Annotated in this window: 189 protein-coding genes, 1 tRNA gene and 3 pseudogenes (1 of these 193 cut by a window edge); 88 read left to right on the forward strand and 105 right to left on the reverse strand. The window is 73.6% G+C overall.

The window, feature by feature from the left end; genetic code table 11:
* Nucleotides 1-132 precede the first annotated feature (132 nt).
* Together ACIGFK_RS00535 and ACIGFK_RS00540 are read left to right on the forward strand one after the other, a co-directional pair.
* Nucleotides 133-672 carry a sigma-70 family RNA polymerase sigma factor gene (locus tag ACIGFK_RS00535; RefSeq protein WP_376656024.1) on the forward strand — a complete coding sequence of 180 codons (540 nt, stop codon included), beginning with the start codon at nt 133-135 and terminating at the stop codon, nt 670-672.
* Nucleotides 673-868: 196 nt separating this feature from the next.
* On the forward strand, nt 869-1366 hold the full coding sequence (locus tag ACIGFK_RS00540) for a hypothetical protein (RefSeq protein WP_376656028.1): 498 nt from the start codon (nt 869-871) through the stop codon (nt 1364-1366).
* Here ACIGFK_RS00540 and ACIGFK_RS00545 read toward each other — a convergent pair.
* Entirely contained in the window at nt 1342-2355 is a 1014-nt protein-coding gene (locus ACIGFK_RS00545; RefSeq protein ID WP_400050055.1) for a hypothetical protein, read from the reverse strand. The two genes, ACIGFK_RS00540 and ACIGFK_RS00545, sit on opposite strands and share 25 nt — an antisense overlap.
* Nucleotides 2356-2468: 113 nt before the next feature.
* Between ACIGFK_RS00545 and ACIGFK_RS00550 the strand changes: the two genes are divergently transcribed.
* Entirely contained in the window at nt 2469-3185 is a 717-nt protein-coding gene (locus ACIGFK_RS00550; protein WP_376656022.1) for a TetR/AcrR family transcriptional regulator, read from the forward strand.
* On the opposite strand, the gene ACIGFK_RS00555 is transcribed toward ACIGFK_RS00550, so the two are convergent.
* The 4 genes from ACIGFK_RS00555 to ACIGFK_RS00570 all read right to left on the reverse strand — a co-directional run bounded on the left by ACIGFK_RS00555 (nt 3139) and on the right by ACIGFK_RS00570 (nt 8112).
* Entirely contained in the window at nt 3139-3531 is a 393-nt protein-coding gene (locus ACIGFK_RS00555) for a hypothetical protein (protein WP_386466659.1), read from the reverse strand. The two genes, ACIGFK_RS00550 and ACIGFK_RS00555, sit on opposite strands and share 47 nt — an antisense overlap.
* A gap of 26 nt (nt 3532-3557) precedes the next feature.
* Nucleotides 3558-4418 carry an Fpg/Nei family DNA glycosylase gene (locus ACIGFK_RS00560; protein ID WP_400050056.1) on the reverse strand — a complete coding sequence of 287 codons (861 nt, stop codon included), beginning with the start codon at nt 4416-4418 and terminating at the stop codon, nt 3558-3560.
* A 306-nt stretch (nt 4419-4724) separates the two neighbouring features.
* Entirely contained in the window at nt 4725-6788 is a 2064-nt protein-coding gene (locus tag ACIGFK_RS00565) for a SpoIIE family protein phosphatase (RefSeq protein WP_376656019.1), read from the reverse strand.
* 7 nt (nt 6789-6795) lie between these two features.
* Nucleotides 6796-8112: a DUF6777 domain-containing protein gene (locus ACIGFK_RS00570; protein WP_400050057.1), complete on the reverse strand. Its 1317-nt coding sequence runs from the start codon at nt 8110-8112 to the stop codon at nt 6796-6798.
* Nucleotides 8113-8229: 117 nt separating this feature from the next.
* On the opposite strand from ACIGFK_RS00570, the pseudogene ACIGFK_RS00575 reads away from it, so the two are divergent.
* The 3 genes and pseudogenes from ACIGFK_RS00575 to ACIGFK_RS00585 form a co-directional block, all read left to right on the forward strand.
* A pseudogene (locus tag ACIGFK_RS00575) lies at nt 8230-8672 on the forward strand (YndJ family transporter); the annotation flags it as partial.
* Between the two features lie 78 nt (nt 8673-8750).
* Entirely contained in the window at nt 8751-9284 is a 534-nt protein-coding gene (locus ACIGFK_RS00580) for a DUF1990 family protein (RefSeq protein ID WP_376656017.1), read from the forward strand.
* Nucleotides 9285-9304: 20 nt separating this feature from the next.
* Nucleotides 9305-10756 carry a lipase maturation factor family protein gene (locus tag ACIGFK_RS00585; RefSeq protein WP_376656016.1) on the forward strand — a complete coding sequence of 484 codons (1452 nt, stop codon included), beginning with the start codon at nt 9305-9307 and terminating at the stop codon, nt 10754-10756.
* 19 nt (nt 10757-10775) lie between these two features.
* Here ACIGFK_RS00585 and ACIGFK_RS00590 read toward each other — a convergent pair whose 3' ends face one another.
* Together ACIGFK_RS00590 and ACIGFK_RS00595 are read right to left on the reverse strand one after the other, a co-directional pair.
* Nucleotides 10776-11759, reverse strand: coding sequence for an NAD-dependent epimerase/dehydratase family protein (locus ACIGFK_RS00590; protein WP_376656015.1), 984 nt, complete (start codon nt 11757-11759; stop codon nt 10776-10778).
* A gap of 222 nt (nt 11760-11981) precedes the next feature.
* Nucleotides 11982-12155 carry a hypothetical protein gene (locus ACIGFK_RS00595; RefSeq protein WP_376656014.1) on the reverse strand — a complete coding sequence of 58 codons (174 nt, stop codon included), beginning with the start codon at nt 12153-12155 and terminating at the stop codon, nt 11982-11984.
* A gap of 339 nt (nt 12156-12494) precedes the next feature.
* Between ACIGFK_RS00595 and ACIGFK_RS00600 the strand changes: the two genes are divergently transcribed.
* Nucleotides 12495-12923 carry a hypothetical protein gene (locus ACIGFK_RS00600; RefSeq protein WP_400050058.1) on the forward strand — a complete coding sequence of 143 codons (429 nt, stop codon included), beginning with the start codon at nt 12495-12497 and terminating at the stop codon, nt 12921-12923.
* 201 nt (nt 12924-13124) lie between these two features.
* Here the strand turns inward: ACIGFK_RS00600 and ACIGFK_RS00605 are convergent, their stop codons facing one another.
* On the reverse strand, nt 13125-14612 hold the full coding sequence (locus tag ACIGFK_RS00605; protein WP_376656012.1) for an SDR family NAD(P)-dependent oxidoreductase: 1488 nt from the start codon (nt 14610-14612) through the stop codon (nt 13125-13127).
* A gap of 269 nt (nt 14613-14881) precedes the next feature.
* On the opposite strand from ACIGFK_RS00605, the pseudogene ACIGFK_RS00610 reads away from it, so the two are divergent.
* A pseudogene (locus ACIGFK_RS00610) lies at nt 14882-15694 on the forward strand (DMT family transporter); the annotation flags it as partial.
* 24 nt (nt 15695-15718) lie between these two features.
* Here ACIGFK_RS00610 and ACIGFK_RS00615 read toward each other — a convergent pair.
* Nucleotides 15719-16978, reverse strand: coding sequence for a transglycosylase family protein (locus ACIGFK_RS00615; protein WP_386466672.1), 1260 nt, complete (start codon nt 16976-16978; stop codon nt 15719-15721).
* 184 nt (nt 16979-17162) lie between these two features.
* On the opposite strand from ACIGFK_RS00615, the gene gndA reads away from it, so the two are divergent.
* Nucleotides 17163-18608, forward strand: coding sequence for an NADP-dependent phosphogluconate dehydrogenase (gene gndA / locus ACIGFK_RS00620; RefSeq protein WP_376656010.1), 1446 nt, complete (start codon nt 17163-17165; stop codon nt 18606-18608).
* A gap of 234 nt (nt 18609-18842) precedes the next feature.
* Here gndA and ACIGFK_RS00625 read toward each other — a convergent pair whose 3' ends face one another.
* The 4 genes from ACIGFK_RS00625 to ACIGFK_RS00640 form a co-directional block, all read right to left on the reverse strand.
* Nucleotides 18843-19508 carry an aspartate/glutamate racemase family protein gene (locus ACIGFK_RS00625; RefSeq protein ID WP_400050059.1) on the reverse strand — a complete coding sequence of 222 codons (666 nt, stop codon included), beginning with the start codon at nt 19506-19508 and terminating at the stop codon, nt 18843-18845.
* Nucleotides 19505-19849, reverse strand: coding sequence for a GNAT family N-acetyltransferase (locus ACIGFK_RS00630; RefSeq protein WP_376656027.1), 345 nt, complete (start codon nt 19847-19849; stop codon nt 19505-19507). The genes ACIGFK_RS00625 and ACIGFK_RS00630 overlap by 4 nt, the downstream gene beginning before the upstream one ends.
* An 11-nt stretch (nt 19850-19860) precedes the next feature.
* The gene (panD, locus tag ACIGFK_RS00635; RefSeq protein WP_376656008.1) at nt 19861-20280 is read right to left on the reverse strand and encodes an aspartate 1-decarboxylase; all 420 of its coding nucleotides are present in this window, start codon (nt 20278-20280) and stop codon (nt 19861-19863) included.
* A gap of 364 nt (nt 20281-20644) precedes the next feature.
* Complete coding sequence (locus ACIGFK_RS00640) at nt 20645-21544, reverse strand: LysR family transcriptional regulator (RefSeq protein WP_376656007.1); 900 nt, start codon at nt 21542-21544, stop codon at nt 20645-20647.
* Between the two features lie 107 nt (nt 21545-21651).
* Here ACIGFK_RS00640 and ACIGFK_RS00645 point away from each other — a divergent pair, with 107 nt between their 5' ends.
* The 7 genes from ACIGFK_RS00645 to ACIGFK_RS00675 all read left to right on the forward strand — a co-directional run bounded on the left by ACIGFK_RS00645 (nt 21652) and on the right by ACIGFK_RS00675 (nt 29726).
* Nucleotides 21652-22392, forward strand: a complete 741-nt coding sequence (locus ACIGFK_RS00645; RefSeq protein WP_400050060.1) for an SDR family NAD(P)-dependent oxidoreductase — start codon at nt 21652-21654, stop codon at nt 22390-22392.
* Nucleotides 22389-22781, forward strand: a complete 393-nt coding sequence (locus ACIGFK_RS00650) for a nuclear transport factor 2 family protein (protein ID WP_376656005.1) — start codon at nt 22389-22391, stop codon at nt 22779-22781. Before ACIGFK_RS00645 ends, ACIGFK_RS00650 begins: the two co-directional genes overlap by 4 nt.
* 6 nt (nt 22782-22787) lie before the next feature.
* Entirely contained in the window at nt 22788-22985 is a 198-nt protein-coding gene (locus ACIGFK_RS00655; RefSeq protein WP_376656004.1) for a 4-oxalocrotonate tautomerase family protein, read from the forward strand.
* Nucleotides 22986-23740: 755 nt separating this feature from the next.
* Complete coding sequence (locus ACIGFK_RS00660; protein WP_376656003.1) at nt 23741-24160, forward strand: SWIM zinc finger domain-containing protein; 420 nt, start codon at nt 23741-23743, stop codon at nt 24158-24160.
* 166 nt (nt 24161-24326) lie between these two features.
* Nucleotides 24327-25322, forward strand: a complete 996-nt coding sequence (locus ACIGFK_RS00665; RefSeq protein ID WP_400050061.1) for a hypothetical protein — start codon at nt 24327-24329, stop codon at nt 25320-25322.
* Between the two features lie 369 nt (nt 25323-25691).
* The gene (locus ACIGFK_RS00670) at nt 25692-28358 is read left to right on the forward strand and encodes a SpoIIE family protein phosphatase (RefSeq protein ID WP_400050214.1); all 2667 of its coding nucleotides are present in this window, start codon (nt 25692-25694) and stop codon (nt 28356-28358) included.
* A 222-nt stretch (nt 28359-28580) separates the two neighbouring features.
* Nucleotides 28581-29726, forward strand: a complete 1146-nt coding sequence (locus ACIGFK_RS00675) for an ABC transporter substrate-binding protein (RefSeq protein ID WP_376656001.1) — start codon at nt 28581-28583, stop codon at nt 29724-29726.
* Nucleotides 29727-29763: 37 nt separating this feature from the next.
* Here the strand turns inward: ACIGFK_RS00675 and ACIGFK_RS00680 are convergent, their stop codons facing one another.
* A complete protein-coding gene (locus ACIGFK_RS00680) occupies nt 29764-30843 on the reverse strand; it encodes a LuxR C-terminal-related transcriptional regulator (RefSeq protein WP_400050062.1) in 1080 nt (359 codons plus the stop codon).
* A 414-nt stretch (nt 30844-31257) separates the two neighbouring features.
* The gene (locus tag ACIGFK_RS00685; protein WP_376655999.1) at nt 31258-32025 is read right to left on the reverse strand and encodes a DeoR/GlpR family DNA-binding transcription regulator; all 768 of its coding nucleotides are present in this window, start codon (nt 32023-32025) and stop codon (nt 31258-31260) included.
* A gap of 170 nt (nt 32026-32195) precedes the next feature.
* Here ACIGFK_RS00685 and ACIGFK_RS00690 point away from each other — a divergent pair, with 170 nt between their 5' ends.
* The 6 genes from ACIGFK_RS00690 (at nt 32196) to ACIGFK_RS00715 (ending at nt 39601) form a co-directional block, all read left to right on the forward strand.
* A complete protein-coding gene (locus ACIGFK_RS00690) occupies nt 32196-33428 on the forward strand; it encodes a sugar MFS transporter (RefSeq protein ID WP_376655998.1) in 1233 nt (410 codons plus the stop codon).
* Between the two features lie 66 nt (nt 33429-33494).
* Complete coding sequence (locus ACIGFK_RS00695; RefSeq protein ID WP_376655997.1) at nt 33495-34097, forward strand: HAD family hydrolase; 603 nt, start codon at nt 33495-33497, stop codon at nt 34095-34097.
* Nucleotides 34098-34411: 314 nt separating this feature from the next.
* Nucleotides 34412-35680: an aspartate aminotransferase family protein gene (locus tag ACIGFK_RS00700; RefSeq protein WP_376655996.1), complete on the forward strand. Its 1269-nt coding sequence runs from the start codon at nt 34412-34414 to the stop codon at nt 35678-35680.
* On the forward strand, nt 35677-36660 hold the full coding sequence (locus tag ACIGFK_RS00705; RefSeq protein WP_376655995.1) for an inositol monophosphatase family protein: 984 nt from the start codon (nt 35677-35679) through the stop codon (nt 36658-36660). Before ACIGFK_RS00700 ends, ACIGFK_RS00705 begins: the two co-directional genes overlap by 4 nt.
* On the forward strand, nt 36657-37694 hold the full coding sequence (locus ACIGFK_RS00710) for a zinc-binding dehydrogenase (RefSeq protein WP_376655994.1): 1038 nt from the start codon (nt 36657-36659) through the stop codon (nt 37692-37694). The genes ACIGFK_RS00705 and ACIGFK_RS00710 overlap by 4 nt, the downstream gene beginning before the upstream one ends.
* On the forward strand, nt 37691-39601 hold the full coding sequence (locus ACIGFK_RS00715; RefSeq protein WP_400050063.1) for a beta-galactosidase: 1911 nt from the start codon (nt 37691-37693) through the stop codon (nt 39599-39601). Before ACIGFK_RS00710 ends, ACIGFK_RS00715 begins: the two co-directional genes overlap by 4 nt.
* Nucleotides 39602-39676: 75 nt before the next feature.
* Here ACIGFK_RS00715 and ACIGFK_RS00720 read toward each other — a convergent pair whose 3' ends face one another.
* The 6 genes from ACIGFK_RS00720 to ACIGFK_RS00745 form a co-directional block, all read right to left on the reverse strand.
* On the reverse strand, nt 39677-40465 hold the full coding sequence (locus tag ACIGFK_RS00720) for a crotonase/enoyl-CoA hydratase family protein (RefSeq protein ID WP_376655992.1): 789 nt from the start codon (nt 40463-40465) through the stop codon (nt 39677-39679).
* Between the two features lie 107 nt (nt 40466-40572).
* Nucleotides 40573-41280 (reverse strand): ABC transporter ATP-binding protein, encoded by a 708-nt coding sequence (locus ACIGFK_RS00725; protein ID WP_400050064.1) that lies wholly within the window; start codon nt 41278-41280, stop codon nt 40573-40575.
* Complete coding sequence (locus ACIGFK_RS00730; RefSeq protein WP_400050065.1) at nt 41277-42074, reverse strand: ABC transporter ATP-binding protein; 798 nt, start codon at nt 42072-42074, stop codon at nt 41277-41279. The genes ACIGFK_RS00725 and ACIGFK_RS00730 overlap by 4 nt, the downstream gene beginning before the upstream one ends.
* Complete coding sequence (locus tag ACIGFK_RS00735; protein ID WP_376655989.1) at nt 42071-43063, reverse strand: branched-chain amino acid ABC transporter permease; 993 nt, start codon at nt 43061-43063, stop codon at nt 42071-42073. The genes ACIGFK_RS00730 and ACIGFK_RS00735 overlap by 4 nt, the downstream gene beginning before the upstream one ends.
* Entirely contained in the window at nt 43060-43938 is an 879-nt protein-coding gene (locus ACIGFK_RS00740) for a branched-chain amino acid ABC transporter permease (protein WP_376655988.1), read from the reverse strand. Before ACIGFK_RS00740 ends, ACIGFK_RS00735 begins: the two co-directional genes overlap by 4 nt.
* A gap of 1 nt (nt 43939) precedes the next feature.
* Entirely contained in the window at nt 43940-45112 is a 1173-nt protein-coding gene (locus ACIGFK_RS00745; RefSeq protein ID WP_376655987.1) for an ABC transporter substrate-binding protein, read from the reverse strand.
* Nucleotides 45113-45419: 307 nt separating this feature from the next.
* Here ACIGFK_RS00745 and ACIGFK_RS00750 point away from each other — a divergent pair, with 307 nt between their 5' ends.
* Entirely contained in the window at nt 45420-47048 is a 1629-nt protein-coding gene (locus ACIGFK_RS00750) for a carboxylesterase/lipase family protein (RefSeq protein ID WP_376655986.1), read from the forward strand.
* Between the two features lie 34 nt (nt 47049-47082).
* On the opposite strand, the gene ACIGFK_RS00755 is transcribed toward ACIGFK_RS00750, so the two are convergent.
* The 15 genes and pseudogenes from ACIGFK_RS00755 to ACIGFK_RS00825 all read right to left on the reverse strand — a co-directional run bounded on the left by ACIGFK_RS00755 (nt 47083) and on the right by ACIGFK_RS00825 (nt 65459).
* On the reverse strand, nt 47083-47676 hold the full coding sequence (locus ACIGFK_RS00755; protein ID WP_376655985.1) for a GNAT family N-acetyltransferase: 594 nt from the start codon (nt 47674-47676) through the stop codon (nt 47083-47085).
* 154 nt (nt 47677-47830) lie between these two features.
* Nucleotides 47831-48670, reverse strand: a complete 840-nt coding sequence (locus ACIGFK_RS00760) for a PaaX family transcriptional regulator C-terminal domain-containing protein (RefSeq protein WP_400050066.1) — start codon at nt 48668-48670, stop codon at nt 47831-47833.
* A 111-nt stretch (nt 48671-48781) separates the two neighbouring features.
* Nucleotides 48782-49540, reverse strand: coding sequence for an Asp/Glu racemase (locus tag ACIGFK_RS00765; RefSeq protein ID WP_400050067.1), 759 nt, complete (start codon nt 49538-49540; stop codon nt 48782-48784).
* Nucleotides 49541-49549: 9 nt separating this feature from the next.
* Nucleotides 49550-50461 (reverse strand): fumarylacetoacetate hydrolase family protein, encoded by a 912-nt coding sequence (locus ACIGFK_RS00770; protein ID WP_376655982.1) that lies wholly within the window; start codon nt 50459-50461, stop codon nt 49550-49552.
* Nucleotides 50462-50552: 91 nt separating this feature from the next.
* Complete coding sequence (locus ACIGFK_RS00775; protein WP_376655981.1) at nt 50553-51665, reverse strand: cupin domain-containing protein; 1113 nt, start codon at nt 51663-51665, stop codon at nt 50553-50555.
* Nucleotides 51662-52702 carry a carbon-nitrogen hydrolase family protein gene (locus tag ACIGFK_RS00780; RefSeq protein WP_386466702.1) on the reverse strand — a complete coding sequence of 347 codons (1041 nt, stop codon included), beginning with the start codon at nt 52700-52702 and terminating at the stop codon, nt 51662-51664. The genes ACIGFK_RS00775 and ACIGFK_RS00780 overlap by 4 nt, the downstream gene beginning before the upstream one ends.
* A gap of 12 nt (nt 52703-52714) precedes the next feature.
* The gene (locus ACIGFK_RS00785; RefSeq protein WP_400050068.1) at nt 52715-55132 is read right to left on the reverse strand and encodes a bifunctional salicylyl-CoA 5-hydroxylase/oxidoreductase; all 2418 of its coding nucleotides are present in this window, start codon (nt 55130-55132) and stop codon (nt 52715-52717) included.
* Between the two features lie 70 nt (nt 55133-55202).
* A complete protein-coding gene (locus ACIGFK_RS00790) occupies nt 55203-55742 on the reverse strand; it encodes an acyl-CoA thioesterase (protein ID WP_400050069.1) in 540 nt (179 codons plus the stop codon).
* On the reverse strand, nt 55739-57463 hold the full coding sequence (locus ACIGFK_RS00795; protein ID WP_400050070.1) for an AMP-binding protein: 1725 nt from the start codon (nt 57461-57463) through the stop codon (nt 55739-55741). The genes ACIGFK_RS00790 and ACIGFK_RS00795 overlap by 4 nt, the downstream gene beginning before the upstream one ends.
* 208 nt (nt 57464-57671) lie before the next feature.
* Nucleotides 57672-59537 (reverse strand): glycoside hydrolase family 3 N-terminal domain-containing protein, encoded by a 1866-nt coding sequence (locus tag ACIGFK_RS00800; RefSeq protein ID WP_376655976.1) that lies wholly within the window; start codon nt 59535-59537, stop codon nt 57672-57674.
* A 117-nt stretch (nt 59538-59654) separates the two neighbouring features.
* Nucleotides 59655-59900: pseudogene (locus ACIGFK_RS00805) on the reverse strand (isocitrate/isopropylmalate family dehydrogenase); the annotation flags it as partial.
* A 26-nt stretch (nt 59901-59926) separates the two neighbouring features.
* Nucleotides 59927-61996, reverse strand: coding sequence for a SpoIIE family protein phosphatase (locus tag ACIGFK_RS00810; RefSeq protein ID WP_400050071.1), 2070 nt, complete (start codon nt 61994-61996; stop codon nt 59927-59929).
* Nucleotides 61997-62069: 73 nt separating this feature from the next.
* Nucleotides 62070-64166 carry a SpoIIE family protein phosphatase gene (locus tag ACIGFK_RS00815; RefSeq protein ID WP_386466716.1) on the reverse strand — a complete coding sequence of 699 codons (2097 nt, stop codon included), beginning with the start codon at nt 64164-64166 and terminating at the stop codon, nt 62070-62072.
* Between the two features lie 16 nt (nt 64167-64182).
* Nucleotides 64183-64884, reverse strand: a complete 702-nt coding sequence (locus tag ACIGFK_RS00820; RefSeq protein ID WP_400050072.1) for a zf-HC2 domain-containing protein — start codon at nt 64882-64884, stop codon at nt 64183-64185.
* Nucleotides 64881-65459 carry an RNA polymerase sigma factor gene (locus tag ACIGFK_RS00825; RefSeq protein WP_400050073.1) on the reverse strand — a complete coding sequence of 193 codons (579 nt, stop codon included), beginning with the start codon at nt 65457-65459 and terminating at the stop codon, nt 64881-64883. Before ACIGFK_RS00825 ends, ACIGFK_RS00820 begins: the two co-directional genes overlap by 4 nt.
* A 151-nt stretch (nt 65460-65610) precedes the next feature.
* Here ACIGFK_RS00825 and ACIGFK_RS00830 point away from each other — a divergent pair, with 151 nt between their 5' ends.
* A complete protein-coding gene (locus tag ACIGFK_RS00830) occupies nt 65611-66111 on the forward strand; it encodes a copper-binding protein (protein ID WP_400050074.1) in 501 nt (166 codons plus the stop codon).
* A gap of 138 nt (nt 66112-66249) precedes the next feature.
* On the opposite strand, the gene ACIGFK_RS00835 is transcribed toward ACIGFK_RS00830, so the two are convergent.
* Together ACIGFK_RS00835 and ACIGFK_RS00840 are read right to left on the reverse strand one after the other, a co-directional pair.
* Complete coding sequence (locus tag ACIGFK_RS00835; RefSeq protein WP_376656621.1) at nt 66250-66486, reverse strand: hypothetical protein; 237 nt, start codon at nt 66484-66486, stop codon at nt 66250-66252.
* Between the two features lie 29 nt (nt 66487-66515).
* Entirely contained in the window at nt 66516-67037 is a 522-nt protein-coding gene (locus ACIGFK_RS00840) for a hypothetical protein (protein WP_400050075.1), read from the reverse strand.
* Here ACIGFK_RS00840 and ACIGFK_RS00845 point away from each other — a divergent pair.
* Nucleotides 66979-67518, forward strand: a complete 540-nt coding sequence (locus tag ACIGFK_RS00845; RefSeq protein ID WP_400050216.1) for a PP2C family protein-serine/threonine phosphatase — start codon at nt 66979-66981, stop codon at nt 67516-67518. The two genes, ACIGFK_RS00840 and ACIGFK_RS00845, sit on opposite strands and share 59 nt — an antisense overlap.
* Nucleotides 67519-67525: 7 nt before the next feature.
* Here the strand turns inward: ACIGFK_RS00845 and ACIGFK_RS00850 are convergent, their stop codons facing one another.
* The 4 genes from ACIGFK_RS00850 to ACIGFK_RS00865 all read right to left on the reverse strand — a co-directional run bounded on the left by ACIGFK_RS00850 (nt 67526) and on the right by ACIGFK_RS00865 (nt 74683).
* Nucleotides 67526-68851, reverse strand: a complete 1326-nt coding sequence (locus tag ACIGFK_RS00850) for a M1 family metallopeptidase (protein WP_376656623.1) — start codon at nt 68849-68851, stop codon at nt 67526-67528.
* Between the two features lie 56 nt (nt 68852-68907).
* Nucleotides 68908-72807, reverse strand: a complete 3900-nt coding sequence (locus ACIGFK_RS00855) for a Pls/PosA family non-ribosomal peptide synthetase (protein WP_400050076.1) — start codon at nt 72805-72807, stop codon at nt 68908-68910.
* Nucleotides 72808-73187: 380 nt separating this feature from the next.
* Complete coding sequence (locus ACIGFK_RS00860) at nt 73188-74048, reverse strand: 2'-5' RNA ligase family protein (protein WP_376656625.1); 861 nt, start codon at nt 74046-74048, stop codon at nt 73188-73190.
* Between the two features lie 59 nt (nt 74049-74107).
* Nucleotides 74108-74683 (reverse strand): hypothetical protein, encoded by a 576-nt coding sequence (locus ACIGFK_RS00865; RefSeq protein WP_386470637.1) that lies wholly within the window; start codon nt 74681-74683, stop codon nt 74108-74110.
* 292 nt (nt 74684-74975) lie between these two features.
* Here ACIGFK_RS00865 and ACIGFK_RS00870 point away from each other — a divergent pair, with 292 nt between their 5' ends.
* Together ACIGFK_RS00870 and ACIGFK_RS00875 are read left to right on the forward strand one after the other, a co-directional pair.
* A complete protein-coding gene (locus tag ACIGFK_RS00870) occupies nt 74976-76277 on the forward strand; it encodes a cytochrome P450 (protein ID WP_386470634.1) in 1302 nt (433 codons plus the stop codon).
* A gap of 43 nt (nt 76278-76320) precedes the next feature.
* Nucleotides 76321-77355, forward strand: a complete 1035-nt coding sequence (locus ACIGFK_RS00875) for an amidohydrolase family protein (RefSeq protein ID WP_376656628.1) — start codon at nt 76321-76323, stop codon at nt 77353-77355.
* Here the strand turns inward: ACIGFK_RS00875 and ACIGFK_RS00880 are convergent.
* Nucleotides 77323-78570 (reverse strand): glycosyltransferase, encoded by a 1248-nt coding sequence (locus ACIGFK_RS00880; RefSeq protein WP_376656629.1) that lies wholly within the window; start codon nt 78568-78570, stop codon nt 77323-77325. The two genes, ACIGFK_RS00875 and ACIGFK_RS00880, sit on opposite strands and share 33 nt — an antisense overlap.
* Nucleotides 78571-78606: 36 nt before the next feature.
* On the opposite strand from ACIGFK_RS00880, the gene ACIGFK_RS00885 reads away from it, so the two are divergent.
* Together ACIGFK_RS00885 and ACIGFK_RS00890 are read left to right on the forward strand one after the other, a co-directional pair.
* Nucleotides 78607-79788, forward strand: coding sequence for a CapA family protein (locus ACIGFK_RS00885; protein WP_376656630.1), 1182 nt, complete (start codon nt 78607-78609; stop codon nt 79786-79788).
* Nucleotides 79785-80087, forward strand: a complete 303-nt coding sequence (locus ACIGFK_RS00890) for a DUF1876 domain-containing protein (protein WP_376656631.1) — start codon at nt 79785-79787, stop codon at nt 80085-80087. Before ACIGFK_RS00885 ends, ACIGFK_RS00890 begins: the two co-directional genes overlap by 4 nt.
* 99 nt (nt 80088-80186) lie before the next feature.
* Here the strand turns inward: ACIGFK_RS00890 and ACIGFK_RS00895 are convergent, their stop codons facing one another.
* Nucleotides 80187-80438: an acyl carrier protein gene (locus tag ACIGFK_RS00895; protein ID WP_386470629.1), complete on the reverse strand. Its 252-nt coding sequence runs from the start codon at nt 80436-80438 to the stop codon at nt 80187-80189.
* 125 nt (nt 80439-80563) lie between these two features.
* Between ACIGFK_RS00895 and ACIGFK_RS00900 the strand changes: the two genes are divergently transcribed.
* The gene (locus tag ACIGFK_RS00900; RefSeq protein ID WP_386470626.1) at nt 80564-81346 is read left to right on the forward strand and encodes a lysophospholipid acyltransferase family protein; all 783 of its coding nucleotides are present in this window, start codon (nt 80564-80566) and stop codon (nt 81344-81346) included.
* A 29-nt stretch (nt 81347-81375) separates the two neighbouring features.
* Here ACIGFK_RS00900 and ACIGFK_RS00905 read toward each other — a convergent pair whose 3' ends face one another.
* Nucleotides 81376-82929 carry a hypothetical protein gene (locus ACIGFK_RS00905; RefSeq protein WP_400050077.1) on the reverse strand — a complete coding sequence of 518 codons (1554 nt, stop codon included), beginning with the start codon at nt 82927-82929 and terminating at the stop codon, nt 81376-81378.
* Between the two features lie 23 nt (nt 82930-82952).
* The gene (locus ACIGFK_RS00910; RefSeq protein ID WP_386470620.1) at nt 82953-84398 is read right to left on the reverse strand and encodes a hypothetical protein; all 1446 of its coding nucleotides are present in this window, start codon (nt 84396-84398) and stop codon (nt 82953-82955) included.
* A gap of 274 nt (nt 84399-84672) precedes the next feature.
* Here ACIGFK_RS00910 and ACIGFK_RS00915 point away from each other — a divergent pair, with 274 nt between their 5' ends.
* Both ACIGFK_RS00915 and ACIGFK_RS00920 read left to right on the forward strand, forming a co-directional pair.
* Nucleotides 84673-85329: a DUF2278 family protein gene (locus ACIGFK_RS00915; protein ID WP_376656636.1), complete on the forward strand. Its 657-nt coding sequence runs from the start codon at nt 84673-84675 to the stop codon at nt 85327-85329.
* A gap of 20 nt (nt 85330-85349) precedes the next feature.
* Nucleotides 85350-85586: a hypothetical protein gene (locus ACIGFK_RS00920; protein ID WP_400050078.1), complete on the forward strand. Its 237-nt coding sequence runs from the start codon at nt 85350-85352 to the stop codon at nt 85584-85586.
* A 13-nt stretch (nt 85587-85599) separates the two neighbouring features.
* On the opposite strand, the gene ACIGFK_RS00925 is transcribed toward ACIGFK_RS00920, so the two are convergent.
* From ACIGFK_RS00925 to ACIGFK_RS00935, 3 genes are read right to left on the reverse strand one after another with little or no spacing between them, the layout of a single operon-like run.
* Nucleotides 85600-86619, reverse strand: a complete 1020-nt coding sequence (locus tag ACIGFK_RS00925) for a TolB-like translocation protein (RefSeq protein ID WP_376656638.1) — start codon at nt 86617-86619, stop codon at nt 85600-85602.
* A gap of 10 nt (nt 86620-86629) precedes the next feature.
* Nucleotides 86630-87970: an MFS transporter gene (locus ACIGFK_RS00930; RefSeq protein ID WP_400050079.1), complete on the reverse strand. Its 1341-nt coding sequence runs from the start codon at nt 87968-87970 to the stop codon at nt 86630-86632.
* 2 nt (nt 87971-87972) lie between these two features.
* The gene (locus ACIGFK_RS00935) at nt 87973-88854 is read right to left on the reverse strand and encodes a glycosyltransferase (RefSeq protein ID WP_376656640.1); all 882 of its coding nucleotides are present in this window, start codon (nt 88852-88854) and stop codon (nt 87973-87975) included.
* Nucleotides 88855-89163: 309 nt separating this feature from the next.
* Here ACIGFK_RS00935 and ACIGFK_RS00940 point away from each other — a divergent pair, with 309 nt between their 5' ends.
* From ACIGFK_RS00940 to ACIGFK_RS00970, 7 genes are all read left to right on the forward strand, one after another.
* Nucleotides 89164-90264 carry a Gfo/Idh/MocA family protein gene (locus ACIGFK_RS00940; RefSeq protein ID WP_386470608.1) on the forward strand — a complete coding sequence of 367 codons (1101 nt, stop codon included), beginning with the start codon at nt 89164-89166 and terminating at the stop codon, nt 90262-90264.
* Nucleotides 90265-90331: 67 nt separating this feature from the next.
* Nucleotides 90332-91333, forward strand: coding sequence for an NAD-dependent epimerase/dehydratase family protein (locus ACIGFK_RS00945; RefSeq protein WP_376656642.1), 1002 nt, complete (start codon nt 90332-90334; stop codon nt 91331-91333).
* Nucleotides 91330-92472, forward strand: coding sequence for a DegT/DnrJ/EryC1/StrS family aminotransferase (locus ACIGFK_RS00950; protein WP_376656643.1), 1143 nt, complete (start codon nt 91330-91332; stop codon nt 92470-92472). Before ACIGFK_RS00945 ends, ACIGFK_RS00950 begins: the two co-directional genes overlap by 4 nt.
* Nucleotides 92469-93239: a NeuD/PglB/VioB family sugar acetyltransferase gene (locus tag ACIGFK_RS00955; protein WP_400050080.1), complete on the forward strand. Its 771-nt coding sequence runs from the start codon at nt 92469-92471 to the stop codon at nt 93237-93239. The genes ACIGFK_RS00950 and ACIGFK_RS00955 overlap by 4 nt, the downstream gene beginning before the upstream one ends.
* On the forward strand, nt 93236-94351 hold the full coding sequence (locus tag ACIGFK_RS00960) for a DegT/DnrJ/EryC1/StrS family aminotransferase (RefSeq protein WP_386470603.1): 1116 nt from the start codon (nt 93236-93238) through the stop codon (nt 94349-94351). Before ACIGFK_RS00955 ends, ACIGFK_RS00960 begins: the two co-directional genes overlap by 4 nt.
* Before the next feature lie 17 nt (nt 94352-94368).
* Nucleotides 94369-97665, forward strand: a complete 3297-nt coding sequence (locus ACIGFK_RS00965; RefSeq protein ID WP_376656646.1) for a DUF4082 domain-containing protein — start codon at nt 94369-94371, stop codon at nt 97663-97665.
* Nucleotides 97662-98711: a glycosyltransferase gene (locus tag ACIGFK_RS00970; protein ID WP_400050081.1), complete on the forward strand. Its 1050-nt coding sequence runs from the start codon at nt 97662-97664 to the stop codon at nt 98709-98711. The genes ACIGFK_RS00965 and ACIGFK_RS00970 overlap by 4 nt, the downstream gene beginning before the upstream one ends.
* Before the next feature lie 17 nt (nt 98712-98728).
* Here ACIGFK_RS00970 and ACIGFK_RS00975 read toward each other — a convergent pair whose 3' ends face one another.
* Nucleotides 98729-99355 (reverse strand): hypothetical protein, encoded by a 627-nt coding sequence (locus ACIGFK_RS00975; protein WP_386470600.1) that lies wholly within the window; start codon nt 99353-99355, stop codon nt 98729-98731.
* A gap of 88 nt (nt 99356-99443) precedes the next feature.
* Between ACIGFK_RS00975 and ACIGFK_RS00980 the strand changes: the two genes are divergently transcribed.
* The gene (locus ACIGFK_RS00980) at nt 99444-101465 is read left to right on the forward strand and encodes an O-antigen ligase family protein (protein WP_376656649.1); all 2022 of its coding nucleotides are present in this window, start codon (nt 99444-99446) and stop codon (nt 101463-101465) included.
* Nucleotides 101411-102382, forward strand: a complete 972-nt coding sequence (locus ACIGFK_RS00985; protein ID WP_386470598.1) for a glycosyltransferase family 2 protein — start codon at nt 101411-101413, stop codon at nt 102380-102382. The genes ACIGFK_RS00980 and ACIGFK_RS00985 overlap by 55 nt, the downstream gene beginning before the upstream one ends.
* 40 nt (nt 102383-102422) lie before the next feature.
* Here ACIGFK_RS00985 and ACIGFK_RS00990 read toward each other — a convergent pair whose 3' ends face one another.
* The 11 genes from ACIGFK_RS00990 to ACIGFK_RS01040 form a co-directional block, all read right to left on the reverse strand.
* On the reverse strand, nt 102423-103406 hold the full coding sequence (locus ACIGFK_RS00990; RefSeq protein WP_400050082.1) for a class I SAM-dependent methyltransferase: 984 nt from the start codon (nt 103404-103406) through the stop codon (nt 102423-102425).
* Nucleotides 103400-104077, reverse strand: coding sequence for a class I SAM-dependent methyltransferase (locus ACIGFK_RS00995; RefSeq protein ID WP_376656652.1), 678 nt, complete (start codon nt 104075-104077; stop codon nt 103400-103402). The genes ACIGFK_RS00990 and ACIGFK_RS00995 overlap by 7 nt, the downstream gene beginning before the upstream one ends.
* A gap of 47 nt (nt 104078-104124) precedes the next feature.
* Nucleotides 104125-104934, reverse strand: a complete 810-nt coding sequence (locus ACIGFK_RS01000; protein WP_376656653.1) for a glycosyltransferase family 2 protein — start codon at nt 104932-104934, stop codon at nt 104125-104127.
* A gap of 8 nt (nt 104935-104942) precedes the next feature.
* Nucleotides 104943-106049, reverse strand: a complete 1107-nt coding sequence (locus ACIGFK_RS01005) for a hypothetical protein (RefSeq protein ID WP_400050083.1) — start codon at nt 106047-106049, stop codon at nt 104943-104945.
* Nucleotides 106050-106054: 5 nt separating this feature from the next.
* Nucleotides 106055-107668, reverse strand: coding sequence for a lipopolysaccharide biosynthesis protein (locus ACIGFK_RS01010; RefSeq protein ID WP_386470588.1), 1614 nt, complete (start codon nt 107666-107668; stop codon nt 106055-106057).
* Nucleotides 107640-108524 (reverse strand): Wzz/FepE/Etk N-terminal domain-containing protein, encoded by an 885-nt coding sequence (locus ACIGFK_RS01015; protein ID WP_376656656.1) that lies wholly within the window; start codon nt 108522-108524, stop codon nt 107640-107642. The genes ACIGFK_RS01010 and ACIGFK_RS01015 overlap by 29 nt, the downstream gene beginning before the upstream one ends.
* A gap of 43 nt (nt 108525-108567) precedes the next feature.
* Nucleotides 108568-109689 (reverse strand): non-hydrolyzing UDP-N-acetylglucosamine 2-epimerase, encoded by a 1122-nt coding sequence (gene wecB, locus ACIGFK_RS01020; protein ID WP_386470585.1) that lies wholly within the window; start codon nt 109687-109689, stop codon nt 108568-108570.
* 3 nt (nt 109690-109692) lie between these two features.
* Nucleotides 109693-110949 carry a nucleotide sugar dehydrogenase gene (locus tag ACIGFK_RS01025; RefSeq protein WP_376656658.1) on the reverse strand — a complete coding sequence of 419 codons (1257 nt, stop codon included), beginning with the start codon at nt 110947-110949 and terminating at the stop codon, nt 109693-109695.
* A complete protein-coding gene (locus tag ACIGFK_RS01030) occupies nt 110949-111719 on the reverse strand; it encodes a WecB/TagA/CpsF family glycosyltransferase (RefSeq protein WP_376656659.1) in 771 nt (256 codons plus the stop codon). The genes ACIGFK_RS01025 and ACIGFK_RS01030 overlap by 1 nt, the downstream gene beginning before the upstream one ends.
* Nucleotides 111716-112885: a hypothetical protein gene (locus tag ACIGFK_RS01035; protein WP_376656660.1), complete on the reverse strand. Its 1170-nt coding sequence runs from the start codon at nt 112883-112885 to the stop codon at nt 111716-111718. The genes ACIGFK_RS01030 and ACIGFK_RS01035 overlap by 4 nt, the downstream gene beginning before the upstream one ends.
* A 403-nt stretch (nt 112886-113288) precedes the next feature.
* On the reverse strand, nt 113289-113888 hold the full coding sequence (locus tag ACIGFK_RS01040) for an acyltransferase (protein WP_376656661.1): 600 nt from the start codon (nt 113886-113888) through the stop codon (nt 113289-113291).
* Nucleotides 113889-114115: 227 nt separating this feature from the next.
* Between ACIGFK_RS01040 and ACIGFK_RS01045 the strand changes: the two genes are divergently transcribed.
* Nucleotides 114116-115261 carry a hypothetical protein gene (locus tag ACIGFK_RS01045; RefSeq protein ID WP_376656662.1) on the forward strand — a complete coding sequence of 382 codons (1146 nt, stop codon included), beginning with the start codon at nt 114116-114118 and terminating at the stop codon, nt 115259-115261.
* Between the two features lie 12 nt (nt 115262-115273).
* On the opposite strand, the gene ACIGFK_RS01050 is transcribed toward ACIGFK_RS01045, so the two are convergent.
* The 4 genes from ACIGFK_RS01050 to ACIGFK_RS01065 form a co-directional block, all read right to left on the reverse strand.
* Nucleotides 115274-116224, reverse strand: coding sequence for an FAD binding domain-containing protein (locus ACIGFK_RS01050; protein WP_376656663.1), 951 nt, complete (start codon nt 116222-116224; stop codon nt 115274-115276).
* On the reverse strand, nt 116221-118791 hold the full coding sequence (locus tag ACIGFK_RS01055; protein ID WP_400050084.1) for a molybdopterin-dependent oxidoreductase: 2571 nt from the start codon (nt 118789-118791) through the stop codon (nt 116221-116223). Before ACIGFK_RS01055 ends, ACIGFK_RS01050 begins: the two co-directional genes overlap by 4 nt.
* Nucleotides 118792-118906: 115 nt before the next feature.
* On the reverse strand, nt 118907-120529 hold the full coding sequence (locus ACIGFK_RS01060; protein ID WP_400050085.1) for an amidohydrolase: 1623 nt from the start codon (nt 120527-120529) through the stop codon (nt 118907-118909).
* A 214-nt stretch (nt 120530-120743) separates the two neighbouring features.
* On the reverse strand, nt 120744-121397 hold the full coding sequence (locus ACIGFK_RS01065; protein ID WP_376661952.1) for a TetR/AcrR family transcriptional regulator: 654 nt from the start codon (nt 121395-121397) through the stop codon (nt 120744-120746).
* 68 nt (nt 121398-121465) lie between these two features.
* Here ACIGFK_RS01065 and ACIGFK_RS01070 point away from each other — a divergent pair, with 68 nt between their 5' ends.
* Nucleotides 121466-122920 (forward strand): purine-cytosine permease family protein, encoded by a 1455-nt coding sequence (locus ACIGFK_RS01070; protein WP_376661953.1) that lies wholly within the window; start codon nt 121466-121468, stop codon nt 122918-122920.
* Nucleotides 122921-122989: 69 nt separating this feature from the next.
* On the opposite strand, the gene ACIGFK_RS01075 is transcribed toward ACIGFK_RS01070, so the two are convergent.
* Complete coding sequence (locus ACIGFK_RS01075) at nt 122990-123637, reverse strand: DUF305 domain-containing protein (RefSeq protein WP_400050086.1); 648 nt, start codon at nt 123635-123637, stop codon at nt 122990-122992.
* A 77-nt stretch (nt 123638-123714) separates the two neighbouring features.
* Nucleotides 123715-124191 (reverse strand): DUF6153 family protein, encoded by a 477-nt coding sequence (locus tag ACIGFK_RS01080; protein WP_400050087.1) that lies wholly within the window; start codon nt 124189-124191, stop codon nt 123715-123717.
* Nucleotides 124192-124336: 145 nt separating this feature from the next.
* On the opposite strand from ACIGFK_RS01080, the gene ACIGFK_RS01085 reads away from it, so the two are divergent.
* From ACIGFK_RS01085 to ACIGFK_RS01095, 3 genes are all read left to right on the forward strand, one after another.
* Complete coding sequence (locus ACIGFK_RS01085) at nt 124337-125647, forward strand: phosphoribosyltransferase family protein (RefSeq protein ID WP_376661956.1); 1311 nt, start codon at nt 124337-124339, stop codon at nt 125645-125647.
* A gap of 129 nt (nt 125648-125776) precedes the next feature.
* Complete coding sequence (locus tag ACIGFK_RS01090) at nt 125777-126520, forward strand: DUF4142 domain-containing protein (RefSeq protein WP_376661957.1); 744 nt, start codon at nt 125777-125779, stop codon at nt 126518-126520.
* A gap of 4 nt (nt 126521-126524) precedes the next feature.
* Nucleotides 126525-127895 (forward strand): DUF1996 domain-containing protein, encoded by a 1371-nt coding sequence (locus tag ACIGFK_RS01095; RefSeq protein WP_376661958.1) that lies wholly within the window; start codon nt 126525-126527, stop codon nt 127893-127895.
* Between the two features lie 116 nt (nt 127896-128011).
* Here the strand turns inward: ACIGFK_RS01095 and ACIGFK_RS01100 are convergent, their stop codons facing one another.
* Nucleotides 128012-129277: a PucR family transcriptional regulator gene (locus ACIGFK_RS01100; RefSeq protein WP_400050088.1), complete on the reverse strand. Its 1266-nt coding sequence runs from the start codon at nt 129275-129277 to the stop codon at nt 128012-128014.
* A 190-nt stretch (nt 129278-129467) separates the two neighbouring features.
* Between ACIGFK_RS01100 and ACIGFK_RS01105 the strand changes: the two genes are divergently transcribed.
* The 4 genes from ACIGFK_RS01105 to ACIGFK_RS01120 all read left to right on the forward strand — a co-directional run bounded on the left by ACIGFK_RS01105 (nt 129468) and on the right by ACIGFK_RS01120 (nt 133254).
* Nucleotides 129468-130271, forward strand: coding sequence for a hypothetical protein (locus tag ACIGFK_RS01105; protein WP_376662251.1), 804 nt, complete (start codon nt 129468-129470; stop codon nt 130269-130271).
* Nucleotides 130268-131716, forward strand: a complete 1449-nt coding sequence (locus ACIGFK_RS01110) for an NADH-ubiquinone oxidoreductase-F iron-sulfur binding region domain-containing protein (RefSeq protein WP_376662252.1) — start codon at nt 130268-130270, stop codon at nt 131714-131716. The genes ACIGFK_RS01105 and ACIGFK_RS01110 overlap by 4 nt, the downstream gene beginning before the upstream one ends.
* Nucleotides 131717-131857: 141 nt before the next feature.
* Complete coding sequence (locus ACIGFK_RS01115) at nt 131858-132844, forward strand: SCO0930 family lipoprotein (RefSeq protein ID WP_400050089.1); 987 nt, start codon at nt 131858-131860, stop codon at nt 132842-132844.
* Nucleotides 132845-133002: 158 nt separating this feature from the next.
* The gene (locus tag ACIGFK_RS01120; RefSeq protein WP_386463496.1) at nt 133003-133254 is read left to right on the forward strand and encodes a hypothetical protein; all 252 of its coding nucleotides are present in this window, start codon (nt 133003-133005) and stop codon (nt 133252-133254) included.
* A gap of 122 nt (nt 133255-133376) precedes the next feature.
* Here the strand turns inward: ACIGFK_RS01120 and ACIGFK_RS01125 are convergent, their stop codons facing one another.
* From ACIGFK_RS01125 to ACIGFK_RS01140, 4 genes are all read right to left on the reverse strand, one after another.
* Nucleotides 133377-134810 (reverse strand): pyridine nucleotide-disulfide oxidoreductase, encoded by a 1434-nt coding sequence (locus ACIGFK_RS01125; RefSeq protein WP_400050090.1) that lies wholly within the window; start codon nt 134808-134810, stop codon nt 133377-133379.
* Nucleotides 134807-136015: an MAB_1171c family putative transporter gene (locus ACIGFK_RS01130; RefSeq protein ID WP_376657616.1), complete on the reverse strand. Its 1209-nt coding sequence runs from the start codon at nt 136013-136015 to the stop codon at nt 134807-134809. The genes ACIGFK_RS01125 and ACIGFK_RS01130 overlap by 4 nt, the downstream gene beginning before the upstream one ends.
* A 154-nt stretch (nt 136016-136169) precedes the next feature.
* The gene (locus ACIGFK_RS01135) at nt 136170-136754 is read right to left on the reverse strand and encodes a toxin-antitoxin system, toxin component (protein WP_376657617.1); all 585 of its coding nucleotides are present in this window, start codon (nt 136752-136754) and stop codon (nt 136170-136172) included.
* Between the two features lie 23 nt (nt 136755-136777).
* The gene (locus ACIGFK_RS01140) at nt 136778-137359 is read right to left on the reverse strand and encodes a helix-turn-helix transcriptional regulator (RefSeq protein WP_376657618.1); all 582 of its coding nucleotides are present in this window, start codon (nt 137357-137359) and stop codon (nt 136778-136780) included.
* 351 nt (nt 137360-137710) lie between these two features.
* Between ACIGFK_RS01140 and ACIGFK_RS01145 the strand changes: the two genes are divergently transcribed.
* Complete coding sequence (locus ACIGFK_RS01145) at nt 137711-139288, forward strand: alpha/beta hydrolase (RefSeq protein WP_376657619.1); 1578 nt, start codon at nt 137711-137713, stop codon at nt 139286-139288.
* Here the strand turns inward: ACIGFK_RS01145 and ACIGFK_RS01150 are convergent.
* From ACIGFK_RS01150 to ACIGFK_RS01160, 3 genes are all read right to left on the reverse strand, one after another.
* Nucleotides 139218-140576 (reverse strand): MFS transporter, encoded by a 1359-nt coding sequence (locus ACIGFK_RS01150; protein WP_400050091.1) that lies wholly within the window; start codon nt 140574-140576, stop codon nt 139218-139220. The genes ACIGFK_RS01145 and ACIGFK_RS01150 overlap by 71 nt on opposite strands.
* Before the next feature lie 64 nt (nt 140577-140640).
* Complete coding sequence (locus tag ACIGFK_RS01155) at nt 140641-141054, reverse strand: PaaI family thioesterase (RefSeq protein ID WP_400050092.1); 414 nt, start codon at nt 141052-141054, stop codon at nt 140641-140643.
* A 57-nt stretch (nt 141055-141111) separates the two neighbouring features.
* Nucleotides 141112-143136 carry an FAD-dependent oxidoreductase gene (locus ACIGFK_RS01160; protein WP_376657622.1) on the reverse strand — a complete coding sequence of 675 codons (2025 nt, stop codon included), beginning with the start codon at nt 143134-143136 and terminating at the stop codon, nt 141112-141114.
* Between the two features lie 316 nt (nt 143137-143452).
* Between ACIGFK_RS01160 and ACIGFK_RS01165 the strand changes: the two genes are divergently transcribed.
* Nucleotides 143453-144892 (forward strand): alpha/beta fold hydrolase, encoded by a 1440-nt coding sequence (locus tag ACIGFK_RS01165; RefSeq protein WP_376657623.1) that lies wholly within the window; start codon nt 143453-143455, stop codon nt 144890-144892.
* A gap of 8 nt (nt 144893-144900) precedes the next feature.
* On the opposite strand, the gene ACIGFK_RS01170 is transcribed toward ACIGFK_RS01165, so the two are convergent.
* From ACIGFK_RS01170 to ACIGFK_RS01185, 4 genes are read right to left on the reverse strand one after another with little or no spacing between them, the layout of a single operon-like run.
* On the reverse strand, nt 144901-147927 hold the full coding sequence (locus ACIGFK_RS01170) for an alpha-mannosidase (RefSeq protein ID WP_400050093.1): 3027 nt from the start codon (nt 147925-147927) through the stop codon (nt 144901-144903).
* A gap of 29 nt (nt 147928-147956) precedes the next feature.
* Nucleotides 147957-150392: a TIR-like protein FxsC gene (locus tag ACIGFK_RS01175; protein ID WP_400050094.1), complete on the reverse strand. Its 2436-nt coding sequence runs from the start codon at nt 150390-150392 to the stop codon at nt 147957-147959.
* Nucleotides 150389-152485, reverse strand: a complete 2097-nt coding sequence (locus ACIGFK_RS01180; RefSeq protein WP_400050095.1) for a hypothetical protein — start codon at nt 152483-152485, stop codon at nt 150389-150391. Before ACIGFK_RS01180 ends, ACIGFK_RS01175 begins: the two co-directional genes overlap by 4 nt.
* Nucleotides 152482-153465 carry a hypothetical protein gene (locus ACIGFK_RS01185; protein ID WP_376657627.1) on the reverse strand — a complete coding sequence of 328 codons (984 nt, stop codon included), beginning with the start codon at nt 153463-153465 and terminating at the stop codon, nt 152482-152484. The genes ACIGFK_RS01180 and ACIGFK_RS01185 overlap by 4 nt, the downstream gene beginning before the upstream one ends.
* Before the next feature lie 124 nt (nt 153466-153589).
* On the opposite strand from ACIGFK_RS01185, the gene ACIGFK_RS01190 reads away from it, so the two are divergent.
* Nucleotides 153590-153665, forward strand: a tRNA-Cys gene (locus tag ACIGFK_RS01190).
* On the forward strand, nt 153665-155470 hold the full coding sequence (locus ACIGFK_RS01195; protein ID WP_400050096.1) for a hypothetical protein: 1806 nt from the start codon (nt 153665-153667) through the stop codon (nt 155468-155470). The genes ACIGFK_RS01190 and ACIGFK_RS01195 overlap by 1 nt, the downstream gene beginning before the upstream one ends.
* Here the strand turns inward: ACIGFK_RS01195 and ACIGFK_RS01200 are convergent, their stop codons facing one another.
* Together ACIGFK_RS01200 and ACIGFK_RS01205 are read right to left on the reverse strand one after the other, a co-directional pair.
* Entirely contained in the window at nt 155471-156421 is a 951-nt protein-coding gene (locus ACIGFK_RS01200) for a serine/threonine dehydratase (protein ID WP_400050097.1), read from the reverse strand.
* 14 nt (nt 156422-156435) lie between these two features.
* Nucleotides 156436-157086, reverse strand: coding sequence for a TetR/AcrR family transcriptional regulator (locus tag ACIGFK_RS01205; protein ID WP_376657630.1), 651 nt, complete (start codon nt 157084-157086; stop codon nt 156436-156438).
* A gap of 250 nt (nt 157087-157336) precedes the next feature.
* On the opposite strand from ACIGFK_RS01205, the gene ACIGFK_RS01210 reads away from it, so the two are divergent.
* The 5 genes from ACIGFK_RS01210 (at nt 157337) to ACIGFK_RS01230 (ending at nt 164349) form a co-directional block, all read left to right on the forward strand.
* Nucleotides 157337-159040: a ricin-type beta-trefoil lectin domain protein gene (locus tag ACIGFK_RS01210; RefSeq protein ID WP_400050098.1), complete on the forward strand. Its 1704-nt coding sequence runs from the start codon at nt 157337-157339 to the stop codon at nt 159038-159040.
* A 23-nt stretch (nt 159041-159063) separates the two neighbouring features.
* Nucleotides 159064-161379 carry an alpha-N-acetylglucosaminidase gene (locus ACIGFK_RS01215; protein ID WP_400050099.1) on the forward strand — a complete coding sequence of 772 codons (2316 nt, stop codon included), beginning with the start codon at nt 159064-159066 and terminating at the stop codon, nt 161377-161379.
* Between the two features lie 90 nt (nt 161380-161469).
* Nucleotides 161470-161673 carry a hypothetical protein gene (locus tag ACIGFK_RS01220; protein WP_376657633.1) on the forward strand — a complete coding sequence of 68 codons (204 nt, stop codon included), beginning with the start codon at nt 161470-161472 and terminating at the stop codon, nt 161671-161673.
* Complete coding sequence (locus ACIGFK_RS01225) at nt 161639-163276, forward strand: molybdopterin-dependent oxidoreductase (protein ID WP_376657634.1); 1638 nt, start codon at nt 161639-161641, stop codon at nt 163274-163276. Before ACIGFK_RS01220 ends, ACIGFK_RS01225 begins: the two co-directional genes overlap by 35 nt.
* The gene (locus tag ACIGFK_RS01230; RefSeq protein ID WP_376657635.1) at nt 163267-164349 is read left to right on the forward strand and encodes an alpha/beta hydrolase; all 1083 of its coding nucleotides are present in this window, start codon (nt 163267-163269) and stop codon (nt 164347-164349) included. Before ACIGFK_RS01225 ends, ACIGFK_RS01230 begins: the two co-directional genes overlap by 10 nt.
* Here the strand turns inward: ACIGFK_RS01230 and ACIGFK_RS01235 are convergent.
* Nucleotides 164312-164926: an isochorismatase family protein gene (locus ACIGFK_RS01235; RefSeq protein WP_386463460.1), complete on the reverse strand. Its 615-nt coding sequence runs from the start codon at nt 164924-164926 to the stop codon at nt 164312-164314. The genes ACIGFK_RS01230 and ACIGFK_RS01235 overlap by 38 nt on opposite strands.
* Before the next feature lie 95 nt (nt 164927-165021).
* Nucleotides 165022-166005 carry a GlxA family transcriptional regulator gene (locus tag ACIGFK_RS01240; protein ID WP_386463457.1) on the reverse strand — a complete coding sequence of 328 codons (984 nt, stop codon included), beginning with the start codon at nt 166003-166005 and terminating at the stop codon, nt 165022-165024.
* A gap of 125 nt (nt 166006-166130) precedes the next feature.
* Between ACIGFK_RS01240 and ACIGFK_RS01245 the strand changes: the two genes are divergently transcribed.
* The gene (locus ACIGFK_RS01245) at nt 166131-167741 is read left to right on the forward strand and encodes a serine/threonine-protein kinase (protein WP_386463454.1); all 1611 of its coding nucleotides are present in this window, start codon (nt 166131-166133) and stop codon (nt 167739-167741) included.
* Nucleotides 167742-167796: 55 nt separating this feature from the next.
* Nucleotides 167797-169236: a hypothetical protein gene (locus ACIGFK_RS01250; protein ID WP_400050100.1), complete on the forward strand. Its 1440-nt coding sequence runs from the start codon at nt 167797-167799 to the stop codon at nt 169234-169236.
* 55 nt (nt 169237-169291) lie between these two features.
* On the opposite strand, the gene ACIGFK_RS01255 is transcribed toward ACIGFK_RS01250, so the two are convergent.
* The 3 genes from ACIGFK_RS01255 to ACIGFK_RS01265 all read right to left on the reverse strand — a co-directional run bounded on the left by ACIGFK_RS01255 (nt 169292) and on the right by ACIGFK_RS01265 (nt 172868).
* Complete coding sequence (locus ACIGFK_RS01255; RefSeq protein WP_386463448.1) at nt 169292-170542, reverse strand: cytochrome P450; 1251 nt, start codon at nt 170540-170542, stop codon at nt 169292-169294.
* Nucleotides 170543-170626: 84 nt separating this feature from the next.
* On the reverse strand, nt 170627-171886 hold the full coding sequence (locus ACIGFK_RS01260) for a putative Ig domain-containing protein (protein ID WP_400050101.1): 1260 nt from the start codon (nt 171884-171886) through the stop codon (nt 170627-170629).
* Nucleotides 171887-171974: 88 nt separating this feature from the next.
* Nucleotides 171975-172868 carry a LysR family transcriptional regulator gene (locus tag ACIGFK_RS01265; RefSeq protein ID WP_376657642.1) on the reverse strand — a complete coding sequence of 298 codons (894 nt, stop codon included), beginning with the start codon at nt 172866-172868 and terminating at the stop codon, nt 171975-171977.
* Between the two features lie 508 nt (nt 172869-173376).
* Between ACIGFK_RS01265 and ACIGFK_RS01270 the strand changes: the two genes are divergently transcribed.
* From ACIGFK_RS01270 to ACIGFK_RS01315, 10 genes are read left to right on the forward strand one after another with little or no spacing between them, the layout of a single operon-like run.
* The gene (locus ACIGFK_RS01270; protein ID WP_400050102.1) at nt 173377-180903 is read left to right on the forward strand and encodes an SDR family NAD(P)-dependent oxidoreductase; all 7527 of its coding nucleotides are present in this window, start codon (nt 173377-173379) and stop codon (nt 180901-180903) included.
* Nucleotides 180896-185788 carry a beta-ketoacyl synthase N-terminal-like domain-containing protein gene (locus tag ACIGFK_RS01275; RefSeq protein ID WP_400050103.1) on the forward strand — a complete coding sequence of 1631 codons (4893 nt, stop codon included), beginning with the start codon at nt 180896-180898 and terminating at the stop codon, nt 185786-185788. The genes ACIGFK_RS01270 and ACIGFK_RS01275 overlap by 8 nt, the downstream gene beginning before the upstream one ends.
* Nucleotides 185778-186191 (forward strand): acyl carrier protein, encoded by a 414-nt coding sequence (locus tag ACIGFK_RS01280; RefSeq protein ID WP_376656094.1) that lies wholly within the window; start codon nt 185778-185780, stop codon nt 186189-186191. The genes ACIGFK_RS01275 and ACIGFK_RS01280 overlap by 11 nt, the downstream gene beginning before the upstream one ends.
* Before the next feature lie 7 nt (nt 186192-186198).
* Nucleotides 186199-187038, forward strand: coding sequence for an alpha/beta fold hydrolase (locus tag ACIGFK_RS01285; RefSeq protein WP_386463434.1), 840 nt, complete (start codon nt 186199-186201; stop codon nt 187036-187038).
* Nucleotides 187035-188213: a glycosyltransferase gene (locus tag ACIGFK_RS01290; protein WP_400050104.1), complete on the forward strand. Its 1179-nt coding sequence runs from the start codon at nt 187035-187037 to the stop codon at nt 188211-188213. The genes ACIGFK_RS01285 and ACIGFK_RS01290 overlap by 4 nt, the downstream gene beginning before the upstream one ends.
* Nucleotides 188210-190066, forward strand: coding sequence for a methyltransferase domain-containing protein (locus ACIGFK_RS01295; protein ID WP_400050105.1), 1857 nt, complete (start codon nt 188210-188212; stop codon nt 190064-190066). The genes ACIGFK_RS01290 and ACIGFK_RS01295 overlap by 4 nt, the downstream gene beginning before the upstream one ends.
* Nucleotides 190063-191100 (forward strand): galactokinase, encoded by a 1038-nt coding sequence (locus ACIGFK_RS01300; protein WP_400050106.1) that lies wholly within the window; start codon nt 190063-190065, stop codon nt 191098-191100. Before ACIGFK_RS01295 ends, ACIGFK_RS01300 begins: the two co-directional genes overlap by 4 nt.
* Nucleotides 191101-191152: 52 nt before the next feature.
* Nucleotides 191153-192448, forward strand: coding sequence for an alkaline phosphatase family protein (locus ACIGFK_RS01305; RefSeq protein WP_400050107.1), 1296 nt, complete (start codon nt 191153-191155; stop codon nt 192446-192448).
* A gap of 10 nt (nt 192449-192458) precedes the next feature.
* Nucleotides 192459-193745 carry an MFS transporter gene (locus ACIGFK_RS01310; protein ID WP_400050108.1) on the forward strand — a complete coding sequence of 429 codons (1287 nt, stop codon included), beginning with the start codon at nt 192459-192461 and terminating at the stop codon, nt 193743-193745.
* A 9-nt stretch (nt 193746-193754) separates the two neighbouring features.
* Nucleotides 193755-194687 carry an SDR family oxidoreductase gene (locus tag ACIGFK_RS01315; RefSeq protein WP_400050109.1) on the forward strand — a complete coding sequence of 311 codons (933 nt, stop codon included), beginning with the start codon at nt 193755-193757 and terminating at the stop codon, nt 194685-194687.
* A 19-nt stretch (nt 194688-194706) separates the two neighbouring features.
* On the opposite strand, the gene ACIGFK_RS01320 is transcribed toward ACIGFK_RS01315, so the two are convergent.
* Nucleotides 194707-195192 (reverse strand): DUF6924 domain-containing protein, encoded by a 486-nt coding sequence (locus tag ACIGFK_RS01320; RefSeq protein WP_400050110.1) that lies wholly within the window; start codon nt 195190-195192, stop codon nt 194707-194709.
* Nucleotides 195193-195431: 239 nt separating this feature from the next.
* Nucleotides 195432-196511, reverse strand: a complete 1080-nt coding sequence (locus tag ACIGFK_RS01325) for an enoyl-CoA hydratase/isomerase family protein (RefSeq protein WP_400050111.1) — start codon at nt 196509-196511, stop codon at nt 195432-195434.
* A 27-nt stretch (nt 196512-196538) separates the two neighbouring features.
* Between ACIGFK_RS01325 and ACIGFK_RS01330 the strand changes: the two genes are divergently transcribed.
* Nucleotides 196539-197105 (forward strand): dihydrofolate reductase family protein, encoded by a 567-nt coding sequence (locus ACIGFK_RS01330; protein WP_376656103.1) that lies wholly within the window; start codon nt 196539-196541, stop codon nt 197103-197105.
* A 235-nt stretch (nt 197106-197340) separates the two neighbouring features.
* Here ACIGFK_RS01330 and ACIGFK_RS01335 read toward each other — a convergent pair whose 3' ends face one another.
* Nucleotides 197341-197913, reverse strand: a complete 573-nt coding sequence (locus tag ACIGFK_RS01335) for a DUF6434 domain-containing protein (protein WP_376656104.1) — start codon at nt 197911-197913, stop codon at nt 197341-197343.
* Nucleotides 197914-198041: 128 nt separating this feature from the next.
* On the opposite strand from ACIGFK_RS01335, the gene ACIGFK_RS01340 reads away from it, so the two are divergent.
* Nucleotides 198042-198476 carry a MarR family winged helix-turn-helix transcriptional regulator gene (locus ACIGFK_RS01340; protein WP_376656105.1) on the forward strand — a complete coding sequence of 145 codons (435 nt, stop codon included), beginning with the start codon at nt 198042-198044 and terminating at the stop codon, nt 198474-198476.
* A gap of 71 nt (nt 198477-198547) precedes the next feature.
* Nucleotides 198548-199132, forward strand: coding sequence for a hydrolase (locus tag ACIGFK_RS01345; protein WP_400050112.1), 585 nt, complete (start codon nt 198548-198550; stop codon nt 199130-199132).
* A gap of 138 nt (nt 199133-199270) precedes the next feature.
* Here ACIGFK_RS01345 and ACIGFK_RS01350 read toward each other — a convergent pair whose 3' ends face one another.
* Nucleotides 199271-199492 carry a hypothetical protein gene (locus ACIGFK_RS01350; protein ID WP_400050113.1) on the reverse strand — a complete coding sequence of 74 codons (222 nt, stop codon included), beginning with the start codon at nt 199490-199492 and terminating at the stop codon, nt 199271-199273.
* A gap of 79 nt (nt 199493-199571) precedes the next feature.
* Here ACIGFK_RS01350 and ACIGFK_RS01355 point away from each other — a divergent pair, with 79 nt between their 5' ends.
* Nucleotides 199572-199817 carry a hypothetical protein gene (locus tag ACIGFK_RS01355; protein ID WP_400050114.1) on the forward strand — a complete coding sequence of 82 codons (246 nt, stop codon included), beginning with the start codon at nt 199572-199574 and terminating at the stop codon, nt 199815-199817.
* A 64-nt stretch (nt 199818-199881) separates the two neighbouring features.
* Nucleotides 199882-200058 carry a DUF6126 family protein gene (locus tag ACIGFK_RS01360; protein WP_400050115.1) on the forward strand — a complete coding sequence of 59 codons (177 nt, stop codon included), beginning with the start codon at nt 199882-199884 and terminating at the stop codon, nt 200056-200058.
* Between the two features lie 10 nt (nt 200059-200068).
* Here the strand turns inward: ACIGFK_RS01360 and ACIGFK_RS01365 are convergent, their stop codons facing one another.
* The 4 genes from ACIGFK_RS01365 to ACIGFK_RS01380 all read right to left on the reverse strand — a co-directional run bounded on the left by ACIGFK_RS01365 (nt 200069) and on the right by ACIGFK_RS01380 (nt 204125).
* Complete coding sequence (locus tag ACIGFK_RS01365) at nt 200069-200326, reverse strand: hypothetical protein (protein ID WP_376656109.1); 258 nt, start codon at nt 200324-200326, stop codon at nt 200069-200071.
* A 125-nt stretch (nt 200327-200451) separates the two neighbouring features.
* Nucleotides 200452-202281, reverse strand: a complete 1830-nt coding sequence (locus ACIGFK_RS01370) for an ABC transporter ATP-binding protein (RefSeq protein ID WP_400050116.1) — start codon at nt 202279-202281, stop codon at nt 200452-200454.
* 147 nt (nt 202282-202428) lie between these two features.
* A complete protein-coding gene (locus ACIGFK_RS01375; RefSeq protein WP_400050217.1) occupies nt 202429-202794 on the reverse strand; it encodes a cytochrome P450 in 366 nt (121 codons plus the stop codon).
* 50 nt (nt 202795-202844) lie between these two features.
* Nucleotides 202845-204125, reverse strand: a complete 1281-nt coding sequence (locus ACIGFK_RS01380; protein WP_400050117.1) for an RNA-guided endonuclease InsQ/TnpB family protein — start codon at nt 204123-204125, stop codon at nt 202845-202847.
* Between the two features lie 23 nt (nt 204126-204148).
* Between ACIGFK_RS01380 and tnpA the strand changes: the two genes are divergently transcribed.
* Nucleotides 204149-204577: an IS200/IS605 family transposase gene (gene tnpA, locus ACIGFK_RS01385; RefSeq protein WP_400050118.1), complete on the forward strand. Its 429-nt coding sequence runs from the start codon at nt 204149-204151 to the stop codon at nt 204575-204577.
* Nucleotides 204578-204673: 96 nt separating this feature from the next.
* On the opposite strand, the gene ACIGFK_RS01390 is transcribed toward tnpA, so the two are convergent.
* The 5 genes from ACIGFK_RS01390 to ACIGFK_RS01410 form a co-directional block, all read right to left on the reverse strand.
* Nucleotides 204674-205624: a cytochrome P450 gene (locus ACIGFK_RS01390; RefSeq protein ID WP_400050119.1), complete on the reverse strand. Its 951-nt coding sequence runs from the start codon at nt 205622-205624 to the stop codon at nt 204674-204676.
* A gap of 144 nt (nt 205625-205768) precedes the next feature.
* Entirely contained in the window at nt 205769-207103 is a 1335-nt protein-coding gene (locus tag ACIGFK_RS01395; protein ID WP_400050120.1) for a TfuA-like protein, read from the reverse strand.
* Entirely contained in the window at nt 207103-208278 is a 1176-nt protein-coding gene (locus tag ACIGFK_RS01400; RefSeq protein ID WP_400050121.1) for a YcaO-like family protein, read from the reverse strand. The genes ACIGFK_RS01395 and ACIGFK_RS01400 overlap by 1 nt, the downstream gene beginning before the upstream one ends.
* 20 nt (nt 208279-208298) lie before the next feature.
* The gene (locus ACIGFK_RS01405) at nt 208299-209108 is read right to left on the reverse strand and encodes an ABC transporter permease (RefSeq protein ID WP_376656114.1); all 810 of its coding nucleotides are present in this window, start codon (nt 209106-209108) and stop codon (nt 208299-208301) included.
* A gap of 4 nt (nt 209109-209112) precedes the next feature.
* The gene (locus ACIGFK_RS01410) at nt 209113-210054 is read right to left on the reverse strand and encodes an ABC transporter ATP-binding protein (RefSeq protein ID WP_376656115.1); all 942 of its coding nucleotides are present in this window, start codon (nt 210052-210054) and stop codon (nt 209113-209115) included.
* Nucleotides 210055-210356: 302 nt separating this feature from the next.
* On the opposite strand from ACIGFK_RS01410, the gene ACIGFK_RS01415 reads away from it, so the two are divergent.
* The 6 genes from ACIGFK_RS01415 (at nt 210357) to ACIGFK_RS01440 (ending at nt 217542) form a co-directional block, all read left to right on the forward strand.
* Nucleotides 210357-211229 (forward strand): hypothetical protein, encoded by an 873-nt coding sequence (locus tag ACIGFK_RS01415; RefSeq protein WP_386463389.1) that lies wholly within the window; start codon nt 210357-210359, stop codon nt 211227-211229.
* Between the two features lie 13 nt (nt 211230-211242).
* Complete coding sequence (locus ACIGFK_RS01420) at nt 211243-211692, forward strand: aroma-sacti cluster domain-containing protein (RefSeq protein WP_376656117.1); 450 nt, start codon at nt 211243-211245, stop codon at nt 211690-211692.
* 53 nt (nt 211693-211745) lie between these two features.
* A complete protein-coding gene (locus ACIGFK_RS01425; RefSeq protein WP_386463385.1) occupies nt 211746-214682 on the forward strand; it encodes an AAA family ATPase in 2937 nt (978 codons plus the stop codon).
* Nucleotides 214673-215542: a S8 family serine peptidase gene (locus ACIGFK_RS01430; RefSeq protein WP_376656119.1), complete on the forward strand. Its 870-nt coding sequence runs from the start codon at nt 214673-214675 to the stop codon at nt 215540-215542. The genes ACIGFK_RS01425 and ACIGFK_RS01430 overlap by 10 nt, the downstream gene beginning before the upstream one ends.
* Nucleotides 215539-216168, forward strand: a complete 630-nt coding sequence (locus ACIGFK_RS01435; RefSeq protein ID WP_376656120.1) for a GAF domain-containing protein — start codon at nt 215539-215541, stop codon at nt 216166-216168. Before ACIGFK_RS01430 ends, ACIGFK_RS01435 begins: the two co-directional genes overlap by 4 nt.
* 81 nt (nt 216169-216249) lie before the next feature.
* A complete protein-coding gene (locus tag ACIGFK_RS01440) occupies nt 216250-217542 on the forward strand; it encodes a helix-turn-helix domain-containing protein (protein WP_376656121.1) in 1293 nt (430 codons plus the stop codon).
* A 22-nt stretch (nt 217543-217564) separates the two neighbouring features.
* On the opposite strand, the gene ACIGFK_RS01445 is transcribed toward ACIGFK_RS01440, so the two are convergent.
* The 5 genes from ACIGFK_RS01445 to ACIGFK_RS01465 form a co-directional block, all read right to left on the reverse strand.
* Nucleotides 217565-219412, reverse strand: a complete 1848-nt coding sequence (locus tag ACIGFK_RS01445; protein WP_386463381.1) for a S9 family peptidase — start codon at nt 219410-219412, stop codon at nt 217565-217567.
* On the reverse strand, nt 219402-220826 hold the full coding sequence (locus ACIGFK_RS01450; protein WP_386463378.1) for an NAD(P)/FAD-dependent oxidoreductase: 1425 nt from the start codon (nt 220824-220826) through the stop codon (nt 219402-219404). The genes ACIGFK_RS01445 and ACIGFK_RS01450 overlap by 11 nt, the downstream gene beginning before the upstream one ends.
* On the reverse strand, nt 220823-221116 hold the full coding sequence (locus tag ACIGFK_RS01455) for a PqqD family protein (RefSeq protein ID WP_376656124.1): 294 nt from the start codon (nt 221114-221116) through the stop codon (nt 220823-220825). Before ACIGFK_RS01455 ends, ACIGFK_RS01450 begins: the two co-directional genes overlap by 4 nt.
* Nucleotides 221097-222590, reverse strand: coding sequence for a StsB family radical SAM/SPASM domain sactipeptide maturase (gene stsB / locus ACIGFK_RS01460; protein ID WP_400050122.1), 1494 nt, complete (start codon nt 222588-222590; stop codon nt 221097-221099). The genes ACIGFK_RS01455 and stsB overlap by 20 nt, the downstream gene beginning before the upstream one ends.
* 75 nt (nt 222591-222665) lie before the next feature.
* Nucleotides 222666-222932, reverse strand: coding sequence for a StsA-related sactipeptide RiPP (locus ACIGFK_RS01465; protein WP_376656126.1), 267 nt, complete (start codon nt 222930-222932; stop codon nt 222666-222668).
* Nucleotides 222933-223267: 335 nt separating this feature from the next.
* On the opposite strand from ACIGFK_RS01465, the gene ACIGFK_RS01470 reads away from it, so the two are divergent.
* Together ACIGFK_RS01470 and ACIGFK_RS01475 are read left to right on the forward strand one after the other, a co-directional pair.
* Entirely contained in the window at nt 223268-224020 is a 753-nt protein-coding gene (locus tag ACIGFK_RS01470) for a BTAD domain-containing putative transcriptional regulator (protein WP_386463374.1), read from the forward strand.
* A gap of 355 nt (nt 224021-224375) precedes the next feature.
* Nucleotides 224376-225869, forward strand: a complete 1494-nt coding sequence (locus ACIGFK_RS01475) for a bifunctional phosphatase PAP2/diacylglycerol kinase family protein (protein WP_400050123.1) — start codon at nt 224376-224378, stop codon at nt 225867-225869.
* A 60-nt stretch (nt 225870-225929) separates the two neighbouring features.
* Here ACIGFK_RS01475 and ACIGFK_RS01480 read toward each other — a convergent pair whose 3' ends face one another.
* Nucleotides 225930-226085 carry a DUF6131 family protein gene (locus tag ACIGFK_RS01480; RefSeq protein ID WP_376656129.1) on the reverse strand — a complete coding sequence of 52 codons (156 nt, stop codon included), beginning with the start codon at nt 226083-226085 and terminating at the stop codon, nt 225930-225932.
* A gap of 203 nt (nt 226086-226288) precedes the next feature.
* Between ACIGFK_RS01480 and ACIGFK_RS01485 the strand changes: the two genes are divergently transcribed.
* The 3 genes from ACIGFK_RS01485 to ACIGFK_RS01495 all read left to right on the forward strand — a co-directional run.
* Nucleotides 226289-228058: an enoyl-CoA hydratase-related protein gene (locus ACIGFK_RS01485; protein ID WP_400050124.1), complete on the forward strand. Its 1770-nt coding sequence runs from the start codon at nt 226289-226291 to the stop codon at nt 228056-228058.
* Between the two features lie 100 nt (nt 228059-228158).
* Nucleotides 228159-229214 (forward strand): hydrogenase expression protein HypE, encoded by a 1056-nt coding sequence (locus tag ACIGFK_RS01490; RefSeq protein ID WP_400050125.1) that lies wholly within the window; start codon nt 228159-228161, stop codon nt 229212-229214.
* 75 nt (nt 229215-229289) lie between these two features.
* Nucleotides 229290-230686, forward strand: the 5' portion of a protein-coding gene (locus ACIGFK_RS01495) for a nickel-dependent hydrogenase large subunit (protein ID WP_376656132.1). Its footprint extends 388 nt past the window's final position; the window shows 1397 of its 1785 coding nt (coding positions 1-1397); the start codon lies at nt 229290-229292; its stop codon lies beyond the right edge, outside the window.

Consider the following 230686-nt stretch of genomic DNA (forward strand, 5'->3'; position numbering starts at 1 on the left):
GCCGCCCACCGGCCGACCGGGGTGCTTGGGCGCACCGACTGGACGGGACGGTTCCGAGGCGGCCCACTGCAGGTCAGGGTGAACGGGACGGCTCCCCGTCGGCCCCCCGCATCCCCCCGGAAGGAGCCCCTCGTGCCACTCTCCCCCGCCCGCCGGCGCACGGCCCCCGAGGCCCTGGCCGAACTGCAGCGCGACCACGGACGAGCCCTGTTCGGATTCCTGCTCGGCCTCACGGCCGGCGACGCCCAGCGGGCGGAGGACCTCGTGCAGGAGACCTTCGTACGGGTCTGGCAGCACCCGGAGGTCCTGTCGAGCGAGCACGACTCGATGCGGCCCTGGCTCTTCACGGTCGCCCGCCGACTCGCGATCGACGCGCGGCGGGCCCGGCTGGCCCGGCCGCAGGAGGTGGACCCGGAAGGGCTGGAGCAGGCACCCGCCCCCGAGGACGCGGTGGCCTGCTCGGTCACGGCGATCGACGTCCGCCGCGCCGTCGGCTCGCTGGGCCCGGAGCACCGCGCCGTGCTGCTGCAGGTGTACTTCCAGGACCGTTCCGTGGCCGAGGCCGCCGCCGAACTCGGCATACCGGCCGGCACCGTGAAGTCCCGTACGCACTACGCTCTGCGCGCCCTCAAGAAGGGCCTGCAAGGCTACGGCTACGGACTCGGCGCCTGAGCACCCGGCCGGAGGACGGGAAGGTCGGGAAACGCCTCGAACGTACGTGGACCGGACAGAAAATGCATCGAATTCGGCATCAGAGCGTGCAAGTTGAGTAAACATCCCCCGCTCCACGAGCCGCCGGGTGAAGGCTCGGGGCTGACGGCGGGACGCTGGACGCGTGGGAGAAGGTGGAACGGTGCAGCCCGAGGGTATGAACGGCACCAGTGACGGCGGGCTCGCGGTGCCCATGGCTTGGCTCTACGCCGAGTACATCGCGGACGAACTGCTGCGCACGGGCCGGCTGATCCCGGTCAGCACGCTGGAATTCCGGGCGGGCCGCGACACGCTCGCGCTGACGATCTACCTCTCGGACGCCGCGGGCGAGCTCTCCGGGATCCGGGTCGTCTCCCAGCTCGACGAGTGGATGTCGCTGACGGCGTACGGCCATCCCTGGCGCGACTGGGTCCACACCCGGTTCCTCGCGCTGGGCGAGGAGGCCAGGGAGGGCCGGGGCGAGGACCCGGACCTGGAGCTGGCCCGGGCGGCCTGGCGCTGGCTCGACAGCACCGAACTCTTCGCCACCAACCTCGACCCCGGCCGGCACGGCCACGCGGACACCCCCGCGGGCCTGGACGAGAACGCCCGCGTCTGGACCCCGGCCTGGCAACTCGGGCTTCCGCTCGGTCACTTGGCGATGCACTTGTTCTGAGGCGCGGAGCCCGCGGCCCGGGGGAGCATGGCCTCGGGGAGCGAGGCACGCCGGGCGGTGACGACCACGCGCACGGTCGCCGCCGCGGCGGCCAGCAGGACCGCGGCGAAGGCGGCGAGGGTCGGTCCGTCCGGGTGGATCAGGGACTGACCCCGGCCGGCCTGCCAGGTCACGACCGCGACCAGGCCGCTGTAGCCCAGCGCGACGGCGCCCACGAGGCGCGCGCGGACCCGCTCGTCGCGCAGCCGGACGTGGCGGGCCGAGAGGGCGGTCAGCGCGACGGTGAGCACGAGCAGGACCTGGATCCCGTGCAGGGCGAAGAAGTGCGGGACCCGGAAGTCGCCGCCGGTGACGCTCCAGTTGGTGACGGGCATGCCGTGTCCGTCGGGATCTCCGATGCCGTGGCCCTGGTACATCGGGATCTCGTTGCCGTTGGCGTCGGTGACGGTGCGCGCGTGGATCCCGGTCACCATCCAGTACACCGGGATGAGCATGCCTGCGGTGGCGAGGCCGATGCCGGCGCGGATGGCCCGGTTCAGATCCCTGCCGCCGGTGCGCTGGACCAGCACGACGATGCCGACGACCAGCTGCGCGAGGACGATGACCATCACGCCGAGGGTGAGGACCGGCACCAGGGCCAGGGTCGTCGGGTCGCTCCGGTCCGCGTTGAAGTGGCTGATCGTGCCGCGTGCCGCCTGGACGGTGATGGCTCCGACCTCGGCGGTCGTGGCCACGGCGAAGACGGTGCCGGCCCACCACGCGAGGCGCCTCCCCTTCTCGAGCCGGGTCAGCAGCCAGGCCAGCGTTCCGCTGTAGAGGGCGAAGGCGAAGCCGAACTTCATCGGTTTCGCCCATACCGACTCGCCCAGCAGGGTCCGTCCGTCCACGGCCATGGCGATGCCGCAGAGGACGAAGAGGCCGGCCATCAGGGCCGCGCAGACCGCGAGCGGGCGGTGCCGGGCGGGCGGGTGTGGGGTCGGGGTAGGCAACGCAGGCTCCTTTTACGGCGTTCAAGTGCTGACTTGCACACCGTAAAAGAGCAACCGGCCGCAGCGCAACCACCTTGTTGAACACTGTGCAAGAGGCGGGATAGGCTGGGGCCATGCCGCGTGAGACCTTGAGCCGTGACCAGATCGTCCGGGCCGCCGTCGCCCTCCTCGACAGCGAGGGCATCGACGGCCTGAGCATGCGCCGCCTCGGCCAGCGGATGGGCTCGGCGGCCACCGCCATGTACTGGCACGTCGGCAGCAAGGAGAGCCTCGTGGTCCTCGCGGCCGACGAGGTGTGGGGCGAACTGGGCTTCCCCGACCCGGCCGTGGTCGGCTGGCGGGCCGCCGCCCGCGCGCTGGTGCACGACACGTACGCGCTGGGCAGGCGCCATCCGTGGCTCGTGCCCGCCATCAGCACGCACTTCGTCTACGGTCCCGGGATGGCCGGCTTCCAGGAGCACTCGTACGCGATCTACGAGGCGGCCGGGTTCACCGGACGGGAGCTCGACTGGGCCGTGAACACGTCCTTCACGTTCGTGGCCGGCACCCTGCTCGCCGACGCCTCCCAGGCCGCGATCGCGGAAGCCCAGGTCCCCCGCGGCAAGGGCGACGAGGGTCCCGCGCCGAGCGTCGCCGAGTGGGCCCGGGACATCGCCGCGCAGTACCCGCGCCTGCGCGCCCGCATGGAGGAGCAGCAGGCCGCGGACCCCGCCGTGCTGGCCGCCGAGAAGTTCGAGTTCGGCGTGGAGGCCATCCTTGACGGCCTGGAGGCCCGCCTCGCCGCTACCGGTCCGGGGAACGCTCCGCGGGATCCATCACCAGCCCCGTGAAATCGGCCTCGTTGCGCTCGGCCCGGGTGACGTACCAGCGGGCGACGAGCCACATCACCGGATACACCAGGACGCCGAGCGCCGGCCAGACCAGGGTCCTCGAGCCCCCGCTCGGCAGGACGAACACCAGCGGCAGCGAGGCGACCAGCAGCCCGAGTGCGGCCAGCGCGCCCAGCCCGGCCCGCAGCTGACTGCGCATCAGCGCCCGTACGTAGGTGGCCCCGAGGGTGGTCTGCTCGGAGATCTCCGAGCGCGCGGGGGCGTGCGCGGGCGGCCGGCGCCGGTCGCCCCGGGGCACCCCGGTGACGATCTCGCGCCGGGGCGGAGACTGCTGTTCCTCGGGCACGGTGCCGGAGTCTACGCAGCGCCGGGCTATTTGAGGAGGCGCGAGAGCCGCCGGTCGGCGAGCGGCTTGCCGCCGGTCTGGCAAGTGGGGCAGTACTCCAGGGAGGAATCCGCGAAGGACACCGAGCGCACCGTGTCCCCGCACACCGGACACGCCTCCCCGGCCCGGCCGTGCACCCGCAGGCCGCTCTTCTTCTCCGCCTTCAGCTCACCGGCCGCCAGTCCGTGCGCCCGTGCGACGGCCTCGCGCAGGGTGTCCTGCACGGCCGCGTGGAGCTCCGTGACCTGCTCCTCCCCGAAGGAGGCGGCCAGTTTGAACGGCGAAACCCTCGCCCGGTGCAGGATTTCGTCGCTGTAGGCGTTCCCGATGCCCGCGATGACGCTCTGGTCCCGCAGCACGCCCTTGATCTGCCGCCGCTCCCCCTCCAGCAGGGCGGCGAAGGCGTCCCGGTCGAAGCCCTCGGCCAGCGGATCGGGCCCGAGCCGGGCGATTCCGGGCACCTCCTGGGGGTCGCGCACCACGTACACGGCGAGGCGCTTCTGCGTCCCCGCCTCCGTGAGGTCGAACCCGCCGCCGCCCTCCAGTACGACGCGCAGCGCGAGCGGCCCCTTGCCGGGGCGGGGCGGCGCAGCGGGCAGGGTCTCCTGCCAGCGCAGCCAGCCGGCCCGGGCCAGGTGGGTGACGAGGTGGAGCTCCCCGATCCGCACGGCCAGGAACTTGCCGAACCGGGCGGTGGCGCCGGCCGGCTGCCCTTCGAGCGCACTCAGCGGCGGGTCGTACGTCTTGAGCACGCTCACGGCGAGCGGATGGACGCGCTCGACCATCCGCCCGGGCAGGTGCGCGTCGAGGTACTCCCGCAGGGCCTCGACCTCGGGCAGCTCGGGCATGGCTCCAGCCTGCCGCCGCCGTGCCCGGAGCGCGAGCCGGGGGTGCCCGCCGGGTGCGGGTCCCGGGTGCCGCTGCCGACGCCGGGTGCCGCTGCGCGGGGCCGCTCCCCCGCCCCTTCCCGAAACCGTGGGCTCCGCCCCCGGACCCCCGGTCCTCAAACGCCCGACGGGCTGAAACCCCGGGGCGGAGCCCCGCGCCCGCGGCCCGCAGGCCGGGATCCACGCACAACCCGAGGCGCAGCCGGACTTGCGCCCGTCCCGCCGGGGGACACCGCCCGTCCCGCCGAGCCCCCCTCAGGGGTCACGTCAGCCCATCACGAACTCGCACCACACGCACTTGCCGCTTCCCCTCGGCTCCACCCCCCACACGTCCGCCAGCCGGTCCACCAGCATCAGGCCCCGGCCCGAGACCCCCGCCTCCCCCGCCTCCCGGCGTCTCGGCAGGGCGCTGGAGCGGTCTTCCACTTCCACGCGGAGCCTGCGCTGCGGGCCCTCGAGGACCCGCAGCGTCACGATCGCCGGGCCGTCCGTGTGCATCAGCGCGTTCACGATGAGCTCGTCCGCGACGAGTTCGATCTCGTCGGCCCGTTCCCGCGCGCCCCACGCCCGCACCGCCGCGCCGATCATGTGCCGCGCGGCGACCAGCGCCTCCGGGTCGCCCGGGGCCACGTGCTGCTGCAGGCGGCCCCCGCCCCCGGGGGTCGTCGGGGCGTGGCGGCGCAGCAGGAGCAGTGCCATGTCGTCGTCGCCGCCGCGTTCGTCCATGACCCCGCACAGCAGGTCGGCCAGCCGCTGGAGGTCCGCGGGGCCGCCGCGGACCAGCGAGGTCAGGAGCTGGATCCCGTCGTCGAGGTCGGCGCCGGGCAGTTCCACGAGGCCGTCCGTGCACAGCAGGAGCGTTTCTCCCGGGTCCAGTTCCACCGTGGTCACCGGGTATTCGAGCCGGCCGAACTCCACGGAGAGGCCGAGCGGCATCCCGCCGCTCACCGGGAGGCGCCGGCACTCCCCGTCCGGGGTGCGCAGCAGCGGGTCGATGTGGCCGGCCCGTACCAGCTGGAGCACCCCCGTCGAGAGGTCGGCCTGCACGTACGTGCAGGTGGCGAAGCGGTCGGTGTCCAGCTCGTGCAGGAAGACGGAGGCCCGCGCCATCACCGTCCCGGGCGAGTGCCCCTCCGCCGCGTACGCGCGCAGCACGATCCGGAGCTGGCCCATGACCGCCGCCGCGTGGGTGTCGTGGCCCTGGACGTCGCCGATGACCGCGCCGACCCGGCCGCCGGGCAGCGGGATGACGTCGTACCAGTCGCCGCCGATGTCCTGGCCCATCCGGGCGGAGCGGTAGCGGACCGCGATCTCGCCGCCCGGCACCGGCGGGATCCGGCGCGGCAGCATCGCCTGCTGCAGGCCTTCCGCCAGGTCGTGCTCCTGCTCGAGCAGCATGGCCCGCTGGAGGCTCTGCGCGATGCTGCTGCCCAGCGCCACGAGCAGGTTGCGCTCGTCCTGGGTGAAGCCGTCCTTGTCCTGGTAGAGGAGGCCGATCGCGCCGATGGGCCTGGCCTGGGCGATCAGCGGCAGGTACGCGGCCGCCGAGATGTCCATGTACGAGATCTTCGCCCAGAGCCCGGGGTAGTCCTCGGCGAACTCCTGCGCCGAGTCGAGGAACCGCGGCTGGAGGGAGCGGACGACCTCGCTCATCGGGTACTGCTCGTCGATGCGGGTGTAGCGGGTGCCGGGGACGAAGCTGCCCTCGGGGCCTTCCGCGACGAGGTGGATCCGGCCCGCCTCGACGAGGCCCATCACCATGCCCATCGAGCCGAGCCGCTCCAGGCCGTGGGCGTCGCCGAGCGCGTCGATGACGTCCTTGACGGTCCGGGCGTGGGCGAGGGCGGCCGTGGTGGACTCCACGACGGAGGTCTGCCGGCGCCGTTCCTCGTCGAGGCCGAGCCGCTCCGCCGAGTGGCTGAGCTCCTCGGTGGCGTCCCGCACGATGCCGATGATCCGGTACGGGCGCCCGTCCTGGCCGCGCATGACGCGGCCCTGGGTGTGCGTCCAGCGCAGCCGCCCGTCGTGGCAGCGGATGCGGAAGTAGGCACCGTAGCTGTCCACGCCGCTCTTGAGGGCGGAGGAGACGAGGGCGTCGAGCCGGGCCCCCTCGTCGGGCGGTACGCGCGGGGAGAGGGACTCGGGCCGGCCGTCGTACTCGTCCGGGGTCGTGTCGAAGACGTCGAGGGCGGCTGCGTCCATGTGCATGAGACCGGTGATCAGGTCCCAGTCGAAACTGCCCATGCGGTTGAGTGAGAGCGACCGGTCCGGGTGTGCGGGCCAGTCGTCCGGCAGCGATACGGTGGTCGGCACCGATCCACCATGACACACCCGCCGGTCAGGCGCTCTCCAGCGAGTACCCCGGGTCCGAGGGCGGCGGCGTGAGGTTCGGGTCCGCGTTCGGGTCCCCGTTCGGGTTGGAGTACGGGTCCGCGTACGGGTCCGCATGCGGCTCGGCGAAGGGGTCGTTCGGGTCCGTCGGCAGCGGCGTCGAGCCGTCGGGCGCCAGGGGGACGCCGGGTTCGGACGGGAACGGGGGCTGCAGGTCGGACGGGACGTCCGTGGGCGTGTCGGAGGGCGGCAGCGGCTGGGGCTGCTGCAGCGGGGCGTCCGGGCTCGACGGCGCGGCCGGGTCCTGCTGGAGCGGCCGGTCCGGCGTGCAGTCCGTCGCCCCGGGGGCCGGAGTGGCGGGCGGGGACGTCCGGGCCGGGCTGTTGCCTTCGGGGCCCGCGCACGGGTCGCCCGGGGCGGTGCCCGGCGCCGTGCTCCCGGGGCCGGTGGACGGACCCGACGGGATGCCGTCGGCGGGGTCGAACTGGGGCGCCACCTGCGGCGGGCGGTCCTGGGCGCCGTCGTCGCCGCGCTTGCGTTCGAGCCAGGTGTTGTCGGCGGTGTTGACGATCACCAGGCTCTTGATCACATGGACGGTGGGTTCGATGACGACGACCTGGTTCGGCTGGTAGCCGTTCCACGCGTCGCCCTTGTGCACCGGGGAGCCCTTCGCGGATCGCGGGGAACCCAGCGGGTTGCCGCATCCGCAGCGGACGCGGGGCATGCCGTGCTCGTCGACCAGGACGGCCGTGCCGGCCTGGAGGACGGACTGGTAGCCGTCGGCGCGGCCGTCGCGGAATCCGTGGTTGGTGACACGGGTGTCGGCACGCAGCACGACGGGGGTGAGGCCCCGCAGGAATTCGGGGATCTTCGCCTGTTCGATGTCGGCGGCCTCGGCGAAGGCCCGGGCCTTGGCGCTGTCCTCGGTGAGGTGGTGGACCTGCTGTTCCACGTCGCAGCTGCCCAGCCGCTGGGTGCCCCCGTACAGCCCGGGGGTGTCGGCGCTGACGGTGCGGATGCCGCGTCCGGTCGGATTGGGCAGCGGGGGCTGCACGGGGGCGGACTCGGCGGTGGCCGAGGAGGTGGTGAAGGGGTCGGGGCCGGCCGAGGCCACGGGCTGGAGGTAGACCTCCTGGCTCTCGGGTCCGGCGTTCGCCGGGGCCTTGTCGTGTCCGCCGCAGCCCGCCGCGAGCAGGCCCAGCGCGGCGAACAGAGCGGCGCCGGCCGGTGCGTGACGACGCGTCGCCTGACGCGGTGTCGGAGGTGTCGGTCCGTACACGTGGATCTCCCTTTCGCCCCGGTTGCTCACTCTTGTCTGCCGCATGCCCGGGAGTGTCGCAACCGGAGCACCACTTGAACATGTTCAAGCAACCTCGTAAGGTCGTCACCGTGAGTTGAACGCGTTCAACGCGTCGGCTGCGCATATTGGGGGGAGCCCAGGGTGACGGTACTGGTGAACATGATCGTCACCCTGGGCATGCTCTACGCGGTCCCCGCCGGCCTGCGCCTGATCGACCCGGCCGGACCGCGCCGGACCGCCCGGCTCCGGCCCCTCCCGGCCGCCGCCGGGACACCGTCCCTCTGGCTGCCGCGCGGGATGCCCGCACGGCGCTGGTCTCGCCCTCGGTCGCCGGCACCGCGCTCGTCGCCGAGCGCGCCGGGTACCGGCTCTTCGGCTTCGACCTCGACATCCTGGCGCTCCCCGTTCCGCACTGCCACTTCGCCGGGTTCACGGCCGCCCTGGTCGCCGGACTGGTCTGCCGGGCGGCCTGCACCGGGCCCCCGGACAGGCTGTCGCGATGGGCGGCGTACAGCGTCCCCGCGGGCACCCTGCTGGTGCTGCTCGGCCATTTCGCCGACGACCGGGCGGAACTGGTCGGCGCCTCGCCCGGACACCCGCCCGACCGACCCGGACCTCCGACCTGACACCCGCCCGACCGCACACCTCGAGGAGACCTCGTCATGACCCGCCTCATCAGCGCCGGCCGGGAGGCCCTCAGCTACCCGGACCGGGGTGCGACGGCCCGTCTGCCGCTGCCCGCCGGATACAACCACCTGCACCACCGCACCCGGGTCGGGAACGGCCGGGCCGCCTTCGAGGCCGCCGGCACCGCGGTGACCACCTTCCACGCGCACCGCTCCTCGGGCATGCGGGTCCTGGCCGAGGACGGCGCCGTCCGGCCCGGCAGCCGGGCGGTCGTCGGAATAGGCTTCGGGCCGCTGCGGATCGACGCCCCGTGCCAGGTGATCTGGACGGCCTACGAGCCGGCCCGTGCGGGATTCGCGTACGGGACCCTGACCGGCCACCCGGAATCCGGGGAGGAGTCCTTCGTCGTGGAGATGGACCCCGACGGCACGGTGTGGTTCACGGTGACCGCCTTCAGCCGCCCGGACAGCTGGTACACCCGGCTCGGGGGCCCCGTGATCCCCTTCCTCCAGCTCCGGTACGCCCGCCGGCTGGGCCGGCACGTCCGCAGGCTGGCCACCGCCGCCTGACCCGTCCGATACTGGAGGCGATGGACTGGTTCACGGCGCCCGGCTACTGGCTGGCCCGGCTGGTCTTCCAGCGGGCCCTGGCCGGCGTGTACGTCTTCGCCTTCGTCGGAGCCGCCCTTCAGTTCCGGGCCCTGATCGGGGCGCACGGCATGCTGCCCGTGCCGCGCTTCGTGCGGTACGTGCCCTTCCGGCGCGCCCCCAGCCTGTTCCAACTGCGCTACTCCGACCGGCTCTTCGCGGGGTGCGCCTGGGCCGGGGCGGCGCTGGCCGGAGCCCTCGCCTTCGGCGCGGGGGACGAGGTGCCGCTGGCTGCGGCCATGGGGATGTGGGCCGTGCTGTGGCTGCTCTACCTCTCCATCGTGAACGTGGGACAGACCTGGTACTCCTTCGGCTGGGAGTCGCTGCTGCTGGAGGTGGGCTTCCTCGCCGTCTTCCTCGGCAATGCCCGCACCGGGCCGCCGGTGCTGGTGCTGTGGCTGCTGCGGTGGGTGCTCTTCCGCGTCGAGTTCGGCGCCGGACTGATCAAGATGCGCGGGGACGCCTGCTGGCGCAAGCTCACCTGCCTGTACTTCCACCACGAGACGCAGCCGATGCCGGGGCCGCTGAGCTGGTTCTTCCACCATCTGCCGAGGCCCCTCCACCGGGTGGAGTGCGGCGCCAACCACGTGACCCAACTGGTCGTCCCGGTCCTGCTCTTCACCCCGCAGCCGGTGGCCTCGTACGCCGCCGGGATCATCGTCGCGACGCAGCTGTGGCTGGTGCTGTCGGGGAACTTCGCCTGGCTGAACTGGATCACGATCACGGTGGCGCTGTCCGCCGTGGACTTCACCGGGATCGCGGGCGCTCCCCCGGCGGCCGCCTCGCAGGAGCCGCCGCTCTGGTACGTGGTGGCGGTGTGCGCGGTGACCGCCCTGGTGCTGTTCCTCAGCCGCCACCCGGTGCTCAACATGATCTCGCGCCGGCAGGTGATGAACCGCTCCTTCGACTCCCTGCACCTGGTCAACACCTACGGGGCTTTCGGCTCGGTCGGCCGGGTCCGGATGGAGGTGGCGGTCGAGGGCACGGCCGCGGGGAGCGCCCACCGCGCGCCGCTGGAGGACGACGCCTGGCGGGAGTACGGCTTCAAGGGCAAGCCGGGGGAACCGCACCGGCTGCCGCGCCAGTTCGCCCCCTACCATCTGCGCCTGGACTGGCTGATGTGGTTCGCGGCGATCTCCCCCGGTTACGCGGAGGACTGGTTCGGGCCGTTCGTGGAGCGGCTGCTGGCGGGCGACCGGGACACGCTGCGGCTGCTGCGCCACAACCCCTTCCCGGACGCCCCGCCCGTGTTCGTGCGGGCGCGCCTCTACCGCTACCGCTACACGACCTGGCGGGAGCTGCGCGAGACGGGCGACTGGTGGCACCGCACGCTGGTGCGCGAGTACCTGCCGCCGACCCGTCTCGCGGAGGCCGCCTGGCCTGAGCCCCCCTAGGACCGGTGGGCGCGGTGGTTCAGAGTCCCAGCACGGCCGCCTCCCGCTCGGCCGATATGCCCTTCTGGGGTCGGTCGGGCCGGTGCGGGGCGACTCCGCCGAGGGACTGGAGCCAGGCCCAGGTGTCGGCCACGGTCTCCTCCACCGGCCGGCAGGTGAGACCCGCCTCCAGGGCCTTGGTGACGTCGCCCTTGCACATGTAGTCGTGCAGCTCGCCCTCGGGAAGCCAGACGGGCAGCTCGGTCCAGGGCTCGATGCCCGCCTTCTCGATGGCCGCCGCGTCGGTCCAGCGCGGTTCGGCCTCCGCGCCCGTGGCGGCGACGCAGGCGTCGAGGAAGCTGCCCATGGTGGCGTGGTCGGGCGGGGAGACCAGGTTGTAGGCGCCGCCGAGCCCGGCCGCGCCCGCGTCGAGGGACCAGCGTGCGAGGTCGCGCACGTCGATGTACTGGAGCAGCTGTCCGGGGTGGCCGGGTGCCAGGAAGGGGCCGCCGCGGGCGATCCGGTTCAGCCACCAGGGCAGTCGGCCGACGTTCTCGTACGGGCCGAGGATCAGCCCGGCGCGCACCAGCAGGGCGCGGTCGCCGAAGGCGTCCAGGGCGGCGAGCTCACCGCCCCGCTTGTCCTCGGCGTAGGCGATCGCCTCCGCGTCGGGCGAGCCCTCGACCACCGGCCCGTTCTCGTCGAGACCGGGCGGGCCCGGGTAGGCGTACACCGAGCGGCTGGATATGTACACGTACCCGCCGGCCCGGCCGCGCAGCAGCCGGGCGCTGTCCCGTACGGCGGTTGGGGCACCGCTCCAGGTGTCGACGACGAGGTCCCACTCCCCCTCGGCGAGGGCGTCCAGGCCCCCGGGGGCGGTGCGGTCCCCGTGCACGGCAGTGGTGCCCGGCGGGGGCGCGTGGTGTCCGCGGTGGAAGACGGTCACCTCCCAGCCCCGGGTGAGGGCGTCTTCGGTGATCGCGCGTCCGACGAATTCGGTACCGCCCAGCATCAGGAGTTTCATGCAGGCAGCCTGCCCGGACCGAGGGGTCGGCGGAACCCATGATCGCCCTCAGCGATGACGCTCACGGCGTACCGTTTCGAGGAACTCCACGGAGCACCCGGACGGTCGCGCGGTGGCGCCGACCGGGCCGGGGACCGGGGACCGGGTCAGGTACCGGGCCCGGAGGGCAAGGGCAGCGCCCCCGGCGCGGGAGGGCACGGGGGCGCTTGGTGCTGCTTCGCGTCAGTCGATGCCGGGCAGGATGTGCGATTCCGCCAGGTCGTCCTCGTACCCCGCCAGTCGGATCGGGGCGGATCGTGCCCACACTTCGAGGCTTCCGAGCTCGTCGGACCGCGTCTTGCGACGCGAGACCGGCCGCTCCAGCAACTCCGGTTCGGGCTTCGTCTTTTCAGTCACCGCGCACTCCTTCGTGTCGCGTAACCCGGCGGGCTGACCGCGCCGGGCAGGAAGGGAAAGGGTTCCGGACGCGGTGGCGCCATTTATGGAGCGCGGCCCGGATGGGGCCGTCTTGATGCCCCAGCGTACACATATGAGCGGACCCCCGCTCGATGGAAAGGCAAAATCCGCTCCGTTCACCCAGTTTCGCCGCGAGTTCAGCAAGTCGTAGGACGGCGGGTCCCGGGCGGATGGTCTGCTCGATGCCGGGTGTGCGCGGTGCTACGGAGAGGAGCGGCAGTGGCCAGGTCCGGGGTGTCGAAGTCCGAAGTCCCTTGCGTGACAAGCGTGGAGGAGCTCATGGATCTTCTGCACGGATGCCGCGGCGGCCGGGGTCCCGGCACCGCCGCCCTGCTGCGCCGCTCGCATCCCTTCGACAAGGAACTCCAGGTCGCGGGCCTGGTGCACGAGATCGGAACGCTGCTCTGTCCGGGTGACCGCGCGTTTCGCGCCGGCCTCGCGGCGGCGGCGGTCCGGCCCCTCCTCGGCGATCGGGTGGCCCTGCTCGTCGCCCTCACCGGGGACGCGGGCAGCGGGGCGGCGGGGGGATTCCGGCTGCCGGAGGCGGCGGAGGAGACCCGCGAGGCGGCCGCGATCCTGCGCCAGGCCCGGGACGCCTCCGTCACGGCGGGCCTCGACGCGGGCGTGCTGGAGGACTGGCAGCCGGTACTGGAGCTGCTCGCGGCCGGGGCCTACCGGCCCGTGCGGCCCGCCCGGTACGGCCCCTGAACGGCGACGACCCCCTCGGTTCGCCGAGGGGGTCGATCGCGGGGATCCAGTAGGCCGGGGCCCGGGCCTGGGGCCGGGCACGGGCCTGGGGCCGGGCACGGGCCTGGGGCCGGGGCACGAGCCTGGGGCCGGGGCACGAGCCTGGGGCCGGGGCACGAGCCTGGGGCCGGGGCCCGGGCCGATCCCCGGGGCCGGGGCGGACTACCAGTTCGCGGGGGCGTAGTCCTTCAGGAAGACGCCGAACAGGTCCTCGCCCGCCTCGCCGCGGACGACCGGGTCGTAGACGCGGGCGGCGCCGTCGACCAGGTCGAGCGGGGCGTGGAAGCCCTCCTCGGCGAGGCGCAGCTTGTCGAAGTGCGGGCGCTCGTCGGTGATCCAGCCGGTGTCGACCGAGGTCATCAGGATGCGGTCGGCCTGGAACATCTCCTGGCCGCTGGTCCGCGTCACCATGTTCATGGCGGCCTTGGCGGCGTTGGTGTTCGGGTGCCCCGCACCCTTGTAGCCGCGGCTGAAGACGCCCTCCATCGCCGAGACGTTCACGACGTACGCACGGCCGCTGGACGCCCGGCGGGCCGCCTCGGCCATGGCCGGCCGGAGCGCGCTGATCAGGATGAACGGCGACGTGTAGTTGCACAGCTGGGTCTCGAGCAGCTCCACCGGGGAGATCTGGTCGATGGTCTGCACCCAGGTGTTGGTCTCGACGACGTCCGGCAGCAGGCCGCCCGCGTCGATGGCGGTGCCGGCGATGTGCCGCTCCAGGCTGGCGTTGCCCGCGACCAGGGCGAGGTCGGCGACCTTCTGCGCCTCGAGTCCGCTGACCCCGACGGGCAGCGCCGCCAGGCCGTCGACCGCGCCGGAGTTGAAGGCGCCGATGACGTGGTGGGCGGGGAGCTCGCCGGCGGGGAGCGGGGCGCTCTCCCCCTCGACCAGTGCCGCGTACGCGGTGGGCAGGCGGCGCACGGTCTGCGTGGCGTTGTTGATCAGGATGTCCAGCGGGCCGGCCGCGGCCACCTGGTCGGCGAGCGCCACGGCCTGGGCCGGGTCGCGCAGGTCGATGCCGACGACCTCCAGGCGGTGCATCCAGTCCGCCGAGTCGTCCATCGCCTTGAAGCGGCGGATGGCGTCCTTGGGGAAGCGGGTGGTGATCGTGGTGTGCGCGCCGTCGCGCAGCAGGCGCAGCGCGATGTACATGCCGATCTTGGCCCGGCCGCCGGTGAGGAGCGCGCGCTTGCCGGTGAGGTCGGCGCGCGCCTCCCGCTTGGCGCGGTTCTCGGCGGCGCAGCCCGGGCACAGCTGGTGGTAGAAGTAGTCGACCTCGACGTACCGCGTCTTGCAGATGTAGCAGGAGCGCGGGCGCTGGAGTATCCCGGCGATCCGGCCGGCCTCGGTGACCGAGGAGGGCAGGATGCCCTCGGTCTCGTCGTCGATGCGCTCGGCGGAACCGGTCGCGGTGGCCTCGGTGACGGCCTTGTCGTTGGCGGTCTTGGCGGCGCGGCGCTCCTGGCGGCGACGCTGCTTGACCGTCCGGTAGATGCCCGCGGTGGCGCGGCGCACGGTGATGGCGTCCGGGTGGTCGACGTCGATCTTGTCGAGCTCGTCGAGCACGCTGAGGCAGACGGCGAGGCGTTCGGGGTCGATGCCGGGCCCGTACGCCTGCGCGAGCTCGTTGGTTTCGTCGGTCACCGTCATGGCCGCTGCCCGTTCCTTGATCACTCGTCCGCATCCGCCTGCTGCGGAAGTCCCAAAAGGGAAACTGTACGGATCCGATGCGGCCGGAACCAAACCCGTCGCCGGGCCCTCACGCACCGCGATGCAGCGGTCACTCCGTGCACGGGAACCGGTGCTCCGCGCGCCGCCGGACGGGCTTGATCGAGTACTCCTGTACTACGTCCGGAGTATGACTCGTGACCCCCTGTGGGCGGAGGAATAGCGCAGTTGGGTCGGGCATTGTGGACTTCATGAGTGCACTGGCGCTGTCGGTCCTGCTCTGCTTCGTGTCCGCGGTCGCGTACGCGAGCGGCGCGATCGTCCAGGAACGGGTCGCGGTGAGCACGCCGGACCGCCGCTACGCTCCGCTGCGCCGCCCCGCGTGGTGGGTGGCGGTGGGGCTCAACGGCCTCGGTGCACTGCTGCACGTGGCGGCCCTCGCCTACGGTCCGCTCAGCCTCGTCCAGCCGCTCGGCGCCCTCACCATCGTCTTCGCCCTGCCCATGGCGGCCGTCTTCGTGGGCCGCCGCGCGGGAGCGGCGGCCTGGCGCGGGGCGGTGCTGGCCACGGTGGGGCTGGCCGGGCTGCTGGCCCTGACCGGCGGCAACGCCCGCACGAAGGCTTCCCTGACGGGCTCGGAGCCGGGCCTGCTGCTCATGGTGACCGCAGCGGCCGTGGCCGTGCTGTTCCTCGCGGCGCACCGGGTGCACCGGGCGGTTCTGCACGCCGTACTGCTGGCCACCGCGGCGGGCACCGCCTTCGGCATGGCCTCGGTGTTCACCAAGTCCGTGGCCGATCCCGCCGGCCTCGGCGCGCTCGGCGCGCGGTGGCCGGAGCTGGCGGCGATCGCCGTGCTGGCGGCGGGCGGCCTGCTGCTCTCGCAGGCCGCCTACCGGGGCGCCGGGCTGACCGCGCCGCTGGCCACGGTGACCGTGGTCAATCCGGTGGTCGCGGCGACGGTCGGCATCACGCTCTTCGGCGAAGGCTTTCGCTTCGGGGCCCTGGGCACGACGGCGGCGCTGGTCAGTGCCGTGACGGCGGCCGTGGGCCTGATCCTGCTGACGGCCGTGCCGCCGCACGTGCGGGGGTCAGATGTCGACCCCGTGGGATCGGAGGTACTTGAGCGGGTCGATGTCGGAGCCGTAGCCGGGTCCCGAGCGCATCTCGAAGTGGAGGTGGGGGCCGGTGGTGTTGCCCGTCGAGCCGGAGCGGCCGATGCGCTGGCCGCCGGAGACCTGCTGGCCGGCCTTGACGCCGAGCGCGGAGAGGTGGGCGTACTGGGAGTACCGGCCGTCGGTGTGCCGGATGACGACCTGGTAGCCGTACGCACCGGCCCAGCCGGCCGAGACGATCTGGCCGGGGCCGACGGACTTGACGGCCGTACCGGTCGCCACCGGGAAGTCGACGCCCGTGTGGTAGCCGCTGGACCACGAGGATCCCGCCACGCGGTAGCGCGTGCCGATGGCGGCGTCGACGGGGGCGGAGAACCCTCCGGCGGCAGGCTGCTGCTGCGCTGACTCCGGCTTCTCGGCGGGCTTTTCGGCAGGCTTCTCGACCGGCTTCTCGGCGGGCTTCACGGCTGCCGGCTCCACCGGCTTCACCGGTTCCGCGGTGCGCGGCGGCTTCTCGGGGTTCTGCCCGGGCGGGGCGGCCGGCGCCGGGGCGGCGGTGATGCGGAGGGTGAGGCGCTGCCCCGGGAAGATCAGGTCCGGGTTGCCGCCGACGGTGGCCCGGTTGGTCTCGTACAGCGCCTGCCAGCCGCCCTCGACGTGCTGTTCGGTGGCGATCGCGGAGAGCGAGTCACCGGGCGCGACGACGTACGGGTTCGGCAGGACGGAGGTCCCGGTGGGCTGCGGTGCAGTGCCCTGGGCCGGGATCGCCTTGGTCTGCGGGGTCCGGGACTGCGGGGACTGCTGGTTCTGCTGCGGCTGCCGGTCCTTGCCCTGGGGGGCGACTGCGGGCGTCTGGCCCCCGCGCGACAGCCCGGCCGCTTTCCCGCAGTTCGGCCAGGCCTGCGGCCCCTGACCCTTCAGCACCTTCTCCGCCACCGCGATCTGCTGTTCCTTGGTGGCCAGGTCGGCGCGGGCGGCGTAGGCGGTGCCGCCGAAGGCCCGCCAGGTGCTCTGGCTGAACTGGAGGCCGCCGTAGTAGCCGTTCCCGGTGTTGATGTGCCAGTTGTTCGTCGACTCGCAGGCGGCGACCTTGTTCCAGGTGTCCACGGAGGCGGCGTGCGCGGATCCGGCGCCGATGAAGGGGAGCGCGATCCCGGCTCCGCCTGCGGTGACGACGAGCGAAGCCCGGTTGATGCTGCTCGGCTGATACCGGCGGTGCCGGCCCCGTACACCCATGGGAGCCCCCATCGAAGACATCAGGAACCCCACAACCTAACCATCCGACCAGGGCATGACAAGGGGCGCAACAGGGCGCACTCCAGCGGGATTTGACCCCACCACGACGGGTTGGAGATCCATATGCCCCGGCACCGGGGTAGCGTCGGTCTCCCCGCACACCGACGCACGCAGGAGCGCAACGATGAGCACGAGCACAGCCCAGATCGGCGTCACCGGGCTCGCGGTCATGGGCAGCAACCTCGCCCGCAACTTCGCCCGCAACGGCTTCACCGTGGCCGTCCACAACCGCACCGCCTCGAAGACCCGGGCACTGGTCGAGGAGTTCGGGCACGAGGGCGCCTTCGTGGCGGCCGAGTCGGCGAAGGAGTTCGTCGACGCGCTGGAGCGCCCCCGACGGCTCGTCATCATGGTGAAGGCCGGCGAGCCGACCGACGCCGTGATCCGCGAGTTCGCCCCGCTGCTGGAGGAGGGCGACGTCATCATCGACGGCGGCAACGCCCACTTCGAGGACACCCGCCGCCGCGAGAAGGACCTGCGCGAGCAGGGCATCCACTTCGTGGGCGTGGGCATCTCGGGCGGCGAGGAGGGCGCGCTGCTCGGCCCGAGCATCATGCCCGGCGGCTCGGAGGAGTCGTACGCCTCCCTGGGCCCGCTGCTGGAGAAGATCTCCGCGAAGGCCGCCGACGGCACGCCCTGCACCTCGCACGTGGGCCCCGACGGCGCCGGGCACTTCGTGAAGATGGTGCACAACGGCATCGAGTACGCCGACATGCAGCTGATCGCCGAGGCCTACCACCTGCTGCGCGAGGTGGCAGGCTACTCCCCCGCCAAGATCGCGGAGACCTTCCGCACCTGGAACCGGGGGCGCCTGGACTCGTACCTGATCGAGATCACGGCGGAGGTGCTCGCGCACACGGACGCCGCGACCGGCCGCCCGTTCGTGGACGTCGTGGCCGACGCCGCCGAGCAGAAGGGCACCGGCCGCTGGACCGTGCAGATCGCCCTGGACCTGGGCGTTCCCGTGTCGGGCATCGCCGAGGCGGTCTTCGCACGTTCCGTTTCGGGCCACGCGGACCTGCGCGCGGCCTCGCGCGGGCTCCCGGGACCGGCCGCCGCCCCGCTGTCCCCGGAGGCGGCGGACGCGTTCGCCGCGCAGGTGGAACAGGCCCTGTACGCGTCGAAGATCGTCTCGTACACCCAGGGCTTCCACCAGATCCGGGCCGGCAGCGAGGAGTACGGCTGGGGCGTGGACCTGGGCGCGGTGGCCTCGCTGTGGCGCGGCGGCTGCATCATCCGGGCCGCGTTCCTGGACCGGATCCGCGCGGCGTACGACGCGCGGCCGGATCTGCCGAGCCTGCTGGCGGACGCGGAGTTCGCGGGCGAGATCGGCGCGGCCCAGCAGGACTGGCGGGCCGCTCTCGTGGCGGCCGTGCAGCACGGCATCCCGGTTCCGGCCTTCTCCGCCTCGCTGGCGTACTACGACGCGCTGCGCGCGGAGCGGCTCCCGGCCGCCCTCACGCAGGGGCAGCGGGACTTCTTCGGAGCGCACACCTACCGGCGCACCGACCGCGAGGGCTCGTTCCACACGCTCTGGAGCGGCGACCGCTCCGAGGTCCAGACGGGCTGAGTCCCCTCAGCTCCAGGGTCCGGGCTGCGGTACCGGCGCGGGCCCTGGAGGCGGGGGCACCGGGTCCGGCTCCGGGAAGGGGCCGGGCACGGGCGGCACCGGGCGCGGGATGGGTCCGGGGTCCGGGAAGGGGCTGGGGTCCGGAGCGGGCTCGGGCTCGGGGACCGGGGGCTGCGTTCCTTCGGGTTTTCGCACCATGTGGACCACCTTCCCCCGATGGCGCCGGGAATGCCCCTACGGCGCCGCCACCTGGCGCAATCCCCCGGCGAGGCCGGCAGCCAGGCCTGCGGCCGGGCTGGACAGCACCGGGATCCGGGTGGCGACGAGGTCCGCGGCCCCGGTCATGGAGACCTGGGCCAGCACGATGACGTCCGCTCCGGTGACGGCGTCGGCGGCCGCCGCGACGCGCTCGAGGGAGCCCGCCCCGTCGCCCGCCGCGAAGCGCTCCCAGGCCCCGTCGACGAGGTGCGTACGGAGCTCCACGGGCCGCCCGCCGGCCTCCTCGGCCAGCAGCTCCACGGTCGGGGCGAGGGTCGACTCCACGGTGGCCAGTACGGCGATCCGCGCGCCCGTGCGCACCGCCGCGGCCGCCATGGGCCGGTCCACCCGCAGCACCGGTGCGCCGAGCGCCGGTGCGAGGGCCTCCGCGGTCGCCCCGATCGTCGAGCAGGTGACCAGCACGGGCCCGGACCCGGCTCCGGCGAGCGCCTCCAGCAGGGCCGGAGCCACCGCCTGCGGCCCTTCGGTGCGGGCGCGCTCCAGCAGCTCCGGAACCACCAGGTGGCGCAGGACGGCCCCCGGGTGGTTCCGGTCGCGCAGCGCGTCGAAGACCGGGACGTGCGCGGCCGAGGTGTGCAGCAGGACCAGCCCGGGGGCCGTCGGGTCCGTCGGGTCCGTCACCAGAGATCGGAGTCCGCGTCGAGCTGCGCCTTGGCCGCCGCCACGACCCCGGCGGGCGCCGAGGGCGCCTGGTCGGGGTGTTTGGCGGCCCAGCTGGCCGCGTACGGGCAGAGCGGGACCACGGGCACCCCTTCGGCGGCGGCGATCCCGTAGAAGGTCTTCACCAGCCCGCCGGCGATGCCCCGGCCCTCGTGGTCCGGCTCGACGATGGTGTGCACGGCCACCAGGGCGTGGGGCGCCTCGGCGAGGACGAAGTAGGCGATGAACCCGACCACCGCCCCGTCCTCGACCGCGAACAGCCGCCCGGCCTTCCGCTCGTCCTGGAACTCGATCGCCACGATCCCCGCTCCTCTCAGACAGCCACCGCGTGGGGGCTGCGCTGCTGATCCGTACCCGGCACCGGGGCGGAGGGGTCCGCGCCCAGCTCGACGATCCGGTTGTCGGCGTCGACGTGCACGACGCGGGGCGTGAGCGCCCGGGCCTCCGCGTCCTCGACCTGCGCGTAACTGATGAGGATGACCAGGTCCCCGGGGTGCACGAGATGCGCGGCGGCCCCGTTGATCCCGACGACCCCGGACCCGCGCTCGCCCTCGATGATGTAGGTCTCCAGCCGCGCGCCGTTGGTGATGTCCACGATGTGCACGAGCTCGCCGGGCAGCAGGTCGGCCGCGTCGAGCAGATCGGCATCGACGGTCACGGAGCCGACGTAGTGCAGGTCGGCCTGGGTGACGGTGGCCCGGTGGATCTTGGACTTGAACATGGTGCGCAGCATGGAGTAACTCCCGGTTTGTCTGCTCCCTGCCCGCTTTCTGCAGGTCAAGGGCGGTCTCCGGAGCCTACAACGATTAGCATGTCCGGTCAGCCTTCACCGGGTCATGCAGGGTTCACGCTGACCATCTGACGACTTTCCCGAAGCATTGTCAGGACGGTCGCGCGAGGACCAGCCGCGCCCCCGCACTGGTTCCGCTTCGACGGCGGCGGGCAGCCGGACGACCTCACGGCCACCCGAGGCGCCGCCGCAGGTCAGCGCTGATGGCGGAAGGAGACCGGCCGGTACGGCCGGGCCGCGACGCCGGCCTGATCCCCACCTGTCCGGTACGGCAGTTCCCACAGCCGGGCCCCAGCTCCCGGCCCGGTCACGGGCGCGCCAGGCGGGCGGTCAGTTCATCGACGAATGCCTGCAGGTGGGGCGGGCGGGGGCCCAGGCGGGTGGCCAGGTACCAGGTGCGTGCCATGGGAGTGGCGCCGATCTGGATCAGCGCGAGGCCGTGGGAGTCCGTGTACGGCGCGGCTGCCCAGTTGGGGAGGATGGTCGCGCCCTGGCCGCCGGCGACCATTTCGATGACCAGGTCCGTGATCACGGGCATCGTGGTGACGCGGGCCGGCCGCGCCTGCGGCGGCAGGGGGAGCGGGATCGAGGGGATCCTGGTCTGGTCGTAGGCGTCGTACAGGATCAGGTGGGCGTCCGTGAAGTCCTTCGCGGTGAGGTGGGGGCGGGCGGCCCAGGGATGGTCGGAGGGGACCACGGCCACCATCTCGTCATCGAAGAGGCGGGTCAGGCCGACCCGGTCCATCTCCGGGTCCGGCTTGGTGACCAGAGCGACGTCCACGCGGTCGGCGAGGAGCGCGGGGACCGGTGCGTCGTCGGGGACGGATTCGATGCGGACCTCGGCGTCCGGGTGCCGGTCGCGGAAGGCGCGGATGACCGGGGGCAGCCACTGGAAGGTGGTGCTGCACTGTGCGGTGAAACGCACCCGGCGGTTGCGGCCGTCGCGCATCTCATGGAGGTCTCGCGTTGCCGAGCGCAGCTCGTCCAGGACGTGATGGGCCGCCACCAGCAGGCGCCGGCCTGCTGCGTTCGGGACCAGCCTGCGGCCCGTGCGGTCGAAGAGCGGCATGCCGAGCCGGTCCTCGAGGCGGGTGAGGCGCTGGCTGAGCGCGGGCTGGCTGACGTAGAGGCGTTCCGCCGCCGCGGTGAGGGAGCCGGAGTCGGCGGTGGCCGCAAGGAGCTCGAGGTCGCGCAGATCCACAGTCATAACCGTGGATTATCGCAGACTTCAAATTCCAACGTGGTGTTATTGATCGACTGCTCCTAGGTTCGATGTGTCGGGATGGATGACAACGAATGAAGGAGTGACCCGGAATGTCGACGAACATGACCGTGGTGGTCACGGGGGCATCGAGCGGAATCGGGCTGGGGATCGCCCAGGCCTTCCTGGACCGGGGCGCCGGTGTGGTGATCAACGGCCGGGACGCGGACCGGCTCGGGAAGGCTGCCGCACGGCTCGGTCACGGCGAGCGGGTCGCGCAGGTGGTGGGGGGCATCGGGGATGCGGCGACGGGTGAGGCACTCGTACGGGCCGCCGTGGAACGCTTCGGGGGCGTGGACGTGCTCGTGAACAACGCCGGAACGTTCGCGCCGAAGCCGTTCACCGATGTGACGGAGGAGGAGCTGGACGGGTACCTGGCGGGCAACCTCAAGGGGACCTACCTGACCACCCAGGCGGTGGTGCGCCGGATGCGGGAGCAGGGCCGCGGCGGGAGCATCGTCAACATCGGTACGGTACTGGTCGACCACGCCATCGCCGGCTTCCCCGCGTCGGCTCCGGTCATCAGCAAGGGTGGCGTGCACGCGCTCACCACGAGCCTGGCCGCCGAACTCGCGGCGAACCGGATCCGCGTCAACCTGGTTGCGCCGGGCGTGATCCGGACCCCGCTGCACGAGGGCTCGGACGTGGACTCCTTCGGCGGGCTCGCGCTGCTCGACCGGGTGGGCGAGATCTCCGAGATCGCGGACGCGGTCGTGTACCTCGCGGGCGCCGAGTTCATCACCGGCCACGCCCTGCGCGTGGACGGCGGTCATGTGACGGGGCGTTCCCGATGACCGCACAGCACGACGTGGAGCAGGTGCTCCGGCAGTACTTCGACGGCCTCTACCACGGGGACACGGAGCTGCTCGGCCAGGTCTTCCACCCCGGCGCCGTCTACGCCACCGCGACCGAGGGCGCGGGCCCGGGCGAGCTGCTGCGGCTGAGCATGGACGAGTACTTCCCCGTGGTCCGCCGCCGTGAACCGCCGGCCGCGCGGGGTGAGGTACGGCGCGACCGCATCGTGACGGTCGAATTCGCCGGGCCGGTGACGGCACTGGCCCGGGTGGAGTGCTCGATGGGACCGAGGCGTTACTGGGACTTCCTGACGCTGGTGCGGGTCGAGGGGCGGTGGCAGATCATTTCGAAGGTCTTCCACTTCGAGACGGTTGAGGATGAGGACTGAGCTGCCATGCCTTATGTCAATGTGAAGATCACGCGAGAGGGCGCCACCGCCGGGCAGAAGGCCGAGATCATCGCGGGCGTGACCGACCTGCTGGTGAAGGTACTCGACAAGAGCCCGGCCACGACGTTCGTGGTCATCGACGAGGTCGAGCTCGAGGACTGGGGAATCGGCGGACTTCCGGCCGAGGAATTCCGCAGGCAGTAGCCGGGAAGTCGAGAACGCCGGAAACGGCGGAGGGAGTTGCTCGGTAGTCCCGCCTGGTGAACGTCGTCGCGACCGGGCGGGACAACGACGTGACCGGTCCGCAGTCACGACCCGGCATCGACGGGGACCCCGGCCGATCGCCGCGATCGGCCGGGATCTCTGCGGCACGGCCAGCAGGACGCTGGTGGACCGAGCTTCGGCCGGCAGCGTGATCCGGCCGGACCTCCGATGGGCGAGGCCGGGCCCGCATGAGCAGGACGTGCTCCGCGTCCCATGCTGACCGATTGCTGACCTGCCCGCGCGGAGCATGGCCCTGAGCTGGGAAAACGCCCAGATGTCAGATGTAGGACTTGAACATGGTGCGCAGCATGGAGTAACTCCCCGTTTGCCTGCTCCCTGGCCGCTTTCTGCAGGTCGAGGGCAGTCTCCGGAGACTGCAACGATGCGTATGTCCGGTCAGCTCTCCGCAGGTCTTTCATGACTCACCCTGAGGCACTCCCTCCCGTGGGCGGCCGCACGAGGACGTCCGGATTCGTGCGCGCCCTTCGCGGAGCGAGGCGGGGCTCCCGGCGTGCGGTTGCAGCCGACGGCGACTTCCCCGCTCGCCCCGGCACTGCCCGAGGCGAGCGGGGCAGATCCTGCGGATCCTTGCAGGGCCATCGCCGAGCTGGAGGTGATGCAGGCACAGCCTCAGCCCATGCCGACCCTCCGCAGAGCACGGTGGTGAGGGGCCCGCGTCCGATTGAATGGGTGCCGTGACACACGCTCTTGGTTTCACCGAGGACGACTTGCGGCGACTGGCGGGGGCGCGCTCCTTCGAGCGGGGGCTCGGCTATCTCTCCGAGGTCTCACGGCTGGAGACCGGGGACGAAGCCATCACCGCCACCGTCGACGGAAGCGACGCGTACGAGGTGGAGCTCGCCGAGGACGAGGACGGCGGCCTCACCGGCTGGTGCGACTGCTCCTATGGCCGGGAGGGCAACTTCTGCAAGCACTGTGTTGCGGTCGGCCTGACCGTGCTCGGGCAAGCCGAATCCGTACCACAGCGGCGGTCGGCCGCGACTGCGCGCACCCGCCTGCTGGACGACTGGCTGGCGGTCGCCGTCGGCGCGGACACCGGCATCGTGCGCGAGCGCATTCTGAGCCTCCTCGGCACCCGTCCCTTCGCCCGCTAGGGCTACGTCGAGTACGCCGACGCCCGCGCATACGGCAGGCAGGCGGCAGAGGCCGTCAGCACACTGCGCGCCCTGACGGCGAGCGGCGGAGGTCGCCTGCGAGGTCCTGCTGGCCCTGGGGCGCACGTACGGGGAGATCGACGACTCGGACGGCCTGATCGGGGACTTGGCCACCGCGGTGGCCGATGTCCACCTCGAAGCCTGCCGAACGGCCCGGCCCGATCCGGTCGAGACCGCGCAATGGCTGGTCCGGTATCTGCTGGACGAGGTGAACGAGGCCGCCGACATCGACCTGTTCGACTACCGGGCGGTGGTGGGTGACCGGGGCATGGCCCATGCCCGCGCACGGGTGGGCGCCGCCTGGCGGGCCAACCCCGAAGGGGTTGGCGGAGAAGTACCTCTTGGAGCGCCTCCTGAAGGCCGACGGTGGCGGATGGACGCACTGGTCGAGGTCCATACGTCGGACCTCGCCCCCAACGGTCACACCCACCTGGTGATCGCCAGAGAGCTGGAGACCGCGGGCCGCGCGGGCGAAGCCCTGGAGTGGGCTGAACGCGGGCTGCGGGAAGCCGTCTCCGAGTGGGGACCGGACGGCGATCTGGTCGCCTTCGTCTGCAAGCGTTACGAGCTGGCCGGGCGTCCGGCCGACGTGGTCACGGTCCGCCGGAACCTGTTGTGCGCCCGCCCCTCGCTGACCGCCTACCAGCACCTGCGTACGGCGGCTCGTGATGCCGGAGCCTGGGAGGGCGCCGGGCGCGCGGGCGCCCTGGAGGTACTGCGGGCCGCTTCCCGGCCGGGGAACGAGCAGCGGCACGACAACTCGCCGCTGGTCGACGCGCTCATGGACGACGACCTCCAGGCAGCCTGGCAAGCCGCCACCGGCGGCTACGCCGGCCGGCGGCAATGGCTGGCCCTGGCCGACCGGATCCGCGACCGGCAACCGGCCGACGCGCTGACCGTCTACTTGCGCTGGATCGAGCCGCTGCGTGCGCAGACCCGTGACCGTACGTACGAACACCTCACGAAGCTGCTGCTCAGCGCCCGCTCCTGCCACCGTGCCCTCGGTACGGAAAGCGACTTCGCCATCTACATGGCCGCCCTGCGCACCGACCAGAAGCGCAAGCGAAAGCTGCCGGCCCTGCTCGACCGGTCCGGCCTCTGAGCGCCGGCCGGAATGCCGGAAGATCCGCCACTCGTGGCTCCCCGCCCGGTCCGGGTGGTGGTGCGGGTGGTACCGCGCGTCTCAGCCCCCCGCGCCGCCCGGGCAGCCGGCGGCGGGGGACGGCCGTCGCGGCGCTGTGGCCCCGGCAGGGCCCGACGCGTGCTGCGCGCTGCCGACTGCGCGCAGAGGTTGGAAAATGGACGGGTGAGCAACTACCTGGGAGGTCTCCGGCGCTGGCTGCTCCGCTCGGCCGCGAGCCCCTCCGGTCCTCCTCCGCGCCCCCGCGCAGGTGGCCACCAGGAGCGCCGGGAGGCTGCCCCGGCCGCCAGGGAGGGGGCGGGGCGGCAGCGGCTGTCCTCGCTCCTCAGCGTGCGCAGCCTGGCCGGCGAGGTGTTCCTGCTCCAGCTGGCGGTCGTGGTCCTGCTCGTCGCTGCCGTGGTCGTGGTGCTCGTGGTGCAGGGCCGCAGCGCCGCCATGCTGGACGCCCGGCACCGTACGCTCGCCGCCGCCGGGACGTTCGCGGAGTCCCCGGGGATCGTCGAGGCCCTGCGCAGCCCCCACCCCACCGCGCGGCTCCAGCCGAGCGCCGAGGCGGCCCGGAAGATCGCCGGGGTCGACGGCATCAACACGTACACGCTCGACGGTCTCACCATCACCCACAGCAACCCGCGCCAGCTCGGGAAGCACGTCGTGGGCCCGTTCTCCAAGGCGGCGGCCGGCAAGTCGTTCACCGAGACGTTCGAGGGGTCGCTGGGGCAGTCCGTGGTCTCGGTGGTCCCGGTCAAGGACGCCGGCGGCGACGTCATCGCCATCGTCTCCTCCCCGGTCACGGTCCAGAACGTGCAGAGCATGGTGAACCGGCAGCTGCCCGTCGTCCTCGGCAGCGCGGCGGCGGTCCTCGCGCTGTCCGCGGGCGGCACCGCCCTGGTGAGCCGCCGGCTGCTGCGCCGGACCCACGGCCTGGGACCGGCCGAGATGACGAGGATGTACGAGCACCACGACGCGGTGCTGCACGCGGTCCGGGAGGGCGTGCTCATCGTCGGCGAGGGCGGCCGGCTGCTGCTGGCCAACGACGAGGCGCGGCGGCTGCTGGACCTGCCGGCGGACGCGGAGGGGCGCCCCGTCACCGGCCTGGGGCTGGAGGAGGGCATCGCCGAGCGGCTGGCATCGGGCCGGGCCGCGACCGACGAGGTGCACATGGCGGCCGACCGGCTCCTGGCGGTGAACATCCGGCCCACGGCCCCCTTCGGCACGACCGGGACCGTCGTGACGCTGCGGGACACCACCGAGCTGCGGGCGCTGTCGGGCCGGGCCGAGGTGGCCCGCGAGCGGCTGAAGCTGCTCTACGACGCGGGGGTGCAGGTGGGGACCACGCTGGACGTGGAGCGCACCGCGGAGGAACTGGCGGAGGTGGCGGTCCCGCGCTTCGCGGACGTGGTCACGGTCGACCTGATGGACCCTGTGCTGCGCGGCGAGGATCCGCCGGACGTGACGACCGAGATGCGCCGCACCGCCCGCGTCGGCCTGCACGGCGACCACCCGCTCTACCCCCTCGGACGGCTGATCCGGTTCGTTCCCACCAGCCCCATGGCCACCGGGCTGGCCGGCGGCCATGCCGTCCTGGAGGCCGACCTGCGCACCGCGCAGCGCTGGCGGACCCAGGACCCGGTCAACGCCGAGCTGATCCTGGAACGCGGCATCCACTCCCTGATCGCCGTGCCCCTGCGCGCCCGGGGCGTCGCGCTGGGGATGGCCGGGTACTGGCGGGGCCAGGACTCCCCGCCGTTCGACGAGGAGGACGTGTCCTTCGCCGAGGAGCTGACCGCCCGGGCTGCGCTGTCGGTCGACAACGCCCGCCGCTACACCCGCGAGCACACCGTGGCCGACACCCTCCAGCGCAGCCTGCTGCCCCGGGGCGTACCGGATCAGTCCGCCGTCGAGGTCGCGCACCGCTACCTGTCGGCCCAGGCCGGTGTGGGCGGTGACTGGTTCGACGTGATCCCGCTGCCCGGCGCCCGGGTGGCGCTGGTGGTCGGCGACGTCGTCGGGCACGGTCTGCACGCCGCCGCCACCATGGGCCGCCTGCGGACCGCGGTGTACAACTTCTCGATGCTCGACCTGCCTCCGGACGAGCTCCTGAACCACCTGGACGAGCTGGTCGCCCACATCGACACCGACGAGCAGGAGTGGCAGGGGATCACCGGGGCCACCTGCCTGTGCGCCGTCTACGATCCCGTGTCGGGGCGGGTGGAGGCCGCGACCGCCGGCCATCCGGGCCCGGCGCTGGTGCACCCCGACGGCACGGTGTCCTTCCCCGAGGTGCCGGTCTCGCCGCCGCTGGGCCTGGGCGCGGGTCTGCCCAGGGAGACCGCGGAGCTGACCCTGCCCGAGGGCTCCACGCTGGCGCTCTTCACCGACGGGCTGATCGAGGGCCGGGACCGCGATCCCGACGCAGGTCTGGCGGCGCTGCGCTCCGCCCTGGCCGGGCCCGCCCGCACGCCGGAGGAGACCTGCACCGCGGTGATCGACGCGGTGCTGCCCACGGGGCCCAGGGACGACATCGCGCTGCTGGTGGCCCGTACCCGCCGCATGGACCCCACCCGGATCGCGGTGTGGGAGGTGACCCCCGATCCCGCCGAGGTGTCCAAGGTGCGCAACGCCTGCGCCCGCCGCCTGACGGAGTGGGGCCTCGACGACATCGCGTTCACCACGGAACTGATCCTCAGCGAGCTGCTGACCAATGCCATCCGCTACGGGACCGAGCCCATCCGGGTGAGGCTGCTCCACGACCGCCACCTGATCTGCGAGGTCTCCGACGGGTCCAGCACGTCCCCGCACGTGCGCCGGGCCGAGGAGACCGACGAGGGCGGCCGCGGCCTGTTCCTCGTGGCACAGTTCGCCCAGCGCTGGGGAACCCGCTACACCCCCCGCGGCAAGATCATCTGGAGCGAGCAGGCCCTGTACGACGGGACCGCGCCGGCCGCGGAGGTGGCGGAGGAGGACCTGCTGGCCGGGTGGGACGACGAGCCGCTCTGAGCGGCCCCCGTACCGCGGCCGCCCCGAGCAGCCCCGGTGTCGCGGCCGCGGGGCGGCATCGGACCGCGTCGGCCGGAACCGCGGCTGCCGGGACCGGGCCGGCCGGGACACCGCCCGCCGGGACACCGCCCGCCGGGACCGCGCCCGCTGGGACTGCGCCGCCCGGGCCGGTGAACGTACGCTGGTTTCGACCGGTATGCGATCGCCCGCCATGGAGCCTTAGTGCCCGCACCCCGTCTCCGGACAGCAGCCGTCGCCGTCTGCCTGGCCTTCACGGCGGCGTCCCTCGGCGCCTGCGGGAACGAGTCCGTCCCCGCACCCAGCACCCCCGCCACGGCCACCTCCGCCGCGGAGGCCGGCGGCATGGCGGCGCTGACCGCGGCGGCGAAGAAGGAGGGCGCGCTCAACACGATCGCGCTCCCGGACGACTGGGCCAATTACGGCGCGCTCATCGACGGCTTCGAGAAGAAGTACGGGATCAAGGTCACGGTGGAGAACCCGGAGGGCACCAGCCAGGACGAGATCAACGCCCTCAAGGAGCGCAGGAGCGACGGCCGCGCCCCCGACGTGATCGACGTGGGGGACTCCTTCGCCCGGGCGGCTGCCGGGCAGGGCCTGCTCGCCCCGTACAAGGTCGCGGCGTGGGACGGCATCCCGAAGCAGCAGAAGGATCCGAAGGCCCGCTGGTACAACAACTACGGCGGCTACGTCTCGATCGGCTGTGACGCCAAGCGCGTCAAGACCTGCCCCTCCACCTTCGACGACCTGCGCAAGCCCGAGTACAAGGGCAAGGTCGCCCTCAACGGCGACCCGACCAGGTCCGGCTCCGCGTTCGCCGGCGTGTGGGCGGCGGCCCTCGCGAACGGCGGCTCCTTCGACGACATCCAGCCGGGCATCGACTTCTTCGCCGAGCTCGCCGCGAGCGGCAATTTCATCCCGGTCGAATCCACCCCGGCCACGATCGAGGACGGCCGGACCCCGATCAGCATCGACTGGGACTTCCTCAACCTCGGGTACGCCGACGAATTCCGCGACAAGGGCGCGGACGTCGACTGGCGGACCTCCATCCCCTTCGACGGCAGCTTCGCCCAGTACTACGCCAACGGGGTGAACAAGGACGCCCCGCACCCCGCGGCGGCGCGGCTGTGGCAGGAGTACCTCTTCAGCCCGGAGGGCCAGAACACCCGCCTCCGCGCCTACGCGCGTCCCGTGCTCATGGACGCCATGGAGCAGGACGGCACCCTCGACAAGGCCGCCGCGGAGAACCTGCCGACGGTGGAGGGCACGCCCTCGTTCCCGACGGAGGCGCAGCGGGACAAGGCGAGGGAGACCGTGACCCGCAACTGGGCCGACGCCGTCAAGGGCTGAGGGCCGACGCGCCGCGGAACGGACGGGAGCCGGGCGTTCACACCGAGGCCACCGGGGCCGGGGCAGGGACCGGGACCGATGCCACCGGGTTCGCCGCCTCGGGCCCGTCGGGCGCGAGCAGCCCGTGCCGCTGGGCGAGGTAGCCGAGCTGGAACCGGCTCGTCGCGCCCAACTGGCGCATGATGGCGGAGACGTGGCGCTGGCAGGTGCGCACCGAGATGCCCAGCGCGCGGGCGGTGGCCCGGTCGTCCTCGCCCTGCACCAGGTGCTGCAGGATGGAGCGTTTCGCCTGGTCGGCCACGTCCTGTACGAAGGCCTTCTCGCGCGGCTTGGTGATGTGCTCGCCCGTGACCCAGAGCAGTTCGATCATCTCGGCGACGAACGCGACCAGCTCCGGGCTGCGCACGAGCAGCGCTCCGCCCTCCGGGTCGTCGAGGGGCAGGACGAGCAGGGTCCGGTCGAAGACCAGGCAGCGGATCAGGCCGCCCGGGACCGTTCTGGCCTCGGCGCCCAGATCCGCCATCTCCGCCTCGTACCTCACGGTCGGCGGGTCGTAGCGGGCCGAGTGCTGGTACAGGGTGCGGACCTGCACGCCGCGCGCCAGCAGGTCCCGGTTCCGCTCGCGCGCCCGGTGCAGGTCGGCGGCCGGCCGGGGGCCGCCGGGCTGGGCGCTGAGCAGCTCCCGGCCGGCTTCCGCGGCCTGCTGGTCGAGTATGCGCTGCAGCTCGGCGGGCGACTCGATCCGTTCCAGCGGCGGCCCTTGAAGGGCGCGCCCGCGGGCGGCGTGCACGATGGCGAGCTCTGCCAGTTGCCCGCGCACGCGCAGCAGGTCGAGCTGGGCGCCCTGGACCCGGTCCTCCCAGCGTTTCAGCAACTCCTCGGACACTTCGGCGGGGTTGGCGGCTGCGAAGCAGTCGGCGCCGACCTGCCGGACGAGGCCGGCGGCGAGGAGGCCCTCGAGGGCCATGAGGCAGCTTTCGGGGGCTTCGCGGGCCGACAACCGGCTTCTGCGGAGGGGGCCGTGTTCAGCGAACTCCCGGTAGAGGTCCATCTCCTCGGAAGTGAGCCCCCGGGGCCGGTCGCGGTCCTGCGGGCGCTGCAATCTGCCAGTTTCCATGTCGCCGCTCTCTCGTTCGCATCCGTCGCGATCGCGATGCTAGAAGAGTCCGCGCCGCCGCCGCGGCGCCAGGAACGTGTATCGGACACACTTCGGCCGGCGGCAGCGCCGTCCCGACGGAACCGTCGGATACGGGCACTCTGCCGGGATTTGGGGGCGTCCGCGTGATGGCGCACCGGACGGGAGGCCCCGGCACGCCGGGCCGGGGCGCCCGCAGAAGAGGCCGGAAATTTCTGCAAGCCCTTGCTGTCGTCTTCCCGACAGTCCGCAACACGACGGTCGGACCCCATTGGAAGGCGGCCGTACGCCCCCCGATGCTGAACGGGGCGCGCCGATCCCGGATGCGCGCCGAGCAGGAAGGGCGCCAGCGAATGAACCCCAGACGGCCGGCCGGACCCCTCACGGCCGGGCGGTTCAGCCGTCCACCGGATGGACCACCTCGACCCCCTTCTCCCGCAGCGCTTCGACCGCCGGGGAGTCGCCGGGGGCGTCCGTGACGACGAGGGCGATCTCCTCCATCGAGCAGATCCGGCCCAGCGCGGTGCGGCCGATCTTGTCCGCGGTGGCCACGAGGACCACCCGCTGCGCGGACGCCACCGCGGCCCGCTTCACCTGGACGTCGTCCAGGTCGTAGGCGGTGGCGCCCTGGACCGCGTCGACGCCGCAGCAGCCCAGCACGAACGTGTCGAAGCACAGGTCCTTGAACGTCTGCACCGGGGTCTGGCCGTGGAACGAGAGCTCCTCGGGACGCACCTGCCCCCCGGGCATCACCAGCTGGATGCCCGAGTGCCCGGAGAGCGCGAAGGCGGCGTGCAGGGAGAGGGGGGTGACCGTGAACTGGCGGCCGGCCATGGCCCTGGCGACGGCCACGGCGGTGGTGCCGGTGTCGAGGGCCACGGTCTCGCCGTCGGTGAGGAGCTCGACCACGGCGCGCGCCAGCCGCTCCTTGGCCTGCACCCCCGACATGGCCCGGATCGCATAGGGCGGCTCGACGCCTCCGGGCAGGCTGCTCACGGCGCCGCCGCGGACCCGGCGCAGCGCACCCCGGGACTCCAGCACCTCCAGGTCCCGCCGGATGGTCATCTCGGACGCCCCGGTCGCCTGGGCCAGCTCGGCCACGGTCGCGCGGTTCTGCTGCACGAGCAGTCCCACGACGAACTTGTGCCTCTCCATCACGTTCATGTGTCTGCTTTTAGCACAGACGGCGGCGCCGGAGGGTCCCGGTGAGCGTTTCGCACACCCGATCTGTTGTAACGAACATTTATCGTGAGTACTGTGAGCGAGGAAGTGTGCATTCCACGCTTCTGTGAACGCCAAGTCTGTTCATTCAGCCAAGGACGATGAGGAGAGTCATGTCCGCCACCAGTGAGGCCGACCTGCCGGAAGCGGGAAGGCCTCTCCTCACCACCGTCGCGATCACCGCCTCGTGCGTGGCGTTCGTGGTGATCGGCGCCCTGCAGGCGCTCTACGGGCCCGCGATCCCCGCCCTGCGGGAGGAGTACGGCATCAGCCCGGCAGTGGCCGGGCTCAGTCTCAGCGCCCACTTCGTCGGCGCGCTGGCGGGTGTGCTGATCTACCACCTCCTGCGGGGCCGCCTGAACAACCGGGCGCTCCTCGGCGGTTCCTACGTACTCATGGCCGCGGGCGCGGCGGTCTTCGCCTTCTCGCCGACCTGGCTCCTGGCCCTCGCCGGGACGTTCGTCATCGGCCTCGGCTTCGGCGGCATCGACTACGGCCTCAACCAGCTGTTCGCCGTCGGCTTCGGCCGCCGCAGCACAGCCATGCTCAACCTGCTCAACGGGCACTTCGGCATCGGCGCCATCGCGGGTCCGGCCCTGATCGGCTGGCTCGGGGCGGAGAACTACCCGGAGATCTTCGTCGGGATCGGCGTGATCAGCCTGCTGATCCTGGTCACGCTCGGCGGGGTCGCCGCCCGCGAGCCCCGCCCCGCACCGGCGGAGGGCACCTCGGCGGGCGGGGCCCGCGTACTCCCGGTCATCGCGGTGTTCATCGGCGTCTACGTGCTGCACGTCGCCATCGAGACCGGCGTGGGCGGCTGGGAGCCCACCCACCTCGAAGCCGTCGGATACGGCGCCGCCACCGCCGCCACCGCGACCTCCGCGTACTGGGCCGCCATGACCGTCGGCCGGTTCGTCGTCGCGCCCCTCAGCCTGCGCTGGTCCGCCCCCTCGATCCTGATCGTCTGCTGCGCCGGCATGGCCGGGTTCCTGCTGCTGGCGACCGTTCCGGCCTTCGCCCCGTACGCGTACTTCGGCGTCGGCCTGATGATCGCGCCCATCTTCCCGACCTGCCTGCCCTGGCTGAACCGCGCGGTCCCGAGCGTGGCCGCGGCCGGCGCCTACGTGATCGCCGCCTCGATGATCGGCGGCGTGGCCTTCCCCCCGCTGCTGGGCGGGGTGATCGACACAATGGAGGTGAAGACGGTGCCCCTGGTGCTGTTCGTGCTCGCCGTGGTGTGCGGCGCCCTCAGCCTGTGGCTGCGGCGCAACGCCCCCGATCCCGGCGGGGTGGACGGCCCCCGCGCCCCGGGGCGCACGGACGCCGTCGCCACGCCCTCGCCCTGAGAGGCGTAAGGAACACAAGGAACGCAGGAACGACAAGCAGCGCAAGAACCGTAAGGAACGCGAAGCATGAAAGCCGTCCTCTTCGACATGTTCGGCGTCATCGCCCGTCTCCAGTCAGCCGAGTCGCAGGGCGTACTGGAACGCACGGCCGGCGGCGATCCCCGCCTCTTCTGGGAGGCGTACTGGTCCCACCGCGCCCCCTACGACCGTGGCGAAGTGACCGGCCCCGGCTACTGGCAGCGGGTCTGCGCACAGCTGGGGGTCCCGCTCGACGCCCGCCTGACCGCCGAGCTGATCGCCGCCGACCTCGCCAGCTGGAGCGAGACCGACGGGAGCATGGTGGATCTGCTCGGCGACCTTTCCGACCGCGGTTTCGTCCTCGGGCTGCTCTCCAACATCCCCGAGGAGCTGGCCGCCCGCTACGAGGCCACGCAGCCCTGGCTGGAGAGGTTCGCGGTCCGCGGCCTCTCCTGCCGGATCGGCAGCGCCAAGCCCGAACCCGCCGCCTACGAGTGGTGCGTCCGCGAACTCGGACTGCCTCCCGGGCAGATCCTGTTCGTCGACGACCGGCCCGACAACGTCCGGGCCGCATGCGAACTCGGCTTCCAGGGGCATCTGTTCACGTCCCCCGAGGCGCTGAGGGCCGCGCTGGAGACCGTCACGCCGTAGCGGCTGCGCCTGGGCCGCCGTCACGGCCTCCCCCGGGCGCGCGCCCCGCCCTTTCGGCCTTTCCGGCCCTTTCTCGCCACAAATCCTCGTGCGAGGAGATTCACATGCCGAATTCCCCTCTTGTCAGGGCCTGTTGGAATGTGATCGGATGAAAGAGAAGGCGCTGCCACGAGATCCCCGTGCGAATGGGTGACGTATTCCGGGCCGCCGCCGGCATCGAGCCGCATCCCCCCACACCCTGCATGTCCGTCGGACGCGAGTACCCCTGTTCCGTCCGCACCGTGATGCTTTTCCGAACCGTGTGAGAGAGAACCATGGAAACCAAGGATGTCACCGAGCACATCTATTACCCCGTCAGCGATTTCAAGATGGCGCGGGGTGAGGGTGTCTACCTCTACGACGAGGACGGCAACAGCTACCTCGACTGCGCTTCGGCGACGTTCAACCTGAGCCTGGGCTATTCCCATCCGGCCGTCATAGCCGCCATGAAGGACCAGCTCGACAAGGTGGTCCACATCACCTCCTCCTACCAGAGCGACCCGGTCAACGGCCTGGTCCAGCGGCTGGTGGAGGTGTCCCCGGCCGGCCTGACCAAGGTGCACCCCAAGGTGTCGGGCGGTTCCGCCGCCAACGAGGGCGCCATCAAGATGGCCCAGTTAGCCACCGGGAAATCGGAAGTCATCACGCTGTTCCGCAGTCACGTGGGACAGACGATGATGATGACGTCGATGTCGGGGAACTCGTTCCGCCGCGAGCCGTTCCCCAACCTCTTCCCCGGCAGCCTCCAGGTGCCCGACCCGTACTGCTTCCGCTGCTTCTACGGGCAGCAGAAGGATTCGTGCGGGATGATGTGCGTGGACCGGCTCGAGGACTTCGTCGACTACGCGAGTTCCGGCCGCGTCGCCGCCGTCCTCATCGAGCCGATTTCCGGGAACGGCGGCAACATCGTGCCCCCGGACGGCTACATGCAGAAGCTGCGGGCCTTCTGCGACGAGCAGAACATCGCCCTCGTCTTCGACGAGATCCAGACCGGCATCGGCCGCACCGGCCACATGTTCGCGGCCCAGTACTTCGACGTCGAGCCCGATGCCATCACCACGGCCAAGGGCCTCGGCGGATCGGGTGCCCAGGTGGCGGCGATCCTGACCAACGAGCGCCTCGCCGGCCTTCCCGCCAGCCACCATTCCTTCACCTACGGCGCCAACCTGCTGGCCGCCGCAGCGGCGAACGTCACCCTCGACATCGTGCGGCAGCCGGAGTTCCTGGCCAATGTCACACGGACCGGCGACTTCATCATGGAACGCCTCCACGACATGAAGCGCCGGTACCCCGCCATCGTGGACGTCCGCGGCGTCGGCCTCATGATCGGTTTCGAGATCGCCGAGTCGGACGGCAAGCCGGCCGTGAAGCTCACCAACCACCTGGCCGCCAAGGCCATGGAGCACGGTCTGATCCTGCGCACCTCGCGCTACGGCTACGGCAACGTCCTCAAGATCCGTCCGCCGCTGATCCTCACCATGGACCAGGCCGAGGAGATCTGCGACAAGCTGGAGAACCTCTTCCTGGCGGAGCTGGCCCGATGACCGCCTCGGACCGGGTCACCAACCCGATGAAGCAGCTCCTCACCTCCCTCGGGCAGCACGTCCGCTCCGAGCTGCTGGCCTACGAGGCCCACGGCCGCGAGCGCCGGGTCCACGGCGACTCCCCCGGCGGCGACGCCCAGTTCGACGTCGACGAGGTGGCAGAGAAGGCCGTACTGGACTACCTCCGCGCCCATGCCGGCGTACCGACCGCCCTGTACACCGAGGACGGCTGCTACGTCGAGCTCGCGCCCGATCCGCAGATCCTCCTCGTCGTCGACCCGATCGACGGCACCCGCCCCACATCGGCCGGACTCGAGATGGGCATGGTGTCCATCGCGGCCGCCCCCTACGGCGACGGAGCGCCCACCCTCGCCGACGTCGACGCCGCCTGCCTGGTGGAGATCAAGAGCGGTGCGTGGCTCTACGGGGACGAGGCCGGCGGACTCGACAGCGGCGGCTTCCCCGCCCCCGTACCGCGGCTGAGCCGGAACACCGACCTGACCCGCATGTTCTGGTCGATCGAGTTCAACGGCCACCCCATGGACCTGATGACCGGGGCCTACGGTCATCTCGTCGACCGGTCGGCCAACACCGGCGGCATCTTCGTCTTCAACAGCAGCACCTTCTCCATCTCCCGCATCATCACCGGCCAGCTCGACGCCTACGCCGACATCGGCAACCGCGTCCTGCGCGACCACCCCGACACGGAAGAGGCGTTCCTGCGGGTGGGCCGCGGCTCGATCCTGCACCTCTTCCCCTACGACATCGCGGCCGTGGTGTACCTCGCCCGGCTGGCCGGCGTCGTCATCACCGACGCCTACGGCGACGACCTCGGCAGCACCTCGCTGGTGGACCTCGGCCCGATGAACCAGAAGTCCTGCATCGCCGCTGCCACCCCCGAACTCCACAAGCAGCTCCTCGAATCCATCCGCTGGGACCTCGGCCGCGGTACCAACGCGTCCGCGAGGGAGGAATCATGAAGGCCCTGACGCTCACCGCCGACCGCACGCTCGCCCTGGTCGACCACCCCAAGCCCGAGCCGCTCGCCGCCGACGACGTCGTCATCCGCGTCACCCAGAGCGGGATCTGCGGCACCGACCGCAGCGTGCTCGTCGGCAAGTTCCCCGCCGAGACCGGCGTGGTGATGGGCCACGAGGCCGTCGGCGTCGTCGACGCCACCGGTCCCGGCGTCACCCGTTTCGCGGTCGGCGACCGGGTGATCGTCAACCCCACCCTGTACTGCGGCACCTGCCCCACCTGCCTCGAAGGGCACTGGAACTTCTGCGGCCACAAGGCGGGCACCGAGGTCGGGTTGGACTACGACGGCTCCTTCGCCGAGTTCATCCGCCTCCCCGAACTGTTCTGCCACGCCATACCCGACGGCATGAGCTTCGACCGCGCCGTCGTCGTGGAGCCGCTCGCGTGCGCGCTGAACAACATCGAGGCGGGCCGGCTGGCGCCGGGCGAGACCGCCGTGGTCGTCGGCGCCGGCCCGATGGGCGTCGTCACCGCCATGGCCGCCCAGCTGTACGGGGCCACCGTCCTGCTCGTCGAGCCCGACCCGGTCCGGCGGCGGCTCGCGCAGGAGGTGTTCGACGCCCCCGAGTTCGCGGGCCGCGTCGGCCTCCACACCCCGGACGACCCCGAACTCGCCGGACGCGGCGACCTGGTCGTCGACTCCGTGGGCAACCTCCTGGAGCAGAGCCTCGGCTACGCCGCCCTGCGCGGCCGGGTCGTCGTGATGGGCTTCAACAGCAACGCCTCCGCCACCGTCCGCCCGCTCACCCTCCTCCAGCGCGGCCTGCAGATCATCGGCGCCGGCGACTACAACAGCATGATCTTCCCGAGGGCCGTGGAGCTGGCCCGCCGGCTCCCGCTGGAGCGCGTGGTCACCCACCGCTTCGGCCTCGCCGACCACGAGGAGGCGTTCAAGGCCCTGGCCGCCGTCCCGGGCGCCGAGTACGCCGCACTGAAGGTGGTCCTCGTACCGCCGCACACCGGAGCGGACGCATGAGCCCCTCCCCGCGCACCCGGCTGGCCGGCGCGCTGGTCCCCGGCACGACCCGGCCCGTCGTCGTCGGCGAGTACCCGTACTACCGGGCCGACCCCGCCAACTGGGCCTCCAACCTGCGGGAACTGCGCGCCCTCGGCGTGGACGTCGTCTCCTGCTACCTGCCGTGGCGGTTCCACGAGACCGGTGAGGGCGACGGCCGCTCCTTCGACTTCACCGGGAAGACCGACCCGCAGCGCGACGTGGTCGGCCTGCTGGAGCTGGCGGAGCGGGCCGGACTGCGCGTCCTGCTCAAACCCGGCCCGTTCATCCATGCGGAGGTCCAGCTCGGCGGGCTGCCCGACCGGCTGTGCGGCCCGGAGCACACTCCGTACCGCGGCCTGGACGGCAGTGTCCTCACCTCCCAGGGCCGGCCGCTGCCCAGCCTCCTCGACCCGGTGGTGCAGGCCGAGACGCGGACCTGGCTGAAGGCCGTCGCCGACGAGGTCGTCGCCGGGGCCGCCGCCCCCGACGGCCCCGTGGTCGCCCTCCAGCTCGGCAACGAGGGCACCGCGGGGGACGCCCACCTCCCCGTGGACGCCCAGGACGCCTCGCCGGCCGCCCGCGAGGCCTTCGCCCGCTGGCTGGCCGGACGCGGCCTGCACGACGAGGCCGCGCAGACCGCCGACGACGTCGCCCGGTGGACCAGCGCGCTGCGGCAGCTGTGGTCCCGGTGGTCCGGGCACGCCATCGTCGGCCTGTGGGACTGGATCTCCGCACTGTTCCCGGAGGGCCCGGTCCGGCTGGCCAACGTGCCCCTGACCGGTACCGCCGCACCGCGCGCCGCCCTGGACGCCTGGGCGTCACGGCAGCACGCCGTACAGGGCTCGGCGCACCTGATCGGGCACACCGAGTGGGTCGGCAATCCGGCACGCGACACGACCGCGTTCGGCTCCCACCTGACCGGGATCCTGCTCGGCGGCACCGATGTCGTCGAGGCCAACTGGGGGTTCACCTGGACCGACGCGGCGTTCGCCCGGCCGGCCACGCCCGTCTTCAACGCCCTGCTGGCCCTCCTGCTGGGCTCCACCACCGTCAGCGTCTACACCGCCTGCGCCACGGACAACTGGGGCGCCCTGGTGGACATGGACCCCGACGGACTGCGCTCCGAGGGCGTCGATCCGGCCCTCCACGCGCCGCCGTACAGCCCCGGGGCGCCGCTCGCCGAGTCCGGCACCCACCAGGCCAACGCGGAAGGCCTGCGCCTGCTCGCCGCCTTCCTCGACCGGTTCGGCGACGTGCTGCTCGCCGGCACCCCGGACGCCGACGCGGTGGTCCTCGTCGACCGGACCCTGCCGGAGGCGGGAGCCTGGCAGCGCACCGGCCGTACCGTCCTCGCCGAACTCGCCGACGCGGTGCACGAGCAGCTGGCCGGCTCCGGCCTGCTGATCGCCCCGGCCTGGCTCGACGCACCTCCGGGACAGGGCGAGGGCGGTAGCGGGCTGCCCGTCGCCGTGCTGCGCGCGGGCCACCCCGACGGCTCCGACGGCCCCGGTGAGCTGACGCTCCCCGCCGGGGAGTCCGCCCACGGGTCGGTCGCGGCCTTCGTCGCCTCGTTCGCCGCGGCGCTGCCCGCCGCGGACGCGCCGCGCTGGACGACGGCGCACGGCAGGGCGCGCGTACTGAGCCGCTCCGGGCCCGGGGGCATCCGCATCCTCGGCGCCTTCAACCCGGCCGACGGCGAGGACCGGGTCACCGGTGCCGGCGGCGGCTGGGCCCTGGAGCTGCCCGCCGGGTCCGCCGCCGTGACCGTCAGCCGCGACGGCGAACTCCTGGGATGGCTGGCCACCCCCGAGCCGCCGTCCACCACCCCCGTCGCCCTCACCTGGGACGGCGAACAGGCCGACGCCCTGCGCGTCCGGGCCTCCTGAGAACGCGGGCGGCGGGAGAGCGCACCTGACAGCGCGCCTCCCGCCGCCCGCTCGTACGACGTGCCGGTCAGCCGGTCAGTCGGTGAAGGAGCCGTGCCGGCCGGCGCCGTTCGCGAAGCGGTCCGCGCCCGACCGGGTCTCCCCCGCGGTGAGCGGGACGAGGCCGTGCCGGTACTCGGCGGCCAGGGCCTCCCGCTCGCCCAGGCCGTGCTGCTCCCGTACGGAGAGCCGGTCGTGCCGCAGACACAGCTGCGGGAAGCCGGCGATCTCGTGGGCGAGGAGCTCCGCCGCGCGGCGGGCTTCCCCGGGCGGTACGAGGCGGTTGACGAGGCCGATCCCGTGGGCCTCGGCGGCGGTCACCGGGCGGCCGGTGAGGATCAGGTCCATCGCCCGGCTCTCGCCGATCAGGCGCGGCAGCCGCACCGTGCCGCCGTCGATGAGCGGTACGCCCCAGCGGCGGCAGAACACGCCGAACGTGGCGTCCTCCTCCGCCACCCTCAGGTCGCACCACAGGGCCAGTTCGAGTCCGCCCGCCACCGCGTGGCCGCTGATCGCGGCGATGACCGGTTTGGTCAGGTGCATCCGCGTGGGGCCCATCGGCCCGTCGCCCCCGGCCTCCACGCGGTTGCCGCGGTCGGTGCCGAGGGCCTTGAGGTCGGCGCCGGCGCAGAACGTGCCGCCCTCGCCCCACAGCACGGCGACGGACGCGTCCTCGTCCTCCTCGAACGCGCGGAAGGCGTCGGCGAGCCGGGCCGCCGTCGGGCCGTCGACCGCGTTGCGGACCCCGGGGCGGCTGAGGACCACCGTACGGACGGGGCCGTCGCGTTCGATCCGGACGGCGGACGGTTCGGAGGGCGTGGCCACGGCGTGACTCCAGGGTCCGGTGCTGCTGTCGGATGCGCGGGGTGGTGCAGCGGACCACTCTGCAGCAATCACCGGGGCGGCACGAGTGGGACTGCGTACCCGGAACGTCAGTCGACGCCGAGCAGGCGCCTCAGCTCGTCGGGACGGGAGGCGATTGCGGCGCGGTCGGCCCGGTGGACGATGGCTCCCTTGCTCATGACGGCCACGGTCCGGGCGGCGGAGAGGGCGAGTCCCAGGTTCTGTTCGACGAGGACGACCGACATGCCCTGCGCGCCCACCTCGCGGATGACCTCGCCCACCTGGGAGACGATCGCGGGCGCGAGGCCGTCGGACGGCTCGTCGAGCAGCAGCAGCCGGGGATTGCCCAGCAGGGCCCGGGCGATCGCGAGCATCTGCTGTTCGCCTCCGGAGAGCTGGTCGCCGCGGTGCCCGAGCCGCTCCCCCAGCCGTGGCAGCAGGTCGAGTACGCGGGCCCTGGTCCAGGGCCCGCGCGCCGGGCGGCGGGAGGCGATCGTGAGGTGTTCGTCGACGGTGAGCGGCGCGAAGACCCTGCGTCCCTGGGGCACGACGCCGACGCCGGCCCGGGCGATCGCGTCGACGCGGGATCCGGCGATCTCCCGGCCGTCGAGGGTGACGCTGCCTTCGTAGGGCCGGACGAGCCCCATGACGGTCGAGACGAGCGTGGTCTTCCCGACGCCGTTCCGTCCCAGGAGGGCGACGGTCTCGCCTGCGGCGAGGTCCAGGTCGACACCGCCGAGGACGACGCCCCCGGCATATCCGGAGCGCAGTGCACGGATGCGGAAGAACGGGTTCACGGGGTGGCCTCCATGGTGCCGAGATAGGCGGTCTGGACGTCGTCGGAGGCCCGCACCTCGTCCGGGGAGCCGGTCATCAGGTGCCTGCCGAGGTGCATGACCGTCACCGTGTCGGCGAGCTCGAAGACCATGTCGAGGTCGTGTTCGACGAGGAGGACGGTCACCTCCCGGGGCAGGTCCGCGATCAGTTCGGTGAGCCGCGCGGTCTCCGCCGGCGACATGCCGGCGGCGGGCTCGTCCAGGAGCAGCAGGCGGGGCCGGGTGCCCAGGGCCACGGCCACCTCCAGCTGGCGCCGCTCGCCGTGCGAGAGCGCGGACGCCGTGACGTCGTGCCGGGCGGGCAGGCCCACCCGGGCGAGCAGCTCGTCCGCCCGGGCGATCGCCGCATGCCGGGCGGCGGCCCTGCGCCGCCGGCCGAGCCCGAGCCCGAGCCGGGCCCCGAGCCCGGCTCCGGTCTCGGTGGCGGCCCGGCGCTCCACTGCGAGCAGCACGTTCTCCAGCACCGTCTCGCGCATGAAGAGACTGGAGTGCTGGAACGTCGCCGCGACGCCGAGCCCCACGCGGCGTTCCACGGGCAGCCGGGTGACGTCCTGCCCGTCGACGAGGATGGTTCCGGCGGTGGCGGGGAGCGTTCCCGAGATCAGGCCGAAGAGTGTCGACTTGCCCGCGCCGTTCGGGCCGATGACCGCGTGCCGGGCGCCCGGCCGCACCGTGAGGTCGACCTCGTCCAGGGCCCGGAAGGAGCCGAAGTGCCGTGAGACCCGGCGCAGTTCCAGTGGATCGAGAGCTGTCACGCCGGCCTCTTCCGGATGCGCTTGAACGGGATGCGTACGCCGGCCAGCCCGCCGGGCAGCGTGTACACGGCGACGACGAAGAGCACGCCGAGCAGCAGGGGCCCATGTCCGGCGACGGCCTCGAGGTTGCCGAGGTAGTCGCGGGTGAGCCAGACCAGCGCGGCGCCGGCGCAGGCCCCCCACGTCGAGCCGGAGCCTCCGATGACGACGGCGAGCAGCGCCAGGGCGGCGGTCTCGAAGCCGGCGTCGCCGGGCGAGACGAACCGCTGGACCGAGACCCACAGGGACCCGGCGGCCCCGGCCAGTGCCGCGGCCGTGCAGTACACGGCGAGGGCGTACCGCCGGGTGGGGTAGCCGATCGCCCGCATCCGGGGCTCGTTGTCGCGGATTCCGCGCAGGGCGAGGGCGAACGGTGTCGAGCCGAGCCGGGAGACGGCCACGAGGAGCAGCAGGAACACGGCCAGGACGTAGAAGTAGACCAGCCCGTCGAGCTCCAGGGCGGGCATCCCGGGCAGCGGTACGACGGGCGGGATGCCCGACATCCCGTCGGTGCCGTTCGTCACCGGTTTCCAGTTGACGGCGGCGCTGTAGACGATCTCGCCGATGGCCAGCGTCAGCATCAGGAACACCACGCCCCGTGCCCGTACCGCGAGCCATCCCGTCGGCACTGCCACGAGGGCGGAGGCCGCGGCGGCGATGAGGAGTTGGAGCACTCCGATGCCGGTGAGTGCCGTCGCGGCGATCGCCGCCGCGTAGGCGCCGACGCCGAAGTGGGCCGACTGGCCGAGGGTGGGCAGGCCCGTCAGACCGGTGAGCAGGTTCACGCTCACGGCGAGCAGGGCGAACACCAGGATCCGCGACAGGGTGCCGACGGCGTACGGGCCGAGGACGAAGGGGGCCAGGACGAGCGGGAGCAGGGCGAGGGCGCCCGCGGCCGCGGTCACGGCCGGCCTGCGTGTCGTCCGGTGGGCGGCGGTGGACCGGCTCATGCACGCACCGCCGCCGGGACGAGGCCGTTCGGGCGGACCACGAGCACGAGCAGCATGGTGCCGAACAGGAGGAAGGGGGCGTACTCCGGGAGCAGCGCCACCCCGAGGGTCTGCACCTGGCCGATGAGGAGGGCTCCGGCGAGGGCTCCGCGCACCGATCCGAGGCCGCCGACGACCACGACGACGAGCGAGAGGACCAGTACGGTCTCGTCGACTCCCGGCCCGGGGCCGAGGATCGGCGCTCCGAGGACACCGCCTGCCGCCGCGAGGGCCGCGCCCGCCGCGAAGACCCCGTAGAGCACCTTGCGGACGTCGACGCCGAGCGCGCGGACCATGTCCCGGTCGGCGACGGTGGCCCGTACGAGAGCTCCGAGGGGGCTGCGTTCGAAGACGAGGTACACGAGGAGCGCGAGGCCGGCCGCGACGCCGATGAACACGAGCCGGTAGACCGGGTAGGCGTGGCCGGCGAGGTCCAGCGTCCCGCGCAGGGCCTTCGGCGGGTCGGTGGGCAGCACCTCCCCGCCGAAGGCCGCGGTGAGGAGGTCGGCGCCGATGAAGGTGATGCCGAGGGTGAGCACGGCCTGGTCGAGGTGGCCGCGCCGGGCCAGCGGCTGGGTGAGGAAGGTCAGGGCCGCCCCGCCCGCGCTGCCCGCGAGGGCGCCGGCGAGCAGGGCGAGGAGCAGACCCGTGAGGCTCCCGCCGGACAGTGCGTGGGCGACGTAGGCCCCGGCGAGGTAGAGCGTGCCGTGGGCCAGGTTGAGCACGTCCATCATGCCGAAGACCAGGGAGAGCCCGACCGCGATCGTGAACAGCAGCAGACCGAAGGCGACGCCGTCGATGACGCTGACGAAGTTGCCGTCCAACCATGCGGTCATGTCAGCCGCCCAGTCTGCCGAGTTCGGAGCTGACGGTGTTGGCGCCCTGCTTGACCTCGCGCAGGTACCAGGGCTGGACGGGCGTGCCGCCGCTGTTGAACCGCCAGGTGCCGCGCGGGCTGTCGATGTCCCCCACCCCGGCGATGGCGGCGTTGACCGACTGTGAGGTCACCTCGGGACCGGCCGCCTTGATCGCCCGGTCGAGGACCTGCGCCGCGTCCCAGGAGGCCATCGCGTAGGTGGTCGGAGCGGACCCGTAGGCGGACGTGTAGGCCGGTGCGAACTGCTTGTTGGCCGCGTTGTCCAGGTCGGCGCTGTAGTTGAGCGCGGTGAGGATGCCGGTGGCCGCATCGCCCTGGCCCTTGAGCACGCCGCCCTCGGTGAGGAAGCCGGGCGCGTAGAGCGGGATCCTGCCGGCCAGTCCGAAGTCCCGGTACTGCTTGACGAAGTCGACGGCCGCACCGCCGGCGTAGAAGCAGAAGACGGCCTTCGCGCCCGACTTCTCGATCTGGGCGAGGTACGGCTGGAAGTTCTTGGTCCCGGGGAACGGCGTGTAGACCTCCTCCCCCGCGATCCTGCCGCCCGCCGGGAGGAAGGTGGACTTGAAGCCCTCCACCTCGTCCTTGCCCGCCTGGTATCCGGCGGCGATCAGGAAGACGGGGCCGCCTGCCTGCTCCGCCACGTGCTTGCCGAGGGCCTTGCCGGGTTCGTCGTTGACGTACGAGGTCCGCCAGACGTACGTGGTTCCGGTCAGCGTCGTGGGCGAGGCGTTCGAGCCGACGAGGGGGACCTTGGCGGTCTCGAACAGGTCCTTGACCCCGTTGATGGTCGCGGAGCTCACCACGCCGCTCACGGCCAGCACCCCGTCCTGCTTGACGAGCTTCTCGGCCGCCGCCTTGCCCGAGTCGGCCGTCTCCCCCTCGTCGGCGACCACGATCTCGACGTCGCGGCCCCCGAGCCGGCCGCCGTGCCGGGCGACGTAGAGCTCGAAGCCCTGCTTCATGTCGTCGCCGAGCGCCTTGTAGGTCCCCGACTGCGGGACGAGGAGCCCGATCTTCACGGGCCCGTCCTTCTTGCCGCCGCCGGTACCGAGGGCGGCGCCACCACATGCCGTGGCCAGCAGGAGGGCCGCCGATACGGCGACCGGACCAACGGGACGAAACCGAGCTGCCATGGAAACTCCGTACGTAGTCGACCGGCCCTGGGGGACGGGATGTTGCGGGATGTCGCCGAGGGGACTGCCGTGGGGGTCCCGGGCGGAGAGGGGGCGGGGTCCCAGGCGTGAACCGGCCTGACCGCCTACCGAAGTGACACGTGTCTATCGCGGTTTTGCGACGCCCGTCAAGAGTTCGCAAGATAATCGTCGCCGCGGCGGCCGGACCCCTTGACCCCGGGTCCGGGCATGTCGCAATACTGACCCTCGTCATTTTCCCGCCATGCCTGTTTCCGGTGACGGGCCCGCCCAGTCAGGGAGTGAAGCCATGACCGACGATCCATCACGCCGTACGGTCCTCAGGAACGGTGGAGTGCTGGCAGGCGCGACACTGCTCGCCGGACTGCCCGCAACGGGGACGGCCCAGGCCGCCCCGCGCGCCGACGAGCCCCCGCCCGTCGTCGACCTGCCCTCGGGGCGGCTGCGCGGAGGGACGGAAGGCGGTCTCTCCGTGTTCAAGGGCGTGCCGTACGCGGCGCCGCCGGTCGGCGCCCTGCGATGGCGGCCGGCCCGGCCCCACCCCGGATGGCAGGGCACGCGCGACGCGACCGCCTTCGGCCCGAGTGCGCCCCAGCCCTACCGGGAGGGGGGCGACGCGGTGCTCGGCACCCACGGCTCGCCCCCGTTCGACGAGGACTGCCTCACGCTCAACGTGTGGACCCCCAAGGCCGACGGCGCCCGGCGGCCGGTGATGGTGTGGATCCACGGCGGCGGCTTCGTCTCCGGATCCGGCTCGCTGCCGAACTACTCCGGCGAGACCTTCGCACGCAACGGCGACCTCGTCGTCGTGACCGTCAACTACCGCCTGGGACCGCTGGGTTACCTCTACTTCGGCGAGGACGGGGCCGGCGGGAACTTCTGGCTCACCGACCAGCTCGCCGCGCTGCAGTGGGTACGGGACAACATCGCCGCGTTCGGCGGCGACCCGGACGACATCACCGTCGCCGGCCAGTCCGGCGGCGCCTTCTCCGTCGCCGCCCTGGCCGGCGTCCGGCCCAAGGGGCGCCCGCTGTTCCGGCGCGCCATCCTCCAGAGCCCGCCCCTCGGTCTGCAGCTCCCCACCCGTGCGGAATCGCTCCGGCGCACGGCCGCCTACCTGGACATCCTGCAGGTCGGGAACGTGGCGGAACTGCGGGCCGTGCCCTGGCCCCGCCTGGTCGCCGCCACCTTCGAGATGTTCGGGCGCACCGGGCGGTGGGGCTACTGGTCGACCCCGTTCCTACCGGTGCTCGACGGCGTCACCCTGGACCGCGACCCCGCCGACCTGCTCCTCAGCGGTGCCGGCGCGGACATCGACGTCCTCATCGGCTGGACCAGGGAGGAGGCCAACTTCGCCTTCGCGCTGAGCGAGCCGTACGCCGCCGCGACCCGGGAGCAGGTGGTCGCCAGGGCCCGGGACACCTTCGGGAACCGGGCGGAGCAGGCGTACACCGCCTACGAGGAGGCCCGGCCGGGCGCCCGCCCGGTGGACGTGCTGATGGACCTGGTCACCGACGACCTGTTCCGGATGCCGGCCGTGGCGCTGGCCGAACGGCGGGCGGCGCGCGGACGTCCGGTCTGGGCGTACCAGTTCAACCTGCCGACGCCCGCGCACGAGGGCCGGCTCGCGGCCGCCCACTGCCTGGAACTGCCGTTCGTGTTCGACAACTTCGACAAGTGGTCGGGCGCGCCGTTCCTCGCCGGGCTGCCCCCACGGGTCCGCGACGGTCTCGCCTCGACCATGCACGCGGCCTGGATCTCCTTCATCCGCACCGGCGACCCCAACCACCACCCGATGCCGCGATGGGACCGCTACGACCAGGACTCCCGCACGACGATGGCCCTCGACTCGGTCACGAGCGCCGTCGGCGACCTCGCCGGCTACTGGCGGCGTCTGCACCACCCTGCGGGTCGGTGACGCGCCCGCGCCGCAGAAGCCTGCGGGCAGGGGGTCACGAGGGGACGGGCCGGTAGACGAATCCGTTCAACGGTGAGAGGACCTTCCAGCCGAGCGCTTCGTAGAGCGCCCGGCCCTGGACGGTCGCGCCCAGGATGCCCGCGGACACCCCGCTCTCGACGGCCGCATCGGCGAGAGCGGCCATCACCACCGTCCCGAGGCCGCGGCGCCGGTGGGCCGGTTCGGTGACGATCTGGTCGAAGACGCAGGCGCCGTCGGCCAGACCGGTCAGGCCCACCGCGGCGAGCTCCCCGTCGGCGCCCAGGACGCGCACGTCGGTGACGCCGTCGGCGGTCTCGACGGTGACGGTGTAGCCGTCGGGCGGCTGCACCCGCGAGGGGCGCAGATCGGCGGTCATCAGGAAGCAGGGGTCGGCGGGCTCCCATGCGGACGGGAACCAGGGCTCCATCTCGTCCGTGGGGAGGAACGCCTTGATCCACGTGGCGGGCTCGGTGACCGTCCCGATGAGCCCGTGGGCGAGTGCGGCGTCGGGATCGAGCAGGACGTGCCGGACGGCCTGGGCCGGCTGCCCGACCTCGATCCGCAGTCCCCAGGGCACCTCCACCGGCTCGGGCAGCCTCCGGGCCACGGCCCATCCCCCGACCCACGACCGTGCGGTCCCCGTCATCCGGCCACCCCGTTCCGACGCCTGCCGACATGAGGCGCGGGAGCACCCCGCCGGTCCGCGGGGACCGGCCTGAACTCCCGCGCCACCGCACTGTATCCGGCACGACGGCGCGACCCTACAGCTCCGGGGTGGCCTCGGTCAGGCCGGTGACCTCCTGGACGTGCCGCAGGCTCGGTGCGGCGAGCACGTCGTTCAGCTGCTGGAAGGTCTGGCGCGCGGCGACCGCGTTCCAGTCGGCGGGCAGCAGCTCGGCGGGGAGACCGGGGTCGAGGTAGGGCAGCCGGCGCCACTGGGTGAGCATCGGGACGTAGTGGCGGAACGCCTCGGCGCCCTCGATGGAACCCTGCTCGGCCAGGGTCCCGGCGACGGGTCCGTACGCGTGCGTGAATCCGGCGTACTGCTCCTGGATCGCCGGGAAGTCCCACCAGGAGCTGACCGTCCCCGGCAGGTCGCTGAAGGCCGCGTAGTCCGCGGCGAACAGGTGCACGTAGTCGCTCAGGCCGCGCCGGACGAGCATCTCGCGGGCGTCGCCGAGGAGCCGGCCGGGCGCCAGCCACACGCCGGGGGCGATGTTCCCGAAGCCGAGCCAGGTCAGCCGGGTGCGCAGCTGGTAGCGGTACGAGCGCTCGGACTCCGGGACGGAGAAGACGGCCATCGCCCAGCCGTCGCTCAGCTTCGCCGGTTCCAGGCTGCCGAAGATCCGCCGGTCGCCCTCGTCGAAGACGGGCTGCGCGGCGGGACTGAGCCGGTATCCCGTGGCGCCGCGGCGCTCCGGTTCCAGTACGCCCTTCTTCTTGAGCCGGGAGATCGCCGAGCGCGCCGCCGGGCCGTCGACGTCCAGTTCGGACATCAGGGTGATCAGGTCGGCGACGGAGATCCAGCCGCCCAGGCGCCGCAGGAACGCTCCGTAGACCGTGTTGATCAATGAGCTGGGCCGAATCGGAGTGTCCGCCATGATCGCCTTCCGTCGTGTGCGGACGCGATCCTACCGAGCGGGGCGGACGGAGCCCCGCCCAGGTGCCGGAACGGCCCGGCGGCCGGCGGCGGGGCGCCCGCGGCCGGGCGGTCAGGCGTACGCGCCGGACAGGAGGTGGCCCGCGCCGGGGGCCACCGCCGGTAGGCCGAGGCTCCGCAGCATCTGGTGGGCGGTGCACACGGCCGCCGAGACGACGGGCTTGCCGAGGAGCTGTTCGGCTTCGTCGATGGCGCCCAGGGAGGGCATCTGCACGCAGGCGGAGAGCACGACGGCGTCGGCGTCGCTGTGGTTCAGCGCCTGGGCGAGGCCCGGGAGCCGGGCGGGGTCGTGCGCGGCGACGTCCAGGTTGTTCGGGATCTCCAGGGCCTCGTAGTCGAGGACCTCGACACCCTCGTGGGTGAGGTAGTCGACGACGGTCTTCGTCAGGGGCCGCATGTAGGGGGCGATCAGTGCGATCTTCCTCGCCCCGAGCGTCTGCAGACCGTGGACGAGGGCTCCGGCGCTGGTGACGACGGGGGCGGGGGCGCCGTTCTCGACGGTGCGCAGGTGCAGCCGCTCCTCGGAGGTGCGGTGGTAGCCGAGCCCCGTGCTCATGATGGCCACCAGGCACGCGTAGCCGAGGACGTCCACGTGCGCGTCGGAGAGCTCGACGGCGCACCGGTCGGAGTCGGCGTCCATGGCCTTGAGCTGCTCGGGGGTCACATGGGTCATGCGCATCCGGCTGGAGTGGAAGGTGAAGCGTTCGGGTGCGACGGACTCCCGGGCCCGCAGGATCGCGGGGACCTCGGTCTCCATGGTGACGTTGGAGCTCGGCACGATCTGGCCGATGCGGTAGGTGCGGGGGGACATGTGCGCTCCTCAGCGGGCGTCGACGACGGGGTTGGTCAGGGTGCCGATGCCTTCGACGGTGGCCTCGACGGTGTCGCCGGGGACGAGGAACTCCGGCGGGACCATGCCCGCTCCGACGCCGGCGGGCGATCCGGTGGCGATGACGTCGCCCGGTTCCAGGGTGACACCGGAGGAGATGTCGGCGATGAGGCGCGCGATGGGGAAGAGCATGTGGCGGGTGTTCGACTTCTGCTTGGTGACGCCGTTGACGCGCAGCGAGAGGTCGAGGTCCATCGGGTCCGGGATGTCGTCGGCCGTGACCACCTCGGGGCCGAACGGCGCGTAGGAGTCCTGGCCCTTGGAGAAGAACCACTGGCCGGAGCGGCGCTGGTCGCGGGCGCTGATGTCGTTGACGATGCTGTAGCCGAAGATGTGGCCGTACGCGTCCTCCTCGCTCACGCGGAACGCGGTGCGGCCGATGACCACGGCCAGTTCGCACTCCCAGTCCAGCTGGGCGGTGAGGTCGCCGTTGTGCAGGATCGGCTGGCCGGGGCCGGTGACGGCGGTGGCGGGCTTGCTGAAGAGGACCGGGCGCGTGGGCCGCTCCTTGTCGGTGTCCAGGCTGCGGCTGGACTCCTCCACGTGCTCGACGTAGTTCAGCCCGACGCCGATGATCTTGCCGGGGCGCAGCGGGGCGCGCAGCGCGACCTCGTCGATCCGGTGCACGGCATCGGCCGGCCAGGCTGCCGGGCCGCCCGCCAGCAGTTCGCGCGCGGCCTCCTGGGCGGGGGCGCCGGCCCGGATGAAGGACAGGAGGTCCAGCGGGATGCGCACGCCGGCCCGGCTCGCCAGGACGGCGAGGTCGACCACGCGGTCGTCGATCCGGGCGCCGAGGCGGAGGGCTGCGTCGTCGGCGGTGTGGGTGTAGGTGACCAGTCGCATGGCTGCTCCTTGCGGTTGAAGAGGGAGGGGTGGGTCCCCGCCGCACCGGAGCCGGTGTCAGGGCCGGCGGCCTGCGGTGCGGCGGAGCGGTTCAGGCGGCGGGCTGGTGCCCGCCGTTGTCGGGGTACGCCTCTTCCCGGAAGAAGCTCAGCGAGCGCATCACGGGGAAGTCGTTGAAGGAGAAGAGGCAGGCGTCCTCGGACGGGTCGAGGTTGTGGTGCTCGTGCCAGGCCCAGGACGGGACGCAGAAGATGTCGCCCTGCTTCCACTCGAAGCGCTGCCCGGCGATCACCGAGACGCCCCGCCCCTTGGCCGCGGTGTAGATGACGGAGCCGGTGTGGCGGTGCGCGAGCGTGGCCTGGCCGGGGCGCAGGAGCTGCATGTGGGCGCCCATGGTGGGCATGACGGAGCCGCCGGTCAGGGGGTTGGTGTACTCGGCGATGACCCCGTCGTACGGGGAGCCCTCGGTGGCCTTGGCGAGGTTGCGGAGCGCTTCGTAGGTGGGCTCCCACGGGAAGGCGAGGAGCGGCGAGTAGGGCCGGGTCCACTTCTCCATGCCGTACGGGAGCAGGTTGCCGCCGTAGGTCAGGACGGAGGAGTCGATCACCTTGCCGGGGGTCTGGTACAGCTCCGGATGGACCTCGTAGAACCCGGCGTCCAGTGCGTTGACCAGGGGGATGTCCAGGCCGTCCTGCCAGATCACGGGGGCGTCCTCGGATTCGTTCCCGTGCTCGTGCCAGGTCCCGTTCGGCGTGATGGCGAAGTCGCCCGGTGCGACCCGCAGTTTCTGCCCGTCCACGACGGTCCACGCGCCGGTGCCCTCGTGTACGAAGCGCAGTGCGGCGGCCTGGTGGCGGTGGGCGGTCATGGCCTCGCCGGGTCCCATGATCTGCAGGCCGGTGTAGAGCAGTCCCACGGCGGCGCTGACGTCCTTGCGGCCGGGGTTGACGAGCATGACCACGCGGCGGCCGGCGTCGTCGGCCTTCACGAGGGGCAGGGCCTTGTGGACGAGCGGCCGCAGCTGCTCGTAGCGCCACAGCATCGGGACGGACCGGGGCTGCGGGTACCAGGGCTCTATGTCGTTGGCGACGGTCCACAGGGCGCCGGCTTCGAGCTCGGCGAGCTCGCCGTAGTACGCGGTGAGTTCGGGGCTTGCCGACACCCGCGCGCGGCCCAGCCGGCCGTCGTCGTACTCGGTGGTCATGAGTCCTCCTTGAGGGGGCCCGCCGCATCGGGGCGGAGGGGTTCGGCGGGCAGGGGTGCCGCGGCGCCCGGGGCATCGGAAGCGAAGGTCACCGGGGTGCGGGGGCGGTCGTCGACGTGGAGCCGGAAGACGTCGAAGCGGTTGTAGTGGCCGACGATGTCGTGCATCTGCTTGGGCTGGATGCAGCGGGCGAGGTCGATCTCGGCGTAGACGATGCCCTCTTCGTCGACGAGGGGTTCGGTGACCGGGCGGCCGTCGGGGCCGAAGATCCCCGACAGGGCGCTGCGGGGGCGGGTGAACAGCCCCCGCAGTTCCTCGTCCTCCCCGGCGAGGGTGTCCACGATCTCCGGGGAGACCGTGGAGCAGGCCACCACGGAGAAGACCTTGCCCTCGAAGCTGTGGGCCGCCGTGCGGACCGCGATGGCGTCGGCCATGTCGTAGTCGGCGGGGGCCACGGGCAGGGCGATGTAGCAGGACGCGTGGACGAGTTCGCCCTGGGCGAGGAGGGTGAAGCGGGCCAGGGTGTTGGTGTTCTCGCCGCAGGCCAGGGCGCCGAGCGGGCCGACGGGCGTCTGGTGGACCTTCAGCGAACTGCCGTCGCCGCCGGTCCAGGTGAGCTTCTCGGCCCAGGTGGGCACCAGCTTGCGGTGCACGCCGAGGAGTGCGCCGTCCGGGCCGATGGTGAGCAGGGTGTTGTAGAGGATGCCGAGGCTGCGCGGGCTCCGTTCGTTGACCCCGATGACGAGGACGACGCCGTGCCGGCGGGCCGCCTCGCGCAGCCGGTCGACGTGCGGGCCGGGGACGTCGACGGCGGAGCGCTGGAGGCGCTCGAACCAGGGCGAGCCCTGGACCGGGTTCATCGTCCAGTTCCAGTAGGGGTAGCCGGGGACGAACACCTCCGGGAACACGATGAGTTCGGCCCCGGCCGCTGCGGCCTCGGCGATGAGCCCGACCGCCTTGTCGACGGTGGCCGCCGGGTCCAGGTACACGGGGGCGGCCTGAACGGCTGCGGCGGTGAAGCGTGGCAGGTGGTCCATCGGGTCTCCAGGTCAGCGGGCGGCCGCTGCGGCGGCCGGAACGGGCGGGACCCAGCGCTGGTGCACGGGCGGTGCGGCCTCGCGCAGCAGCTGGAGGCGGGGCGGGACGCGGTCCGTACGGGCTCCGGGCGGGCGGCCGCTGCCGGCCTTCCAGGAGGCCGGCCAGGGCGCCGCCGGGCCGCTGTAGCCCTGGGCGGCCGCGGCGTGCAGGGTCCACAGGGGGTCGTGCAGGTGGGCGCGGCCGACGGCGCACAGGTCGGCCCGGCCCGCCAGGATGATCGAGTTGACGTCGTCGTACGTGGATATGGCGCCGACGGCGATGGTGGGGACGCCGGTGGCGTTGCGGATCAGGTCCGCGTACGGGGTCTGGTAGCTGCGGCCGTACCGGGGCCGTTCGTGCGGGACGACCTCGCCGGTGGACACGTCGACCGCGTCGGCTCCGGCCTCGGCCAGGGCGCGGGCGATCTCCACCGCCTCGGCCTCGCTGGTGCCGCCCTCGGCCCAGTCCGCGGCGGACACGCGGACCACGAGCGCCTTCCCCTCGGGCCAGACGGCGCGCACCGCGCGCAGTACCTCCAGGGGGAAGCGGAGCCGTCCCTCGAGGCTGCCGCCGTATGCGTCCGTGCGCACGTTGGTCAGCGGGGAGAGGAAGCCGGACATCAGGTGGCCGTGCCCGTACTGGAGTTCGAGGGCGTCGAAACCGGCGCGGTGGGCGCGTTCGGCCGCGGCCGTGAAATCGCGGGCGATGTCGTCCATGTCGCGGCGGGTCGCCTCGCGCGGGACGGCGGCCAGTTCGCTCCAGGGCAGCGGGGAGGCGGCGACGAGCGGCCACCCCGCGGGGCCGAGCGGTACGACCCTGCCGTCGGGCCGGGGCACGGCGGTCGAGGCGCGGCGGCCGGCGTGGGTGAGCTGGACGCCCAGACAGGTGTCCGACTGGCCGTGGACGAAGGCGGTGATCCGCCGCCAGGCGGCCTCCTGCTCGTCCGTGTAGAGGCCGGGGCAGCCCGGGGTGGCCCTGCCGTCGGCGTTCACGGCCGTCATGCCGGCGAGGACCAGGCCGGCGCCGCCGAGCGCCTGGGTGCTGAGGTGGACGAGTTCGAAGTCGCCGGGGACCCCGTCCCGCGCCGTGTACAGGGCGGTGGGCGGTACGACGACGCGGTTGCGCAGGTGCAGGCCGCCCAGCCGGAACGCGCGGAACATCGGCGGCACGGCGCCCTGGCCGGGGCCCTGCACGGCGCCGGAGCCGGCGGTCCGGATGGCCGCGGGCGCACTCAGCCCGGCGTGCCAGGAGTCGACCGCGTCGGTGAACCGCCCGTCGCGCACACGGAGGTTGTCGTAGGTGACGCGGCGGCTGCGGGTGAGCAGGTTGAAGGCGAACTGCCGCGGTTCCTGCCCGGTGTAGCGGCCGATGTTCTCGAACCATTCGAGGCTGGCCTGGGCGGCGCGCTGCGTGGATTCGACGACCGGCCGGCGTTCGCCCTCGTAGGCGGCGAGCGCCGACGGCACGTCGGGGTGCTCGTGCAGGCACGCGACCAGGGCGAGCGAGTCCTCCATGGCGAGCTTGGTGCCGGAGCCGATGGAGAAGTGGGCGGTGTGGGCCGCGTCCCCGAGCAGGACGACGTTGCCGTGGCTCCAGGAGGTGTTGCGGACGGTGGTGAAGCGGATCCACTTCGAGGCGTTGGGGATCAGCCGGTGGCCGTCGAGGTGGCCGGCCAGGATCTCCTCGCACCGCCGGACGCTCTCCTCGTCGCTCTCGCCCCGGGCGAACTCCCGCTCGGCGAAGGCCGCGAAGCCGGCCCGGCGCCAGTCCTCCTCCGCCATCTCGACGATGAACGTGCTGCGCTTGTCGTCGTACGGGTAGGCGTGGACCTGGATGCTGCCGAAGTCCCCCTTCTCCACGATGAAGGTGAACGCCTCGAAGACGTGGTCGGTGGACAGCCACATGTAGCGGCAGTGGCGCTCGTCCAGCTCCGTGCCGAAGCTGCCCGGATACGTGTCGCGGACCGCGGAGCGGATGCCGTCCGCGGCGACCACCAGGTCGTGACCGTGGGCGAGTTCCCCGACGGGCGGCGCCTCGGTGCCGTAGTGGACGGTCACCCCGAGGTCCGCGCAGCGCTGCTGGAGGATCTCCCGCAGCCGGTTGCGGTCGAGGGCGGCGAAGCCGTGGCCGCCGGAGACGTGGACCTCTCCGTCGTAGCGGACGTCGATGTCGCTCCAGCGGGCGAACTCCGCGGACATGGCCGCGAACACCGCGGGATCGGCCTGCGCGATGCCGTCGAGGGTTTCGTCGGAGAAGACGACGCCGAAGCCGAACGCGTCGTCGCGGGCGTTGCGCTCCCACACCGTGATCTCCCACTCCGGGGAGAGCTGCTGGGCCAGGGCCGCGAAGTACAGCCCGCCGGGCCCCCCTCCGATGACTGCTACACGCACGGTGTTCCTCCTAGTGGTTCCGAGCCAAAGAATATGTTGCATATTTGGCGGTCGTCAAGAATTCGACACATCACGTGAAGAGCTCGGGAGCCTGGGGCCCCGCCTTGGTGAGGACCTCCCGCACGTCGTCGGGCCAGGCCGTGGAGCCGGTGGCGCGGGAGGCCGAGTGGGCGATGACCATCCGGCCGCTCGCGGCCACGGCCTCCCCGCTTGCAGCCACGGCCTCCCCGCTCGCCGCCTCGCACTCGCCGCGGACGGTGAAGGCGTAGTGGAGGGAGCTGGTCCCGACCTCGGTGACCCGCAGTTCGGTGCGGACGGTCTCGCCGAACCACAGCCGGGCGCGGTAGTCGGCCTCGAAGTGGACGCGCGGCGTGCTGCCGAAGAGGTGCGAGAGCCCCAGCCGCCGCAGCAGGACGGCCTCGGCGGCCTCGACCCAGCGCACGACGGTGGAGTGGTGGTAGTGGCCGGCCGCATCCGTGTCGGGCCATTCGACGCGCCGCTCGATGACGATGCTCGGCAGGTTCTGCACGAGGGCTTCGGGGCATCCGGCGGAGCAGCCGTCCGTCGTCGCGGACACCGCCTGCTGCGGGGTGGAGTCGTCCACGGTCACGCCTTTCCTTCGGGTTCGGGAGACGGGCTCTGGGGCGCGCCGGGGGCGGACCGGGCGTGTTTGCGCAGCTCCGCGCGCTGGAGCTTTCCGTTGCTCGTGCGCGGGAGGTCGGTGACGAACTCGACGGCGCGCGGGTACTTGTAGGGCGCCACGGTCCGCTTCACGTGGTCCTGGAGTTCCTTGACCGTCGCCCCGTCGGGCGCGACACCGGGGCGCAGGATCACGTACGCCTTGACGAGCATTCCGCGCTCGTCGTCCGGGGCTCCGACGACGCCGCATTCCTCGACGTGGGGGTGGGCGGCGAGCGCCTTCTCGACCTCGGGGCCGGCGATGTTGTAGCCGGAAGAGACGATCATGTCGTCGCTGCGGGCCACGTACCAGAAGTAGCCGTCGGCGTCGCGGACGTAGGTGTCGCCCGTGATGTTCCAGCCGTTGCGTACGTACGTGGTCTGGCGCGGGTCCTCCATGTACCGGCAGCCCGTGGGGCCGGTGACCGCGAGCAGACCGGGCTGCCCGTCGGGGACGGGCTCGCCCTCCTCGTCGACCACGCGGGCCCGGTAGCCGGGGACGGGCCGGCCCGTGGAGCCGGGGCGTATGTCGCCGTCGGAGGCCGAGATGAACACGTGGAGCATCTCGGTGGCGCCGATCCCGTCGATGATGCGCAGGCCGGTGGCCGCGTGGAAGTCCTCCCACACCGCCGCCGGCAGCGCCTCCCCCGCCGACACGCAGCGGCGCAGACCCGCCAGCCGGCCCGCCTCGCCGGCCGTCATGATCGCCCGGTAGGCGGTGGGCGCGGTGAAGAGGACGGTGACGCCGTGCTCCTCGACCAGTTCGGCCAGCCGCCGCGGGGAGGCCTGCTCGACCAGCAGGGTCGACGCACCCACGGACAGCGGGAAGACCACCAGCCCGCCCAGCCCGAAGGTGAAGGCCAGGGGCGGCGTTCCGGTGAAGACGTCGTCCTGGCGGGGCCGCAGGACGTGGCGGGAGAAGGTGTCGGCGTTGGCCAGCACGTCCCGGTGGAAGTGCAGGGTCGCCTTCGGCCGTCCGGTCGTCCCCGAGGTGAAGGCGATCAGGGCCACGTCGTCGGCCGCGGTGGCCACGGCCGGGAACGTCCCGTCCTTCGCGGCGCAGCGCGCCACCAGATCGGCTCCGCCCGGGCCGCCGTAGGCCAGCACGGCCGGACGGAGACGGCCGGACGCGGCGTCGGCGTCGGTGCCGGCGCCGGTCTCGGAGACGGCGGAGACGGCGGAGACGGCGGAGACGAGTTCGTCGAGGTAGCGGTGGTCGCACACGGCGACGGCCGGCCGGCCGATCTCGCACAGCTCCGCGAGCTCGCCGGCCCGCAGCAGCGGCATGGTGGCGACGGCGACCCCGCCGGCCTTCAGGACGCCGAACCAAGTGGCGACCAGCCAGGGGTTGTTGGGCCCGCGCAGCAGGACGCGGTTGCCGGGGAGGAGGCCGAAGTCCTCGGTGAGCACCTGCGCGACCTGGTTGGCGCGTTCGAGCAGGTCGCCGTAGGTCCACCGCTCGGTGGGGGTCAGCAGGCAGGGGCGGTCGGGGCCCCAGCGCCGGACGGCGTCGTCCAGCAGCCGCTCGGCGCAGTTGAGCCGGTCCGGGTAGTGCAACTCCGGGAGGTCGAAGTGCAGTTCGGGCCAGAGGGGGAAGGGCGGGAGCCGATCACGGCAGAACGTGTCGACGTGCGCGGACGGGGAGAGCTCCATGGGGCGGCACCTCAATCTCGGGGCAGCGGGGAGAGTGGAGCAAGTATCTCGCCAAACTTGCGACCGTCAACAAGACGCGATATCAGATTTTGATAACAAGCAGTTGTACGTATAACTAGCCTCGTAGCGCAGGGTGCGGGACCTCGGAATCGGCCTCTCCGCACGGAGGCGGCGGCTGTCGGGCCGCCACCCCCGCGCGGAGCCGGGATCAGCCCAGCCGGAGGCCGTGGCCGTAGGGGAAGAGCGGGTCGCCGGAGTCGTTGGGCACGTCCTCGTGCCCGGCGACGACGCTCTCCATCGAGCGGGGCAGCTCGAAGGGCAGCCGTCCCTCGGCCGCCGTCCGGCCGAAGAGCACGTCCAGCAGGGCCCGGTCCGAGGCGCCGAAGTTCGCCACGAGGGCCGCCGCCCGGTCGGCGATCTCCGGTATGACCGCCGCCCGGTCCAGAAAGACGTCGACGACGGCCGGAACGGCGGCGGCGACCTCGAGCACGGGCCTCAGCTCGTCCTCGGTGAAGGCGAGGCGGCCCGCCCGGAAGAAGGATTCGAAGCCCGTCGTCCGGTCCTTGTCGTACGGGGCCGCGATGCGCAGCACCGCGACGTCCGCCTCGCCGGGCGTTTCCACGACCGTCGCGTACTGCGCGGCGACGGCGCGGTCCACGCCCTCCGTGTAGATCCGCAGTCCGGGTGCGAGCGGCAGCAGGGGCGCCTCGGCGCCTTCGGGCCGGTCCTTGAGGAGGGTGACCGAACGGCTCTGGGCGGCCAGGCCGGCTGCGGTGAACTGCGGGTTCCCGCAGATCCGGGCCGCGGCGTCGGGGTCCGCGTAGGGGTCGTCGAAGAGCCCGAGGACGAACTTCTCCTTCAGCAGCCGCAGGACGGAGGAGTCGATGCGCTCGATCGCCACCCGGCCGGTGCGGACGAGTTCCACCACGAGGTCGGGGGCCGCCTCGCCGCCGAGCTGGTCGGCTCCGGCCTCCAGGATGAGCTCCACCCGGGCGAGCCGGTCCAGGTCCTCCACGCCCCAGGCGCGCGCGGGGAAGGGCGCCCCGAAGATCTGCGTGTCCGTGACCAGGCCCCAGTCGGTGCAGACGATGCCGTCGAAGCCGTACTTCTCGCGCAGCAGGCCGGTGACGATGCCCTTGTTGAAGCCGAAGCCGACCTCGTCGTAGGGGGTGCCGACGGGCATGGCGTAGTACGGCATGACCTGCGAGGTGCCGGCGGCGAACGCGGCCTCGAAGGGGATCAGGTGGTAGTCGAAGTTGCCGCCGGGGTAGACCTGCTCCCGCCCGTACGGGAAGTGCGCGTCCTCCCCGTTCAACTGGGGGCCCGCACCCGGGAAGTGCTTCGTCATCGCCGAGACGCTGTCGGCGCCGAGGTTCTCGCCCTGGAGTCCCCGGACGTAGGCGGCGACCATGCGGGCGGCGACCTCGGCGTCGGAGCCGAAGGTTCCCAGGACGCGCGGCCAGCGGGGCTCGGTGGCCAGGTCGGCGGTCGGGTGCAGGGCGAGGCGGATGCCGACCGCGAGGTACTCCTGGCGGACGATGTCGGCGTGCTCCCGTACGAGCTCCTCGTCACCGACGGCGGCCAGGCCGGGCGGCTCGGGCCACAGCGAGAACCCGTCGGTCTGGGCGCTCGCCGCGGGATTGTCGACGAAGCCGTTGCGGGGGTCGGTGGAGACGGTCACCGGGATCCCGAGCCGGGTCGCGGCGGCCAGGTCCTGGAGCCGGTTGTTCCACTCGGCCATGCGGCGCGGCGTCGCCGCTCCGAACAGGTTGAAGTGGTTCATCAGCTTGCCGGTCACCATCGCGGAGGTGGAGGCGCGCATCGGGTCGTCGTCGGGTGCCCCCGGCTCCGGCTCCACCAGCGAGCCGTCGGGGTTGATGGTGATCATGGTCTGGAAGAGGAGGCCCGCCTTCTCCTCCAGCGTCATGCGCCCGAGGAGGTCCCGGGCCCGCTCGGCCGCGGGGAGGCGGGGGTCTTCGTAGGGTTCCATGACGCCGTTGCCGTTGAGATCACGGAACGACGTACCGTCCGGAGCGGTCAGGATGCGCGGCCGGGCCGCCGGAGTGTCTGCCATCGCATGCTCCTCGAAGCTTCACTTCACGAGTCGTACGGCTCGGAGATTACACGTGTAACCGAATGCGGAACAGACCCTGCCGCACAGACCTGGGCACCCCCCGGCGGCGGCCCTCCGTCACAGGTACCGCAGGACGGCGGAGGTGAATCCGGCCGCGGAGGCGCTGCCGCCGGGGTCGCGCGTGCGCACCGGGCTGGTGGCCGGGACCCGGGCGGTGGCGCCGGTGATCTCGGCCGCCGCCTCCGGATGGCCGAGGTGCCCGGCCGTCATCGCCGCGGACCGGATCGCGCCCATGGGGTCTGCGACGCCCTGCCCGGCGATGCCGGGGGCCGACCCGTGGACCGGCTCGAACATGGACGGGTACTCGAGGCGTCGACCAGGATCGGTGGTCAGAGCTCGGGGACGCTCACGGCTTGTTCGGTCCAGATGGTCTTGCCCGTGCCGGTGAACCGGCTGCCCCAGCGGTCGGTGAGCTGCGCGACGAGGAAGAGCCCGCGCCCGCCCTCGTCCGTCTCCCGCGCGCGGCGCAGGCGGGGCTGGGTGCTGCTGGGGTCGGACACCTCGCAGACGAGCACCCGGTCGCGGATCAGCCGGAGCCCGACCGGTCCGCCTGCGTAGCGGATGGCGTTCGTGACGAGTTCGCTGGCGACGAGCTCCGTCACGAAGCCCAGCTCGTCCAGCTCCCAGTCGGACAGCTGTCGCAGCACCAGCTCACGGGCGCGCGCGACGAGGGACAGATCGGCTTCGAGCTCCCACTCCGCGACCTGGCCGGACGGCAGCGCGTGGGTGCGGGCGAGCAGCAGGGCGACGTCGTCGGCGGGCTCCTCCGGGAGCACCCCGTCGAAGATGCCCTGGCTGATCTCCTCCAGGGGCCGGCTCCGGTCGGCGGCGGCGAGCGAGGTCCGCAGCCGCTCCAGCCCCTCCTCGATGTCGGCGCCGCGGCTGCCCGTGAGTCCGTTCGTGAAGAACGCCAGCAGGCTGCCGGGGGCCACGGCGAACTCCGTCACCTCGAAGGGCACTCCGCCCACCCCGAGCGGGGGTCCCGGCGCCATGCCGACGAAGGCCGGCTCCTCGCCCGGCGACAGGAGGGCCGGCGGCGGATGTCCGGCCGTGGCGGCGGCGCACACCTTCGCCACCGGGTCGTAGACGGCGTACAGACAGGTCGCCCCGAGCACCGCCCGCTCGGAGCGGGAAGCGCCGGAGGTGTGCTCGTCGGAGAAGCCGAGCACCAGGTCGTCGAGGTGGGTGAGCAGTTCGCCCGGGTCCAGGTCGAGGTCGGCCAGGGTCTGCACCGCGGTCCGCAGCCGGGCCATGGCCGCGGTGGCGTCGAGTCCGTGGCCGACGACGTCCCCGACGACGAACGCCACGCGCAGCGACGGCAGGGGGATCACGTCGAACCAGTCGCCGCCGACCCCGACGCCTCCGCCCGCCGGCTGGTAGATCCCCGCGGCGTCCGCGGCGGCCGTGTTCACGGCGGAGTGCGGCAGCAGGCTGCGCTGGAGCGCCACCGCCGACCGGTGTTCCTTGGTGTAGCGGCGCGCGTTGTCCACGCCGATCGCCGCCCTGGAGGCGACGTCCAGCAGGAGCTCGGCGTCTTCCTCGCCGAACGCGGAGGGCAGTTGGCTGCGCCAGACCGTGACGCAGCCGAGGACCAGGCCCCGCGCGTACAGCGGCACCGCCACGGAGGAGTGCGCCGCGCCGGGGACGAAGAGCGGCAGGCTCGCGGGGTCCACTCCGAGGGCGGTACGGAGGACGGACACGTCGGACACCAGCACGGGCCGCCCCTCCATGAGGGGACCCATCAGCTCGTTGTCCGGTACGGGCGGCAGCGCCTCCCCGACGGGCAGGAGGTCCTCCGCGGAGATCCCGGGGCTCTGCGCGGCGGCGGTCCGGCGCAGCCGGACGTCCCCGCTGGCGTCGAGGCGCGGCGGTTCGTCGCCCACCAGCACCGGTTCGGCGAGGTCCACGGTGGCCAGGTCGGCGAAGTCGGGGACGAGCAGGTTCACCAGGGTCTCGGCCATGCCCGTCACGTCGAGGGAGGCCCCGATGGCCGCGGCCGCGGCCTGGGCCAGCCCCGCCCGGCGCCGCTCCGCGTCCCGTTCGACCGTTTCCGCCGTGGATGCGGCGGGCCTGACCAGCACCAGCCACCGCGGCCCGGGGGCGGCGCCGTCCGCGGCCCGCGTCCCGAGCCGGACCAGCTCGTACGCCGGACCGCCCGGCCGGCCCTGCAGGTCCGCACCGGGCCGGGGCACCGGGCTCCCGCCCGGGGCCGGTTCCGTCCCGCGGCCCGGAAGCAGCGCCATCAGCGGGGCGCACACCCCGCCCGGCGAGCACTCCAGCAGCACCGCGGCCGCTTCGGAACAGGCCACGACCACACCCGCGTCGTCCAGTACGACTGCTGCCGTATCGCTGACGGACGCCGGGACGGGGCCCGGGCCGCCGTGCTCCGATTCGCGCATGTCGCCTCCACGCGGCGTGGCATCCAGTATCGCCCCCGGGGGGCGGCCCGGCGACCGGGCACCCGGTGCCCCCTCAGGGCGCGCGGCGGACGCGCGCCAGGACGAGGACGGTGTCGTCGGTCGGCGGCTGGGGCAGCAGGTTCGCGAGGATGCGGTCCGCCATTTCCTCCAACGGCCCGGGAGATGCGGCCAGTTCGGCGCGCAGCGCGTCCAGGCCGACGTCGATGTCCCGGCCCCGCGTCTCGATGAGGCCGTCGGTGTAGAGGGCGAGGGTCGCGTCGGCGGGGATTTCGATCTCGGTCGTGCGGAAGGGGAAGCCGCCGACGCCGAGCGGGACCCCCGGGGCCGTGTCGACGGTCTCCACCGTGCCGTCGGGGCGGAGCAGCAGGGGCGGGGGGTGGCCGGCTCCGGCGATGCGGGCGCGGCCGCTCGTCGGGTCGTAGACGATGTACAGGCAGGTCGCCAGCTCGATCCCGGCCACCCGGGCGCACGCGTCGAGCTCGGCGAGCACGTCCGCGGGGTCGCTGACGTGTCCGGCCAGGGCGTCGGCGGTGATGCGGAGGCGGCCCATGGAGGCGGCGGCCGACACCCCGTGCCCCATCACGTCGCCCACCACGAGCGCGACCCGGCCGTCCCGCAGGCTGCTCACGTCGTACCAGTCGCCGCCGACCTCGGTGGTCCGGCTGCCGGGCACGTACCGGTGCGCCACTTCCACGTACGGGCCGGTCACCAGCACGCGGGGCAGCAGGGCCCGCTGGAGGGTGAGGGCGATGTCCTGGACGCGGCTGTACAGGCGGGCGTTGTCCAGGCAGATCGCTGCGCGCGAGGCGAGTTCACCGGCGAGGATGACGTCGTCCCGGGTGAAGGCGGGGCGGTCCGCGGAGCGGCCGAACATGGCGATGCCCTGGACGGTGTCCCGGGCGATGAGCGGGGCGACGAGCACGCAGGCCACGCCGCTCTCGGCCATGACCCGGGTCCGGGACTCGGTGAGGACGGTCCGGGCCAGGAACTCGGCGTTCACCTCGGCCGAGATGGCACGCCCGGTGCTCAGCATGTCGTGGATGACGGAGCCGGGCGGGTAGCGCACCTTGCCCACCCCGCTCACGAGTTCGACGGCCGGCGGGGGCAGGATCGTCCCGGAGGCGATCCTGCGGGTGATCAGCGGCCGGTCCGGGTCGAAGTCCTCCGACTCGTCCATCCATTCCACGATCTCGACCACCGCACCGTCGCAGAAGTCCGGCATCGACGCGTCGACCAGCTCCTGGGCCGTGAGGTTCACGTCCAGGGTGGTCCCGATGCGTGCGGAGGCCGCGTTGAGCAGGGAGAGGCGGCGGCGGCTGGCGGTGGCTTCCAGGATGGCCCGCTGGCGGTCGGTGACGTCCACCATCAGCCCGCCGACTCCGGGGCGCGAGCCGACGGCCTGGCTCAGGGGGAAGAAGCTGACCGAGCGCACCTGGTCGCGGTCCGGATGCCCGCGCGGGCGGGTGCCCACCAGGGTGCCCACGACCGGCGCTCCGCCCTGGGCGACGGCCCGGAGCATGCGCTGGTACTCGCCGCCGTCGGACATGATCATGACTTCGTCCATGTACCGCCCGAGGTGCGCCTCGATGGAGAGGCCGTCCATGTCGGCGAGCGCCTGGTTGAGGTGGACGTAGCGGAGGTCCGGGTCGAGCATGACCAGGCCGATGGGGCAGGTCTCGAAGAGGGCGTCGAGGAAGGCGAGGTTGGTCTTGACCCGGTCGAGCTCGTCGCTGCGGCTGGCCAGGACCATCACCACGCCCGGCCCTCCGGCCCCGGTCACGGAGAAGGCCCGGAAGCCGCAGGGGAAGACGCTGCCGTCATGGTGCCGGGCCTGCAGCCGGCCCCTCCAGTACCCCTGGGTCCGGCCCCGCTCCGTCAGCCGGGCGCACGCCTCCGACGAGCCGTGCTGCCCGTCGGCGAAGAGGAGGGCGCCGGGCTCGGTCAGGACGGTGGTGGCGTCGTACCCGAAGAGCTCGCTCGCGCCGGGCCCCCAGTAGCAGATGCGGTCGTCGTCGTCGATGCCGAAGACGGCGACGGGCACGCGTTCGAGCAGCGTCCCCGGTTCGGACCGGAGCGGACCGTGAGCCTGCGCGTCCCCCGGCCGAGCCGATGGCACGAGACGTCCCCTTCCACCCGCCGGTCTTTCCATCCATTATGCGAAGACCTCACGCGTTGCGCGGCGTGAAGTGCGCCGAGGCGAGGACGGTGCCGTCGGCGCCGAGCAGCTGGGCCCCGGTCAGGGTCGCGGGGTCCACGGGGGCCGGGGCGCCCCAGTGGCCGTATCCGGCACTGAGCGGGAAGGCGCCCACGTCGACCGTGGTGCCGTCGGCGCGCACCAGGCGGCAGTGGACCGGCCGTCCGGCGTCCCCCTCCAGGTCGACGGACATGTACACCCAGCCCGGCGAGCCGGGGTGGGCGTACACCCGCCCCACCTCGTGGCCGTCCGCGACCAGGGCGGCCTGGAGCAGGTCCGCGTGCTCCCGGGCCTGCGGCGCGGGCGCACGGGTGTCGTCGAAGGCCGTGCCGACGGACCAGCCCCCGAACCCGGCCGCGAGGGCCAGGGCGGCCGCGGCGGCCGCGAGCCGCGCCCTCCGGGGCAGGTGCGGGTACCGGCGGCGGGCCGGGCGGGCCGGCCGCGCCGGGTACAGCCGGTTCGTGACGCGGGTCTCGAAGCCGACGGGGGGTTCGGCGCCCGGCAGCAGGCCGAGCAGGCCGTCTCCGGCGAGGGTCAGCTGCTCCACGTGTTCCCGGCAGGCGGAGCAGTGGTCCAGGTGGGCGATGGCCAGGGCCCGCTCCCTGCCCGGCAGCACTCCGAGCGCCAGCTCGGCGCCGAGCTCGCGCAGCCGCTCGCAGGTCATCTCGCTCATGGTCGGCGCTCCTCGGCCCCCAGGGACGTCCGCAGCCTGCCCATCGCCGTCCGGATCCGCGTCTTGGCCGTGCCCAGGGGGATCTGTTCGAACTCGGCGATCTGCTGGGCGGGCATCCCGTAGATACCCGCCATGACCACGGCGCGGGCCTGCTCCCGTGGCAGCGCCGCCACCGCCGCCCGGATCCCGGCCGAGGTCTCCTCGGCGAGCGCCCACCGCTCGGGGGTGTCGCTCACGGCGTCGAGGAGCGCGTCCAGGTCCTCGGGCGCGACGGGCCTGGCCCGGCGGGCGCGCACCGCGTCGATGGCCAGGTTGTGGGCGATGGTCGTCAGCCAGGTCTTCACGGACCCGCGGCGGGGGTCGTACACCTGGGCGTGCCGCAAGGCCCGCTCGAAGGTCTCCTGCGCGATGTCCTCGGCGAGCCGGGGGTCGCCGACGACGGCGAGGGCGACGCCGTAGACCGTGCGCTGGAAGCGGCGTACGAAGGCCACGGCGATGTCCGGATCGCCCGTCGTCAGGCCCGAGAGCAGCGCCTCGTCCGGAGCGCTCCCGAGGGGTAGGCCCATTCTCCGCATACCAGTGGATACGGCCGGCCTGCCCCTGGGGATTGCGCCGGGGCCGGGTGACGTCACAGGGCCATCCTCCTCCCCCTGCGCCCACGGCCAATCCGTCCGTGCCGTCCGTCCGTATCCACTGCAGGACGGATCGATTCCGGAGGGCCGAGCCATGGCGACGGCATCCACACGCAGCCGGGCCGAACGGGCACTGGCGGCCGGGGCTCTCGCCGGCGTACTCGCCGGCTGCGGGGCCGCAGGCTCCGGCGGGAGCTCCGGCGGCACGACGCCTCCCCCGTCGTCCGAGCCGCCGGCGGCTCGGACGACGGGGGTCACGCAGGTGACCGCGGACCTGACCGACTTCCACATCGCGCTGTCGCAGAAGTCGTTCGCGCCGGGCGCCTACGCCTTCGTCGCGAAGAACGACGGCCACCACGAGCACGCACTGGAGATCGAGGGCCCGTCCGGGGAGAACCGCACCAGGACCCTTGCTCCCGGCGCCTCCGACACGGTCAGGGTGACCCTGAAGTCCGGCACCTACGAGATCTACTGCCCCGTCGACGGGCACGCGGACCTGGGGATGAAGACGGAGATCACGGTGGGCGGCGCCGGAGCGCCGCCGCCCGCGAGCCCGGCCCCGGCCGGGCCGTCCGGCTCGGACGGCGGTTACTGAGCGGGACCGGTGTCCGGTGCGGTGCGTCGCAAGGCGGAGGGCCACGTCGTCTCGTACTGGACGTACGCGCGTGGTCCGACAACGCGGCGAGGCGCGGTGCCGGGCGCCGTGACCCGGTGAACCTTTCCGGTCACAGCACTAGCTCGAGGTCAAGCCGGCGCGCGGGCCCTCCGTGCACAGCCGCAGCCCGAGCCGGGACCGCAGGGCCCGGGCGGTGGACCGCACCTCGTCGTCCATGGAGCCGCCCGCGACGACGTCGAGCACGGCGAGCGCGAGGTCGGCCTCCGCCCGGGTGAGGAGGGGCAGGCGTTCGGGTTCGGCCGGGGATTCGATCTCCTCGGCCACGATGCTGGTGTACAGGTCGTCGAGCGTCACGTAGGGGAAACGTGCAGGCCGGGACGTGGTCACGCCCCTGGATCGGCATGGCGAAGACTTTGCCGCCCGATGACCGTTCCCGCTGATCCGGCCGATCTCCTGCTGATCCACCGGAACTGGTGCACGCTGGTGAAACGTCCGAGCGGGACGGGCCGGAGGCACGGCTGCGGGCCGTGGAAGAGGCCCTGGAGCGGATCGGGACGTCCTCCGACGAGCGCGAGACCTGCCGGGAGCTGGCCGCCTCCCTCGTCCGTACGCTGTGCGACGCCGCGGCGGTGGAGCTGTCCGGCCACGGCGCCGGGCACGAGCGCGTCGCGGCGCAGGGCACGACCGCGCTGCTGGACGGCACGGTGCCCGGCCGGGAACTGCCCCCGCAGGCCCGGGAGGGGAATGCCGGCGGCGGCGCCGCGCACCTGGTCCAGGTGCCCCTGACCGACCGCGGCGAGGTCCACGGGAGGGTGCTCGCGGCCCGGGCGCACGAGGGGTTCGACGATCACGCGCTGGCGGCGTTGCGCTTCGCGGCGCGGCTCGCGGGCATCCACATCGGGCACGCCCGGCGGCTGGCGGCCGCCGAGGAGACCGCGGTCGGTCCAGTCGCGGCGGCCCGCGACCTGTCTCGTCGCCCGGGTCGACCCGGCGCGCGGCACGGCCGTCTACGCCAGCGCCGGGCACCTGCCGCCCGCCGTGTTCGGCGCGGAGGGCAGGGGCGAGCTGCTGGACGTGCCCGTCGGCCCGCCGCTCGGCACCGGTGTCGGCGGTTACGAGGCCCTCGCCCGGCCGATCGGCCCCGGGCAGACCCTGCTGCTGTACACGGACGGCCTGGTGGAACGCCGCGGGGAGGACATCGACGCCTCCCTGGCCCGGCTCACCGCCCTCCGCACGAGCGCGGGCGCGCGGCCCGTGGACGTGGTGGACGCGGTCTGCGAAGGACCCGACGCCCGGCATGCCGAGGACGACGTCGCGGTCGTCGCCGCCCGCCTGCGCCCCCGGCCGCCCCAGGAGGCCGGCAGAGCCGCCGTGGCCGACGCCTGACCTGCGGCTACGCCACGGGCAACGCGGGCAGGGACGGCTCGTACAGCCAGTCCCTGAACAGGTCGTCCATCGGCTCCGCCGCGTAGCGGGCCGCATGGGCGGTGAAACCGGCCGTGGTCACCGCCCCGCCCCGGTGTACGGACGCCCAGTCCCGCAGCATGCGGAAGAAGGCCCCGTCGCCCAGGGCGACGCGGACCGCGTGCACGGCGAGGCCCCCGCGCTCGTACAGCCGGTCGTCGAACATCAGTTTGCGGCCCGGGTCGGCCAGCTTCAGGTCCTGCGGCTTCGAGGCCAGCAGCCGGTGCGCGATGGAGGCCGTGTCCTGCGCGCTGCGGCCGCCGGAGCGCTCCGACCAGAGCCACTCGGCGTACTTGGCGAGGCCCTCGTTCAGCCAGATGTGCCGCCAGTCGGCGATGCTCACGCTGTTGCCGAACCACTGGTGTGCGAGTTCGTGCGCGATGAGGCGCTCCGAGCCGCGCGCCCCGTCCACGTGGTTGGTGCCGAACAGGGAGAGCCCCTGGGCCTCCACCGGGACGTCCAGTTCCTCGTCGGCGACGACCACCGCGTACTCGCCGAAGGGATAGGGCCCGAACAGCTCCTCGAACAGCTGCATCATGGCGGGCTGCCGCGCGAAGTCGCGGGAGAACTGCGGCAGCAGGTGCGCCGGTACGTGGGCGCTCTGCGGGACGCCGCCGAGGCCCGGGTCGCCGAGCAGCACCGTCTGGTACATGCCGATGGCCAGGCCGACCAGGTAGCTGGAGGTCGGCGCGGACTGCTCGTACACCCAGGTGGTCGTGCTGGCCTTCGTGGTGCGGGTGAGCAGCCGGCCGCCCGCGACCACCGTGTAGGCGGAGGGGGTGTTGACGGAGATCTGGTACGAGGCCTTGTCGGCGGGGCGGTCGTTGCACGGGTACCAGGAGGGCGCGCCGACGGGCTGGCTCGCCACCAGCGCACCGTCGGTCAGCTCCTCCCAGCCGATGCCGCCCCAGGGGCTGCGCACCGGCTTGGGGTTGCCCGACCAGTGCACCTCCACGGTGAAGGCGGCTCCGGCGGGTACCTGCTTGGCGGGCCGGATGCGGAGCTTCCCGCCCCGGTGGGTGTAGTGCGGAGCCCGGCCGTTCACCAGGACGCGGCCTATTCTGAAGTCGGCCAGGTTCAGGTGGAACTCGGTGAGCGGCGCCCGCCCGGCGATCGCGCTGAGCCGGGCCGTACCGGCGAGCCGGTTCGGGCCGGGCCGGTACTCCAGAGCGAGTTCGTACCGGTGCACGCGGTAACGGGCATCGCCGTTGGCCGGGAAGTACGGGTCCGCTACCGCTGTCTGCTGGGCGCTCACTGCCGGTTCCGCTCCCTGCGCTGTGCTCGTACGACGTGCTGGTGCGGGCCGCCCGGTCAGGAGCGCCACGCCTCGATCGGATTGCCCAGCCAGCGGGTGTCGGCGGGGACCGACTCCCCGGCCATCACGAGCGATGCGGGCCCCAGCGTGCTGCGGGCCCCCACCGTGCTCCCGGGCAGGACGATGCCGCCCGGGCCCAGGGTGGCGCCCTCGCGGAGGACCACAGTATCCGTCCTCAAGATCCGGTCGTGGAAGAGGTGGGTCTGCAACACACAGCCCCGGTTCACTCCGGCCGCGTCGCCCAGCGAGACAAGGTCCGTCTCGGGCAGCCAGTAGCTCTCGCACCACACGCCGCGGCCGATCCGGGCCCCCAGGGCGCGCAGCCACAGGCCCAGCAGCGGCGTGCCGGGGACCGATCCGACGAGCCACGGGACGGCCAGCACCTCGACGAAGGTGTCGGCGAGCTCGTTGCGCCAGACGAAGCCGCTCCACAGCGGGTGCTCCCCCGTCCGGTGCCGGCCGACCAGGAGCCATTTCGCGGCCACCGAGACCAGGCAGGCGGCCAGGCCGGCGGCGAGCAGGACGGCCCCGGACAGCAGCAGGGTCCCCCAGGTCCCCGGGGCTGCGCCGATCAGGGCGCAGAGCGCCGCCGCGGTGAGCACGGCCAGCGCGGCCGAGCAGAAGACCGGCACGAGCCGGCACAGTTCCACCAGTCCGCGCGCCCACAGCAGGTGTGCGGGCGGGTCGTACGTCCGGCTCCGGTCGGTATCGGCCGTGGAGCGGGGCAGCCTGACCGGCGGCAGGCCCAGGTAGGAGCTGCCCTTCTTGGCCTTCTTCGGGGTGGCGGACAGTACGCCGACCAGCCCGTCGTCGGGCACGCTGCGGCCGGGCGCGGTCATGCCGGAGTTGCCGAGGAAGGCGCGGCGGCCGATCTCGGAGTGCCCGATCCGCATCCAGCCGCCGCCCAGTTCGTAGGGGGCGGTCAGCGTGTCGTCGGCGAGGAAGGCGCCCTCGCCGACGGTGGTCAGGCTCGGCAGGGCGAGGACGGTGGAGACCTCCGCGCCGCGGCCGATCTTCATGCCGAGCAGCCGCAGCCACACCGGGGTGATCAGCCCCGCGTACAGCGGGAAGAGCGTTTCCCTGGACAGGTCCATCAGCTGGGTGACGGTCCAGGCCTGCCAGCCGACCCTGCTGTGCGTGGGGTGGCTCCCGGTGCGCAGGCCGAGGCTGAGCAGGCGTACGGAGACCAGCAGGAGCAGCGCGTAGGCGAACCCGTACGCGAGCGCGCCGGGCACCACGGCGACCAGCGCACCGCGCAGGGCATCGGCGAGCCCGGCGCCGGCGGGCACGAACCGGCTCGCGACGAGCAGGGCGGGCAGCGCGGCGAGCACGGGCAGGGCCGTGAGGCAGAAGCCGGTCGCCCCGTATATGGCCCGCCAGGCGAGCCCGCGCGGCGGGCGTTCCCTGGGCCAGTTGTGCTTGGCCCGGCCCAGTTTGACGGCGGGCGCCCCGGCCCAGCGCTGGCCGGTGGGGACCTGTCCGACCACGGCGGAGCCGGGGGCCACCTCGGCCCGCTTGCCGACCCGGGCACCGGGGAAGAGCATGCTGCGGGTGCCGACCACGGCGCCCGCACCCACCTTGACCTGGCCGATGACGAGGTGGTCCCCGTCGAGCCAGTACCCGGAGAGGTCCACCTCGGACTCCACGGCGCAGCCGCGGCCGAGCTTGAGCATGCCGGTGACCGGCGGCAGCGAGTGCAGGTCCACCTCGGGGCCGACCTTGGCGCCCAGTGCCCGCGCGTAGCGCTCCAGCCAGGAACCGGTGAGCGAAGTCGCGCCGACGTACTCGGCGAGCCGCTCGGCCGTCCACAGCCTCAGGTGCACGCTGCCGCCGCGCGGGTGGCGTCCGGCCTTCACCCCGCGCAGCAGCAGCCGTGCTCCGCCGGCCGCGACGGCGAGCCGGCCGGGCGGGCTGAAGAGCAGGGCGGCGCCGGCGGCGACGAGCCACCACGAGGCGGTCGGCGCCCACGGGTAGGGCCCGAGCAGGTGCAGTACGTTGCCCAGCGCCAGCAGCGCCACCGTCCAGCGCAGGCCGACGACGGTGAACAGCGGGAGCAGCAGCAGCGACTGCACCGCCTGGGCGCGGCGCGGGACGGGGGCGACGGTGCGGGCCGCGCCGTCCTCCTGCACGGACTTCTCCAGGCGCCGGGCCAGCTTGCGCAGCACGGGCTGCTGGTAGATGTCGAGGACGGCGGCGCTCGGGTAGCGGGTGCGCAGCCTGGTGGTGAGCTGGGCGGCGGAGAGGCTGCCGCCGCCGATCGCGAAGAAGTCGTCGGTGCCGCTGGTGACGGCCACGCCGAGGGTCTCGCTCCACTGCTCGGCGAGCCAGGCCTCGGTGCCGTAGAGCTGCTCGGCGGGGCCGGCGGTCTCCAGGTCGGGCAGCGGCCAGGGCAGCGCGTCGCGGTCCACCTTGCCGGAGGTGCGGGTGGGCAGTTCGGCGACGGGCGCGAGCAGCGGTACGAGGGCCGCGGGCAGCTCGGCGCGCAGCCGCTCCACCGCCGCCGCGCGGTCCCAGCCGTCCTGGGTGACCAGGTAGCCCACCAGCAGCTGGTTGCCGCTGCGGGCGGTGCGCACGGCCGCGGCCGCGCCCGCGACGCCGGGCAGGGCCTGGAGCGCCGCGTCGACCTCGCCGAGCTCGATGCGGCGGCCGCCGAGCTTGATCTGCTCGTCGCCGCGGCCGAGGAAGACCAGGCCCTCCGGTTCCGCGCGGACGAGGTCTCCGCTGCGGTAGGCGCGGTCCCAGCCCAGGGATTCCAGCGGGGCGTACTTCTCGGCGTCCTTCTCGGGGTCGAGGTAGCGGGCCAGGCCCACGCCGCCGATCACGAGCTGGCCGCTGCCGCCCATGGGGACCGGCTCGCCGGACTCGTCGACGACGACCAGTTCCCAGCCGTTCAGCGGGAGCCCGATCCGGATGGGTTCCTCGCCGGTCAGCAGCGAGGCGCAGGCGACGACGGTCGCCTCGGTGGGGCCGTACGTGTTCCAGACCTCGCGGCCCTCGGTGACCAGGCGCTGGGTCAGTTCGGGCGGGCACGCCTCGCCGCCGAAGATCAGCAGCCGGACCTCGCCCAGGTCCTCGGGCTCCCAGAGCGCGGCCAGGGTGGGCACGGTGGAGACCACGGTGATCTCCTGCTCCACCAGCCAGGGGCCGAGGTCGGCGCCGCTGCGCACCTGGGAGCGGGGTACGGGGACGAGGCAGGCGCCGTAGCGCCAGGCCAGCCACATCTCCTCGCATGAGGCGTCGAAGGCGACGGACAGTCCGGCCATGACCCGGTCGCCGGGGCCGATCGGCTCCTCGGTGAGGAACAGTGCGGCCTCGGCGTCCACGAAGGCGGCGGCGCTGCGGTGGGTGACGGCGACGCCCTTGGGCCTGCCGGTGGAACCGGAGGTGAAGATGATCCACGCGTCGTCCTCGGGGCCGGGCCGCAGGGCGGTCCGCTCCTCGGCGGAGCCGGTGGCCTCGATGTGCTGTCCGGCGCCCATCACCGCCTGCACCCCGGCCTCGCCGAAGACCAGTTCGGCCCGCTCGTCCGGGTCCTCTGCGTCGACGGGGACGTACGCGGCGCCCGCGGCGAGCACCGCGAGGATCGCCACGTACAGCTCGTTGGTCCCGGACGGCACGCGGACGCCGACCCGGTCGCCGAGCCCCACCCCGGCGGCCGCGAGGGCGGCCCGCCGGCGCTCGACCTCGACGGCGAGCGCGCGGTAGGTCAGCTGGGCGGTGCCGTCGTCCAGGGCGGGTTCCTCGGGGTGGGCCCTCACGGACGCCTCGAAGATGTCGACGAGGGTGCGCTTCGGGGCGGCGGGTCCGGCGAAGAACCGGGCCGATTTGCCGGACTCCTCGCGGTTCTCCCCGTCGCTGAGCAGAGTGAACTCGCCGCCCTGAGGTGTGGCTGCCATCGGCCCTCGCGTCTCGTTCCCGGAAACGACCGGGTCGCCGGCGGAGCCCAGGTCTGCCCGGGTTGTTCCGATCCAGCGCCAAACAGCCCGCCATTTTAATCCGCGGTCACGGAATTCCCGGCCGACATCTTGCGCATGGCTGGGAAAAGACGGTAATGAGGCGCCTCCGGGGACCTCTTCCAGCCCGTCGTCGACGAGGAGGCCGCAGCTGATGCAGTGCATGCCCTCGATCAGGAGCTCCACGCGCCGGCCGGGGGCGCCCGTTTCCGGCCGACGGCGGGCGGCCTTGCGGCCGAACAGTCCGAATGCGCTCATCGCGGGTCCTTCGTGCATTCGACCCCGCCGGCACACGGCCCCGGCCCCGGCCCCGGCCACTGAGGTCAGCCGAGCGTGGGGACGGCGCCGCCCTCGGCCCAGCCGATCTCCACGCCCGGCAGCCGGCCCTGCCAGTCGGCGGTTGCCTCGGCGAGCCGGGTGCCGTCGGGCGGGGTCCGGCCCAGGCCGACGGCCAGCCGTGCCCCGTCCGGGAGGGTCTCGAACGGCCGGGGCCATGCGTCGGCGTCGGCCGCTCCGGCCCGCGCCAGGGCGGCGAGCAGCTCGGGAAGCCGTTCGCGTACGAGGTCCAGCCGCCCGCCGGGTTCCCCGCCCGGCCCCGCGCGCACGGTCAGTACGGCCCACGCGGCGTGGTGCCGGTGCGAGGGGGGACCGCCCGGGGCACCGGGGTCGGGCTCCCAGCGGACTTCGCCCGTCCCGAGGGCGACGGTGGCGCGGGGACGCATCGGCTCGGGGCCGCGGCGTGAGAGCACCACGAGCTCGTCGACGTGCACGGGCGTGCTGCCCAGCCGTGCGGCGCACTCCGCGGCGAGCCGGCGCGGGTCCCGGGTCCGTCCGAGGGAAAGGTGCGGCGTGAAGCGGGGAGCGCGGCCCCGGCAGAGCGGGAAGTGCTCCACCAGCGCGCGTTCGAGCCCGGTCCAGGGGGCCGGGCCGGCCGCGGCGGGGTCGAGCCAGACGGTCGCCTGGGCGCGGTGCCGGAAGCTGCGCACCCCTCCGAGCCTGGCGCCGAACGGCGCGCACTCGGCCGCCGCGGCCCCCAGCGGCGCGGCGGCCGCCTCGAAGTCGGACTCGGGGACGAAGCCGAAGAGCAGGTTCACGTGCGGGGGCCACCGGCGGATCTGCGGATCGTGCTCCTCGCGGATGCTCTGGATCGCGGGCCACAGTTCCGCCGGGGGGAGCCAGGCCACGGCGGTCCTCGGTGTGGGCCCCGCCCCGAAGACGTCCGCCGCTCCCGGCGCGGGCCGCACTACGCCGGCGGCGCGGGCACGGGACGCGTGGTCCCCGGAAGGCAGGTCACGGCCGTGTTGAAGGTCTCGTACGCCCCCTGGGGGTTCTTCTTCCAGAGCCACAGGTGCAGGGCGTAGTGGACCGGCTGGCCGGGGAAGTTGCCGCGGTTCGGGCCCTTGAAGGGCATGCCGAACATCGTGGGGCGGTCGTCGTCCGTGGCCGGGTTCCCGTCCCGGTCGAAGACCACCCACTGGACCCCGGTGAGGCGCTTGCCGCCGTGGCCGTCGTCCTCGTAGAACAGCGCGGCGGGCTTGGCCGGGTCGACGGAGTTGTCGTAGGCGTGGTTGAAGTGCGGGTAACCGAGCGCGCCCGCGCCGCTGCGGTTCGCGACGCAGTACTTGTCCGGTACGTAGCCCGCTTTCACGGCGTTGGAGTGCTGCTGGTAGCGGGCGGTCGCCGCGTAGACGGCGGCGCGGGCCGCGGCGGCCCGGCCGGCGTCCGTGCCGGAGTCGGCGGCGACGGTGGCGGGAGCGGCGAGGGCTGGCAGGGCGAGCGAGGCGGTCGTCGTGAGCACGAGGGCGAGGCTTCGGAGCATGCGCGGACTCCTTGGGACGCCGGCCGAACGAACGGGACGGACGGGCTGGACGGAGGGGCTGGACGGACGGGGTGCATGTCCCCGGCAGCCCGGGCGTGCCACACCGCCGGACCGGACGGCTGACCGCCGATCGGCCGACGGCCGGGCGCGCACCCTTGCGGGCCACGGCGCGCGGGGGGCCCGAACCGGCCGGGGACAAGACCACCCGAACGGGACTGCCGACGTTTCGCGGTCCGGCCGCGCAGGGAACCGGTGTGTCGCCGAAACGCGAGTGTGACGGAAGGTGCGGAGCATGGCGCAGGAGAAGACGGCACCGGCGGGTGGCGAGAACCTCGACGAGATCGTGGCGGCCGTGGCCGGCGGGGCTCCGGGGTACCGGACGTGTCCGCATCCCGCCTACGCCGCCCTGCGCGAGCAGGCGCCCGTGTGCAGGCTGACGCCTCCGCACGGGATCGACACGTACCTCGTCACCCGCTACGACGACGCCCGGGACGCCCTGTCGGACCCGCGCTTCAGCAAGGACATGCACGGGGCCCTCGACACCTACCACGCGGTCTACGGCAGCGTCTTCGACGCCCTGGACGACAACGTGCTGTTCGCGGACCCGCCCCGGCACACCCGGCTGCGGCGCAGTCTGCGGACCGCGTTCACACCGCGCCGGGTGGAGGAGATGCGGCCGAGGATCACCGAGATCGCCGAGCGGCTCCTCGACGAGTGCGACGGGAGCGAGCCGGTCGACCTGATGTCGCAGTTCGCCTTCCCGCTGCCGATCGCGGTCCTGTGCGAGCTGATCGGAATCCCCGACGGTGAGCGCGCGGAGATCACGGAGCAGTTCTCGATCGTGGCGCGCTCCCGGTTCGATCCCCGGCTGAAGGCGGAGCTGGGGGCGGCCGAGGAGTGGCTGCGCTGCCGCTTCTCACGGCTGATCTCGTACACGCGCGAGCACCCCTCGGACTGCTTCCTGAGCGACCTGATCCGGGCGGAGGAGGGGCTGGACGACACGGAGCTGCTGTCCTCGCTGTGGGTCATCTTCTTCGCCGGGCACAAGACCACCGCGTTCCAGATCGGCAACACGGTCCTCAACCTGCTGCTGCGCCCCGATCAGCTGGAGCGGCTGCGGGCGGACCCGCTGCTGGTCCCGCAGGCGGTGGAGGAGAGCGTCCGGTTCGAGGGGTCGGTGGAGACGTCGACCTTCCGGTACGCGGCCGAGGACGCCGAGATCCGGGGAACGCGGATCCCCAAGGGGTCCCTCGTGCAGATCGCGATCACCTCCGCGAACCGGGACCCGGAGAAGTTCGACCGCCCCGACGTCATGGACGTGACGCGCGAGGGGCTCCAGAGTGCGCACCTCGGCTTCGGCCACGGCACGCACTACTGCCTGGGCGCGCCGCTGGCCCGGCTCGAACTCGAGGTCGCGCTCTCCGCCCTCCTGCGGCGTTTCCCCGCGATGGCGCTGTGCGACGCGGAGGAGAGCAAGGGCGCGTGGCTCAAGGGTCCGATGGCGGCGTTCCGGGGGCTCCAGCACCTGCGGCTCGTCCTGGGCCCGTCCCGGATCGTCCGGGAATTCGCTTCGGTGCCCACGGCGGGAACCTGACCAGGAAGCTCATCAAGACCCCACGGACGGACGGCGGACCGGTATGCCTGATTCTGCGAGTACCTCTGAACTGCACCTGCCGGGACGGCCGGCGGCCGAGGCCGCAGCCGGGGCCGGACACGCGGTTCAGGCGAAGATCGACATGCACCACCACTTCTGCGCGCCGGAGTGGCGCGAGTGGGCCGAGCGCCACGGGCTGGTCTCACCGCAGCAGCTGCCGCCGTGGGCCCGGTTCGACGCCGAGGACTCCATCCGCTTCATGGACCGCACGGGGATCGCGACGGCCGTGCTCAAGCCCATGCTGCCGGCGAGGTACCACTCGTCCGCGCAGCTGCGCGAGGCGGTCAACATCACGCTCCTGTCGATGCTGGAGGTGGCGAACTCGCATCCCGGGCGGTTCTCGTTCTACGTCCCCCTCTTCCTGGAGGACCCCGAGGCCTCGTCCTGGGCCGTGCGCCGCGGACTGGGCCAGTTCGGGGCGGTCGGGGTCAACGTGACGGCCAACCACGGGGGCGTGTACCTCGGCGATCCCTCCTACGACCGGATCTTCCACGAGCTGGACGACTGCGGCGCCGTGGTGGACACCCATCCGCACAACCTGCCGGGGAGCCCGCCCGGCGCGGCGGCCGTCCCCGGCATTCCGAACTTCATGTGCGACTTCCTGCTGGACACCACCCGCGCCGCCCTGAACATGATCGGCAAGCGGACGCTGGACCGCTTCCCGAATATCTCGGTGATCCTTCCGCACGCCGGCGGGTTCCTGCCGTACATCGCGAACCGGGTCCAGGCCCTGGGGCGGTTCTGCGACCCGCCCCTGGACCCCGGCGCCGTCCGCGACCACCTGCGCCGCTTCTACTACGACACGGCGGGACCGATGGCGCCGGCGGCGACCCTGCTCGCCCATGTGCCCGCCGAGCACGTGCTGTTCGGCACGGACTGGCCGGCCGCCCCCGGCGACACCGTCGTGGACTTCGCGCTCCCCGCCCTGGACGCGGACCCCGCGTTCACCCCGGAGCAGCTGGCGGGGATCTACCACGACAACGCGCTAAGCCTGATCCCCCAGCTGGCGACGGTCTGAGCCGTACGCCTCGAACAGCAGCTCCGCCGCCACCGCCGCCCCGTCGGCACTGAACCGGCCGGCCACGGCGGCCGCCCGGGCGGCCGTCTCGGGGCTCAGGGCCGTGGCCAGCGCGGCCGACAGGGAGCCGAAGGCGGGTGTCGGGCCGTCGTGTTCCGCACCGATGCCCAACTCGGCTACCCGGGCCGCGAAGTAGGGCTGGTCGCCGCCCTGGGGCACCAGCACCTGCGGGGCCCCGGCCCAGGTGGCCGTCGTCGTCGTGCCCGCGCCGCCGTGGTGCACGACGGCGGCCGTCCGGCGGAACAGTGCCTGGTGGTTGACCTCGCCGACGACGAAGCAGTCGTCCTGGTCGTCGACCCGGGCCAGGTCGGCCCAGCCGCGGGAGAGGACCGCGCGGCGGCCCTGCGCGCGGATCGCCTCGACGGCCGCCTTGGCGACGTCTCCCGGATCGCGCATGGGAATGCTGCCGAAGCCGACGTACACCGGGGCCGGGCCGGCGTCCAGGAACTCCACCAGTTCCGCCGGCAGCGGGCGTTCGTCGGGCAGCACCCAGGCGCCGGTCTGCAGCACGTCGAGGTCGGCCGGCTGCTGCCACGGGGCCAGGACCGGGTCCGCGGCCAGCCAGGGGCGGGCGGTGAAGACGTGGTCCCGCAGGTCGTCCAGCGGCGGCAGGCCGACCGACGCGCGGTGGGCGTTGACCGCCTCGCCGAAGACCTCCTGCGCGTCCCGGGCGTCCCGGTCCCACAGCTCGCGGTGGTCGGTGACGTCCGCGGGCAGCGGCCGGCCCGGCCGCGGGATGGGCGGGTGGTGCGGCGACGGCAGGCTCACCGGCTGGTAACTCGCGTACACGTAGGGGATGCCCAGCTTCTCGGCGGCCGACTGCACTCCGGCCGCGGCCGGCAGCAGACCGGTCGCCACGAACACGTCGCAGCCCTCGGCCAGTGCGGTGACGTTCCCGTGGAACGCGGCGACCAGCTCGGCCGCCCGCCGCGGCACGCCGCCGGGCGTCGGCGGCGTCTTCCCCGTGACCAGATCGCGCACCGAGGCGCCGGTCGGCACCATCTCCACGCCGACCCCGGCCAGCCGCGCCTCGAACTCCTCGTCCGGCGGTGCGCACACGAGCACCTCCGCGCCGCGTTCCCGCAGCCGCACCGCGAGCCCCACCAGTGGCTCGACGCCCCCGCGCGAATCGTATGCCGACAGCACTGCACGCATACTCAACTCCCCCGTTCAGGTCGGTAACCTGGAACCATGCAGGGTGATTTGATCACACTGTGCCTCGCGGGCGACGTCATGCTCGGGCGGGGTGTCGACCAGATACTCCCGCACCCGGGAGATCCGGCGCTGGCAGAGGCCTACATCCACGACGCCCGCTCCTACGTCGAGCTGGCGGAGGCGGCGAACGGCCCGGTCCCCCGGCCGGCCGGCTTCTCCTGGCCCTGGGGGGACGCGCTGCAGACCCTCGAGCGGGCAGCGCCCGACGCGGTGGTGCTCAATCTGGAGACCAGCGTCACGCTGAGCGACGACTTCGCGCCGGGCAAGGCGGTCCACTACCGCATGCACCCCGCCAACCTGCCCTGCCTGGCCGCCGCCCGCCCCGACGTGTGCGTCCTGGCGAACAACCACGTCCTCGACTTCGGCCGCCGCGGACTCGCGGAGACCCTCGGCGCACTGGCGGACGCCGGGTTCACGGTGGCGGGGGCGGGAGCCGACGCGCACGGGGCCCGCCGCACGGCGGCCGTCCCCCTCCGGGACGGCGGGCGGGTGCTGGTCCGGTCCTTCGGCATGCCGTCCAGCGGGATCCCGCCGGGCTGGGCCGCGACGGCGGACCGGAGCGGGGTCGACTACGTGGCCGCGGCCTCGGACACGGCGGCGGCCTCGGTGGCCGCCGGGATCCGGCGGGTGAAACGGCCCGGGGACCTCGTCGTCGCCTCGATCCACTGGGGGTCCAACTGGGGCTACGCCGTCCCCCGCGAGCAGAGGCGCTTCGCGCACGCGCTCGTCGACGGCGGCGCGGACGTGGTCCACGGGCATTCCTCGCACCATCCCCGGCCGCTGGAGGTGTACCGGGGCAGGCTGATCGCCTACGGCTGCGGCGACCTGATCAACGACTACGAGGGCATCACCGGCTACGAGAAGTACCGGGACGACCTCCGGCTCCTCTACTTCGTCTCGCTCGATCCGGCCGGCGGGGCCCTCCGCGCGCTGCGCATCGCCCCCTTCCGGGCCCGGCGGATGCGGCTGTGGGAGGCCCCGGCGGAGGACTGCCGGTGGCTCCGGGACCTCCTCGTCCGGATCAGCAGCCCCTTCGCCGGGCCCCTCGCCCTCGATGCCGACGGCACCCTCACCGCCGATTCCCGCGGATGGCCGGACGGGCCCCTGCGGAGGGATTCTGGAACCAGTGGGACCGGAGCGCGAGGAGGCACGTCATGACACACGCCGAGGAATGGCAGGTGGGCGTCTACCTGACCGAGGAGGACGGCACGACCAAGGCCCGGGCCGTGCTCGACAACGGGAAGACCACGATCGTCGGGCGCGGCAAGGCACGCTGCAATCCCCAGGACGTGGAGGTCCCCGCGATCGGTGACGAACTGGCCGCGAGCCGGGCCATGCGCGACCTGGCCGGTCAGCTGATGCGCGCCGCCGACCGGGACCTGGCCGCGGTGGGCGGCGTCCCCGAGCCGCCGCGCACCGGCTACGGCTGGCCGGAGGACACGGGCCCGGCCAAGTAGGGGCCGTGCGGCCGGGGCGGGCCCGGCCGGCCGGCGGGGTGCGGGCGGGGCCGCGGGCTCACCCGCGCGACAGGCGTTCGACCGTCGCGGGGTCGGGCCTCAGCGGGCCGCCCGGCGGGCCGCCACGGCCTCGGCGAACTCCGCGAGGGTGGCGCCGTCGAACTCGGCCTCGTCGATCTTCACGCCCAGCCGGTCCTCCACGGCGATGGCCAGCTCGACCACGAGGAGCGAGTCCTCCACCAGGAGGCGCATCGGCGTGTCCGCCCGTACCTCCCCGGCCGGTACTTCGAGCGTCTCGGTGAGCAGTTCGGTGATCACGTCGATGACGGACTCCTGCGCGGAAATGGTCACGGCACCTCTCATGGAACGGAAGGGGCGGATCTCGTGGTGGAATAACTACCACGTCGGCCAATTCCCGCAAAACGCTTGGCGGGGCCGGTTATTGACGATCTGACACACGGGAGCGGGAGTCCTCGATGTCCGAAAGCCTGACCGAATTCCTCGAGGCCGCCGCCGTCGAATTCCGGCTGTTCCGGCGGCTGTTCGGGGAGGCCGGCGAGATCGCCTGGGACCGGACCCTGGACTGGCTCGTCGACGAGTACTTCCGGCTGGACGTCCTGGGGCTGGAGAACGTGCCGGACCAAGGCGCGGCGGTGCTCGTGGCGAACCATTCCGGCGCCTGGGGACTGGACGCCTTCGTGCTGATGAAGGTCCTCACCCGGAGCGTGCGCCGCCCCCTGCACGTTCCGGCGGCACCGCTGACTTTCCGCGTCCCGGTGCTCGGTTCGTACGCGCGCAAGAAGGGCGCATTCCCGATCGACCCGACCCTCGGACTGGAACACCTGAACGCCGGAGAACTCGTGGGGGTGTTTCCCGAGGGGATCGCCGGTCTCGAAAAGCCGGTGAACGAGCGCTACCGGCTCCGCCCGTTCAGTCCCGGATTCGCAGTCACCGCGGTCCGTGCGGGCGCCCCCGTCGTACCGGTGGCGATCGTCGGCGCCGAGGAGGCGTACCCCAAGCTCGGGGAGATCCCGGCCCTGGCACGCCTCTTCGACCTGCCCTACTTCCCCCTCACCCCGGCGTTCCCGCTGCCCGCGAAGTGGCTGATCAGCATCGGCGAACCGATCGAGCCGCCCGCGCGGCCCGCATCCCTCGCCGAGCGCTCCGCCGCGGCCCGCACGCTGTGCGCCGAGGCCCAGGCCGCCGTGCAGGGCATGCTCGACCACGAGGTCGGCCGCCGCGAGACGCCCTTCTGGTAGGGCCGGGCCGGGGCCCGGCCCGGGCCCCTTCAGCCCGCCAGCCGCTGTGCGGCCCGCCGCACGTCGGCCGCGGCCTTCGCACACCGGTCGGCGTGCCCCAGGAGCACCATGCGGAAGTGCTCGCCGGCCCCGTCGTCGTTCCAGCCGGCGTGGCCGGCGCAGGCCGCGAGGCTCTCCGCGTGCCGTTCCAGCCGCTCCGCGCTGGCCTGCGCCAGAGCCGCGTACGAGGCGGGCGCGTAGCCGGGGGCGGCGACCGGCAGCGCCGTCGGCAGCCCGACCGTCACCCGGGCGTCGCCGGAGCCGCCCGCACGCTCGGTCAGGGCGACGAGGAGCCCGCTCGGTTCGAGGGTGTCCGGCAGCCGGTCCGCCCCGAACCGGGGGGCGATCAGCACCGGCCCGGCCTCCGCCAGGACAGCGCGTACGGTCTCCGTCGCGACGCGTGCGGCGAAGGGCGCCCACGCGCAGCCCGCGGGAGCCGTGCAGAGCGCCCCCGGCCAGGCGGCCGGGCCGTCAGCGCCGGGCGGGTGCGGCAGGAGTCCGGGGGCGCACAGGATCTCCGTACCGGACTCCACCGCCAGGTCCTGCCAGACGAACGGCGCCCGCACCGGGTGCACGGCGGCGGCCACGGGCGGCCAGCGGCGCAGCGCCTGCGACACGGCCCGCTCCGGGGAGTCCGCGGCCCCCGCGGCCAGCAGGGCGAGGGCCTGGAGCGCGGTGCCGGAGGCGGCCTCGGACACCAGGGCGAGCGCGTGCGCGACGACGGGGACGCCGGTGCCCGGGTCGCCGCCCGCGCCGCCGGGCCACAGCCGGCCCGCCTGCGACGCCGGGTCCGGGTCGGTCAGGTACGGCGCGAGCCGCCGGGCCAGGGCCGCGTTCCGGGCCTCGCCGGACCGGCTGTCGACGGCAGCCGTCGCCGCGGCGAGCACCTCGCTCAGCAGGGTGTCCTCGGCGGCCGCGGCGCCCACCACCACCCGCCGGGCCAGGCGCAGCGCCCCGGCCCGCCAGACCTGCCAGTCGAGGGTGCCGTCCCCGCGCCGGGCGCCCGTGATCCCGTCCACGTCGTCGCGGACCAGGGCCCGCAGTTCGGCGGCGGGCAGGGCCGCCTCCCGGGCGCGGGACGCGTCGGGGGCGGCGTGCGGGGAGAGCCCGTGGCGGCGTCCCCCGGCGTCGAGCCCGGTCGCGGCGCCCAGGGCGCCCGCCTGGTCCGCGTGCGCGAGCAGGGCCGCGGCGTCGTCCGCGCAGAGCGGTACGAGGAAGGACCCGAACGGCGTGCGCAGCCGCACGGGGCGCCCGGACCGGGTGCGCTTCAGGTGCGCGAGCAGGGCGCGGGTCATGCCCTCGCGGGTGAGCACGTCCAGGCCCAGCGCGCGGGCGGGGGCGTCGGCCCAGGGCAGCCGCTGGGCGAGCACGGCGGCGCTGAACAGGGCGTTCTCCAGGGGCCAGGCGGTCGCGGGGCCCCGGACCACCGTCTGCGCAGGCGTGTCGCCGTCGTGGCCGTCATGCCCGTCGCGGCCGTCATGCCCGTCGTGGCCGTCGTGGCCGTCGCGGGTGTCCTGGGTGTCGCGGGTGTCTTCGTCGGTCATCGGTCGTTCCCTCTCCCTCGCGGTCACTTGTCGCGCAGCATGTACGGCTGGTTGGCGGTGATCTCGCCGTCGTAGGCGCCGATCAGCGCGTTGACCCGGTCCCGGTGGTGGGCCATCGGGCCGCGCAGGGTGTCGGAGTACGCCTGCGGGGCGTGCGACAACGGGTAGTCGTACGACTCGTCCAGCCAGGACAGCTCGACCCAGTCGGCGGGGATGTCGTTCGGGGACGCCGGTCCGCGGCCGTCCAGCGTCGGGATCACGTCGTGCTTGTTGACCAGGCTGATCACCCGGGTGGTGTGGTCGGCGGGCCGCTTGCTGTCGATCGGCGAGCCCACCGCGATCACGTGGGTGAGGCGGTAGGCCGCGGAGAACTCCGGGTCCGAGGCCAGGTTCATCGCGGTCAGTCCGCCGAGGCTGTGCCCGACGATCATCAGCTCGGATCCGGCCGGGACACCCGCCCGCTCCACGAGGTTGCGCACGGCTCGGGTGTAGGTGGTGTCGGTGCGCAGGCACCCGTCGAACGCCCCGATCACGTCCTGGGGCGTGCTGTTGCTGAGCAGCGCGAAGCTGGTCCCGGGCAGCAGGAGCACGTGGCGCACGGCCCCGTCCGTGCACCGGACGCGGCGCAGCAGGGCCAGTCCGTGGTTGCCCATGGCGCCGATGTCGTTGATGTAGCTGACGACGTCGTTGCGGGAGGTGTCGAGGACCTTCGCCAGGATGGAGTCCGGCTCGGTCCGCTCGGCCCGCCCCGGCCCGGGGTTGAGGTACTTGATGAGCGAGCTCGGCAGCCCCATGAAGGGGTCGGTGTCCGGGACCCCGCCGGCGAGGGTGACCCAGGAGAACCCGTCGTTGACCGGGTTCTCGTCCAGCAGCCCCAGCAGGGCCAGGAGCTCCATCATGACGGGGCTCACGGTGGTCAGGGCGCGGGTGATGCCCAGCCGTTCGACGAGTCCGTGCAGCGCGCGCAGTGCCTCGATCCGGTTCCCGGCCACCATGGCGTCGGTCAGGCGCCGGGCCGCCGGGGCCGCCAGGTTCGGGTGTTCGGCGGCGGCCGCCCTGATCCGGAGGGCGAAGGCGTCCACGGCCATGGCCACCTTGGCGGGCCGGCGGTACGTCACGCTCCCCGCGAACCGGACCAGTTCGCCGACGACGCCGCCGTTCGCCCCGAATCCGAGGCCGGCCGGGCTGGTCAGGGCCTTGGCGCAGGAGAGTGCGGCGCCGAGCGCCCAGGTGGGGCGGCGCAGGGCTTCGAGCCCGAAGCGCCAGCTGCCGAGGACGCCCGTCAGCTCCGCGCCCGCCTGCCGCGCCGTGAGGGCCGCGTCGGCGAGCAGCACGGAGGCGGCGATCAGCAACTCGGCGTCCGTCCCTCCGGGTTCCGGCGGGACCGCGGTCCCGTTCTTCTCTGCGGCCTTCGGCCTCGGCCGCTCGGGACGGCGCCGTGTCGCTTCGTCGACCACCTGAGGGGTCACTTCCCCGCCTCTCGTCCGTGCGCTGATGTCTCTTGATCGCGCACGCATGGTGGCACCGAACGGGGCCCGGGGATCGCCGCGGCGGCGCCGCACACCCCCGCGCGCCCGCGCAGGGGTGTGCGGGGGGCCGCGTACCCCCGGGGCGGTCGGCCGCCCGCGGCGCCGGCGGCACCCGATGGGCGGGCGAGGGTGAGCACGCCGTCCCCGTGTTGACACGGGCCTCCGGGCGGCGTCCCGATGGCCCGCCGCACCGGCCGGTGCTTCACTGGGAGGCATGCCATTCGACCACTACGGCGTACTGGCCGGGACGCTGTCGCAGCACTTCCGCGACACCCCGGACGACGAGGGCGCGTGGTTCCACGTGAACCTCAGGGTGGACGCGCCGGACGGGCGGTACAGGTGCGCCGTGGACGTGGACAGCCACGACTCGGCGACGGGGGTGCAGTGGCGGGCCTTCACCGTGGACGCCCCGATGCTCGGCCCGGTGACGGCACTGGCGCAGGGCTACCACGAACTGGCCCGCTCGTCCTCGTCCGGCGCGCTCGACTACCTGCGCCACCCCGCCCTGCGGGACCGCCCGGCGTGGCCCGCGTGGCTGCCGCAGGCGCTGCGGGACCTCCTCGACCGGTGGGTGCGGCCGACGCGGCCCTGGCAGTCGGGCTCCAATCTGGACGCGGCCCTGGCCCTCGAGCAGATCCTGGTCGTCGGACGGCCGATCCTGGTCTTCGGCGAGCCCTTCGACGCCGGTCTCGGCATGCACAACGTCCACCAGAACCAGGGCGACCCGTACGGGAGCGCCTGGTGGCCCCAGAACGGCATCTGGCAGGACGGCGCGACCCTGACCCGGCGGCCCGACGGGCGCTGGGACGTGTTCCTGAACCGGTTCACCAGTCAGAAGGACCACACCGACTCCGACGGGCACCCCGTCTAGTGCTGTGCCACTGTTTCCTCATGACCGAAGGTTCGGCACCGTACATGCACCCGGCGCGGGTCACCGTCCTGGGGGTCCAGCGCGCCAACCCGCCCTTCCGCATCGTGGAGGTCGACGGGGAGTTCGTCGGCAGGGCGACGTCCATGACGGACGTGCTGCTGATCGCCTCGGAGTTCGGCATCACCATCCACGACCTGGACAACCCCGACGAGGTCCGGTGGGTCGCGGGCGGCAAGTTCACGTGGACTCCGCACTGATCCTGCGGGGCCCTCAGCCCAGACGGGCCGGGGAGGACGCCCCCGGGGCCAGCAGGCGCGGGCTGCCGCTGCCGTCGGCGGGGACGGTCCACAGGTCGGTGCTCTCGGTGGCGCCCTCGGTGGGCAGGCCGTAGGCGAGGGTCCGGTCGTCGAGCCAGGCCGCCTGGTCGTCCACGCTGCGCTTCTCCGCGAGCGGCTGTTCACGCAGGGTCTTCAGGTCGAGGACGTGTTCGCGCCACAGCGAAGCCCCGCGCTGCACGCGCTTCTTGTAGGCGACGCGGGTCTCGTCCGGGGACAGGGACGGGCATTCGACGTTCTGCGCGAGGGTGGTGACGGTCCGCCCGGAGATCGATCCCCTGACCAGGTGGGTCTGGCCGGCGGTGGCGAGGGTGGCGTAGAAGGTGTCGTCGTCCTTGGAGAAGGTCACGCCCCAGAAGTTCACGTCGCCCGCGGTGTACTTCTTGCCGTCCATGAGCACCGTGAACTTCTCCAGGTCCGGCTCGAGCTGCCAGGTGCCGGTGTCGACGATGCTGGTGCGGGTGGAGAAGAACGCGGCGCCGTAGGACTCCCCCGCGACGAAGACCGTCCAGGCGGCGAACCGGCCGCTCGGGGAGACACGGGCCCGGCTCGGGGTGCCCGCGAGGGGGAAGCTGTGGCGGGTCTTCAGGTCGGAGCCGACGATCAGGGCCTGGTTGTCCTGGGCGAGGGCGCCGGGTGTGGAGCGCAGGCACACGCCGGTGCCGGCGGCGGCGTAGAACCGCTGGCAGCCGAGGTCCGAGGCGGTGCGTTCGCCCCCGGGGTCGTCGGCGGGGACGGAGGCGAGGGTGCCGCGGTGCGGGCCCGGGGCCGTGTTGAGCAGCACCAGCGTGCCCGGGCGGCCCAGCGTGACCGGGCCGGCGGCGATGCCGGGGCCGCCCTGCCGGGGCTGCTCGGCGCGGTCGGCGGCGCGCAGCACCATCGCGGTGGCGGCGCCCCCGAGGAGCAGCACCGCCACCGCGAGGACGAGCAGGCGGCGCTTAGGAGACAGCGTCATCAGGGGGTCCTCACGGGCGTCGGGCCGGCTCGGCAGGGGGTGCGGCCTGCGGACGGGCGGGGGAGGTGGCGCGCGGGTCGCGCAGTACGAAGCCCGCGACGGTCGCGCAGCACAGCAGTCCGGCCGCCGCGGCGGCGAGTGCCGGGCCGGGGCCCCAGAGGGTCCAGGCCCCGCCGAAGGCCAGGGAGCAGGCGACCCGGGCCAGGGCCTGGCCGGTGCCGACGAGGGCGAGGCCGGTGCCCCGCAGTTCCCCGGGGACGGTGGTGGCGACGGCGGCGGGCAGGACGCCGTCGGTGGCCGCGTAGAAGAGCCCGTGCAGCGCGAGGACGAGGTGGGGCAGGGCGGGCAGGGCGGGCGCCCAGAGGAGCAGTCCGTACCCGGCGAGGAGGAGGGCGTGCCCGGCGAGGAACACCGTGCGCCGCCCGATCCGGTCGGCCAGTGCCCCGGCGGGTACGGCCAGCAGGAGGAACACCGTGGCGGTGCCGAGCGGCAGCAGCGGGAACCAGCGTGCGTCGAGGCCGGTGCGGTCCTGCAGGAGCAGGTAGACGAAGGCGTCGCTGACGGTGGTCAGGCCCAGCAGGGCGGCGCAGAGCACGAGGGCGCGCAGCCGGGGCACGCGCAGCAGTGCCAGGGCCTCGCGCAGGCCGACGGCGGGTGCGGTCGGGCCCCCCTCGTGCGGGGCCTGCGCGGGGACGGCTGCCGCGGCGGCGCCCCGCGCGGCACGGCCCGGTACGAAGAGGATCAGTACGACCACGCCGAGCGCGGCCACGCAGGCGCTGACCCCGAAGACGGCGTCGTAGCCGCCCACCGCCGCGCTCAGGATGAAGAATGCGGCCAGGGGGCCGAGCAGCGCCCCGGTGGTGTCCATGGCCCGGTGCACACCGAAGGCGCGCCCCTGCTGTTCGGCGGGGGTGGACAGGGAGATCAGCGCGTCGCGCGGGGCCGTGCGCAGGCCCTTGCCGGTGCGTTCCAGGGCGAGGACCAGGCCGATCGGGCCCGCGCTGTGGGCGAGCAGCAGCAGCGGCTTGCACAGGGCGGACAGGCCGTAGCCGAGCCCGGCGATCAGCTTGTGGTTGCGGATCCGGTCGGCGAGGTGCCCGCCGGTGAGCCGGACGAGGGCGCTGACCCCGTTCCAGACGCCGTCGAGGGCGCCGAAGCCGAGGGGGCTCAGGCCGAGGCCCGCGATCAGGTAGAGCGGCAGGACCGCGGTGACCATCTCGGAGGAGATGTCGGTGATCAGGCTGACCGCGCCCAGGGCGAGGACGGCCGGGGCCACCGCGGGGGTCCGTCCGGGGCCGGCGCCCGGCGCCGTCTTCTCCCCGGCGGGGGCGGAGCGGTCCGCGAGGTACATGGTCAGGCGCTCCCCTGCCGGCTGCTCTCGTCCCGCAGCCAGGTGGAGAAGTCCCCGTCCCTGATGGCCTTGCGGGATCCCCGGCGGGCGGCGAGGGCCGCCACGACGAACACCACGGCCCCGGGCAGCAGCCCCGGCCGCTCCCGCACGACGGAACGCAGATCGCCCGTGCCGGTGCGTGCGGACGGCGCGGGCGGCTCCTCCCCGGTGCGCCCGGCCGCCTGTACGCGTTCCAGCTCGGCGGAGGAGGTCGAGGCGCGGATCTTCCGCTTGATCAGGTCGGACCAGGTGCGGGGCGGCCGGACGACGACCCTCGCCGCCTCGACCACGCTCCGCTCACCCGGCCCGAAGGCCAGCGAGGCGGCCAGGTCGTCCGCCATGAGCGGCGGCAGCGCGGCGATCCGCTCGTGCCCCGCCTCGGTCACGGCGATGACCCCCCGGCCGAAGAGGCCCTCGCGGACGGCCGGCAGCCGCTGCCACACCCGGTAGTACGCCCGGACCGGCCAGGCGCACCCGGTCAGCGGGATGTCCCGGCCGGGGGCGGCGGCGAGGAGCTGCGGGTTCGCGTCGAGGGCGGCGGTCAGGGCCCGTACGTCGGCGGCCCCGAGGATGACGTCGGCGTCCACGTAGAGCCGGGGGAAGCCCCGTGCGTGCTCGTCGCCGACCCGGAGTGCCGTGTGTTTGGAGGGAGTCGGGATGTCGACCACCCGTACGCGGGGGCCGCGCGCGGCCGCGACCCGCGCGGTGTCGTCCGTACAGCCGTTGCAGACGACCACGATGTCGCCGTCTCCGGGGTCCCTGTCTGCGGTATCGGCCAGGAGTGCGTCGAGGAGTCGGCCGATGACCATGCCCTCGTTGTGGGCCGGTATCACGATGCTGGTCACCCGGGCAGTATGCACGTTCGATCAACGGACTCGGGTGATTCCCCCAACTCTCCCCAGGCATAGGCAAGGTGGTCTAGATTGAGCGCGCTGTAGCGGTTCGGTCGCCTGGGGGAACAAGCGGCCGGTCCGGGGGGCGGAAGCACGCGGTTTACGCAGCATCGGTTGTGGGGGGCCATCGCCGTTGAGCAGGTCATGCACGGGTCGCGCAGGCGTCCGGGCTGCCCTCGATGGCGCGTCCCTCCATCACACGCGTCCCGGCCATGAGTTGTCGTCACGCCGTCAGGTGTGCACGGAGGGAAGGGGAACGCTGTGAAGGACACCGCGGAGAACGCGGGGCGGGACGCCGTCGCCGCCGGCCGGGAGCCCGGGGCTCCGTTAGGCGTCGCCGTGGTCGGCGCGGGCTACTGGGGCCCCAATCTCGTCCGCAACTTCCAGTCCAGCCCGGGGTTCCGGCTGCGCTGGCTCTGCGACCTGAACGTGGACCGGGCCCGGCAGGTGCTCGGCGCGTACTCCACCGTCCAGGCCACCGCGGACTACGCGGCGGTCCTCGCCGACCCGGAGGTCGACGCGGTCGCCGTGGCCACCCCCGCCGGGACGCACCTGGACGTGGCGCTGGCCGCGCTGCGCGCCGGGAAGCACGTGCTCGTGGAGAAGCCCCTCGCCGCCACCTACGAGGACGGGCTGAAGCTCGTGCGGGAGGCCGAGGAGCGCGGCCTGACCCTGATGTGCGACCACACGTACTGCTACACGCCGGCGGTGGCCCGGATCCGCGACATGGTCCGCTCCGGGGAACTCGGCGACATCCAGTTCGTCGACTCGGTCCGGATCAACCTGGGGCTGGTCCAGAAGGACATCGACGTCCTGTGGGACCTGGCCCCGCACGACCTGTCGGTGCTCGACTTCATCCTCCCGGAGCACGTCCAGCCCGTCGCGGTCGCCGCCCACGGAGCCGACCCGATCGGGGCCGGGCAGTCCTGCGTCGCCTATCTGACCCTCCAGCTCAGCACCGGCGCCATCGCCCACGTCCACGTCAACTGGCTCTCCCCGACGAAGGTCCGCACCACGATGGTCGGCGGGTCCAAGCGCACGCTGGTCTGGGACGACCTCAACCCCACCCAGCGCGTTGCGGTGTTCGACCGCGGGGTGGACCTGACGGCGCCGCAGGAGATCGGCGTGGACGAGCGCCGCGACATGCTCGTCTCCTACCGCACCGGCGACATGGTGGCGCCCGCGATCGGCGAGAAGGAGGCCCTGCGCAGCATGGTCGAGGAGTTCGCCGAGGCCATCGGGACGGGGCGGCCCCCGCTGACCGACGGCCGGGCGGGGCTGAAGGTGCTCGACATCCTCGAAGCGGCCTCGCGGAGCCTGGAGTTCCGCGGCGCGGTGGTCGGACTGCGCACCGGGCGCTGACCGTTGGCCGGGCTTCGGCCGGGCCGTTCGCACGACAGACGATGAACGATTCAGTGGGGGCAGGGCGTTGAGCAGCGTACGAGGCAAGAGGATTCTGGTCACCGGCGGGGCGGGGACCATCGGTTCGCACGTGGTGGACCTCCTGGTGGACAACGGGGCGCGCGAGGTCGTCGTGCTCGACAACTTCGTGCGGGGGCGCACGGCCAACCTGGCCCGCGCCCTGCCGAGCGGTGTGGTGGAGCTCGTCGAGGGCGACATCCGCGACGTGGCCGCCGTGCGCAAGGCGACGGACGGTGCCGACCTGGTGTTCCACCTCGCCGCGATCCGGATCACGCAGTGCGCGGAGGAACCGCGGCTGGCGAACGAGGTGATGGTGGACGGCACGTTCAACGTGCTGGAGGCGGCGGCCGCGGCCGGGGTGGGCAAGGTGATCGCCTCGTCCTCGGCCTCGGTCTACGGGCTGGCGGAGTCCTTCCCGACCACCGAGCGCCACCACCCTTACAACAACGACACCTTCTACGGCGCGGCGAAGGCCTTCAACGAGGGGATGCTGCGCAGCTTCCACTCGATGTACGGGCTGGACTACGTCGCACTGCGCTACTTCAACGTCTACGGGCCCCGGATGGACATCCACGGCCTGTACACCGAGGTGCTGATCCGCTGGATGGAGCGGATCGCGGCGGGCGAGCCGCCGCTGATCCTCGGCGACGGCACCCAGACCATGGACTTCGTCGACGTCAGGGACATCGCGCGCGCCAACCTGCTGGCCGCCGAGTCCGACCTGACCGACGAGGTCTTCAACATCGCGAGCTCCACCGAGACCAGCCTGCTCCAGCTCGCCCAGGGCCTGCTGGAGGCGATGGACGCGGACGGCCTGGACCCTGAGCACGGGCCGGCCCGGGCCGTGAACGGGGTGACCCGGCGGCTCGCGGACACCTCGCGGGCCCGGGAGCGCCTCGGCTTCACCCCGGAGATCGACCTGCGCACCGGGCTGCGGGACCTGGTGGAGTGGTGGCGGGCCGAGCGCACCGCCGGTTCCTCCAACGGGGCGGCGGAGGCGGGCCGATGAGCGCGCCCGAGCGGATCCCCGTCATGGTGCCGTGGCTGGGCGAGGAGGAGGCGAAGGCCGCGGCCGACGCGGTGCTCTCCGGCTGGGTGGCCCAGGGGCCCCGGGTCGCCGAGTTCGAGCGGGCCTTCGCGGAGCGCGTGGGCGCCGCGCACGGCATCGCGGTGAGCTCGTGCACCACCGCCCTGCACCTGGCGCTGATCGCGCTGGAGCTCGCCCCGGGCGACGAGGTGGTCGTCCCCTCGCTGTCGTTCATCGCCACGGCCAACGCGGTGCGCTACGTGGGGGCGACCCCGGTGTTCGCGGACGTCGAGGAGGCCACCGGCAACCTGACCCCGCAGACCGTCGACGCGGTCCGCACCCCCCGCACCAGGGCCGTACTGGCGGTGCACCAGGGCGGGGTGCCGGCCGACGTGCACGCGCTGCGCGCGGCCTGCGCCGACTGGGACCTCGCACTGGTGGAGGACGCGGCCTGCGGCATCGGCGCGACCGTCGGCGGCAAGTCGGTGGGCCACGGGGCGCTGATCGCGGCCTGGTCCTTCCACCCGCGCAAGGTGATCACCACCGGCGAGGGCGGCATGATCACCACGGACGACGCCGAGTGGGCCGCGCGGCTGCGGCGGCTGCGCGAGCACGGGATGAACGTGTCGGCGGCGGACCGGCACGCGAGCGGCAAACCGATCGTCGAGAGCTATCTGGAAGTCGGCTACAACTACCGGATGACCGACATCCAGGCCGCGGTCGGCCTGGTGCAGCTCGGCAGGCTGGACGAGATCGTGGCCCGGCGCCGCGGGCTGGCGGCGCGCTACACGGAGCTGCTGGCCGGGGTGCCCGGCCTCACGCCGGTCCGGGACCCCGCGTACGGCGAGGGCAACTTCCAGTCGTACTGGGTGCTGCCGGCCACGGACTTCCCGGTCGGGCGCGACGCGCTGCTCGCCGCGCTCTCCGAGGCCGGGATCTCGGCCCGGCGCGGGATCATGGCCTCGCACCTGGAGCCTGCGTACGCGGGCCACGGCGCCGCGCCGCTGCCGGTGACGGAGCGGATCAGCCGCGACTCGCTGATCCTGCCGCTGTTCCACACCATGACCGAGGCCCAGCAGGACCGGGTGGTGGCGGTGCTCCGCGAACGGGCCGGCGCATGAGCGGCGGGTGGCCGGACACCGAGGACCTGGTGATCGTCGGCGCCGGCGGGTTCGCGCGGGAGACCGCTCAGGCGGTACGGGACGTGGCCGCCGCGGACCTCGCGTGGGGCCGGTCCCCGCGCTGGCGGCTCGCCGGGCACCTCGACGACGACCCTGCCCTGCAGGGCCGCGAGGTGGGCGGGGTGCCGGTGCTGGGCGGCTGCGAGGAGGTGCACCGGCTGGGTGGCGCCCGGGTGGTGGTCTGCGTGGGCAGTCCGCGCGACTACGCGGTCCGCGCCCGGCTGGTGCGGCGCCTGGGGCTGCCGGCGAACCGGTACGCGACGGTGGTCCACCCGACGGCGGTGGTGTCGGACAACTCGATGCTCGGGGTGGGCACGGTGCTGCTGGCGCACACCGTGCTGACCGCGTCCGTCCGGGTCGGATCGCACGTGGCGGTGATGCCGCAGACGGTGCTCACCCACGACGACGTGGTCGGGGACTTCGCCACGCTCGCCTCCGGCGTGCGTCTCGGCGGCGGGGTACGGCTGGGGCGCGGCGCCTATGTGGGTGCGGGATCGCTGGTCCGCGAGTACACGTCGGTCGGCGCCTGGTCGCTGACCGGTATGGGGAGCACGGTCCTGGCGGACGTGCCGCCCGGCGAGGTGTGGGCCGGCAGCCCGGCCCGCCGGCTGCGGGCCGCGGACGGCCCGGCCCTCGACGAACTGCGGGCCGATGGGGAGGGTACCGGCCGGTGGCCGGAGACACGGATGGGGAGTCACGTCGCATGAACCAGATACCGCTCGTCGACCTGAAGGCGGCGCACGCCGAGGTCGCCGACGAAGTGCGCGCCGGGTTCGACCGGGTGCTGGCCGGCACCGCCTTCATCGGCGGTGAGGAGGTCGCCGCGTTCGAGCGCGAGTACGCGGAGTTCGCCGGGGTGCGGCACTGCGTGGGCGTCGCGAACGGCACCGACGCCCTGGAGCTGGCCCTGCGCGCGAGCGGGGTGGGCGTGGGCGACGAGGTGGTGCTGCCCGCCAACACCTTCATCGCCACCGCGGGCGCCGTCGCCCGGATCGGGGCCCGCCCGGTGCTGGTCGACTGCCTCCCGGACACGCTGCTGATGGACCCGGAGGCCGCGCTGCGCGCGGTCGGGGAGGCCACCCGTGCGGTGGTCCCGGTCCACCTGTACGGGCAGTGCGCCGACACCGCCGCGCTGGCCGCGCGGCTGCCCGCGCACGTCCGTGTCGTCGAGGACGCCGCGCAGAGCCAGGGCGCGACCCGCGAGGGCCGCTCCCCCGGCAGCGGCGGGATCGCCGCGACCAGCTTCTACCCGGGCAAGAACCTGGGCGCGTACGGGGACGCGGGCGCCGTGGTCACCGACGACGAGGAGACGGCCGCCCGGGTGCGGGCTCTGGCCAACCACGGCGGCGTCGCCAAGTACCGGCACGACGTGGCCGGGTTCAACAGCCGGCTCGACGGTCTGCAGGCCGTGGTCCTGCGGGCGAAGCTGGCCCGGCTGGCCGACGGGAACGCGGCCCGCCGGGCCGCCGCCGAACGGTACGACGCCCTGCTGGCCGAGCTCGCGGCGGCCGGCCGGATCACCCTGCCGGTCACGGCGGCGGGCAACGTCCACGTGTGGCACCTGTACGTCGTACGGGTCTCCGGGGCGGACCGGGACGCCGTGGTCGGCAAGCTCAACGCGGAGGGCATCGGGGCGGGCGTGCACTATCCCGCCCCGGTCCACCTGACCCCCGCTTATCGTCACCTCGGTCACGGCCGCGGCGACTTCCCCCACGCCGAGCGGGCTGCGGACGGGATGCTCTCCCTTCCGCTGTTCCCACAGATCACCGCTGCCCAACAGCAGCGGGTCGTCGACGCGCTCGCCAACGCCCTGCGCTGACGCAAGAAGAGGTACAGATGAACAGACGGAGAAGGCTACTCCGGTACGGTCTCTTCACCGTGGTCGCCGCCCTCATGGCCACGGTCCTCCCGCCGTCGGTGGCCAGTGCCGCCGACCCGTGCGGCCCCGGGTCCAATGCCATCGTGTGCGAGAACTCCAAGCCGGGCACGCCCATGTCCGACTGGTTCGCGCCCAGCGCCTACGGCGACATCAAGGGCTTCCCGGCCCAGACGAGCGTCCAGGCCGGCGAGACCGTGCAGTTCAAGATCCAGTCGTCGACCGCGTACCACGTCTCGGTCTACCGGCTGGGCCACTACGGGGGCAACGGGGCCCGCCTGATGTCGACCGCGGCCCAGGCCGCGCAGACGTATCCGGCGAACTTCGCGCAGGGCGGCAATCCCAAGAGCTGTACGACCAAGGCCTCCACGGGTCTGGTCGACTGCGGGAACTGGCCCGTCACCGCGACGTGGACCGTGCCGGCCGACGCCGTCTCCGGTCTGTACATCGTCAACTTCGACCAGGCGGACGGCAACGGCGTGATGCCCTATCCGTTCGTCGTCCGCAACGACTCCGGCCACTCCGACATCGTGGTGCAGACCAGCGACCAGACCTGGCAGGCGTACAACAACTACGGCGGCCAGGACCTGTACGACGGCACCGGCCCCGCCCCCGACGGGCGTGCGTACGAGGTCAGTTACAACCGGCCGATGGACATCGGCGGGGAGAACGGCATCTACGGCTCCGAGTACCAGATGGTCGCGTGGCTGGAGCGCAACGGGTACGACGTGAGCTACATGTCGGGGATCGACGTGTCGACGCGGGGTGCCGCGCAGCTGCAGAACCACAAGGTCTTCATGTCCTCGGGACACGACGAGTACTGGACGCAGGACCAGTTCACCAACGCGCTGAACGCCCGGCGCGCCGGGGTCCACCAGACCTACTTCAGCGGCAACGAGGTCTTCTGGAAGACCCGCCTCGCCCCGAGCATCGACGGCGCGAACACCGCGAACCGGACACTGGTCTGCTACAAGGAGACCAAGCTGTCCTTCCCGGTGCCGAACGGCGTACCCGACCCGAGCGGGATCTGGACGGGCACCTGGATGGACCCGGCCAGCGGCACCAACGGGCGCACCTACCAGCCGCAGAACCAGCTGACCGGCACGCTCTTCAGCGTGAACGGCTACCGCGCCGACGCGATCACCGTGCCGGGCTCCTTCGCCAAGATGCGGCTGTGGCGGGGCACGACCGTCGCGGCCCTGACCCCCTCCCAGACCGCCACGTTCCCGGTCGGCACCCTCGGCTACGAATGGGACAGCGACGTGGAGGACGGCTACCGGCCGCCGGGGCAGATCGCCATGTCCTCGACCACGGTGGACATCACCGACGGCAAGCTCCGGCTCGACTACGGGAACAACTACGGCAACGGCACCGCGACGCACAGCCTGGTCGCCTTCCGCGACCAGACCTCCCACGCCCTGGTGTTCGGGGCGGGCACGGTGCAGTGGTCCTGGGGCCTGACGAACATGCCCACCGGCAATCCGGACGACGCGGTGGTCACCGAGGACAAGCGGATGCAGCAGGCCACGGTGAACGTGTTCGCGGACATGGGCGTCCAGCCCAAGTCCCTGCAGGGCAACCTGGTCGCGGCGACGGCCTCGACGGACACCACCGGGCCCTCCGTCACGGTGACCAGCCCGGCGGCGAACGCCACCGTGCCGGCCCTGAAGCCCGTGACCATCAAGGGCACGGCGACGGACACCGGCGGCGGCGTGGTGGCCCGCGTGGAGGTCTCCACCGACGGCGGGACCACCTGGAAGGCGACCACGGGCATCGGCTCCTGGACGTACACGTGGACGCCCACCGCCCCGGGCGCGGCCCAGATCAAGGTGCGCGCGGTGGACGACAGCGTGAACATCGGCGCCACCACCACCGTGCCGGTGACCGTCGGCCCGCAGCAGTGCCCGTGCACCGTCTGGCCGGCCGCGACCGTGCCCGGCACGGTCAACGGCGGTGACGGCGGCGCGGTCGAGCTCGGCGTGAAGATCCGCTCGTCGGTGCCCGGCTCCATCACCGGCGTCCGCTTCTACAAGTCCCCCGCCAACACCGGCACCCACACCGGCAGCCTGTGGAGCAGCACCGGCCAGCGCCTGGCCACCGGCACCTTCACCAACGAGACGGCGTCCGGCTGGCAGCAGCTGAACTTCTCCTCCCCGGTGCCGGTCAAGCCCAACACCACCTACATCGCCTCCTACTTCGCACCGCACGGCGGCTACTCCTACGACACCACCTTCGCCTCGTCCGACGCCGGCCTGGCCCCGCTCACCGCACTGAAGAACGGCACCGACGGCGGCAACGGCGTCTACCGCTACGCGGCCGCGGGCGGGTTCCCGAACAACGCCTCCTCGGGCAGCAACTACTGGGTGGACGCGGTCCTGGACACCGCCACGGCCAGTACGACGCCGCCCACGGTCACGGGCATCTCGCCGCAGTCCGCGGCGACCGGCACCGCGATCACGGCGACGGTCTCGGCGACCTTCAGCGGGGCCATCGACGCGGACACGCTGGTGTTCACGCTGAAGGACTCCGGCGGCAACTCCGTACCGGGCACGAAGGTGCTGGGGGCTTCGAACAGCGCCACCTTCACCCCGGCCGGCGAGCTCGCGCTGAGCACGACCTACACGGCGTCCGTGCAGGCCTCCGACCTGTGGGGCAACGCCATGACGGCGCCGGTGACGTGGAACTTCACCACCAGCACGACACCGCCGACGGTCAACTGCCCCTGCACGCTGTGGACCGGCACGACGACCCCGAGCACCGCCAACGTGGGTGACGACACCAATTCGGTGGAGCTGGGCACCCGCTTCCAGTCGGCGGTGAACGGCTACATCACCGGCGTCACCTTCTACAAGGGACCGAACAACACCGGCACCCACACCGGCAGCCTCTGGGCCGCCGACGGCACGCTCCTGGCCACCGGCACCTTCGGCAGCGAAACGCTCACCGGCTGGCAGCAGCTCCAGTTCGCCAACCCGGTGCCCGTCACCGCGGGCACCTCCTACGTGGCCTCCTACCACGCACCGAACGGCAACTACTCGGTGGACGGCGGCTACTTCACGGCGGCGCACCGCTCCTACCCGCTGGTCGCACCGGCCGACGGCACGGGCGGGGCCAACGGCCTCTACAAGTACGGCACGTCCACCGCCTTCCCCAACAACACGTTCGGCTCGGTGAACTACTGGGTCGGCCCGATCTTCACCACCAACCCGCCCGCGCTCGCCCAGTCGGCCGCCGCCTCGGAGGTGTCCGGCCAGTGAGCACGGTCAGCGTGGTGATCCCCTGCTACAAGTACGGCCACTTCCTGGCCGACTGCGTCAAGAGCGTCCTGGACGAACAGGAGGGCGTCGACGTCCGGGTGCTGATCATCGACGACGCCTCGCCCGACGACTCCGCGGACGTGGCGCGGGCCCTGGCCGCGAAGGACCCGCGGATCGAGGTGCGGGTCCACGAGCAGAACCGGGGCCACATCGCCACCTACAACGAGGGCCTGCTGGAGTGGGCCGACGGGGACTACGTCGCCCTGCTCTCGGCGGACGACCGGCTGGTCCCCGGGGCCCTGGTGCGCGCCGCCGCGCTGCTCGACGCCCATCCGGAGGCGGGCTTCGCCTACGGCAGACCGCTGCGGTTCCGGCACGGCGGGCCGCTGCCCGCCGCCCGGACCCGGTCCACCGGGTCGGTGGTCTACCCGGGCCACTGGTGGCTGGAGCGCCGCTTCCGGGAGGGGACCGGGTGCATCACCTCGCCCGAGGTGGTGGTGCGTACGAGTCTCCAGCGCAAGGTGGGGGGCTACGATCCGGAGCTCCCGCACGCCGGTGACATCGAGATGTGGATGCGGCTCGCGGCCCACGCCGACGTCGGCTACGTCCGCGGCGCCGATCAGGCGTTCTACCGCGTCCACGGCAACAACATGTCCACCACGGACTTCGGCGGACAGCTCGACGACCTCCGCCAGCGCCTCGTCGCCTTCGACTCGGTGCTGGAGAAGTGCGGCGGGCTGCTCCCGGACACCGAGCGGCTGTCACGGGCGGCGCGCACCCGGCTCGCCCGGTACGCGTTGCGGCGTGCCTACCGGGCGTACGACCGGGGGCGCACCGGGGTCGTTCCGGTGGACGAGCTCGTCGGCTTCGCCGCCGAGTGCCTGCCCGGCGGCTACACCGGGCTCGGCGAGTACCGGGCGCTGCGCCTGCGCCGGCGGATCGGGGCGCGGACGATGCCGTACCTCCAGCCGCTGGTGCTGTCCGCCGTAGCCGACCGGGGCCGCGAGTGGCTGTGGTGGCGGTCCTGGAAGCGCCGAGGGATCTGATGCACCGTCTGTTCCACTCAGCTGCTCGCCCGTCGGGTCCGGCGGGCGAGCAGCTGGTCGGTCCACAGGGCCGCCGCCACCCCGGTCACCAGGGCGAGGAGCGCCGCACCGGCCAGCCCTCGGCTCTTGGTGCCGGTCTGCGCCACGGAGTTCGGCGGCACGAGGAGCGTGACGGTCATCCGCGCGGCTTCGGGTATCCCCTGCTTCGTCTGCAGGTCCGTCAGGTGCTTCGAGTAGACGTCGATGATCTTCTTCACGGTCGCGTCGGCGGCGGCCGGCGCGGGCTGCTCCGCCTGGATCTGCAGGGAGGGGATCAGGTAGCGGGGGGTCACGCTGGTGCCGCTGTTCCGCGGGATCAGCCGGTACGTGCCCTCGACCCCCGCGGCGCGCAGTTCGTCGGTCCCGGCGCGCGACTCCAGCTGGCTGACGGCCGCGTAGGAGACGGCGGCCAGCGGCGGCTGCAGATTGGCGAGCTGGTTCGGCTGGGTGCCGGTCACCGGGGGTTTGAGCACGACGATCGCCGAGCTCAGGTACGTCGGGCTGGGGCGCAGCACCTGGAGGGCTCCTACGGCCGCCAGCGCCATCGCGACGGCCAGGACGTACCAGCGCCGGAGCAGCGCTCGGACCAACTCACCAGGCGACACACGATTCCTTCCGTTCCCCACGTCGTGATCGATCCTGTCAGGACACGTGTCGGCGCGCCATCAAATCCGGTAGCTCTCGGGGGCGTTCGTGACCATCGGTGAAATCCTCGCGGTGCTCCGGCGGCGCTGGTACGTGATGGTGCCGATGCTGCTGGTCGGGGTGCTCGCGGCCGGCCACCTGTACCGGTCGGTCCCGGTGTCGTACCAGTCGCAGAGCTCGGTGGCGCTGACCGACTCCAAGGCGGTGGCCGAGCTGGCCCCCTCGTTCGGCAATCCCATCGCCAACGCGGGCGGCACGCTGGTCGTGACCGCGGACGTGCTGATCAGGACCCTGTCGGGGGCGGACGCGGCGCGGGACCTGCACGGCCTCGGGGTGACGGACCCGTACACGGTGTCCTTCGCCGCGGGTGCCTCGGGCCCGATCCTCACGCTGACCGTCACGGGCACCGACCGGGAGAAGGTCCTGCGGGAGACCACCATCCTCACCAATTTCGCCGGGGAGCAGCTGGGTGCGCTCCAGGCGGCGGCGAAGGTGGCTCCCGCGTTCTTCGTGCAGACCACGCCCGTGGTGCTGCCGCAGATCCCGCGACCCCAGCTCAAGACCCGCTACCAGCAGGTGCTGAGCGTCCTCATCCTCTGCACCACGGCCGGGTTCGCGCTGTCCTTCGTGACGGAGACCCTGGTGGTGGCGGTGCGCCGCAGGCGTGCGGCCGGGTCCGGCGGCGCGGTGCGCGCATGGCGGGACCGCAGGCGGGCCCGGGGCCGTCAGCTGGACGCGGTGACGCTGCTCACCGGCTATCTGGTGCTGGCCTTCTTCATCCCGTCGAACCTGACGCTGCCGGGGATGGGCGGTGTGGGGACGCCGGCCAACGTGTTCGCGCTGCTGGGCCTGTTCTGGTACCTGGCGGCCTGGATCACCGGGCGGATCCGGCCCGCGCCGGGCACCCGGCTGCCGCGGGTGATCATGTGGCTGCTGGCGGTCGCGGTGCTGGCCTCGTACCTGGCGAACGCGACCCGGGGCGCCTCCCGCAAGGAGGTCCTCGGGGCGGACCGCGGACTGATCGCGCTGCTGGTGTGGGTGTCCCTGGTGGTGCTGGTCTCCGCGGCGGTCCAGGACCGGCCGCGGCTCGACACGCTGCTGCGGCGGGCCGTGGTGATGGCGTCGGTGGTGGCCGCGATCGGCTACTACGACTTCTTCGCCGCCACGAACGTCGCCGACCAGATCAGCATCCCCGGGCTCTCGTCGAGCGTCCCGCAGCTGGCCGCCATGGACCGCGGGGCCTTCACCCGTCCGCGCTCCACGACGGCGCACCCCCTGGAGTTCGGCGGGATGCTCGCCCTGCTGCTGCCGTTCGCCATCCAGCAGGCGTTCGACCCGGTGCGGGCGCACCTGAAGTGGTGGCGGCGCTGGCTGCCGGTGGTGCTGGTGGGCGGCTCGCTGCCGCTGACGGTGTCGCGGACGTCGATCATCGGTGCGTTCATCGTGGTGCTGGTGATGGTGCCGCGGTGGAAGCCGCAGCGGCGGTGGACCGCGATCGGTCTGCTGCTGGGTTCGGTGGCCGGCTTCAAGGTCATCATCCCCGGGCTGATCGGGACCATCACCACCCTGTTCGGGTCCTTCTTCGCCAACTCCGACAGCAGCACCCAGGCCCGTACGGTCAAGTACAGCGCGATCGTCCCCTATCTCGAGGGGCGGCCCCTGTTCGGGCAGGGTCTGGGCACCTTCATCCCCGAGCTCTACTTCTTCACCGACAACCAGTACATGCTGACGCTGGCGGAGATGGGCTTCCTCGGGCTGATCGCCCTCCTGGCCCTCTTCCTGACCGGGATCCACCAGGGCGGCGCCATCCGCCGGCTGGCCCGTGACGAGTCCGACCGGGAGCTCGGGCAGGCGTTCTTCGCCTCCGCCCTCGTCGCCCTGGTCAGCAGCGCCACCTTCGACGCCCTCAGCTTCCCGATGTTCGCCGGGATGTTCTTCCTGACGATCGCCGCCGGAGGCAGTTACCTCGGCTTCATCAGGCGCGCGGCGCCGAAGCCCCAGACCATGGAGTCCTCATGCGGTTCGACAGCCCAGCCTCCCGCAGCCAGAGCAGCGGTACCGGTCCCGTAGCCGTCCTCGTCGTCACCTGGAACAGTGCCGCGGTCCTCCCGGACTTCATCTCCTCCCTGCCGGAGGCCATGGAGGGACTCGACTGGCGGCTGGTCGTCGCCGACAACGACTCGGCCGACGACACCGTGGACGTGATCCGCTCGCTGGCTCCGGACGCGACGGTCGTCCAGACCGGCCGCAACGCCGGGTACGCGGCCGGGGTGAACGCCGCCCTCGGGGCCACCGCCGACTGGGAGGACGGGCCCCGGGCGGCACTCGTGTGCAACCCGGACATCCGGATGCGGCGGGGCTGCGCCAAGCTGCTCGTGGACGGGCTCGGCGCGCCCGTGGGCGACGGCGACCGCGTCGGGATCAGCGTGCCGCTGCTGTACGAGGAGGACGGCCGCACGCTCGTGCACTCGCTGCGCCGGGAGTCGAGCGTCACCCGCGCCCTCGGCGAGGCCGTCATCGGCAACCGCCGGGCCGGGCGCTTCCCCCACCTGAGCGAACTGGTCACCGACCCCGGTGCGTACGCGCGGCCCACGTCCGCGGACTGGGCGACGGGAGCGCTGATGGCCCTCTCCGCCGACTGCCTGGCCGCGTGCGGCCCGTGGGACGAATCGTTCTTCCTCTACTCGGAGGAGACGGAGTACTGCCTGCGGGCCCGTGACCGCGGCTTCGCGACCCGGCTGGAGCCGGCCGCCGCGGCCACCCACCTGGGCGGGGAGTCGCAGGTCTCGCCGCGCCTGTGGACCCTGCTGACGCTGAACCGCGTACGGCTCTACGAGCGGCGGCACGGTCCGGTGGCGACGGCGGCCTTCCGTGCCGCCGTCCTGCTCCGGGAGACCTCGCGGGCCGCGCTGGGCCGCCCGGCCGCCCGTGCGGCCGCGGCCGCACTCGCCCGGCCGGGCGCCCTGCGCGTCACTCCGGGGCCCTGAGCTCCGGGACGGTCTGAGCTCCGGGACGGCCTGAGACTGCCTAGTGCCCGCCGCGGGGGCGGCAGACCATGGCGATGAAGTCGTGCCCCACTTCCGGGAGTGCGGCGTCCTCCGCGGCGAAGCACTGGTCCAGCAGCGCCAGCGTCTCCGGCTGCCGGTCCCGGAAGTTGTGCGCGATCCCCGAGAACGCGATGTGCAGCACCGTGCCCCCGTAGGGCCGTTCCTCGACGACCTCGAAGTGGCGCCGCAGGCCCGGCAGCAGTGCGGCCGCGTCGACCGCCTCCGACGGGTCGTCGAGCACCATCGACAGCCGGCTGGGCCGTACGACGCGGTGCTTGATCCGGCCGTCGGCCAGGCGCCGCCGCTCCTCGGGGAGCCGGGCCAGCAGCGCGTTCGCCGCGTCCAGCTGGGCGTCGGACCACTGGAAGCGGGTGGGGCCGACGAACTCGTCGATCACGAACGTCCCGCCGGGCTCGATCAGTTGCGACAGCCGCGGCAGGGTCTCGTCGAGGTTGTCGAAGTGGTGCAGCGACTGCAGGCCCAGCAGCACGTCGAAGCGCTCCCCGTCGCCGGCCATCCGGTTGACGTCGGTGACGCGGAAGCGCAGGACGTCGGAGAGGCCCTCGTCGGCGGCGGACTGCGTGGCGAAGTCGATGCGCTGCTGCGCCACGTCCACGCCCTCCAGGAGGCCGAACGCGCCGGTCTTCGCCCAGAGCAGTTCGTTCCCCCCGGTGCCGCAGCCGAGGGAGAGGCCGCGCAGATCGGTGCGCGGCGCGAAGTGCTCGGCTGCCACGAACTGCGGGAAGGAGGTGTCCGCGTCGCCGGTCATCAGCAGGTTCCAGCGCTTGATGACTTCCGGGATCGCCCACCATTCGGTCAGCGACGGGTCGACCTGGGACCAGTGCTGGACCACGCGCGCGCCGCCGCGCACCCGCAGCTTGGCCAGCACCGGGTCGAGTTCCAGCCGGCGCACCTTGCGCAGCAGCCGGTCCGCATCGTGTCGGTTGATCAGGTTGTTCAGCATGCGCGCTCCGTTCGTACGGCGGTCAGCGACTTCGTGACACCGAGCACCCGCTCGCTGAGGAGCACCGACCCGGGGAACAGGTAGCTCATTTCGGCGCGGCCCAGCAGCTCGATGTTGACCACGGCGTTCATGGCCGACTCGGGGCTGTCGGGACGGCTGTGGACCAGGGGCCAGTGCCGTACCAGTCGGGTCCTGGCGGCCAGCGGCAGGAACTGGAAGCCGGGTGCGACGAAGTGCGGCTCGACCGGGAAGTAGCGGTACGGCGTCTGGATCCAGTGCAGGGGCGCCAGCTGCTCGACGGCGGCGACGAACCGCCGGCGCTGGCTGTGGCCGCCCACGTGCTCGATGGTCGAGTTGGAGAAGACCAGGTCGTAGCCGCCCTGGTCGCTCAGTTCGGCGGCGACCTCCGGGTCGGTGACGTCGGCGGTCTCCGCGGTGATCCAGTCGGGCAGTTCGGCGGGATGTTGCTCGAGGTTGATGAGGTGGACGTGCTTGGCGCGCACGGGTGCGCGCAGCCACATCTCGGCGGTCCCGCCCAGGTCCACGACGCGCATGTTCTCGATGCCGGGGAAGCAGCGCCGGAAGCGTTCCCAGCGGGCGATGCGCAGTCGTTCTCCCAGGGAGCCGGGTGCGTCGACGAACTTGTTTCGGAGGGCCCGGGATCGGGGCATCGGATCAACCACCTGTGGTCGGAGCGGAAGAGAGGCGGGCTTCGACTTCAACTGGACTGTCGCCATCGGGTGTAGAAGCTCGCCGGGTTCATGAGGTAGCGGACGGTGGGGTGCGGCACGTGGCGCACCCGGTGCCGGCGGCCGTACCGGCGGATCAGCTCCCAGTCCTCGCGGGGCAGCACCTCCGGCGTCCGGCGCAGACGGCTGAAGTGAAGGGAGCGGTTGCGGCGGGCGACGAAGGCGTTGGTGTCCAGGAAGGCCTCGCGCGCGGCGCGGCGCCGGTCGAAGGGCACCGACAGGACGTCCTGCTCGCTGCCGTCGGGCAGGACGCGGCGCAGCGCCGTGTAGACGCCGTCGGGCCCGTCGGCGGGTTCGAGGACCGCCAGGGTCCGTTCCAGATGGTCGGGTTCCCACAGGTTGTCGTCGTCCAGGAAGGCGACGTACCGGGAGCGGGTGAGGCGGATGCCGACGTTGCGCACGATGCCCGCCACACCGGTGTTGCGCGCCAGTGATACGGCGAACAGCCGTGGGTCTTGCGGGAGTTCGGGCAGTCCGGCGCCGTCGTCGACCACGATCACGACCTGGTCGCGGACGGTCTGGTCCAGCGCCGAGCGCACCGCGGCACGCAGCTCCACGGGGCGCCGGTGGGTGGCGATCACCGTGGCGACCAGCGCCGAGGGCGGCGACTCCAGGACGCGGGCCAGCCTGCGGGTCTCGGCGTCCTCCGTCCGGCGCAGCCGCACCGCGGTGGGGGCCAGCAGGACCTTGTTCCTGGCCTCGAAGAGCACCAGCCAGCCGAACAGCGCCTTGAGGAGCGTCCAGGGCGCCCGCGCCATACGGCGCACGGGGCCGCTCACGGGGCCGCTCACTGGGCCGGCTCGGGCTGGATCGGGCGGCCGTCGGACATCCGGTTGCCCCGCCACACGTTTCCGGCGCCGCTGTGGTTCCAGTGGGCGACCACGCCGTATCCGCCGGCGGCCGGATGGTACTCGGTCGAGAAGACGTTGTCGGTGACCTTGATCCCGGTGGCCCCGGTGCTGCCGCCGTACAGGGCGTAGGCGCCGCCGGCGATCCAGTTGTCGTCGACGGTGACGTTGCGGACCACCCCCGTGTCCGCGAACAGGCCGATGCTGCCCGAGGCGCCCTCCTTGAGGCCGGTCGGGTTCAGCAGGGTGTTGTGGCGGATGATCAGCTCACCCGTGTTGCCGCCGCCGCTGATCACCGCGTTGGTGTGCTGCCACTCGCCGCCCAGGTTGACGAACGGGACGATGTCGTGGACGTAGTTGTCGTGCAGGTTGCCCTGTCCCATGGAGAGGGCGTCGCCGAACACGGAGACGTCGCACCAGCCGACCTCGATGGAGCTGCCGCCCATGTTGGAGACCGCGTAGTCGACACCGCCGTTGTCCGGGCCCTTGCCGGGCACGGCCGTGATGGTGGAGTGCAGGACCCGCAGGCCGCTGAAGCCGGGGCGCAGGTTGATGCCCCACCAGCTGTCCGAGGTGATCTTGCTGTCGATGACGGTGACGTCGTTCGCGTAGACGTCGAGCGCGCCGGTGATGTCCCAGCCCCGGATGACGAGCCCGTTCTCCCGGACGGCCATGTACCCGGTCTTGTGGGGCGTGAGCGGGATCCGCGGACCGGTGGTGGAGGCGTCCGGGAAGCCGCAGGCGCTGAACGAGGCGCAGGCGGCCTGGGCCGCGGGTGCGCCCGAGGGGGTCTGGGGGGCCGCCGTCGCGGTGGGCTTCGCCGTCGGGGTGCCGGAGGCTGCGGGGCTGGCCGTCGTCGGGCCGCCCGCGGTCGCAGCGGCGGGGCCCGGCGACGCCGGGGAGCCGCTCGCGGGGCAGGTGCGCGCGGAATCCGGGCAGTCCGGCAGCGCGGACCGGTCCGGTCCGGAGCAGGCCACGCCCATGACCGCGAGGAGGGCCAAGAAGAGCAGTCCGGCGAGCGGGTTTCGGCTGGTGCGCCGTGGCATCGGGTTCACCTCGTGTCCTGTGGGGTGGGCCGGGCCGGTGCGGGCGTCCGGCGCCGGCCGTGGCGGGGCCCGTCGCCGCGCGGCCCGTCACTGCGGGGGCCGTCACCGCGGGGCCGGTCGCCGCCGTCGGTGCCGCGCAGGAAGCCGCGGCTGGGCAGTACGCACAGCGTGTAGGCGGCCAGGGCGGTCGTGCCGGTGGCCGCGAGCGCGAGCGGGCCGTCGCCGAGCAGGCGCTCCAGGCCCAGGATGGTCGCGGCCATCACGGCGCCGCCGAGGAAGGGCCACGCGCACGCCTTCGCCACCCAGCCGACCCCGATCCCGCCCCGGCTGAGGGCGTACAGGAACACGGGCACCACCAGGCCGCCGGCTACCAGGACATGGGCCTGGGAGGCTCCGACGATGCCGTTCAGCCGGGCGCCGACGAGGAGCACCGGGATCAGGGCCACCAGCCACAGACCCTGCACCACGAAGAGCGAGCGGCGCTGGCCGACCGCGATCAGGCAGTCGTAGGCGAGCTCACTGCCGATGCGGATCAGGCCGAGGGCCATCAGCCAGGGCAGGGCCGGTGCGGCGGCCGTCCACTGGCTCCCGTAGATCAGCTCGATGGCCGGCGCTGCGAAGCCGGCCAGCAGGACGCACAGCGGGACGGTGCCGGTGACCACCACGCCCAGGGCGCGGCTGAAGCCCCGGGCGAGCGCCTGCGGCGACTCGGCCAGCCGGGAGAAGCCGGCGAAGGTGACCCTGCGGGCGGCCTCGGAGATGATCCGCACGGGCCAGCCGGAGATGTTGAAGGCGAGGACGTAGAAGCCGAGGGCCACGTCGCCCACCGTCGCCCCGACCAGCATGGTGTCGACGTTGACCACCGCGAGGGCCAGCAGGCTCGCCCCCGCCAGCGGAAGCCCGAACCTCAGGAGCTCCCTGGCGTGCCCGTGGTCCCAGCCGTACTTCAGGGTGCCCGGTACCGCCAGGCAGCACCCGATCAGCGTCACGGTGTTCCCCGCCACGGCCCCCCAGGCGAAGCTCATCGCCCCCCAGCCCGCGAAGGCCAGCAGCAGCGTGACCGAGGTGCTGACCACGAAGTTGAGTCCGTCTATGACCATCCGCTTGCCCTGGGCGAACTCGCGGGTGAGGAACTGGCCGGGCACCGCCGCCACCCCGCCGATCAGCACGCACAGGCACATCACCCGCAGGACACCGGTGGCGTCCGGCGAGCCGAGCAGGCCCGCCACCGTCGGTGCCGCCGCGAACAGCGCCACGTACAGCACGCCGCTGGAGAGGGTGCTGAGGGTCAGCACGGTCGGCGCGAACCGTCGCGGGTCCCCCTCCCAGCGCACGATGGCCAGGCTCACGCCCAGCTCGTTCGCGGACAGCAGGACCAGCAGCACGGTCTGTGCGACGCCGTAGACGCCCCATTCCGCCGGGCCCAGCGCGAAGCGCGCCAGGACGATACCGGTCGCGAAGTTGCCCAGGCGCAGGACCAGGGTGTTGATCAGGCTCCACCGGGCCGCCGAACGGACCTTCCGGCCGAGGGCGGGAGGAACGGTGTCTGCGGGCGGGGGCGGAGCGGGGGCTCCGCCCGGCGCACCGGTCTCACTGTCCGGTGTGCGGACGGTGTCCATGGGTCGGCTCCTCGTCGAGCGGCTCGGCGGTGGTCGGCGCGGCCATGACGGGCTGTGGCGCCTCGGGCTGCGCGGCCGCCGGCCCGTTCTGGCCGGACCGGGCCCAGGAGGGCGGCCGACGGATGCCGAGCGTCCGTTCCACGGCGGGTTCCTCGGTCCGGGAGACGGGGGCGGCCGGTCGCTCCTCCGGCTCGGGCGCCCGGGCCTCCGGCCCGTCCCCCTGGTCCTCGCCGGTGTCGGGCCGGTGCCTGCCGGGGCCCCGCCGCTTGCGGGCCTCCACGAAGAAGGTGGCGACCAGGCTGAGCACGAAGCCCAGTGCGCCCGCCATGACGAGGAACTGGATCCGGGACTTGGTCTGGGCCTCCGGCTGCTGGGGAGGCACGATCGTGTCCATCCTGATCATCGCATCGGGGGCCACCGACTGCTGGGTCTGGAACTCCTTCAGCCTCTTCTCCGCGTACTCGGTGAAGATCTGGTCCGACTTGAGCACCGCCGCGGGGTTGCTGCCGCTGACGGTCAGCCACATGAACGGCCCCAGGGCGTTGTCGGCGATCTTGGCCTCGGGCGTGCCGGTGACGCCCAGGGCCTTCAGGTCGGCGATCGCACCGTCGGAGTTCAGGTTGCGGGCCAGGGCGTCGGCCATCCCGGTGAGGGAGGTCTGGGTGCTCAGGAAGGGGTTGCCGTCGAAGGCCTTGGTGGCCTTCTCCGAGTTGAGGAGGGTCACCGTGCTCTGCGACCGGTACTCCACGGGGACGAGGAAATGCACGGCGGCGGCCAGCACCGCCGTGATCACCAGCCCGGGTATCAGGACGTACCAGCGCCTGCGCATGACCCGCCAGATTTCGGCGAGATCCAAGGTCTTCCCCTTCTCTGAACTACCTGGTTGCCGCGTTGCCGCGCTATTGCGGGACGAGATCGGTGGGCCGGGGCCGGGTGTGCCTGCTCCCGCCGTCCAGCAGGACCTCGGCGATGCGCTCGCTCGCCCTGCCGTCCCAGAGTTCGGGGCAGCGGGGCGCGGGCGGATCGTCGAGCACCCGGTTCACGGTGGCCACGACGCGGTCGGGGTCCGTGCCGGCGAGGACGTTGGTCCCCTGCTCCACCGTGACGGGCCGCTCGGTGTTCTCCCGCAGGGTCACGCAGGGCACGCCCAGCGCGGTGGTCTCCTCCTGGACGCCGCCCGAGTCGGTGAGCACCAGGCGGGCGGAGTCCTGCAGGGCGATGAAGTCGAGGTATCCGGCGGCCGGTACGAGCCTGATGCCGCCGGGTACGCCCAGTTCGGCCAGCCGCTCGGCGGCCCTCGGGTGCACGGGCAGCAGCAGCGGGCAGCGGTCCGCGATCTCGCCCAGGGCCTTGAGCAGGCCGCGCAGGGCCGCGGGGTCGTCCACGTTGGCCGGCCGGTGCAGGGTGACCAGGCCGTATCCGCCCCGGGTCAGGCCGTGGCGGTCGAGCACGTCGGACTGCCGGGCCCGCTCCAGGTTGGCGCGCAGGGTGTCGATCATGACGTTGCCGACGACGTGGATCTGGTCCTCCCGGTACCCCTCGGCCCGCAGGTTCGCGGCGGCGTCGGGCGAGGGGGCCAGCAGGTAGTCGCTGAGCCGGTCGGTGGCGACCCGGTTGACCTCCTCGGGCATGGACCAGTCGCGGCTGCGCAGGCCGGCCTCCACGTGGGCCAGGAGCGGGCCGGCCTTCGCGGTGACCAGGGCGCAGGCCAGCGTGGAGTTGATGTCGCCGACCACCACCACGGCGTCCGGGGCCAGTTCGTCCACCAGCGGCTCGAACGCGGCCATCACCCGGCCGGTCTGCTCGGCGTGGGAGCCGGATCCGGCACCGAGGTACCGGTCGGGTTTCCGGATGCCGAGGTCGCGGAAGAACACGTCGTTCATGGACTCGTCGTAGTGCTGGCCGGTGTGGACCAGGACCACTTCGGCGCCGCGGCGCTCCAGTGCGTCCATCACCGGTTTGATCTTCATGTAGTTGGGCCGCGCTCCGGCGACGCAGATGATCCTCTTCGGGCTGCCCACGGCTCAGAGCACCTCCACGTTGGGCCCCGACAGCCGGTTGCGGCAGTCCAGTACGTACGAGGCGTGTTCGGCGACCAGCTTGTAGTCGAAGGAGTCGTGGTCGGTGATCAGGACCACGACGTCGGCGTTGGCGATCTCCTTGCGGGTGGGTTCGACGCGGACCAGCCGCGCGTCCACCGCGATGCTCTCGACCACGTGGGGGTCGGCCGCCCGCACCTTGGCACCCATGTCGATGAGCAGCTGGGAGATGCGCACCGCCGGCGATTCACGGGCGTCGCCGGTGTTCTTCTTGTAGGCGAGACCGAGCAGCAGCACCCGGGAGCCGTTGACGGAGCGGCGTTTGGTGTTGAGCGCGTCGATGACGCGGCGTGCCACGTACTCCGGCATGTGGCTGTTGATGTCGTTGGCGAGCTCGACGAAGCGGAAGTTCTGGCCGAGTTCCCGCTGTACGCGCCAGGACAGGTAGGAGGGGTCGATGGGCAGGCAGTGCCCGCCGACCCCGGGGCCGGGGGTGAACTTCATGAAGCCGAAGGGCTTGCTGGAGGCCGCCTCGATGGCCTGCCACACGTCGATGTCGAGGTGGCGGGCGAACATGGCTATCTCGTTGACCAGCGCGATGTTCACGTGCCGGAAGGTGTTCTCCAGCAGTTTGGCCAGCTCGGCCTCCTTGGGCGAGCTCACCGGCACGGTGGTGTCGACGAGTTCCCCGTAGAAGGCCTCGACGGCCTTGAGCGAGGCCGCGTCGACGCCGGAGACCACCTTGGGGGTCTGCTGGAAGCCCCAGACGGCGTTCCCCGGGTCGATGCGTTCGGGGCTGTAGCCGAGGTGGAAGTCGGCGCCCGCGGTGAGCCCGGAGCCGTCCTCCAGGATCGGTGCGAACAGTTCCTCGGTGGTGCCCGGGTAGGTGGTGGACTCCAGGATGACCGTGGCGCCCGGCCGCAGGAACCGGGCCAGGGTGCGGGCCGACTCCTCGATGTAGCGCAGGTCGGGCGTGCCCTCCCGCAGGGGGGTCGGGACGGTGACGACGGCGACGTCGAAACCGCCGCAGTCCCGGGCGAGTTCGCTGGGCCGGTAGCTGCCGCGCTCCAGCGCGCGGGCGATCCGCTCCGAGGTGACGTCCTCCACGAAGGACTCGCCGGCGGCGAGGCTCTTGACCCGGCGGGAGTCCACGTCGTACCCGATCACCTGGTGGCCGACCTCGGCGGCGCGGATGGCGAGCGGCAGCCCGACGTATCCCTGTCCCACGACGACGACGCGCATCAGTGACTCCTGTTCGCAAGGCCGGCAGGCGGTGTGCGGCGGACGAGTTCCCGGGCCGTCATGGCGAGGAAGGCGGCGTTGGTGGTGAAGTAGCGCTTGGCGAGCCGGCGGGGCTCCTGGAGGGTGCGGTAGAACCATTCGAGCCCCATCCGCTGCCAGACCAGCGGTGCCCGCTTGGTGATCCCGGCGAGGATGTCGAAGGAGCCGCCCACCCCGTGCACGACGTGGACGCCGGTGCGCTTGCCGTAACCGGCGGTGAAGATCTCCTTCTTGGGCGAGGTCATGCCGAGGAACAGCAGCCCGGCGCGGCTGTCGGCGACGGCATCGGCGACCGACTCCTGGTCGGAGTCGTCGAAGTAGCCGTTGCGGCTGCCCGCCACGTACAGCTTCGGGAACCGTTCGGAGATCTGCCGGAGCATCTGCTCCAGGACGTCCTGCCGGGCGCCGAGCAGGTAGACGGGGATGTCCGCCACCTCGGCGGCGGCGAGCAGCCGCATGAACAGGTCGATGCCCGCGACCCGTTCGGGCAGCCGGACGCCCAGGACGCGGCCGGCCCAGACCACCGCCTGGCCGTCGGCGAGGACGAGGTCGCAGCCGGACACGGCCTCGGCGAGACGGGGGTCGCGCCGCATGTTGACGAGCTTCGCGGCGTTGACCATGCCGATCTCGATCTGCTCGCCGCGCCGCACGGCGTCCAGGCAGCGCTGGACGGTCTCGTCCATGGTCAGGGGGTCGAGTCCGACCCCGAAGAGATACTGTCGTCGGCTCATCTCAGCGGCCCCCCGAGCCAGGCGTACAGCATCCAGCCGAACTCGTACGGGCGGCACTCGCGGTCCACCGCGAGCGGCCTGAAGAGCCCGTCGAGGGGTGCCAGCCGGGCGCGCGGCGCGACCCGGGTGGTGAGGCCGCGGGCCGCCCGGACGGCCTTCTTCGGGTCGCCGCGGTAGACCTTGCGCCAGGTGACGCCGAGCTCCTCGCGGATCATCGGCTCGCGCGGGGTGCCGGCGGGCCCCGCGATCTCGGGGACCTCCGTCATCCAGCGCAGTCCGCGGCGGATGTCCGCGCCGAAGTCCGTCCCGCCCGCCTCGGCCAGGTCGAACAGCGCGGTCGGGGCCATCGCGTGCTGGTGGACGCTGTAGACGGGGTAGCCCTCGACGACCGTGCCGTGCCGGGCGTCGTAGTGCCACCACCACTGTCCGCCGTCCCCCTGCAGGGCGCAGATGCGGGCGGCGCAGGCGTCGGCGGCGGCGAGGGCCTCGTGGTCCTCGCCGCTCGCGTGCAGCCGGGCCAGGGCCTGGAGCGGATACGTCTGGTCGGCGAAGCAGGCCACGTGGGACCGGTAGCCGGGCACCAGTCCCGGTGCGGTGGCGTGCGGGAACAGCGGGCTGTCCGCGGCCCTGGCCGCGAGCAGGCGGTCGCGGGCGGCCGGGATCCGGTCCTCCACGTCCACCGCGGCGCGGGCGGCCGCGAGGGCGGAGAGCACCCAGGCCGCCTCGACCGTGTACTGCGGCCGTCCCGGCCGGTCCAGGTCGGCCACGCGGTCGAGGGCGTCGGACAGCTTGGCGTGGCCGGTCTCGGCGGCGGCCCAGGCGATGAGCGCGGCGTCGCCGAGGTTGACCACCCCGGGCAGCCGCTGCACGAGCAGTCCGGTGAACTCCTCGGCGGTGCGCCCGCCGAACAGGGCCCGCTGGCGCTCCTCGGGCAGGAACCGGGCCCCGAGCGCGGTGATCGCCGCGTACCGGGTGCTGGTCCCCCGCTGTTCCAGCCCGCGGGTGCCGTCGGGCGACACCTTGCCCACCCGGGTGAACACGAAGGTCTCTTCCCCGGGCAGGTACATCGCGGGCAGACCCGCCTCGGCCAGTGCGAGCAGCCGCTCGGCGAGGGCGTGCAGCGCCGGGTCCCCGTGAGCCAGTGCTCCTAATCGTTTGGTGGTCATCGGGTCCCCACCCCGACTTCCCGGGTGCTCCTCGCACCCCGCATGTCCGAGCCGTAGCGCTCCAACACACCTATCCCCTCTGATCGCTCGGCGGAGGGGGATCGTGCATGACGACGTCCCGGCCCGCGGCGGCGTGCGCCGTGGCCAGAACCGTCCGGCGGCTGCGTCTGGAACCCCCCAGCGATGCCGCGGACCGGGGCACACGGATCGGCAGTGTCCCGTCCGGCGCGGTGGCGCCGCGTCCGGACATGACACTGTCCCGGTGCCTCGTCGTGTACAACCCCCCACTGGGCATGGCCTGTTGCCTGCTCAGATCCCGTTGTGCAGGGACACGGTATGCCCACGGATGTTCGTTGATTGTGGTTTTGAGGAAATGCCGTTGCCTCAAATTGCCGACATGTCGTCAGCCGGCCTCGGCCAGCGCGCCGTCCTTCTCCTCGTACAGCGCGCCGGTGCTCGGGCACTCCCAGACGCCGGGCTTCCCCTCGGCCTCCACCAGGCGGACTCCGGCCTTCCCCACCCAGCCGATCCGCCGGGCCGGCACTCCGGCGACGAGGGCGAAGTCGGCCACGTCCCGGGAGACCACGGCCCCGGCCGCGACCAGTGCCCAGCGGCCGATCCGCACCCCGGCCACGCAGACGGACCGGGCCCCGAGCGAGGCGCCCTCGGCGACCACGACGCCGGCGGCCTCCCAGTCGCCGTCGCGCTTCAGCTTGCCGTCGGGGTCGACCGCGCGCGGGTAGAAGTCGTTGGTGAGCACGGCCGCCGGGCCGATGAACACGCCGTCGCCGAGTACGGCCGGTTCGTAGACGAGCGCGTAGTTCTGCAGCTTGACGTGGTCGCCGATGCGCACGCCGGGCCCCACGTACGCCCCGCGCCCCACGATGCAGCCGCGCCCGAGCCGGGCCTCCTCGCGTATCTGTGCCAGATCCCAGATGGTGGTCCCCTCGCCCAGCTCGGCCGTCTCGTCGACCTGGGAGGAGGGTTGGATGCGGACGCTCACGGCTCGTTTCCCCTTACGGTTCGCGAGGCCCCCCGGACGCGCGGGCCTACCTGCGGAGCATATGCGCCGCCGTCCCGCCGCACCCGGGGATCAACCCACTGTTCTCCCAACGGACTCGGGCCATCCCGACCGGGCCCGCCCGGACCGGTGAGCGGCCCGCCCCCGGCCCGTCGTAGCCTTCTTGACCAGCGGATTCACCGAATGACCGAACGATGCGGGGGCAGTTCATGACATACCGACGCGCGGCGATACCGGCACTGGCGGGAGGGCTGGTGATCACGGCGCTCCTCTGGTGGGCCGGGGCGAGTACCGAGGCCCTGCACCTGGCGGGCAGCAACGGTGTGTTCGGCATCGAGGTCGCCGCGGAGCTCGGCCGCTGGCTGGCCCCCTGGTCGTACGAGCCCACGCCGATCGTGCCGCTCGGCGACGCCGGACAGCCCGGCGGGACCGGGGGCGACTACCTCTCGCTGTACACGACCGCGGCGCAGGTCCGGTTCGCCGCGCTCTTCGCCTTCTTCGCGCTCGGCGCACTGCCCCTGATCCGCCGACTGCCGCCCGTACAGGGCCGGATGACGGTCTCTCTGCTCATGGTGTGGGCCTGGGGGACGGTGGCCGGGATGCTGGCGATGACCGTCTCGGCGCCCTGGCTGATCGCCTCGATGGGCCACGGCAGCTACCGCGTCCTGCCCCAGCTGTCGAACGTGATCGCCTCGGGGCGGCAGATGCCGGTGGTGGCCGCGCTGGTGGCGGCGGCGGTGACCGTGCTCGTGGCGCGCATGGCGGCCGAGGGCGCCGGTCCGGTGCCGCAGAACATCGTCCCCGAGCGCGCCACCCGGCTGGCGGCCACCGTCGGCACCACGGTGATCGCCGTGTCGCTGGTGGTCCTCTCGTACCAGCCGGTCGCCGCGGAGATCCAGATGTTCTCCCCGTTCGACGGGATGTTCTCCGAGCCGGGCGAACTCCTGCGCCAGTGGCTTCTGCTGGGCTACTGGGACGTCCCGGGCAGCGGGCAGATCGGCAGGTGGCTGCTCTACCGGACGGCGGACGTGCTGCTGCTCGCCGTGGTGTGGGTGGCGCTGCGGCGGCTGCCGGTGCTGCTCACCCGGACCACCCTCCCGGCGATGGCGCTGGGCGCGGTGGGCGCGACCGTCCTCGGTCTGCTGGCGAGCCGGCTGCTGCGGATCGCGATGGACGCCTCGGACGCGCCGTACGGGGTGCCTCAGCTCTTCGGCAGTCTCGGCACCGGGATCCCGGCCGCCGTGCTCTTCGGGCTGGCGGCGGGAGCCGCGGCCACCGTGGCGCTGCGCAAGGCGGTGGGCCGCGCGGAGGCCGCCGGCGTCGCGGCCGCCCGGCCGGCCCCGTCCGGATCCTGAGGGGGCCGCGCGTCAGCCCGCGGCGGCCCGTTCCAGGACTTCCAGCACCGTGTCGCGGAACAGGGTCGCCTTGTAGCCGGTCTGCGGCAGCGGGCGGCAGCGGGTGAGGACCGCCGCGGCCGCCGCGGCGAGGAGTCCGGGGGTGGCCTCGCGGCCGATCAGGGCGGCCTCCACCTCCGTGAGCCGCAGCGGGACGCGGGCCACTCCGCCCGCGGCGACGGCGGCGTGCGTGACGGTGGCGCCGTCGAGCGCGATCCGGGCGGTCGCTTCGACGAGGGGCCATTCGGCGTGCGCCCTGCTGATGGCCCGGTGGTAGGCGGCGCGTTCGCCGGGCAGGGGTGCGGGCAGCCTGACCGCGGTGAGGATGCGGTCCGGCGGCAGCAGGTGGTCCGTCCGGAAGAGCCGGTCGCCGTCCCCGTACAAGTCGGCCACGCTGCGCGGGGATTCGCCGTGGATCTCGGCTTCGGCGTCGTGGGCGAGCAGGGCCATGGCGAGGGTGGACGGGTGCGGGGTGATGCACGGACCGCTGCCGCTGACCACGCCGAAGTGGTGGTCGCCCTCCTGCGCGGGGCAGCCGGCGCCGCCCTTCTGGAAGCAGCTGACGTGCGGACTGCGGTAGTACCAGCAGCGGTTGCGCTGGAGCAGGTTGCCGCCGATGGTGCCGGCGGCGCGGATCTGCGGGGTCGCCGCGGCCCCGGCCGAGAGTGCCAGGGCCGGCCAGCCTGCGCGCACCTGTGGATCGGCGGCGAGCTCCGCGAGGGTGGTCAGGGCGCCGACCCGCAGCCCGCCGCCGGGCAGCGGGGTGCAGCCGCGCAGGCGGACGGCGCCGCCGAGGTCGGTGAACGGGCCCGGGGAGAGGCCGCTGCGCTGCCGGGCGGTGGTGTCGGTGCCGCCGGCGCGCAGCTCGCCGCCGCGGGTGCGGACGGCGGCCGACAGGTCGGTGAGGGCGGGCTCGGTGGTCACGTACCCAGTCCTTCCAGGAGCCGGTCGGGGCGGATGGGCAGGTCGTACGGGCGCCAGCCGGTGGCGTCGTGGACCGCGTTGGCCAGGCACGCCGCGGTGGGCAGGGTCGCGATCTCGCCGAGGCCGACACCGCCGCCGGGGACGTGCTCGAAGCCCTCTTCATGGAAGTGGACGGTGATCTCGGGGGTGTCGCCGATGCCGGGGAGGCGGTAGTCCTCCAGGTTGTCGGTCAGCACCCGGCCGGTGACCGGGTCGACGCGCCGCTCCTCGAACAGCGCGTAGCCGATGCCCTGGACCACGGCGCCCTCGCACTGGCTGCGGGCCAGCATGTCCTCGTGGATGCGGCCCGCGGCGATGCCGCTCCACACGCGCAGCGGTCGGATCCGGCCGAGCCGGGTGTCCACCTCTACCTCGGCGACCTGCACCGATCCGGTGAAGCCGCGGCCGATCGCCACTCCTCCCATGGTCAGGCCGAAGGGGGTCACGAAGCCCCGGTGGTCGCGGGGGCGCCTGCCGGTGGCCCGTACGCCGTGCGCCGTGTCCAGCCGGGCGGCGACGTCGCCGCCGCCGAGCGCTTCGCGCAGCCGGGCGGCGGCCTCGGCGGCGGCGGGCGCGAGGGAGGGGGTGGTGCGGCTGCCGCCGGAGGTGGGGCCGTGGACGGTGTCGCTGCCGCCGATCTCGGCGCGCACCCGGTCGAGCGGCAGGCCGAGTTCCGCGGCGACGGCCCGGCGCAGCACGCTGCGGGCGCCGGTGCCGATGTCCTGCACGGCGCAGCGGGCGACGACGATGCCGTCCTCGACGGTGAGTTCGACCTCGGTGGCGGGGTCGAGGAAGTACAGCCAGTTGGCGGCCGCGACGCCGACGCCCCGGCGGAAGCGTCCGCTGCCGCCGCGGGGGCCGGCCCAGAACGGGAGGGCCCGGGCGAGGTCGTAGAGGGCGTGCCGCTTGGCGTTGCCGTCCCAGCGGCGGCGCAGGGCGATCGGCTCCTCGCCGAGCCGGTGGGCCATCTCGTCGACGGCCTGCTCCAGGGCCCAGCACAGCGGGGGTCCGCCCGGGCCGCGGAAGGGGGCTCCCGGAGGCCGGTGCGTGACGGTGTCGAAGTCGCGGAGCCGGCGGGGGGCCTTGCCGTACATGAACCGGGCCTGGGCGGCCACGGAGGCGCCGACGGAGATCCCGCCGTCGCTGTCGGCGTCCATGGCCAGCGCGCTCAGGTCGCCGGCCTCGTCCGCGACCATCGCGACCCGGATCCGGGTGCCGGGCCGGTATCCGCCGTCGGTGAGCTCCTCGTCGCGGTCGAGCACCACCCGCACGGGGGCGTTGTGCAGCCGGGCCAGCTCCACGGCGGCGACGACGTCGGTGGTCAGACCCATCTTGCAGCCGAAGCCGCCGCCCACGTGGATGGCCTTCGCCACGACCCGTTCGGCGGGGACGCCCCAGCGCTCTGCGGCGAGGCTGGCCACGTGCTTCAGCGACTGCGTGGACACCTCGAGGTGGAGGGCGCCGTCGGCCCACCGGGCCAGGCAGGCGTGCGGTTCGAGCGGGGTGTGGGTCTGCGCCGCGGTGGTGAACTCGCCTTCGACGACCCGTTCGGGGTTGCGGCTGCGGGCCTCGGTGATGCGGCGCACGGCCGTGGCGGGGCGCTTGCTCATGGCGGACGGGCCGCGCAGGTTGCCGCGCCAGCGGGCGGGCAGCAGCTGGGGGGTCTCGCCGGAGCCGGGCGCCCGCTTGCGGGCCGCCTTGTCCTCGTAGACGAGCGGGCCCTCGCCGGCCCGGGCCAGGCGGGCGTCCAGGGCCGCCGGCAGCACCTCGTAGTCGACGGTGACCCGCGCGGCCGCCGCCCGGGCGGCGGCCCGGCCGGGCGCCGCGACCGCCGCGACCGGCTGGCCGACGTACCGCACCACGCCGTCGGGCGGCAGCAGCGGGACGATCGGGACGTCCCCGGCCTCGAGGGACCGTACGTGGGCGTGCGCGTGCGGGGAACGGATGATCACCCCTTCGAGCAGGCCCTCGGGGCGCAGGTCGGTGGTGTAGCGGGCCGAGCCGTCGATCTTCTCCGGGGCCTCGGCGCGCGGTACGGCCCGCTCCTCCCCGTCGGCCCTCTCGTCGTCGTAGTCGCCCGTGCAGGCGGCGGCCACCGCGCTGAAGATCCCCTCGTAGGCGCCGCACCGGCACAGGTGGCCCGCCAGCGCGTCCGCGATCTGCTCCCGTCCCGGCCGGGCGGTGCCGTGCTCGGCCCGCCACCGGTCGTGGAACGCGGCAGCCTCGACGACGAACCCCGGGGTGCAGTAGCCGCACTGGAGGGCGTCCTCGCCGGCGAAGGCGCGGGTCACCGGGTGGCCGGTCAGGCCCTCCACGGTGGTGATCCGGCGGCCGGCCAGCACGACGGCCGGTGTCAGGCAGGACACCCGGGGCTCGCCGTCGACCTGGATCGTGCAGGCGCCGCACACGCCGCCCGAGCAGACCAGCTTGGTGCCGGTCAGGCCCAGCCGGTCGCGGACCACCTCCACGGCTGCCGGGTCGTCGTCCACGTCCACCTCGCGCCGGGCGCCATTGACCTCGAACTCCACGAGACGTACTCCTCAGCCGTGGGGTGGCGACCGCCGGGGGCCCGCGCTCACCTTCACGTCCTTGATATCCCGCTTCCGGGGGCGGCGCAGTTCGGCGCGCGCCGCCCCCGGCGTGTCACAGGCCCGCGTCGCGGTGGGTCGGGGTGCCGTCCAGGACGGTGAGCAGCACGGGCAGCCGGGTCAGGTCGGTGGCGGGGGTGGTGAGGGGGTTGTCGGCCAGGACGGTGAGGTCGGCGCGGTGGCCGACGGCGATCCGGCCGGCCTCGTGCTCCTCGCCCGCCGCGTAGGCCGCGCCCACGGTCATGCCCTGCAGGGCTTCCAGGGCGGTGAGGGCCTGTTCGGGGCCGTGCGGGGGCTGCGTCAGGTCGCGGGAGGGGCGGCGGTGGCGGGCGCCCGCCATGACGCCCAGCGGCGGGTACGGGGCGATGGGCCAGTCGGAGCCGAGGACGACGGCGGCCCCGGCGTCCTGCAGGTCGCGGCAGCGCCAGGCGCGGGAGGCGCGCTCCTCGCCGAGGCGGCGGGACCAGTTGTCGGTGTGGTCGGCGCGGGTGAAGTCGCAGCAGTGGGTCGGCTGCATGGAGGCGACGACCCCGAGCTCCGCGAAGCGGCGCAGCGTGTCGTCGGGCACGGTCTCGATGTGCTCGACCCGGTGCCGGACCCCGCGCACGCCTCCGGCCTGCGCCTTCTCCACCGAGTCGAGGACGTGCCGTACGGCCGCGTCGCCGATCGCGTGGGTGGCGGTGGGCACGCCGGCCCGGTGGAACTCGCCGATGATCCGGGTGTAGGCCTCGGGGTCGGGCCAGAAGGCGTGCGTGGACTCGCCGTGGCAGTCGGGGCGTTCCAGCCAGGCCGTGCCGTTGTCGATGGTGCCGTCCATGAACAGCTTGACCCCGTCGGTCCGCCACAGCGCGCCGCCCGCGCCCTGCTGGCCGATCAGCGCGCGCAGCGCCTCGGCGTCGGCGCCGGGCTGGCACCAGGGGGCGACCCGCAGGCGCAGCGGGAGCTCGCCGGCCGCATCGAGTTCGGCGTAGAAGGCGAGGCTGTCGCCGTTCGCGTCCATGGCGTGGCCGCCCGTGAGCCCGGCGGCGGCCATGGCGCGCAGCGCTTCGGCGAGCCGGGCGCGGCGCTCCTCGCGGGTGGGCTGCGGGGCGACGCGCTCGACGAGTTCGCAGGCGGCGTCCTCCAGGAGCAGCCCGGTGGGCCTGCCGTCGGCGTCGCAGACGACCTCGGAGGCCTGGTCGAAGGTCCGCGGCCCGTCGACGCCGGCGAGTTCCAGCGCGCGGCGGCTGGCGAGCATCGAGTGGGCGTCGAAGAGCAGCAGGAGGGCCGGGACCCCGTCGAGCACGGCGTCGAACGGGGCGGTCTCGACGGGCCGGTCACCGAAGGCGTTCGGGTCGAGGCCCCAGCCGTGCAGCCACTGCCCGGGCGCGAGGCGCCGCACCTCTCCGGCCAGGGCGGCGCGCACCTGGTCCACGTCCGTGCAGCCGGACAGGTCGAGGCCGTGGGTCAGTTCGGCGCCGGAGACGGGGTGCAGGTGTCCGTCGACCAGGCCGGGGGTGACCACCGCCCCCTTGAGGTCGATCACCGTCGTCCCGGAGTCCGCGAGCGCGCGGATCCCGCGGTCGTCGCCCAGGGCGGCGATCCGCCCCCCGGACGCGGCGAGCGCCGTCTCCGGGAGGAGGGCTCCCGTCACCGGGTCGAGCAGACGGGCGGAGAGCAGGACGAGACTGGTGCGCACGGGGACTCCTGGGTGGAACGGTGGGGAAGGGCGAGGCTGCGGGGGCGGGGCCGAGGCCGTGCCCCGGGGGCCGGGGCCGGAGCCCGGGGGCCAAGGACCGGGGCCGGAGCCCTGGGGCCAAGGGCCGGGGCCGGAGCCCGGGGGCCGAGGCCGGGATCCGGGCTGCCGCCGTGCCCGTCGCCGGGGTCCGGGCTGCCGGCCGGGGCCGCCGGGGTCAGGGGCTGCCCCCGGGGCCGTGCCCGGGGTCGTCGAGGGCTCCGGCGGCCAGGCCGAGTTCCCGTTCCGCCGTGGTGACGGCCATGCGGGTCACCGCGCGGGGGCGGCCGCTGGTGTCGGTGTTGGCGTGGACGCCGAGGCCGTCGAGTACGACCAGGATCTGGATGGCCGTCACGCGCGGGTCCTCCGTACGGAACTCCCCGCTCGCGACGCCCTCCCGGATGACGCCCTCGATGCGCCCGCGCCAGGCCGACTCCTGCTCGGCGACCCGGTCGCGGAGGACGGGCCGGTAGCGGCTGAGATGGCGGGCGTTGATCCAGAGCCGACTGATGTCGTCGTACGTTTCCCCGGTGGCGTGTGCGAAGAACCGTGCCAGATGACGCGTCGGAGCGTCACCGTCCGCGGTCTCCGGGAGGAGTCGGTCTAGTTCGGCGGTCGCGGCATCGCCGAACGCCTCGGCCACCAGATCCTCCACGGACGGGAAGTAGTGGCTGATCAGACCGGGCCGGACGGCGAGCTCGTCGGCGATCCGGCGAAGCGTGACGCACTCCAGCCCTTCGGTCAGGGCGATGGCCGCCCCCGCCTCGACGATCTCCGCCCGGCGGGCTTCGGGTGATTTGCGAACTCGTTTGCGCTGGACGCTTGACGACATACCGAGGATGCTATTGAGTGTGCGACCAATAAGCAAGCAGGTGGGTTCGCCCAGCACCGGAGGTCCGCATGGCATCGACGTTTCCCGACCCGCACCCGGGCGCCCCGGCCGTCCCCGCCACCCCGGCCGCCGAGGACCGTCCCGGCCGGATCGAGGTCCACGGCGTCGACCACATCCCCGACGCGGAACGCCACGGCCACCCGCGCGAGCTGTTCTCCGTCTGGGCGGCGGCGAACGTCAACTACCTCAGCCTGGTCATCGGCGGCGCACTCGTCCTCATGGGACTCACCCTCTGGCAGGCCCTCGCAGTGATCGTCGTGGGCAACCTGTTCTGGGTGCTCACCGGACTGCTCGCCACCTCCGGGCCCGCCGCCGGCGCCCCCAGCGAAGTGATCACGCGGGCGATGTACGGAGTGATCGGCAACCGCGTCAACAACGCGGTCCTCGGCTGGCTGGTCTCCGTCTGCTACTTCGCGCTGAACCTCGCGGCCGCCGCCACCGCGGCCTTCGCCCTGGTCGAGATGGCCGGCCTGACCCCCGGCACCGGCGTCAAGACCGCCGTCGTCCTGGTCATCGCCGCGCTCACCCTGGCCATCAGCGTCTACGGCCATGCGCTGATCGTGCGGCTCTACCTCCCGATCACGCTGGTGCTCACCGCCGCCTTCGCCGTCGTGGCCTTCGCGGTGCTCGGACACGCGGACTTCGGGTACGCCCCCGCCGAGCCGCTCGCCGGCACCAGGCTGTGGGCAGCCCTCGCCGCAGGCGTCAGCCTGATCGCAGCGGGCCCGCTCTCCTACACCACCAGCGCCGACTTCTCCCGCTACCTGCCCCGGACCTCCTCGCCCGAGGCCGTGCTGGGCTGGACCGCCGCGGGCGCGTTCGTGCCCAGCGTCGTCGTCACCTCGCTCGGCGCGTTCGCCGCGACCGCGGTGGACATGGCCGACCCGGAGACCGCGCTCCGCGCGCTGCTGCCCGGCTGGTTCCACCCCGTCTTCCTGCTGGCCCTGGTCCTCGGCACCATCGCCATCAACGCCCTCACCGCCTACAGCGCAGGCCTCGCCCTCCAGGCGGTCGGGATCCGCATCCGCCGCTCCGTGAGCGTGCTCTTCGACGGAGCCGTCGCCGTCGCCCTGACCCTGTACGGGCTGCTGTTCTCGAGCCTCCTCGACACCGTCAGCAACGTCCTGCAGCTGACCGTCGTACTGATCGGCCCGGCCATGGCGGTGTACGCCGCCGACATCGTGCTGCGCCTGGGCCGCTACGACGGCCCCGCGCTCATGGACGAGACCCCGAGCAGCCCCTTCTGGTACACGGCGGGCGTCAACTGGGCGGGGGCCCTCGCGCTCTGCGCGGGTGTGGCCGCGTCGGCGGTCTGCGTCAACACGCTCTACACGGGCCCGGTCGCGGCCGCCCTGGGCGGCCTGGACCTGGCGCTTCCGGCCGGCATGGTCGTGTCCGCGGCCCTGTACGCGGCCCTGATGCGCCGCTCCCCCACCGTGCGCGAGGCCCGCGGTACGGCATGAGGGACGGGGGCCACCGGATCCGGTCCGGCGGCCCCCTCAAGGCCTGTGACGGGAAGACCTACGGGCCGCTCAGCCCAGCAGGCCCTTCATCCTGTCGATCTCGGCGGTCTGCGAGCTGATGATCGCGTCGGCCATGGCCTTGGCCTCCGGGAAGGCGCCGTCCGCCTTCTCCGTGCGGGCCATCGCCACCGCGCCGTCGTGGTGCTTGATCATCAGCTGCATGAAGGCGGTGTCGAAGTCCTTGCCGGAAGCCTTCTCCAGCCGGTCCATCTCCTCGGCCGTCATCATCCCGCCCGTGCCGCCCGCACCGTGCCCGGAGTGGTCCATGGCGCCCTCGGCGGGCACCTGCTCACCCCAGGAGGCCAGCCACCCGGACAGGGTCTTGATCTCCGGGTCCTGGGCCTTCTTGATCTGCTCGGCGAGCTGCTTGACCTCGGCCGACCCGGCCCGGGAGGCGGCGAGGTCCGCCATCTCCACGGCCTGCCGGTGGTGCGGGATCATCCCCTTGGCGAAGGCCACGTCGGCGGCGTTCTGCTGCCCCTTCGGAGCTGCCGCCGAGGCGGATGCGGAGGACGGGGCCGCCGGGGTCGGGGCGCCGTGGCCGCCGTGCCCGGCGGTGTCGTCCTTGCCCGACCCGCAGGCGACGAGGACGACCGAGGCGGCGGCCGCGGCCACGACTGCGGCGGTACGGCGGATGAGGGAACGGTTCGTGCTCATGGTGGTGCGATCTCCTTGTCCGGAATTGAGGATGCGACGGAGCGCGGCGGCCCTCGGGGCCCCCGGCGCGGGTCGTCCTAGATCCGCAGGAGTTGCAGTTCCGCCAGGTCCGGCGGCGCCCGTCCGCTCTGCGCCGCCGCCGTGGCGACGGCGTGGGGGGCACCGGCCGCGGAGACCGCGCCGTCGAGGGCGGCGGCCGGGGCCGGCGGTGCGTACGGCGTGCCGATGCCGGTCGCCGCGCAGGTGGCGTCGGCGTGGTGCGTGTGGTCCGGTCCTCCCGCGGTGTGCGAGCAGCCCTCGGCCGTGAGCGCCACGGGCCGGGCCGGTGCGCGATGGCCCGCCTCCATGACGTGGCCGTCCGGCATGACGTGGCCGGCCTCCATGACGCGGCCCGCCTCCCCGGCCCGGGCGGCGGCCGTCGCGTGGGCCCGCACGGAGGCGGGCCCGGGGCCCAGACCGTGCATGGCCAGCACGCCGGCCAGCACGGCGAGGACGAGCAGCACGAAGCCGCGCCCGGCCGGGCGGCGGCGCGGTGGCTGCACGCGGGAGATCATGGAGGCATCGTACGTAACCTCCGGCCCCGATGCCCCACCGGGGTATCCGAAAGGGGGACGCCCCGTCCGTGGGCCCGCCCGCTTGCACATCCGGCCCGGAGGGAGTTGCGTGGGTTCTGTCTCCCCAGGACGGGGGTGAGCCGAGGTGTTCTTCACCGATCGCGCCGACGCGGGTCGGCGGCTGGCCGCGGCGCTGCGGCACGTGGCGACGGAGGATCCCGTCGTCCTCGGGCTGCCCCGGGGCGGGGTACCCGTGGCCTTCGAGGTGGCCCGGGAGCTCGGCGCCCCGCTCGACGTGATCGTCGTGCGCAAGCTCGGGGTCCCCTACCACCAGGAGCTGGGCTTCGGCGCCATCGGGGAGGGCGGCGTACGCATCATCAGCGAGGACATCGTCCGGCAGGCCCGGGTCGCCGGCGAGGACGTCGCGGCGGTCGAGCGGGCCGCGCAGGAGGCGCTCGGACGGCAGGCGCACCGCCTGCGCGAGGGCCGGCCGCGGGTCCCGCTCACCGGACGCACCGCGATCGTGGTCGACGACGGGATCGCGACCGGCGCCACGGCTGCCGCCGCGTGCGAGGTCGTACGCGCCCAGGGCGCGTCCCGGGTGGTGCTCGCCGCACCGGTGGCTCCGCCGGACGCCGTGGCGTGGCTGCGCACCGAGGCGGACGAGGTGGTGTGCCTGTCGACGCCGCGCGCCTTCCGGGCCGTCGGCGAGTGGTACCAGGACTTCTCCCAGACCCCCGACGAGGAGGTCGTCGCGCTGCTGGCCGAGGCGACCGCCGCCCCCGCGCCCGCCCCTCGCTCCACCGCGGCCGAGGTGGCGGTGGAGGTGGACGCGGGCTCGCTGCGGCTGGCGGGTGACCTCACCCTGCCGCGGGGACCCGGCGGTGCCGGAGCGGTGGTGATGTTCGCGCACGGATCCGGCAGCAGCCGGCTCAGCCCCCGCAACCGCGCCGTGGCGGCCGCGCTGAACCGGGCGGGCCTGGGCACGCTCCTCTTCGACCTGCTCACACCGGACGAGGAGGCCGACCGGTCGAACGTGTTCGCCGTCGAGCCCCTGGCCGGACGGCTCTCGGACGCCACGCGCTGGCTGCGGAGCCGGTACGCCCCCGCGGCCGTCGGCTACTTCGGGGCCAGTACAGGAGCCGCGGCGGCGCTGCTGGCCGCGGCGGACCCGGAGGCGGACATCGGCGCCGTGGTCTCCCGCGGCGGCCGCCCCGACCTGGCCGGGCCGCGGCTGGGCGACGTACGGGCACCCACCCTGCTCATCGTGGGAGGCCGCGACACGACGGTGCTGGAGCTCAACCGGCAGGCGCAGGCGGAACTGCGCTGCGAGAACCACCTCGACGTCGTCCCGGGTGCCACGCACCTCTTCGAGGAGCCGGGAGCCCTCGACGAGGTGGCGGAACTGGCCCGGGACTGGTTCACCCACCACCTGTCCGCGAAGGGGCGCACGTAGCGGTCGAACGCGGCAAGATAACAGCCTTTGGCGGGCCCGCCCCATTGTTTGTCCAAGGGTGATGGTCCACGCGCAGCGGCACCACGAGTGGCCTAGCGTCCCGTGACACCCACGGAGCGAGGAGGCACTGTGCTGTCACTGCGGTGGCGATCCATCAACAGCCTGTCGGTGGCGACGCGGCACACGATCGCGAACGGCATCGTCATCACCGCCCTTGCCGTCACCCTGATCGCGCTGCTGGTCCCGGTGTCGGGATTCGGCGACCGGGCCGCGGCCAGGCCGACGGCCGGGCTCCCGGCGGCCGATGACGACGGCGCCGGGACCATGAGCACGGCGTACGGGCCGCTGACCGCCGCGGACCGGGACTTCGTCCGCAAGGTCCGGCTGGCCGGGCTGTGGGAGCTTCCCGCGGGCCGGCAGGCCCAGCAGCGCGGGACGCGCCCCGCGGTGCGCACGGCCGGGGAGCACCTCGTCGAGGGCCACACCGACCTGGACCAGCAGGTCATCCGCGTCGGCCAGGCCCTCGGTGTCGATCTGCCCAATCAGCCGAGCGCACAGCAGCAGGAGTGGCTGAGCCAGCTGACGCAGGCTCAAGGAGACGCGTACGAGCGGCTGTTCGTGCAGCTGCTGCGGCGGGCGCACGGGAAGGTGTTCGCACTGCTGGCCGGGATACGGGCGCAGACCCGCAACTCCATGGTCCGCGCCCTGGCCACCTCGGCCAATGCCACGGTCCTGGACCACATCACGGTCCTGGAGGAGAGCGGGCTGGTCGACTTCGACTCGCTCGCCGACGCGGCACCGGCCCCGGCACAGGTTCCCTCCTCCCCGGCGCTCTCCTCTCCCGCTCCTCCGATCCCATCGAGGAAGAAGTGATCGCATGAGTCGACAGGGCCATGAACGCCGCCGGCCGACGGTCAAACTGGCGGCCCTGATCTCCGCAGTGGTGCTGGGCGCCGGCGGGGTCGCCGTCGTCGCCGGCAACGCCTCCGCAGGACAGGACGGCGGGCGGGCGCAGCAGTTGACGTCCACGATCGACTGCCCCGACGTGGGGGAACGCCTCACCAGCGTCCCCGACCAGGCGAAGGCCGAGGTCGACGAGAGCCTCGCCGAGCTGGACGGCCAGGTGGCCGACGCCTATCGGCGGCTCGCCGCCGCCGAGGCGCAGGACAAGGGACAGGCCCAGGCACAGGGCGAGGCCCTCCTCGGCGAGCTCGGCCGGAAACGCGGCACCACCATCGGCCGGATGTCCGACGCGATCGCCCGGTCCGCCGCCCGGCCCGAGCAGCTCAAGGACCTGAGCGGATGCCGGATGATGAAGGCGCCCGCGGAGGACGCGGCGGCCGAGGGGCCCGGTCTCGCCCGCAAGGGCGGTCCGGCGCGCAGCGACTTCGTCTCCATCACCAAGGTCCGCCCCAACGTACGCACCCCCGCGCCCTCGGCGAACGCCTCCAAGGGCTCCTTCACCTCGAAGTGCGGCCGCAACGAGAACCAGCACTTCAACCCGGACAACGTGATCGTGGCGCCCGGCGTCTCCAACGGCGCCCACCACATGCACGACTACGTGGGCAACGAGTCCACGGACGCCTTCTCCACCAACAACAGCCTCGCCGCCGCCGGCACCACCTGCGGCAACGGCGACCAGTCCACCTACTACTGGCCGGTGCTGCGGCTGCGCGACGGCAAGGCCGAGCAGGATGCGAAGGCCCCCGGCGGCGGCCAGGACGGCAACGTCGGCACGATCCTGCGCCCCAAGCAGGTCACCATCACCTTCCAGGGCAGTCCCGTCGGCCGGGTCACGGCCATGCCCCGCTTCCTGAGGGTCATCACGGGCGACGCCAAGGCCTTCACCAACGGCACGGCCAACGCCAACGCCTCGTGGAGCTGCACCGGTTTCGAGGACCGCCAGCTGAAGGACAAGTACCCGGTCTGCCCGAAGGGCAGCGACGTGGTCCGCACCTTCACCTTCCAGAGCTGCTGGGACGGCCGGAACACCGACAGCGCCAACCACCGTACGCACATGGCCTTCGCGGACCGTGCGGGCCGCTGCCCCAAGGGCTTCACCGCCGTGCCGCAGCTGGTGCAGAAGATCACCTACGGCATCGCGCCCGGAGCCCGCTTCGCGGTGGACAGCTTCCCCGAGCAGCTGCACAAGCCGGTGACCGACCACGGTGACTTCATCAACGTGATGTCGCCCGGGCTGATGGCCAGGGCCACGGACTGCATCAACTCCGGCCGCAGCTGCCGCTGAGCCCCCGCGCCGGGCGCCCCCTCCCCTACCGCCGCGCCCGACCCGGGAAGAAGTGCCGGCCCGAAGCCTGAGGCTTCGGGCCGGCACCGCTTTTCCCTTCTTTGTACGACGGTGTCCTACAGGCCGTTGACGCGGGCCATCCGGCCGACGACGACGGGGGTGAAGTCCGCCGTGACCACCCGCGCCGCCCTGCGGGTCACCCGCGAGTGCTGGCGGCGCACTTGGGCCATGAGCCGGCGGCTGCGCAGGGCCATCTCCAGTTCGAACCGGGTGCGGGGGTCCCTCAGCCCGGTGCCGAAGAGCTTCTCCAGCTGCCGCATGCGGTAGCGGACGGTCTGGGGGTGGACGCTGAGGGCCTTGGCGGCCTCGGGTGCCCCGCCTCCTTCCAGCCAGGCGAGCAGGGTCACCTCCAGCCGCTCGCTCTGGCGGGGGGTCAGATCCGCCAGCGGGCGCAGCCACCGGGCGGCCAGCGCGTGGGCCAGGGGCTCGTCCTGGAGCAGCAGGAGGGTGGAGAGGTGGTCGTCCACGAAGACGGTCCGGGCTTCCAGGCCGCCCCGGGCGGGGGTCAGGGCGTGCAGGCGCAGTGCCCAGCGCAGCGAGGAGGCGGCATCGCGGAGGGGTACGGCGTGGCCGACGGCGGCGCAGCGGCCGCGCAGCGCGAGTTCCAGGGGGGTGCGGGCGTCCGGGTCGGCGGTCGGGACCAGGAGGCAGGGGCGGCCCGCGAACACGCCGGCGAGGGCGTCGTCGTGCAGGGCTGCCAGTTGCTGCGTGTCGGCGGGGGTGGCGAGCGCGATGGCCCGTACAACATCGGGGAGGGGCCAGTCGGCTGCCTGGGCCAGCTCGGCGAGGGAACCCGCCGATGCGGTACGGCCGTCGGTGAGGGCGTTGAAGAGGTCGTGCCGCGCCTGGTCCGCTATCCGTCCGTGCTCCGGTTCGGGCTCGGGCCCGATGCCGGGCACGGGTATGCGTGGGGGTGCGGGTATGCGTGGGGGTGCGGGTATGCGTGGGGGTGCGGGTACCGGTACGGGCCCGGGTGCAGGCACGGGTACCGCCTCGGGTGCAGGTACGCGTACGGGCACGGGTGCGGCCCCGGGTTCAGGTGCGGGCGCGGCCCCGGGCAGGGGTTCCGCGTCGGCGTCGGCTTCCGCGCCGGCGCAGGCCGGTTCGCGGTAGCCGAGGGTGGTAAGGAGTGCCTCTTCCACCTTCTCTCTGAGCAGTTCGTCGTCAATGGCATCGTTGTCATCGACAAGGGCGGAAAGTTCCGGATTTGCATGCAGAAGCTCCTCCACTATCTCGGCCGCCAGCGCGGGGAGTTCCCGGCGCAGGACGCGGGTCCACTCGCCGCGCGGGCGGGACCAGATGCGGTTCAGAAGTTCGCACATCGTTACCTCGATCGTGCCGGTGAGGTCTTGACGAAGGGGAGTCTTCCGGTCTTGTTCGATGCGCCGGAGAGCCGGTGCGAGAAATTATCACGGTTGGATAAATCCCGTGGAGGTGCTGCACAGGTCCACGATGCTTCTGCACTCCGACCCCAAGACCCAGCTGTCGGCTCGGAGTTCACAGGAGAACCGGATGCCCTTGCCCCAGCCGCACCTTCCCCGCTCGCACCGGGCGCGCCGCCGACATCCCGGCATGCTCAGCGCCGGGGCCGCCGCTCTCGTCTCGGCCGTCGTGGCGGCCCGCGCGGGCGTCCTGACGCACCTCTGGGAGTTCCTCGACTTCGGGGCGGGCGTCCTCTCGCTCGTCTCGCTCACCGCCACCGTCCTGTGGGGGCTGACGGCCACCGACCGGCTCCTGCTGGAGCCGGGCAGCAGGCTGCTCGCCCAAGGGGTGCACCGCGGCCTGGCGGTGGCCGGACTCGGCTTCCTCGTCCTCCACATCTGGGTCAAGGTGGCGGAGGGCCGTACGAGCCCCGGCGCGGCGGCGGTTCCGTTCACGGACGGGGACCGGCCGCTGGTGATCGGGCTCGGCACGCTGGCCGGGTACCTCTTCGTGGCCGTCGCGGTGTCCGGCGGGGTGCGCAGCGCGTTCGCGACCCGGAGCCGCTCGCTCTGGTGGCGGGCGCTGCACATCGGCGCCTATCCCGCCTGGGGCGCCTGCCTGGTGCACGGGCTGAAGGCGGGCCGCCCGGCGGCCGGGTGGGTGACGGCGGCCTACGCCCTGTGCCTGGCCGGGGTGGCCGCCGTGCTCGTGCTCCGCCTGAGGTCCACGCTGCGCGGGGTGGCTGCGCCGCCGATCGTCCCGCCCGCCGCCGTCCGGCCCCCCGCCGGGAGCCGGACGGCGCGCCGGACGTCCCTGCGCCGGACGTCCGTGCGCCGGACCGTCGTGCGGGCCCCCCGGGTGGAGCAGCTCGCCGGCCGGGAGCGGTGGCGGTGAGCGGGCCGCGCCCCGGCCTCGGCTGCGTGGGAGCCCCCCGGCTGCTGGCCGGGCTCGACCGGGCCGCCCGGCTCGACCGGGAGGTCCATCTCGCCGTGCACGGCCCGCTCCCCCGGTGCCACCCGGACGAACTCGTCGCCCTCGCCGACGACATCGATCTGCGGGGCCGGGGCGGGGCGGGCTTCCCGTTCGCCCGCAAGATGCGGGCGGTCATCCGCTCGGCCCGCGGGCGGGCCGACGGCGTCACCGCCGTCGTGGTCAACGGCAGTGAGGGCGAACCCAGTTGCCTGAAGGACACCGCGCTGCTGCTGCACGCCCCCCATCTGGTGCTCGACGGGGCGCTGCTGGCCGCCGCCGCGCTGGGCGCGGAGGAGGTGGCCGTGGCCGTGACCCGGGCCGACGTGGAGCAGTCGGTGCGGGAGGCCGTCGCCGAACGCGGTCCGGCGGGCCGCCGGGTGCGCGTGGCGAGACTGCCCGAGCGGTTCGTGACGGGTGAGGGCACGGCCCTGGTGGACGGTCTGAACGGCGGTCCGACGCTGCCGTCCGGGCAGAAGGTGCGCACCAGCGAGCGGGGCCTGGGCGGCATGCCCACCCTGCTGTCGAACACGGAGACCTTCGCCCAGCTTGCCGTCGCGGCCCGGCTCGGCGCGCAGGAGTACTGCTCGGCCGGCCTGTCGGCCGAGCCGGGAACCGTGCTGCTGACCGTCGCGGGTTCCACCGTGGTCGAGACCCCGTCGGGGACCTCGCTGCCGTACGTCCTCCAGCTGTGCGGCACCGAGCCCGGTCAGGGCGTGCTGGTCGGCGGCTACCACGGGAAGTGGCTGGACCCGGGGTCCGCGCGCGCCGCGCAGGTGTCCCGGCAGTCCCTCGCCGCCCTCGGGGCGAGGCTGGGAGCGGGCGCGGTGCTGCCCCTGCCCGAGGACACCTGTCCGGCCGGGGAGGTGGCGCGGGTCGCCCGGTGGATGGCGAGGGAGTCCGCGGGCCAGTGCGGGCCGTGCGTACGGGGACTGCCCGCGCTGGCCGACGTACTGGACGACGCGGTGCGGGGCGGGGGCCGGGCGGCCCTCGAGGCCGTGGAGGCGCGCATGCGCTCGGTCCTGGGCCGGGGGGCGTGCAGCCATCCGGACGGGACCTCGCAGTTCGTCGCCTCGGCGCTGTCCGCGTTCCCGGACGAGTTCCAGGACCACGCCCTCGGCAGCGGGTGCGGGCGCCGGGTGCTGGGGGCGCTGCCGCTGCCCGAGGACGAGAACCCGGAGCGGCTGGTCGTGGACTGGACCCTGTGCCGGGGGCACGGGCTGTGCGTGGACGTACTGCCCGATGTCGTACGGCTCGACGCGGACGGCTACCCGGCGGAGGCGTCCATGGCGGTGCCCGGGCACCTGCGGCCGAAGGCGCTGCGGGCGGTGCGGCGCTGCCCGGCGCTCGCGCTGCGGATTCAGGGCTGAGCCGGTTCTTGGCGTGATCGGACAAATTCCGGTCCGAATTCACCGCCGCCGCTCCTTTCCCCGTATCAATGTCGAAAGCGAAACACGGATACACGGATACACGGAAACACGGACCGAACGAACGTGAAGGAGCGATCGATCGTGAAACGAATCCGACAGGGGATATACGCGGGGTCGGCCGTCGCAGTTCTGCTGCTGACGGCCGGGTGCGGCTCCGGCGGTGAATACGCGAGCAAATCGGGCGGGGTCAAGCCGGTGTCCGACAGCCAGAAGATCGGCTCCGCATACGGCGGGAGCGCCGACGGCTACGGAAGCGACTCCGGCAGCGGCAGCGGGAACAACCCCGCCGGCGATCCCGGGACGGCCACGGCACGCGCGGCGGGCCAGTTGAAGCTGCGGGACATCCCGGCCGTGGGCTCCGCCGTCACCGACGGGCAGGGCATGACCCTCTACCGGTTCGACAAGGACACGGCCAAGCCTCCCCGGTCCAACTGCGACGGGGAGTGCGCCAAGGCCTGGCCACCGGTGGTGGCGGACGAGGCCACGGCCGGGGAGGGCATCGAGGCGGGCCTGCTCGGATCGGTGATGCGGGCCGACGGCACCCGGCAGCTGACCCTCGCCGGCTGGCCCGTGTACCGCTACGCCAAGGACACCGCGCCGGGCGAGGCGCTCGGCGAGGGCGTCGCCGGGACGTGGCACGCGCTGGGGGCCGACGGGAAGCCCGCGGGCGCCCCGCCGACCGGGACGAAGAAGGGCGGCGCGGAGCTCTCCGTCGTGCAGAACGCCACGCTCGGCGGCATTCTCGCGGACGCGGAGGGCCGCACCCTGTACCGCTTCGACAAGGACAGTGCGTGGCCGATGAAATTCGGCTGCCTGGATTCCTGTCTGGACACCTGGAAGCCGGCGAGCCCTGTCGACAAGTCCGACAAGGCGAAGATCTCGGGAATCGCCGCCGAATTGGTCGGATCGGTGAAACGCCCTGATGGCACGGAGCAGTTGACGATCGACTGCTGGCCGGTCTATTCGTTCACCGGCGACAAAGAGCCGGGCGACATCAACGGGCAGGGAAAGCAGGGCCTCTGGTTCGCGGTGACGGACAAGGGGAAGAAGGCGAAGCCATCCGCATAGCAACGGCTCCCGCGGCGGCCGGTATCGCCGCGGCGGCGGCCGCCGCACTGCTGTGCGGCGGCTGCGGCGCGAGCCCCGGGAACGCCTCCGCGAAGGCCCCCGCGACGCGCTCCGTCTCGATCGAGGAGATCGCCACGGCCATCGGCTGCACCCCCGAAGTGAACGTGGAGGCGGAGGAGTTGCGGGAGGGCGGCTGTGAGACCGCGCAGGGCGCCTACCGCATGGCCACCTTCGCCGCCGACGGCGGGCTGCGCTCCTGGCTGGCCGAGGCCCGGGCCTACGGCGGCAGCTACCTGGTGGGGAACCGGTGGGTGGTCACCGCCCGGCCGGCCGATGCCCTGGGCGGCCTGCGCGACCGCCTCGGCGGCTCCCTGGACACCGGCAGCTCCCATGCCCACCACCAGCCCTAGATTTGGGAGGTGCAGCCCCGTGGATCACGTCGCGGACGGCAGCTCCGTCCGCGACGTGATCCGGAAACCGTCATGGAGTCCGGCCGGAGCCCGGCCCGGCACCCGGCCCGGATCGCGCCCGGCTACGCGGGCTCGTCGGCCGCGGCCCGCAGCGGCTCCCGGTTCAGGACGCTCTGCTCCCGCTCCGTGAGCTGCGGTCCGTCGAGCAGGGGCCGGCGCAGGCCGCGGGCCGCTGCGAAGAGGACGTCGGGGCTGCCGAGGACCGTGGCGGGCTTCTTCATCGCCATCACCTCCGTCAGTGCCCGGACGACGAGGAAGTTGCCGATCGCGGTGCGGTTCAGTCGCTGGACGTACCGGGCCGCGAGCCTGTCGCCCAGGCTGGGCGCCTTGCCGACCGCGTCCGGGTAGAAGCGGTCCTGGCCCACGGCCAGGAGCCAGGCCGCGGAGGCCGGGCCGGCGATCGCCTTCTGGGCCTGCCGGGCGAACTTCGGCGCGCCGACCGGGGTCTTCGCCGCGGTGTCGCGCAGGGCCAGGGCGCCGAGCGCCGCAGCGGACATGCCGTGCCCGTAGACCGGGTTCAGGCTGGTCGCCGCGTCACCGAGGACGACGAACCCCGTGGGCATCGCGGCCTTCTCGTACCGCCGCTGCCGGTTGGCCGTACGGCCGTAGACGGCTACCTCGCCGATCGGCTCGGCGCGGGCCAGGAAGTCGGCGGCCAGCGGGTGGCGCACGCCCCGGGCGAACTCCTCGAAGAGCTGCTCGTCGCCGCTCGGCTCCCCGCCGCGGGTGCCGGAGAGGCTGACGTGCCACTGGCCGTCTTCGATGGGGATGACCGAAACCACCTGGCCGGGCGTGCCCAGCCGCGGGTCCGCCTGGATGTTGACGACCGGCCAGTCCGACGCGGTGCCTTCCGGCGCCCGGTAGCGGCGGCTGGCGTAGCGCACGCCGGCGTCCACGACGGTCTCCTCGACCGCGGGCCCGCCGATGGCGGCGAGCCACTCCGGGGCCTTGGAGTCGCGGCCCGTCGCATCGACCACGAGGTCCGCGTCGAGGACGTCCTCCCGGCGGTCCCCGTCGAGGATCCGGACGCCCGTCACCCGGGATCCGTCGCCGGCCAGCCCCGTGATCCTCACCCCGGTACGGGTCCGTACGTTCGGGTGTGCGGCCCGGAGTGCGGTGCGCACCCCCCAGTCGACGAGGTCGCGGCTGGCTCCGATCAGGTAGTGCGTCTCGGTCCAGCGCCGGAACCAGCCCGCCGGGGAGTACGAGACCATCCCGTTGGGGATCGGTATCCGGTGGGCGCCGGCCTCCAGCCAGGTGGCGGTGGTGCCGGGGAGCAGTTCCTCGATGGCGTCGGCCCCGCCCGACCACAGCATGTGGGCGTGGGCGGCCTGCGGCAGCCGTGGCCGGGGGGCCGCGGTCTCCGGAAGCACGGTGTCCCGTTCGACGACGAGGACGTCCGCCACGTACGGCGCCAGGGCCGCGGCGGCGAGGGTGCCCGCCAGCCCGCCGCCGAGGACCACGGCCCGGAGGCTGCCGGAAGGGTTCTGGGTCATCGTGCACTGCTCTCTAGTACGGCGGCTTCACGGGTGGCTCGGACGATCGGGGACCTCGACAGGGCCCGGGACAGCCGCACGAGCCCGACGGTGCTGTTGGCGGAGGCCAGCAGCGGGCCGTCACCGGCCTGCTCCGCGGGCGGGTCGGCCTGTTCGGCCACGTGCCTGGCCCACATGACCACGGCGTGCGCCAGCACGGCGGCATCGGCGATGACGGCCGCCTCCTCCTCCGACGGGGCCGTCTTGAGCGCCTCGGCCAGGGACAGTTCCCGCACCTCGGGGCTGAGGAAGGGATGGACGCTGAGGATCCCGTCGTAGATGTCGGATTCGATCTGCGTCACCCGCACTTCGATGGGTGTGGAGATCCCGCCGGCCAGGTTGATGCTGTGCCGGGTCGCCGCCCGCAGCTCGCGCCAGGCGGGCTGCAGCTGGTGGTAGCGGCGCCACATCCCCACGTAGTTCATGAGGCGCTGCGACAGCAGCGGCAGGACGAAGCCGATGCCGATGAGCAGGGCGGAGACGGCGGCGATCGGCGGGGCGATCGGCCAGCTCAGCCGGTCGAGGTCGTGGCCGGTCCAGCGGGCGCCGAGCGCGGTGAACTTGAGCGCGTCGTACACCAGGTTGAGGATGTAGCCGATGACGATGAGGACCAGTCCGGCCCGCAGCGGGCCGTGCACCACGCGCGCCCAGCGAGCGCAGAGCACGGTCATCGTGACGGCGGCGGTGGTGTGCGCCACCAGGTACAGGACGATCATCTCGCGGATGTAGGGCGTGTTCGCGTAGTACGTGTCGAGGTCGACCAGCCGTTCCACGGGGGCGTCGCCCAGTGCGAAGAGCCCGTTGATCGCGGCGATGACTGCCACGGTCGCCCAGTTGCAGCGGCGGGACCACCGGGCGGCCCGTTCCGCGTCCTCGGGCCCGCTGCTCCAGCGGATGATGAGCACCAGGTTGGCCCCGGAGAACGCGGTCAGGATCGTGTACACGACCGGCGCGGCCGCGTTCGGCGTCCCGGTGATCCGGTTGATGGCGGCGATGGACGGGACCGCGGCGGTGGCGAAGACACCGGCGGCCACGAAGAGCAGCACGCACACGGAGCGCAGCAGTTCGTCCTTGGGATTGCGCCACAGCGGGGGCAGCTTCAGGAAGCCGGCGAGCAGCAGCAGCGCCCCCGGGATGTAGAAGGCGGCGCCATTGGGATTGCTCATGCCGCGGCCCTGCGCACTCTGGCGGTGGCGCCGGTGCCCGGTCGTCCGGGCCGAAGGCTGTTCATGCGGATGTCTTCCTCACTAGGCGGCAGCCACGGTGTGGCGGCGTAGGGCACCGTGCCGGCGGGAGCGGCATGCGTTTCCGGACCGTTCATCAGGCGTCCGTGGCGCCGAGAGAGGCCTGGATGCGTGCTGCCGTCCCTTCCAGGACCCGCTGAGCGGGGTCGAACTCCACCAGGTGGCGGAACCGGCGGCCGAGCATGTGGCCGTACCTCTCCGCCTCGGCTTCGTCACCGGGGACCGTGTGGGTCCGCGCGGCGACGGCGCGTACGGCTTCGCCCAGTTCTCCGGCGGTCAGCTCGTCGTCACCGAGCAGGCGGGTGGCGGCCTGCGCCCCGAGGACGTGGGTTCCGCAGTGGCCGCGGACCATGTGCCAGATCTCGTGGCCGAGGATGACCAGGGCGTGGAACGGGCTGGTGTTCCTGGTGACCACGATGACGTCCTCGGTCTCGCGGTCGAGCCAGAGGCCGGAGACGGGGACGGCGCCGAGGCCCTGCGGGAAGGTGCGGCGCAGGATGCGCACCGGGCGGCCGCGGTGGTGGGTGAGATGCCCGGCCATGCGCGCGATCACCGTGTCTATGTCGCCGGGCGCGTGCCCGCCCATGGCCGTGTCCAGCTCGTCGCAGAGCCGGACCATCTGCTCCTCCAGCTGCCGCTCCCGGCGTCGCCGGCTCCTCAAGGTCCCCACCCCCTCGCTCCCGATCACTTCTGCTGGTCGTCGCTCATGATGAAATCCAGCAGGTCCCGCATCTTGGCCAGTGTTTCCGGAGCGCCCCGGAACGCGATCGACCGGAGCTGGAACCTCTCCTTGAGCTCGCGCAGGTCCTCGAGTTGCCGGGCCTGCTCGCTCGCCAGCCGTTCCTCGAGCGCACGGTTGAGCGCCTGGGACGGCGTCGCGGTGAGGAAGCCGCGCGGAACCTTGAAGAAGTCCTCGATGCGGGCGGCCAGTTCCAGGCTGGGCACCTTGCGGCCCTTGAGGAGTTCGCCGACCCACTGGGGCGTCACACCGGCGCCGTCGGCGATTTCGGCCTGGGAGTACTGGAGGCCGTCGGGGCGGCGGCGGGTCTCCCGGAGGAAGTCGAGCCGCTGCGCCACCTGCTGCTGGAAGTCGGTCTCGTGCAGGGCCTGGCGGCCGAGGCCCGCGCGCACGACGCTCTCGGGCAGGCCGGTGCTCAGCGACAGCGGTGCCGGGTCGAGGACCGCCGCCCGGTCGAGGTCGGCCTTCTCGATCAGCTCTTCGAGGAGTCCCAGGCTCTTCAGGTGCGGGGCACCCTCGTCGGTCACGGATCCTCCCCGGCGGTGCGTGACTGCGGTCCCCGCGCGGCGGCTTGCGGACAGCACTGTGACCGGACCCAGTGCCCGGACCTGCGAAACCTTAGATCAGAATGACGATCGATTCCACAGTTGAAACGATCGTTTGCCCTCGGCCCGTCCGCTTCGGCCGGCGGTCCGGGGGTACGGCCCGCACAGGGCACCATGCTCCGCGTGTCGGCCAGTTGTCCTGATTTCGGCTCGTTCGTGAGGAGCACAAGGTCCCGCCCTTCGGGATGATTCGCCCCGCCCTCCAACTGCAACAAGGTGGTGGGGCAAGCGACTTCATCCTCCGCACCGAAGGGAAGGAACGGCCACGTGCGCATGAAACGCCTCGCACCGCTTCTCGCCTCTGCCGCTCTCCTCGCCACCACCGCGCCCCTCCTCTCCGCGACCGGCGCCTCCGCCGCCCCGGCGCAGGAGTACGGGCAGCAGAAGCCCGACTGGCACCGTTGCAGTCCCGAGCAGCCGGCCTCGTACGAGTGCGCCACGCTCAAGGTCCCGCTCGACCACCGGCGTCCCCAGGGGCGCACCATCGACCTCGCGATATCCCGCATCAAGAGCGAGAGCCCCGCGAAACGGCACGGCGTCCTGCTGATCAACCCGGGCGGCCCGGGCGGGTCCGGGCTGGACATGCCGCTGATGATGAACGAGGGGATGCCGAAGGACGTACGCGACCAGTACGACCTGATCGGCTTCGATCCGCGCGGGGTCGGGGCCAGCAGCCCCGTCTCCTGCGGACTGACCCGGGACGAGGGGGTCGTCGACCGGCCCTACCACCCGGAGGGCTTCCCCTCCGACGTGGCGTGGGCCCGGACGGTCGCCGAGAAGTGCCGCGAGAAGGCCGGTGACGTACTGCCGTACATCACCACCCGCAACACGGCCCGCGACATGGACGCGATCCGCGCGGCGCTGGGCGAGCGCAAGCTCTCGTACGTGGGCTACTCGTACGGGACCTACCTCGGCGCGGTGTACTCGCAGATGTTCCCGCAGCGCACCGACCGCTTCGTCCTCGACAGCGGGGTGGACCCGCAGAAGATCTGGCGGGGCATGCTCCAGGAGTGGGCCTCGCAGTCCGAGCCCGCCTTCGCCCGGTGGACGCGGTGGGCGGCGGAGCGTTCGGCCGAGTACGGGCTCGGCGACAGCCCGGAGTCGGTGTCCGGCACCTTCTGGGGGCTGGTGGCGCGCGCCGACCGGGAGCCGTTCGAATTCGACGGCATGAAGGTCACGGGCGACGTCATCCGGTCCGCGCGGGCGGTGTTCTTCTACCCGGCCCAGGCCACCCCGATGGTCGCGGCCCTCAAGGCGGCGGCCGAGGGCCGGCCGCTCCCGGCGGGCACGTCGGCCCCGGAGGTGAAGCAGCTGCTGACGGGCGGGCGGAGCGACGGACCGGCCGCGGACAACGGCATCTCGGTGTTCTGGTCCGTGGTGTGCGGGGACACGGGCACCTGGCCGCGCTACGCGGAGCAGTACGAGCGGGACGCGGCGCGGGACAAGGCGAAGTACCCGCTGTACGGGGACTTCTCGTCCAACATCAAGCCGTGCGCCTTCTGGGACCGGCCCGTGGAGGCTGCCACGCCCATGCGGACGCGGGCGGACGTGCTGACCGTGCAGAACGAGTGGGACTCGCAGACCCCGCTCTCCAGCGGCCAGGGCCTGCACCGCGCCCTGAAGGGCTCGCGGATGGTGCTGGTGGAGGGCGGTGAGGGCCACGGCGTGTACCTGGCGGACCCGAACTCCTGCGCCAACGCGCACGTGAACGCGTACCTGGCCTCGGGCCGGCTGCCCGACCGGGACGTGACCTGCCGGAACCAGAACCCGCCGCCGGCCGCTAAGGCCCGGCCCGGGTCCCCGGTTCCGTCGGGTCCACTGCCCTTCCCCGCCGGACCCGGCCGGTTCTGACCCGGCCCGGCGCGTACGGACCCTGCTGTGCGGCGGCCCGGCCGCCGCGCAGCGGGGTCAGCAGCGCCCCGCCGAGGATCAGCAGGCACAGCGCGCCGCCGCCGAGGCTGATCGCGGGGACGCCGTGGCGGGCGGCCAGCGCCGTGAGCACGGCCACGCCGACGGGGCCCGAGGCGTTGTGCACCGTCCAGAAGGCGGAGGTGACCCGGCCCAGCAGGTGGTCCGGGGTGACCTCCTGACGCAGGGTCATGGTGCACACGCCGCCGAGGGTGGTCCCGAACATGAACACCGCGGACAGCGCGGCGATCACCGGCACGCTCCGGCTGAGGCCGATGCCCGCGACCGAGACGGCGATCAGGGCCAGCGAGGCGGGCCAGCAGACGGCGATGCCGAAGAGCCGGCGCAGCCGCCCCGCGGCGAGGGCCGCGACGGCGGACCCTCCCCCGCCCGCGGCGACGACGTAGCCGAGGGTGACGGAGTCCCGGCCGAGGTCCTCCTCCACGTGGAAGATCAGCAGGTCGGTGGCGCCCATGGTGACGAAGGTCAGTACGGTCAGCTGGATGGTCAGCGGGCGCAGCAGCGGGTGGCTCCACAGGAAGCGGAAGCCCACCACGAACATCTCCCGGAGCACCTGGGCTCCGCCCGGCGCCCGCTCCCCGGACGGCTCCGCCGCCCCTGCCGCCCCTGCCGGCCTTTCCGGCTCGGACGGCCTTTCCGGCTCGGACGGGCGGTGGAAGGTCACCCAGCGGAGGCTGACCGCGGAGACCAGGAAGGTGCCCCCGTCGACGGCGAGGGCCCAGTCGGGGCCGACCGCGGCGGCGATGAACCCGGCCGCGGCGGGCCCGATCAGGGTCCCGAGGGCGAAGGTGCTGAACAGCCGGCCGTTGGCGGTGGTGAGGTCCTCGGCGGGCACCAGTCGGGGCACCGCCGTCACGTAGGCCACGTCGAAGAGCGTCTTCAGTACGGCGACGACCGCGGTCAGTACGTAGAGCACCCAGATCCGGGGCCCGGCCAGCCAGACCAGCGGCAGCGCGCCGAGCAGCACCGCCCGCGTCAGATCGCAGACGATCATGAGCCGGCGCCGGTCCACCCGGTCCACCACGTACCCGGCGAAGACTCCCGTGCCGATGGCGGTGGCGCCCGAGACGACGGTGACGAGGCCCATCTGGACGAGGGACCCCGTGGCGTCGAGGACGAGCAGCGGCAGCGCGAGCAGCGAGATGGAGCCGCCGAGGACGGACAGCGCCTGGCCGAGCCAGAAGACGTTGAAGTTCCTGTTGCCGCGCACACCGGGACGGTAGAGGCCGGATCCCGGGCTGTCACCCGCTTTTTGCCCGGTGTGCGGGGCCGGTCTAGCCGAGCAGCGCGTAGACGGTGGAGGCCGTGGCGGCGGGCTCTTCGGAGCCCTCGGGGGTCAGGGTGATGTCGGCGAAGGCCATCCGCTTGCCGAGCTTGGTGACCCGTACGCGGATGATCACGTCGGTGCCGACCACGGGGCGCTGGAAGCTGGTCGACTGCTGGACGGTGGTCATCGGCCCGTACGCCCCGCGCGCGGCGGAGATCGCGATGACGGTGGCGGTGTCGGCGGCCGCCATCATGGCCTGGCCGGAGAGGCCGCCGCCGTCCCGGGCCAGTTCGTCGGACCAGGGCAGCCGCAGCACGGCGTGCCGCTCGCCCGTCTCCTGGACGGTGAGGCCGAGGGCGAGCACCCAGGGGGCGAAGTGATGGCTGAGGATCTTGTCTGCGTCAGCGGGAGAGAACGTCACCGGGCGATTGTGGCGGCCCTGCCGGGCCGCCACAATCCCCCTTCGGCCATTGCCGGGTCAGAGCGTGGCGGCCAGTTCCGTGCCCTGGCGGATGGCCCGCTTGGCGTCGAGTTCGGCGGCCACGTCGGCGCCGCCGATCAGGTGCGCCTCGACGCCGGCCGCGCGCAGCGCCTCGTACAGGTCGCGGCGCGGCTCCTGCCCGGTGCACAGGACCACCGTGTCGGCGGGTACGAGGTGCTGCTCCTCGCCGACGGTGATGTGCAGGCCCTCGTCGTCGATGCGGTCGTACGCGGCTCCGGCGACGGAGACGACGCCGCGGTGCTTCATCTCGGCACGGTGGATCCACCCGGTGGTGGTGCCGAGTCCGGCGCCGACCTTGGTGGTCTTGCGCTGGAGCAGGTGGACCTGGCGCGGCGGCGCGGGACGCTCGGCCTTGGCGAGCCCGCCGGGCCCGGCGTAGGAGGTGTCCACGCCCCAGTGGCGGAAGTAGACCTCGGGGTCCTGGGAGGCGCCCTCGCCGCTGTCGGTGAGGAACTCGGCCACGTCGAAGCCGATGCCGCCGGCGCCGACGACGGCCACGCGCTCGCCGACGGGGGCGCCGTCGCGGAGCACGTCGAGGTAGCTGACGACCTTGGGGTGGTCCACGCCCTCGATCGCGGGGGTGCGGGGGGTGACTCCGGTGGCGACGACGACCTCGTCGTAGCCCTGGAGGGTCTCGACGTCGGCGCGGGTGTTCAGCCGGACCTCGACGCCGCTCTCGGCGAGCTGGGTGCCGAAGTAGCGGATGGTCTCCTCGAACTCCTCCTTGCCCGGGACCCGGCGGGCGATGTCGAGCTGGCCGCCGATGTGGCCGGAGGCCTCGAAGAGGGTGACGGCGTGGCCGCGGCCGGCGGCGGAGACGGCGCAGGCGAGACCGGCCGGGCCGGCGCCGACGACGGCGACGCGCTTCTTCAGCTTCGTCGGGGAGAGCACGAGTTCGGTCTCGTGGCAGGCGCGCGGGTTGACCAGGCAGCTGGTGATCTTGCCGCTGAAGGTGTGGTCGAGGCAGGCCTGGTTGCAGCCGATGCAGGTGTTGATGGTCTCGGAACGCCCGGCGGCGGCCTTGGCCACGAAGTCGGCGTCGGCCAGGAAGGGCCGGGCCAGCGACACCAGGTCGGCGCGCCCGTCGGCGAGGAGTTCCTCGGCGATCTCGGGGGTGTTGATGCGGTTGCTGGTGACGAGGGGGACGGACACCGCGCCCATCAGCCGCTTGGTGACCCAGGTGTAGGCGCCGCGCGGGACGGAGGTGGCGATGGTGGGGATGCGGGCCTCGTGCCAGCCGATGCCGGTATTGATGATGGTGGCGCCGGCGGCCTCGATCTCCTTGGCGAGGCGGACGACCTCTTCGAGGGTGGAGCCGCCGGGGATCAGGTCGAGCATGGAGAGGCGGTAGATGAGGATGAAGTCCTCGCCGACGGCCGCGCGGGTGCGGCGGACGATCTCCAGCGGGAAGCGCGTGCGGTTCTCGTAGGCGCCGCCCCAGCGGTCGGTGCGCCGGTTGGTCGCGCCGGCGATGAACTCGTTGATCAGGTAGCCCTCGGAGCCCATGATCTCGACGCCGTCGTACCCGGCGAGCTTGGCGAGGCGGGCGGCCCGGACGAAGTCCTCCACCGTCTGCTCGACCTCGGCGTCGGTGAGCTCGTTCGGGACGAAGGGGCTGATGGGGGCCTGGAGGGCGCTCGGCGCGACCAGGTCCTTGTGGTAGGCGTAGCGCCCGAAGTGGAGGATCTGCATGGCGATCCGGCCGCCCTCGGCGTGCACGGCGTCCGTGATCACCCGGTGCTCGGCGGCTTCGTCCTCGGTGGTGAGCCGGGAGCCGCCCTCGAAGGGCCGGCCCGCGTCGTTGGGCGCGATGCCGCCGGTGACGATGAGCCCGGCCCCGCCGCGGGCGCGCTCGGCGTAGAAGGCCGCGAGGCGCTCGAAGCCGCCCTCGTGCTCTTCGAGGCCGGTGTGCATGGACCCCATGATCACGCGGTTCGGCAGGGTGGTGAAACCGAGGTCCAGGGGGCTCAGCAGGTGCGGGTACCGGCTCTGGGAACTCATGAGGGGCGCCTCCTCGCGCGGGGGTGATGAACCTGTTCTAGCGAGGGGCGCCCTGTTTTGCAACTAAGTGCAAAACCGCGACGGCCCGCCTCCCCCGGATTCCCCGGGAGGGCGGACCCCTGCTGTGGCGGAGTTCACGCCTCCTGCATCGCCGAGAGCCGGCGGACGAGGACGACGGCCAGTACCGCCGCGACGACGAAGAGCAGATCCGACGCGGCACCGGCCAGCGCCGCGTCGCGCACCCCGGCCAGGATCCGGGAGCCCTGGGCGAGCCGGTCACGACGGGTGCGGTGCGGCTGCGCGTACTGTCTGGCGGATGACAGAGCACCGCTCCCTGAGCGTGAACGGCGTCCGGCTGGCGTACCAGGTGGCCGGCCCGGCCGGCGGCGATCCGCTGCTCCTGCTGCCGGCCCTGGGCGAGACCGCGGACGACTGGGCCCTCGTACGGGACGAACTCGCGCGGGACCGCCGGGTGTACGCGCTCGATCTGCGGGGCCACGGCCGCAGCGGGCGCACCCCCGCGTACTCGCTGGAGCTGATGCGCGACGACGTGCTCGGCTTCCTGGACGCCGTCGGCCTGGACCGCGTGGACCTGGTCGGCCACTCGATGGGCGGCGTGGTCGCGCACCTGGTCGCGCAGCACAGCCCGTGGCGGGTGGTGCGGCTGGTGCTGGAGGACGCCCCGCCGCCGCTCCCCCGCGAGCCGGTGGCTCCGGTCCGGCCCGCTGGCGAGCTCGACTTCGACTGGGCGATGGTGCTCGCGGTCCGGCCGCAGCTGGACCGCCCCGACCCGTCCTGGCTGGAGGGCCTGTCCCGGATCACGGCCCCCACCCTGGTGGTGGCGGGCGGCCCGGACAGCCACGTCCCGCAGGACGCCATCGCCGAGCTGGTCCGCCGGATCCCGGACGCCCGGCTCACCACGATCCCGGTCGGGCACCTGGTGCACGCCGCCGCCCCCGGGGAGTTCACCGGGGCGGTCACCGCCTTCCTGGCCGAGGTACCGGACGGCGAGATCGCCCGGCGCTGGCTCGCCGAGGACGGCATCACCCAGACCGGGCCGGACGCCTGGTACGACGCGGAGCCGCCCGCCGGGACCCTCACCCGCGAGGACGTGTGCAACGGGCTGGGTTCCATGGCCTTCACCGACGAAGGACTCGACCTGGCGGGCAGGCTCCGGGTGGCCCTCGGGCTGATGGATCTGCTCGGCGGGCACTTCCTGGTGACCTCGCAGGTCCACTCGGCCCACCTCGGGCCCGAGGGACCGCTGCCGCCGGAGCTGCTCTGGGGCGGCTACCGCCGCAGGCTCGAAGCCGTCCGGGAGTACCCGGCGATCACCGACTCGCTCTGGTTCGACTGGTTCGAGGTCTGGCACACCGCCGCGGAGGCCTTCGCCGAGGTCCTCGGCAACGACCGCGACCGGCTGCTGCCCGGCGCCCCGGAGCCGCTGCTGCGCCGGGCGCGCCGGGTCCTGGGGCGTTCGGGCCCGGTGCCGTGGGAGGCCAAGGCCGCCACCTACGGGGCTGCGGCCCGGGTGCCCGAGTTGCACCCGGCCGTCTTCCGGGCCGTGCTGACGAGCTATCACGACGTCTACGGAAACCTCGAACCGGAGCCCGCACTCGCCCTGCTGGACCGGCTGGAGCTGCCGGCCGGCACCGAGCACCTGGCCGCCCTGCGGCGGGTGCTCGCTGCCGGGCACAGCCATCACCACCGCAGCCCCGAGGCCTGGACGGCGGCCTCGGCGGAGCCCGACGCGTAGCCGGCGGGTCAGGCGCGGCGGAGGCGGACCGTGACGATCTGGAACGGTCGCAGGGTGAGGGGGACAGCACCGTCCGGGGTCGCGGTCCCCACGGCCGTGCCCTCCGAGGGGCGTTCCAGCAGGTCGCTCTCCATGGCCGCCGCGACCGGGAAGTCCGCCGTGAGGACGGCCCTGGCCCGGCCGCCCCGGGATTCGTAGAGGCGGACGACGACGTCGCCGCACCGGTCCTCGGCGAGTTTGACCGACTCGACGACGACCGCTTCGTTGTCGACGCAGAGCAGCGGGGCCACCGCACCCGCGCCCCGGACCGGGCGCTCCGGCAGGTTCAGCGCGTGGCCCTCGCGGACCGCGTCGCCGATGCCGGCGCCCGGAGCGAGGGAGAACCGCAGGGTGTGCCGGCCATGGTCGGTCTGCGGGTCCGGGTAGCGCGGGGCCCGGAGGAGGGAGAGGCGGATCGTGGTGGTCTGGCCGCCGTCGGCCCGTACGTCGCGGGTGACGTCGTGGCCGTACGTGGAGTCGTTGAGCACCGCCACGCCCCAGCCGGGCTCCTCCGCGTGGATCCAGCGGTGGGCGCAGATCTCGAACTTGACGGCCTCCCACGAGGTGTTGGTGTGGGTGGCCCGGTACACGTGCCCGAACTGGGTCTCGGAGGCGGTGCGTTCGGCCTTCACGTCCAGTGGGAAGGCCGCCTTCAGGAACTTCTCCGTCTCGTGCCAGTCCACGTCCGTGACGATGTCCACCGTCTTGGCACCCGCCCGCAGGGTGACCGTCTGCACCACCGACGAGGAGCCGAAGGAGCGGGTGACCGTCACGGACGCGGAGGCCGGGCCCGCGTCCGCGAGCTCCAGGGAATCCACGCCCACGAGGTCGGTGACCTTGTTGCGGTAGAACTCGTCGATGTCCCACGCGTCCCACATGTTCGGGAAGTCGGGGTGGATCTGGAGCAGGTTGGCCGCGGCGCCCGGGGCGAGCGATTCCCGGCCCGCTTCGAGGTCGTACGCCGAGACGATCAGGCCGCGGCCGTCGATCTCCACGAGCAGCCGCCCGTTCGCCAGGACGTGCCCGCCGCCGGGCCGTTCCCCGGCCGTGACGGGCTGCCGGGCCCCGTCCGCCGGGCGGCCCGCACCGCCGGCCGGAATCCCGCGCCGGGTGTGCGGGGCGCAGTTGAAGACCAGTTCCTCCGCGCCCTCCCCCGCGAGCGCCTGCTGTGCGGCGAGGGTGATGCCCTGGAGCTCCTCCCGTACCTTCTCGTACGTCTCGCGGGCCTCGCGGTGCACCCAGGCGATGGAGGAGCCCGGCAGGATGTCGTGGAACTGGTGCAGCAGGACCGTCTTCCAGATCCGCTCCAGGTCCTCGTAGGGGTAGGCGAAGCCCGGGACGCGCGTCGCGGCCGTCGCCGACCACAACTCGGCCTCGCGCAGGAGGGATTCGCTGCGCCGGTTGCCCTGCTTGGTCTTGGCCTGGGAGGTGTACGTGCCGCGGTGCAGCTCCAGGTAGAGCTCGCCGGCCCAGACGGGCGCGTCCCCGTACTCCGCGCGGGCCTTCTCGAAGAAGGCGTCCGGCCGCTCGATCTCCACCCGCGGGGAGCCTTCGAGGTCCCGCTGCCGCTCGGCCCGCGCGAGGTGCTCACGGGTGGGCCCGCCACCGCCGTCGCCCCAGCCGAAGGGCACGAGCGAGCGCGAACCCCGTCCCTTCTCGCGGTAGTTGCGGGCGGCGTGCGCCATCTGCGCCGGGCCGAGGTCGGAGTTGTACGTGTCGACGGGCGGGAAGTGCGTGAAGACCCGGGTGCCGTCGATGCCCTCCCACCAGAAGGTGTGGTGGGGGAAGCGGTTCACCTGGGACCAGGAGATCTTCTGCGTCAGGAACCACCGGGAGCCGGAGAGCCGGACGATCTGCGGCAGTGCGGCGGTGTAGCCGAAGGAGTCCGGCAGCCACACGGTGCGCGACTCGATCCCGAACTCCTCCAGGAAGAACCTCTTGCCGTAGAGGAACTGGCGGACCATGGCCTCGCCGCCGACCATGTTGGTGTCGGACTCCACCCACATGCCGCCGACCGGCACGAACCGGCCCTCCGCGATCCTCTTCTTGACGCGTTCGAAGAGCCCGGGCCGATGAGTCTTGAGCCAGTCGAGCTGCTGCGCCTGCGACATGGCGAAGACGAACCCGGGGTGTTCGTCCATCAGGTCCACCACGTTGGAGCAGGTGCGGGCGACCTTGCGTACCGTCTCGCGCAGCGGCCACAGCCACGCGGAGTCGATGTGGGCGTGGCCGACCGCGCTGATCCGGTGCGCGGAGGCGCCGGCCGGTGCGGCGAGCACTCCGGCGAGCCGGCCGCGGGCGGCGGCCGCCGTGCCGGGCACGTCCGCGAGGTCCACCTCGTCGAGCGCGGAGCCGATGGCGCGCAGGATCCCGTACCTCCGGGCGTCCTTGGTGTCGAGCTCCGTCATCAGGCCGTAGAGCACTTCGAGGTCCTGGACCAGTTCCCAGACACCGGTCTCGAAGACGGCGAGGTCCATCCGTCCGAGCCGGTAGAGCGGCTGCTCGCCGCTGGTCCGCCGGTCGCCCTCGTACGTGGCCGTCTGCTGGACCAGGACCGGGTTGGAGGCGCCCTCCACGTACCACTCGATCCGCTCCCCGCCCGCCGCCCGACCGGCGACGCGCACCCAGTCGCTGAAGGGGTTCAGCCCCTTGACCTCGCTTCCGTCGGCCCGGTGGACCAGGCCCTCGCACTGGAAGCCGGGCATCATCCGGTCGAAGCCGAGGTCGAGCACGGCCTCCACGGTGCGGCCGGCCCACTCGGCGGGGACGGTGCCGGTGACCTTGAACCAGGTGGTGCCCCAGGCCGGCCCCCACGGGTCGCCGCTCGCGCAGGGCCCGTACGCGGCCGCCAGCCCCTCGGCCACGGGCACGGGCTCGCCGGGGGCGTCCCAGCGCTCGACGGTCAGCGGAACGCGGGATGAATGGACGGCGGGCCGGATGCGCTCGCCCAGGACCCGGCGGAGGCGGTGTTCGATGATGCCGCGGTCGTCATGCATGACGGCTGCTCCAGGGGAGGGGTGGTCGGTCAGTCGTCGTCGGCCGGATTCTCCCGCACGTCGTCGGGGAAGGGCGGCAGCGGCGGGTCGGGCAGCCCGCCCATGCCCATGGGGCCGTCCAGCCGAGGTCGCTCGGGAAAGGTGCCGGCGGCGTGCGGGTGGACCTTCGAGTGCCTGAGGAACTGCTGGGCTGCCGCCTCCACGACCTGCGGCAGCACCTGGCCGAAGCTCTCCATGGTGGCCACCCCCTGCGCGGCCGCCCGGCAGGCGACGCGGCCCTGTCCCATCAGGACCGGCAGACTCTCTTCCATCCGCCGGACCAGCTCGCCCTCCCTAGCCCGGTTCTGGTGGTCGTACCGGTTCCACGGCACCACGACCTTGACCCACGGACGGTTCTCCAGGTCGAAGGCCGCCAGGCGCCTTCGCCGGTGTTCGTCCTCCATCGCCCACCGGTCGACGATGAGGATCTCCGGCCGGTCCGGCGGCCGTTTGGCGTCGAGGAAGACGATCTCGTCGTCGAACGACCGCAGCTCCACCTGGTAGTTGAGGTTTCTGGCCAGGTCCTCGGCGACGTACCCGATGGGCCGCCGGGAGACCGGGTGGTACGGGTTCCAGTCCAGTGCGGTGTCCCCGTAGTACTCGGGGCTGCGCCCCTTCGGCAGGTCCCGCCGGGAAGCGGCCGCCACCGTGACCTGGAGGGTGCGGGAGGGGCCTGCGGCGGGACTCCCGGCGGGGCCGAAGGCACTGGGGACGCTCCGGTGGTCCACGGGACGGGCCGGGGCGGGGGCCGCGTTCTCGCCGACCCGGACGATGCGCCGGGCGAGCTCGTAGACGGCCCGTTCGTAGTGTTCCGCGTAGCTGCGCAGTTTGATCAGCCCGTACAGTCCGTCGGTTGCGTATCGTCCGCCGAAGGCGTTGTGGTCGAACTGCAACCGTTCTACGGGCAGCGGAAGTTGGTACGGCGGCACCGGCACCCACAACGCGGGCACGATGGCCTGCACCGGCTGGTCGGTCACCGCACTGTGCTGCACCTCACGGTCGGCGAAGGCGTACCACTCCTTCCCGCACGTCTCGCTGGCGAAGTAGCGCGGCGAGAGCAGGGGGACGAAGGTCCGGCAGCCGCCGAGCGCCGCGGCGTGCCGTTCCGACCAGCCCTCACCGCTGCGCATCTCCCGGTCCATGAACCCGACCGGATAGCCGGCGGGCAGATCCGTCATCGCCATGACATGACCGCAGAGATCGCGGAAGAGTCGTTCCACCCACATGTCCGGGTCCGGTCCCCCCGGCCCGAACCTGGGTGTGTGCGCGTAGCTGAGGAAGAAATAGGGCTCCCCCCGCCCGCTGAGGACGCGCCCGGGGCCCTTGTCCACGCGCGGGGGCGCCGCGACCGGCTTCACCGCGGGGGGAGCCGACGGCGGCACCGCCGGGCCGGGCGCGGGCCGGACGGTTCGCCTGCCCTCGGCCAGACGCTCCGCGTAGTGCGGCAGGCGCTCGCGCAGCAGCCGCACGTCCCGCACCCCGAGGGATGACCGGAGGTGCTCACGGACACCGCTGCGGAAGCGCAGCGTGGTCGGCTCGTCGCCGGCCACGGCGAAGAGTCCGCTGACGAGGATCTCGGCGAGGTCGGCCGGGGTGGCGGCCGGTTCGAAACTCCACGACATCGCTCTGAGCTGCGCCAGGTCGAGTTGTCCGTACGCCGCGCACAGGACGGCCAGTCTGGCCGCCCGGGGCGATGCGAGCAGCAGGTACGAATCGGCCAGGGAGGCTGCTGTGGGCGGTGGTCCGGGCGGCCGGGGCGGGCTCCACGCGGCGGGACCGGGCACCAGCAGTGCGTCGCACCCCTCGTAGGACGACCGTGACGTCAGCGTCCCGGCCCATTGCCGCAGGGCGGGGCCGGTCAGGGTGAGCACCGGCAGCGGGAGCCAGGAGGGTGCCTCCGGTCCACCGCCGGGCAGGGTGTCGAGGAGCGGCGGCGGCCGGAAGGGAAGGTCGGCGTTGCCCGCCGACCGGCTCCGGGGTGGTCCGACGCGCACGGCCGGCAGGTCGAGGCCGACGCGGCGCCAGAGTTTCGGTGGCAGCGGATTGATCAGCGCGGCGGACGAGCGGTGGAGCTGCGGGTACAGCTCCTGCCACCAGACCGGTCTGCGCCACTGCGGGGAGGCGCAGTCCGACACGAGGATCAGCATCCGGTCCTCGGACGGGGGGACGGGGCCGGGCGGGGACCAGGCTTCCCCGTCCCCGATCCCCGGCAGGTCGCCGGTCCGGACGCGGAACGCCCTGAGATCGTTCAGAGCCCGGGTGAGGATGTCGATGTCCTTGCGCCACACGGCCATGGTCGGCGACCTGTCGACGAGCACCTGGGCGTGGAATCTGCGCAGGTCGCTGTCGTACCACTGGTCCCGGAAGGGCCTCAAGGCATCGCGAATCCAGCGGTCGGCACCGTACCGGCGACCCTCGCCGCTCATACCGGCTCCGTTCCGGTGTCCGATGTCCTGAGCCGGTTGCAAAAGGCCAGCCAGTCCCGGTCGTCCCAGACCAGTCGGAGCACGGCGATGTCCTGGCCCGGGGCGCCGCTCCATTCGCACCGGTAGCTGTCGAGGAGGCTGTCGGGCAGGGTGCGCCAGTGGTCGTCGAGCTGACCGTGGAGTGAGGGCCCGAATCCGGTGGCGCTTTGCGGCCAGACCAGTACCGGCGTGTAGGCGAGCAGCAGGTCCAGGAGGCCCCCCTTGTCGGCGGCCGGGCGGCGGACCAGGCCCATGCCTCCCGTCCTGAGTTGGCCCCGGGCCAGGCGGGCGCCCAGGGCCCGGGGGTCGGCGGTCTCCTGTTCCGACAGCCAGTCCAGCGGTGCCGACGCCGCGGTGTGCTGCTCGATCGCCGTCCAGCGGGCGCTGACCGCCGCCTCGGTGAGCCTCAGCAGAAGGGACGGCGCCAGGCGTTCGCTCCAGTGCATGACGACGTCGTGGTGGACTCCGAGCAGCAGGGCGGATCCGGATTCCTCGGGACGCCAGGTGGCGAGCAGGGCACTGGGGACCGCCACGTGGATCCGGGTCAGGGGCAGTTCCAGCTTCTCCGCCTCGGAACGGGCCCACAGCACGGCACCCTCGAGGGCCTCCTCCACGCTCTCGCGGTCCGCGGGACACCCGGTCGCCGCCGGCGGAAGGCAGCTGAAGGTGTTGCGCCCGGACACCTCCCCGTCCAGGAGCATCCACGTCTCCAGTGTCTGCGGCCAGTCGCCCGCGACCGACGCGTGGAGGCTCGCGACCAGGGACAGCCGCTGCCCGTCGTGCCTGCTCCGGGCGTACTCGACGGCGTCGTTGAGTTCCTGGCGGGCCTTGATCTCCTCCGCCCACCGGACCAGTGCGGGATCCTGGTCACTGCGGCCCGCCGCGCGGGCGAGGACCAGGACGAACCGGGTGACCCACGGCCGGCAGTCGTCGTGCGCGACGGGGTGGTCGAAGGCGAGGTAGTCGAGGACTTCCACGTCCGTGCCGCACGACGCCGGGGTGCCGCGGGACGACCGCCGCTCGCTCGCGAGCAGGGAGCAGAGCGCGCGGCGGATCCGCGGGGTCGTCAGTTCCGAGCCGATCCACTCCCGCAGGAACTCCACCGTGCGGACCGCCACGTGCAGATGGTCGGCCGCTTCCCATGCCCGTTCCCAGGCACCGTCCGACCGGTCCGCCCCGAGGTCTTCCAAGTGGCGTACCAGAGCACGTACGGCCGCCGTGTCGCGCACTCTCGGAACGGCCACCGGCGGACGCAGTCCGCCCAGCGCGGCGGCGAGTTCCTCGGCGGCCAGCGGCCCGCTGAGGACACCCGGCGAGGAGCCGCGGTGGCGGGCGTTGCGGGCGAGCCAGAGCGGTTCGTCGGCCAGGGGGTCGCCGTCGTGGTGCGCGAAGGTGACGTCCTGGCCCTTCACGTACCTGCGTAGCTCCTGGGCGACGCGGGTCACCGACAGGGCCTCTTCGTCGACGGGGACGCCGCGGCGCAGCAGTGAGGTGAGTTCGCGGGACAGGGTCAGGTCGTAGGCGAGCTGGCTGCTGGAGGACGCCATGAGCAGCGACAGCCGGGTACGGCCGTTGCGGCTGCCCCTGGTGATCTCGGACGCGGCCGGTATCGCTCCGGCCGCATGGCAGGTGTCGATGATGCCGATCAGTCCGCCCACGCCGTGGTGGTCGGCCGCCATGGCGAGCAGCGCACTCACGTCCAGGGCTTTGCGGCGCACCTCCTCTTCCGAGTCGTCCGCCATGAGGCGGAGGGTGCCGGTGCTGCCGACCGCGAACCCGTGTCCGAGCACGGCCAGGACGAGCACCGCATTGTGGTCGGCGGCGTGCTCGACCGCCCGCTCCACCAGGTCCAGGATCTGGCCGCTGGTCAGGCCCTCCCCGGCGAACAGCGACTCCCCGCCGGGCAGGCCCGCGGCGCAGCCGCCCAGCGCGCCGTCCCTGAGCACCTTGTCGAGGTCGAGCGCGGCCGGTTCCAGGGATTCCAGCCGGGGCATCGACCGGCACTGCGGAGCGATGACCAGCGCGTGTCTGCGGGGGTTCGGACCGGCCGTCACGGGGCCGCCGCCGCATCGGCGCGCAGGACCGCGGCGACGGGCCCCGCGACCCCCGGCTGGGCGAGGTACTTCAGCACCGGATGGACCCAGATGCCGTCGGAGTCCACACGGCTGCTGAGCGGGACCACTCCCCTCGCGTTGGGCGCCACGTCCCGTTCCAGCCGGGGCCGTACGGCGATCAGGTCGTCGCGGTCCCAGAAGTTCAGCCAGCTCCGCACGCAGGCCGGCGCGGCCGGCGGGCGGGGCCGCAGCCGGGGCCAGACGGCCGCGCGCATCGAGAGCGGCGAGCCGAGCGTGACGAACAGGGGCACGTCACCCGCGTACTCGTGGAGCGCTTCCATGGCCACGACCGTTCCGAGGGAGTGGGCGACGACCACGCTCGGGCCGTCCCCGAGTGCTTCGAGCACCCTGGCTCTGATCCGTTCGTCCAGGCTCCCGCCCGCCGCCCCCTGTTCTCCGCGGGAGAGGTAGCGGGCCACTTGGGCCAGTTCGCGCACCATCAGCTTGGGAGCCACCCACGTCCCGACGGAGCGCCACGGCCGCAGTTCCAGCAGCGTGGTGGCGACGTCCAGGGCCTTGCGCAGGATTTCGCCGCTGCCCTGCGACTGGGTCCGGCGCTCCGTCAGGGCCCGGGCATGGTCCAGGACCTGCCGCTCGGCGCGCCTGCGCCCAGGATCGGTCTCCTCTGCGTTCTCCGCGACCAGTGACTCCACGACGTCGTCGAGCAGCCGGGCCAGGACGGCGGCCTCTTCCTCGCCGGGACTCCACACCCCTTCGCCCTGGGCCCGGGGCGCGGCGAAGAGGTCCCCGTAGTAGGCGAATGCCTTGCCGACCGAACTCCCCGCCGTCAGGCGCGCCGCCTGGTCGGCGTGGCCGGCAGCGTGCATTCCGGCGGCCAGGGCCTCGGACCACCGGCCGAGTTCCCCGGCGGGCTCGCGGGGGCCGCCGATACCGTGCACGAACACCACGCGTAATGCCATCGCGACCTCCCCGGCCCCCGTGCCCTGTCCCCGTCGTGACGTTACACAGCCGCGGTCGGACCGTGCCCGCGAATGCCGAGGATCACACCGGCCGGAGCGGCATCGCGGCATTAGGATCACGGGACGGCGTGTAGCTCAGCAGCCAGAGCACCGACCTGCACAGTCGGAGGGCGCAGGGGCAGAACCTGCCACGCCGGCCATGGACACCACCGATCCCCTCGTGGACCTGCCCCCCGCCGAGGTCTTCGCCCACTGCCTCACGGACGAAGGCCTCGCGCGGCTGCGCTCGTTGCTGGACAGCGGGCGCTACGAGGTGCGCGCGCCCGAGGAGGCCGCGCTGCTCGTCGTGGCCTGGCTGCTGCGTGCCGGGGAGGCCGACGCTGCGGCCGGACTCGTCGAGGAGCTGCGGCCCCACGCCCACGAGGTGCGGTTCGCCCCTCGGCCCGCGGGGCTCCCCTCCCCCGGGCCGGAGCTCGTGCACCGCCGTACCGTCGGCGAGGCCGCCGCCCTGCTGGAGCGCCGGGGGCCCGACGCGGCCGTCGAGGCGCAGCGCGAGGCGCTGACCGTGTGGCGGCCGTACGAGGACGAGCTGCTCGCCCACTGGCGGCGCGAGGACGCCCACGGCCCGCAGTGGACCGCCGACGGTGCCCTACTGCTGGAGCGGTACCGGTCCCTCGCGGCCGCGCACACCCGCTGCACCGGGCACCTGGACCCCAAGTCGAACGCCGCGGTCCTGCGCGGCGCGCTGGAAGAGGCCGTCGCGGGGCGGGCGCCCTCGCCCCGGGCGGCCGGGCTGCTGCGGCACGCCGTCGACTCGATGACCGCGAAGCGGGAGAAGGCGCGCCCGCCGTACCTCGAGCGGCCGGGGCACCACGAACTGGCCGCGCTGGTGCGCCGCCGGCTCTCCGCGCACCCCGTGGACCGGGGGCTGCCGGAGGACGCGGTCGCGGCGCTCGTCGGCCCGGTGACCGCCGAGGAGTCCCGGGAGAGCGGCCTGCCGGCCGGGACGGTGATCCCGCCCTCGGTACGGGAGATCGCCGCGGGGGTCCTCGACGCACCCGTCGAGGTCCTGCTGGAACGCGGGACGATCCCCTCCGCCGAGGTGCTGGCCGAGCTGGCGCCCCGGCTGATCGCGACGTACGACGCCCGGGGCTACGCCGACGCCCCGCTGCGCACCCTGATCGGGGCCGTGCACCGGGCGTCGCGCTCCCGGTACAGGAGCCACTGGAGCCACGCGTACCACGCGCCGGCGTCCGAACTGCCCTGGGTCCGTGCGGTCGAGCGGTGGCACCGGGACGGGCCGGCGGCACGGGCCCGCGCCGCCCTCACCTGGCTGACCGAGACCTCGCTGGCGGCCTTCCCCGGAACGGGACTGCCCGTCCTCCTCGTGTACACGCTGTCCGGGGTCGCGGACCGGGCGGAGCTGCCCACGCCGCTCCTCACGGAACCCTTCGCGAACGACTTCAGCGGGGCGGCCTCGCCACGCCTGCTGGACGCGGCCCGGCACGCGGCCGAGCTGCTGCGCGGCACCGTGTACGAGCGCTACTACGGCGTCGACTTCGCCGCGCTGCGGGACACGGCCGAGGCGGACGACCGGGAGGGCTTCGGCCGCCTGTGCGCCGAGCGCGCCGGCCGTCCCGTGCTCGTGCCGCAGCCCTCGCACTGGCGGCCGCGCCCGGCCCTGACCACGGATCAGGCCGTCATGGAACAGGCCCGCATCCTCACCACGTGCAACCTCGCCACCCTGGTCCGCGAGGCGGGCATCGCCCCCGGCCCCGGCTGGGCGGCCCTGGCCAGGGCCGCCTTCACCGAGGCGACGGCTCCCGCGGCGACGGCGAAGCGTACCGCCCGCGCCTGGCGGCACCTGCTGTTCCACCTCTCGCTGTGCGAGCGCACCGAGCAGAGCCTCGTACTGGCCTGGATCGACGTGGAGGCCGCCCGGCTCCCCGCCCGCGCGGCCGCCCGCATCGCCATGCCCCTCGCGCAGCTCCGGCTCGTGGCCTAGTCACTCCGGGGAGGCCCCGGACATCACCAGGTCGCCGGGGTCCGTGTTGGCGCCGCAGAGGATGACGGCGACCTGCTTCCCGGGCGGTTCGGCGCTGGTGCGCAGGGCCGCGAGGGCGGTGGCCGCGCCGGCCTCGACCACGATCCGGTGCTCCTCCCACAGGGCGCGCCGGGCTTCGGTGATGGCCGTGTCGGGGACGAGCAGGGACCGTACGTGCTCCCCGCGCGCGACATCCAGCGCGGCGGCCGAGACCCGGGTCGCCCCGAGGGAGTCCGCGGCGACGGAGTCCACGGCCACGTCCACGGGGCGGCCCGCCTCCAGCGCCGCGTTCAGGGCGCGGCAGTTCTCCGGCTCGGCCGCGAGCACCCGTACGCCGTGCTCGCGGGCGGCGGTGGCCACCCCGGCGAACAGCCCGCCGCCGCCGACCGCGACGACCACGGTGTCCAGCCCGGGCACGGCGGCCCGGATCTCGTCGAGCAGGGTCCCCGCGCCGGCCGCGATCAGCGGGTTGTCGTAGGCGTGGCTGCTCAGCGACCCGCTGACGGCCGCGAACTCCTGGCAGGCGGCGAGGGCCTCGGCGTACCGGTCGCCGACGAGCCGTACGTCCGCCCCGTACCCGCGCAGCCGGTCCACCTTCACCCGCGGGGCGTTGCCCGGCAGGAACACGGTCGCGGGCACGCCCTGCGCGCGGGCCGCCCAGGCGCAGGCGAGGCCGGCGTTGCCGCCGGAGGCGATGGTGACGCCCGCGGCCGGGAGGGTGCCGGCCGCGGCGTGCGCGGCGAGGAAGTTGCGGGCGCCGCGGGCCTTGAAGGATCCGGTGTGCTGGAGGTACTCCAGCGCGTACCAGACCCCGTCGGCGGCGGGGGCCACCGCGACGGGCCGGATCGCGTCCGCGATGCGGCCCGTGGCGGCGCGTACGGCGGCGTAGTCGAGCTGCTGCGTCGGTTCCATGGTCGGTCTCCCCATCAGACGGTGGGCCGGTCGGGCCGGGCGGCTTCGATCAGCTGGCGCAGGGCGCCGTAGTACACCTCGTGGTCGGTGAGCGGGGGCAGTACGTCGGCCACCGAGCCCGTGAGCACCGGGAATTCGGCCGGGTCGAGCGCGGCCAGGGCGGCCCGCGAGGCGGCGGTGGCGGCGGCCGGGTCGCGGTGGTCCACGAAGGCGGCGCTGCCGAGGGTGAGCAGGTACATGCGGCGGTAGACGGTCATCGCCTCGGCGGGGCCCATCCCTGCGGCCACGCTGTCGGCGAGCGCCGGTTCGACGAGCCGGGCCAGCAGCCGGCGGCCGAGCCAGGGGCGGCCGCCGCGCAGCACGAGGAGCCCGGGGTGGGCGACGAGCAGCCGGTAGAGCGCGCCGAAGCGCTGCTCTGCGGCCGCGGCCCAGTCCGTGCCGGCGGGTACCTCCGGGATCTGCCCGGCGAGGTGCTCGGTGCAGAGGTCGAGGAGTCCGGCCAGGTCGGTGCAGCGGCGCTGGACGGTGGCGTGGGAGACCTCGAGCTGCTCGGCGAGGGCGCGGAAGCTGAGGTGTTCCGGCCCTTGTTCGTCGATGATCCGCAGGGCGGCGACGGCGATGGCCTCGGGTGTCGCGCGGTCCAGGGCGGCTGATCTTCTCGGCATGAGATACAGCGTATCGTACGCCGTATCAGCCGATGTATCAGCCGGTATCGGCCGGTGCATCAGCAGCCGTACCAGCCGCTGCATCCCGCGCCGCTCCAGGGCGGCGAAACCTGCCTGCGCCACCTCCTTCGTGTGACAGCGTTTACGGCCATATTGCTGGTCATCGGGCCGCAATCAGCGACTTGCGTTGACAGCGGGTAGTCGCCTCGCTGCACTGGGCGCACGACTGCCCCCACGTCAAGGAGACTCCGTGCCGCCTCGCCTGCGTGCGACGCTCCCCTGTCTGACCGCGGCCGCCCTGTTCGCCCTCGCGCTCCCGCCCGCCCCCTCGTCGGCCGCGGTGGCCGAGCCGAACGCGACCTCGGACACCCCGCTCGCGCTCACCCCTCCCATGGGCTGGAACAACTGGGCGCACTACATGTGCGACATCGACGAGGCCAGGGTCGTCGCGAACGCCGAGGCACTGGTGACCTCCGGGCTCGCCGCCAAGGGCTACGACACGGTGACCGTCGACGACTGCTGGATGACCAAGAGCCGTGATGCGAACGGCGCCCTGGTCGTCGACGCGCAGAAGTTCCCGCACGGCATGGCCTGGCTCGGCGAACACCTGCACGCCAAGGGCCTGAAGTTCGGCATCTACCAGGACGCCGGCTCTCTGACCTGCGAGAAGTACCCGGGCAGCGGTGCCCCCGCGGGCGGCGGCGCGGACCATTACGCCCAGGACGCCCGGCAGTTCGCCTCCTGGAACGTCGACTACGTGAAGATGGACGGCTGCAACCTCTGGGTGCCGGAGGGCAGGACCAAGGAGCAGGCCTACCGGGACGCCTACAACGCGGTCGCCAAGGCCCTGCGCGCCAGCGGCCGGGACATGGTCCTCTCCGCCTCCGCACCCGCCTACTTCCAGCAGGGCGAATGGGGCGGGTCCGACTGGCACAAGGTGCTCGGCTGGGTCGGCGAGACCGGCCAGCTGTGGCGCGAGGGCCGGGACATCAAGGTCTACAACGCGGCCGCGCCCGCCACCTCCCGGTGGAGCTCGGTGATGGGCAACTACGGCTACAACCGCTGGCTGGGACGGTACGCGGGCCCCGGCAACTGGAACGACCCCGACTTCCTGATCGCCGGCGCCCCCGGCCTCACCGCGGCCGAGAGCCGCAGCCAGGTCGCGCTGTGGGCCATGATGGCGGCCCCGTTCATCCTGTCCTCAGACGTCTCCCGGCTGACTCCCGAGGGCCTCGCCGCCCTGGGCAACACCCGGATGATCGCGCTGGACCAGGACCCGATGGGCCGTCAGGGCGCCGTGGTCTCCTCCAACTCCACCTTCGAGATCCTGGTCCGGCCCCTCGCGAACGGCGACCGGGCGGTTGCCGTCCTCAACCGCTCGGCGGCCACCCGGAACATCAGCGTGCCGCTCGACGAGATCGGGCTGCCCGCGTGTTCGGCCGACGCGCAGGACCTGTGGAGCGGCGAACGCCGCGAGGTCTCCGACACGTTGACCGGGAAGCTGGCCGGACACGACACCGCGGTGTGGCGGCTCACCCCGCACGACCACTGCGCCGAGGCCGTCCCCACCGGGCAGATCGTCGGTGACGGCGCCAAGTGCGCCGACGGGGCGAACACCACGGGCGTCGGCGCGGTCGTGCTGGCCTCCTGCACCGGAGCCCCCGACCAGCGGTGGTTCCTCGGCGAGGACGGGAACGTGCGGCTCGCCGACGAATGCCTGTCCGCGGGCGCGGGCGGCCTGGTGGAGCTGGTCGACTGCGCTCCCCCGCAGGCCCAGCAGCCGACCGGCCAGAGCTGGACGCACCGCCGCGACGGGACCCTCGTGGACGAGGCGAGCGGGATGTGCCTGACGGCCCCGGCCCCGGCGGCGACGCCGGACGCCCCGGCCGAGCGGCTGCGCCTTTCCCCCTGCGGCGACCACCGGGTCGACCAGGCCTGGTCCCTGCCGGTCTGACCCGATCCGAGATGAGGAACCCCATGCCCCGAAGCGGGCGCCGCCGCCTGCCCGGCCCCCGGCCGGTCGCCCTCGCCGCCCTCCCGGCCGCGCTGCTGGCCCTGCTCTGCGCGGCCCCCGCGCCCGGGGCCACCGCTCCGGGGCCGGGCGCCCCGGTACGTGCCGGCGTACAGGACGCCGTACGGGCGGACGCGCGGCCAGGGGAGCCGGGGGCGCGGGCCGTCGACGCCGCCGCGGCCGCGCGGGCCTCCCTGGAGCGGCTGCTGCCGCGCCACGCCGCGCAGTTCACGCTCGTGGCCGACGCGGGCGCGGCGGCCGACACCTTCACGGTCTCCGGCACCGCGGGCGCCGTCACGGTGCGGGGCCGCACCGGAGCCGCCCTGCTCACCGGGGTCGGCTGGTACCTCCAGCACGTCGCGGGGGCCGACATCGGCTGGCCCGGCGACAGCATCGGCATGCTGCCCGCCGAGCTGCCGGCCGTCCCCGCGCCGGTCACCCGCAGCGCGCTGGTGCCGCACCGGTACGCGCTCAACGACACCGACGACGGGTACTCGGGCCCCTACCGCACCTTCGAGGAGCACCGGCGGCAGATCGACCTGCTCGCCCTGCACGGGGTCAACGAGGTGTTCGTGCAGGTCGGTGCGGAGTACGCGTACTACCGGGCGCTCCAGGAATTCGGCTACTCCGCCGAGGAGCTGCGCCGCTGGATCCCCGGGCCCGGCCACCAGAGCTGGTGGCTGCTGCAGAACCTCAGCGGTTTCGGCGGGCCGGTCTCCGACCACCTGCTGCGGGAGCGCGCCGAGCTGGGCGGCCGGCTCGCCGAGCAGCTCCGGTCGCTCGGCATGACCCCGGTGCTGCCCGGCTACTTCGGCACCGTCCCGCCGGAGTTCGCGGCCCGCAACCCGGGCGCGGTCACGGTGGCGCAGGGCGACTGGGCGGGCTTCGACCGCCCCGACTGGCTGGACCCGTCCTCGCCCGCCTTCGGGAAGCTGGCGGCCGCGTACTACTCGGCGCAGCGCGCGGTCTTCGGGGACAGCACGATGTACCGGATGAGCCCCCTCCACGAGGGCGGCCGGACCGGGGACGTGGACGTGAAGGCGGCGGCGGGTGCCATCCAGCGGGCCCTGCACGCCGCCCATCCGGGCGCCCTGTGGGCGGTGCTGGGGTGGCAGGACGACCCGACCGCGGAGCTGCTCGCCGGGGTGGACACCTCAAAGCTGCTGATCCTGGACGGGCTGTCCGACCGGTACAACCGGCTGGACCGCGAGACCCGCTGGGGCGGCGTGCCGTACGCGATGGGCTCCATCTACAACTTCGGCGGGCACACCACGATCGGCGCCAACACCTCCGTGTGGATCGACCGGTTCACCGCCTGGCGGGCGAAGGGCGGCAGTGCGCTCGCCGGGATCGCCTACCTGCCCGAGGCCACCGGCACCAACCCGGCGGCCTTCGACCTCTTCACCGACCTGGCCTGGGAGCCGGGGCCGGTCGACCAGCGCCGCTGGTTCGCCGGGTTCGCGGCCCGGCGCTACGGCCGGCCCGACGCGGAGGCGGCCGCGGCCTGGGAGGAGCTGCGCAAGGGCCCGTACAGCACCTCGTCCGGCCTGTGGTCGGAGTCGCAGGACAGCCTGTTCACGGCCCGGCCGTCGCTGAGCGCTGCGGGGGCGGCGTACTGGAGTCCCAAGTCGATGCGCTATCCGGCCGATTCGGTCCGCAGGGCCCTGGACCACCTGCTCAGGGTGGATCCGGCGCTGCGCGGCTCCAGCGCCTACCGGTACGACCTGGTGGACACGGCCCGGCAGGCCCTCGCCAACCACTCGCGGGTGCTGCTGCCGAAGATCAAGGCGGCCTACGAGGCCAAGGACCTGGCCCGGTTCCGCGAGCTGACCGCCCAGTGGGCGGACGGCGAGCGGAAGCTGGACGCGGTCATCGGCTCCGATCCGAACTTCCTGCTCGGCGACTGGCTCGGCAAGGCCCGGTCCTGGGGCGCCGACGAGGCCGAGCGCGACCGGTACGAGTACGACGCGCGCTCGATCCTCAGCGTGTGGGGCCTGCGCGGGACGAGCGAGGGCGGATTCCTCCACGACTACGCGAACCGCGAATGGAACGGTCTCGTCTCGGAGTTGTACGCCGGGCGGTGGAAGCTCTACTTCGGCTCTCTGGAGGAGGCGCTGGTGCGCGGGGCCGCGCCCCGGGAGATCGACTGGCACGCGTACGAGGAGGAGTGGGCCCGGCGCACCACCCGGCACCCGGCCCGGCCGAGCGGGGACCCGTACCGGCTGGCGGCCGGGATCGCCGCGGCACTGCCCGCGGCGGCGGCCGCACCGGTATCGAACTGACCACTCTCCCGGGGGAATCCCGCTACCCGTCCGGGGTACAGGAGGGCCGGCTCTCCGCCGCCCGGGACGGCCCCGGAAATCATCAGGAGCATGACCGAGACCGCACAGCAGCCGGCGGCTCCGGAGCCGCCCGCCCCCGGCCGATTAGGCCACTGCCCGTGGCCCCACGGGGTGGTGGAGCTGCGCAAGCGCCGGGAGGCGGGCACCTGGCAGCAGGCTTCGGAAGCCCTTCGGGAGGCGACGACACCGGATGGACCGGATGAACGGAACGAACCGCCCGGCGACGGGCCCTAGACCGGGCCGGCAGCCCCTGCTCGGGGCCGTCACGGGCGTGGTGGCGGCCGTCGCGGGGCTGGCCGCGGCCGAGCTGGCCGCGGCGGCGGTCCGGCCCGAGGCCGCCCCGGTCACCGCCGTCGGCGGAGCACTGGTCGACCTCACGCCCGTGGGTCTGCGGGAGTGGGCGATCCGGCTGTTCGGCACCGCCGACAAGGCCGTGCTGGGCATCGGCATCGTCGTGGTCCTGGTGGCGGTGGCGGCCGGGACGGGGATGCTCGCCCTGCGGAGCCTGCCCGCCGGGATCGCGGTCGCCGGCGGTATCGGCGTGCTGGGTGCCGTGGCCGCCCTCAGCCGTCCGGAGTCCTCCTGGAAGGACGCGCTGCCCTCGCTGGTGGGTGCACTGGCCTCGGCCGCCGTGCTGTACCTGCTGGTGACCGCGGCGACCCGGCCCCGGCCGGCCGGGACACCGCCCGCCGGGACCTGGGCGCTGGACCGGCGCGGATTCGGCCGGATCGCCGCGGCGGTCGTGGTGCTCTCGGCCGGGGTCGGATACGCCGGCCGGCGGCTGGGCGCGTACGGCTCGTCGGGGGCGACGGCCTCCCGGGCCGACTTCGTCCTGCCCCGGCCCACGGTGCCGGCGCCGCCGGTCCCGGCCGGTGCGGACCTGCACGTCCCCGGGATCTCCCCCTTCATCACGCCCAACCCGGACTTCTACCGCGTGGACACCGCCCTGGTCGTACCGCGCGTGGACGCGGACGACTGGCGTCTGACCATCCACGGCGACGGGGTCACCCGGCCCCTCACGCTCGGGCTGCAGGAGCTGCTGGCCCGCCCGGTCGTCGAGCACGACATCACCCTCTGCTGCGTCTCCAACGAGGTCGGGGGGCCGTACGCGGGCAACGCCCGCTGGCTCGGCGTCCGCCTGGGCGACCTGCTCCGCGAGGCGGGCGTACGGCCGCCGTCCCAGGGCGGCCCGGCGGACCAGCTGGTGGCCCGCTCGGTGGACGGCATGACCATCGGCACCCCCGTCGAAGCGGTGATGGACGGCCGGGCGGCGCTGCTGGCCGTCGGGATGAACGGCCGGCCGCTGCCGTTCGCCCACGGGTTCCCGGTGCGGATGGTCGTACCGGGGCTGTACGGATACGTCTCGGCCTGCAAGTGGCTGACCGAGCTGCGGCTGACCACCTTCGCCGCGTACGACGCCTACTGGGTGCGCCGGTCCTGGGCGCAGCAGGCCCCGGTCAAGACGCAGTCCCGGATCGACACCCCGCGGCCGGGCTCCCGGCTCGACGCCGGCCGGGTGGCGGTGGGCGGGGTCGCGTGGGCGCAGCACCGCGGGATCCAGCGGGTGGAGGTGCGGGTGGACGGCGGCGCCTGGCAGGAGGCGCGGCTCGGGGCGGCGGACGGCATCGACACCTGGCGCCAGTGGGTGTGGCCGTGGGAGGCGACGCCGGGCCGGCACACCCTGGAGGTCCGGGCGACGGACGGCACGGGCGCCGTCCAGACGGGGGTGCGCACGGGGACCGTGCCCGACGGGGCGACCGGGTGGCACGCGGTGGAGGTGGACGTCGGCGCCCTGCGCACCTCCTACGGCGGCGGGGGGCCCGGGCCGTGGAGCTGACCAGCACCCCGTTCCTCGTCGCGCTGGTCGGCCTGACGGTCCTGGCCGTGCTCGCCGCACTGCTCCTGTGGAACCGGATCCCCGGACCGGGATGGGTGCGCTGGCCCGCCCGGCTGGTGATGATCGGGCTGTGCCAGCTGACCGCCATCTGCGTGGTGGCCACCTGGATCAACGGCAGCTACGGGCTCTACTCCTCCTGGGACGACCTGCTGGGCACCGGCGCCGGGCAGGATCCCGGTTCGATGACCGGCCCGCCGGCCGCCCTGGCCAGGTTCACGCCGGGCGGCGAGGGCACGCGGACCACCTACTTCCGGGGCTCGCACTCGAAGCTGGCCGGGCAGGTCACCGTGTGGACTCCGCCGCAGTACGACGCGCCGGGCGCGGACCGCACCCGTTTCCCGGTGCTGATGCTGCTGCACGGGTACCCGGGCACGCCCCGCACCTGGATCGACCTCGGGAGGATGCCGGGCGCGCTGAACGAACTGGTGGACCTGGGCGTGGCGCACCCGTTCATCCTGGTGATCCCGGAGATCTACCCGGGCGGGGTGAACACGGACTGCAGCAACACCCCGGACCGCAGGATCGCCGACTGGCTGGCGAAGGACGTGCCCGAGCTGGTCGCGCGGAGGTTCCGTACGCTGCCCGCCCCGGGCGGCTGGGGCCTGATGGGCGTCTCGACCGGGGCGTTCTGCGCGGCCAAGCTGCCGCTCCAGTACCCGAAGGCCTTCCGGGCGGGAGCGGCCCTGGACCCGGATCCGCTGACGGGGGACCCGGAGGTGCTGTCCGACCCGGCGCTGCGCGAGCGCAACAGTCCGATGTGGCTGGTCGAGCACGCGAAGAAGGCGGACGTCGGCCTGTTCCTGGCCACCTCCGCCCAGGACAAGGACAGCCCGCCGCGGCAGCTGGCGGACTTCGCCAGGGCCGCGGCGGGCAGCGGGGTCCGCGTCAAGACCCTCGTCCGTCCGGCGGGCGGGCACAACTTCCAGACCTGGAGCGGGATGTACCCGGACGCGCTGGGCTGGCTGAGCACGGAGCTCACCCCGCCGGGACAGGGGCGTGCGGCCGGCCGATGAGGTCCTCGACGGTGGGCACGACGACGCCGAACACGTCGCCGATGGTGACCAGGGCCGCGGTCTGGAGGGTGGCGGCGGGCAGGGCGGTGCCGTCGGGGGCGGCCAGGGACCGGGTGGCGGTGGCCTCGGCGACGACGGTGGGGCGGTAGCCGCGGTTGAAGGCGCCCTGGGCGGTGAAGGCGACGCACATGTGGGTCATGAACCCGGCCAGCACCAGGTCCTGACCGGCCCCCAGTTCGCGGAGGATCTTCTCCAGGTCCGTTCCGTGGAAGGCGTCGGGGACGCTCTTGAGGACGACCGGTTCGCCTTCGGCGGGGGCGACTTCGGGGCTGATCGCGCCGAGTTCGGAGTCGGTGTCGTAGCCCGCGTCGGCCACGTGGACGACCGCGATGCCCGCGGCGCGGGCGGCGGTCAGCAGCCGGGCTCCGGCCGCGAGGGCCTCTTCGGCGCCTTCGAGGGCCATCACGCCGGTGCGGTAGGTGTTCTGGAAGTCGATCAGGACGAGGGTGGTCCCGGCGAGGCGGGGCGGCCGGCTGTCGAGGCCGATCACGTCGCGCAGGGGGGTGGAAACGGGCATGGCGAAGCACTCCTTGCTGAGGGAAGTGAGGGAGGTGAGAGAGGTGAGGGAACCGGGAAGGTGGGGGAAAACGGGAGGACGGACGGCGGAAGGGCTCAGCCGGCGGTGCGGAAGCGGCGGCGGTAGGCCGCCGGGGTGATGCCGATCTGTTTGCGCAGCGCCCGGTGGAGGGTTTCCACCGAGCCGAGTCCGCACGCCGCGGCGACCTCGTCCAGCGGCTGGTCGGTGTGTTCGAGCAGACGGCGGGCCGCCTCCACCCGGGCGGCCTCGACGTAGGCGGCGGGGGTGGTGCCGGTCTCCTGGCGGAACACCCGGGCGAAGTGCCGTTCGCTCAGGCACATCCGCGCCGCGAGGGCCGCCGCGGACAGGTCGTCGTCCAGGTGGTCGGCGATGAACATCCGCAGCTCGTCTATGTCCCGGCGGGAGGCGGCGGGTTGGCTGAGCGGCACCGAGAACTGGCTCTGGCCGCCCTGCCGCTTGAGGTACATCACCAGCTGCCGGGCCACCGCCAGGGCCACCTCCTCCCCCAGGTCTTCGGCGACCAGCGCCAGCGCGAGGTCCATGCACGCGCTGATCCCCGCCCCGGTCCAGATGTTCCCGGAGCGGACGAAGATCGGATCGGGATCCACCGTCACCGCCGGGTGGTCGGCCGCCAACTGGGCGGCAGTCGACCAGTGGGTGGTGGCCGTCCTGCCGTCCAGCAGACCGGCCGCGGCCAGCAGGTGGGCGCCCACGCACACCGACGCCACCCGGCGGGCCAGTGGCGCGGCCGTCTTCAGCCACGCCACCACCTCGGCGTCGATCCGGGCGACCGGGCCGCCGGGGCGCAGGTCCACCGCACCGGGCACGAGGAGCGTGTCCAGTACGCCGTCCACCTCGGCGAACGACAGGTCGGCGACCAGCCGCACCCCCGCCGAGGTGGCCACCACCCCGGGCGCCGGGGCCGCGAGCTGCACCCGGTAGCCCGCCCGGCCGCCGGTCTCCCGGTTGGCCAGCGCGAACACCTCGGCCGGGCCGGTGACATCGAGGAGGTCGACATCGGGGAAGACCGCGATGACGACGCGGCGGATCGTGGACATGCACCCATCGTCACAGCCGTCCCCCCTGGCTGCAATGACGGTGTTCTGTCACATCCGGACACGGCCCTCTACCCTGGTGGCCGCCGAATGATCAAGTGCTGTCGGACGAGGGAACGGGGCGTGCGGTGCCGGAGGGAGAGCATGACGGGGAACTGGTCGGCAGGGTGCTCGGGGGGCGCTACCGGGTGACCGCGGTGCTCGGCCGGGGCGGCATGGGTGTCGTCGGCCGGGCCGTGGACGAGCTGCTGGGCCGCGAGGTCGCCGTCAAACTCCTGCGCTCCTACACGGACGCGTCCGCGCCCGAACTCGCCGACCTGCGCGCCCGGATGCAGCGCGAGGCACAGGCTGCGGCGCGCATCCGGCACGCCGGAGTGGTCACGGTGCACGACGTGACCGAGGAACAGGGCCGGCCCGTCATCGTCATGGAGCTCGTCGAGGGGCCCTCCCTCGACGACCTGCTCGCCCGGCGCGGGCCGCTGGATCCGCGGGAGGCGGCGGCGATCGGCGCGAAGCTGATGGACGCCCTGGACGCGGCCCACCGGGTGGGCGTGCTGCACCGGGACGTCAAACCGGGGAACGTGCTCCTGGAGCAGGACGGGGGCCGGGTGGTCCTCACCGACTTCGGCATAGCCTCGGTGGAAACCGCCGAAGAGGAGGCCCAGACCAAGCTGACCCGCGCGGGCGAGATCGTCGGCTCCCTGGACTACCTGCCGCCGGAGCGCGCCCAGGGCCGCGAACCCGGACCGGCCTCCGACATCTGGGCGCTCGGCATGACCCTGTACGCGGCCGTCGAGGGAACCTCGCCCTTCCGGCGCACCTCGGTCTGGTCCACCCTGTCCGCGATCGTCTCCGACCCGCTGCCCCCGCCGCACCGGGCCGGGCCGCTCACCCCGGTCCTGCAGGCCCTGATGGCGAAGCGGCCGGAGGACCGGCCCACCGCCGAGCAGGCGCGCGCGATGCTGGAACGGGTGGCGGCGGGCATCCCGGCCGGCGCGCACACCGCTGCGCTTGAGGCCCCGGTTTTCGCGGCTCCCATGCCCCCGACTCCCGTGCCGACGGCTCCCGTTCCCCCGGCTCCGGTTCTTCCGTCTCCCGTGCCGCCGCCGGGGTCCTTCGGGCCTCCCGCCGGCACCCGGCCCACGGTCGCGCCGCAGCACGGCGGCGGTCCGGATGCGGTACGGCCTCGGCGCCGCGGCCGTACCGCCGTCGTGGCGGTGGCCTCCGCCGTCGTACTCGCCGGGGGCGGCATCGCGTACGCCGTGACGCACGGGAAGGGCGGCGGGCCCGGACCGCGTGCCGCCCACTCCGGCACGGCCGCCTCCGGCGCGGGCGCGCCGGGCGCCTCCCCGGCTCCCGCCACCCCCGGCAAGCCGGCCGGCGGCCCCACCGCGAAGCCCGGCGCGACGGCGAAGACGGGTACGCCTCCGAAGGCTTCGGTGAGCCCGGCGGCCAAACCGACCACCGTGTCGACGAGTTGTACGGGATGGAGCCACCGCGATCCGGCCCCCGGCAGCTTCGGCTACATGAGCGGCGACTTCCACATCGTGACCGGGCCTTACCAGAACTGCCCCGCCGTGTCGCTCGCCAAGAAGGGCACGAAGCTCGTGTACCAGTGTTTCGTCGTCAACGCGCACGGCAACAAGTGGACTTACGTCCGCGTGCCCGGCTCTAAGGTCGAGGGCTGGATGTCCAACGACAACCTGACCCGGCAGAGCGGCCCTTCGGCACCCTGCTGACCCGCCCGACGTATGCTCTTCGCTTTCTCCCCGCAGAGAAGGCAGAAGAAAAGACATGTCCCCCCATAACACCCGCCGTCGGCACGCCGGTTGGATATCCGCGCTGGCCGCGGCGGCCCTCGTGGTGCCCGTGCTCGGCTCCCCCGCCCAGGCGGCGCCCGGCGATCCGGCGACCGCGTCCTCCTTCGACCTCACGTCCGGCCCCGACCTGAGCGCCCAGGTCGCCGACCTCAAGGCGGCCCTCCCCACACAGGGCGTCCAGGACCTGCTCGACCAGGGCAACCGGGTCGCGAAGACGGGCGCGTCCTGCACCACGGACCCGTTCGGCACGGGCGACGACGGAAAGGCGCTCGCCCCGGCGCGGAAGCTGTGCTGGGACACCGGCGACTCCGTCACGGAGGAGTGGATACCCCAGGGCATCACCGGTGTCTCGGACGCCCAGGCCGACGAGCTGTGGGGCTCCCGCAAGCCCCTGGTCACCGCCTGGTACGACAAGGCGGGCAGCGCCCTGTGCTCCTCGGACCCCGGCACCTGCTACGACAAGGGCGTGCGCCTGTCGTTCCTCGACCCGGAGACCGCGGTGCCCGGCAACCCGGAGGGGCGCCGGTACCGCCACGTCCTGCTGGTGGAGCCGTACTACAACTCGTACGGCAACGCCTCCTACAAGGCGGTCGACATCCACGCCGGGGGCATCGCCTGGTACAAGTACTACCTCTACGTCGCCGACACGATGAACGGCCTGCGCGTCTTCGACATGCGTTCGATCCTGGACCTCAACCACGACCAGGACGCGTCGGTGGACGACACCACGCTCGACGGCCTGAAGAGCAACGTCCGGGACGAGACGAAGATCGGCCGGCAGAGCGGCGTCTACTACAGCCACACCTACCGGTACGTGATGCCCCAGGTGGCCTCGTACAAGTTCGTCAGCGCCCAGGGCAACTCCCCGTCCGAGGCGACCTGTGTGGCGACCGGCGCCCCGAAGGCGTCCTACATCTCGATCGACCGCAGCAACACCGCCGCCCCCTCCCTGATCATGGGCGAGTACTGCAACTCCGACGCCACGCACGTCGAGAAGGGGCGGGTCGGCGCGCTGCCCGTCGACGACGCCACGGGGCTGCTCAAGGCGGCGGGCGGTGTGGTCGCCGCGACGGAGGCCTACCACCTGCCGCGCGACCTCACCCAGGGCGCGGCGCGCTACGACGGCATGTACTACTTCAACCGCAGTTACCTCGCCAACAGCGGCAGCCTGCGCCGGGCCACCGTCTCCGGCGGCCGTCTCGTCGACTACGGCGGCAACATCACCAACGCCGTCGGCCCCGAGGACCTGTCCTTCGAGCACGGGCAGGGCGCGCCGGGCGGCGGCACGCAGTACCTGTGGTCGCTGACCGAGCACCGCATGGACACCGCGGACCCGGCCTGCACGGACACCGGTTCCCCGTGCGGCCGGGTGATCTACGCCCACCGGGTGGCCGACGTCGTGGCCCGGCCGTAGCCGCACCGGGACGCCGGGGCCGCCCGCGGGGCGGCCCCGGTCGCCGTACCGGTCCCTAGCCCCGGGTGAGGCGGACCGGGAGGGACTGGACGTTGTTGCTGATGAAGCTGCGCTGGTGCGGGAGTTCGGCCTCGGCGACCGCGAGGTCGAGGTCGGGGAAGCGGGTGAAGAGCCGCTCCAGCGCGATCGTGGCCTCGAGGCGGGCGAGCGGGGCACCCATGCAGTAGTGGGCTCCGTGGCCGAAGGAGAGGTGGCGGGCCGCCGTGGGGCGGGTGATGTCGAACCGGTCGGCGTCCTGGCCGTGGAAGGCCTCGTCGCGGCCGGCCGCGGTGTATCCGGCGAGCACCGGGGTGCCCTGCGGGATCACCGTGCCGTCGACGGTCAGGTCCCGCGTGGGGTAGCGGAACGGGAACCAGCTGACCGGCCCGTCCCAGCGCAGGGTCTCGTCCACCACGTCCGACCAGGTCGCCTTGCCGTCCAGGACGAGGGCGAGCTGATCGCGGTGGGCGCAGAGGGCGCGGACGGCGTTGGTGACGAGGTTCAGGGTGGTCTCGTGGCCGGCGACCAGCATCAGCCGCATCGTGCCGATGAGTTCGACTTCGCTGAGCCGGTCGCCGTCGCTCTCGCGGACGGCGATCAGGGCGCTGGTGAGGTCGTCACCGGGGTTCTCCCGCCGGGCCGCGGCGATCGTTCCGATGAGTGCGACGAGTTCCTGGAGGGCGGCCATCTTCTCCGCCGGGGTGATGTCGGTCGCGATGATCACCGTGTTGGTGAGGTGGTGCAGGCGGCCCCGGTGCTCGGGGTCCACGCCGAGCAGCTCGCAGATGACGTTCATGGGGAGCGGCAGCGCGAAGTGCGCGTACAGGTCGGCGACCCCGTCGGGGGCCTCGGCCGCGGCCCGGCCGAGGTCGTCGAGGAGCTCGGCGGTCAGCTCCTCGACGCGCGGTCGCAGTTGCTCGACCTGGCGTGCGGTGAAGGCCTTGCCGACCAGGGAGCGGAGCCGGCGGTGGTCGGCGTCGTCGGCCGTGTGCATGCCCTGGGCGTTGGCGAAGACGCGCAGCGGCCAGTCCGCGGGGATGGTGCCGTCGTGCAGGGCGGGGAAGTGCCGGGCGTCCTTGGCCACGTCGGGGTGGGCCAGGAACTCCTTCAGCGCCTCGTGCCCCAGGACGACGGCCCCGGGCACCCCACCGGGGAGAACGACCTCCGCCACTGCGCCCTGCTCGGCGCGCAGCCGGGCGTTGAGCGCGTGCGGGCAGCCGCCGGTGGGGTCGATGACGTGCGGGACCGGTGAAATGTGGGAGGACAAGCCGACTCTCCTGACCTGATGAACGAAACTCGGTCAACAGTGCGGGGTCTTCGGCATGTTGTACAAGTCCGTCCCGGAGGCGATTCAGAACCAGTTGACGGTCAGCGCGAAGGACGTGCCCGCGGTGGCTCCGGTGGAGTCGGTCGCGGTGGCGGTGACGGTGACGGTGCCGATCGCCCAGGGCTTGCCGGTGACGCGGCCGGAACCGGTGTCGAGGGTCAGCCCCCAGGGCAGGCCGTCGACCGCGTACTTGACGGGGGCCCTGCCGCCGGTGGTGGCGAGCTGAATGGTGCAGGCCTGGTTGAACCTGCACGTCTGCGGCCCGGGGTTGGTGAACCGCAGGTCACCCGGGGTGGGGGTCGGCGTGGGCGTCGGGGTCGGGGTGGGTGTGGGAGTCGGGGTGGGTGTGGGCGTCGGGGTCGTGCTGCAGCCCGGGGCGGCCTCCGGCGGGAGCGGGACCCGCCAGATCTGGGTGTCGTTCTCCGAACCGACGAGCAGGTCGGCGCAGTCGGCGTACGTCACCGTCTCTCCCTGCGACTGGGCCGGCAGGGCGACGTCCGCGAGCTTGGCCCCCGCGGTGTCGTACACGGTGGCGACGTTGGCTCCGATCGGGCCTCCGCTGCGCAGGGTGTACGAGGCGCCCGTCGGCGAGAACGCGCCGTCGGTGGCGAAGACCGGGCCGGGCCGGACCGCCGTCAGGGTGTTGACCTGCCCGGTCACCGGCGGCAGGGGGGCCTGGTAGAGCCGGCCCGCGGCCCCCACGGCCTTGCTCGCGATGTGGATCCGGCCGGTGAGGGGGTCGACGAGGAGGGATTCGGCGTCGTGCCGCCCGTCGGGGTAGGCGAAGCGGTACGTCACGGGCGTCACCGTGGCGTCGGCGAGCCGGTCGGGCTCGGGGAAGGAGTGCACGACGATCTCGGCGCGGCCGGCGAAGTTGTCCCCGATGTCGCCCACCAGGATGGCGGGGCCGCCCGTGGCGTCCTTGCCCATCGCCAGCCCCTCCCAGTCGGTGTTGCCGACGCCGGAGACGGTGAAGGTGGCCGCGAGCCGGCCGGTGGCGGTGGTGCAGTCGACGGCGAAGACCTGGTTGGTGTTGCCGCTGTCGTTGACGATGTAGAGGATGCCGGGGTGCTTGCGGCTCACGGCGAGCCCGCTCTGTTCGACCAGGCCGCCGGGCAGGGTGCACTTCTTCTCCGGCGCCGGGGCGCCGGCGGTGGCCGTCGTCGCGGGCGCGGCCGACGCGGACGCGGTGGCGCCGCTCATCCACGCGACGGCGGGCAGGATCGTGGCGAGGGCCGCGGTCGCGAGGGCGGCGGCCCGGTGGGGTGTGAGGAGTGGGGACATGCCCACAATGTGACGGGACATCAGTTGGTGGTACAGACCTGAACGCCTCCCGTTCGAGCATCGTTCAATGCCGTCGCGGCATGCCTTCTCAGCGCACCGGCTCCCGCACGGGCGCCTTCCGCCCCGCGTGCGCGATGAAGGCGCGGGCCGCGCGGCTCAGCGGCCGCCGGGCGTGGGCGATGCCCACCGGGCGCAGCAGGGGCGGGGTGAAGGAGCGGATCTCGGCCCGGTCGCCGAACGCTCTCGACACCACGTCCCGGTACCAGATCAGGGAGCCCCGACCGTCGGTCACGCCTGTCACCCAGCCGAGGCGCTCGTCGACTTCCAGACTGGGCACGGGGCGCACTCCGAGGCAGCTGAACATCGCCTCCATCTCGGTGCGCCGGCCGGTTCCCGGGGTGGGCAGCACCATCGGCAGCCCGTCGAGCATCCGCAGCGGGATCGGATCCGGCAGCCGGGAGCCCATCGGCGAGATCAGCACCACCTCGCGCTCCTGGATGAAGTGGGTGGAGAGCTCCTTGTCGACGGGCAGGTCGACGAGCGCCAGCTCCGAGCGGCCCTGGTTCAACTCCTCGACCAGGGCCTCCCGACTGTCGTGCTGCTGGAGCCGGACGTCGACGGTCGGATGTCGCTCGGTGAAGGCCGCGACCAGGCCGGTGGCCAGGTCCAGGGCCAGGGTGGGGGTGGTGACGACGGTCAGGGCGGCCCGGGCGTCCTTGCCGTGCGGGGTCCCTATGTCGTCGATGGCCTCCACCGCGTTCAGCACGGTGCGGGCCAGCCGGACCACCCGGGCCCCTTCCGGCGTGAGGTCCACCCCCCTGCCCCGGCGGGCGAGGAGTTCGACGCCCAGGTCGCGTTCCATGGCCTGGACGGCCCGGGACAGGGCGGACTGGGCGACGAAGACCGAGGCGGCGGCGCCGGTGATGGACCGGCAGTCGGCGACGGCGACGAGGTAGCGGAGCTGCGCGAGCGTGGGGGTCATGGACGGACGGTAACCGCGTGGGGCTGTACCTGTAAGGGCTCGTCGGGTGAACAACTCCCTTACTGCGGCGCGTCGTTCATACCGGAATCCGCGGATCGCCATACCGGTCCGGCATGCCGGCGCAACGCCGATGACACTGCGGTACGAGGGCACGCGCGGAGGGCCGGACCGATCTCGGTGGACATCGCCGCAGGTCACGCGCTCGGCTCGGCCTCGGCGGGCCTCCGCGCGTGATGGGCGCCGGATCCCGGGCTCGGGCCGCCGGGGCGAAGCACCGTATTCCGCATGCTTGTTGACAGTGCGGGGAGGCCACCGCACGATGCATCGCGGCGTGAGGGTGTTTGACCACTGTTCAAGCCCGCCTTGTGGGTGGCGGGCCGCCCGGCCGATGTGCGCGAGACGCCGCAGCCCTGCACCCCCGTGCCTCCGAACGCCCGTGCCCCCGCACCTTCCCCGTTCGTCCGCCCTGTACTGCGCCATGTCACACAGCACTCAAAGAGGAGCGCCCGTGATCCCCCAGCCACCGCAGTCAGCCGCCGCCCGTGACCTCGTCGTCGCGGTCAGCCCCTTCGAGGAGCCGCACCCGCGGATCGTGGCCGCCGCCGCACGCGCCGGGGCCCTCGGGCTGCTCGACCTCGGCCGGGATCCGGACGCCGCGCGGCGCGCGTTCGCGGAGCTGACCCGCCGGCTCGGCGGCGGTGCCGACCGGCGGTACGGCGTGCGGGTGCCCGTCGGCTGCCGCGTCCAGCCCGGGGAACTGCCCGCCGAGGTGGACACCGTGCTGCTCGCCGACCCGGCGTACTACACCCCCGCGGAGGTGTCCGCGTGGGCCGCGGGGGCGGGGCGGCCGCGCGTCTGGGCCGAGGTGACCGGTACGGAAGAGGCCGCGCAGGCCGTGGCCGCGGGGGTCGGCGGGCTCGTCGCCAAGGGGCACGAGGCGGGGGGCCGGGTGGGCGGGACCACCACGTTCGTGCTGCTCCAGCAGCTGCTCGGGGACCCGGGCACCACCGTGCCCGTACGGGCCCTCGGCGGCATCGGCCCGCACACGGCGGCCGCGGCCGTCGCGGGCGGAGCCGCCGGGGTGCTGCTCGACGTACAACTGGCCCTGACCGCCGAGGGGGAGGCCGGGCTGCCGGGGGAGGTCTGCTCGGCGCTGCGCGCGATGGACGGCTCCGAGACCCGGCTGGAGCGCGGCCACCGGGTGTTCGCACGGCCCGACCTGCCCCGGCCCGAGGGGCCCGTGGCCGCGCTCCTCGGCGCCCGGGACCTGCGCGGGCAGCTGCTGCCCGTGGGGCAGGACGGGGCCTCGGCCGCCCGGCTGGCCGTGCGGTACCGGACCACGGGGGGCGTGCTCCGGGCCGTACGGTCCGCGATCGCCGAGCACCTGGCGGGGGCCGCGCGGGCACGCCCGCTCGCCCGGCCGCTGTCCGTCGCTCAGGGCCCGATGACCCGGGTCAGCGACCGGGCGGCCTTCGCCGGGGCGGTGGCCGAGGCGGGCGGAGTCCCGTACCTGGCACTCGCGGTGATGGAGGGCCCGGACGTACGCAAGCTGCTGAGCGAGAGCGCCGAACGGCTCGGGGAACTCCCCTGGGGCGTCGGCCTGCTCGGCTTCGCCCCGCCGGAACTGCGGCGCGAGCAGCTGGCAGCCGTGGCCGAGGCCCGCCCGCCGTACGCGATCATCGCCGGGGGCACTCCGGCCCAGGCGGCCCCGCTGGAGGCGGCGGGCGTCCGGACGCACCTGCACGTGCCCTCGCCGGGACTGCTCGAGCGGTACCTCGCCGAAGGCGCACGGCGGTTCGTATTCGAGGGGTTGGAGTGCGGGGGGCACGTCGGGCCGCGGGCGTCGTTCCCGCTGTGGGAGGAGCAGATCGACCGGCTGCTGTCCTGCCCCGAACCGGAGTCCCTGGACGTGCTGTTCGCGGGCGGCATCCACGACGAGCGGTCCGCGGCGATGGCGGCGGCGGCCGCGGCACCGCTGGCGGAGCGGGGCGCCCGCGTGGGCGTGCTGATGGGCACCGCGTACCTGTTCACGGAGGAGGCGGTGGCGGCGGGCGCGGTGGTACGGGGCTTCCAGCAGGCGGCGCTGGACTGCGAGCGGACCGTGCTGCTGCACACCGCCCCCGGCCACGCCACGCGCTGCGCGGCCACCCCGTACGCCGACTCCTTCGAGGCGGCCCGGCGCCGGCTCGCGGAGGACGGCACCGAACCGCGCCGCATGTGGGAGGAGCTGGAGTCCCTCAACCTGGGCCGCCTCCGCCTGGCCAGCAAGGGCCTGCGCCGTCCCCGTGCGGGGGGCTCGGCCGCTTCCCCCGCGGGGGGCTCGGCGGGATCCCCTGCCGCGGGCTCGGCGGGAACGGGCGGGGCCCGGGCGGGCGGCGATTCAGCCCCTCCGGCGTTTGAGGAGCGGGGTCCGGGGCGGAGCCCCGGCGGCGGAGCCGCGCCCGACGGCCTCGCCGGGCCCACGCTCCCCGAACAGGCGGCCGGGGCCGGCCGGCCGGGTCAGGGGGGCGGCATCGGGCCGAGCGCCCCCGGCGCCGGGGCCGGGGCCGGGGCCGGGGCCGAGGCCGGGGAAGTCCCGTCCGGCGGGGGCCGGCTGGAGGCCGTGTCCGCGGAGGAGCAGTACGCCGAGGGGCTGTTCATGCTCGGGCAGGCCGCCACCCTGCGCGCCGGGACCACCACCGTGGCCGCGCTGCACGCGCAGGTCACGGAGGGAGCCACGGAGCTGCTGGCCCGGCGCGCCCGGGACTTCGCAGCCCCCGCCGAGCCGCCGGCGGGCGACCCGCTCGACGTCGCCATCGTCGGGATGGCCTGCGCCTACCCCGGCGCCCCCGATCTCGCCGCCTACTGGGCCATGGTGCTCGCCGGGACGGACGCCGTGACCGAGGTGCCGGCCGAGCGCTGGGACCCGGAGCTGTACTACGACGCCGATCCGGCCCTCGCCGGCGAACGCACCCCGTCCCGCTGGGGCGGGTTCCTCGGCCAGGTGCCCTTCGACGCCCTCGCGCACGGCATACCGCCCGCCTCCCTCACCGGGATCGAGCCCGTACAGCTGCTGGCCCTGGAGATCTCCGCGCGGGCCCTCGCGGACGCCGGGTACGGCAAGGGCCGCGAGTTCGACCGCTCCCGGACCTCGGTGGTGTTCGGGGCGGAGGCCGGCACCGAGCTGGCCGGCGCGTACGGGCTGCGCGCCCTGCACCCCGCCTACCTGGGCGAGCTGCCGCCCGCGCTGGACGAGCAGCTGCCGCGGCTCACCGAGGACTCCTTCCCCGGGATCCTCGCCAACGTGATCGCGGGCCGGGTCGCCAACCGCCTCGACCTCGGCGGCGCGAACTGCACGGTGGACGCCGCCTGCGCGTCCTCGCTGGCCGCGCTGGACCTGGCCTGCCGCCAACTGCGGGACGGGGACTCCGACATGGTGCTGTGCGGCGGCGCCGACGTGCACAACGGCATCAACGACTACCTGATGTTCGCGTCCGTCCGCGCCCTGTCCCCCGGCGGCCGCTGCCGCCCCTTCGACGCGGCCGCCGACGGGATCGCCCTCGGCGAGGGCGTCGGCGCGCTCGTCCTGAAGCGGCTCGCGGACGCGGAGCGGGACGGCGACCGGGTGTACGCCGTGATCAAGGCGGTCGGCGCCTCCAGCGACGGCCGGTCGCTCGGCCTGACCGCGCCCCGCCCCGAGGGGCAGCGGCGGGCACTGGAGCGGGCCTACGCACGCGCCGGGGTCACCCCGGGGCAGGTGGGCCTGGTCGAGGCGCACGGCACCGGCACCGTGGTCGGCGACAGCACGGAACTGGCCGTCCTGAGCGAGGTGTTCACCGCCGCCGGGGCCGGGGCGGGTTCCTGCTCGCTGGGCTCGGTGAAGTCGCAGCTCGGGCACACGAAGTGCGCGGCGGGCCTGGCCGGGCTGATCAAGGCGGCCCGGGCGGTCCACGCGGGCGTGCGGCCGCCGACCCTGCACATCGCCGCCCCGAACCCGGCCTGGCAGGCCGGGAGCAGCCCGTTCTTCTTCGACGACGAGGCCCGGCCTTGGGCGGAGCCCCCGGAGCGGCGCGTGGCCGGGGTCAGCGCGTTCGGCTTCGGCGGTACCAACTACCACGCGGTGCTCGCCGGTTACGCGGGCACCGAGGAGCCCCGGCACGGGCTGGAGGAGTGGCCCGCCGAGGTGTTCTTCTTCCGCGGCGAGGACCGGCGCGCGGCGGGCCGGGCCATGGCGCGGCTCGCGGCCCGGCTGGAGGAGAACGACGCGGCGGGGCGGCCGTGGGCGCTGCGGGACCTCGCGGCGGAGGCCGCGGCCGGCTCCGGGCCGGTCCACGTGGCGGTCGTCGCCGCGGATCCGGACGAGCTGGCGGCCCGGCTGGAGCAGGCCCGCGCCTTCGCCCCGGGCGCTGGGGTCCACGTACGGGAGGAGTCCGCGCAACCGGGGCGGGTGGCGTTCCTGTTCCCGGGGCAGGGCAGCCAGCGGCCCGGGATGCTGGGCGAGCTGTTCATGGCGTTCCCGGCGCTGCGCGGTCTGCTGGACGGGGCACCGCAGCCGGTGGTCCCGGCGATGTTCCCGCCGGCGGCTTTCACCGCCGAGGAGCGGGCGGCGCAGCGGGCCGCGGTCACGGACACCCGGGTGGCCCAGCCGGCCCTCGGGCTGGCGGGGGCGGCCGCGCACCTGCTGCTCGGCGAGCTCGGCGTCCGCCCGGACTGCGTGGCGGGGCACTCGTACGGGGAGCTCGCCGCGCTGTGGGCGGCCGGGGCGTACGACACGGAGAGCCTGCTGCGGCTCAGCACGCGCCGGGCGGAGGCGATCCTGGCGGCGGCCGGGGCGGACCCGGGGTCGATGGCCGCGGTGTCGGCGGCGCCGGAGGAGGTACGGGAGATCGCGGAGCGAGCCGGGTGCGTGGTGGCGAACCACAACGCGCCCCGGCAGTGCGTGATCTCGGGCCGGACGCGGGACGTCGCCGCGGCCGTGGCGGCGCTGCAGGAGGCGGGCGTGTCGGCCCAACCCCTGCCGGTGGCCTGCGCGTTCCACAGCGAGGTGGTGGCGGGGGCGACCGCGGAGCTCGCGGCCGAGCTGACGGCGACGGCGGTGTCCGGGCTGGGCGTCGAGGTGTGGTCGAACACGACGGCCGCGCCGTACCCGGCGTCAGCCGATGAGGTACGAAGCCTTGCCGCACGCCAACTCCGCCTGCCGGTGCGGTTCGTGGAGCAGGTGGAGGGCATGTACGCCTCCGGCGTCCGGACCTTCGTGGAGACGGGCCCCGGCCGCGTGCTGTCCGCGCTGGTCTCCCGCATCCTCGGCGAGCGCCCGCACACGGTGGTCCCGCTGGACGTGCCGGGCGAGCACGGCCTGCTCCGGCTGGTCACGGCGCTGGCGGAACTCGCGGCGGCGGGCGTGCCGGTGGAGCCGGCGGCCCTGTTCCACGGCCGCACCTCCCCCCTCCCGGACCGCGCCCCGCGCCAGCCGGGGTGGCTGGTGGACGGCCACCTGGTCCGCACGTCGGACGGCACCCCGGTCAAGGGCGGCCTCCAGCCGGCCCGCCGTGTGCCTCCGGCGGCCACGGGGGCCCAGAGCCCGGCCACAGGGGCCCAGAGCCCGGCGACCGCCGGCCCGGGTGCGGCCCCGGGCAGCGGGACCTGGGCGGTGCCCGGCGCCGAGCCCGGCGCGGCCCCGGCCCACGGCGTGTGGGCCGGCCCCGGCGGCGGCCCGGGTGCGGCTCCGGGCGCGGTTCAGGCTTCCGGCACGGCCGCCGACCGGCGTGAGGAGGCGGTGCTGGAGTACCTGCGCGCCTCGCGCGAACTGGTGCAAGCACAGCGGGACGTCCTGCTGGGCTACCTGGGCGCGGAGACGTCCCCGGCCGGGCCCGGGAGCACCGCGTGGCCCGTGACGGGCGGCGCCCGGGCGGGCGCGACGCCCGCGCTGCCGCAGCCTGCCGCACCCGCCTCCGGGCCGCACCCGGGCACGGGGACGGCCCGGGGCCCTGCAGGCACGGCTCCCGGCCTGCCCGTACCGGAGGACCGGTGGGGCGGGCCGGGCGCGGCCACGGCCGGGGTGGGACCCGGGGGGTGGCCCCTCTCCGCGGACGGCCCGGCGGCCGGGAGCCCGTGGCCCGGGACCGGGACCGGCACCGGCACCGGCACCGGCACCGACGGCTTGCCCGGAGGGCCGGAGCGGCCCGGCGGGACGGCGCCCCACCCGGGCCGGGGCACCGCCGTGGACGGCGGCGCGGGCCACGGTGACCGGTCCGCCGAGGGCGTCATGGACGTCGTCCTGGAGATCGTGCACGCCCGGACCGGGTACCCCCGCGACATGCTCGACCCCGAGCTGGACCTGGAGGCCGACCTCTCCATCGACTCCATCAAGCGCGTCGAGATCATCGGCGCCCTCGCCGACCGCATCGGGCTCCCACAGGGCCCCGGCGGAACCACCGAGGACGCGGTCGAGGAGCTGTCCCGGATCAAAACCCTGCGCGGGATCGTGGACTGGGTCGTCTCCCGCACGGCCGCTCCCGCGGCGGCAGCGGGCTCCGGGCCGGAGGAGCGGTTGTCCGCGGAGGGTGCGTCCGCCCCGCCCCGGACGGACACGCCCCCCGCCGCCGCACCCGAACCCGCACCCGTCAGCCGGCTCCGCGTCGGCACGGTTCCCGTGCAGCCGGCCGGCGGACGGCCCGCCGCACTGCGCGGGCTGCGGATCGGGGTCGTCGAGGACGGGCAGGGCATCGCGCTCGCCCTCGGCACCGCCCTGGGAACGCACGGGGCCGAGGTGACGGTGCTCCCCGAGGCGGAGGGGTACGGCGAGGCCGAGGGCGTGCCCGGCTTCGACGGGATCGTCGACCTCTCCGCACTGCGGCCCGGGGCCGAGCCCGTGCTGCCCGGGGCGTTCCCGGGGCTGCGGCAGGCCCTGACCTCCGGTGTCCCGCGGCTGCTCCTCGTGACCGCGCCCGGTACGCCCGGCGCCGGCGTGCACGGCTTCGCCCGCAGCGCGGCGCTGGAGTTCCCCGGCACGCTGGTCCGCGCGGTGGAGGTCCAGCCCAAGGAGGACCCCGAGCGCATCGCCGGGCAGCTCGTGGACGAGCTGGGCTCGGAGGGCGGCGCCGACGGGCTCGCCTCCGTCGGGTACACCGCCGAAGGCGTGCGGGTGGCGCGCCATCCGGTTCCGGCCCGGCTCGCCGAGGGCGGCGGCCAACCGCCGCTGGGCCCCGGCTCCGTGGTGCTGCTCACCGGCGGCGCCCGCGGGATCACCGCGCGGACGGCCCTCGCGCTGGCCCGGACCACCGGCTGCCACGTCGAGCTGATCGGCCGGACGCCCGAACCGGCGCCCGCCGGGGACGCGTTCGGCCAGGCCCACGACCGGGTCGCACTCCGCGCCGCGCTGATCGCCACCGGGCTCCGCAAGCCGGCCGAGATCGAGGCGGCCGCCTCCCGGATCCTCGCGGAGCGCGAGGTACGGGCCACCCTGGACGCCCTCGCCGCCGCTGCCCCCTCCGTCCGCTACCACTGCGCGGACGTCACCGACGCCGCGGCCGTACGGGCCGTGGTGGCCGACGTCCGCGCCCGGCACGGCCGGCTCGACGGGATCGTGCACGGCGCCGGGATCCTGCGCGACGCCCTGCTGCGCGACAAGCAGCCGGCCGACTTCGCCGAGGTGTTCACCACCAAGGTGGCCGGTGCCCGCAACCTGGCCGCAGCGGCCGCCGAGCACGGCCCGACACCCCCGCCCCGCTTCCTCGCCCTGTTCGGCAGCGTCGCCGGCGTGTACGGGAACCGCGGCCAGTGCGATTACGCGGCGGCCAACGACGCCCTCGACGGTCTCGCGCACACCTGGGCGGAGTCCTTCCCCGGCCGGGTCCTGTCCGTCGACTGGGGCCCCTGGGCCTCCGACGCGGGCGGGATGGTCACCCCGGAGCTGGAGCGCGCGTACGAACGCCGCGGGATCCCGCTGATCACGCCGGAGGCGGGCACCGCCGCGTTCCTCGCCGAGCTCGCGCACGGAACCGACGTACAGGTGGTCCTGATGGCATCCGCGCAGGAGGGCCGCGGCGATGAGTGAGCGCGCACTGCGCCGCGGACCGCGCCCGACCGATGCGGCCATCGTCGGGATGGGGGCCGTCTTCCCGGGGGCGGGCGACCTGGCCGCCTATCGCCGCAACCTGCTCGCCGGTACGGACTCCATCGGCGAAGTCCCCCCGGGGCGCTGGGATCCGGAGGTGTACTACGACCCGGCCGGGGCGACCGGCCCCGTCTCCGGCGACCGGTTCTACTGCCGGCGCGGCGGCTTCGTCGACGGACTCGCCGCCTTCGACCCGACCCGGTTCGGGATCATGCCGGCCGCCGTGGAGGGGGCCGAGCCGGACCAGATGCTGGCCCTGCACGCGACGGCCGAGGCCATCGCGGACGCGGGCGGCGAGGACCGGCTGCCGGCCGACCGCTCCCGCATCGGGGTGGTGCTGGGCCGCGGCGGGTTCATGGGGGTGGCCACCGCCCGGCTGGACCAACGGGTGCGCACCGCGCACCAGTTGGCCCAGACGCTGCGCGAACTCGCGCCCGAGCTGGGCGAGCGGCGGATCGCGCAGGTGCGGTCGGCGTTCCAGGAGGCCCTCGGCCCCGAGCGGCCGGACGCCTCGATCGGGCTGGTGCCCAGCTTCACCGCCGCCCGCACCGCGAACCGGCTGGACTTCCGGGGCCCCGCCTACACCCTGGACGCGGCCTGCGCCTCCTCGCTGCTGGCCGTGGACCAGGCGGTCGGGCTGCTGGCGGCCGGGCGCTGCGACGCGGTGGTCGCGGGCGCCGTCCACCACTGCCACATCGCCACGCTGTGGAGCGTGTTCACGCAGCTGCGGGCGCTCAGCCCGAGCGAGCGGATCCGGCCCTTCGACCGGCGGGCCGACGGAACCCTGCTGTCCGAGGGCACCGGGGTGGTGCTGCTGAAACGGCTGGCGGACGCGGAGCGCGACGGCGACCGGGTGTACGCGGTGATCCGCGGTACCGGCGTAGCCGGGGACGGCCGGGCGGCGAGCCTGATGAGCCCGCTCGTCGCCGGTCAGGTACGGGCGCTGGAGCGGGCCTGGCGGGAGGCCGGCCTGGATCCGCGGGCGCCGGGCGCACTGGGGCTGCTGGAGGCGCACGGCACGGGCACCCCGGTCGGGGACGCGGCCGAACTGGACACCCTGGCGCAGGTGTTCGGCCCGCCCGGGCCGGACCCGGGGCGCGGGATCGGCTTCGGGTCGGTGAAGTCGATGCTGGGGCACACCATGCAGGCCTCCGGTATGGCCGGGCTGATCAAGGCCGCGCTCGCCGTGCACGAGGGGGTGCTGCCGCCGACCCTGCACCTGGAGGAGCCGCACGCGGACCTCGTACGGACCCGGATGCGGCCGGTGACGGCGGCGGAACCGTGGGAGCGCGGGCCGGCGCCGCGCCGGGCCGGGGTCAACGCGTTCGGGTTCGGCGGCATCAACGCGCACGTGGTGCTGGAGGAGGCTCCGGCGGCGGCCCGGCCGGCGCCGCCGGCGCGGCGGTTCCTGCCGCTGGGGGCCGCGGCCGCGCCGGTGGGGCCGGCCCCCGCCCGGGAGGACGTACTCCTGCTGGCCGCCGACGGCCCGGCTGAGCTGTCGGCGCTGCTGGCCGCCGGATCCCCGGTGTCGGGGGGCACCGGGGCGTGCCGGCTGGCGGTGGTCGGGCCGACGCCGCAGCGGCTGGCGCTGGCCGCGAAGGCGGTGGCGCGCGGCCGGGCCTGGCGCGGCCGGGGGGACGTGTGGTTCGCGCCGGAGCCGCTGGGCGGCCGGACGGCCTTCCTCTTCCCGGGCCTGGAGCCGGAGTTCGCCCCCGTCGTGGACGACGTGGCGGACCGGCTGGGAGCCGCCCGGCCCCCGCTCACGCGGGGCTCTTCGCTCGTCGAGCGGGCCCTGGACGCGATCGCGACGGGGCGGTTCTTCGCCGGGGTCATGCCGGGGCTCGGCATCGAGGCCGACGTGCTGGCCGGGCACAGTCTGGGCGAGTGGGCGGCGATGGTGGCCGCCGGCATGTACCCGAAGGAGGCGGCCGACACCTTCCTCGGCTCGCTGCGGCCGGGGGACCTGCTGGTCCCGGACCTCGTGTACGCGGCGCTGGGCTGCGGTGCGCGGCGGGCGGAGGCGGCGCTGCACGGGCTGGACCGGGTCGTGGTCAGCCACGACAACTGCCCGCACCAGTCGGTGGTGTGCGGTGACCCGGAGCAAGTGGCCGCCGTGGTGGCCCGGTTGCGCGCCGACGGGGTGTTCGGGCAGGAACTGCCGTTCCGTTCGGGCTTCCACACGCCGATGTGGGAGCCGTACCTGGGGCAGGTCCGGGCCGCGTTCGGGCGGCTGCCGCTGACGGCCGGGGCGCTTCCCGTCTGGTCGGCGACGACCTGCGCCCCCTTCCCCGCCGACCCCGGCGAGGTACGGGAGCTGGTGGTCCGCCACCTCCTGGAGCCGGTGCGGTTCCGTGAGCTGACCCTGCGGCTGTACGAGGAGCAGGGCGTGCGGTCCTTCGTCACGCTGGGCCCCGGCAGCCTGCCGGGCTTCGTCGAGGACACCCTGCGCGACCGCCCCCACCTGTCGGTGTCCGTCTCCTCCCCCCGGCTCGGCGGCCTGGCGGCCCTGCGCCGGGCGTGCGCCGCACTGTGGGCCGAGGGCCACGCCCCGCACTGGAACCGCCTCTCCCCTGCGGGGAGCTCGGCGGACGACTGCCCGGCGGGCGGCCCGGCCGTCAGCCCGGCGGGCGGCCCGGCAGGTTCCCCCGGCCCGGTCCCCAGCGCTGCGAGCGGCACGCCCCTCGCGGCCACACGCGGCCCGGAGCGCGAGGCCGCTGCCCCTGCGGGTGGCGCGGCGGCGTCCCGGCCCCCGGCCACCGGCCCGGTGGGTGGGGCTGCCCGCCACACGGCGGGCAGCCCCACCCCGGCCTCGTCGGGCTCCCCCGGCGCGGAACCGCCGGCCGGTCCGGGCCCGGGTTCGGGCCCGGGTTCGGGCCGCGGTTCGGGGCCGGGTGCGCCCGGTGCCGGCGACGGCAACGGCCCGGGAACCCCATCCGGGTCCCGCCACGGCGTCAGCGTGGCTCTGGACCTCGGGTCGCCGCTGGTGCGGCTCGGGGAGGAGGCCCGGGCGGCCCTGGGCGGGCTGCTGTCGCCGACCGCGCCCCGCGTACCGGCGGAGCCGGCCGGCCCGCGGCCCGTGCTGCTGTCCGCCCTGGACGCCGTACTCGCCGACACCGGCACCGCCGCCCGGAGCGTCACCGAGGCCTGGGCGGCCGTACGGGCCCCCGTCACGCCCGCCGCAGGCGCCCGGCCGGCCGTGGCGGGGCCGGATCAGCACCCCCACCACGGTTCGGGAAGGGCCACGGGGAAATCCCGCCTCCGGCTCTCCCTCGCCGCGCTGCCCTACGTACGGGACCACTGCGTGTACCTCCAGCCCGACGGCTGGCCCGAGGACTCCGACCGGTTCCCCGTCGTGCCCATGACCACCATGCTGGAGCTGGCCGCCGACGCCGCCCGGCGCCACGCACCGCCCGACCTCGCCGTCGTCGGCTACGACGACGTACGCGCCCTGCGCTGGATCGCCGTCGAGCCGGCCGTGGACGTCGAGGTCACCGTCCGGGACGCCGGGCCCGGCCGGCTGCGCGTCACCCTCGGGGAGTACGCGAGCGTGGTCGTCCTGCTCGGTGCGCGCTACGGGCAGCCGCCCGCGCCCGACCCCGCTCCGCTGCGCGACCCGCGGCCCGCCCCCGTCAGCGCCGAGGCGCTGTACCGGGACCGGTGGATGTTCCACGGCCCCCGGTTCGCCGCCGTGCACGAGGTGCGGGCCGTCGCCGAGGACGGCATCCAGGGCGTCCTGCGGGCCCTGCCCGATCCGGGTGCGCTGCTCGACGCGGCCGGGCAGCTCTTCGGGCACTGGATGCAGCTGCGGCTGCCGGTGGACCGCCTCGTCTTCCCGGCGACCGTGGACCGGATCCGCTTCTACGGGCCCCCGCCGGCCGGGCGGGACCTCGTGGCGGCGACGGCCCGCATCCGCGAGGTCCGCGACGTCACCGTGCGCGGCGACCTCGAACTGCGCCGGGCCGACGGCGACGGCCGTGCCACGGGCGCGGTGTGGGCGCGGATCGAGGGGTGGACGTACCGCCGGTTCGGCGCCGACGAGCGGGTCTGGCCGATGAAGTTCACCCCGGAGGTGTGCGGCATCGGCGAGCCGCAGCCCGAGGGCTGGTGCCTGGCCCGGCGGCGCTGGACCGACCCCGCTTCGCAGGAGCTGGTGATGCGCCGCTACCTCGGCGCCGCCGAACGGGCGGTCTACGAAGGGCTGTCGCCGCGCGCCCGGGCCCCGTGGCTGCTGGGCCGGATCGCGGCCAAGGACGCCCTGCGCGGCCTGTTGTGGGACGCGGGGGCGGGGCCGGTGTTCCCGGCGGAGGTCCCGATCGGCAACGACGCGGCGGGACGCCCGCTGGCCGAGGGGCCGTTGACCGGCGGCTTCCGGCTGTCGATCGCCCACAAGGACCGGATCGCGGTCGCCCTCGCCCATCCGTCCCGGGCGGCCGGCATCGACGTGGAGCCGGTGACGGCCGACCCGGACGCGCTGGTCCGCATCGCCCTCGGCCCGGACGAACTCCGCCTGGCCGAGCGGCTGGCGGCCCGCGAGGGCACCGGGCTCCCGGCCGCACTGACCGCCCTGTGGTGCGCCAAGGAGGCCGCCGCCAAGGCGGAGGGCAGCGGGCTCGGCGGCCGGCCCCGCGCCTGGCGGGTGGCCGAGGACGCCGGGAACCCGGACCCGGGCGCCCTGCTGGTGCACTCGCCCGGCGGACACCCGCATCCGGTCCGCACCACCCTGCCCGGCCTCGCGCCGCTCGACCACGTCGTCGCCTGGACCGCCGGCCCGGCGGCCCCGTCCACCGTCCCCTTCCATCTCCCGGAGACCCGTCATGGCACCTGACATCCTCGCCGAGATCACCTCCATGCTCGTGGAAATCGTCGGCGACGAGTACCTGCTCGCGGAGGAGGTCACCATGGATACGACCTTCAACCAGGATCTCGCCCTGGAGAGCGTCGAGTTCGTCGCCCTCGCCGAACTGCTGCACCACCGCTACGGCGCCGATGTGGACCTGATGGGGTTCCTGGCGGAGAAGGACATGGACGCCATCCTGGCGATGTCCGTCGGTGAACTCGTCACGCACATCGGCCGGATCACCCACGCCTCCCTCGCCCGCACGGCGGCGGCGTCACCGGCAGGCGCCCAGGCCCCGGCTTCCGCAGCGGGTTCCGTACCGGCTCCCGTACCGGCTTCCGCAGCGGCCTCCGTACGGGCTTCCGCCCCCGCTCCGGCACCGGCCGGCTGAGCCCGCCGTGGCCGTCGTCCTCGCGGACTCGCTCCGCTTCCACGTCCAGCGGCTCCCGGCCGGCGCCGGGGCCGCCGGCCCCGGCCGGCCCGTCGTCGTGTTCCTGCACGGGCTGGTCGTCGACAACCTGTCCTCCTTCTACTGCCCGCTGGCGGTGCCGGTCGCCCTGGCCGGGTACGAGACCGTCCTCTACGACCTGCGCGGCCACGGCCGCACCGAGCGGCCGCCCACCGGCTACGACAGCCGCACGGCGGTACGCGACCTGTTCGCGCTGCTCGGCGCGCTGGACCTCGGCGGGCGCCCGGTCCACCTGGTCGGCAACAGCTACGGGGGCACCCTCGCGCTGCACGCCGCCCTGGCCCGGCCCGATCTGGTCACCGGGCTGACCCTGCTCGAACCGCCGCTCAGCGGCGGCTGGGTGGAGAACATGGCGGACACCCTGTCCGCCGCCGCACTCAGCCTCGAGGACAGCCCGGTACCGACCGAGCTGCAGGGCCTGCGCCTGCGCAAGGCCGCCAATCTGACGGCCATCGCCGATGCCCTCCTCAACCGCACCACGCTGATCGACGACATCGCCGGGAGCCGCACCTTCACGCCCGCCGACTACGCCCGGCTGCGCTGTCCGGTGCTGATCGTCTGCGGCGAGCACTCCGAACTCGTGCCGGGGGCGCGGGAACTGGTCCGGCACGCCCCGGAGGTCGCCTCGATGGAGATCCTGCCGGGCCTGGGCCACGACGTGCTGAAGGAGAGCAGCGGGACGCTGCGCAAGACCGTGCTGGCCCATCTCGACGCCACGGCCGGTGCCGCCGGGCACGGCGCCGCCCGGACGGGAGCCCTGGTCCCATGAGGGTGCTCTTCACGGTTCCCCCGCTCGCCGGGCACGTCAACCCGACCGTCGCCGTCGGTGCCGAACTGGCCGCCCGGGGACACGAGGTCGCCTGGACCGGTCCGGCCCCCGCGCTGGCCGCCCTGCTGCCGGCCCGGGCCCGGATCCTGCCGGCCGGCGAGGAGGCCGAGGGCCACGAGACCGGCGGCGCCTACGCCGCCCTGCACGAACGCTGGCGCGATCTGCGCGGGGTCGGGGCGCTGCGCTTCCTGTGGGAGGAGGCTCTCGTCCCGCTGGCCCGGGCCATGGTGCCGGGGGTGACCCGGGCGGTGCAGGCCTTCGAGCCGGACCTGCTGGTCGCCGACCAGCAGGCCCTGGCCGGGCCGCTGGTCGCCCGGCGGTTCGGTCTCCCGTGGGCGACCTCCGCCAGCACCTCGGCCGAACTCACCCGGCCCTTCGCGGACTTCCCGAAGGTCGGGGAGTGGGTGGCGGGGCAGATCGGCGGCCTGCTCGCCGAGTTCGGGGCCGGCGGGGAGGACTGGGACCCCCGGTTCTCGGAGCGGCTGGTGCTGGTCTTCTCCACCCCCGAACTCGTGGGCAGCGCCGCGGGGTTCCCGTCTCACTTCGCCTTCGTCGGGCCCGCGTTCGGGGCCCGCCCGGCCCCTCCCGGATTCCCGTGGCAGCGGCTGGACCCGGCGCGCAAGCGGGTGCTGGTGTCGCTGGGCACCCTCAACCAGGAGGCGGGCGGCCGCTTCTACCGGTCGGTGCTGGGCGCGGCCGAGCGGCTCGCCGGGGAAGCACAGCTGGTACTGGCGGCCCCCGCCTCCCTGATCGGGGATCCGCCCGGCCACCTCCTGCTCCAGGAGCGGGTCCCGCAACTGGAGCTGCTGCCGCACCTGGACGCGGTGGTCTGCCACGGCGGCCACAACACCGTCTGCGAGTCCCTCGCGCACGGGCTGCCCCTGGTGGTCGCCCCGATCCGGGACGACCAGCCGATCGTGGCCCGGCAGGTCGTCGAGGCGGGGGCGGGGGTCCGGGTGCGGTTCGGCAGGACACGGGCCGAGGAACTGCGCGACGCGCTCACGGCCGTGCTGGACGACCCCGGCCCCCGCCGGGCCGCCCGGCGGATACAGGCCTCATTCGCCGCGGCGGGCGGGGCCGCCGCCGCGGCCGACCGGTTGGAGAAGCTCCTATGACACCACCCCCGCTCCCCCGGATCCCCTGGGTCCCGGCGGCGCTGCTGGCCGCGCTCGGTGCGGGCACCGTGCGCGCCCGGCGGCGGTTGCGGGCGGTCCACGTGCTGCCCGTGGTCCCGCCCCCGGCCGCCGCGGTGCCGCGGGCCGCGGGCTGGCGGCTGCTGACCGCCCGCGACGTCGAGCCCGACGCGGCCACCTTCCTCGCCGCCTGTGCGCACGCCGAGCGGGAGGGGCTGCGGGTGCTGGACCTGCTGCCCGGGGACCTGCCCGCCGAACGGGCGCTCGGGCTGCTGCGGCTGGTGGACCCGGCGCACTACCGGGAGGACCGGCTCGGGGAGGGACGGGGTGCCGGGTTCGCGGTGCTCGTCGCGGAGGAGGTGCTGGCCCGGGCCGGCGTGGAGGCCGCCGGGCCGTACGCCTCCCCGGCGGAACTCCTCGCGCTCACCCGCCGTTTGAAGGAGTACGCGGCCGACGCGACGGGGCTCGCCATCGCCCCGGCGCTGAGCTGCGGGCCGGCCGGGGAGGCAGCGGGGCCGGCGCGGGCCGCCGAGCTGCGGGCCCAGGGGCTGCCGCCGGGCGCCCTGGCGATGGCCCAGCTGGGCGGGCTGGCGCTGCTCGCGGCCGGCGTCGTACGCCACGGCCGGTGGGGTGCGGCCGCCGCCGGGCTGTACTGCCTGCAGCCGTACCTCGCGCTCGGGGGTCCTGGCTCCCCGCTGCGACCGGCCGATCTGGCCCGGGCCGGCGCCGCCCGGCCGGTGCGCTCCCTCGGCGCCGCCCTGAGCACCGCCTCGGCGGCGGCCCGCCGCGAGGGGAGCGCGGATGCCGACAGGGCCGCGTCGTACCGGGCCGACCTCGCCGACGGCACCGGCCGCTTCCTCGAACCGCGTCGCCCCGACTGCCCGTGGTGCGGCTCGCACCGGCTGTCCGTACGAGTGCGGGTGCCGGACCTGCTCCAGGGCAAGCCCGGCCGGTTCACGCTGGAGCACTGCGAGGACTGCGGGCACGTCTTCCAGAACCCCCGGCTCACCCTGGAGGGGCTGGAGTTCTACTACCGCGACTTCTACGACGGGCGCGGCGGCGAGGGGGCCGGCACGGTCTTCGGCAGGCTCGGCGCGGCCTACCGGAGCCGGGCCGAGATGCTCCGCCCGCACGCCGTCCCCGCGTCCTGGCTGGACGTCGGGACCGGGCACGGGCACTTCTGCAACGCGGCGCGCGCCGTGTGGCCGCAGACCCGGTTCGACGGCCTGGACATGGGCGAGGGGGTCCGCGAGGCGGAGCACCGGGGGTGGGTGGAGACCGGATACCAGGGCCAGTTCCCGGAGTTCGCGTCGAAGCTGGCGGGCCGGTACGAGGTGGTCAGCATGTACCACTACCTGGAGCACACGCGGGATCCGTTCGCCGAGCTGGACGCGGCGGCCGCGGTCCTCGCGCCCGGCGGCCACCTGACCATCGAGCTGCCCGATCCGCAGTCGCGGATGGCCGGGCTGCTCGGCCCGGCGTGGCTGCCGTGGTTCCAGCCGCAGCACCAGCACCTGATCCCGGCCGCGAACCTGCGGGAGGCCCTGTCGGCCCGGGGGCTGACCGTCCTGGCCGAGGAGCACGGCCCGGCCCACCAGGGCAACGACTTCTTCGGGGCGGTGGCCCTCACCGCGACCCGGCTGGCCCCGGACCCCGACCGGCCGTGGGGACCCCCGCCGACACCGGGTGCGCGGGCCCGCGCGAACGCCGTACGGGCGGCCGCGCTGCCGTTCTTCGCCGCGGCGGCGGCCCTCGACGCCCTGCGCACCACGGCTGCCCGCCACTCGGACGGCGGCAACGCCTACCGCCTCCTGGCCCGCAAGGACACCCGATGACCCACCCCGCCACAGGACTCCCGTCCCCCTCGCCCCCACCCACCGGCCCTTCGGGGGCCTCTCCCGCGGATCCGGGCGCCGGCCGGGCCGGCACGGCCGGGACCGCCGGGACCGCCGGGACCGCCGGGACCGCCGGGACCGCCGGAGGCGACCTGGCTCGGCGGGCCACTGCCGATCCGCTGTTCCGGCTCGTCGCCTACGCGCTGGAGGCCGCGCACGGGCGGCGGCCGGCCGCCGTGTGGAGCGCCCCGTACGCCTTCCACCTCGGCTCCCCCGGACTGGTCGCGGCGGCGGGCTGGCCGACGGCGGCCGCGGCGGCCCCGCGTACCGACGGGCTGGTGCGGCTCAGTTCGCTCGCCCACCCCGCCGACAGCTGCGATCTGCCGCTGACGCTGACCGGGCCGCCGCCGGGCGCCCCGGACTGGGCGGTGCGGCCGTACGCGGTGCTGCGCGCGCTGGCCCGGGCCGGTCACGGCCGCGGCGGGACCGACCTGCACGTGCAGGGCTCGCTCACGGCGGCCGCCGGGCTGGCCACGGCGGAGCCCGCGGACTGCGCGATCGCCCTGGCGGTGGCCGACGTACACGGCGGCATGGACCGGGAGCCGGACCGCGCCCACCTGGCCCGGCTGCTGGCCGACGCCCTGCCGGACGGGGACGACGCCCTGCGCCGGGCGGTGCTCTTCGCCCGGCCGGGGAAGGCCCTGCTGCTGGGCCCGGAGCCGGGTCGCAGGCAGCGGTACGTCGACTTCGACCCGGCCGCGTCGGGCGCGCGGCTGGTGCTGCTGGCCGTGCGCGGGGACCCGGCGGAGCGGCCCGCAGAGCTGGCCCGGGCCGTGGCCCGGACCCGCGCGGCCGGGGCGCTGAGCGCGTGGCAGCCCGGGCAGCGGGAGGGGCGGAGCGTGCTGGTGCTGCTGCCCGAGGCACGACGTGCGGCGGTACGGGCCGCGGTCGCGGAGGACTTCCGCGGCCGGGGGCGGCCCGTGCCGCGGTTCCTGAACATCGCGGTGGCCGGACCGGCCCGGCGCGAGGAGTAACACCACACCCGACGCACCACACCCGACGCACCACACCCGAGGAGGCACCACCATGTCCACCCACTCACCCGGAACGACCGCGAGACGCGGGGCCCGGCGCTCCGCGTTCGCGGCCGCCCTCGGCGCCCTCGGCCTGCTGGGCGCCCTCACCGTGGCGAACTCCGAAGCCGCCGAGAGCGGTGCGGACGCCCGCGCGGTGGCCGCCGCCGCGGGCCTGCCCTCGTACGACCACGTGGTCGTCGTCGTGTACGAGAACAAGCAGTACGGCGAGATCATGGGCAGCTCGAACGCCCCGTACATCAACCAGCTGGCGAGCGGCGGGGCGAGCCTGACCGGGATGAAGGCGCTGACCCACCCCAGCCAGCCGAACTACTTCAACCTCTTCTCCGGCGCCACGCAGGGCATCACCGGGGACGGCTGCTACACCCCGCAGTCGATGACGGCGGCCAACCTCGGCCAGGAGCTGATCGCGGCCGGCAAGACCTTCGCGACGTACAACGAGGACCTGCCGAGCGAGGGTTCCACGGCCTGCACGAACGGCCAGTACGCGCAGAAGCACAACCCGTGGTTCGCGTTCAAGAACGTGCCGCTCAACACCGGCAAGACTTGGGCCCAGTTCCCGCAGAACAACTTCGCGGCGCTGCCGGACCTGTCGTTCGTCGTGCCCAACCAGTGCAACGACATGCACTCGTGCTCGGTGAACACGGGTGACACGTGGACGAAGAACAACATCGACGCCTACGCACAGTGGGCCAGGGCCAACAACAGCCTGCTGGTGCTGACCTGGGACGAGGACAACTACCTCGGCTCGAACCAGATCGCCACCGTCTTCTACGGCGCGAACGTCAAGACGGGTACGTACTCCACCGCCTTCAACCACCACCACCTGCTGCGCACCTTCGAGGACCTCTTCGGGTCGGCCACGCATGCGGGGAACGCGGCCAACGTGCAGCCGATCAGCGAGGTGTTCACCACGGGATCCACCCCGACACCCACCCCGACACCCACTCCCACGCCGACCCCCACGCCGAGCCCCACGCCGACCCCGACTCCGACGCCCACCCCGACTCCCACTCCCACCACGGGTGATCTGAAACTGGCCAACCCCGGCCCCCAGACCTGCAAGTTCAACCAGTCCTGCACCGTCCAGCTCACCGCCACCGGCGGCAAGTCCCCGATCCGCTACGCGGCGACGGGGCTGCCCCTCGGCCTGACCGTCGACTCCGGCACGGGCCGGATCAGCGGCAAGCCGTGGTCCGTCGGCACGGTCCAGATCACCGCGACCGCCACCGACGCGACGGGCGCGACCGTCACCGCCGCGTTCCCGCTCACCGTCAACTGGTTCTAAGGGGTCTTCCGTGTACCTGTCGACCAGCCGGGCCGCCGACATCGCCGCGGACGCCCCCGCTCCACGGGGGCCGCTGCGGGCGGTGCCCGGCACGGTGATCGCGCTCGGCCTGGTCAGCCTGGTCACGGACGTCTCCGCGGAGATGGTGACCGCGGTCCTGCCGCTGTACCTGGTGGCCGGACTGGGCATGTCCCCGCTCGTGTTCGGCGCCCTGGACGGACTCCACCAGGGCGCCACCGCGCTGCTGCGCCTCGCGGGCGGCCGGATCGCGGACCGCACCCGGCGCCGCAAACTCGTCGCGGGCGCCGGGTATGCGCTCTCCGCCGCCTGCAAGGGAGCCCTGCTCGCCGTCGCCACCCCCTGGTCGGTGGCGGCGGTGCTCGCCGCCGACCGGGCGGGCAAGGGATTGCGCACCGCCCCCCGCGACGCGCTGATCTCGCTGTCCTGTCCGCCTCAGGACCAGGGCAGGGCCTTCGGTGTCCACCGCGCGCTGGACACGGCGGGCGCGCTGCTGGGGCCGCTGGCCGCGTTCGGGGTGCTGTGGGTGGTGGTGGACGGGTACGACGCCGTGTTCACCGTGAGCTGCTGCGTGGCCCTGCTGGGGGTGGCGCTGCTGGCGCTCTTCGTACGGGAGGCCCCCGGGGCGGCGCCCGCGGCCCGCCGCCCCGCCGCCCACGCCGCCGTCGGCGCCCCCGCGCAGGCCCCCGTGCGTACCCTCCTGCGGATCCCGGAGCTGCGGAGGCTGTGTCTGACGGCTGCCGTGCTCGGCCTGTTCACCGTCGGCGACGCCTTCCTCTACCTGCTGCTCCAGCGCCGGCTCGACCTGCCGGCCGCGTACTTCCCGCTGCTGCCGGTCGGCACGGCGGCCGTGTTCCTGGCGGCCGCCGTGCCCGCGGGCCGCTACGCCGACCGGCTGGGCCGGGGCCGGGTCTTCCTCGCCGGCCACGTGCCGTTGATCGGTGCGTGCCTGCTGCTCCTGCTCCCGGTGCCGGCCGGGCTCCCGCTCGCCGCCGGCGTCCTCGTGCTCCTCGGCCTGTTCTACGCCGCCACGGACGGGGTGCTGATGGCCGCGGCGGGGGCGGTGCTCCCGGCCGGGCTGCGGACCACCGGGCTCGCGGTGCTGCAGACCGCGCAGGCCCTGGCCCGGTTCGCCGGGTCGGTGCTCTTCGGAGCGGCCTGGACCCTGTGGGGGCCGGGCCCGGCACTCGCCGCGGCGGCCGGCGGGCTGCTGCTGTCGGTGGCCTCGGGCGGTGTGCCGGCCCTGCTCCGCGGGCGGGGGCCGGGCGGGCCGTCGTAGGGTCGGGGCATGTCCCCAACGGAACCGGCACGGCGCACGCTCGAAGGCAGGGTCGCCCTGGTGGCCGGCGGAACGCGCGGCGCGGGCCGCGGCATCGCGGTGGAGCTGGGCGCGGCGGGCGCGACGGTGTACGTGTCGGGCCGCAGCACCCGGGGGCGGCGTTCGGAGTACGACCGGCCCGAGACCATCGAGGAGACCGCGGAGCTGGTGACGGCGGCGGGCGGGGTGGGCATCCCGGTGGCCGCCGACCACCTCGTCCCGGAGCAGGTGGAGGCGCTGGTCCGGCGGATCGATGCGGAGCAGGGCCGCCTGCACGTCCTGGTCAACGACATCTGGGGCGGGGAGCGGCTGTTCGAGTGGGAGGTCCCCGTCTGGGAACACGACCTGGACAACGGTCTGCGGCTGCTGCGCCTGGCCGTGGAGACCCATGCCGTCACCAGCCACTATGCGCTGCCGCTGCTGCTGCGCGAGCCGGGCGGGCTGGTGGTGGAGATGACGGACGGCACGGCCGACTACAACGCGGGCCGGTACCGCAACTCCTTCTTCTACGACATCGCCAAGTCCTCCGTGCTCCGCATGGCGTTCGCCCTGGGGCACGAGGTCGGCCCGCGGGGGGCCACGGCGGTGGCGCTGACCCCGGGCTGGATGCGGTCGGAGATGATGCTCGACGCCTTCGGCGTCAAGGAGTCGAACTGGCGCGACGCCCTCGCCGAGGTCCCGCACTTCGCCATCTCGGAGACCCCGTCGTACGTGGGCCGCGCGGTGGCCGCCCTCGCCGCCGACCCGGAGGTGGCCCGCTGGAACGGCCGGTCCCTCTCCAGCGGCGGGCTCGCCGGGGTGTACGGCTTCACGGACCTCGACGGCAGCCGCCCGGACGCCTGGCGCTACATGGTCGAGGTCCAGGACCCGGACCGCCCGGCGGACACCACGGGCTACCGCTAGGCCGTGCCGCCCACCGCCCTCAGAAGCCCCGGAAGACGCCCTCGGGGTCCTCGGCCGCCGCCTCCGCGTACTCCTGGAAGTCCATGTTCGCGATGGAGAGGTTCGCGTGGACGTCGTGGACGCCGGCGGGCACCGTGCGGAACTCGCGGGCGGGCGGGGCGTCCACGAGGTCCCGGTAGTACTCGGGGTCGAGGTCCTCGTCCCCCTCGTCCGCCCCGACGCGGAGGGCGAGCAGGGCGCGGTGGGGCGACGTCATGGTGGTGCGGTCGGCGACGAACACCACGCTCAGCTCCTCGTCCCGGCCGACGGCGGCGAGTACCTGGTCCGGCGTCGCGCCCGCCCAGGCGGGGTCGTCGAGGAGGTGGATCACTGGTTCGAAGTCCCCGTCACGCCCCCACGGCCGGCCCAGGTCCTCCGCCACGGCCCGCCAGGCCGCCTCGTCTGCGTAGTCGGTCCTGACGATCAGGGCGGCGAACCCCGCGCACCCGGGCACATAGGACAGCATGCGGGCCCCTCCTTCGCTCATCGGCCGGGCTCCGAGTCTGCCACCCGGGGTTCGACCAGCCGGGTCAGGCCGTCCTGGACGCATCGGAGGCCGAAGGACCAGACCGCGTCCGGGTCGTAGGCTCCGTACGTCTTCGACGAGCCGACCACCGGCCTGCACCCGCACGACATCCGGAGGATGAACGACCTGCTGCTGCGGCTGAGCCGACACGCTGACCGCCCGCCACCTGCGGGAGTACGTCAACAGGAGCGCGGGTCCGGGAAGGTGAGCTCGCGGCCGGCGCCGAGCGGGGCGAAGAACCGCTCCACCGCGGCGTCGGCGACCTCCTCCAGCCGGGCCGGGGACCAGCGGGGGTCACGGTCCTTGTCGACGACCTGGGCCCGGATGCCCTCCACCAGGTCCGGTGAGGCCAGCGCGTTGCAGGACACCCGGAACTCCCGTACCAGCGCCTGCTCCAGGGAGGCCGGCTCCGGGGCCCGGCGCAGCGCGGCGAGGGTGGCCTTGAGGGCGGTCGGGGACTTGGCCAGGACCGTCTCGGCGGTCTCCTTGGCGGCCGGGTCCCCTTCGGCGAACAGCCGCTCGACGATCTCCTCGACGGTGTCCGCCGCGTAGCAGCGGTCGATCCAGGCCCGCCGCCCGGCCAGTTCGCCGGGCGGGGGCACGGCCGAGTACCGCGGGAGGACCTCCGCGGCCGGGGCCCCGGCGAGTTCCGCGGTCAGCTCCGGGAGCCGGGCGGCCGGTACGAAGTGGTCGGCGAGCCCGCACAGGATCGCATCGGCGGCGCCCACCGCGGCTCCGGTGAGGGCGAGATGGGTGCCGAGCAGGCCGGGGGCGCGGCCGAGCAGCCAGGTGCCGCCGACGTCGGGCACGAAGCCGATGCCGGTCTCGGGCATCGCGACGCGGGAGCGTTCGGTGACGACCCGGACGGAGCCGTGCGCGGAGACACCGACACCGCCGCCCATGACGATGCCGTCCATGAGGGCGACGTACGGCTTCGCGTAGCGGGCGATGTGCGCGTTGAGCCGGTACTCGTCGCGCCAGAAGTCCGCGGAGGCGGCGGTTCCGGCCTTGGCGTCGTCGTGGATGGCGCGGATGTCCCCGCCCGCGCACAGCCCGCGCTCACCGGCCCCGCGGATCAGCACCTGGTGGACGGCCGGGTCGTCCTCCCAGGCGGTGAGGGCCTCGTCGATCCGCAGCACCATGGGGTGGGTGAGGGCGTTGAGGGCCCTGGGGCGGTTGAGGGTGACCACCCCCGTCCGCCCCTGGACGTCGAACAGGACGGTGGCGCCGGTGCTTCCGGTGTCGTCTGAGCTCTTCACACCGGTCAGTATGTAGCGTGGAGCGGTATGCGGAAGATCATCCTGATGAGCTCCATCTCCCTCGAAGGCTTCTTCGAGGGGCCCGAGCGGCAGATCGACTGGCACCTCGTCGACGAAGAGCTGCACCAGCACATGAACGACGTGATCCGCCCGATGGGCGGTCTGCTCAGCGGCCGCGTCACGCACGAGCTGATGGCGGACTTCTGGCCCACGGCCGACGCCGACCCCGCCAACGCGGGGGCGGTGGCCGAGTTCGCCGGGATCTGGCGGTCCATGCCGAAGTACGTGTACTCGCGCACGCTCCCTCCCGGCGAGGCCGACTGGAACACCACCGTCCTGCGTGACGTGGTCCCGGAGGAGGTCGCCGCGCTCAAGGCGGCGCCCGGCGGCGACCTGGTCCTGGGCGGGTCCGATCTGGCCGCCGCCTTCCTGCGCCTGGACCTCGTGGACGCGTACCGGATCTACGTGCACCCGGTGCGCATCGGCCGCGGCCGGCCGCTGTTCCGGCCCTCCGACGGGCAGGTGCCGCTGCGCCTGGCGGGCACCCGCGCCTTCGGCAACGGTGTCGTGCTGCTGAGCTACGAGCGGCCGTAGGCGCCCGGCGAGCACCTTCGTCGCCCTGTACGTAGGCGAGCGCGGCGTCGGTGGAACCACCGGCTCCGTCGCCCTGTTCCTGCCGCTGCCCGTGGTGCCTCGGTGCGGCCGCCGACGCCGCTTCGCTGCGCACGGTGCTGCTGCCGCCGGCCGTGCTCCCGGTGCCGGCGTGGGCGCTGGCGCGGCGACTGCCGGAGCCGGATGCGGAACCGGCCGCGGGGCCGGCCCGCTGAGGTCAGTCCCGGGGCCGGGCCCGGTGCGCCTTCCAGGCGTCCAGGGCCTCGGCACGCGTGCCGCCGGGGTGGTCGGCGTGCCAGGCGCGCAGGAAGCGGTTGAACTCGAACTGGGCCGCCACTTCCTGCGGTTCGGCCGCCCGGGCCCGGGTGTCGTGCCAGTGGGCGACGGCGTCGGCCAGGGTGCGCCCCGCGTTCTGGGCGACGTAATCGCGCATGAAGGCGTCGAAGTGGAAGCCAGGGCCGATCTCCCGCGTGAAGTACTCCCGGAGCACCTGGCTGCACCGCTGCCCGGGCGGGATCACGGTCCCGCCGTCGACGGGAGCGGCGAGCTGGCGTGCCGTGCGGCGCGCCGCGGGCCGTGCGGGCGCGGCCGGCGCCGCTGCCGGTGCGGGCAGGCCGTCGAGGGCGGCGGCGAGCCGGGCGGTGACGGCGACCTTGCCCCCTCCGGCGGACAGCCCCATCTCCCGGGCCAGCGTGCTCAGCTCGGCCAGCGTCCAGTACCAGCGCCGCAGTTCGGCTCCGCTGAGCTGCGGCGTCAGGGCCGGACGGGATTCTTCCATATTCGTACTCACGTTCGCATCGTAGCGAGTACCGGGACCCCCGGGACCCCCGGAGCCCCCGGAGTCCCCGGAGTCCCCGGAGTCCCCAAATTGATAAGTTCGCCTTGTAAGTTTGGCTGTATGTACCTTAGGTTCGCATCATGTCTGCAGAACCTCCCCTGCCCCGCGACACCGCAGAAGAGCTCCAGCTGGCCATCGGCATGCTGGTCCGGCAGATACGGGCCGTCACCGGCGGCGGCGTGAGCCTGTCGCAGATGTCCGTGCTGAAGCGGCTCGACCGGCTCGGCCCCTCCACCGCCACCGACCTGGCCCAGGCCGAGAAGATCCGGCCGCAGTCGGTGATCGCCACGGTGAACAGCCTCCAGGCCGGCGGCTACGTCACCCGGAGCCCGCATCCCACCGACGGCCGCCGGCTGGTCATCGCCCTCACCCCGGAGGGCCGGGAACTCGTCCGCGAACGCCGCGAGGCCGGGCAGGGCCGGATCGCCGAGCTGATCGCCGAGCGGCTGAACCCCGCAGAACAGCGCCTGCTCGCCGAGGCCGTGCCACTGCTGCGCCGCCTCGCGGGGGACTGACCGCCCGCCGCACACCCGCACGCCCGCACGCCCGGACACACCCACCACCCGCCCGCCCGAAGGAGCCCCGCATGACCACCACCGACCCGAACCGCCTCGCCCTCGGCGACGACACCGCCCTGGTCCTGATCGACCTGCAGACCGGCATCCTGGCCCTGCCCACCGCCAAGCCCTCCGCCGGGATCCTCGCGAAGGGCATCGAGCTCGCCGGCGCGTTCCGCGCCCGCAAGCTGCCCGTGGTCCTGATCAAGGTGGCCTGGTCCCCCGACGGCGGGGACCTGCCCACCGCCAACGTGGACCGCCCGGGCCCGGCCGTCGCCCCGCCGGCCGCGTTCTCCGAGATCCCCGCAGAACTCGCCGCCCTCGGCGACGTGGTCGTGACCAAGCGGCACTGGGGCGCCTTCACGGGGACCGAGCTCGACCTCCAGCTCCGCCGCCGCGGCATCCACCGCATCGTGCTGGCCGGGATCTCCACCAGCGTCGGCGTCGAGTCCACCGCCCGTACGGCCTGGGAACTCAGCTACGACCTGGTCTTCGCCGAGGACGCCACCGCCGACCTGGACGCCGATTCCCACGCCCACACCTTCGGCAAGATCTTCCCGCGCATCGGCAAGGTCAGCAGCACCGCCGAGATCCTCGCCGCACTGGATTCGTGAGGCAGCGAAGCCGGGGGCGCACCGGCGCCGTGAGGACGCCGAAGCCCTGAGGACGCCGAAGCCCTGAGGGCACTGGCCGGTACGGGACCGTCGGCGCCGAAATCGCCCGCACGGCCGCCACCGACGCCCCGGTCCTGCTCACCGGCCGACCCCCGGGCGGGGCCGGTCCCTGGCACGCGCGGCCGTCGCCGCCGGAATCCCGTACGTGGACATCACGCGCTGGTCAGCCCGGTTGCAGCGGGTCGTCATCGTCGCCGCGCTGCTGCGGCCCACCGCCCCTGCGGCCCGGACCCGGGAAGTGACGCCGTGCTGCGCCGCACCCTCCTCGGCGTCCTCGGCGAAGGGGTGCAGGAGGGGCACGGCCGATCGGCGGCTAGAATTGCAGAGTTCTGCAATTCATCAGGTGCTGCGGTGATCAAGTGTCGGGGAGGCGGTCGCAGTGGGCTCATTCGCCGAGGCCGCGCGGGAGCGGGTGCGTCAGGCACGTGCCCGCCTGCAGGCCGCGCTCGAGGAGCAGGACGCCTACGAGGCGGAGCTGGCGCAGGACGAGCTCGAGGACGCGCTGCGGCTCGCCCGCAAGCACGGCGTCGACCCGGGGGAACCGGAATCGACCGGGGCGCCGGCCTCCCCGCCGCCGACCGGGCCGCCCGGTAAGTCCGGTGCCTCCGGTGCATCCGGTCCGTGACGCCCACGGGACAGCACCGGCACCCGGCCGCATTCCGCACCCGACCGATCCTGGAGACCGACCGATGACCGACGCCGACGCAGCCGCCCCCGCCCCCGACGCCGAGTCCGGTGCCAAGGCCGAGGCCAGATGGCTGGAGCGCGGCGTGGCGCTGCGGGCCTTCTTCTACATCTTCGGCACGCACGTGTTCGCCGGCTTCGTCTACCTGCTCTTCTTCCTCGGAGAGCACGCGAAGAAGTAGGCCGTCGGCGTCAGCCTCCCACCGCCTCGTCACAGGCCGCACAGACCAGGCCCGCGTACTGCGGGGCGTACCAGCCGGCTTCCGGGTGCTCGGCGGGCTTCCAGGGGGCCCGTTCCATGGCGAAGGTGTCCCGGCCGCAGTAGGTGCGCGGTCCGGCGACGGCGGCCATACCGGGGGCGGCGGGCACGGCGTGCACGCGGAGCACGGACGGTTCGGCGTCGCCCGACGTCGGCTTGTCGAGCTCGTAAACGACGAAAATCTCGCTCATACCTCGACCGTAGGCCGCCCGCGGCGGCCCCGCTCCCCCCGCTCAGACCAGGCTGCCGATGAGGGCGGCGAAGCAGGCATGATCTTGCCGGTTGCGACTGCTCCGGGCGTGTTCTCCGGATGAATTCAGTGCACGTCGGCTCCGGCGGGGGTCTCGTCGAGGAAGCCGCCCGACTGGTGCTGCCAGAGCTTCGCGTAGGCGCCTTCCGTGTCGAGGAGTTCCCGGTGCGTGCCCTGCTCGACGATCCGGCCCCGGTCGAGGACGACGAGCCGGTCCATGCCGGCGACCGTGCTCAGCCGGTGCGCCACCACCAGCGCCGTCCGCCCCTCCATGAGGCGCCACAGGGCGTCCTGGACGAGGATCTCGCTCTCCGAGTCCAGGGCGCTGGTCGCCTCGTCGAGCAGCAGGATCGGCGCGTCGCGCAGGATGGCCCGGGCGAGGGCCACCCGCTGGCGCTGCCCGCCCGACAGCTTCACCCCGCGCTCGCCCACCATGGTGTCGAAGCCCTCGGGGAGCCCGTCGGCGAACTCCGTGACGTGCGCCGCCTCGGCCGCGCGGCGGATCTCGGCCTCGGTGGCGTCCGGGCGGGCGAAGGCGATGTTCTCGCGCAGCGTGCGGTGGAACATCGCCGGGTCCTGCGGGACGTACGCGATCAGGCTGCGCAGGTCGGCCTGGGCCAGCCTGCTGATGTCCTGCCCGCCGACGAGGATCCGGCCGGCGTCGATGTCCGTCATGCGCAGCAGCAGGCGGGTGAGGGTGGTCTTGCCGCCGCCGGAGCGGCCGACGAGGCCGATCTTCGTCCCGCTGGGCACGTCGAGGTCGAGGCCCTCGAAGAGCGGTCCCTTGCCGGCGCCCGCGTGGGTGAAGGTCACCCCTTCGAAGCGCACGTCCGCGGCCTGCGGGCGCAGCGGTTCCGGTGAGACCGGGTCCAGCACGGTCGGCGGCGTCAGCAGCAGTTCGGTGAACTGCGCGGCCTCCGTCATCGAGCTCTCCAGGCGGCGGTAGATCTGGTTGAACTCGAACATGATCCTCGTGGCGTTGGCGTAGTAGGTGAAGGCGACGATGATCGCCTCCACACCGTGCTCCCCCGCGCCGAGCGATACGGCGAGCAGCAGGCCCAGTGCGTTGGTCAGCACGGACATCGGTGCGACCACCGTGTCGATGCGCAGGTTGCCGTAGTCCCACGACCGCAGCGTGAGCCGCCGCGACTCGGCGACCCGGGAGCGGTGTTCGGCGGCCTCGCGGTCCTCCGCGGCGAACGCCCGTACGGTGTCCATGTTCATCAGGCTGTCCGCGACGTGGCCCGACACCCGGGCGATCGCCTCCTCGCGCTGGGCGACGAGGGCCTGGCGGCGCCGGATGAGGGGTCTGACGCACAGCGCCGCCAGCACGATCATCACCAGCAGCCCTGCCACGAGCAGGGGTTCGTACTGCCACAGCACCACCGACGCGAAGACCAGCGGCACGAAGCTGCCCATGACCGAGAACGTCAGCGTGTCGACGAACTCCTCGAAGCGGGAGGCGAAGCTGAGGACCCGCTTGGTCAGCGAGCCGGCGAAGTTGTCGTGGAAGAACGCCGCGTCCTTCGCGAACAGTTCGTCCATGCCGATCACGTACAGCTGCTCGATGCCCCGGGCGTCGAGGCGGTTCAGGCAGTGGAGTCCGATGCGCCACAGCGTCTCGGCGAGCAGCAGGACCCCGGCGAAGACGCACACGTAGGGCAGCGCCGACCCGATGGCGCCGCCGGTGCCGCCGCCGTCCTCGACGATCCGTCCGACGAGTTTCGCGACGATCAGCGGCGCGATGTAGAAGATTCCGATGTTGCCCAGTGCGGGCAGCAGCATGGCGGGGACCGTCAGCAGGCGCAGCCTCGCCAGTTCCCGTCCGTAGTAGCGGAGCGCGAGGAGCACGGGGCCCCTGCGCGGTGATGTTCCGTGAGATTCGGCTGATCCCATCCCAAACCCTGTGTTGAGGTACCAACAGGACAGGAGTCGGAGTGTCCCGCAAGGGCGCCCGCGCAGTCCAAGGCTTTTCCGGCCGGGTGCCGGCCCCGCCGCCCGGCCCGCCACCGGCCGCCGCCAACCGCCTGCCGCTGTCTGCCGCTAGCCGCCGAGCACGGCGGGTGTCGGGCCGTCGGGGCGGACGGTGATGCCGTACGCGGCCCCGGCCGGGAGGGAGCGGAAGCGCGGCGTGTGCCCGGGCAGCAGCCGTTCGAGCAGGGCGGTCGACTCCCTCAGCGCGAACTGCTGTCCCAGGCAGGCCCGGGGTCCGATGCCGAACGGGAAGTAGCTCCCCGGGTGGGCGGGGCGGCGGCCGGCGGTGGTGAACCGGCCGGGGTCGAAGACCTCGGGATCCGCCCAGAGTTCGGCGTCCCGGTGGGTGAGGTAGGGGCAGACCAGCACGTCGGTGCCGGCCTCGACCTCGTATCCGGCGAGGCCGTCGTCCTGCGCCGCGCACCGCGGCAGTATCCAGGCGGAGGGTTGAAGTGCTCTCCCGCCTGAAGCCGGGAGATTCCTGCTTACCTTGCGGTAGCGGGCTTGACGCGCTTGGCGCGCCTGACGACTGCCCTTCCGGCAGCCGGGATGAGCGCGAGGCCCATCCGGTACAGGTGCAAGACGTTGCGGGCCGCGTTGTGGTCGGCGTTGCCCGACCAGCCGCACTCCGGGTTCTTGCACACGAACACGGCCTGGGACTCCCGGCTCCCGGGCGTGGTGAAGCCGCAGGCGGAACAGCGTTGGGAGGTGCCGGGGGCGGGGACCTTGACCAGGATGCCGCCGTGCCGGGCGGTCTTGTACGCCAGCATGGTTACCGTCCGACCCCACGCCTGTCCGCTGATGGAGCGGTTCAGCCCGGATTTCTGGGCGACGTTCTTCCCTGGCTCCTCGATGGTTCCCCTGGCGGACTTGACCATGCTCGTGATGGTGAGTGCTTCGACCACGACGGTGCCGTAGGTGCGGGCGATGACAGTGGTCGTCTTGTGCTGCCAGTCCAGGGCCCGGCGCCTGGCTTTCGCGCGCAGTCCTGCGATCCGATCGTAGGTGTGGTGCAGCCGGCGACTGGTCGGCTCGCCGGGTTGGCGATGGCGCTTACGCTGCGCGGCGCGCTGCTCCAAGCGCCGGAGCCTGGCCTTCTCCTTGGCGGTCAGCCACTCGCCGTGCTCGTACGTCTCACCGTCCGAGAGGGCGAGGGGTACGGTGATGCCCACGTCGATGCCGACTTCCAGTCCCTGGTGGGCCTCGGGCTTGGCCTCCAGGGTCTGGACACGGAAGGCGATGTGCCAGCCCAACGTGTCCTTGACCAGCCGGGCCCCGGTGATCCGGTTCTCCGCGTTGGCACGCTTGCCCACGGGCAGGTCCTTGGTCCACCGGAACCGGACCCGGCCCACCTTGGGGATGTTGACCATGCCCCAGCGGCGGTGCACGCGGAGGATGTTCAGGTCCCGGCCCTGCGGGATGTCCACGGACATCACCGTGCGCAGCCGGCCCTTGAAGGTGGGGGCGTCGGCGCGGCCGTCCCAGCAGTTCTTCCACGCCTGGAAGTACGTCTTGAGGACCGCTTGCGCGGCCTGCGCGGGCAGGGCGGCGAGAAAGCCGATGTCCTCGCGGGCCTGCCGTATCGCGGCGTCCGCGTTCGCCAGGGTCCGCTTGTCTTTCGGCATCATCTGCCACCAGGCGTGCAGCAGGTTCCACATGGCACGGGCCGCGTGTGCCTGGCCATCGGTCTTCAACACCCCGGCAGGCGACAGCGCAAGCCGGGCACGGTGCCCGAACTGCCGCTTTGCCAGGGTGCCTTGACTCACGATCGGGAACCTAGCGTTGGTTTATGTCACCGCGCTGGAATCCTCATCCCGATGTCAGAACGGGTCGCCATGTTGTCCACAACCTGCACGTTCACTTGGTCTTCGTCACCAAGTACAGGCGAAAAGCGTTCACCAACGCCATGCTGACCCGCACCGAAGAGATCATGCGGGAGGTCTGCGCCGACTTCGAGGCCGAGCTGAAGCAGTTCAACGGTGAACAGGACCACGTGCACCTGCTCGTGCACTACCCGCCGAAAGTCCAGCTCTCCAAGCTGGTCAACTCCCTCAAGGGCGTCAGCTCCCGCCTCCTGCGCCAGGAGTACGACAGTCATGTCCGGCGGTACCTGTGGGGCGGACACTTCTGGTCCGGCTCCTACTTCGCCGGATCCTGCGGCGGGGCACCCCTGACCGTCATCAAGCAGTACATCGAGAACCAACAGCGCCCCCTCTGACCGTCACCACGGAGGCACAGAGCCCTCCGGCGCTCCGCGCCTCCGGCCCAAGGATGGCCTTCACCCCCGCCCTGAAGGGCGGAGCCCTGGCCAAGATCAGGGGTAGAAGCGCAGCGTTTCCTGGACGAGCGCCTGCACGGCCTGCCTGCGCTGCGCGGAGCCTTCGGCCCCTGCGGCGAGGGCCTGCTCCCGCGCACCGGGGTTGCGGTCCAACAGCAGGTACAGCCAGGTCAGGGTGGACGCGGTCGTCTCGTGGCCGGCGACGAGCAGCGTCACCAGCTCGTCGCGGATCAGCCGGTCGGTGTATTCGGGGCGGGTTCCGGCCGCCTCGGTGAGGACGTGCAGCAGCCCGGGCCCGTCGGGTCCGGCCGCGCCGTCCCGGGCCGCGGCGATGGCGCGGCGCGCCACGTCGTCGATCCGGGCCAGTTCGGCGGCGACCGCTTCCTCGGCGGCGGCCCCGTCGGCGGGCAGCCTGGGCATCGCGGCCACCACGGCCGGCACGGCGGCCAGTTCGCGTTCCGTGCCGGGGTCGAGCGGGTGCCCGGTCAGGGACCGCCAGATGGTGTCCAGGGCGAAGCGGCGCATCTCCGCACCGACGTCGAAGACCTCCCCGGTCCGGGCGTACGAGGCCCAGCGCGCGGCCGTGGTCCGCGCGGCCCCGGCGATCCGCTGCTCGTAGCGGCGCATGCCCGGCCCGGTGAACTGGGACTGCAGCAGCCGCCGTTGCCGCTGCCAGGCCTCGCCCGTCGCGGCCAGGAGCCCGTCGCCGATGAGCAGCCGGGCGCGGTGCGAGCGCTTCACGTACCGGTCGGGGTGGTGCGCGAGCACGTGCTGCACGGCCGCGGGGTCGGTGACGAGGACGGTGGGCCGCGGTCCGAGCCGGAACGCGGCGATCCCGCCGAGCCGTTCACGCGCCAGGGCGAACAGGTCGACCAGCTCCCCTCCCCCGCCCTGCCACTCCTCGACGAGGGCGGGGTCCAGCTCGGGGACCCGGCGGTCCGCCGGGGCCGGGCCGGGGAGGGAGCCGGGGCGGGCGTGGGTGGCCACAGGTCTGCTCCTGTACGTCGTCGGCGACCGGGTGGGGCGTCACGCACTGTAGGGGAGCTGGAGCCGTGTGCGACACCCCGCCTCGCCTGCCCCGGCAGCTGCCCCGGCCCAACCCCTGCCCCTGCCCCTGCCCCTGCCCCTGCCTCACCCTGCGGAGGTGTTCCGCCGTTCGCGGGCGCGGCGGATGTCGTAGGCGAAGAACCTCCGGACGGCGCCGCCGAGTTCGTCCGGGCCGGTGAAGCCCCGGCGGGCCATTTCGACCACCGGTGAGGTGCCGCTGCCGTGCCAGTGGCGCAGGAACAGGTTCGCGCGCATCGCGGGCGGCGGGACGGCGAACCGGGGGCCGGCCTCCTCCGTGGCCTCGTCGGCGCGGACGACGAGGGCGCACCACTCGTCCCAGCGCTCCGATGCGCGCAGCCGGTCCAGGACGGCCGGTCTCCAGTCCACCGAATGCCACACCGGCCACACCCGCACCATGAGGAGCCGGGCCCGGTCCGAGGCGGTGACCCCGTCGGCCGCCTCCGCCTCCGTCAGCCAGTGGGCGAGGGACGGCGGCAGCGGTGACCGGTCGTCGAGCCCGAGCTTGGCCGACCCGTACTGCTCCAGGGTCATGCCCCGCCCGGCCGCGAGGTCCCTCAGGAGCCCGGTGAGGACCTCCTCGTGCAGCGCGGGGTAGCCGGCGTCGAACAGCCGGGCCGCGTCCAGGACGTCGAGGTCCGACATCCACCGGCCGGGGGCGTGCTCCCGCCGGGTCCTGCGGACCAGGGACTGGGTGCGGCTGATCCCGGTGAACGGGACCTCGGGAGCGGCGGGGGCGGGTGTCGCTGCGGGACGGCTGGCGACCGCCTGGAGCGCCGCCGTCGCGTCGAGCCGTTTGAGGTCCCAGACGCCCGAGCCGATCATCTCCTCCAGCGTCCGCAGGGCCTCGTGGTCGGGCTCGTCCAGGGCCCGTTCGATGTCCTTCCAGCCCCGGTGGGTGAAGGGCATGGCCGCTGCGGCCGCCACGATCCGCCGCCCGGCCTCCGCCGGGACCAGATCCGTCTCGGCCCCCTCCTTGCAGCCGTAGCGCAGGTTCACCAGGGCCACGGTCTGCGCCGGGTAGCCCATTTCGGCGGGGCCGTGCAGGACGCCGACCTCGTCGTCGCCGTCGATCTCGCCCGAGGCGTACATCCCGTGGACGGTGCCGAGGCCCCGCATCCCGCACGGGGCCAGTTCCGCGGCGCGCAGCGCCCCCATGCTCGCGGCGCCGACGACGTCCACGCCCTCGGTGAGGACCTGGAGGATCTCCTTGTGGCCGACCGACCGCCGCTCGCGGAAGTAGCCGTCGATGACGACGGCGACGTCCCCGGGATGCCACTGCTCCGCCAGCAGGTCGCCGCGTCCGGCGGGCGGGCGGACCTCGGCGTCCGGGAGCACCGCCCGGACGTCGGCCGCCGACAGCGTCGGCCCCACGTAGACGACCACCTTGGGCGTGCTCACTACAACACCTCCGGACATACGCGGCTCCCCGGTGCGACGACCTTGACGACGGGGACTCCGATCTCGTCCTGCGTCAGATCGACCACGAGGGGCGGGTGGGAAAAGGCGCCGGCCGCCTGCCGGACCACGTGCGCGAGGTCCCCGACCAGGCTCTCGTGCCGGGCGGGCTGCGGCACCAGGCCGGCGATGTCGGCCGCCGGGGCGGACCGCGCCTCCTTCAGGCGGCCGACGTCCGCCTGCCCGAAGTCGTCGCGGAGGTCGTCGCGGGCCCCCGCTATGTACGCGAGCCTGGCCTGCGCCGCCTCCGAGATGGCGCGGGTGAGCGCGATCTCCGTGCTGAGGTGGCAGCCGAACCCGAACATCGGGGCCGGGTAGTCGTGGCAGGCGACCCAGGCCAGGAAGCAGGGCAGGCCGGTGGGAGAGGGTACGAAGCGCACTTCGAGGGTGGCGTCGGCCCGCTCGATCAGCGTGCACATCTCCTCGGCCACCGCCGACCCGGCGGTCCGCGGGTCGACGCGCACCCCCATCTCGCCGCCGCGTCTGACGGCGGCCGTCATCGCGTCCCGTTCGATGACCTCGCACAGCGCGTGCAGCGTGGCCTCCACCAGGGTGTTCCCGCCGGCCAGGCCGTTCGTCGACTCGAAGAACACCGGCGGGTTCCAGTCGGTGTTCTCCTCCAGCGACAGCCGGGCGAGGTTCACGGGTACGAACGTCCGCGCGCCGTCGACCAGCGATCTGGCCTCCACCCAGTCCAGCGGCAGCCCGTCGTGCAGGAGGCTCGGCACGCAGGGCGCCAGGGCGGCGACGTCGTAGCCCAGTTCCGCACCGAGCTCGCGGGGAGCGGCCGTCATGACGGGGGTGACGGGTTGTTCCACGTGCCAGGTCTCGACCGACTCCATGACCGCCGACAGCTTCGCCAGTTCGGGGGTCATCCCCTTGCCCTGGGAGACGGCCAGGGTCCTGGACAGGGGGCGGACGGCCTGGAAGGTCGGGATGCCGATGGTGTCGAGCCGGGTGATGTCGGCGACCCGGGTGACGCCCACCTTCGCCGCCGCTCGGCTCACCATCTCCCAGGTGACCTCCGGGGGCCGGGCTCGGTTCGTCCCCGGCAGGCGGAGCACGGAGCGGTCCTGGGGCGAGGCGAGCCAGGACAGGGTCTGGTCTTCGGTCTGCACGGTGGAGGACTCCCTGGGGGTCAGAGGTTCCGGGTGCGCCGCAGCAGCGCGCGGCCGGCGACGAAGTTGGCGACGAGGGCGACGGCGGCCAGGACCAGCAGGGAGGGCCACGCCTTCTCCAGGCCGAAGATCGCGGCGTCGCGCATGCCGGTGACCGCGTAGGACACCGGGTTCACCGTCGAGATCCACTGCAGCACGGTGGGGAGCTGCTGCGACGTGGACAGGGAGGGCGCGGCGAAGACGAGGACGGGCACCGAGATGCTGGTGAGCACCATGAAGGTGCGGTAGTCCTTGATGAGGACCGCTGCGGCGAGGTAGAGCCCGTTGAAGGCCACCGACGACAGGACCAGTGCGAGCAGCAGCCAGATCCAGTGGGACGCCTCGAACGGGTAGTCGAAGATGACCGCGGCGACGGCCATCGCCAGCAGGCTCTGGGCCAGGACGAGCGTGACCCCGGCGAGCAGCTTGCCGGCCAGGAAGCGGGACCTGCGCAGCGGCCAGCTCCACAGCTGGGTCGACACCCCGCTCATCTCCTCCTGGAACATCGCCATTCCGGTCGTCCCCGAGGCGCTGACCACGGACATCGCCAGCACCATGGGGAGGAGGAAGACCGAGAACGGCAGGGTCTCGCCCCGGTAGACGATGTTGCCGACGACGTTGCCGAGGGAGGTGTTGACCAGCAGCAGGTACACGAGCATGGGGGTCAGGCCGAGGATGAGGTTGACCCGGTTGCGGGCGAGGAGCGCGTACTCGCGGTAGAACACGGCGGTGAAGTCGGCGGGTTTGCCCGTGCCCACCGGCGCCTTGGTCTTGAAGTCCAGCTCGGCCACGGGGTCAGCCCTCGTTCCCGGTCATGCGCAGGAAGACCTGCTCCAGCGAGTCGGTGACGGTGGAGATGTCCGAGATCGCGACTCCCGCGTCGTGGCAGTGCCGCGACAGCTGCGGCAGCACGTCGCGGACGGTTGCGTTCTCGATGCGCACCTCGGTGTCCTGGGCGCTCGCGGCGAGTCCGGCGCCGGCCGCCCACTCCTTGACGGCCTTGGCCGCGACGGCGTCGTCGACCTTCACCAGCAGGTGGGCGCCGCCGAACTCCCGGAGCAGCTCGCTCGGCTGGGCGAAGCGGACCACCTTGCCCTTGTTGATGACGAGGACGCGCTGGGCGTTGCGCTCCAGTTCCTCGATGATGTGGCTGGTCCAGATCACGGTCATGCCGTTCTCCTCGCGGAGCCACCGCACGAACCGCTCGATCTGGTGCCGGCCCGCGACGTCGAGTCCGGCCGAGGGCTCGTCGAGGATCAGGAGTTCGGGGATGGTCAGGAGCGCGCGTACGAGCTGCAGGCGCTGACGCTGCCCCCCGGACAGCTGGAAGACGAGCTGTGACAGGGCGTCCTTCAGGCCGAGGTACTCGGCCACCTCCAGCGCCCAGGGCCGGGTGGTCCGCCACGACAGGCCCTTGAAGCGGGTGGCGATCAGCAGGTTGTCCAGGGCCGACAGCATCTCGTCGTACGGGGCGGACTGGTGCATGGCGCCGATGCCGGTCTTGGCGGTGACCGGGTCGCGGGCCGGGTCCGCGCCGAACACCCGGATCTTCCCGGTGGTGGGAGGGGTGACGCCGCAGATCATCTTCATCAGGGTCGTCTTTCCGGCACCATTGGGCCCCAGCAGCCCGATGGTCTCGCCTCTGGCGATGTCGAATGAAATACCGTCGACAGCCGGTGTCTCTTTTCCGCGGTAGCGCTTTGTCAGTTCTTCGGCGTTCACCACGTGATTCGCCACGATCCCTCCTTCCGCAATGCGCTTGACGGTTCATCAGGAATCAGGATTGCCGATCGAGTCGCTGCGGGTGGACGTTACGCCTGTTGGCCACTGGGGAAGCGGCAGCTGCCCAAGCTGCCTTCGAACTGCCTCTGTTCTTCCGCCCCGTTCGCGGTCCCGGCGCTAGCATTCACAGCATGAGCCGTTCGGGAAATACCGAAGACCACGACGGAAAACCCGTCGTGGTTCTCGTGAATTGCGCGGGCGGCCCGGAATTGGAGGTCGTCCGGAATGCCTTGACGGGACCGTTGGACACTCCGACGGTGCTGATCCGGCCGGGCGAGCTCTCCTCCACGCCCATGGCGCTCGACGTGGACACCGGCCTGCTGGACATCGCCGGGCGCCGGGTAAGTCCGGCGGTGGTCTGGGTGCGCCACGCCTCGGCCTGCGCGCTGCTGGCGCAGGCGCGGCCGGCGGGTTCGGTGACCCCGTTGCAGGCGGAGTCGTGGTCCGGGTTCCTCGGCCAGGTGGCGTCGACGGCGTCCGTCGCGCTGCCCGGCGGCACGGTCGTCGGTCCGGGCCAGCTGGCCCAGGCCCGCAGGCTGGGCGTGAGGACGCCCCGGACGGTGATCTCCAACGACGTCGCTGCCGCGGCGCGCGAGGTGGGGGCGCCGACCCTGCTGGTCAAGACGCCGGACTTCCGGCTGTTCGAGCCGGACCGGGGGAACTGGCCGGTGTGCCAGCCCGCGGTGGTCGGCAGCGACGCGGTCGCGGAAGGCTCCCCGGCGGGCGCCGCGGCCGGCGGGTCGCCGGCGGGCGACGGGCGTCCTGTCGTCGTCCAGGAGTACGTGGCTCACGCCCGTGAGCTGCGCGTCTACCACCTCGACGGCGGGATCTGCGCCTTCGAGGTCCGCAAGCCCGATCCGTCGAGCCCGGTGACGGATCCCGGCAGTGTCACGGTGACCCGGGTCGGGTGCCCGCCCCGCGCGGCCGAGGCGGTGCGCACCCTCTGCACCGCCTGGGGCCTGCGCTACGGGGCGTTCGACCTGCTCGTGCCGGACACCGGGGAACCGGTGTTCCTGGAGGCAAACCCGGACGGCGACTGGCTCTGGTTCGAACGCAAGGCGCGCTGGCACGGCGTCTCGTTCATGGCCGCCGTCATGGTCCGTGAGTTGTTCGTACGGAGTACGTCGTGAGGAGCTCGCGTTGATGACGTCGTTACGGGGCCCCGAGATCTCCACTCGGGGCCTGGTGCTCGTGGCCATGGTCGCTCAGGGTCATACGACCGACCGCGTGGCCCGTGCGCTGGGCCTGAGCAGACACACGGTGGGCGAGGAGATCAGCGTCCTCCTCGACCGGTTCAACTGCAGGAACAGGGCGGAACTGGTGGCCTACTGCTACGTCCACCGGATCCTGCCGGTCGGTATCTGGCCGCCGCCGTGCGGCCCCGTGAAAGAGGTGAGTGACGTGTTCGACCCGCTGACCGCCTTGCGCGAAGCAGGACTTCCGGTCGACCAGCTGAGTGCGGCGCAGCGCGACGTGCTGGCCCGCCTGACCGAGGAGGAGACCACCGTCGTCGTATCGGTCCAGCACCGGCTGAACGAGGCCGATGCCGGCTCGGACGCCGAGGTGTGGGCCCACAACCTCAAACTGCTCTGACCGCACGGCACGTGCCCGTACGACGACCCGAAGCCCCCGGAGGAGGACCGCGCATGAGCCGCAGACTGGTGGTCGTCCTCTTCCTCGACCTCGTCGGATGGACCCGGCTCGCCGAGCGGGTCGATCCGGAGCCGCTCCAGCAGCTGCTGGAGGAGTACTACGAGATCTGCTCGGCCGCGGTGGAGGAACACGGCGGGGTGGTCGAGAAGTTCATCGGCGACGCCGTCATGGCCGTCTTCGGCGCGGACACCTCCCAGGAGGACGACGCCCTGCGGGCCCTGCGGGCGGCCACGCACATCCGCACCGCGGTACGCGACCTGCGCACCCCGGCGGCCGACGCGGCGCCGGTCGAGATCCACTGCGGGATCGCGGCCGGCGAGGCCCTGGTGACGCGCTCGGCACGGGCCGGCATCCGGGTCGTCGGCGACGTGGTCAACCTCGCCGCGCGCCTGCAGTCGGTGGCGGTGGCCGGGGAGATCGTCGTCAACGAGACCGTGGCGCACCTGGCCCGCCCGCACTTCACCATGGCCCCGGTGCTGCCGGTGATGCTGAAGGGCAAGGCCGAACCGGTTCCCGTTCTGGTGGTGACCGGCGAGGCGGACGACGATCCGGCGGGCGCCGGCTCGCCCATGGTGGACCGCAGGGCCGAACGGCACCGGTTGCGCCAGACCTACCACCGCGTGGCCCGCGAACGGCGGTCGGAACTGGTCACCGTGCTCGGGCCGCCCGGCATCGGCAAGACCCGCCTCGTCAAGGAGGCCGTCGACGACCTCGTCGCGGCCGGGGCCGGGCCCATCGCCGTCTTCGGCAGCTGCCCCTCGTACGGGACGAACGGGAACTACGCGGCGCTCGTCGAGGTGCTGGACGCACTCGTCCGGCAGGCGCCGGCCGGCGCCGAGCTGCTGCGGGCCGACGAACGCATCGCCGGGGTGCTGGCCAGTCTGCGCGACGCCTCGCCCACCCGCCTGGACGGATCGGTCCCGGGACCGGGCGTGGAGGAGGTGTCGTGGGCCGCGCGCGAGCTGCTCGGCGCCGCGGCCTCCCGCCCGCTGGTCGTGGTGTGGGACAACCTCGCATGGGCGGGGCAGTCGCTGCTCCGGCTCATCGGCGACCTGATGGACGGCCTCCGGGACGTCCCGTTGCTGATGGTGTGCGTGTCCAGGCCGGAGCTCACGGGGCCCGACGGTCCCTGGTTCCCGGACGACGGCGTGATCGACGTCGGCGCGCTGGTCCCGATCGACAGCGCGCGCCTCGCGATGTCGCTGGCCGGACGCAGCCACGGCGACGAGGTGGAGCTGCACGACCTCGATCTGGTCGACCGGGTGGCGCTGTACAGCGCGGGCAATCCGCTGTACATCCGCCTGATGATGGACTGGCTGCGGGACGGCCGGACCCTCGACGAGGTCCCGCCGACGATCACGGCCATGGTGGGCGCGATGATCGACCGGCTGCCCGCGCCCGCCCGGCGGCTGCTGGGCGCGGCCTCCGTGATCGGCCCGGCGTTCACGCTGGAGCAGCTCGCGCTGCTGGGCGAGGAGGTCCCTGCGGCGAACGTCAACGCGCTGGCGGGCCACCGGCTGTTCCAGGCGACGACGGAGGAGGGCGGGTACCGCTTCGTGCAGCAGCCGGTGCACGAGGTCGCCTACGGCCGGCTGGAGAAGGAGCAGCGCATCACCTGGCACCGGCGCCTCGCCGAGCGTGGTTTCAACCCCGGCTTCCACCTGGAGGCCGCCACCCGGCTGCTCGGGGGTCTGCGCCCGGACGACACGGAGCTGCCGGAACTGGCCCGGCAGGCGGCCGAGGCGCTGCTGGCCGAGGGGACGGTGGCGCTGCGGCAGCGGGACGTGCCGACGGCGATCGGGCTGCTGGAACGGGCGCTGATGCTGGCGCCGAACGGGCCGGACCGGTGCCGGTCGGTCGCGGCGATCCGCCTCAGCGACGCCCTGATGCTTTCCGGGGACACCCGGCGGGCGCTGGACGTGGCCGCGGACGGCGCCCGGCAGGGCCCGGACGGCGAGGGCCAGTTGCCCTGCCTGGTCCAGCGGTACCTGCTGGCGGCGCGGCTCGGCCGGGTCACCGCGGCCGACGTCGCGAAGCTGCGGGCCGAGCTGGCCGGCGGTGAACCCGACCGGTTCGCCTGGTGCCGGTTCGAGCAGGTGCGGATGCTGCTCCACCTGGACCGGGGCCGGTTCGCCGCGGCCGAGGAGGCGGCGTGCGCCGCGCTCGGACACGCCCGGCTGATCGGTGACGCGTACGAGGAGGACCGCCTGCTCGTCGCCCTGTGCGAGATCCGGCAGTGGTCGCCGACCCCGATGGCGGAGAAGCTGTCGGGCTGTACGGAGCTCCTCGAGCGGTTCGCCGCCGACCGGTTCCTGGCGCTGCCCGCACTGGCCGCCCGCGCCCGCTGCCTGGCCCTGACCGGGGACCGCCCGGGCGCGCGCCGGGCCCTGGCCGAGGCCGAATCCGCCGTCGACCAGCTCCGGTTGACGATGGGTCGGGTCCTGGTGGACCAGGTGGCCGGGCTGGCCGCGTCCCTGGAAGGGGAGCACGCGGAGGCCGAGGGGCGCTTCCGCCGTGCGGCCGACGCCCTCGAACAGGCCGGCTACGTACCGGTCGCGCTGACCATGCGGGTGCAGGCGGCCCGTGAGCTCGCCCGGTGCGGCCGGGCCGGGGAGTCCGCGGGGCTCATCGCCCGGCTCCTGGAACAGCGCGCGGAGATGGACGTCCGGGGGCGGATCCTGTGCCTGTCGGCCGCCGTGCTGGCCGCCGCCGGGGAGGGCCGCGCCGACCCGGCGCGGGCCGACGTGCTGGCGTTGCTGAAGGACATCGACGACCCCTGTCTGCGGGGCGAGGTCTGCTTCGACCTGGCCCGGGCCCACCGGTGCCTGGGCGAGACGTCCGAGGCCGGGGTCCTGGCCGGGCTGGCCGCCGACAGCTATCTCGCCGTCGGTGCGACCGAGCCCCTGGAGGCGGTGTGCAAATGGATGTGAACGACGTCCCCTGGCGGCGCGAGCGGATGCCGCACCTGTTGGGGATGCCCGCGTGGAGCATGTCGCCCGACGGCGGTCCCGGCGAGCCGGTGCCGACGGCCCTGTTCGAGGGGATCGACGCGCGCTGGGCCTGGGAGGGCGCGGACGGAGAGGGCGTACGGGTCTGTGTGCTCGACAGCGGCGTCGACCCGGCGCACCCGCTGGTCGGGTCCGTGGACCGGGCGTGGCAGGTGGTGACGGCCGAGGGCCGGGCGCCGCGGGTGGAGGAGTGCGAGCCGCTCGACGCCGCCGGCCACGGGACGGCCTGCGCGGGGATCATCCGCGGCATCGCCCCCCGGGTCTCGCTCAGCTCGCTGAAGGTCCTCGGCGACGGGAGGTCCGGCAGCGCCTCCGCGCTGATCTCGGGGCTCGCCTTCGCGATCGAGGAGGGGTTCGACGTGGTCAGCATGAGCCTGTCGACGACCAGGGTCGAGTTCCGCGACCGGCTCGCGGAACTGTGCGACCGGGCCTACTTCCGGCGTACGACCGTGGTGGCGGCGGCGCACAACCTGCCCATCGAGAGCTTCCCGTGGAACTTCTCCTCGGTGATCTCGGTCGCCAGCCATGCCGAGCCGGACGGCATGCGCTTCTACTACAACCCCGCGCCGCCGGTCGAGTTCCGGGCCCGGGGCGTGCGCGTCCCGGTGGCGGGCCCGGGCGGCGGCACCGTACTCAACACCGGCAACAGCTTCGCGGCCCCGCACATGGCCGGGATCGCGGCGCTCGTCCTGAGCAAGCACCGGTGGCTCACGCCCTTCCAGCTCAAGAGCGTCCTCTATCACTGCGCCGCGAACGTACCGGTCCAAGGAGGCGGAGAATGAAGCCCTGGTCGCACGAGCTCATGGCCACGGAACGACAACTGCTGCAGTCCGTCGTGGCGGTGGCCCGGTACATCTACGGGGCCGCCGCGTCCTCGGTCTTCATGGTGAGTCCGGAGACCGGCGAGCTGGTCTTCGCGGCGGTCGCGGGGGAGGGCGAGGAGGGCCTGGTCGGCAAGCGCTTCGAGCCCGGCACCGGCATCGCCGGCTGGGTCGCGGCCAGCGGCCAGCCGCTGATCACGGACAACGTGGCCGGCACCGAGCAGTTCGCCGGCGACGCCGCGGCCTCCACCGGGTACGTTCCCGCGAGCATCATGGCCGCTCCGCTCATCGCGGACGGGGAGTGCATCGGCGTGATCGAGGTGCTGGACCGGCACACCCACGACACGGGCGCCCCGGGCCGGGAACTCGACGACATCGAACTGCTGGGCCTGCTCGCGACGCAGGCCGCGCTCAGCCTCGCCCTCCTGCGGCGCAGCGAACAGGCCGCGAGCGCGGTGCCGCGCATGGGCGACCTGGTGGCCCGGCTGTCGGAGCACGCGGTGCTGGACTCCTCCGACCCGCTGGCCCTGTCGTTGCTGAGCATCTCGCTGGACCTGCTGGACCGGCGGGCCCCGAAACCGGTCTGACGGCCGACGGAGACGCCTCGCAGACGACCCGGCGACGCGGCTGAGACGCTTGCGGAACGGGGCCCGCCTACAGTCCCGCGCATGGTCCAGAGAGCCGAGGTCGAAGCGCCGTCGTTTCCCGAACTGCTGCGCCACAAGCGCGTCCAGGCCGGGCTGACCCAACGGACGCTCGCCGACCTGTCGACGATCAGCCCCCGTACGATCCGCGCCCTGGAGTCGGGGAGGGTGAACGCGCGGATGCAGACCGTCCGGCTGCTCGCGGACGCCCTGCGGCTGGAAGGGCTGTCCCGGGAGCTGTTCGTCAACGCGGGCGTGGGCAGCGGGCGGCAGGGGCCGGCCGGAACGGACCCCTGGCTCGCGGTGCCCCGGTCGGTCAACGCCCTGCTCGGGCGGGACGTCGAGGTGCGGGCGATGGCGGGCGCGCTGGCGTCCGACCACCGCCGCATGATCTCGATGTCCGGGCTGCCGGGGGTGGGCAAGTCGCGGGTGGCCACGGAGGTCGCGGTCCGGCTGAGTGCGCGCCGCGGGTGGCCGGTGCTGTGGATCGGTTCCGGTCCGGTGGAACTCGAGGGGCACGGTGCGGCGTCCGGCTCCCTGCTGAAGTCCTTGCGCCTGCTCGTCGAATCGCGCGCGCAGGACGTCTCCGCGGTGTGCCGGCTCATCGGCCGGAGCGAGGTGCTGCTCGTGCTCGACGGGGTCGCCGACGCGGGAAGCCCGGTCGTCGGGGTGCAGGACCTGCTGGCCTACTGTCCGGGCCTCCGTGTGGTCAGCACCTCGCGTGCGCCGTGGCACGTGGCGGGCATCCAGGGGACGGTGGTTCCGCCGCTGGCCACGCCGGGTCCGGACTGGGAGGCGTCGCGGTCGCTGGACGTCCTCGCCGGGGTGCCCTCGGTACGGCTGCTCGTGGACCGGCTCTCCGAGGTCCGCCCGGGTTTCGCGCTCGGCCGGGCCGAGGCCGAGGCGGTGGTGCGGCTGTGCCGGAGGCTCGACGGACTGCCGGCCGCACTGGAGGCCGTGGCGGCCGGGTCCCGGGTGCTGAGCCTGCGGCAGCTCGCCGAGCTGCCCGACGCGCACCTGCTCGACCTGCCGGCGGCGGCCCGGTGCTCCGGCGTTCCCGAGACGATCGGGGGCCTCGTCCTGGCCGGCTTCGACCAGCTGGACCCCGCGCGCCGCACGATCCTGCGCGAGCTCGTCGCCTTCGACGGGGCACCCACGGTCTCGGAGGCCGCCGAAGCCCTGCACCGGCCGCTGAACCAGGTGGTCGACGATCTGGGCACGCTGATGGGCTGCGGGTTCGTCCGGGCCTCCCACGAGGAGGCGGAGACCCGCCTGCACGTGCCGAACCTGCTGCGGGCGGCCCTGACCGGGCGGTGACCGCCGCGCGGGTGCGGGCCCGTCATGCCAGGTGGGCGGCGAGGAACCGTTCGACGGCGGTGTAGTAGGCCTGGCGGTTGCCGGGCCGGACCAGACCGTGTCCTTCGTCGGGGAACAGCAGGTACTCGTGGGCGAGCCCCTTCGCGGCCAGCGCCTCGACGATCTGCTCGGCCTCCGCCTGCGGCACCCGTACGTCGTTCGCGCCCTGCACCACGAGGACGGGGATGCGGATGTCGTCGACCCGTGACAGGGGCGAGCGCTCCCACAGCATGTCGCGCTCGGTCTCCGGATCTCCGACGTGGGCGTGCATGAACGCCTGCAGCGGAGTGCGCGTGGGCGCCCCGGCCGCCAGCATGGTCAGCAGGTTGGACGGGGCGCAGAGGGCTATGGCGCAGGTGAACACGTCGGGGGTGAACGCCGCACCGGCCAGCGCCGCGTAGCCCCCGTACGAGCAGCCCATGATCGCGACCCGGGCGGGGTCGATCCCGCCCTCCGCCACGAGGTGGCCGAGCGCGTCGAGGAGATCGGTCTGCATCGCGGCGCCCCACTGCTTGGCGCCCAGGTTGCGGAAGTGCTTGCCGTAGCCCGTCGATCCGCGGAAGTTGACCTGGACGCACGCGTATCCGCGGTTGGCCAGCAGCTGGGCCTCCTCGTCGAAGGCGAAGGTGTTGCGGGCCCAGGGTCCACCGTGCACGTTCACCACCGCGGGCAGGCCGCGGCGCTCGGCGCCGGGCGGCCAGGTCACGTAGCCGTGCACCGCGACCCCGTCGCGCGCGGTGAACTCGAAGGGCTCCATCCTGGCCAGCCGGTACCGCTCCAGTTCCGGCTGGTGGCTGAAGAGGCGGCGCAGGTCCCCGGCCACCCGGTCGTACACGTAGTAGAGGACGGGGCCGGCCCCGGTCACCACGGAGACGGTCCACAGCCGTCCGGAGCGGTCGGTGCGGTCGACGTAGATCTCGCCGTCGACCGCCTGCAGCGCGAGCTCGCCGCGGATCCGGCCGAGGTCCTTGCCGAACTCCTCGTCGAGGAAGACCCGTTCGTCACGGTCCTTGGCGAACAGGACCGCCTGCGGCCGGTGGGTCAGCGGGTCCGTCTCGACCTGTTTGACGTCGTGGACCGGGTCCTCCGCGAGCAGGGTCCGCTCGCCGGTCGCGACGTCGACCTCGAACAGGCGGCAGGCGTTGGCCCCGATGGAGGAGATCAGGTAGAAGACGGCGCCGTCGCGGGCGAAGCCGGTGACGCGCGTGCCCATGGCGTCTTCGTAGGGCACGTCGAGCCAGGGCTCTGCACCGTCCGGGCCGTCCGGCGGGTCCAGGAAGAGGGCCGTGCCGCCGTCGGGCTTCATCCTCGTGCCGCCGCGGACCTTGAGGTCGGTGTCGATGATCCAGCTCAGGTAGCCGGGGTTCTCCGCGACCTTGGCGAGCCCGCCCGTCACCAGGTCCAGGCGGTAGACGTCGTGCAGGCCCGGCCGGTCCTTGTTCAGCCCGATCAGCATGGCGGTCGGGTGCCACCGGTTGTGCGCCAGCACGCGCGCCTGCACGCCGTCGAAGGGTGTGGCGCACCGCTCCTCGCCGGTCACGAGGTCGACGAGGTGCACCCGCCAGCTCTCGTCGCCGTTCTCGTCGCGCAGGTAGAACAGCGTGCGGTCGTCGTGGCAGAGGCCGTACGTGCGGATGCCGCGGCCGCGGTCGTGCGTGACGGCCACGGCCTCGTCCGGCCGGTCCGCCGGCGCGACCCATACGTTCAGCACGCCGTCGTCGGGCGCCAGGTAGAGCAGGCGGGTCCCGTCCGGCGAGATCTCGGGCACGAGGTAGGACGGGTTGCCGAACAGGACGGAGTGCGGGATCAGCGGTACGGCTTCAGTCGTCACGGTTGTCTTCCCAGGTGGCTTGCCGGTGTCGGCGCCCCGAGAACCACCACTCGGAAAGCGCGGGGAACTGCGCGACCGCCTCGTCGGTGCCGAGCGGCGGGTCCGGGTGGGCGGACGGCCCCCGGGGGGTGGGCGGGTCCCCGGCACCCTGTGCGGGGACCAGCGTCTGGGTGCGGAAGAGCCGGCTCATCAGTGCCGGGCTGGTCAGCAGGGCCCGGGCCATCCTGGCCCGCATCTGCTGCCCTGCGGCGGACCCGGCCGAGGCGGCGGGCGGGCGGCCCCCGGAGCCGGCCCGCGCCCGGTCCTGCTCGGTCGCCATCCGCCACGAGGTGTCCGCCACCTCCGCGACGGCGGCCTGGAGTGCGGGCAGGCCGGAGGGTTTCGCGCCGTGCTCCGCCCATGCGCGGTCCAGCCGCAGGGCGCTGAGCAGTGCGACGGACATCCCGTGCGAGTGGACGGGGTTCACGGCGGTCAGTGCGTCGCCGACCACCAGGAAGCCGTCGGTCCGCGGGCGCCGTTCGAAGTACCGCCTGCGGTTCGCGGTCGCGCGGAACGGCCGGACCCCGCCGAGGGGTTCGGCTGCGGCCAGCAGCTCCGCCACGACCGGTGAGCGCAGCGACCGGACGCACTCGGTGAATCCCCGCTCGTCGGTGGGCGGTGTCGCCTCGCGCGTACCGGTCAGCGTGACGATCCACCGGCCGTCCTCGACGGGGAACAGCGTGGCACCGTGGGCCGGCCCGCCGCCCTCCGTTCCCGGGTGCAGCATGACCGCCGGGATCCCGGCGGCGAGGCCGGACGGCGCCCGGTAGATCCGGGTGGAGTACGCCAGCCCCGGGTCGACGACCTCTTCCTCGACGCCGGGTCCGCCGAGCGCGGCCAGCCACCGGCCGGCCCGCGAGCGCCGGCCCGTGGCGTCCACGACGATGTCGGCGTCGATGCGTTCGCCTGCGCCGTCCTCGGCCGCGACCACGACCCCGGTCACGCGCGAGGCGTCCCCGGTGAGTCCGAGGACCCGGGTGCGCTCCCGCACCCGTACCGTGCCGCCGGCCAGCGCCCGTTCCCGGATGACGTGGTCCATGAGCCACCGGCTGCACGAGACCAGGTGGGCGCCCGTCTCGTGCCGCCGGAACCAGCCGTCCGCGCTGAGGATCAGTGCGCCGTCCGGCAGCCCGCGCCGGTGCGCTCCCCGTTCCCGGAGTTCCTCCAGGGTTCCCGGGAGCAGGGTCTCCAGGGCCTCGGCGCCGGCCGTGACGAGCACGTGGCTGTGGTGCGCCTGCGGCACCCCCGTCCGCACGCCCGGGCCCCGCGGGTACCGGCCGCCCTCGATCACGGTGACCTCGTCGACGTGACGGGAGAGCACCTTGGCCGTCAGGACGCCCGCGAAGCCTCCGCCGAGGACGACCGCCCTGGTCATGGGCGCGCGGCCGGCTGGTCCGTCTCCAGGAGCAGTTCGGCGTCGACCATGGAGGTGATGAAGGCGTCGACCTCCGCACGGATCCGGGCCGTCATGACGGCGTTGTTCCCCGCGAAGACGAGGGACAGCTTCTCCCCGACCGCCTCCCGGTCGCAGTCGTCCTCCACGAGTGCCCAGATCTGGGCGGCGGTCGCGTTCAGCGTGCGGAACTCGCCGGACTCCGTGTGGTAGAGCGAGATGCCGTCCGCGGTCTCCTGCCAGATGACCGCGTCACTGATGTGCAGGGACATCGCCCAGCCTCCTGTTCACCGGCATGATGGGGATGAGTTCGCCGACCGTGATCGCGGGCCGGGGGGTGGGGACGTAGGTCTTCCACTGGTCGTGGACCGCGTGGACCTCGCCGGTGGCGACCAGGCGGGGGACCGTCATCTCGAGGTCGTTGCGGGCGAGCTGCTCGCGGCTCACCCCGGTCTCCTGCCACAGCTGTGTGGTGACGCCGTGGCGCAGGATCCGGCACAGGTGCCGGCTGTTGCGCCGCAGGTCGCCGGATTCCGACATGTGCGCGGCCCGGCAGCCGCCGCCGCAGTTGGCCTTGATGTAGCACTTCTCGCAGTCGGCGTGGAACTCGCCGCCGAACACGGTGCTGCGGCGCATCGTGGAGAGGACCGGGCTGGCGAAGATCTCGGAGAGCGGCTGCTTGCGGATGTTGCCGGCGTACTCGCCCTTGCCGGTGGTGAGCTTGCACGGGTAGACGTCGCCGAGGGAGTTGATGTAGATCTCGTTGCCGCCCATCCCGCAGTTGCCCTTGACCGAGCACGGGGTGACGGGCCGCGGCCCGTCCGGCCTGAACTTGCCGGCGACCGGCGAGGTCCACACGAGCTGCTGCACCCTCAGGTGGTCCTGCCAGCCGAAGCCGTCGGCGTCCTCGGCGCCCCGGCCCAGGTCGTTGTGGTTCATCAGGCGGACGCTGTGGATCTCGATCCCGTCGAGGAAGGACGCGAAGTCCTCCAGCTCGTCGACCTTGTCCGAGGTGACGATGTGGTTGATGGCCGGGGCCACGCCCTCGGCGTTGAGCAGCTCGATCGCCCGGCGGGTCCGCGCGAACGAACCCTTGCCGCGGGTGCGGTCGTGGGTCTCGGCCGTGCCTCCGTCGAGGCTGATCGTGACCACGTTGAACAGCTCGGCGAAGCGCTTCGCCGTCGCCTCGTTCCGGATCATCGTGGCGTTGGTGATGATGTTGGCCTTCATGCCGCTGTCGTTGGCGTGCCCGACGACCTGGAACAGGTCCTTGCGGAGCATCGGTTCGCCGCCGGTGAAGACGATGGTGCCGGTGCCGAGGCCGGCGATCTGCGAGACCAGGTCCATCGATTCGGCGGTGTCGAGCTCACCGGGCAGGCACTTCTCGGACGACGCGTAGCAGTACGGGCAGCGGAGGTTGCAGCCGTCGGTGATGGCGTAGTAGGCGAAACTCAGGGGCGGTTCGCCGAGCTTGATCTGCGGCTTGTTGCCGTTGAAGTAGACGATCCAGTTCAGGATGAGTTTGGCGAGGGCGCGCTCCGTCTCATCGTCCGGCTCCAGCGTCGGCTGCTCCCCGCGGGCCTGCGCGACGGACAGGGCTTGGAGCACCCGGAATTCACGCCCGTTCAGGACGCACCGGGCGGCCACCTCCGGGTTGACCACGAGGTGGTCGTCGTCGTTCACGAAGTAGGTCAGGTCCTTCGGCACGTCGAACAGCGCCAGGTTCCGGACCAGGTTCCCTCGCATCCCGCCTCCTCTCTGAACCGGCACAGGCGCGGCCCGGTGCGAGTGGCCGCCGGGCCACGCCTGTGAACTGTCGGACTAGTTCTGCGCGTGACCGGAGCCGGACCAGACGCCGCAGGCACACAGCATCGCGGCGTCCCAGCCCTCCTTCGAGGCCTCGGGCGAGGACCACTCCTGGGAGTGGGCCACCACGTCGGGCAGGATCGCCGCGAGGCGGTTCTTGGTCGAGATGAGGACGGTGGTCTCTTCCTGGGTCAGGCTGGAGTAGAACTCCTCGAGTGCGGGGGCCATCGTGCCGCCGATGACACCGGCGGAACGGAGTGCCTCCAGGGAGTTGAAGCTCATGATTCCCACCCTTCGCTGTGACGTTCGGTACGGGGACGCCACCGAGACTGCGCGTGGCGGTTCGGTGAAACAACCCCACGAATGTGGGTTGTGTCAGAGGCATGAACGGGGACATGCGCGCGAGGGCGGCGGCGCTTCCGGCAGCGGATCCGGAGGCCGTGTCCGAGCCTCCGGATCCGGCCACGCGCGGGTGTTGACGATCTCCAGGCCGTGCCTCACGCTCATACCACAGCTGTTGTGAAGCTCATGTGAAGCGAACGTGGAAGTCGGCACCGGAGATCACTGACACGCCCATTCGGCGGGCCAACGGTCCGTCGGACGACCCGAGAGGTGCGATGAACCCCACAGGCTTCGGCACCGTGCACATATCGCTGCTGCCAGGCTTCGTCTGCCGCACGGATCAGGGGGTCGCCGACCTCAGTGACATCCAGCAGCGGCTCGTTGCGGCCCTGGTGCTCGGCGACCACCCGGTACGGCGCGGCGACCTGGCCGCGCGGCTGTGGCCCGACGCCCCGCCGGCCCGCGCGGCGGCCCGATTACGGCAGACCGTGTGGCGTCTCAATCAAGCCACATCCGGAGCGCTCCTACGGACCACGCACACCACCATCTCCCTGGCCGACCACGTCGAGGTGGACTACAGGACCGCTGCACGGCTGGTCTCGGCGGTCTCGGGAACCGGTGGAGCCGCGGCCGACGAGGTCTGGCAGCCGCACCTGTGGAGCATGCTGCGGCACCCCCTGCTGTACGGGTGGGACCACGACTGGCTCGTCCCGTTCCAGGAGAAGTGGAAGCTGCAGCGCGTCCAGACGCTCGAGCGGCTTGCCGAGACGTTCCTGCAACGCCGGCAGCACTCCGCCGTGCTGGAACTTGCCGACGCCGCGGCCCAGGCCGACCCCCTGCGGGAGGGCCCCCGGCGCATCGCGGTCCAGTCGTGCCTGTACGTCGGCGAGGTCGCCGACGCGCACCGGCGCTACCGCGGCTACCGCGAGCTCCTCTTCTCCGAGCTGGGCGTGGCCCCGAGCGGCGCGATCCCGCAACTGCTGAAGCAGGACCGCGAACGCCAGCTCGCCCTGACCGCGGAGTACTGACCGCGGACCACTGGCCGCGGAGCACTGGCCGCGGAGCACTGGCCGCGGAGCACCGACCCGCTCGCCGCCGGACGGGCCCGGCACTGCCGGCGCCCGCCGCGCCCCGTCACCCGCACGGCCCCGCCGCCTGCCGCGCCGTCCGCGCGCGCCGGGACCAGGGGGAACCCGCGGGCGGCCGTGCCGCCGGCCGGCCCGTACGGGCTTCCCGACGGGACGGGACCGCCGGTCGCAGCGCACCCTGGAGCCGGTGGCCCCGTGCCCGTCGTCACGTTCCCGTCGCCGCCCGCGGGGTAGACGGGAGTCCGACGACAGGCACGGGGGACCAGTCACCCCTGTCCGGGAGTGGGGCCGAGAGATGACCGATCAGCATCAGCAGTTGACCTGGCGGGGCACCGCAGCGCAGTGGGACCGGCAGGTGTTCGACGCGGTGGCCCGGCGGCACTGGCCGGGGGCCGACCGGGTGCTGCCGAGACTCGGGCGGGCCGCGAACCACGGCGTGCTGTGGGGCGTGTCGGGCGCGGTGATCGCCGCCGTCGGCTCGGCCCGGGCGCGCAGGGCCGTGCTGCGCGGAGCCGCCTCGCTGGCGCTGGCTTCGGCGACCATCAACACGGTCGGCAAGTGGTCCGTGCGCCGGCCGCGGCCGCTGCTGGAGGGCGTGCCCCCCGTGCGGCAGCTGGCCACCCAGCCCACCACCACCTCGTTCCCGTCGGGGCATTCGGCGTCCGCGTTCGCGTTCGCCGCGGGGCTGGCGCTGGAATCCCCCGGCTGGGGAGCCGTGCTCGCCCCCGTCGCCCTGTCCGTCGCGTTCTCCCGCGTGTACACCGGGGTGCACTACCCCTCCGACGTGGTCGCCGGGGCGACCCTGGGGGTGGCTGCGGGCTTCCTCGTACGACGGCTCGCGCGCGACGCGGAGGGGGCCCGCATCGTTCCGGGCAACGAGCGGCACGCCGCGGGGGCGCCTGCGCTGCCGGACGGGTCCGGGCTCACGGTGGTGGTCAACGCCGGCTCGGGGAGCGCCGCCGCCGCGGGGCTCGACACGGTGCGCGCCCGGCTCCCGAAGGCCGAACTGGTCGAGTGCGAGGGGGCGGAGCTGCCCGCGGCGCTGGAGGAAGCCGCCTCCCGGGCCACCGTGCTCGGGGTGTGCGGGGGCGACGGAACCATCGGCGCTGCCGCCGCCGCCGCTCTCCGGGCGGGGGTGCCGCTGGCGGTGTTCCCCGGCGGCACGCTCAACCACTTCGCCCAGGACTTCGGCCTGGCCGGCGCCGAGGACACCTGCCGCGCCCTCGCCGCCGGCGAGGCGGTCAAGGTGAGCCTGGGCCGTTTCACCCCGGGCCCGGCCCACTCCGGGGGTGAACCGGGGTACTTCGTCAACACCTTCAGCATCGGCGCCTACCCGGTGCTGCTGAAGCACCGTCTGACGTGGGCGCCGCGCATCGGGAGCGCGCTCGCCGGGCTGCTGGCGGCCTGGCGGGTGCTGCGTGCGGAGCATCCCGTACGGCTCCGGCTGGCCGGCCGGACCCGGAGCGTGTGGCTGCTGTTCGCGGGCAACGGCACGTATCACGGCGCGGGCCCGGCGCCCCGCCGGCGTGACGGCCTGGGCGAGGGGTTGCTCGACCTGCGGCTCGCCTACGGCGGCGGCCGTCCCGGCCCCCGGCTCCTCGCGGCCGCCCTGGCGGGCCCGCTGACCCGCTCCCCCGTCCACACGGCCACCCGGCTGCGCACCCTGCGGATCGCGGACATCCCGGAAGGCACCGCGCTCGCCTACGACGGCGAGTACGCCCAGGCGCCGTCCGAGCTCGTACTCGACTCCCTCCCGGACGCCCTGACGGTCTACCGACCGCGCGGGTGAGCCGGACACGAAGGAGCGAGCCGGCGGAGGACCGCCGGCTCGGCTCCGGGCATCGTGCGGCTAGTAGTAGTGGCGCCGGCCGCCGACCGCGTGTCCCACGGCACCGAGGACCCAGAGGATGAGCCCGATCACGACGAGGATGAGCCCGATGGTCCACAGGATCGAGATGCCGAGGAGCCAGCCGACGATCAACAGGATGATTCCAAGGATGATCATGTTGTTCTCCCGTCTCGCACACCGCTCCTGCCCCGTTTCGGCGAGGGGATGCGCGCCGGTCCTCCACCATCTGGCGGCGGATGCTCCCCGTCCGGGTGACACCCCCTGTAGGCCTCGCCGACGGGCGGGCGTCCGGGGTCGACGATCTCCAGCGGCCGTACTTCGGCTGCCGGTCGCCGGGGTCCGGATGCTTGGGAGATCACGTGCACGTCCTGCTCGCCGCCAGTGCCTTCAACAGCCTCACCCAGCGCGTCCACGCCGAGCTGAGGGATCACGGCCACAGCGTCACGGTGGAGCTCGCCCTGCCCGGCTCCTCCCTGTCCGATGCGGTCCGGCGCCACCGGCCCGACCTGGTCGTGGCGCCGATGCTCACGACGGCCGTCCCGCGTGACGTCTGGTCCGCGCACACCTGCCTGATCGTCCACCCCGGCCCCGTGGGCGACCGCGGGCCCTCCTCGCTCGACTGGGCCGTCACCGAGGACGCCCGGCAGTGGGGCGTCACCGTCCTCCAGGCCGACGAGGAGATGGACGCCGGCGACGTCTGGGCGTCCGCCGGCTGCCCGCTCCCGCCCGTCGCCAAGAGCGAGGCCTACCGCGGTGAGATCGCCGACGCCGCGCTGGCCGCCGTCCTGCTGGCCGTCGAGCGCTTCGCCTCCGGCAGCCACGTCCCGCAGCGGCAGGGACCGGGCCGGGCGCGGCCGTTCCTGCGCCAGGAGCGGCGCCGGATCGACTGGGACCGCAGCACCACGGAGCAGGTGCTCCGCGCCCTGCGTGCCGCCGACTCCCGGCCCGGCGTCCTGGACGACCTGCTGGGCGGCGAGTGGTACCTGCACGGCGGCCATCCCGAGGACCGGCTCCGAGGCCGTCCCGGCGAGCTGCTGGCGACCAGGGCGGGGGCCGTCTGCCGGGCGACCGCCGACGGCGCCGTCTGGATCCCCGAACTGCGGGCCCGGCGCACGCCCGGAGGACCCGCCCCCGTCAAGCTCCCCGCCGTCCTCGCCCTCGGCGACGCCCTGCCCCCGCTCCCCGAGGTCCCGGCACCCGCGGACGCCGGCCCGGAGGGGCGCACGTGGTCGGACATCGGCTACCGGGAGCAGGGCGGGGCCGGGTTCCTGTCGTTCTCCTTCCCCGGCGGCGCGATGGGCACCGAGCAGTGCCGCCGCCTGCTGGCCGCGTACCGGACGGCCTGTTCCCGCCCGACCTCCGTGCTGGTCCTCGGGGGCGGCCGGGGCTTCTTCTCCAACGGCATCCACCTCGGCGTCATCGAGGCGGCCGCCGATCCGGCCGCGGAGTCCTGGGCCAACATCACCGCCATGGACGACCTGGTGGAGGCCGTGCTGACCACCACCGACCGGCTGGTGGTGGCCGCCCTCGGCGGGAACGCGGCCGCCGGCGGGGCGATGCTCGCGCTGGCCGCCGACGAGGTGTGGTGCAGGTCGGGCGTGGTGCTCAACCCGCACTACCGGCTGATGGGGCTGTACGGCTCCGAGTACTGGACCTACACCCTGCCCCGCCGCATCGGCGCCGCTGCCGCGGAGCGTCTGACGGCCGAGGCCCTGCCGCTCAGCGCCGACGCCGCCCTCCGGATGGGGCTGATCGACCGGACCGTCCCCTGCGGCCCGCAGGAGTTCACGGACGAGACGGTCCGCCTCGCGGTCCGGCTGGCCGCCTCGCCCGCCACGCACTCGGCCATCGCCGGGAAGAAGGCGCGCCGCGACCGGGACGAGGCCGTCCGGCCGCTCGCCGCCTACCGGGAGGCGGAGCTGGCCCGGATGCGGGAGACGTTCTCCGACCCGCGGGCCCCGTACCACGCGCTGCGCCGGGCCTTCGCCCGCAAGGAGAGCCCGGACCGGACCCCGCCGCATCTGGCCCGTCCCGTGCCCGGGCGGCACGCGGCCCCGCAGGCCGCCCGGCGGCCGCACGTCACTGGACCGGCCCTGCATGACAGGGCACCGGGCCCCGCGGACTGTTAGCAAGAAGGGTGGGCCGTCCAGGGAGAGCCTCCCCCTCTCCCCCAGCCGAACGGGCTGCGGCCCCGACCATCCCCGCATCCGTCCCCAAGGAGCGCTCCTCATGGATGCAACAACCCCGAGCACGGTAGAGGACCCGCCGATCCACATCCTCTGGATCAACGCCGGACTGAGCTGCGACGGCGACTCGGTGTCCCTGACGGCGGCGATGCAGCCCAGCGTCGAGGAGATCGTCACGGGTGTGCTCCCGGGCCTGCCCAAGATCGCGGTGCACTGGCCGCTGATCGACTTCGAATGCGGCCCGGTGGGCGGCGCGGACACCTTCATCGAGTGGTTCTTCAAGGGCGAGCGGGGGGAGATCGACCCCTTCGTGCTCGTCGTGGAGGGATCGATCCCCAACGAGAAGATCAAGCCCGAGGGCTACTGGTGCGGGTTCGGCGACGACCCGGAGACCGGTCAGCCCATCACCACCAGCGAGTGGATCGACCGGCTGGCGCCCAAGGCCCTCGCCGTGGTGGCGATCGGGACGTGCGCCACGTACGGCGGCATCCACGCGATGGAGGGCAACCCCACCGGCGCCATGGGCGTGCCCGACTACCTGGGCTGGGACTGGAAGTCGCACGCGGGCATCCCGATCGTGTGCGTACCGGGCTGCCCGATCCAGCCGGACAACTTCTCCGAGACCCTCACCTACCTCCTCTACCAGGCGGCGGGCTCCGCGCCGATGATCCCGCTCGACGACAAGCTGCGCCCGACCTGGCTGTTCGGCAACACCGTGCACGAGGGCTGCGACCGCGCCGGCTACTACGAGCAGGGCCAGTTCGCCCAGACCTACGACTCGCCCAAGTGCCTGGTCAAGCTGGGCTGCTGGGGCCCCGTCGTCAAGTGCAACGTCCCCAAGCGCGGCTGGATGAACGGCATCGGCGGCTGCCCCAACGTCGGCGGCATCTGCATCGCCTGCACGATGCCCGGCTTCCCCGACAAGTTCATGCCGTTCATGGACGAGCCGCCCGGCGCCAAGTTGTCCGTTTCGGCCAGCGGCGCGTACGGGGCGGTGATCCGCAGGCTCCGCTCGATCACGGCCCACACCGTGGACCAGGAGCCGAAGTGGCGCCGCACCGGCCGGAAGCTGACGACGGGCTACCGCCCGCCCTGGTGACCGGCCCGGACGTCCTCATCACCCCGCCCACGAACTCCGCGCAGCACAGCAGCAAGAAGGGTCACGGCAGACACGATGGCACCGAAGACGAACGCCGGCGGCGACGGCAGCGGCCTGGTGGAGATGGCCTGGGATCCGATCACCCGGATCGTGGGCAGTCTCGGCATCCACACGAAGATCGACTTCAAGCAGAAGCGGGTGGCGGAGTGCTACAGCACCTCGTCCGTCTTCCGCGGCTACAGCGTCTTCATGCGCGGCAAGGACCCCCGTGACGCGCACTTCATCACCAGCCGCATCTGCGGCATCTGCGGGGACAACCACGCGACGTGCTCCGTCTACGCGCAGAACATGGCCTACGGGGTGAAGCCTCCCCACCTCGCCGAGTGGATCATCAACCTCGGCGAGGCGGCGGAGTACATGTTCGACCACAACATCTTCCAGGAGAACCTGGTCGGGGTCGACTACTGCGAGAAGATGGTCCGCGAGACCAACCCCGGCGTCCTCGAACTGGCCGAGCGCACCGAGGCCCCGCACGCCGGCGACCACGGCTACCGCACCATCGCCGACATCATGCGCTCCCTCAACCCGATCGAGGGCGAGTTCTACCGCGAGGCCCTCCAGGTCAGCCGCTACACGCGGGAGATGTTCTGCCTGATGGAGGGCCGCCACGTGCACCCCTCCACCCTCTACGCGGGCGGCGTCGGCACCATCGCCTCCGTCCAGCTCTTCACGGACTACACGAGCCGCCTCATGCGGTACGTGGAGTTCATGAAGCGGGTCGTCCCGCTCCACGACGACCTCTTCGACTTCTTCTACGAGGCGCTGCCCGGGTACGAGGAGGTCGGCCGGCGGCGCGTGCTGCTCGGCTGCTGGGGCGCGCTGAACGACCCCGAGTACTGCGACTTCACCTACGCCAACATGAGCAACTGGGGACGGAAGATGTTCGTCACCCCGGGTGTCGTCGTGGACGGCAAGCTGGTGACCAACGACCTCACCGACATCAACCTCGGCATCCGCATCCTGCTGGGCAGTTCGTACTACGACGACTGGGCGGGCCAGGAGAAGTTCGTCACCCACGACCCGCTCGGCAACCCGGTGGACGCCCGCCACCCGTGGAACCAGCACACCATCCCGGCCCCGCAGAAGCGGAACTTCGACGACAAGTACAGCTGGGTGATGTCGCCGCGCTGGTTCGACGGCAAGGACCACCTCGCGCTCGACACCGGCGGCGGCCCCATCGCCCGCCTGTGGTCCACCGCCCTGTCCGGGCTCGTGGACATCGGCTACGTCAAGGCCACCGGGCACAGCGTGGTCATCAACCTGCCGCGCACGATGACCAAGCCGGAGACCACCTTCGAGTGGAAGATCCCGCAGTGGAGCAACGCGCTGGAGCGCAACCGCGCCCGCACGTACTTCCAGGCGTACGCGGCCGCCGTCGCCCTGCACTGCGCCGAGAAGGGGCTGGCCGAGGT

Origin of the sequence: Streptomyces sp. NPDC085524 (genome assembly GCF_044541755.1) — a bacterium.
Lineage (GTDB): Bacteria > Actinomycetota > Actinomycetes > Streptomycetales > Streptomycetaceae > Streptomyces.

Excerpts from the sequence above, each read along its gene's own strand:
- ACIGFK_RS01305 (WP_400050107.1), top strand. The coding sequence starts at position 191,153 with ATGTCCACCCACTCACCCGGAACGACCGCGAGACGCGGGGCCCGGCGC.
- ACIGFK_RS00605 (WP_376656012.1), bottom strand. The coding sequence starts at position 14,612 with ATGACGGTGACCGACGAAACCAACGAGCTCGCGCAGGCGTACGGGCCC.
- ACIGFK_RS00925 (WP_376656638.1), bottom strand. The coding sequence starts at position 86,619 with ATGACGCTGTCTCCTAAGCGCCGCCTGCTCGTCCTCGCGGTGGCGGTG.
- ACIGFK_RS00550 (WP_376656022.1), top strand. The coding sequence starts at position 2,469 with ATGCCGCGTGAGACCTTGAGCCGTGACCAGATCGTCCGGGCCGCCGTC.
- ACIGFK_RS01490 (WP_400050125.1), top strand. The coding sequence starts at position 228,159 with ATGGATGCAACAACCCCGAGCACGGTAGAGGACCCGCCGATCCACATC.
- ACIGFK_RS01195 (WP_400050096.1), top strand. The coding sequence starts at position 153,665 with ATGGACACCACCGATCCCCTCGTGGACCTGCCCCCCGCCGAGGTCTTC.
- ACIGFK_RS00765 (WP_400050067.1), bottom strand. The coding sequence starts at position 49,540 with ATGTCCCCCCGCACCTACCGCATCGGCCAGATCGTGCCGAGCTCCAAC.
- ACIGFK_RS00585 (WP_376656016.1), top strand. The coding sequence starts at position 9,305 with ATGGACTGGTTCACGGCGCCCGGCTACTGGCTGGCCCGGCTGGTCTTC.
- ACIGFK_RS01340 (WP_376656105.1), top strand. The coding sequence starts at position 198,042 with ATGTCTGCAGAACCTCCCCTGCCCCGCGACACCGCAGAAGAGCTCCAG.
- ACIGFK_RS00825 (WP_400050073.1), bottom strand. The coding sequence starts at position 65,459 with ATGCGGAGAATGGGCCTACCCCTCGGGAGCGCTCCGGACGAGGCGCTG.
- ACIGFK_RS01105 (WP_376662251.1), top strand. The coding sequence starts at position 129,468 with ATGCCCTTGCCCCAGCCGCACCTTCCCCGCTCGCACCGGGCGCGCCGC.
- ACIGFK_RS00855 (WP_400050076.1), bottom strand. The coding sequence starts at position 72,807 with ATGGCAGCCACACCTCAGGGCGGCGAGTTCACTCTGCTCAGCGACGGG.
- ACIGFK_RS01165 (WP_376657623.1), top strand. The coding sequence starts at position 143,453 with ATGACAGAGCACCGCTCCCTGAGCGTGAACGGCGTCCGGCTGGCGTAC.
- ACIGFK_RS00685 (WP_376655999.1), bottom strand. The coding sequence starts at position 32,025 with ATGAACGTGATGGAGAGGCACAAGTTCGTCGTGGGACTGCTCGTGCAG.
- ACIGFK_RS00795 (WP_400050070.1), bottom strand. The coding sequence starts at position 57,463 with ATGGAGCTCTCCCCGTCCGCGCACGTCGACACGTTCTGCCGTGATCGG.
- ACIGFK_RS01365 (WP_376656109.1), bottom strand. The coding sequence starts at position 200,326 with ATGAGCGAGATTTTCGTCGTTTACGAGCTCGACAAGCCGACGTCGGGC.
- ACIGFK_RS01465 (WP_376656126.1), bottom strand. The coding sequence starts at position 222,932 with ATGAGCTTCAACTCCCTGGAGGCACTCCGTTCCGCCGGTGTCATCGGC.
- ACIGFK_RS00930 (WP_400050079.1), bottom strand. The coding sequence starts at position 87,970 with ATGTACCTCGCGGACCGCTCCGCCCCCGCCGGGGAGAAGACGGCGCCG.
- ACIGFK_RS00915 (WP_376656636.1), top strand. The coding sequence starts at position 84,673 with ATGCCATTCGACCACTACGGCGTACTGGCCGGGACGCTGTCGCAGCAC.
- ACIGFK_RS00900 (WP_386470626.1), top strand. The coding sequence starts at position 80,564 with ATGTCCGAAAGCCTGACCGAATTCCTCGAGGCCGCCGCCGTCGAATTC.
- ACIGFK_RS00735 (WP_376655989.1), bottom strand. The coding sequence starts at position 43,063 with ATGAGCCGGTCCACCGCCGCCCACCGGACGACACGCAGGCCGGCCGTG.
- ACIGFK_RS01455 (WP_376656124.1), bottom strand. The coding sequence starts at position 221,116 with ATGTCCCTGCACATCAGTGACGCGGTCATCTGGCAGGAGACCGCGGAC.
- ACIGFK_RS00655 (WP_376656004.1), top strand. The coding sequence starts at position 22,788 with ATGCCTTATGTCAATGTGAAGATCACGCGAGAGGGCGCCACCGCCGGG.
- ACIGFK_RS01170 (WP_400050093.1), bottom strand. The coding sequence starts at position 147,927 with ATGCATGACGACCGCGGCATCATCGAACACCGCCTCCGCCGGGTCCTG.
- ACIGFK_RS01240 (WP_386463457.1), bottom strand. The coding sequence starts at position 166,005 with ATGTCCACGATCCGCCGCGTCGTCATCGCGGTCTTCCCCGATGTCGAC.
- ACIGFK_RS00740 (WP_376655988.1), bottom strand. The coding sequence starts at position 43,938 with ATGACCGCATGGTTGGACGGCAACTTCGTCAGCGTCATCGACGGCGTC.
- ACIGFK_RS01215 (WP_400050099.1), top strand. The coding sequence starts at position 159,064 with ATGCCCCGAAGCGGGCGCCGCCGCCTGCCCGGCCCCCGGCCGGTCGCC.
- ACIGFK_RS01095 (WP_376661958.1), top strand. The coding sequence starts at position 126,525 with ATGAGTCGACAGGGCCATGAACGCCGCCGGCCGACGGTCAAACTGGCG.
- ACIGFK_RS01125 (WP_400050090.1), bottom strand. The coding sequence starts at position 134,810 with ATGACCCAGAACCCTTCCGGCAGCCTCCGGGCCGTGGTCCTCGGCGGC.
- ACIGFK_RS01175 (WP_400050094.1), bottom strand. The coding sequence starts at position 150,392 with ATGAGCGGCGAGGGTCGCCGGTACGGTGCCGACCGCTGGATTCGCGAT.
- ACIGFK_RS00885 (WP_376656630.1), top strand. The coding sequence starts at position 78,607 with ATGCAGGGTGATTTGATCACACTGTGCCTCGCGGGCGACGTCATGCTC.
- ACIGFK_RS01220 (WP_376657633.1), top strand. The coding sequence starts at position 161,470 with ATGACCGAGACCGCACAGCAGCCGGCGGCTCCGGAGCCGCCCGCCCCC.
- ACIGFK_RS00705 (WP_376655995.1), top strand. The coding sequence starts at position 35,677 with ATGACCGCCTCGGACCGGGTCACCAACCCGATGAAGCAGCTCCTCACC.
- ACIGFK_RS01315 (WP_400050109.1), top strand. The coding sequence starts at position 193,755 with ATGTCCCCAACGGAACCGGCACGGCGCACGCTCGAAGGCAGGGTCGCC.
- ACIGFK_RS01235 (WP_386463460.1), bottom strand. The coding sequence starts at position 164,926 with ATGCCCGTTTCCACCCCCCTGCGCGACGTGATCGGCCTCGACAGCCGG.
- ACIGFK_RS01070 (WP_376661953.1), top strand. The coding sequence starts at position 121,466 with ATGGCATCGACGTTTCCCGACCCGCACCCGGGCGCCCCGGCCGTCCCC.
- ACIGFK_RS01440 (WP_376656121.1), top strand. The coding sequence starts at position 216,250 with ATGGTCCAGAGAGCCGAGGTCGAAGCGCCGTCGTTTCCCGAACTGCTG.
- ACIGFK_RS00830 (WP_400050074.1), top strand. The coding sequence starts at position 65,611 with ATGGCGACGGCATCCACACGCAGCCGGGCCGAACGGGCACTGGCGGCC.
- panD (WP_376656008.1), bottom strand. The coding sequence starts at position 20,280 with ATGCTGCGCACCATGTTCAAGTCCAAGATCCACCGGGCCACCGTCACC.
- ACIGFK_RS00745 (WP_376655987.1), bottom strand. The coding sequence starts at position 45,112 with ATGGCAGCTCGGTTTCGTCCCGTTGGTCCGGTCGCCGTATCGGCGGCC.
- ACIGFK_RS00600 (WP_400050058.1), top strand. The coding sequence starts at position 12,495 with ATGGATCTTCTGCACGGATGCCGCGGCGGCCGGGGTCCCGGCACCGCC.
- ACIGFK_RS00560 (WP_400050056.1), bottom strand. The coding sequence starts at position 4,418 with ATGCCCGAGCTGCCCGAGGTCGAGGCCCTGCGGGAGTACCTCGACGCG.
- gndA (WP_376656010.1), top strand. The coding sequence starts at position 17,163 with ATGAGCACGAGCACAGCCCAGATCGGCGTCACCGGGCTCGCGGTCATG.
- ACIGFK_RS00995 (WP_376656652.1), bottom strand. The coding sequence starts at position 104,077 with ATGCCCCGATCCCGGGCCCTCCGAAACAAGTTCGTCGACGCACCCGGC.
- ACIGFK_RS01320 (WP_400050110.1), bottom strand. The coding sequence starts at position 195,192 with ATGCTGTCCTATGTGCCCGGGTGCGCGGGGTTCGCCGCCCTGATCGTC.
- ACIGFK_RS00890 (WP_376656631.1), top strand. The coding sequence starts at position 79,785 with ATGACACACGCCGAGGAATGGCAGGTGGGCGTCTACCTGACCGAGGAG.
- ACIGFK_RS01370 (WP_400050116.1), bottom strand. The coding sequence starts at position 202,281 with ATGGGATCAGCCGAATCTCACGGAACATCACCGCGCAGGGGCCCCGTG.
- ACIGFK_RS00875 (WP_376656628.1), top strand. The coding sequence starts at position 76,321 with ATGCCTGATTCTGCGAGTACCTCTGAACTGCACCTGCCGGGACGGCCG.
- ACIGFK_RS00965 (WP_376656646.1), top strand. The coding sequence starts at position 94,369 with ATGAACAGACGGAGAAGGCTACTCCGGTACGGTCTCTTCACCGTGGTC.
- ACIGFK_RS01345 (WP_400050112.1), top strand. The coding sequence starts at position 198,548 with ATGACCACCACCGACCCGAACCGCCTCGCCCTCGGCGACGACACCGCC.
- ACIGFK_RS01005 (WP_400050083.1), bottom strand. The coding sequence starts at position 106,049 with ATGCCACGGCGCACCAGCCGAAACCCGCTCGCCGGACTGCTCTTCTTG.
- ACIGFK_RS00770 (WP_376655982.1), bottom strand. The coding sequence starts at position 50,461 with ATGCGACTGGTCACCTACACCCACACCGCCGACGACGCAGCCCTCCGC.
- ACIGFK_RS00760 (WP_400050066.1), bottom strand. The coding sequence starts at position 48,670 with ATGGCGGACACTCCGATTCGGCCCAGCTCATTGATCAACACGGTCTAC.
- ACIGFK_RS01475 (WP_400050123.1), top strand. The coding sequence starts at position 224,376 with ATGACCGATCAGCATCAGCAGTTGACCTGGCGGGGCACCGCAGCGCAG.
- ACIGFK_RS01130 (WP_376657616.1), bottom strand. The coding sequence starts at position 136,015 with ATGAGCAATCCCAATGGCGCCGCCTTCTACATCCCGGGGGCGCTGCTG.
- ACIGFK_RS00865 (WP_386470637.1), bottom strand. The coding sequence starts at position 74,683 with ATGCTCCGAAGCCTCGCCCTCGTGCTCACGACGACCGCCTCGCTCGCC.
- ACIGFK_RS01075 (WP_400050086.1), bottom strand. The coding sequence starts at position 123,637 with ATGAGCACGAACCGTTCCCTCATCCGCCGTACCGCCGCAGTCGTGGCC.
- ACIGFK_RS01035 (WP_376656660.1), bottom strand. The coding sequence starts at position 112,885 with ATGACCACCAAACGATTAGGAGCACTGGCTCACGGGGACCCGGCGCTG.
- ACIGFK_RS01295 (WP_400050105.1), top strand. The coding sequence starts at position 188,210 with ATGACACCACCCCCGCTCCCCCGGATCCCCTGGGTCCCGGCGGCGCTG.
- ACIGFK_RS00700 (WP_376655996.1), top strand. The coding sequence starts at position 34,412 with ATGGAAACCAAGGATGTCACCGAGCACATCTATTACCCCGTCAGCGAT.
- ACIGFK_RS00715 (WP_400050063.1), top strand. The coding sequence starts at position 37,691 with ATGAGCCCCTCCCCGCGCACCCGGCTGGCCGGCGCGCTGGTCCCCGGC.
- ACIGFK_RS00800 (WP_376655976.1), bottom strand. The coding sequence starts at position 59,537 with ATGGCAGACACTCCGGCGGCCCGGCCGCGCATCCTGACCGCTCCGGAC.
- ACIGFK_RS00905 (WP_400050077.1), bottom strand. The coding sequence starts at position 82,929 with ATGACCGACGAAGACACCCGCGACACCCAGGACACCCGCGACGGCCAC.
- ACIGFK_RS01205 (WP_376657630.1), bottom strand. The coding sequence starts at position 157,086 with ATGCCGAGAAGATCAGCCGCCCTGGACCGCGCGACACCCGAGGCCATC.
- ACIGFK_RS01330 (WP_376656103.1), top strand. The coding sequence starts at position 196,539 with ATGCGGAAGATCATCCTGATGAGCTCCATCTCCCTCGAAGGCTTCTTC.
- ACIGFK_RS00920 (WP_400050078.1), top strand. The coding sequence starts at position 85,350 with ATGACCGAAGGTTCGGCACCGTACATGCACCCGGCGCGGGTCACCGTC.
- ACIGFK_RS01100 (WP_400050088.1), bottom strand. The coding sequence starts at position 129,277 with ATGTGCGAACTTCTGAACCGCATCTGGTCCCGCCCGCGCGGCGAGTGG.
- ACIGFK_RS00870 (WP_386470634.1), top strand. The coding sequence starts at position 74,976 with ATGGCGCAGGAGAAGACGGCACCGGCGGGTGGCGAGAACCTCGACGAG.
- ACIGFK_RS01425 (WP_386463385.1), top strand. The coding sequence starts at position 211,746 with ATGAGCCGCAGACTGGTGGTCGTCCTCTTCCTCGACCTCGTCGGATGG.
- ACIGFK_RS01290 (WP_400050104.1), top strand. The coding sequence starts at position 187,035 with ATGAGGGTGCTCTTCACGGTTCCCCCGCTCGCCGGGCACGTCAACCCG.
- ACIGFK_RS00580 (WP_376656017.1), top strand. The coding sequence starts at position 8,751 with ATGACCCGCCTCATCAGCGCCGGCCGGGAGGCCCTCAGCTACCCGGAC.
- tnpA (WP_400050118.1), top strand. The coding sequence starts at position 204,149 with ATGTCACCGCGCTGGAATCCTCATCCCGATGTCAGAACGGGTCGCCAT.
- ACIGFK_RS00815 (WP_386466716.1), bottom strand. The coding sequence starts at position 64,166 with ATGGAAAGACCGGCGGGTGGAAGGGGACGTCTCGTGCCATCGGCTCGG.
- ACIGFK_RS00680 (WP_400050062.1), bottom strand. The coding sequence starts at position 30,843 with ATGGAAACTGGCAGATTGCAGCGCCCGCAGGACCGCGACCGGCCCCGG.
- ACIGFK_RS01265 (WP_376657642.1), bottom strand. The coding sequence starts at position 172,868 with ATGACCCCCACGCTCGCGCAGCTCCGCTACCTCGTCGCCGTCGCCGAC.
- ACIGFK_RS01420 (WP_376656117.1), top strand. The coding sequence starts at position 211,243 with ATGACGTCGTTACGGGGCCCCGAGATCTCCACTCGGGGCCTGGTGCTC.
- ACIGFK_RS01200 (WP_400050097.1), bottom strand. The coding sequence starts at position 156,421 with ATGGAACCGACGCAGCAGCTCGACTACGCCGCCGTACGCGCCGCCACG.
- ACIGFK_RS00650 (WP_376656005.1), top strand. The coding sequence starts at position 22,389 with ATGACCGCACAGCACGACGTGGAGCAGGTGCTCCGGCAGTACTTCGAC.
- ACIGFK_RS00570 (WP_400050057.1), bottom strand. The coding sequence starts at position 8,112 with ATGCGGCAGACAAGAGTGAGCAACCGGGGCGAAAGGGAGATCCACGTG.
- ACIGFK_RS01045 (WP_376656662.1), top strand. The coding sequence starts at position 114,116 with ATGACATACCGACGCGCGGCGATACCGGCACTGGCGGGAGGGCTGGTG.
- ACIGFK_RS01280 (WP_376656094.1), top strand. The coding sequence starts at position 185,778 with ATGGCACCTGACATCCTCGCCGAGATCACCTCCATGCTCGTGGAAATC.
- ACIGFK_RS00710 (WP_376655994.1), top strand. The coding sequence starts at position 36,657 with ATGAAGGCCCTGACGCTCACCGCCGACCGCACGCTCGCCCTGGTCGAC.
- ACIGFK_RS01025 (WP_376656658.1), bottom strand. The coding sequence starts at position 110,949 with ATGCGCGTCGTCGTCGTGGGACAGGGATACGTCGGGCTGCCGCTCGCC.
- ACIGFK_RS00695 (WP_376655997.1), top strand. The coding sequence starts at position 33,495 with ATGAAAGCCGTCCTCTTCGACATGTTCGGCGTCATCGCCCGTCTCCAG.
- ACIGFK_RS01435 (WP_376656120.1), top strand. The coding sequence starts at position 215,539 with ATGAAGCCCTGGTCGCACGAGCTCATGGCCACGGAACGACAACTGCTG.
- ACIGFK_RS00990 (WP_400050082.1), bottom strand. The coding sequence starts at position 103,406 with ATGCTGAACAACCTGATCAACCGACACGATGCGGACCGGCTGCTGCGC.
- ACIGFK_RS01080 (WP_400050087.1), bottom strand. The coding sequence starts at position 124,191 with ATGATCTCCCGCGTGCAGCCACCGCGCCGCCGCCCGGCCGGGCGCGGC.
- ACIGFK_RS00820 (WP_400050072.1), bottom strand. The coding sequence starts at position 64,884 with ATGAGCGAGATGACCTGCGAGCGGCTGCGCGAGCTCGGCGCCGAGCTG.
- ACIGFK_RS00985 (WP_386470598.1), top strand. The coding sequence starts at position 101,411 with ATGCGGTTCGACAGCCCAGCCTCCCGCAGCCAGAGCAGCGGTACCGGT.
- ACIGFK_RS01275 (WP_400050103.1), top strand. The coding sequence starts at position 180,896 with ATGAGTGAGCGCGCACTGCGCCGCGGACCGCGCCCGACCGATGCGGCC.
- ACIGFK_RS00645 (WP_400050060.1), top strand. The coding sequence starts at position 21,652 with ATGTCGACGAACATGACCGTGGTGGTCACGGGGGCATCGAGCGGAATC.
- ACIGFK_RS00960 (WP_386470603.1), top strand. The coding sequence starts at position 93,236 with ATGAACCAGATACCGCTCGTCGACCTGAAGGCGGCGCACGCCGAGGTC.
- ACIGFK_RS00775 (WP_376655981.1), bottom strand. The coding sequence starts at position 51,665 with ATGACCACCGAGTACGACGACGGCCGGCTGGGCCGCGCGCGGGTGTCG.
- ACIGFK_RS00690 (WP_376655998.1), top strand. The coding sequence starts at position 32,196 with ATGTCCGCCACCAGTGAGGCCGACCTGCCGGAAGCGGGAAGGCCTCTC.
- ACIGFK_RS01260 (WP_400050101.1), bottom strand. The coding sequence starts at position 171,886 with ATGTCCCCACTCCTCACACCCCACCGGGCCGCCGCCCTCGCGACCGCG.
- ACIGFK_RS00955 (WP_400050080.1), top strand. The coding sequence starts at position 92,469 with ATGAGCGGCGGGTGGCCGGACACCGAGGACCTGGTGATCGTCGGCGCC.
- ACIGFK_RS01065 (WP_376661952.1), bottom strand. The coding sequence starts at position 121,397 with ATGTCGTCAAGCGTCCAGCGCAAACGAGTTCGCAAATCACCCGAAGCC.
- ACIGFK_RS01360 (WP_400050115.1), top strand. The coding sequence starts at position 199,882 with ATGACCGACGCCGACGCAGCCGCCCCCGCCCCCGACGCCGAGTCCGGT.
- ACIGFK_RS01010 (WP_386470588.1), bottom strand. The coding sequence starts at position 107,668 with ATGGACACCGTCCGCACACCGGACAGTGAGACCGGTGCGCCGGGCGGA.
- ACIGFK_RS01450 (WP_386463378.1), bottom strand. The coding sequence starts at position 220,826 with ATGACCAGGGCGGTCGTCCTCGGCGGAGGCTTCGCGGGCGTCCTGACG.
- ACIGFK_RS01300 (WP_400050106.1), top strand. The coding sequence starts at position 190,063 with ATGACCCACCCCGCCACAGGACTCCCGTCCCCCTCGCCCCCACCCACC.
- stsB (WP_400050122.1), bottom strand. The coding sequence starts at position 222,590 with ATGCGAGGGAACCTGGTCCGGAACCTGGCGCTGTTCGACGTGCCGAAG.
- ACIGFK_RS01430 (WP_376656119.1), top strand. The coding sequence starts at position 214,673 with ATGGATGTGAACGACGTCCCCTGGCGGCGCGAGCGGATGCCGCACCTG.
- ACIGFK_RS00950 (WP_376656643.1), top strand. The coding sequence starts at position 91,330 with ATGAGCGCGCCCGAGCGGATCCCCGTCATGGTGCCGTGGCTGGGCGAG.
- ACIGFK_RS01470 (WP_386463374.1), top strand. The coding sequence starts at position 223,268 with ATGAACCCCACAGGCTTCGGCACCGTGCACATATCGCTGCTGCCAGGC.
- ACIGFK_RS01225 (WP_376657634.1), top strand. The coding sequence starts at position 161,639 with ATGAACGGAACGAACCGCCCGGCGACGGGCCCTAGACCGGGCCGGCAG.
- ACIGFK_RS00540 (WP_376656028.1), top strand. The coding sequence starts at position 869 with ATGAACGGCACCAGTGACGGCGGGCTCGCGGTGCCCATGGCTTGGCTC.
- ACIGFK_RS00615 (WP_386466672.1), bottom strand. The coding sequence starts at position 16,978 with ATGGGTGTACGGGGCCGGCACCGCCGGTATCAGCCGAGCAGCATCAAC.
- ACIGFK_RS01160 (WP_376657622.1), bottom strand. The coding sequence starts at position 143,136 with ATGAGTTCCCAGAGCCGGTACCCGCACCTGCTGAGCCCCCTGGACCTC.
- ACIGFK_RS00750 (WP_376655986.1), top strand. The coding sequence starts at position 45,420 with ATGACCGACGATCCATCACGCCGTACGGTCCTCAGGAACGGTGGAGTG.
- ACIGFK_RS01480 (WP_376656129.1), bottom strand. The coding sequence starts at position 226,085 with ATGATCATCCTTGGAATCATCCTGTTGATCGTCGGCTGGCTCCTCGGC.
- ACIGFK_RS01250 (WP_400050100.1), top strand. The coding sequence starts at position 167,797 with ATGTCCCCCCATAACACCCGCCGTCGGCACGCCGGTTGGATATCCGCG.
- ACIGFK_RS00880 (WP_376656629.1), bottom strand. The coding sequence starts at position 78,570 with ATGCGTGCAGTGCTGTCGGCATACGATTCGCGCGGGGGCGTCGAGCCA.
- ACIGFK_RS00590 (WP_376656015.1), bottom strand. The coding sequence starts at position 11,759 with ATGAAACTCCTGATGCTGGGCGGTACCGAATTCGTCGGACGCGCGATC.
- ACIGFK_RS00810 (WP_400050071.1), bottom strand. The coding sequence starts at position 61,996 with ATGCGCGAATCGGAGCACGGCGGCCCGGGCCCCGTCCCGGCGTCCGTC.
- ACIGFK_RS00640 (WP_376656007.1), bottom strand. The coding sequence starts at position 21,544 with ATGACTGTGGATCTGCGCGACCTCGAGCTCCTTGCGGCCACCGCCGAC.
- ACIGFK_RS00780 (WP_386466702.1), bottom strand. The coding sequence starts at position 52,702 with ATGGACCACCTGCCACGCTTCACCGCCGCAGCCGTTCAGGCCGCCCCC.
- ACIGFK_RS01030 (WP_376656659.1), bottom strand. The coding sequence starts at position 111,719 with ATGAGCCGACGACAGTATCTCTTCGGGGTCGGACTCGACCCCCTGACC.
- ACIGFK_RS01185 (WP_376657627.1), bottom strand. The coding sequence starts at position 153,465 with ATGGCATTACGCGTGGTGTTCGTGCACGGTATCGGCGGCCCCCGCGAG.
- ACIGFK_RS01145 (WP_376657619.1), top strand. The coding sequence starts at position 137,711 with ATGAAACGCCTCGCACCGCTTCTCGCCTCTGCCGCTCTCCTCGCCACC.